This is a genomic window from Citrobacter sp. wls717 (assembly GCF_005280955.1).
In the GTDB taxonomy this organism is placed as follows: Bacteria; Pseudomonadota; Gammaproteobacteria; order Enterobacterales; family Enterobacteriaceae; genus Citrobacter; species Citrobacter werkmanii.
In genome coordinates, this window is sequence record NZ_SZWW01000006.1 from 230,687 (window position 1) to 461,372 (window position 230,686).

Genomic DNA, 230,686 nt, shown 5'->3' on the forward strand with positions numbered 1-230,686 from the left:
GGCGGGCCAGCAAAATGGATGTTGGCCTGTGCGCTTAACCTTCGCTCTGGCCGCGCTGTTGGCGTTTTATCGCGGTGAACGGGCCGGGGAAGGCTATCCATTGCAGGATGACGAGCAGTGGATAAATCTGTATGCCAGCCTGTGGCCGCAAGTTGGCAATGATTTAACGCTGCGGGAACTGGTGAATGCAGTGCTCGGAGAGGCCGCGCACTGGGGTGAAGATTTAACGTTATTGCCAGGTCTTGCTGAGCAGGTGACAGCCAATCTGGAAATGATTCTGGTACAAGGTATGCGTCAGGCGGTGAACAGTCTGGAATAAGGTTGCCATGCAGCGCCCGGAGTGGTGTTGGGCGCTGTTTTTTTTAACCCTGAGCTGCCACCACTTTGATTTCAACCATCCCGATCCCCAGCTTCCGCGGCGAGTGGCCGAGAATATTGCCCTCGTTGGTGGCAACCGGATCGGGTGGGATAATCACCAGCGTATTGGCATCTGCCGGGTTTTCAAAATGTAAGGTAGTGGTGCTGATATCATGGCTTAACACCAGCGTCTGTTCTTCATTGCCAACGCGCACGGGTATCGGGCGATTGGCGTTATCGCCATAGGCTTTGGCGGTGATGACCAGATCGAATTTTTTCGGCAATGGCGCTTTGTATTCGATTTTTACCTCTTCACTGAGCTGCGCATTGGACCAGCGTCCCCAGGATTCGGGGCGTGAAATACCACTAAATTGTTTCACCTCTTCCGGCGCGCCCGCCACGTTAAAGACGAAGCTGTCGGCTTTGTAGCGAATATCGTTATCGACAATTTTCAGCGTATCGACGTTTCCTTTGTAGCGCTCCATGTCGATCACCGTGTCTTTAAAGACGGTTTTGCTTTTCCATTTGGCTTTGTCAACGTGCTGCACAATTTGTTGCCCGCCCAGTTGCCCCTGAGAGACGCACCAGTCGGTGGAAAGCGCCAACTCCGGCGCCCACAGCTGCGCCATTTTGTAGCAGCGATCGACCCAGACAAAGTTATCGCGCGGCGCGAAATCCGCCAACTGGAAGCGCAACGGCGCCGAGTATTCGCTTTCTGGTAGTGGTTCGACGCGTTTATCCGATACGCGCAGCAGCAGTGGCAGGCGGAAATGACTGCCGGAGAACGCGATCATGTTCTTGTCCTGGTCAATGGTGAACTCTTTCATCTCTTTCGGGAAATTCCACAGGCGGATGATATCGGGCTTCCACGCCAGCATTTTTTCTTTGATGTTGAGGAACACTTCCGACACGGATTCGCCCGACAAACTGCTGCGGCCAAGGCCGATAAAGTTATCGCCGCCCAGAATATCCAGCACCGTTGCGCCGTTATCCATCGTGTTACGTTTCACCGCCAGCGTATCCTGTTGCGGTTGGTCGCCGCGTAGCACGAAGAACAGGTTGTTGCGGTCCTGCTTGTTCAGATACTTCCAGGCGGTGTTGTTCATTGCCAGATGATCGGAAGAAACCACGATCACGGTATCTTTAAACCATGGGGATGCTTTGATTTTATTAATAAATTCAGCAATGTTTTCCTGACTGCAGCTCACCGCGCTGAAGGACTGATTGGCCTTACCGTCGATGTCATAACGTTTACGGTTACAGCTACGAGAGATAAATCCATCCGGATGATGGGTATCCACGGTCAGGGTAAACAGTGAAAAACGTTGTCCTGAACGCGATAGTTCTTCAAATTTTTTCCATGCTTCGTCCAGCACGGTGTCATCGTAAAAGCCCCAGTCGTTACGATATGCGGGATCCGCCACCACGCTTTTTAACTCTTCTGCGCCGTACAGATGATCAAACCCGTGAGATTTCAGGAACACATCCTTCCCGGCAAAGCGCAGGTTAGCCCCCTGCACAAAGTAGTTTTGGTAGCCGGAGTTTTTCAGGATATCGCCGAGACAGATATTGTTGGGGAAAAAGCTGGAAACCGATGCCGAGGCGTTGCCTTCAAATGGCGCAAATAACGGGATGCCACATTGCGAAGCGACCATGCCAGCGATGGTGTAATCCGTCCCTGGTAGCTGCATGGTGTTGCTGAAATCCATGCCTTCGTTTTTCAACGCGCCGAGCTCCGGGGTCAGATCCGGGAACGCCTCGTTATTAAAGTAGGTGCGTTCGAGACTTTCGCCGTAGATATAAACCAGGTTCAGCTTCGGATGAGGGATGGTTTTCGACGGCTCTTTATAATAGGTCAGGAAATCCGGATCGCCATCGCGCGACTGAGATTTCACCAGTTCAGTTATCTGGTGAAACGCCGGGCTGGCGTCAACGGAGGCCAGCGCCAGCAGCAGGGCCAGTAGGCTGTAACCCACGTGATGCGGGTGATGGCGACGGCGGCGAAGGATCCAGCCGAGGGCGACGAAGACGGTCGTCAGCGCCAGCGCAATGCCGACGCCAGGCAGAATATATTTCCCGATACCTGCGCCGGTCAGGCTGTTGGTCAGAGTGTAAAGCACCGCGTCGTTGATTCCGTCGCCGGTGAAATAGTCACTGGCATACAGTGTGATATTTAAGACAATAAAAATCCCCAGCACCGTTAACGTGGCGGCAAACCACCAGGTATTGCGACCCGCTTTCCAGGCATAAATCAGCACTGAAGCGAGAAACAGAGTGATGGAGATTAATTCTGACACGGTCGATCCTCAGTAAACCGGGCACATGCCTGGCAGGCTAATCATTTGGTGAGAGAACAATGTAATAGCGTTGTTATATTGCTGCAATTGTAGTGACATTAAATTACGTTGTTATTCAGAATTGGTTTAGATATGCGCGTTTTGTTGCGGGTAATTACGGCTTTCGTGATGGCGGTCTGTATCGGCAGGAATAGGGGGATGCCGCGCAGGGGATACGCGGCATTTAATGCCTCAGGAAATGAAATTCATACCCTGTTTTAACACCAGATCGCAGGCCTTGGTTTTTACCTGCTTCGCCAGCGAGCTATTACCAATCGTGTTCAGGTCCAGCTGTTGGCCATCTTTGGCGTTGAGCAGGCCCTGAATGCCGTCCATGTAATTGGTGTCTTGTTTCTGCTCTGGGGCACTGAGGCCGAGTTTATCCAGCACCTGGTTTTTGACGTTTTGCGCGTCGGTGACCGAGGCCAGTTTCTGTTTGGCGCAATATTCCAGGATCCCGGCGGCGTTATTCATGCTGCTTGAGGTCAGCGACTGATTGCTGCCATTCAGCAGACTGGTCAGGGAGGAGAGCGACGAGCTGCCCTGCGAGCCGGAGCTTTGTTTGCTCAGTTCGCTGGCCGCGCTGGAGAGCGAGTCCTGCCAGGAGGCGGCAAAAACGCTGGTGGAGATGAGCGTACTGGCGGCAAGCGCACAGCACAGCAGACGTTTGGTTGTTTTCATCATTATATGCAACTCGTGTTATGCCTTTTCAGCGCAGTATAGCGCTGGCAGCTTTAGGAGTGGTCCTAATACGTTAATACTCTTTTCCTGTTACCCGGCTACGGTAGCTGTCCCAGTTAAAAATCACCCACAGGCTGTTACCGAGACGCATGCGATCCATCACGCGCTCACCCAGCAGTTTGTTCATTTCGTCCATATTGCTGTTGGTTAACATACCGGTCGGGCGTTTTGAGGACGATCGGCGATCGACGATCTGATTGATGATCACTTTTTCATAGCGGGATTCGGTCTGCATGCCGATCTCATCGATCACCAGCAGATCTACATTGCTAAGATCGTTGAGCAACTGTTCTTCGCTGGTTTCACGGTTACTGAAGGTTTCTTTCATCGCCGACATGATATCAGCCACGGTAATGATCAGTACCGACTTACCGCGGAGCAGCAGTTCGTTGCAGATAGCTGCCGCCAGATGGTTTTTGCCGGTGCCGGGTTTGCCCGAGAAAATAAAGCTGGCGATGTTGCCGTCAAACTCATCAACGTACTGGCGGGCTTTGCTCAGGGCGTTCATCTGACCTTCGCATTCCACCCGATAGTTATCGAATGAACAGTTTTGGTGCAGCGGACGGATACCGGAGCGGTTGAATGTGCGCTGCATTTTCATGGCCCGGTTTTCGCGGGCCAGCGCTGCGGCACGAATTTCACCTTGCTCTTTTTGCCATGCCAGTAGCTCTTCGCCCGTTTTAAAGGCAGGCTCGACATTGGGCGGCATCATTTTTTGCAGACGTTTCATCAGATCGCCAACGTTTTTCATCGTTATCCTCTAAAACCTGGTGGAATATGGCTGTCAGGTTCGCTGACACTGTTCACATCGCGCTTTGGCATTCCGCCATTGCTGGCCCGGCCAATCTGGATGCTACGCGCCAGTTTTTGCTGCCACTGAATATGGTGAAAGACTTTGCCTTCGGCCTGCCAGTAGGCGACGAATGAGGCCAGTTCCTCGGCGGTGACCGGTTCTCTTAACGCCACGCCCCACAGAGCGGCCTGGCGCTGAAAGTCGGCATCGGGCTGCCAGTCAGCGTACATCGCAAATTTCCCCATTGGCACGGCCACGGGCGCAGCTTGCGGCTCTTCATAAAATTGCGCATCCAACGTCACATCGCTTCCTGGACGTGACAGCTTCTCTTCAAGCGCCAACAACTGAGCCAGTCGCGCAGGCGTCAGCGCGTAAAACGCTGGCGCATTGTTGGCGAATACCGCTACGGCGCCACCCGCAGACTTTGCCAGTACCGCGTGGTGATCGTGTAGTAAGGCGTCAATGCTGATGACGTCCGGCGTCAAAATTTTGCAGGGCATAATGTTTCTCAAAACTGAACAACAACCGAGAAGGGACTGCTTTTATAGTAACACAGAGAACCAGGAGAGCAGCAGATGAGGGGGAGATTCCCCCTCTGCGAGGTGCTAAGAAATTACCGCGCTAGACGCGTGGCCGTTTGCGATACAGCCATAAGCCTGGTACGGATAAGCCGATAGAGAGCGCGCCGACAATCGATGAAGCTTTCAGGAAATTGGTCAATAGGGTGATCATCAGCGCTTCGCTGTAGCCGAAATGGCCAATTTTTACCGCCGAAATCATGGCGGTGTAGGCGGAGATCCCGGGAAACATCGGTATCACAGCCGCAACGGTGAAAACTTTCGGATGCGCCAGATACCAGCGCGACCACTGGATCCCAATGCAGCCAATCAGCAGCGACGCCATGAAGGTTGACCATTCAATATTAAACCCTGCGCTCATCATCACCATTCGTGAACCGTGGCCCAGCGCGCCGAGTAACGCACACCAGGGAAGCGCGCGGTGCGGGACGTTAAACACCATGGCAAAGCCCAGAGCCGGGATCGCCGACAGGATCATGTCCTGTATCAGCGCCAGAATGAAATCGATCACGCCCATCCGCGCAGCCCCCATAAGGTCATCGACATAACCACCCCAATGCAGGTTGCCAACGTCAGGAGACTGGCAATGGCCCAGCGAGCCAGCCCGGTATTAATGTGCCCCTTAAACATATCCGCGACAGAGTTGATCAACGGAAAACCCGGAACCAGCAGCAGCACGCTGGCAGCCATGGCGATGGTTGGGGTGTGATTAAAGGTCGGCAGCGTCAGCAACAGGCCGGATATTGTGGTCGCCACAAAGGCGGTGATACAAAAGTTGATTTGCGGGTGCAAATGCCGTGACGCCAGAATCTGGCGGATATACATCGCCACCATGCTGGCGAAAAAGGTGATCACCGCGCCGTCCCATCCGCCGTTATTGAGTTTGCAAAAGCAGGCGCAGGACAAACCGACCATCAATGCGACCAGCCATCTTGGATAGCGTAGCGGCTTAATCTGGCTGAAGCGCTTCTCAACGCCTTTTATATCCAGTAGTTTGTGTTCCGCTAAAATAACGATGTGCTGCACTTCCGTCACGACGTGCATGTTAATGCCGCGATCATGATTTTTTCGGGTCGACGTCAGGCATTGCCCATCTTTAATGGTAGTCAGGACAATCGCATTGGAGGAGATGGCGCTTTCTACGCTATCCATGCCAAGCGCCAGGCCGAGGCGAGTGGATAGCTCGTCAACCAGCGCGCTTTCTGCACCATGCTGGAGTAAAAAAAGCCCACATTGTATACATAACCGTGTAACCGTTCGCTGTGACGACTGCTCTGTTTGCATGGTTCGCTCTGACTGAAAAGGATCTCATTGAATAGTGAATGTCTTCTTTTTATCATGAAGCATGAGCCAGTTGGCTCTGGCAAGATCAATCTTTGTGTTGAAAAAAGACGCAGGTCGTACTCGCTTACATGCCTTACCTGCTAATCAATAAAAACAGTATCACATGATAAGATAGTTTTATTTATCAGGATGGCAAATACGTAAGCAATTCTAACGTTCTATTTTAGTTCTTTTAATTGTACATAGAATGTATTTATGCGTAATTTTGTAATAACGGTTCAATAGTTTGACGCTATTGGGATTATAGCGCCATTATTTTAATGTTTGAATGAAATCCAAGGATAAACAATTCACCTCGTCTATTGTTTAGGGTTTTCCTGTTAATTAATACGTTTAATTTATCAGGGATCTTCTAATAAATGCGAATACGGACTGGTGAATGTGGAGGGGATATGTTGCCAGGACGCTGCAAAAACGCAATTATTATTAGCAAATTACCGATCGTACAAACTGGGCTTAAAGGTGTAATGCAAGAACAGTTTGCTGATTACGAATTGACTTACTGTCGTTCTGTTGAAGAACTAACATTGTTGCAGTTGCGGTGCGCTGATTTGGTGATTGCTGATTTATCAGCAGACTGCAATCATCCTCGCTCAGTTTGCGAACAATTTTATTCTTTATTATCTCAATACCGTGATATTCATTGGGTGTTTCTTGTATCTCGTGTTTTTTACCCTCTCGCCATCGAACTGCTGATGTGCCCGATCAGTTCGCTGTTATCTGATGCTGAGCCGATTGAAAGTTTAGTGAATGTAATTCACGCGGGAAATACCCGAGCTGAGAGGATAAGTAAATCTCTGATTTCCCCTCCCGTAATGCCAGAGTTGGCTGACAATAGCGCCCGCTCAATTGCACTTACTCTCTCGGAGAGGAAAGTGCTGAGACTCCTGGGAAAAGGTTGGGGAATTAACCAGATTGCATCGTTACTTAAGAAAAGTAATAAAACAATCAGCGCCCAAAAGAACAGCGCCATGCGTCGCTTATCAATACATAGCAATGCAGAAATGTACGCATGGATAAATAGTTCTCAAGGATCGCGAGAACTGAATTTACCTTCAGTATATGGGGAGACCACGGAATGGAAAGCAGAAGCATTAAAAGAAACGTCGCACTTGTAGAAAAATGTGCGATGAGTCGCGTGGGTATTGAGAGTTTATTTAATACCATGCCGGATGACCAATACGCACTTCATCTCTTTTCGAACCAGCCTGCCTTTAGTCAGGCGATGTTAAAAATGTCATTTTCGGCAGTAATTTTTTCTCTTTCTGCTATCAGAACCGATCGCAGAGCAGGACTCGCCTATCTGACGGAGATGGCGATAAATTTTCCTCGCATCAGGCGTGTGGTGATTGCCGATGACGATGCTGAGGCACGTTTAATTGGCTCTCTGTCACCATTGCCGCTGGATGGGGTCGTTAGCAAAGCCTCTTCGTTAACTGTGCTGCAGGAAGCTTTGTTTACGTCGTTGAATTGCCCTACCCGGACAACCGAAAGCGCGAAAAACCATTGGTTTATCAATCAAAGCCGTGTGCTTAGCCCCACAGAACGAGAAATACTGCGTTTTATGTCAAATGGCTATTCGATGCCGCAGATTGCCGTTCAGCTTGAACGGAATATTAAAACCATTCGGGCGCATAAATTTAACGTAATGTCCAAGCTGGGCGTGAGCTCAGATGCGGGTTTACTGGATGCTGCCGATATCCTGCTGTATCTGCGTGCAGGCGAACCGACACCCATTCTACAAGCGGCGTCGTGACGGCCAACGTAGACGTATTTTGTGTCGGGTTCAGTCACCGGCCCGGGGCGTGAAACATCATTGGCACACATCAACCCAGGTGGCTGAAGTTAGCTCAGCCATCCTTTCCGGCGTGATGCGAACCGCGCTGTGAATGGCTCCTGCCGCAGGCAGCACTTCAGCATAGTGCTTCAGAGAGACATCGCAATAAACCGATATCGGTGTTTCCAGCCCGAAAGGACAAACGCCGCCAACGGGGTGACCCGTCGCATTCACGACCTCATCACTACTCAGCATACGGGCTTTGGCGCCGAATGTGCTCTTTAGCTTTTTATTATCCAGCCGGGCATCGCCTTTGGCGACGACCAGAATGATGTCGTTCTTTACTTTTAGCGAAAGTGTTTTCGCGATCTGACCGGGTTCGACATTATGGGCTTTTGCTGCCAGCTCGACGGTTGCCGTGCTCTGATCTAATTCGATGATCTCAATATCTGGGGCATATTGCGCCAAAAATTGGCGTACTGATTGCAAACTCATTCTTCTCTCCAAATCGCCTACGGGCAGCTCCATACAGCAGAAAACCGCATGGCGTAATTTGTCATAGGGGCAAGCTCGCTGTAAATATTTTATTGTAACAACATGGCAACATTGGCAGTTTTTCGATCATCTTCACAATCAAAGAAACCGGTTACAGTAACCGGTTGCAGAATGTTGAAATGACGATTAATACTGAAGTTGTCACTTCCTCTGTATCACATAATAAGAGCCATCTATGAAACTTAACTCAAAATGCAGTAGCGCTGGTGTTCTTCCCGGCACGGTTGCGAAAAAGTGTAATGAGCTTTGCGTGGTGGTGTTGATGCCTGCATGGCCGCAAGGTTTTGCGCAACGGGAGAGCGGCTATGACTACTAATCATGCTGTGTTTAATGTGATTTTCCGCTTTGTTGAAAACTACGTCAGCCCTGTCGCCGGACGAATCTCTTCACAACGTCATGTGATGGCAATTCGCGATGGGTTTATTTCGGCTATGCCCTTTATGATCGTCGGTTCATTTCTGCTGGTTTTCGCCTACCCGCCATTTTCTCCTGATACCACATGGGGATTTGCCCGCGCATGGCTGGATATGGCAAAACAGTTTGAAGGCCAGATCCTCACACCGTTTGATATGACGATGGGGATCATGTCGGTCTACATCTGTGCGGCTATCGCTTATAACCTGGGTAAGCACTATGTGAAGTCGCATCAGTTAGATCCGTTTATGTGCGCAATGCTGTCCATCATGGCTTTTTTGCTGATTGCCGCGCCGAAAACCAAAGGCGCGATGCCCGTCGATAGCCTGGGTGGGACGGGGATTTTCACTGCTATCCTCGTGGCGATTTACTGTGTGGAAATGATGCGTTTCCTGAAGGCGCACAAACATCGGCATCCGTTTACCCGATCAGGTGCCGCCAATGATCAAAAACTCCTTCGATCTGCTGATCCCGGTGCTGGTGGTGGTGCTAACGCTGTACCCTCTGAGCCTGGTGATACAGTCGCAGTTTGACATGCTAATTCCGCAGGCCATTATGGCCATCTTTAAACCACTGGTATCCGCTGCTGATTCTCTCCCGGCGATACTACTGGCCGTGCTGATTGGTCATCTACTGTGGTTTGCTGGGATCCATGGTGCGGCGATTGTGTCGGGGATGCTGCAAATGTTCTGGCTAACCAATCTCGGAATGAATCAGTCGGCGCTGGCACAGGGCGCGCCTTTGCCACATATCTTTATGGAAGCATTCTGGACGTTTTTCATCGTGGTTGGTGGGTCCGGCGCGACGATGGGGTTAGTGATTTGCTATCTGCGCAGCCGTTCGGCTCATTTACGCTCGATTGGGCGTTTGAGCGTGGTCCCCAGCATTTTTAATATTAACGAACCGGTGATTTTCGGTACGCCGATTGTTATGAACCCGGTGTTCTTTATCCCATTCCTGCTGGCCCCGATGGTGAATGCGGTGCTGGCCTGGGCGGCGATGAAGCTGGATTTAATTGGACGTGTGATTTCCGTCGTTCCCTGGACGGCCCCGGCACCGGTTGGCGCGGCATGGGCGTCAGGCTGGGATTATCGCGCGGCCATCCTGGTCGTCCTGCTGGCGTTGGTGTCGACGATCATCTATTTCCCATTCTTTAAGGTCTATGAAAAGCAGCTATTGGCGCAGGAAAAAGAAGAAGCACAGCGTATAGAAGAGGAAAACCAGCAGGTTGCATAAATTTTTGACGAGGGGCTACGGCTCCTCGCTTACTTCAGCGTACAGTCACCGCATTGCTGAACGTCGGGCAGGCGGTAACGCTGGCAGCAGGTTCTGCGCACCAGTAATCCTTCGCGTGGAACAACGGTACGCCACAACGGATTATCCTGACCGCAGGAGAGTTGTTTCTCAAAAAAGCAGGTTTGCCGCAGTGAGTTCAGCAGCTCTTCACCTAACAATGGCTTCATTTCCGTTAAATACCAGTGAATTAAATATCCGGTATTGCTCCAGATAAGCCTGGCGTTGATCTCGCCCGTTGCTTCCAGCGCCTGCACAACCGGCGTTAGTGCCGAGAGAATCAGCGTTTCCATGCGTTGTTGAGGCGACAGGGCTGTAGTCTGGTGATCCTGGTGGACGTCAATCCAGAAGCAGGCTGCACGGCCCGTTTCGTGAAACTCAACGCGCATGTGTTCAGGTGAGACGTCAATGGCCTCTTTTTGCGTTAGCAGGGCTACCATGAGTGGGGGCATCATCAGCCCGATATACCATTGCGCCCAGAGAGAAATCAGCGGCTTATTTTCGCGTGTCAGCGTGGGCTGGTTGCGATAGATATGGTCTGAATAAACGGCCAACAGCGAACTGAGCGTCGCTGGTTGCGTCCATTCATGTAGCGTCATCGCGCCCGGTACGGGGATTTCGTCAAGACGAATAAAGTCCAGCAGGTGCTCACGAGTTTGGGCTATCGTTTCGCGTACAGCAGCAGCCAGCGAGGGCATCTTTGCTGGAAGGTGGCTACGCCAGATGACATCTTCAACGATCGGTGCGGAACGATAAGCCATGGGAATATAAGGATGTTAATCTAAATGATAATGATTTCTAATCCTATAGTTGACGATGAACGATGGCAAGATCTTTGTCGCGATGACGGATGCCACCGCACAGATAGCTCAGAGTGAAGGGCGGTTTACCCTCAGCTCATCGCTGACCAGCGTGTTGTTACGCCCAAGATTTTTCGCCTCGTACAGGGCTTTATCCGCTCTGGCGATAGCGGCCTCAATATCCTGCTCTACCAGCGGCGCAATGCCGATACTGACGGTCACGTTGGTTGCCACGTTTTCGTTAAACATGTGGGGGATTTTAAGGTCGTACACTTTCTGACGAATACGCTCGGCGGCGGCCTGTGCCTGCTGCGGATCGATCGCGGTCAGCAAAACCATGAATTCTTCGCCGCCGAATCGCGCCACCACATCCCGGGAGCGTACGGAATCACGAATGGCGGCTGAGACGCGGATCAGCGCCTGGTCGCCCATCATATGCCCGTAATGATCGTTATAGGCTTTGAAGTGGTCGATATCCAATAACAGCACGTAGTGTTTCGAGTTGCTCAGCGCCAACAGCGTATCGAGTCTGTGTTGCAGTCCCCGGCGGTTATACAAACCGGTAAGCGGGTCAAGCATGCTGAGTCCGTTGAGCGTTTCCCGTTCCTCAAGCAGTTTGTACATCAACTGCTGGGCGAAACCATCGTAGCGCTTTTGTATCACATGTTGGATGGCGATCCCGGCCATCGGTAACGCCATAAAATAGAAAATTCGTAAACTATGCTCGTTGCCGCTAAGCCATAAACAGACGGCGACGGAGGGGAGAGAATGAAGCGTAAACGCGATGATATTATTGGCGAAAGCAATAGATCCAATAAACAGCACGCTGAGCAGTGCGATTAACAGAAAATAATAGTCATTATGACCGAGTGAGGAATATTTCTGAAAAATATGGAATGCCCATAACAAGCCAAAGATTATTGAAATAAAAGGGAGATTAATTTTTTTATCCGTGTATTTCCCATGCCATATAAGCAGCAGCGTACTGGTGATCAGTATCAGCAGAGCCGGTACAGATAAGGCTTTGACGGCAAAAAGTGGGAAAAAAAGCGTAAACAGCGCGGAGACTGCGTTGAGAAGCAGAAACAAACGCAAAGAGAGTTGATATTTTTTAGTGCGCAGAGTTCGCCAGGATTGTACTGTCATAGTAAATATTGTTAGTTATCTGTAATATACGAAGATGTGTTGGTAAATAAAACAAATAACGAACGGGGTATCATTCGCTGAGGTCTTTATTTTTAGTTGAAGCGTTAACCGGCGAGCAATTTATCACCTTAGATTATTCATGTCATCAATCGTTAAGTAAAACTCATATAATTGATAGTGCCTCCCAGCTGACAAATGAGAAAATATATCATATGATATTGGTTATCATTATCAATGTCGTAGGTGGAACCATGTTGCAACGTACGCTGGGCAGTGGATGGGGAGTTCTGCTGCCGGGGATACTCATTGCCGGGATGGCATTTACCGACCTGTCGGTCAATGTATGGAAGGTAATGATTGTATTAGGATTACTATTGACTTCGCTCATGTTATACCACAAGCGCTTACGGCATTTTATTCTGTTACCTTCATGTGCAGCGCTGATTGGCGGCATTGTGCTGGTAATGATGAACTGGAATCAGGGATAAGCAAAACAGGGGAAAAAGAGAAGGAAATAAGATAATTGGTGCGAGGGGGGGGACTCGAACCCCCACATCCTAAGGACACTAACACCTGAAGCTAGCGCGTCTACCAATTCCGCCACCTTCGCACAGTCATCTTATTTTTTTGATATCGCCTCGTTGGTGCGAGGGGGGGGACTTGAACCCCCACGTCCGAAAGGACACTAACACCTGAAGCTAGCGCGTCTACCAATTCCGCCACCTTCGCACAGTCATCTTATTTTTTTGATATCGCCTCGTTGGTGCGAGGGGGGGGACTTGAACCCCCACGTCCGAAAGGACACTAACACCTGAAGCTAGCGCGTCTACCAATTCCGCCACCTTCGCCCAGTGCGAGCAATATCAACGTGGATTATGGTGCGAGGGGGGGGACTTGAACCCCCACGTCCGAAAGGACACTAACACCTGAAGCTAGCGCGTCTACCAATTCCGCCACCTTCGCATACCATCGACACTCAAAAAGTATCGTTACCACGGAGGCGAATTCTAGAGATTTTATGCAGGGCGTCAACAGTTAATTATCGAACTTAACGTGATTGCCGAAAAAAAAGGCGTTTCTACGGTTTTTGGCGTTTTATCCAGGCCGGATAAGCGATAGCGCTATCCGGCGTTGCTCAGTGTCACGTCTGGTGGCAGCGTAAATGCCTGATCCAGCCTTGATCAGTTAGGCTTTTTTCGCCTGACGCGTCATGATGGTGCGATAGACCTTGAAGCGTCCAGTCTGTGCGATAACTTCATGGAATCCGAATACCTCATCCAGCACTTTCGGATAGGGCAGGAAGGCGTTCGCCACGATACGCAGTTCACCGCCGCTGTTGAGATGACGCACCGCGCCGCGAATCAGCGTTTGCGCGGCATCGAGGCTGGTCTGCATCCCATCATGGAACGGTGGGTTGGAGATGATCATATCAAAGCGGCCCGTCACGTCAGAAAAAACGTTGCTGGCGATCACATCACCTTCAATACCGTTGGCGGCAAGCGTGGCGCGGCTGGCTTCAACAGCGGCCGCACTTACATCACACAGGGTTAAGCGGACTTTGGGCGAATGGCTGGCTAAAGCGACGGAGAGTACGCCCGCGCCACAACCGACATCGAGAACTTTACCTTTGGTATGCGGCGTCAGTGTGGAGAGCAGCAATTGGCTGCCAACATCCAGGCCGTCACGGCTGAATACGCCCGGCAGCGTTTTGATGGTCAGATTATCAACCTGATATTCATCCCAGTATTTTTCTGCATCAAAGACCGGCTGTTTTTCCAGACGACCGTGATACAGGCCACAGCGACGCGCGCTGTCGACTTTATTCAGCGGTGCGTATTCGGCCAGCATCTGCTCTGCGCTACGTACGCCGCTGCGGTTCTCACCCACAACAAAAACATCGCTGCCCACCGGTAACAGCGACAAAATGTTCATCAGCTGGAACTGCGCTTCCGGCTTATTCTTCGGCCAGTAGTAGATTAGCGTATCGCTATCGGCAACGTCATCGGCCTTAGCGACGAGGCTGAAACGGACGTTGTCACCCATCTGGCGGTTCAGCACCTGCCAGTGGTGAAGTTGTTGAGTGTGCGCACGGCTGGCGGCGCTTTCGAAGTGGGCAGGCAGATCATCCTGCAAATCACCGGCAAACAGAATACGGCTTTGTTCGAAATCATCACTGTGGCGCAGCAAGACTTCACTTGCCGGGGTAAAAGCAGACATGGAGTGCTCCTTAAATTGTACAGCCGGGGATTATAGTTGTTTGATGGCACGGATTCGACAAATTTGCTATATTTGCGCCCCTGATAGACAGGAGTGTTTCGCTATGACATCCCGACGAGACTGGCAGTTACAGCAACTGGGCATTACGCAGTGGTCGCTGCGTCGTCCTGGCGCACTGCAGGGCGAAATCGCGATCTCCATTCCTGCGCATATCCGTTTAGTGATGGTTGCTGCACAGTTACCCGCGCTAACCGAACCGTTAATGAGCGATATTTTACGCGCAATAACCGTCAGCCCGGATCAGGTTTTACAATTGACGCCTGACCGTGTCGCCATGCTGCCGCAGGGCAGTCGCTGTAATAGTTGGCGGCTGGGAACCGAAGAGCCGCTGCTGCTGGAAGGCGCTCAGGTCGAGAGTCCTGCGTTTAATGAATTACGGGAAAACCCAGCGGCCCGCGCCGCGTTATGGCAACAAATCTGCGCATATGAACACGATTTCTTCCCTCGAACCGACTGATTTACCTGCAGCATTTCAGATTGAAAAACGCGCCCACGCTTTTCCGTGGAGTGAAAAAACATTTGCCAGCAACCATGGCGATCGCTACCTCAATTTTCAGTTGAGGGTTGACGACGTGATGGCCGCCTTTGCGATTACGCAGGTGGTACTGGATGAAGCTACGCTGTTCAATATCGCCGTCGATCCTGACTTTCAGCGCCAGGGCCTGGGGCGCGAGCTACTGGAGCACCTGATCGATGAGCTGGAAAAGCGCGGCATTTTGACGCTGTGGCTGGAAGTGCGCGCCTCAAATGCTGCCGCTATCGCGCTGTATGAAAGCCTGGGCTTTAACGAGGCGACGATCCGGCGCAATTATTATCCGACGGCCGATGGTCATGAAGACGCCATTATCATGGCATTGCCAATCAGCATGTAAGACAAGGTGTAATGATGAAGAAGTGGGACTGGATTTTCTTTGATGCCGACGAAACGCTGTTTACGTTTGACTCGTTTACCGGCTTACAGCGGATGTTTCTCGACTATAGCATTACCTTTACCGCTGAAGATTTTCAGGACTACCAGGCCGTGAATAAACCGCTATGGGTGGATTATCAAAACGGCGCGATTACGTCATTACAATTGCAGCATGCCCGTTTCCAGAGCTGGGCTGAACGCCTGAAGGTCGAACCAGGCCAGCTTAATGACGCATTTATCAATGCGATGGCTGAGATCTGCTCGCCGTTGCCAGGGGCGGTCTCTCTGCTCAATGCGATTCGTGATAAAACGAAAATTGGCATCATTACTAACGGCTTTACGGCGTTGCAGCAAATCCGCCTTGAGCGGACGGGGCTGCGCGACTATTTCGATCTGCTGGTGATTTCTGAGCAGGTTGGGGTAGCAAAACCCGATCCCCGTATTTTTGACCATGCGCTGGAGCAGGCGGGCAATCCTGACCGTTCCCGCGTGCTGATGGTGGGCGATACCGCAGAGTCCGATATTCTTGGCGGTATTAACGCCGGGCTATCCACCTGCTGGCTAAATACGCACCATCGCGAGCAGCCAGCAGGCATTCAGCCGACCTGGACGGTCGCGTCATTAAGCGAACTGGAGCAGTTCCTGTGTAAACACTGATTGCCTCCCCCCCGTTGATGGGTAAAATAGCCGCAATTTTTCGTATTCAACTTGCACGGCCCGTTGCCGTGCTTACCTAAGAAGATTTGACTATGACGTTGTCTCCTTATTTGCAAGAGGTGGCCAAACGCCGCACTTTTGCCATTATTTCTCACCCGGATGCCGGTAAAACGACCATTACTGAAAAGGTGCTGTTATTCGGACAGGCGATTCAGACCGCCGGTACGGTAAAAGGCCGTGGCTCCAGCCAGCATGCGAAATCTGACTGGATGGAGATGGAAAAGCAGCGTGGTATCTCCATTACCACCTCTGTGATGCAGTTTCCGTATCACGACTGCCTGGTGAATCTGCTGGACACCCCGGGGCACGAAGACTTCTCCGAAGATACTTATCGTACCCTGACGGCGGTAGACTGCTGTCTGATGGTTATCGACGCCGCGAAAGGCGTTGAGGATCGTACCCGCAAGCTGATGGAAGTTACCCGTCTGCGCGATACGCCGATCCTGACCTTTATGAACAAACTCGACCGTGACATCCGTGACCCGATGGAGCTGCTGGATGAAGTCGAGAACGAGCTGAAAATCGGCTGTGCGCCGATCACCTGGCCGATTGGCTGCGGGAAGCTGTTCAAGGGCGTTTATCACCTTTATAAAGACGAAACTTACCTGTACCAGACGGGTAAAGGCCACACCATTCAGGAAGTGCGCATTGTTAAGGGGCTGAATAACCCGGAACTCGATGCCGCAGTGGGCGAAGATCTGGCGCAGCAGCTGCGCGACGAGCTGGAGCTGGTGCAGGGCGCGTCTAACGAGTTCGACCATGATCTGTTCCTCGCGGGCGAAATCACCCCGGTATTCTTCGGTACCGCGCTGGGTAACTTCGGCGTTGACCATATGCTGGACGGCTTAGTGGAGTGGGCGCCTGCGCCGATGCCGCGTAAAACTGATACCCGCACCGTGGAAGCCTCAGAAGAGAAGTTCACCGGCTTCGTGTTTAAAATCCAGGCCAACATGGATCCGAAACACCGTGACCGCGTGGCGTTCATGCGCGTGGTTTCCGGTAAGTACGAGAAAGGCATGAAAATGCGTCAGGTGCGCATTGGTAAAGACGTGGTGATCTCCGATGCGCTGACCTTCATGGCGGGTGACCGTTCTCATGTGGAAGAAGCGTATCCGGGCGATATTCTCGGTCTGCATAACCACGGCACTATCCAGATCGGCGATACCTTTACTCAGGGCGAAATGATGAAGTTCACCGGTATTCCGAACTTCGCGCCGGAGCTGTTCCGTCGTATTCGCCTGAAAGATCCTTTGAAGCAGAAACAGCTGCTGAAAGGGCTGGTTCAGCTGTCGGAAGAGGGTGCGGTGCAGGTCTTCCGTCCAATTGCTAATAACGATCTGATCGTGGGCGCTGTTGGTGTGCTGCAGTTCGACGTGGTGGTTTCGCGTCTGAAGAGCGAGTACAACGTTGAAGCGATTTATGAGTCGGTCAACGTGGCGACCGCGCGCTGGGTAGAATGTTCTGACGTGAAAAAATTCGAAGAATTTAAGCGTAAAAACGAAGTTCAGCTGGCGCTTGATGGCGGCGATAACCTCACCTATATCGCACCGACCATGGTTAACCTGAATCTCACCCAGGAACGTTACCCTGACGTTCAGTTCCGCAAAACGCGCGAACACTAATCGCCTTCCAGGGCACGGTATTTGCCGTGCCCTGCAACTTTTCCTGTCTTTTAAATCCCTTGCGGAATGTTCTTAAAACCTCTCGTTTTTCTGTTGTTTGCCTGTTTTTTAGTCAATCCGGACTGCGATCACGAAATCCTGAACTATATTTAACAATGTGATGACATAAATATCGGCGTTAAATGCTTTTTAGGCTGCCTGTTGCAGCTTCTATTGCTGATATTTATTCCACTTACAAGATTAGTTGCTGGTTAACGCCGTTTACGGCAGACCATCGCTTTTAGCAAAACATACAGGAATACATCGATGACAATGACAGGACTTAAGATTTCTAAAACGCTGCTGGCCGTGATGCTGACCTCCGCTGTTGCAACGGGTTCTGCTTTTGCAGAAAACGCCACGACGGATAAAGCGCAATCTGGTGTCGAAAGTGCGGGGCAGAAAGTCGATAGCTCTATGAACAAAGTCGGTAATTTCATGGATGACAGCACTATCACAGCAAAAGTAAAAGCTGCGCTGGTGGATCACGAAAGCATCAAGAGCACCGATATTTCTGTGAAAACAGACCAGAAAGTGGTGACGTTAAGCGGGTTTGTTGAAAGCCAGGCACAGGCTGAAGAAGCCGTGAAAGTGGCCAAAGGCGTTGAGGGCGTAACCTCAGTGAGCGACAAACTACACGTACGCGACAGCAAAAGCACATCCGTAAAAGGCTATGCGGGCGACACGGCAACCACCAGCGAAGTTAAAGCAAAACTGCTGGCTGATGACATTGTCCCTTCCCGTAAAGTGAAAGTAGAGACCACTGATGGAGTGGTTCAACTTTCCGGCACCGTTGACTCAAAAGCACAAAGCGATCGTGCTGAGAGCATCGCCAAAGCCGTTGATGGCGTGAAAAGCGTCAAAAACGACCTTAAAACTCAGTAATTCGACTTAATTCGTCCTCCTGACGTTTGTCGGGAGGCGTGTTGTGCACCACACTAAAAATATCGCCGATGAGCAGCCTGAGCGCTCATAACAAGCGGTGACATTAACTATGGTAAAGGAGAAGCGCATGTTTCGATGGGGCATCATATTTCTGGTTATCGCGTTAATTGCCGCCGCACTGGGTTTTGGTGGACTGGCTGGTACCGCTGCAGGCGCAGCGAAAATTGTTTTCGTGGTGGGGATCATTCTGTTTCTGGTCAGCCTGTTTACAGGGCGTAAACGACCCTAGTCAGTAAACCGTAAAGATAACTTGCTACCAAGCCAGTCCAGTGGACTGGCTTTTACGGTTTTAGCGTCAGGCAATTTGCGTTACTTTGTTGTTCCAGTACAAAAATAACAGGAAGGCAGAGGTGGGGCAGAGAATACCCGTCACGCTCGGTAATATTGCGCCGTTATCGTTACGTCCGTTTCAACCAGGCAGTATAGCGCTGGTGTGTGAGGGTGGGGGACAAAGAGGAATCTTTACCGCTGGCGTACTGGATGAGTTCATGCGTGCGCAGTTCAATCCCTTTGACCTTTACTACGGGACGTCCGCCGGGGCGCAAAACCTTTCAGCCTATCTGTGTAACCAGCCCGGTTACGGTCGTAAAGTCATTATGCGTTACACCACCCGCCGTGAGTTTTTTGACCCGGTGCGCTTTGTGCGCGGGGGAAACTTAATCGATCTCGACTGGCTGGTGGATTCGACCTCATCCCAGATGCCGCTGGCGATGGATAACGCCGAGCGTCTGTTTGCCTCTGGGAAAGCGTTTTATATGTGCGCCTGTCGGGGTGATGATTATACGCCTGGTTATTTTTCGCCAAACCGGCAAAACTGGCTCGATCTCATTCGCGCCTCCAGCGCTATTCCGGGATTCTACCGCACTGGCGTTGCGCTGGACGGTGTGAACTATCTGGACGGGGGAGTCAGCGATGCCATACCCGTACAGGAAGCGGCGAAGCATGGCGCAAAAACGCTGGTGGTGATCCGCACTGTGCCTTCGCAAATGTACTACACCCCGCAGTGGTTCAAACGTATGGAGCGCTGGCTGGGCGAAAGCAGTCTGCAACCGTTGCTGAATTTGGTCCAGCACCATGAAGCCAGCTATCGCGCGATCCAGAGTTTTATTGAAAAGCCGCCGGGTAAGCTGCGAATCTTTGAGATCTATCCGCCTAAACCGCTCCACAGCATGGCGCTGGGAAGCCGTATTCCGGCGCTGCGAGAAGACTATAAGACCGGGCGTTTGTGTGGTCGTTACTTCCTGGCCACCGTCGGCAAGTTGTTGGCGAAAAACGCGCCATTGCCTCGTCAGACGCCGAAGATTGTCGTGCCGGGACCGGTGGTGGTTCCTCCCGCACCGGTGGCCAACGATGCCCACGCGCCCGTGGTGACCAATGCGCCTCAGGCTAACGATACAACGTTTGATAGCGAGGATCTGGCGTGAGTTTTCGTTTCATTGATACACATTGTCACTTTGATTTCCCGCCGTTTACCGATGATGAGCCCGCCAGCATTCAACGTGCCGCGGCGGTCGGTGTGAATTGCATCATTGTTCCGGCGACGCAGGCGGCAAACTTTTCCCGCGTACTGGCGTTAGCGGAAAAGTATCCGCCGTTGTTTGCGGCTTTGGGTCTGCATCCGATTGTTATTGAACAACACGGCGATGACAGTCTGGACCAACTGCAGCAGGCGCTGGATACGCGCCCGCAAAAGCTGGTAGCCGTAGGCGAGATTGGACTGGACCTTTATCGGGACGATCCGCAATTTGATAAACAAGAACGGGTGCTGGACGCGCAGCTTAACCTGGCGAAGCGTTACGAACTGCCGGTGATCCTGCATTCGCGACGGACTCATGACAAGCTGGCGATGCATCTGAAACGCCATGCTCTGCCACGAACCGGCGTGGTGCATGGTTTTTCCGGGAGTTTGCAGCAGGCGCAACGCTTTGTGCAACTGGGGTACAAAATTGGCGTTGGCGGCACCATTACCTATCCACGCGCCAGTAAAACCCGTGAGGTGATGACGCAACTGCCGCTGGAATCACTCCTGCTGGAAACCGACGCGCCGGACATGCCGCTCAATGGCTTTCAGGGACAGCCCAACCGCCCCGAGCAGGCCCTCAGAGTGTTTGAGACACTATGCGAACTGCGTCAAGAGCCTGCGGACGTGATAGCAGATGCGCTGTATCGCAATACGACCGCATTGTTTAATGTGTGATTGTTGGGCCCGGATGGCGGCTGTGCCTTATCCAGCCTACCTATGATGTCGTCGCATCCGGCAATCACAGATACAGCGCCGGGAAAATCAGGTTATCCACCCCACGCTCGCGCAATCCTGCCGCCAGTTGCTCCACATCCTCTGGCGTTGCGCTCGGCCAGTCTTTTGCTTCGCCATACACCCCATGCGCATGAAAGGCATTCAGCCGTACCGGTACCTCGCCTGACTGCTTAATGAACGCCGCCAGCGCATCAATATGCTGCAAATAATCCACCCGATCGGGGATCACCAACAGGCGTAGCTCAGCAAGCTTTCCCTGCCTTGACAGAAAGATAATGCTTTGTTTAATCAGCGTATTATCTCGACCGGTAAGCTGGCGATGGCACAGGCTATCCCAGGCTTTTAAATCGAGCATTACCCCGTCGCACACCGGCAATAGTTTTTGCCAGCCGGTTTCGCTCAGCATGCCGTTGCTGTCGACCATGCAGGTCAGATGTTGCAGCAGAGGATCGCTTTTGAGCGCGGTAAACAGCGCCACAATAAACGGCAACTGGGTAGTCGCTTCACCACCGCTGACCGTAATTCCCTCAATAAACAGGGCTGCCTTGCGAATATGCTGCAGCACCTGATCAACGCTCATGGTTTGCGCCATCGGCGTCGCCTGCTGCGGGCACAGGCGCAGGCAGGTGTCGCACTGCTGACACACATCGGACTGCCACCATACTTTTCCTGCACTCAGGCTTAGCGCTTCATGCGGGCAATGCAGCACACATTCTCCGCAGTCGTTGCAGCGCCCCATCGTCCATGGATTGTGGCAGTTCTTACAGCGCAGATTACACCCTTGCAGGAACAGAGCCAGGCGGCTGCCCGGCCCGTCGACGCAGGAGAAAGGGATCAGTTTACTTACTGAAGCGCATCTGCTGTTCATGGCTTATCACACGAGGTTGTCGTTCCAGAATGCGCGTATTGCGTGCGGCCTCTTCACCAAGCCAGGTGGTGTTAGTGCGAGATCCTTCGGCACGATATTTTTCCAGATCCGACAGGCGCACCATATAGCCCGTGACGCGGACCAGATCGTTGCCGCTCACGTTGGCGGTGAATTCACGCATTCCGGCTTTAAACGCGCCGAGGCACAGTTGCACCAGCGCCTGTGGATTACGCTTGATGGTTTCATCCAGCGTCAGGATATCGCTGATCCCGGCGTGATAATATGCGTGATGCGGCGCGACGGTTTGCAGATGGGTGATGGGGTCAGGTTCATCACCATAAGGCAGACGCGCGCCGGGCGTGGTGCCGATGTCAGAACTGATCCCCGACTGTGCATGCAGCATCGCGCGCTGCTGCCAGCCATACTTCACCGGCGTGCGTTCGACAAACTCCGCCAGTTGGGCGCTAATGCGATACCCGAGCTGATTGGCGAACGCATCTTTCCCGTAGCGGGCGCTTTGTCCTGCCTTTTCGCACAGCAGGTTTACCGCTTCCGCCAGACCATACATCCCGAACATCGGCGCAAAACGTTCGGGATCAATCAACCCTTCCTGCACGAGGAAGCTATTCTCAAAGAAATGTGATTTCGTGTAGAGGAATTCACATCGTGAATCAATGATGGCGATTTGCTGCTGGCAGTAGTGCGGTAGGGTGCGTGTAAAGAAGTCATCGACAGAGGTGCTGCGCTCTGCGATGGCTTTCAGATTGAGCCTGACCAGCGTGCTGCCGCCCCCGGCGAGCGGTAAAGAGTTGTAACAACTCACGACGCCATACTGACCTTTTGTGAAAATTTTATCATTTACGGGGCCGTTGGATATGTGCGGCTTACTGCACTCGCAGATATTTTGCGCCACGTTGAGCAGCAGATCATCAGGGGTAATTTGCGGATCATAAATGAATGTCAGATTCGGTGAAACCTGCTTTAACTCTGCATCTGCACGTAAAATTGCGCGGGTGACTGGCGTATCGGCAGGGCCGATATTGGCATGCATAAACGCGTCTGGCAGGGTTCTGTCGAGATAACGCCAGAAACGTTTTATTCGAATATCGATCTCTTCTTGTGTTAGAATTCTAACATACGGTTGCAACAGAGCGTCGAGCTGACCGAGGTAGACCGGCATCGAGGTCACTGACGGAACGTGGTGGTACAGGATGGTGAGCAAGGACAGCGCATCATCAAGGTCGCTGGCGCCTTCAAGCTCCAGCCATGAGGAACCGTTGGCCAAAAAACGCGCGTAATCAGGCAGCACATAGCGCGGTTTGAACGGGGCATGACCTTCGTACATATCGCAGATCACCCCGTCATCCAGCGCCTGGCGGGCCTCAGCGGACAGTGGCGGATAAGGCAGCGCGTTTTCAGCCTCCAGCGCCAAAAAGTGGCGTTTCTGCTCAGGGCTGAGCGTCGGGCTGGTCACGATTTGTTGGCACCGCTGTTGCAGCGCGAATTCGCTTGAAGTGGGCATCGTTGGTTCCTTTATGTGCCGAAGGTATAGCACCATTGTAGAAAGCTATGCCGCCGCAACCTTTGATCCGGATGCGTCTGATGCCACCGCACCTGCTGTGTAAAGGTGAATTATTTGAAGCAGATCTCATTAGAGTAATGCAAATCTGTATGTGGTTTTCATTAACTGTGATGTATATCGAAGTGTAATCGCGAGCGGATGTTAGAATACTAACAAACTCGCAAGGTGAAATTTTATACGGCGATGCCGTTGGAGAATGTTATGACCGATTTAACAGCAAGCAGCCTGCGTGCACTGAAACTGATGGATCTGACCACCCTGAATGACGACGACACCAATGAAAAAGTGATCGCGCTGTGTCATCAGGCGAAGACCCCGGTTGGCAATACGGCAGCAATTTGCATCTATCCACGTTTCATTCCTGTTGCGCGTAAGACCCTGAAAGAGCAGGGCACACCGGATATCCGTATTGCCACCGTCACCAACTTCCCGCACGGCAATGACGACATTGAGATCGCGCTGGCTGAAACCCGCGCGGCGATTGCCTACGGTGCTGACGAAGTTGACGTGGTGTTCCCGTATCGTGCGCTGATCGCGGGTAATGAGCAGATTGGTTTTGATCTGGTTAAAGCCTGTAAAGATGCATGTGCGGCAGCAAATGTGCTGCTGAAAGTGATCATCGAAACTGGTGAGCTGAAAGAAGAAGCCCTGATTCGCAAAGCGTCTGAAATTTCTATCAAAGCGGGTGCTGATTTCATCAAAACGTCTACCGGTAAAGTACCGGTCAATGCGACGCCGGAAAGCGCACGCATCATGATGGAAGTGATCCGTGATATGGGCGTTTCTAAAACCGTTGGATTCAAACCCGCTGGCGGCGTACGTACTGCAGAAGATGCACAGCAGTTCCTGGCGATTGCCGACGAACTGTTTGGCGCTGACTGGGCAGATTCCCGCCATTACCGTTTTGGCGCATCCAGCCTGCTGGCGAGCCTGCTCAAAGCGCTGGGTCACGGCGACGGTAAGAGCGCAAGCAGCTACTAAGTTTGAATTGCCCATCGTAGGCCGGATAAGGCGTAAGCCGCCATCCGGCATCAATACGACTAGCCGGGGAGCGTACTGCTTACCCGGCCCATAATCGGGAGGTTACCGTGTTTCTCGCACAAGAAATTATTCGTAAAAAACGTGATGGTCATGCGCTGAGCGATGAAGAAATTCGTTTCTTTATCAATGGGATTCGCGACAACACCATCTCTGAGGGGCAAATCGCCGCCCTGGCGATGACCATTTTCTTCCACGATATGACAATGCCTGAGCGAGTTTCGCTGACCATGGCAATGCGTGATTCAGGAACCGTGCTGGACTGGAAAAGCCTGCAACTGAACGGCCCGATTGTGGATAAACACTCTACCGGCGGCGTGGGCGACGTAACGTCGCTGATGTTAGGCCCGATGGTGGCTGCCTGTGGCGGCTATATTCCGATGATTTCCGGGCGCGGCCTGGGTCATACCGGCGGTACGCTCGATAAACTGGAAGCGATTCCTGGGTTTGATATCTTCCCGGACGACGCGCGTTTCCGTGAAATTATTAAAGATGTGGGTGTGGCGATTATTGGGCAAACCAGCTCGCTCGCACCGGCGGATAAACGTTTTTATGCCACCCGCGATATTACCGCGACGGTGGATTCCATCCCGCTGATTACCGGCTCTATCCTGGCGAAAAAGCTGGCGGAAGGGCTGGATGCGTTGGTGATGGACGTGAAAGTAGGCAGCGGCGCGTTTATGCCGACCTATGAACTTTCTGAAGCCCTTGCCGAAGCAATTGTCGGCGTGGCGAACGGGGCGGGTGTACGTACCACCGCGCTGTTAACTGATATGAACCAGGTGCTGGCTTCCAGCGCAGGTAACGCGGTAGAAGTCCGCGAGGCTGTCCAGTTCCTGACAGGTGAATACCGTAATCCACGTCTGTTAGATGTCACCATGGCGCTGTGCGTGGAAATGCTGATCTCCGGCAATCTGGCGAAAGATGACGCCGAAGCCCGCGCGAAATTGCAGGCGGTGCTGGACAACGGTAAAGCGGCGGAAATTTTTGGCCGTATGGTTGCGGCGCAGAAAGGCCCGACCGACTTCGTCGAAAACTATGCGAAGTATCTGCCGACGGCAATGCTCAGCAAAGCGGTATATGCTGATACTGAGGGCTTTGTCAGCGCGATGGATACCCGCGCGTTGGGTATGGCAGTCGTTTCCATGGGCGGTGGACGCCGTCAGGCATCGGATACCATCGATTACAGCGTCGGCTTTAGCGACATGGCCCGTTTGGGCGACAGCGTAGACGGACAGCGTCCGCTGGCAGTGATCCACGCGAAAGATGAAGCCAGTTGGCAGGACGCGGCGAAAGCGGTCAAAGCGGCAATCAGCCTTGACAATAAAGCGCCAGAAATTACACCGACAGTCTATCGTCGTATAACCGAATAACTGTATACTGATCTGATCGCTTTTTTGCGGCGCAGATGTATGGAGAACAAGATGAAACGTGCATTTATTATGGTGCTGGACTCCTTTGGTATTGGTGCGACTGAAGATGCGGATCGCTTTGGCGACGTAGGCTCAGACACTATGGGACACATTGCAGAAGCCTGTGCGAAAGGTGAGGCTGACAATGGTCGCAAAGGCCCACTGAATCTGCCTAACCTGACCCGTCTGGGCCTGGTGAAAGCTCACGAAGGTTCTACCGGTAAAATTTCTGCTGGTATGGACGGTAATGCGGAAGTCATTGGCGCCTACGCATGGGCGCATGAACTCTCTTCCGGGAAAGATACGCCGTCTGGCCACTGGGAAATCGCCGGAGTGCCGGTTCTGTTTGACTGGGGTTACTTTAGCGACCACGAAAACAGCTTCCCGCAGGAACTGCTGGATAAGCTGGTAAAACGTGCCAACCTGCCGGGTTACCTCGGTAACTGCCACTCTTCCGGTACCGTGATTCTGGATCAACTGGGCGAAGAACATATGAAAACCGGGAAGCCGATTTTCTATACCTCCGCTGACTCCGTGTTCCAGATTGCCTGTCATGAAGAGACCTTTGGCCTGGATAAACTCTACGAGCTGTGTGAAATCGCGCGTGAAGAGCTGACCGAGGGTGGTTACAACATCGGTCGTGTTATCGCGCGTCCGTTTATCGGTGATAAAGCCGGTAACTTCCAGCGTACCGGTAACCGTCACGACCTGGCCGTTGAGCCGCCAGCGCCGACCGTGCTGCAGAAACTGGTTGACGAGAAAAAAGGTCATGTTGTCTCTGTCGGTAAGATCGCGGATATTTACGCCAACTGCGGTATCACCAAAAAAGTGAAAGCGACCGGCCTGGATGCGCTGTTCGACGCCACGATTAAAGAGATGAAAGAAGCGGGTGACGAGACCATTGTCTTCACTAACTTCGTGGACTTCGACTCTTCCTGGGGTCACCGCCGCGACATCGCGGGCTATGCTGCTGGTCTGGAACTGTTTGACCGCCGTCTGCCGGAGCTGATGGAACTGGTGGGTGAAGATGACATTCTGATCCTCACCGCCGACCACGGCTGCGACCCGAGCTGGACCGGTACCGACCATACCCGTGAGCACATTCCGGTGCTGATCTACGGCCCGAAAGTGAAACCGGGCTCTTTAGGTCACCGTGAAACCTTCGCGGATATCGGCCAGACGCTGGCGAGCTACTTCGGTACGTCGCCAATGGACTACGGTAAAAACATGCTGTAATGCCCGTTGCCGGATGGTGCTACGCTTATCCGGCCTACCAGGAATCGTTTGTAGGCCGGATAAGGCGCAGCCGCCATCCGGCAAAAACAACAATGTAAAAGGAACTGAAGATGGCAACTCCACATATTAATGCAGAAATGGGTGATTTCGCTGACGTCGTATTGATGCCGGGCGACCCGCTGCGTGCAAAACATATTGCTGAAACTTTCCTCGAAGATGTTCGTGAAGTGAATAACGTTCGCGGCATGTTAGGTTTCACCGGTACTTACAAAGGCCGTAAGATTTCTGTTATGGGCCACGGTATGGGTATCCCATCCTGCTCCATCTACACCAAAGAGCTGATCACCGATTTCGGCGTGAAGAAAATCATTCGCGTCGGCTCCTGCGGTGCTGTGCGTATGGACGTCAAACTGCGCGACGTGGTGATCGGTATGGGCGCCTGCACCGACTCCAAAGTGAACCGTATCCGTTTTAAAGATCATGACTTTGCGGCTATCGCTGACTTTGACATGGTACGTAACGCGGTTGATGCGGCAAAAGCGCTGGGCGTTGACGCGCGCGTAGGCAACCTGTTCTCCGCTGACCTGTTCTACTCTCCGGACGGCGAAATGTTCGACGTGATGGAAAAATACGGCGTACTGGGCGTGGAAATGGAAGCGGCGGGCATCTACGGCGTTGCTGCTGAGTTTGGTGCGAAAGCGCTGACCATCTGCACCGTGTCCGACCATATTCGTACCCACGAGCAGACCACGGCCGCTGAGCGTCAGACGACCTTCAACGATATGATCAAAATCGCGCTGGAATCTGTTCTGCTGGGCGATAAAGAGTAAGACTGTGTGATGCCCGGTGACGCTGCGCTTACCGGGCCTCGCGATCGTAGGCCGGATAAGGCGTAGCCGCCATCCGGCTTTTTTTTATTAACGCACCGCTCCGGCAATCCACGCCGACAGTTCTCGTAGTTCTTTTTCTTGCTCCGGGAAATCAACCAGCAGCGCCTCGCACTCCTGTTGCAGCATATCCGCGCGATACAAACACCCTTGCAACCGCCCCGCCAGCGCTTCCAGTGGCGCGGGATTGAGGCTGTCGGTAAAGACCTGTGCACGGGTGATATGACCTTTTTCGACGTCGAAATGTAGCTCGACGCCGCCCCAGGTGAAACGCTCGTCCAGCAGATGGCTGAACGCTGGCGCCTGGCCGAAATTCCACTCCCAACTACTCTGGCGCGCAAAGGTTTCGGCAAAATTCGGCAAATCCGGCGTTTTATCCGGGGATATTACTTCTGCTTCGACGCGCTCGCCGTAATGGGCGAAAAAGGCGTCCGTGACCGCCTGGCAGACCTGTTCATGGGTGATGCCCGGTAATAGCTCGGTAAGATTGGCCACGCGGGAGCGAACGGAGGTAATCCCTTTCGCCGCGAGTTTCTTTTTATCCGGATTCAGATAGTTCGCCAGGCGGCTGAGGTCTGCATTCAGCAGCAGCGTACCGTGATGGAAGCCGCGATCTTTGGTTTCGCGATAGGCTGAACCAGAGACTTTGCGATCGCCGTCCGGCGTTTTCACCACCAGATCGTTGCGTCCCGAAGCATCGGCCATAACGCCCAATGAATTCAGTGCATTGAGTACGATAGCGGTAGAGATAGTTTTGTCGTATTCCGGTTTGCCGGCCATAAAGGTAAAGCAGGTATTGCCTAAATCATGGAACACCGCGCCGCCGCCGCTGCTGCGACGGGCGAGCCGCACGTTATCCTCTTCCATACGGCGGGTATTACACTCTTTCCATGGGTTTTGCGCCCGGCCAATCACCACCGTATCGGCGTTACGCCACAAGAACAGAACGCGTTGCGTAGCGGGCATCTGGCGAAATATGCACTCTTCAACCGCCAGGTTAAACCACGGATCGTAAGAGTCTGAGATAAGCAGGCGCAGGGTAGTCATAGCGATTTCCTTTTCTTAATCATCTTTATCTTCTTCCTGCACCGGTTTGTTGGCGGTAAGCAGGAACGGCGATTGTTGCCAGCGGGTGCGCTTACCTTGCAGTAAGGTGCGGGTCAGCACCACGCCAATCGCCAGTGACAGGAGCAGCATAAGGCGTAGAATGTTGGTGGTGTTATCCACCTGTTTGGCCTCGGTGGCGAGCGTGTGGGTATCCAGCGTCAGGCGCAGATAGCCCAGTGGACCATTTTTGCCTTGAATGGGTTCGACAATCTGCTGGTTAAAATAGCCCCCGGCTTTTTTACCGTCCAGCGCCAGTCGGTCACGAACGTTAACGCTCTCACCTGTACGAGTAATCAGGTCTCCCTGTTCATCGTACACGCCCGCATCCAGAATACGGCTGCTTTCCGTCAGTTGCGTGAGCACTGCTTTAATGCGCTTTTCATCCGGCGTTTCGGTATGCATCAGCGGCGCGACGTTTAATGCGACCTGACGTGCCAACGTACGGGCCAGCTCTTCCAGTTGCGGATTACGTTGTTGCTGGTGGCTTTGACTAAACCAGGATGCGCCCTGCATCAGGGCGACGAGCAGCGCCAGGCAGGACAATACAATCACTGCACGATGTAGTCGGAATTTCAGTTTTGTGCGAGCCATATTCCACCTGCTGAAAATTTGAGACTTAATGTTGCCAGAAGCGCTGGTTACAGGGTAGCCTCATGCGTTATTTTCCCCTGGATGATTCCGACCCGAACGATTTTACAGGAGCTTTAATGCCTAACATTACCTGGTGCGATCTACCTGAAGATGTCTCTCTGTGGCCAGGTCTGCCCCTCTCTTTAAGTGGCGATGAAGTCATGCCGCTGGATTACCACGCGGGCCGTAGTGGCTGGCTGCTGTATGGTCGCGGGCTGGATAAACAACGTCTCACGCAATACCAGAGCAAACTGGGCGCGGCGATGGTGATCGTGGCCGCCTGGTACGTTGAGGATTATCAGGTGATTCGCCTGGCGGGTTCGTTAACGCCGCGTGCGGCAAAACTGGCGCATGATGCCAGACTGGATGTTGCGCCACTCGGCAAGATTCCACATCTGCGTACGCCGGGTTTGCTGGTGATGGATATGGATTCAACGGCGATCCAGATCGAGTGCATTGATGAAATCGCGAAGCTGGCCGGCACCGGCGAGATGGTTGCCGAAGTCACTGAACGTGCGATGCGCGGTGAACTGGACTTTACCGCCAGCCTGCGCAGCCGTGTGGCAACGCTGAAAGGCGCGGATGCCAATATTTTGCATCAGGTACGCGAAAATTTACCGCTGATGCCTGGTCTGACTCAACTGGTGTTGAAGCTGGAAACGCTGGGCTGGAAAGTGGCTATCGCCTCCGGCGGGTTTACCTTCTTTGCGGATTATCTGCGTAATAAGTTACGTCTGACGGCGGCTGTCGCAAACGAGCTGGAGATCATGGACGGTAAATTTACCGGCAATGTGATTGGCGATATCGTCGATGCGCAGTACAAAGCCAATACGCTGACCCGTCTGGCGCAAGAGTATGAGATCCCGATGGCGCAGACGGTGGCGATCGGCGACGGCGCGAACGATCTGCCGATGATTAAAACCGCAGGGTTGGGCATTGCGTATCATGCCAAACCCAAAGTGAATGAAAAGACAGAGATTACTATCCGTCACGCCGATCTGATGGGGGTGTTCTGCATTCTCTCCGGCAGTATGAACCAGAAATAGTGTTGATGCCGGATAAGCGTCAGCGCCATCCGGCAAAAGCGTTAACGAAAGAGGTAAAACGTGGCAAAAGCTCCAAAACGCGCCTTTGTTTGTAATGAATGCGGGGCCGATTACCCGCGCTGGCAGGGGCAATGCAGCGCCTGCCAGGCCTGGAACACCATTACCGAGGTGCGCCTTGCCGCGTCGCCGACGGTGGCGCGTAACGAGCGGCTCAGCGGCTATGCCGGGAATGCGGGTGTCGCAAAAGTGCAGAAGCTGTCTGACATCAGCCTTGAGGAATTGCCGCGTTTTTCCACCGGATTTAAAGAGTTTGACCGCGTGCTGGGCGGTGGGGTGGTACCTGGCAGCGCTATTCTGATTGGCGGTAACCCTGGCGCGGGCAAATCGACGTTGCTGCTGCAAACGCTGTGCAAGCTCGCCGAGCAGATGAAAACGCTGTACGTCACCGGCGAAGAGTCGCTACAGCAGGTGGCGATGCGCGCGCATCGGCTTGGCCTGCCGACGGCGAATCTGAACATGCTGTCGGAAACCAGCATCGAACAAATTTGCCTGATTGCCGAAGAAGAACAGCCGAAGCTGATGGTGATCGACTCCATTCAGGTGATGCACATGGCGGATATTCAGTCTTCGCCGGGCAGCGTGGCGCAGGTGCGCGAAACGGCCGCTTACCTGACGCGCTTTGCCAAAACGCGCGGCGTGGCGATTGTGATGGTAGGTCATGTGACGAAAGACGGATCGCTGGCCGGGCCAAAAGTGCTAGAGCACTGTATCGACTGCTCGGTACTGCTCGACGGCGATGCCGACTCCCGTTTCCGTACCCTGCGTAGCCATAAAAACCGCTTTGGCGCGGTGAATGAGCTGGGCGTCTTTGCCATGACCGAGCAGGGCCTGCGTGAAGTCAGCAACCCTTCCGCTATCTTCTTAAGCCGTGGCGATGAAGTTACTTCCGGTAGTTCGGTGATGGTGGTCTGGGAAGGTACGCGTCCGCTGCTGGTAGAGATTCAGGCGCTGGTCGATCACTCAATGATGGCGAACCCGCGTCGCGTGGCGGTCGGTCTGGAACAGAACCGTCTGGCGATTCTTCTGGCGGTGCTGCATCGTCACGGCGGCTTGCAGATGGCGGATCAGGATGTGTTCGTCAACGTGGTCGGTGGTGTCAAAGTCACCGAAACCAGCGCCGATCTGGCGCTGCTGCTGGCAATGGTCTCCAGCCTGCGTGACAGACCGCTACCGCAGGATTTAGTGGTCTTTGGCGAAGTGGGACTGGCGGGCGAGATTCGCCCGGTGCCGAGCGGCCAGGAACGTATTTCTGAAGCGGCGAAGCATGGCTTCCGTCGGGCGATTGTGCCTGCCGCCAACGTCCCGAAAAAAGTGCCGGAAGGGATGCAGGTTTTTGGCGTTAAAAAGCTTGCAGATGCGTTAAGTGTGTTTGACGACTTATAATCCTCTGTATGCAGTGATGTTGTATAATTTGCCGGATGGCGACGCAATGCGTCTTATCCGGCCTACGGATTGATGTTGTAGGCCTGATAAGCGAAGCGCCATCAGGCAGTGTTACGCGATTTTTCCAGCAGGAGGCTCTTGTGTCATCGTTCGACTATCTCAAAACCGCCATAAAGCAAAAGGGCTGTACCCTGCAACAGGTGGCGGATGCCAGTGGCATGACCAAGGGATATTTAAGCCAACTGCTGAATGCCAAAATCAAAAGCCCCAGCGCGCAAAAGCTGGAGGCGCTGCACCGTTTTCTCGGGCTGGAGTTTCCGCGCCAGCAGAAAAATATCGGTGTGGTATTCGGTAAGTTTTATCCGCTGCACACCGGCCACATCTATCTGATCCAGCGTGCCTGTAGTCAGGTCGATGAGCTGCATATCATCATGGGTTATGACGATACGCGCGATCGCAGCCTGTTTGAAGACAGCGCCATGTCGCAACAGCCGACGGTGCCCGATCGTTTACGTTGGCTGCTGCAAACATTTAAATATCAGAAAAATATCCGAATTCATGCCTTCAACGAAGAGGGCATGGAACCGTATCCGCACGGTTGGGATGTGTGGGGCAACGGCATCAAAACGTTTATGCAGGAGAAGGGGATCCAGCCAAACTGGATCTACACCTCTGAAGAGTCAGATGCCCCGCAGTATCTGAAACATTTGGGGATCGAAACGGTGCTGGTGGATCCGAAACGGACGTTTATGAGCATCAGTGGCGGGCAAATCCGCGAAAACCCGTTTCGCTATTGGGAGTATATTCCCACCGAAGTGAAGCCGTTTTTCGTGCGCACCGTGGCGATCCTTGGCGGGGAGTCGAGCGGAAAATCGACGCTGGTGAACAAGCTCGCCAATATCTTTAACACCACCAGTGCGTGGGAATACGGGCGTGATTACGTCTTCTCCCATTTGGGCGGCGACGAGATGGCGTTGCAATATTCCGACTACGATAAGATTGCCCTCGGACAAGCGCAATACATTGATTTTGCTGTCAAGTATGCCAATAAAGTGGCGTTTATCGATACCGATTTCGTGACCACTCAGGCATTCTGTAAAAAGTACGAAGGGCGTGAACACCCGTTTGTGCAGGCGCTGATTGATGAGTACCGTTTTGACCTGGTGATCCTGCTGGAAAACAACACCCCATGGGTGGCGGATGGTTTGCGTAGCCTTGGCAGCTCGGTTGACCGAAAAGCGTTTCAGTCGCTGCTGGTCGAGATGCTGCAGGAAAACAATATTGATTTCGTGCACGTTCAGGAACCTGACTACGATGGTCGATTCCTGCGCTGCGTGGAGCTGGTGAAAGAGTTGATGGGCGAGCAGAGATAGATTAAATGCCGGATAGCGCCGCGCTTATCCGGCCTGGAAGTTGCATTAACCTCGTAGACCGGATACGGCGCTTAACGGTAATTACTTAGAAATACGCTTGTACTTGATACGCTTTGGCTCCAGAGCATCGGCGCCCAGCGTGCGTTTCTTATACTCTTCGTATTCGGTAAAGTTACCTTCGAAGAACTCAACCTTACCTTCATCCTGGTAGTCCAGAATGTGGGTGGCGATACGGTCGAGGAACCAACGGTCGTGCGAGATAACCATCGCGCAGCCCGGGAACTCCAGCAGGGCGTTTTCCAGCGCGCGCAGGGTTTCGATATCCAGGTCGTTGGTCGGTTCATCGAGCAGCAGCATGTTGCCGCCAACCTGCAGTAGCTTCGCCAGGTGCAGACGACCGCGCTCACCGCCGGACAGTTCGCCCACGCGTTTACCCTGATCCACGCCTTTGAAGTTAAAGCGGCCTACGTAGGCGCGGCTTGGCATTTCGGTGTTGCCGATCTTCATGATATCCAGCCCGCCGGAAACTTCTTCCCACACCGTTTTGCTGTTATCCATTGCGTCACGGAACTGGTCAACGGAGGCCAGCTTCACGGTTTCGCCCAGCGTGATGGTGCCGCTGTCAGGCTGTTCCTGGCCGGACATCATGCGGAACAGCGTCGATTTACCCGCGCCGTTCGGACCGATGATGCCGACGATAGCGCCTTTCGGTACCGAGAAGCTCAGGTCGTCGATCAGCACGCGATCGCCGTAGGATTTACGCAGATTGCTGACCTCAACGACTTTATCGCCCAGACGAGGTCCAGGTGGAATAAACAGTTCGTTGGTTTCGTTACGCTTCTGGTATTCGGTGTTATTCAGCTCTTCAAAGCGCGCCAGACGGGCTTTGCCCTTAGACTGGCGGCCTTTCGCGCCCTGACGCACCCACTCCAGCTCTTTCTCGATAGATTTACGACGAGCGGCTTCCTGAGAAGCTTCCTGCGCCAGACGCTGATCTTTCTGCTCCAGCCAGGAGGAGTAGTTGCCTTCCCATGGAATACCTTCGCCGCGGTCCAGCTCCAGAATCCAACCCGCAACATTGTCGAGGAAGTAACGGTCGTGGGTAATCGCCACGACGGTACCCTCGAAGTCGTGCAGGAAGCGTTCCAGCCAGGCAACGGATTCGGCATCCAGGTGGTTGGTTGGTTCGTCGAGCAGCAGCATGTCTGGTTTTTCCAGCAGCAGGCGGCACAGCGCGACGCGGCGGCGTTCACCACCGGAAAGGTTCTCGATTTTGGCATCCCAGTCCGGCAGACGCAGGGCGTCAGCGGCACGCTCGAGCTGCACGTTCAGGTTATGGCCGTCGTGCGCCTGAATAATCTCTTCAAACTTGCCCTGCTGCGCGGCCAGTTTATCGAAGTCGGCGTCCGGTTCTGCGTACTTGGCATACACTTCATCCAGGCCTTTCAGGGCGTTAACGACTTCGGCCACCGCTTCTTCAACAGACTCACGGACGGTGTGTTCCGGGTTCAGTTTTGGTTCCTGCGGCAGGTAACCGATTTTAATGCCCGGCTGTGGGCGAGCTTCGCCTTCGATTTCGGTATCAATGCCGGCCATGATGCGCAGCAGGGTAGATTTACCCGCGCCGTTCAGACCGAGTACACCGATTTTGGCGCCAGGGAAGAAGCTCAGTGAGATGTTTTTAAGAATATGACGTTTCGGCGGAACGACTTTGCCGACACGATGCATGGTATAAACGAATTGAGCCACGTGGACTTCGCCTCTTTTATAGTGATGAATAGAGTTATCAAAAGCGAAGTGTAGCCTTTTTCATTGCCCAATCCCAGCCAGCAGATCTCACTCGCAACAAAAGTAAAAAAGTGTCCGTGACGTGGCGCATTCTGCAATGTCTGGTTAGCATGAATGAATTAAGCGGCATGATGCTGCACAGACGTAACATGACAAGAGGAAGAGCTTGTGGACAAAGCCAAACAATTTACCTGGCGCCTGCTGGCGGCCAGCGTATGTCTGCTGACGGTCAGTCAAGTGGCGCGAGCCGATTCCCTGGATGAGCAGCGCAATCGCTATGCGCAAATTAAGCAGGCCTGGGACAACCGACAGATGGATGTCGTGGAGCAGATGATGCCCGGCCTGAAGAACTATCCTCTATATCCCTATCTGGAATATCGTCAGATTACTGACGATCTGATGAATCAGCCGACCATTACCGTCACCAATTTTGTGCGCGCCAACCCGACGCTGCCCCCGGCGCGTACTCTGCAATCGCGTTTTGTGAATGAACTGGCGCGACGGGAAGACTGGCGTGGACTGCTGGCGTTTAGCCCGGAAAAACCGGGCACCACGGAAGCGCAATGTAACTATTACTTCGCGAAATGGAGTACCGGACAAACCGAAGAGGCATGGCGGGGCGCGAAAGAGCTGTGGCTGACCGGGAAAAGTCAGCCGAACGCCTGTGACAAATTATTCGGCGTGTGGCGCGCCTCAGGCACTCAGGATCCGCTGGCTTATCTGGAGCGTATTCGTCTGGCGATGAAAGCGGGCAATACGGGGCTGGTCACCGCGCTGGCCGGGCAAATGCCTGGGGAATATCAGACGATTGCGTCGGCAATCATTGCGCTGGCTAACGATCCAAACACCGTAATGACCTTTGCGCGCACCACTGGCGCAACGGATTTCACCCGGCAGATGGCGGCGGTGGCTTTTGCCAGCGTGGCGCGTCAGGATGTCGAAAACGCCCGCCTGATGATCCCCTCTTTGGTGCAGGCGCAGCAGTTAAATGACGAGCAGACTCAGGAACTGCGCGACATCGTCGCCTGGCGTCTGATGGGCAATGACGTCACCGACGAACAGGCGAAATGGCGTGATGATGCGATTATGCGCTCAAATTCCACCTCGCTTGTGGAGCGTCGCGTGCGGATGGCGCTGGGAACTGGCGATCGTCGCGGCCTGAATACCTGGCTGGCGCGTCTGCCGATGGATGCAAAAGAAAAAGACGAGTGGCGCTACTGGCAAGCGGATCTGCTGCTGGAGCGCGGACGCGAGGCAGAAGCGAAAGAGATCCTGCATCAACTCATGCAGCAGCGCGGTTTCTACCCGATGGTGGCGGCGCAACGCCTCGGTGAAGAGTACGAGCTGAAGGTGGATAAAGCCCCAGCGAACGTTGACTCTGCGCTGACTCAGGGACCGGAAATGGCGCGCGTACGCGAGCTGATGTACTGGAATCTGGATAATACCGCGCGCAGTGAATGGGCAAATCTGGTCACCAGCCGCACTAAGTCCGAGCAGGCGCAACTGGCGCGCTACGCGTTTAACAATCATTGGTGGGATCTGAGCGTACAGGCGACGATCGCCGGTAAACTGTGGGATCATCTGGAAGAGCGCTTCCCGCTGGCCTATAAAGATCTGTTTACCCGCTATACCAGCGGGAAAGATATTCCGCCAAGTTATGCGATGGCGATCGCGCGTCAGGAAAGCGCCTGGAACCCGAAAGTGAAATCGCCGGTTGGCGCCAGTGGGCTGATGCAGATTATGCCGGGCACCGCAACGCACACGGTGAAAATGTTCTCGATTCCGGGTTACAGTAGTCCGAGTCAACTGCTGGATCCTGATACCAACATCAACATTGGCACCAGCTATTTGCAGTATGTTTATCAGCAATTCGGTAATAACCGCATTTTTGCATCGGCGGCCTATAACGCCGGACCGGGGCGTGTGCGCACCTGGCTGGGCAATAGCGCAGGTCGGATCGATGCCGTGGCGTTTGTCGAAAGCATTCCGTTCTCAGAGACGCGTGGTTATGTGAAGAACGTGCTGGCTTACGATGCGTACTATCGTTATTTCCTTGGCGATAAACCGGAGCTGATGAGCGACGCAGAATGGCAACGTCGTTACTGATCGTATCGGTTGTGTTATGCTATCGTACTCGTTAAAGAGTACAAAAGGGGGAGGCAAGCACGCTTCCCCCACAACGATGGCGATATCTTATGACTCAGCAATCACCCTATTCAGCAGAGATGGCAGAACAGCGTCACCAGGAGTGGTTACGTTTTGTCGACTTACTTAAACACGCCTATGAGCAAGATTTACATCTGCCGCTACTCAATTTGATGTTGACGCCGGATGAGCGCGAAGCGTTGGGCACGCGCGTGCGTATCATTGAAGAGCTGTTGCGCGGCGAGATGAGCCAGCGCGAGCTGAAAAATGAGCTTGGGGCGGGCATCGCCACCATTACGCGCGGTTCGAACAGCCTGAAATCCGCGCCGGTGGATCTGCGCCAGTGGCTGGAGCAGGTACTGCTCGGGAAAAATTGATCCGCCGGATGCGGCTTTGCCTTATCCGGCCTATGATTGAACATCCGGCACAATGCTATAAATACACCGCGTTATGAAACGGACTAAGCGCCAGAATGACCGCCTGATGGTAAACGCTTGAGCGCGTCAGCTTACCCGCGGTAAATACGCCAATCGCGCCCTCTTTACGACCAATCTCATCAATGCCTGTGTACTGCGACATCACCGGGCCAAGCGCTTCTCCCTGGCGGACTCTGTCGAGAATAACGGCGGGCAGCGGCAGCGTGGCCGATCGCGCTTCACCGCGCTGAACGCCGTTATCAATTACCACCCAACTGAAGGTGGCGTCATCGTCAATTCCAGCTTCGATGGCTACCCAGAAATCAGCTTGTGGATACAGGCGTCGCGCATTATCCACGCGATTTCGTGCGCCAGTGCGCGTTTCCTGGCTTCCAAAAGGCTGTTCCGGTACGCCGCTCTCGACGGCGACGGGTTCGATATGGCAGGATCCTTCCCCGAAAATCTCTTCAAATGCCCGGAGAATTGCCTGAATTTTGGCAGGATTGGTGGTAGCAGAGATAACCTTGTGCATAATAAAGCTCAGTTTGAAAATTCATCGCATCGCAGTATAACGGAAAAAAAGCATGTTACAGGTATACCTTGTTCGCCATGGTGAAACGCAGTGGAACGCCGAGCGACGTATTCAAGGCCAGTCAGACAGCCCACTGACCGCTAAAGGTGAGCAGCAGGCCATGCAGGTTGGTGAACGCGCCCGCTCGTTGGGTATTACGCATGTCATCAGTAGTGATTTAGGTCGTACACGACGCACAGCAGAAATCATCGCTCAGGCTTGTGGTTGTGATATCACTTATGACTCCCGGCTGCGTGAACTGAATATGGGCGTGCTGGAAAAACGTCATATCGACACGCTGACGGCTGAAGAAGAGGGCTGGCGTCGTCAGTTGGTGAACGGTACGGTTGATGGGCGTATTCCGGAAGGGGAATCGATGCAGGAGCTGAGCGATCGCGTCAACGCGGCGCTGGCAGCCTGCCTGGACCTTCCGCAGGGGAGCCGCCCACTGTTGGTGAGCCACGGGATCGCGCTGGGCTGCCTGGTGAGTACGATTCTGGGATTGCCGGCATGGGCCGAACGTCGCCTGCGTCTGCGCAATTGCTCTATTTCCCGCGTTGATTACCAGGAAAGTTTATGGCTTGCGCCGGGATGGGTGGTTGAAACGGCAGGGGACATCTCACATCTGGACGCCCCTGCGTTGGATGAGCTGCAGCGTTAGCGGCGAATCGGTATCAGGAATTCGCAGCGCAGGTTGATCGGGCGATCTCCCGCTTTGGCATCTTCTGCCGGGTAGTATCGCTCGATATCCTGCCCTTTACGGCGGGTCAGGTTTAGCATCGGCATGCAGGTGCCATACACCGTCAGGATAAACTCCTGTACGCCGGTCCCCAGCCCTTCATAGGTAAACATCACGTACTCGCCGCCCTGCAGCAGGATAGGCTGTGCCGCCGGTACATAGCCATTGGCTTGTTCCGGCGTTAGTGCCGTGGTGTAAAACACTTCCTGTTCGTCGTCCTTTTCAATGCTCGGACGCGTTTCGTTCAGCCCGTACAGCACCGGCGGGATTGAAGGCGCATGGCCAAGGAAGTCGCGCCAGAACTGAATACGCATTTCATGACGGAAATCTGAAATCTGTTCCAGCGAGCAGGAATAGCTTTGCGTGGTGCCCAGCAGTTGCGTATCTTCCAGCGTCACAAACTCGTGCGCAGGCATGGCAAATTCACCGAGTCGCATTGGCGGGCGAATACCAAAAGCGCTCCATTCCGGCGAGCGGCGATACAGCGCTGGCGTCTGAGAAAACTGTTTCTTGAACGCGCGGGTAAAGGTTTGTTGAGAGTCGAAGCGGTATTGCAGGGCAATATCCAAAATAGGGCGCGCAGTCAGGCGAAGCGCCACTGCGGATTTCGATAAACGACGGGCGCGGATATAGGCGCCAATAGCATGGCCCGTCACGTCCTTAAACATTCTCTGCAGGTGCCACTTGGAATAGCCTGCTTTTGCCGCCACATTGTCAAGCGACAAAGGCTGATCCAGATGACCTTCCAGCCAGATTAATAGGTCGCGAATAATGCCAGCCTGATCCATAAAATATCCTCATCCTTTCAACAACGAGTACCTGACGTCAGGTATGAGGATAATAGCATTTTTTGTTGTTTTAGCATTCAGTGTTTTTTTTGCTCATAAATGCTTTTTTTGGACATTCGAAAGCGTGATTATTGTAATCCTGTGATCTCTATACGTTTTATCTTAGAATGTCGAATAATTACCCAGAGTAACTTTTAAGAATGGTAACAATATGAAATATAAGAGCTTAGCCATTTCCTCAATTTTGCTGATGTTGGCGCAAGTTGCCCATGCGGAGCAGATTGGATCTGTCGATACGGTGTTCAAAATGTTTGGGCCGGACCATAAAATTGTGGTCGAGGCGTTTGACGATCCGGATGTGACCAATGTGACCTGCTACGTGAGTCGTGCCAAGACCGGCGGCATCAAAGGTGGGTTGGGGCTGGCTGAAGATACCTCTGATGCCGCCATCTCCTGCCAGCAGGTAGGACCGGTGGAACTGAGCGACAGAATCAAGAACGGTAAAGCACAAGGCGAAGTGGTGTTTAAAAAAAGGACCTCGCTGGTGTTTAAGTCCTTACAGGTCGTACGTTTTTATGACGCAAAACGTAATGCGCTGGCCTATCTGGCCTATTCAGATAAAGTGGTTGATGGATCGCCCAAAAATGCCATCAGCGCTGTGCCCATTATGCCGTGGCGGCAATAACAAGGAAGCAAAATGCAACAGCCGTTGATCTGGTTGGTTGAGGATGAGCAGGGCATCGCGGATACGCTTATTTACATGCTGCAGCAGGAAGGCTTTCGCGTAGAAGCGTTTGAGCGCGGGCTGCCGGTGCTGGAAAATGCGCGCCAGAGATGCCCCGATGCGATAATTCTGGACGTCGGCCTGCCGGATATCAGTGGTTTTGAGCTGTGTCGACGCCTGCTGGAACGTCATCCGGCGCTGCCGATCCTCTTTCTCACCGCGCGCAGCGATGAAGTGGACCGCCTGCTGGGGCTGGAGATCGGCGCGGATGATTATGTTGCCAAACCCTTCTCGCCGCGTGAGGTGTGCGCCCGCGTACGTACACTGCTGCGGCGGGTGCAAAAATTCGCCTCTCCTTCCACAACGACGCGCTGCGGGGATTTTGAGCTTAATGAGCTGGCCGCGCAGATTACCTGGTTCGGTATACCGTTAACTCTGACGCGCTATGAATTCCTGTTGCTGAAAACACTGCTGATGTCGCCGGGGCGCATTTATTCTCGTCAGCAATTGATGGATTTAGTCTGGGCCGATGCGCAGGATACCTTCGACAGAACGGTCGATACCCACATCAAAACGCTGCGAGCCAAACTACGGGCGATCAACCCTGAGATCTCGCCCATTAATACGCATCGCGGTATGGGATACAGCCTGAGGAGCGTCTGATGCGCATTGGTATGCGTTTGCTGCTCGGCTATTTCCTGATTGTCGCCGTTGCCGCCTGGTTCGTGTTGTCGATCTTTGTGCAGGAAATTAAGCCTGGCGTCCGCCGGGCGACTGAAGGCACATTGATTGATACCGCCACGTTGCTGGCTGCGCTGGCGCGTGATGATTTACTCTCTGACGCTCCCGCCAACGGTAAGCTGGCGCAGGCATTTTCCCAACTGCATAACCGCCCATTCCGTGCCAATATCAGCGGCATTAACAAAGTGCGTAATGAATACCATGTCTATATGACGGACGCGCAGGGTAAGGTGCTGTTTGATTCCGCTAACAAAGCGGTCGGCCAGGACTACTCCCGTTGGAATGACGTGTGGTTAACGTTGCGTGGGCAGTATGGCGCCCGCAGTACGTTGCAAAATCCGAACGATCCGGAAAGTTCGGTAATGTACGTTGCCGCGCCGATCGTTGACGGCGGGCGTATTATCGGGGTGCTTAGCGTTGGCAAACCCAATGCGGCGATGGCGCCGGTGATTAAACGCAGTGAACGGCGGATGCTGTGGGCCAGCGCGGTATTGCTGGGGATCGCCTTAGTGATTGGCGCGGGGATGGTATGGTGGATCAACCGTTCTATTGCCCGACTGGCGCGCTATGCCGATTCCGTTACTGAGAATCGCCCCGTCCCACTACCTGATTTAGGCAGCAGCGAGCTACGTAAACTGGCGCAGGCGCTGGAAAGTATGCGTCTGAAGCTGGAGGGCAAGAATTATATTGAGCAGTACGTTTATGCGTTAACGCATGAACTCAAAAGTCCGCTGGCGGCCATTCGCGGCGCGGCGGAAATTTTGCGCGAAGGCCCGCCGCCGAACGTGGTGGCGCGTTTTACCGATAATATTCTGGTACAAAATGCGCGCATGCAGGCGCTGGTTGAAACTTTGTTACGCCAGGCGCGCCTGGAGAATCGCCAGGACATTACGTTGACGCCGGTGGCGGTAGATGCGCTGTTTGCCCAGCTTAAAGAGGCCCGGAGCGTGCAACTGGCGGCAAAAAACATCACGCTGTCCATTATGCCTTCATCGCTTAGCATTGATGCCGATCCCGCGCTGCTGGAGCAGGCATTGGGGAATTTGCTCGACAACGCCATCGACTTTACGCCACAGGACGGGACGATTGTGCTCAGTGCGCATCAGCACGAGGATCAGGTCACGTTGCAGGTTACCGACAGCGGTAGCGGGATCCCTGACTTTGCGTTGCCGCGTATTTTTGAACGCTTCTACTCGCTGCCCCGTGAAAATGGGCTTAAGAGCAGCGGATTGGGACTGGCGTTTGTCAGTGAGGTTGCGCGACTGCATGCAGGCTCGGTGACCTTATGCAATCGACCGGAAGGTGGGGCACAGGCTTCGTTTACGCTTCACCGTCACTTCACATAACTTCAAATTCCCCGCACATAGCTGTTCTACCTTGCTGGTATTGCAAAGGAGAACGCTATGTTGAAATCACCCCTGTTCTGGAAAATCGTCACCTTAGGCGGCGCTATGCTGCTGTTGTTAATTCCCCTGACAATGGTCAGGCAGATAATCGTTGAGCGATCGGATTATCGCCATGACGTTGAAGATGCAATCCGCCAGAGCACCAGCGGACCGCAAAAGATGGTTGGCCCGTTGATTGCCATTCCGGTGACGGAACTTTATACCGAGCTGGAGGAGGGGAAAGAGGTCCAGCGTAAGCGCAGCTATATCCATTTCTGGTTACCGGAATCGTTGGTCGTCGAGGGAAGCCAAAACGTTGAAGCGCGTAAAATTGGTATTTATGAAGGCCAGGTCTGGCATAACGATTTGGCGGTGAAAGCTGAGTTTAACGCTGAACGTTTGAGTGATTTAAACCATCCTAATGTCAGCATCGGCAAACCGTTCATAGTGGTGGGCGTGGGGGATGCGCGTGGGATCGGCGTGGTGAAATCCCCCATGGTTAACGGCACGTCGCTGGCCGTGGAGCCAGGAACAGGTCTGGCGGGTCGTGCTCAGGGGATCCATATTCCGCTACCCAACGCGAGCTGGGCAGCGCAAAATCTCAGCATGGCGCTGTCGCTTAATTTGAGCGGAACCGGCGACTTCTCCGTCGTTCCGGTTGGCCGTAACAGTGAAATGACCTTAACCAGCAATTGGCCGCATCCCAACTTTCTTGGAGATTTTCTTCCGGCTAAGCGCGAAATCAGTGACTCTGGATTCAATGCCCAGTGGCAAAGCAGTTGGTTTGCTAATAACCTCGGCGAACGCTTTGATGGTGAAAAGATTGGCTGGGAGGGAATGCCTGCATTTAGCGTTGCTGTCGCCACGCCTGCGGATCAATATCAATTGACGGACAGGGCGACAAAATATGCCATTTTGCTGATTGTGCTGACCTTTATGTCTTTCTTTGTGCTTGAAAGCATGACCAGCCTTCGACTGCACCCGATGCAGTACCTGCTGGTGGGGTTATCGCTGGTGATGTTTTATCTGTTGCTGCTGGCGTTGTCAGAACACATTGGTTTTACCGCCGCGTGGATTACGGCAAGCCTTGTGGGCGCATTGATGAACGGTGTATATCTGCAGGCGATATTACAGGGTTGGCGCAAGAGTATTTTGTTCACCGTAGCGCTGCTGGGGCTGGATGGCGTGATGTGGGTGTTGCTCCGTTCGCAGGACAGTTCTTTACTGCTTGGCACCAGCGTGCTGTTATTCGCGCTGTGTAGCGTGATGTTCCTGACGCGTCATCTTGACTGGCACTCGCTGGCGCAGCCAAGACCAACGTCGAAAGCGCTTCCTGAGCCGCAACCCGATGAGAGTGATGAATTACGTATATGGAAATAGCGGAGCGGTGAAATGAAAAACGGCGCATAAAGCGCCGTTTTTGTACGTGTGAGGATCGAATTAATCCTGCAGGTCGCCGCAGAAACGGTAGCCTTCACCGTGGATGGTAGCGATGATTTCTGGCGTATCCGGCGTTGATTCGAAATGTTTACGAATGCGGCGGATAGTCACGTCAACGGTACGGTCATGTGGCTTCAGTTCGCGACCGGTCATTTTTTTCAGCAGTTCTGCGCGAGACTGGATTTTGCCAGGATTCTCACAGAAGTGAAGCATGGCGCGGAATTCGCTGCGTGGCAGTTTATACTGCTCGCCATCAGGACCAATCAGAGAGCGGCTGTTGATGTCCAGCTCCCAGCCATTGAACTTGTAGCTCTCGACGCTACGGCGTTCTTCGCTGACGGTACCCAGATTCATGGTACGCGACAGCAGGTTACGAGCACGGATAGTCAGTTCGCGCGGGTTAAACGGTTTGGTGATGTAATCGTCGGCGCCGATTTCGAGGCCGAGAATTTTATCGACTTCGTTATCACGGCCCGTCAGGAACATCAGCGCAACGTTAGCTTGTTCGCGGAGTTCGCGCGCTAACAGAAGGCCATTTTTCCCAGGCAGATTGATATCCATAATCACAAGGTTGATGTCATATTCAGAGAGAATCTGATGCATTTCCGCGCCATCTGTCGCTTCGAATACATCATAGCCTTCTGCTTCGAAAATGCTTTTCAACGTGTTGCGTGTTACTAACTCGTCTTCAACGATAAGAATGTGCGGGGTCTGCATGTTTGCTACCTAAATTGCCAACTAAATCGAAACAGGAAGTACAAAAGTCCCTGACCTGCCTGATGCATGCCGTAAATTAACATGATCGGCGTAACATGACTAAAGTACGTAATTGCGTTCTTGATGCACTTTCCATCAACGTCAACAACATCATTAGCTTGGTCGTGGGTAGTTTCCCTCTGGACCCGACAGTGTCAAAAACGGCTGTCATCCTAACCATTTTAACAGCAACATAACAGGCTAAGACGTACCGGACACCCAATAAAACTACGCTTCGTTGACATATATCAAGTTCAATTGTAGCACGTTAACAGTTTGATGAAATCAACGCATCCAAATGTTTGCTTTCATCACAAAATTGCAATATTACAACTAGTTGCACGAGCTAATTAATAAATGTAATGAATCCAACCAATGCTATCCATTTTAAATTAAATTATCATGGATAAACAGCAGGATATGCAACTTCTGTTAACATAAAAAGCAATAGTACAGGTTGGAAATAGTTTAGCATTTTTTATTAGATGCGAAATCCTTTTTCAGTGATTTCTGTTAAAAATATGTAAATTCGCGCTGCGTAATATGTTGATGTGCGTCACATTATTACCTGCCGACTGGCCAAAAGAGTATCGAAATGCGTTTAACAATTATTCTGGTTGCCCCTGCCAGAGCGGAAAATATTGGCGCGGCTGCCCGCGCGATGAAGACCATGGGATTCACTCAATTGCGGATCGTGGACAGCGAGGCCCACCTGGAGCCTGCAACGCGATGGGTCGCACATGGATCGGGCGACATTATTGATAATATTAGCGTTTTTCCAACGCTAGCCGAAGCGTTGCACGACGTTGATTTTACCGTTGCGACCACGGCACGCAGTCGGGCGAAGTTTCATTATTACGCCACGCCGGTCGAACTCGTTCCTCTGTTGCAGGAAAAATCTGCGTGGATGGATCACGCCGCGCTGGTGTTTGGGCGCGAAGATTCCGGGCTGACCAACGAAGAATTAGCGCTGGCGGATATCCTTACCGGAGTACCAATGGTGGCTGACTACCCTTCACTCAATCTGGGGCAGGCGGTGATGGTGTATTGCTATCAATTAGCAGGTTTAATACAACAACCGGCCAAAAATAGTGAGGTGACGGATGAACTTCAGTTGCAGGCGTTGCGCGCGCGCGTTTTACGTTTATTAGCCACGCTGAACGTTTCTGACGACATCAAACTCACCGACTGGCTGCAACAGCGAATGGGCTTATTAGGGCAGCGAGACACGGCAATGCTGCATCGTTTTTTACATGATATAGAAAAAAACATAACAAAATAAAATGCTGGTTAATGTTTTATCATTGGCGTTTTGTTTTGGTTTCAAGTGGGTCAGACATACTGTATTGGTTGAAAGTAAAAGGGCAAGCAGTGGCTCATGAACAAGTTTCGGAATGTGATCAATTTAAAAATTTATTGACTTAGGTCAGCAGATACTTTAACCCTAAAAGAATACAAGACAGACAGATAATAATTACAGAGCACACAACATCATGAAACGCATCAGCATCACCATTACCACAACCATCACCATTACCACAGGTAACGGTGCGGGCTGACGCGTACAGGAAACACAAGAAAAAGCCCGCACCTAAACAGTGCGGGCTTTTTTTTCGACCAAAGGCAATGAGGTAAACCATGCGAGTGTTGAAGTTCGGCGGTACATCAGTGGCAAATGCAGAGCGATTTCTGCGGGTTGCCGACATTCTGGAAAGCAATGCCAGACAGGGGCAGGTCGCGACCGTTCTCTCTGCCCCCGCCAAAATTACCAACCATCTGGTGGCGATGATTGAAAAGACCATCGGTGGTCAGGATGCTTTAGCCAACATCAGCGATGCCGAACGCATTTTCTCAGAGCTTTTAGCTGGTCTTGCCGCCGCGCAGGCGGGTTTCCCGCTGGCTCCGCTCAAAGCCTTGGTTGAACAAGAATTTGCTCAGATTAAGCACGTCCTGCACGGTATCAGCCTGTTGGGGCAGTGCCCGGACAGCATCAATGCCGCGCTTATCTGCCGTGGCGAAAAAATGTCGATCGCCATCATGGCTGGCCTGCTGGAAGCGCGCGGGCACAACGTGACGGTCATCGACCCGGTTGAGAAACTGCTGGCGGTTGGCCATTACCTCGAATCTACTGTTGATATCGCCGAGTCTACGCGACGCATTGCCGCCAGCCGTATTCCAGCGGACCATATGATTCTGATGGCCGGATTTACCGCCGGGAATGAAAAAGGTGAGTTAGTGGTGCTGGGGCGTAATGGCTCTGACTACTCCGCCGCCGTACTGGCCGCCTGTTTGCGTGCGGACTGTTGCGAGATCTGGACCGATGTCGACGGCGTATATACCTGCGATCCGCGTCAGGTACCCGATGCCCGACTGCTGAAGTCGATGTCTTATCAGGAAGCGATGGAGCTTTCTTACTTCGGCGCTAAAGTACTACATCCGCGCACCATTACCCCTATTGCCCAGTTCCAGATCCCGTGCCTGATTAAAAATACCGGCAATCCGCAAGCGCCCGGTACGCTGATCGGTGCCAGCAGTGATGACGACGACTTGCCGGTAAAAGGCATTTCTAACCTCAATAACATGGCGATGTTTAGCGTCTCCGGCCCTGGAATGAAAGGTATGGTGGGCATGGCGGCGCGCGTTTTCGCCGCGATGTCGCGTGCAGGCATCTCGGTGGTGCTGATCACGCAATCCTCTTCTGAATACAGCATCAGCTTCTGTGTCCCACAGGGCGACTGCGCGCGTGCGCAGCGCGCGATGCAGGATGAATTCTATCTCGAGCTGAAAGAAGGTCTGCTGGAGCCGCTGGCGGTGACTGAGCGTCTGGCTATCATCTCGGTGGTTGGCGATGGTATGCGCACGTTGCGCGGCATCTCGGCGAAATTCTTTGCCGCGCTGGCTCGCGCGAACATCAACATCGTGGCGATCGCCCAGGGGTCTTCTGAGCGTTCTATTTCGGTGGTGGTGAACAACGACGACGCCACCACCGGCGTACGCGTGACTCATCAGATGCTGTTCAACACCGACCAGGTGATTGAAGTGTTTGTGATTGGTGTCGGTGGGGTGGGCGGTGCGCTGCTGGAGCAGCTTAAACGTCAGCAAACCTGGCTGAAAAACAAGCATATCGATTTGCGCGTGTGCGGCGTGGCGAACTCGAAGGCCCTGCTGACCAACGTCCACGGTCTGAATCTGGAAAACTGGCAGTCTGAGCTGGAGTGTGCGAAAGAGCCTTTCAACCTTGGGCGTTTAATTCGTCTGGTGAAAGAATATCATCTGCTCAATCCGGTGATTGTCGACTGTACCTCAAGCCAGGCGGTGGCGGATCAGTATGCCGACTTCCTGCGCGAAGGCTTCCATGTGGTCACCCCGAACAAAAAGGCCAATACGTCGTCGATGGATTACTACCATCAACTGCGTTTTGCTGCGGCGAAGTCGCGACGTAAATTCCTGTACGACACCAACGTGGGCGCGGGCTTGCCGGTTATTGAAAACCTGCAAAACCTGCTCAGCGCAGGCGATGAACTGCAACGATTCTCCGGCATCCTTTCCGGTTCGCTGTCGTTTATTTTTGGCAAGCTGGATGAAGGCATGAGCTTCTCGCAGGCGACCACCATGGCGCGTGAGCTGGGCTATACCGAGCCCGATCCGCGTGATGATCTTTCCGGTACAGATGTGGCGCGTAAGCTGCTGATCCTGGCCCGTGAAACCGGCCGTGAGCTGGAGCTGTCTGACATTGTCATTGAACCGGTCCTGCCAACAGAATTTGATGATTCCGGTGATGTTCCCGCGTTTATGGCGAAGTTGTCACAACTGGATGACGCCTTTGCCGCGCGCGTGGCGAAAGCTCGTGATGAGGGGAAAGTATTGCGCTATGTTGGCAATATTGAAGAGGACGGCGTCTGTCGCGTGAAAATTGATGCAGTAGACGGCAACGATCCGCTGTTCAAAGTGAAAAACGGTGAAAACGCGCTGGCGTTCTATAGCCATTACTATCAGCCGTTACCGTTGGTGCTGCGCGGATACGGCGCAGGTAATGACGTAACGGCGGCGGGCGTATTTGCCGACCTGCTACGTACCCTTTCATGGAAGTTAGGAGTCTGACATGGTAAGAGTTTATGCCCCGGCTTCCAGCGCCAATATGAGCGTCGGATTTGATGTGCTCGGGGCGGCGGTAACCCCCGTAGACGGTTCGCTATTGGGTGATGTGGTCTCTGTTGAGCCAGCCGACCAGTTCAGTCTGAATAATCTTGGGCGCTTTGCTGACAAACTGCCTTCTGAGCCGCGAGAAAATATCGTCTATCAGTGCTGGGAGCGATTCTGTCAGGAGCTGGGTAAAACCGTTCCGGTGGCAATGACGCTGGAAAAAAATATGCCGATTGGCTCCGGGTTAGGTTCCAGCGCCTGTTCCGTTGTGGCGGCGTTAGTCGCCATGAACGAGCACTGTGGGAAACCGCTCAACGACACGCGCCTGTTGGCGATCATGGGAGAGCTGGAAGGACGTATCTCCGGCAGTATTCATTACGATAATGTTGCCCCGTGCTTTTTGGGCGGTATGCAGTTAATGATCGAAGAAAACGGCATTATCAGCCAGCAGGTGCCAGGCTTTGATGAGTGGCTGTGGGTACTGGCGTATCCGGGGATTAAAGTGTCGACGGCGGAAGCGCGGGCCATTTTACCTGCGCAGTATCGCCGTCAGGACTGCATCGCCCACGGGCGGCATCTGGCAGGGTTTATCCATGCCTGCTATTCCCGTCAGCCTCTTCTGGCCGCGAAGCTGATGAAAGATGTCATCGCTGAGCCGTATCGTACCCGCTTGCTGCCAGGCTTCAGCCAGGCGCGTCAGGCGGTAGCGGAAATCGGCGCGTTGGCCAGCGGGATCTCCGGGTCAGGGCCGACGCTGTTCGCCTTGTGCGATAAGCCGGATACGGCGCAGCGTGTCGCAGACTGGCTGGCTAAACATTATCTGCAAAATCAGGAAGGCTTTGTTCATATTTGCCGGTTGGACACGGCAGGCGCACGGGTACTGGGATAATCAATGAAACTCTATAATCTGAAAGATCATAACGAACAGGTCAGCTTTGCGCAGGCCGTCACGCAAGGGCTTGGCAAGAATCAGGGGTTGTTTTTTCCGCACGATCTGCCGGAATTCAATCTGACAGAAGTGGATGAGATGCTGAACCAGGACTTCGTTAGCCGCAGCGCTAAGATCCTTTCCGCATTTATTGGCGACGAGATCTCGCAGGAGATCCTGGAAGAGCGCGTACGCGCGGCGTTTGCGTTCCCGGCGCCGGTTGCTCAGGTTGCAGCGGACATTGGCTGTCTGGAGCTGTTCCACGGTCCTACACTGGCATTTAAAGATTTTGGCGGGCGCTTTATGGCGCAGATGCTGACGCACATCAGCGGCGACAAACCGGTAACGATTCTGACGGCGACCTCCGGCGATACCGGTGCTGCCGTGGCGCATGCGTTTTATGGTCTGCCGAACGTTCGCGTGGTGATCCTCTACCCGAGCGGCAAGATCAGCCCATTACAGGAAAAACTGTTCTGTACGCTGGGCGGTAACATTGAAACCGTCGCTATTGATGGTGATTTTGATGCTTGCCAGGCGTTGGTGAAACAGGCGTTTGATGACGAAGAACTGAAGGTGGCGCTGGGGCTGAACTCGGCTAACTCAATCAATATCAGCCGTCTGCTGGCGCAAATCTGTTACTACTTTGAAGCTGTGGCTCAACTGCCGCAAGAAGCGCGCAACCAGCTGGTTATTTCCGTTCCCAGCGGCAACTTTGGCGATCTGACCGCCGGACTGCTGGCGAAATCGCTGGGCTTGCCGGTGAAGCGCTTTATTGCGGCGACCAACGTCAACGATACGGTTCCACGCTTCCTTGCAGAAGGCGAGTGGGCGCCGAAGGCGACGCAGGCGACGTTATCCAACGCGATGGATGTCAGCCAGCCGAACAACTGGCCGCGTGTGGAAGAACTGTTCCGCCGTAAAATCTGGCGTCTGAATGAGCTGGGGTATGCCGCCGTTGACGATGCTACCACTCAGGATACGATGCGCGAGCTGCATGAAATGGGGTACACCTCAGAACCGCATGCGGCGGTGGCTTACCGTGCGCTGCGTGACCAGTTGAATCCTGGCGAGTATGGCTTGTTCCTCGGCACCGCGCATCCGGCGAAGTTTAAGGAAAGCGTTGAAGAGATTCTTGAGCTTACGCTGGCTCTGCCAAAAGAGCTGGCGGAGCGCGCTGATTTGCCGCTGCTCTCTCATCACCTGCCTGCTGATTTTGCTGCGCTGCGTAAGCTGATGATGACCCGCGGTTAAAGGTGGTGCCCGCTGGCGCTGTGCTTAGCGGGCCTACAAAACCTGTAGGCCGGATAAGGCGTTAGCCGCCATCCGGCATGTACACTACTGCTCGTGGCGTTTAAACACCAGTTCGCCATTCCCTGACGCTTCTTCATCAAAGAAATAGCCTTCACTGTTAAATGCCGTCAGTTGCTCTGGCTGAGTTAAGCGATTTTCAATGATGTAGCGGCTCATCAGGCCACGCGCTTTTTTGGCATAAAAGCTGATGACTTTGAACTTACCGTTCTTCTCATCGAGGAAGACCGGTTTGATAAGTTCGGCGTTCAGCTTTTTCGGCTTCACAGATTTAAAATATTCATCTGATGCGAGGTTAATCACCACGCTGTCGCCTTGCGCTTCCAGCGCTTCGTTAAGTTTGTCGGTGATGGTATCGCCCCAGAACTGGTAAAGATCTTTCCCCTTTGGATTGGCCAGACGAATGCCCATCTCCAGACGGTAAGGCTGCATCAAATCCAACGGACGCAACACGCCGTACAGCCCGGACAACATGCGTAAATGCTGCTGAGCGAAGTCAAAATCCGCTTCGCTGAAGGTTTCAGCCTGCAGCCCGGTATAAACGTCGCCTTTAAACGCCAGAATAGCCTGACGCGCATTCTCCGGTGTGAAATCGGGCTGCCAGTCATGGAAACGGGTGGCGTTCAGATCCGCCAGCTTGTCGCTAATTCCCATCAGCTTGCCAATCTGCGGCGCGGAGAGTTGTCGCGCCACGTGAATAAGCTGCTGCGAGTGATCCAGCAGTTCGGGCAGCGTGTGGCGTGTGGTTGCCAGCGGACTTTGGTAGTCGAGCGTTTTTGCAGGTGAAATCAGAATCAGCATATCCAGTCCTTGCAGGAAATTTACTGCGACTTTAGCAAAAAAATGGACAGAATTGATCGATGGTTGCGATTGCCGCGTTAATCACGCGGCGTTTCATCCCAGCTTTCGGGCGCAAGCTGCTGCCTGATATCAGGATAACGGCGCGGATCAAATTCCGGGCGCACCCCGAGTTTACGCTGGCGCAGATAGTCGCTGGCGAGGGTATGGACAACCGGTGAGAGCAGTAAAATCGCCGTCAGGTTAGTGATGGCCATACAGGCCATGATGATGTCGGCAAGTTGCCAGAGCAGCGGGAAGCTGAGTAATGTGCCGCCGACAACGGTGCTCACGGTCGCGATACGTAATAGCCAAATTACCCGGATATTGTCCAGCTTCAGGAAAATAAGGTTGTTTTCCGCGTAGATGTAGTTGGCGACGATAGAGCTAAAGGCAAACAGGATCACAATAAAGGCGACGAATCCGGCGCCCCATTCCCCCGTCAGCGAGACCATCGCTCTCTGCAGCAACTGGATGCCTTCAATGGGGATAGAACTGGTGCCATTACCCGCCAGCAGAACGATCATCGCACTGGCCGTACAAAGAATCAGCGTATCGCCTAAAACACCGATCATTTGCACAATGCCTTGTGCCGCAGGATGCGGAGGCCATGACGCAGCCGAGGCGGCGGCGTTCGGGGTTGAGCCCATTCCGGCCTCATTCGAGAACATACCGCGTTGAAAGCCGCTGGCAATGGCCTGGCTTAGCGTATACCCGGCGGCGCCGGCGGCGGCTTCCTGCCAGCCAAAGGCACTTTTAACGATGGTTATGATAATGTCGGGAAGCTGAGCGAAATGCCAAAGGCAGATGACGAGGCTACAACCGACCCACAACAGAGCCATCACCGGAACAAACCATTGCATCAGACGGGCAACGCCTTTAATACCGCCGACGATGACCAGTAATGATGTGATAGCCAGGGCGATACCGGAGAAGAGAGGAGGGATATCGAAAGCAAAAGCAAGTGCGCGCGAGACCGAGTTTGCCTGCACGCTGTTAAAAATCAGTCCATATGCGATGAGTAAAAAGATGGCAAAAAGCACGCCCATCCAGCGCATACCCAGTCCACGCGCCATATACCACGCAGGACCGCCGCGAAACTGTCCCTTGCTGTCGCGTTCTTTATACAGTTGCGCAAGTGAGCATTCGGCAAACGAGGTTGCCATCCCAATGACTGCCGAGACCCACATCCAGAAAACGGCTCCCGCGCCGCCTGCGGCGATTGCCAACGCCACGCCCGCCAGATTTCCGCTGCCGATCCGCGCGGCAAGACTGGTGCATAAAGCCTGAAAGGAAGTTAAACCGCCCGGTTGCGGGCTGATGCTGTTTTTAAGACTTCTGCCAAACTGGCGAATGTAGCGAAACTGGATGAACCCCGTACGCCAGGTGAACCAACATCCTGCGCCAAGCAGGAGGTAGATCATTACCGAGCCCCAGAGTATTTCATTAATAAATGCGAAAAAATCAGGCATTAACATCCCTCTTGTTGATGCCGGTAAGCGCGAATAATCCCATGTAAGCGCTACCAATTATCGACCAGTATATACCTTCTAAGTAGATTGATTACGGGAGTTTATCATAACAACAGGTATATCCCTTAATTGCGCATCTCAGGCTTTGAGCTGCGTAATCAGGGCTGAGCGGCAGGTCGGACAATACAGGCGGTTGCGCTGAGAGTGCGTCGTGCTATCATCAGGGAAGATCGGTTACATCCCCCTAACAAGCTGTTTAAAGAGAATCACTATCATGACGGACAAATTGACCTCCCTTCGTCAGTTCACCACAGTAGTGGCCGACACCGGAGACATCGCGGCAATGAAGCTGTATCAGCCTCAGGATGCCACAACTAACCCTTCTCTCATTCTTAACGCAGCGCAGATCCCGGAATATCGCAAGCTGATTGATGACGCTGTAGCCTGGGCTAAGCAGCAGAGCAACGACCGCGCGCAGCAGGTCGTCGACGCGACCGACAAACTGGCGGTAAACATTGGTCTGGAGATCCTGAAACTGGTCCCGGGTCGCATTTCCACAGAAGTTGACGCTCGCCTGTCCTACGACACCGACGCATCCATCGCGAAAGCAAAACGTCTGATTAAACTGTACAACGATGCTGGCATCAGCAACGATCGCATTCTGATCAAACTGGCTTCAACCTGGCAGGGCATTCGTGCCGCTGAGCAGCTGGAAAAAGAAGGCATCAACTGTAACCTGACTCTGCTGTTCTCTTTCGCGCAGGCGCGCGCTTGTGCAGAAGCTGGCGTATACCTGATTTCTCCGTTCGTTGGTCGTATTCTTGACTGGTACAAAGCCAACACCGACAAGAAAGAGTATGCACCGGCAGAAGATCCGGGCGTGGTTTCCGTAACGGAAATCTACGAGTACTACAAACAGCACGGTTACGAAACCGTAGTTATGGGCGCGAGCTTCCGTAACATCGGTGAAATCATCGAGCTGGCGGGCTGCGATCGTCTGACGATTGCACCGGCGCTGCTGAAAGAGCTGGCGGAAAGCGAAGGCGCTATCGAACGTAAACTGTCCTTCTCTGGCGAAGTGAAAGCGCGTCCTGCACGTATCACTGAAGCTGAGTTCCTGTGGCAGCACAACCAGGATCCAATGGCTGTAGACAAACTGGCGGACGGTATCCGTAAGTTTGCTGTAGACCAGGGCAAACTGGAAAAAATGATCGGCGATCTGCTGTAATCATTTCGGCGTGGCCCTGACAGGGGTCACGCTACCTCTTCTGAAACCTGTCTGTCCTTCCTTTCGCAGTGTATCATTCTGTTTAACGAGACTGTTTAAACGGAATAATCATGAATACTTTACGCATTGGCCTGGTGTCCATTTCTGATCGTGCTTCCAGCGGCGTTTACCAGGATAAAGGTATCCCGGCCCTTGAAGAGTGGCTGGCATCAGCCCTAACAACCCCTTTTGAGCTGCAAACACGGCTGATCCCGGATGAACAGGCGATCATCGAACAAACCTTATGCGAGCTGGTTGATGAAATGAGCTGTCATCTGGTACTGACGACCGGCGGAACGGGGCCGGCACGTCGCGACGTAACGCCAGACGCTACGCTGGCCGTAGCCGACCGCCAGATGCCTGGTTTTGGTGAGCAAATGCGCCAGATAAGTCTGCACTTTGTGCCAACCGCAATCCTTTCCCGTCAGGTTGGCGTGATTCGCAAACAGGCGCTGATCCTGAATCTGCCTGGGCAGCCGAAATCGATCAAAGAAACGCTGGAAGGCGTGAAAGATGCCGATGGTAAGGTCATCGTGCCAGGCATTTTTGCAAGTGTACCGTATTGTATACAGCTGTTGGATGGACCTTATGTTGAGACTGCACCGTCAGTAGTAGCATCTTTTCGCCCTAAAAGCGCGATCCGCGATACAAACGCCTGAAAGTAGCCTGGTTGTGATATAAGTAACAATGAAGGTGGAGTATTGAATTGTTTACGATATAGTAATTTTTGATTTACATATATCGACAGACATATTCAATTACTCCACTGACTCATGGCTTGCTATGTCACAACACACTCGACCTCTGAATCGACAGGATTATAAAACCCTTACGCTTGCTGCCCTCGGCGGGGCGCTTGAGTTTTATGATTTCATTATCTTCGTCTTCTTTGCCGCGGTTGTTGGCGAACTTTTCTTCCCGGCCGATATCCCTGAATGGCTACGTCAGGTTCAAACCTTCGGCATTTTTGCCGCCGGATACCTGGCGCGTCCATTGGGCGGCATCATTATGGCGCATTTTGGCGACCTGGTCGGACGCAAGAAAATGTTTACCCTGAGCATTTTGCTGATGGCGATACCGACGCTGGCGATTGGCTTGTTGCCTACCTATGCCTCAATGGGGATCCTTGCGCCGTTACTGTTATTACTGATGCGCATTTTGCAGGGCGCAGCCATTGGGGGCGAAGTGCCGGGGGCGTGGGTGTTCGTGGCGGAACACGTACCGGAGCGTCGCATCGGTATCGCCTGCGGCACGCTGACTGCCGGACTTACTGTGGGGATTCTGTTGGGGTCGGTTGTTGCAACGCTGGTGAACACCAGCCTGACGCAGCAAGCGGTGCATGACTACGGCTGGCGTATTCCTTTCCTGCTGGGCGGCGTGTTTGGGCTGGTGGCGATGTATCTGCGCCGCTGGCTGCAGGAAACGCCCATCTTCCTCGAAATGCAGCAGCGTAAGGCGTTGGCGCAAGAGCTACCGGTAAAGTCGGTGGTGAGCAAACATAAAAAAGCGGTGGTCATTTCCATGCTGCTGACCTGGCTGTTATCGGCTGGGATCGTGGTGGTGATCCTGATGTCGCCAGTCTGGCTGCAGAAACAGTATGGCTTTGCGCCAGCATTGACATTACAAGCCAACAGTGTCGCGACCATTATGCTGTGCGTCGGTTGTCTGCTGGCCGGGTTTATTGTCGACCGGGTTGGCGCCAGCAAAACCTTTATTGTCGGTAGCCTGCTGCTGGCCTGTTCGAGCTGGTTTTTCTATCATCTGACCGGTAGCCATCCTCAGCATTTGTTCTTGTTGTATGGGCTGGTGGGCTTGTGCGTTGGCGTGGTGGGGGCTGTGCCTTATGTCATGGTACGAGCGTTTCCAGCGGAAGTCCGCTTTACCGGCATCTCGTTTTCTTACAACGTTTCGTACGCCATTTTTGGTGGTCTGACGCCAATCGCTGTGACGATGTTAATGAGCGTGTCGCCAATGGCTCCAGCCTGGTATGTACTGGCGTTATCGCTGGTGGGGTTAGGGCTGGGGATTTGGCTGCGACAGGATATTTATCATCGCGATACCAGCGTGCAGGGAGAGTTACAGCGCTTGTAAGGAATATCCCCCCGTCCGGGGGGATAGCGTCAGATTAGTGCGCTTCACCAATCGGCAGGATGGTACGGCCAAACTGTTCGTTCAGCACTTCGCCCATCGCCAGGTAAATGGCGCTTGCACCACACACTAAGCCAACCCAGCCGGCAACATGGATGATCGCTTCGTTACCTGCAATGTTGCCCACGGCCAGTAGCGCGAACAGCACCGTCAGGCTCAGGAAGACAAACTGCAGCGCACGCGCAGCTTTCAGCGTGCCGAAGAACATGAACAGTGTGAACACGCCCCACAGACCCAGGTATACGCCCAGGAACTGACCGTTGGTTGCATCCGCCAGGCCCATTTTCGGCATGATCAGGATCGCAACCAGCGTCAGCCAGAACGAGCCGTAGGAGGTAAAGGCGGTTAAACCGAAGGTGTTGCCTTTTTTATATTCCAGCAGCCCGGCAAAAATTTGCGCGATACCGCCGTAGAAAATGCCCATCGCCAGAATAATAACGTCAAAGGCGAAGAAACCCGCGTTATGCAGGTTAAGCAGAATGGTGGTCATGCCAAAGCCCATCAGGCCCAGCGGTGCCGGATTAGCCAACTTAGTGTTGCCCATAATTCCTCAAAATCATCATTGATTGAATGGTGAAATAGTTTCCCCGAATAACGATCACTGTCTTCGGGGCGCGGCATGATAATCAGGGGAGAGCGGACTGTCTATGATCTAACAAAGGGAAAATGAGTTATTTTCCCTGTGATGGACATCACGCTTGTGTGTTGTTGATCATTCTGCGCAGACAGGCGATTTGTAGCACCGCCGGAATCGTCACGCGATAGGCGCTGCCGCTCACCGCTTTAACCCCGTTTAAAGCCGCGCCGACCGGGCCGCCAAGCCCAGCGCCGCGTAGCAATCCATGCCCGATGACGCTAACTGCGGCATGGGTACGCAGGATCTGCGTAAGCTGACCGGAGAGCAAATGAGCAACGCCAGTCGCCAGATGGCGATCCTTCATTAATAGCGGCAGTAACTCTTCCAGTTCAGAGACTTTTGCCTCAACGGCCTGCAAAAATTCCTGCTTATGGTCCGCATCCATTTTTTGCCAGGCATTCCGTAGAAAGTGTTCCAGCAAATACTGTTCAATTTCATACGTGGGCATCGCTTTGTCGGCTTTAAGCTTCAGGCGCTTCGAAACATCCAGCAAAATCGCCCGATACAGCTTTCCATGGCCACGAAGTTTATTGGCAATGCTGTCGCCACCATAATGCTGAAGTTCGCCGGCGATCAGTTGCCAGTTGCGGCGGTGCTGTTCCGGGTGTCCTTCCATCGATTTAAATAATTCGTTGTGGCTCAGAACGCTCGACAGACGGGCTTTCCCTTTTTCATTATGCGTTAACAGGCGAGTAATCGTGGCGAGTTGTTCCTCACTGCAATGCTGCAGAAAGTCGAGGTCGTCGTCATGCAAATACGTGACATTCATGTTTTCTATGGCTTCTGAATAAAAGGGCGGAATTAGTCGTCGCCGATGACTTTAAGCGTCGCCATGTCAGAGGAGTTTACCGACTGGCCTGAAAAAGTGATTTTGGATACGCAGCGTTTATTGTCGTTGTCGCTATTAATATTGATCCAATTAGTGGTTTGTCCCTCTTTAATGGATGACGGGACGTTCAGGCTTTGGCTGGAGGTGCGCGCAGCTTTGAAGTAAACGGATGCGCCGTTAAGGTTAATATCGCCTCGATCGGCGGTGAGTTGAATACGCTTCACCACCCGACAAACGGGAATTTTGAGCGTGAGATCGTTAGTTGCGTTGCGGGGCATAGCAATCATCCCCAGAACTTTATGATCGTTAGCGTGAGCGGCGCTGCTCAACACCAGGCCCATAAGCAGGGTGGCGGAAAGGGTTAAAACGGATTTCATGAAATTTCTCTTTGACGGCTGCAAAAGTGCGTGGCTTCGCGCTAGTTTACCGCCGACAGAAAAACGATTCATTCACGTAATCTTTTCTTTTTATTACAATTTTTATGTGAATAACAGCGCTTTATTAATTGGCTTTATGAATTAATTTTGATTGGCGATTATTCATTTTTTGTAGTTTTGTGCCTTTTTTCGGCAAATTTATTGCTTCTGCGCTAAAAAAATTTTTCATGCCCCCCTTGATGAAGTGGGTTACGACCCCACTTAGTAGTCAACCGCAGTGGTGAGTCTGAAAAAAAACGATTCAGGGTAGTTGAAACCGCACGTTTCGCCCTTATTACAGATTCACAACCACATGATGACCGAATTTTTAGTGGAGACGTTTAGATGGGTAAAATTATTGGTATCGACCTGGGTACTACCAACTCTTGTGTAGCGATTATGGATGGCACTACTGCACGTGTGCTGGAGAACGCCGAGGGCGATCGCACCACGCCTTCTATCATTGCTTATACCCAGGATGGTGAAACTCTGGTTGGTCAGCCGGCTAAACGTCAGGCAGTGACAAACCCGCAAAACACCCTGTTTGCGATTAAACGCCTGATTGGCCGCCGCTTCCAGGACGAAGAAGTACAGCGTGATGAAGCCATCATGCCGTACAAAATCATCGGTGCTGACAACGGTGATGCATGGATTGACGTAAAAGGTCAGAAAATGGCACCGCCGCAGATCTCTGCAGAAGTGCTGAAGAAAATGAAGAAAACGGCTGAAGATTACCTGGGTGAACCGGTAACTGAAGCGGTTATCACCGTACCTGCATACTTTAACGATGCTCAGCGTCAGGCAACCAAAGACGCCGGCCGTATCGCAGGTCTGGAAGTAAAACGTATCATCAACGAACCAACCGCAGCTGCACTGGCTTACGGTCTGGATAAAGAAGTTGGCAACCGTACTATCGCGGTTTATGACCTCGGCGGTGGTACTTTCGATATCTCTATTATCGAAATCGACGAAGTTGACGGCGAAAAAACCTTCGAAGTTCTGGCAACCAACGGTGATACCCACTTGGGTGGTGAAGACTTCGACAGCCGCATGATCAACTACCTGGTTGACGAGTTTAAGAAAGATCAGGGTATCGACCTGCGTAATGACCCGTTGGCGATGCAGCGTCTGAAAGAAGCCGCTGAGAAAGCGAAGATCGAGCTGTCTTCCGCTCAGCAGACCGACGTGAACCTGCCGTACATCACTGCAGACGCGACTGGTCCGAAACACATGAACATCAAAGTGACCCGTGCGAAACTGGAAAGCCTGGTTGAAGACCTGGTTAACCGTTCTATCGAGCCGCTGAAAGTTGCTCTGCAGGACGCTGGCCTGTCTGTTTCTGATATCAACGACGTTATTCTCGTTGGTGGTCAGACGCGTATGCCGATGGTGCAGAAGAAAGTTGCTGAATTCTTCGGTAAAGAGCCGCGTAAAGACGTTAACCCGGACGAAGCCGTGGCAATCGGTGCTGCCGTTCAGGGTGGTGTATTGACGGGTGATGTGAAAGACGTACTGCTGCTGGACGTTACCCCGCTGTCTCTGGGTATCGAAACCATGGGCGGCGTGATGACGCCACTGATCGCGAAAAACACCACCATCCCGACCAAGCACAGCCAGGTGTTCTCTACCGCTGAAGACAACCAGTCTGCGGTAACCATCCATGTGCTGCAGGGTGAACGTAAACGTGCAGCCGATAACAAAGATCTGGGTCAGTTTAACCTGGATGGTATCAGCCCGGCTCCGCGCGGTATGCCGCAGATCGAAGTTACCTTCGATATCGATGCCGACGGTATCCTGCACGTTTCCGCGAAAGACAAAAACAGCGGTAAAGAGCAGAAGATCACCATCAAGGCTTCTTCTGGTCTGAACGAAGAAGAAATTCAGAAAATGGTTCGCGAAGCAGAAGCGAACGCAGAATCTGACCGTAAGTTCGAAGAGCTGGTTCAGACTCGTAACCAAGGCGACCATCTGCTGCACAGCACTCGTAAGCAGGTTGAAGAAGCAGGCGACAAGCTGCCGGCTGACGACAAAACTGCCATTGAGTCTGCACTGACCGCGCTGGAAACGTCTCTGAAAGGCGAAGACAAAGCGGATATCGAAGCGAAAATGCAGGCGCTGGCTCAGGTTTCCCAGAAACTGATGGAAATCGCTCAGCAGCAGCACGCACAGCAGCAGGCTGGTGCAGCAGGCGCTGATGCTTCTGCAAACAATGCGAAAGATGACGACGTTGTCGACGCTGAGTTTGAAGAAGTGAAAGACAAAAAATAATCGCCCTGATGCAGGGTAGTTAATCGGCACGGGCGTAGAGGTTTCCTCTTCGCCCGTGCTTGTATGTTAAGGGGCTTAAAAAAACCAATGGCAAAGCAAGACTATTACGAGATTTTAGGCGTTTCCAAATCAGCGGAAGAGCGTGAAATCAAAAAGGCCTACAAGCGCCTGGCCATGAAATATCACCCGGATCGCAACCAGGGTGATAAAGAGGCTGAAGCCAAGTTTAAAGAGATCAAAGAAGCGTACGAGATCCTGACCGATGCGCAAAAACGCGCGGCTTACGATCAGTACGGTCATGCCGCGTTTGAGCAAGGCGGCATGGGCGGCGGCGGTTTTGGCGGCGGGGCTGACTTCAGCGATATCTTTGGTGACGTGTTTGGCGATATCTTTGGCGGCGGTCGTGGTCGTCAGCGCGCCTCACGTGGTGCTGATTTACGTTACAACATGGATCTCACTCTGGAAGAAGCCGTGCGTGGCGTCACCAAAGAGATCCGTATTCCGACGCTGGAAGAGTGTGACGTCTGCCATGGCAGCGGCGCGAAGTCAGGTACTCAGCCGCAAACCTGTCCAACCTGTCACGGTTCCGGCCAGGTGCAGATGCGCCAGGGCTTTTTTGCCGTACAGCAGACCTGTCCACATTGTCAGGGTCGCGGTACGCTGATCAAAGATCCGTGCAACAAATGTCACGGTCATGGTCGCGTTGAGAAAAGCAAAACGCTGTCCGTTAAAATCCCGGCAGGCGTTGATACCGGCGACCGTATTCGTTTAGCGGGTGAAGGTGAAGCCGGTGAGCATGGCGCGCCAGCAGGCGATTTATACGTTCAGGTGCAGGTAAAACAGCACCCAATTTTTGAGCGTGAAGGTAATAACCTGTACTGCGAAGTACCGATTAACTTTGCGATGGCAGCGCTGGGCGGCGAGATTGAAGTCCCGACGCTGGACGGTCGCGTGAAGTTGAAGATTCCGGGCGAGACGCAGACCGGCAAACTGTTCCGCATGCGTGGAAAGGGCGTCAAGTCTGTACGCGGTGGCGCTCAGGGCGATCTGCTGTGTCGTGTCGTTGTTGAAACCCCTGTGGGTCTGAACGACAAGCAGAAGCAGTTGCTGAAAGACCTGCAGGACAGTTTTGGCGGCCCGACCGGTGAGCAAAACAGCCCGCGCTCCAAAAGCTTCTTCGACGGCGTGAAGAAGTTCTTTGACGATTTGACGCGCTGATTCTTTCGACTCAATATTTGATAAAAAGCCTGGGACTGAAAAGTTTCAGGCTTTTTTATTTCTGTTTTCCGTTCGGAAAATCTTTTTTAATTTCAGTCTATTTGTTCGTAAAAACCGATCTATCTATCATGAATAATCTAATTTTAACGAGCTTTTTGAGGGTGTAAGATAGTATTTACGAAGTATTCACCCAATAGAGAGAATAAAAGTGAAACATCTGCATCGTTTTTTTAGTAGTGACGCCTCGGGGGGCATCATCCTGATCATCGCAGCCGTCATCGCTATGTTGATGGCAAATATCGGGGTCACCAGTGGATGGTACCATGCCTTTCTGGAAACGCCCGTTCAACTGCGGGTTGGCGCGCTTGAGATCAACAAAAATATGCTGCTGTGGATCAACGACGCGTTGATGGCGGTATTCTTCTTGTTGATTGGTCTGGAGGTAAAACGCGAGTTAATGCAAGGCTCGCTGGCCAGTCTGCGTCAGGCGGCATTTCCGATCATTGCCGCTATCGGGGGGATGATTGTCCCGGCGCTGCTGTATCTGGCATTCAACTATGCTGACCCTATTACCCGTGAAGGGTGGGCGATCCCGGCTGCAACGGATATCGCTTTTGCATTAGGCGTGCTGGCACTGTTGGGCAGTCGTGTTCCATTGGCGCTGAAAATCTTCCTCATGGCGTTGGCGATTATCGATGATCTTGGCGCTATCGTGATCATCGCGCTGTTCTACACCAGCGATCTCTCGCTGCTGTCGCTGGGCGTTGCCGCGTGTGCCATTCTCGTCCTGGCGGCCTTGAATCTGTGTGGCGTGAGACGTACCGGGATTTATATTCTGGTGGGTGTGGTGCTGTGGACGGCAGTCCTGAAGTCCGGCGTGCATGCGACGCTGGCGGGCGTGATCGTCGGTTTCTTCATTCCGTTAAAGGAAAAACACGGACGTTCACCGGCAAAGCGTCTGGAGCATGTTTTGCATCCGTGGGTGGCATACCTGATCCTGCCGCTGTTTGCCTTCGCTAACGCGGGTGTTTCACTGCAGGGTGTCACCATTGATGGGCTGACCTCCGTATTACCGCTGGGGATTATTGCAGGTCTGTTGATCGGTAAACCGCTGGGTATCAGCCTGTTTTGCTGGCTGGCGTTACGCTTAAAGCTGGCGCAATTACCTGAAGGAACGAATTTCCAGCAGATCATGGCGGTCGGGATTCTGTGCGGTATTGGCTTTACGATGTCGATTTTCATCGCCAGCCTGGCGTTTGGTAATGTCGATCCTGAGCTGATTAACTGGGCGAAACTGGGGATCCTGATTGGCTCCTTGCTGTCGGCGGTAATTGGTTATTGCTGGTTACGCACCCGGTTAAACGCATCCGCCTGACAGGATAACCCTTTCGTGACAATTTTCAGGGAGAGAGTATGTCTCATATAAATTACAACCACCTGTATTACTTTTGGCATGTCTATAAAGAAGGTTCGGTGGTTGGTGCAGCAGAAGCGCTTTATCTGACACCGCAGACCATTACCGGGCAGATCAAAGCGCTTGAAGAACGTTTACAAGGAAAGTTGTTCAAGCGGAAGGGGCGTGGGCTGGAGCCAAGCGAGTTAGGCGAGTTAGTCTTTCGTTATGCGGATAAAATGTTCACGTTAAGCCAGGAAATGCTGGATATCGTGAACTACCGCAAAGAGTCTAACTTGCTGTTTGATGTCGGCGTGGCGGATGCGCTATCCAAACAGTTGGTCAGCCGTGTGTTGAATGCCGCGGTGGTGGAAGATGAACAAATCCATCTGCGCTGTTTTGAATCAACGCACGAGATGCTGCTGGATCAACTCAGTCAGCATAAGCTGGATATGATTATCTCTGACTGTCCGATTGATTCTACGCAACAGGAAGGGTTGTTCTCGGTGCGCATAGGCGAATGCGGCGTAAGTTTTTGGTGCACCCAGCCTTTGCCTGAGAAGCCGTTTCCGGCCTGTCTGGAAGAGCGCAGATTGCTGATCCCTGGACGTCGTTCGATGCTCGGTCGTAAGCTGTTGAACTGGATTAACTCACAAGGCTTGAATGTTGAAATCCTCGGCGAATTTGATGACGCAGCACTGATGAAAGCTTTTGGTGCAACGCATAACGCTATTTTCGTTGCTCCGACGCTCTATTCGAACAATTTCTATGCCGACGATTCAATTGTGGAGATTGGGCGCGTGGAGAATGTGATGGAGGAATATCACGCTATATTTGCGGAAAGAATGATCCAGCATCCGGCGGTGCAGCGTATTTGTAATGCGGACTACTCGGCGCTCTTTACGCCAATGAACAAATGACAGCCATAAAAAAACCCGCTTGCGCGGGTTTTTTCACAAAGCGACAACAAGCAGGCGATTAAGCCAGTTTGTTGATCTGTGCAGTCAGGTTTGCTTTATGACGTGCAGCTTTGTTTTTGTGGATCAGACCTTTAGCAGCCTGACGGTCCACGAGTGGTTGCATTTCGTTAAATGCTTTCAGTGCAGTAGCTTTGTCGCCAGCTTCGATAGCTGCGTATACTTTCTTGATGAAAGTACGCATCATAGAGCGACGGCTAGCGTTGTGCTTGCGGGCCTTTTCAGACTGAACGGCGCGCTTCTTAGCTGATTTGATATTAGCCAAGGTCCAACTCCCAAATGTGTTCTATATGGACAATTCAAAGGCCGAGGAATATGCCCTTTTAGCCTTCTTTTGTCAATGGATTTGTGCAAATAAGCGCCGTTTAAATTGCAGCACTCGTTGCGTAGTGATGGCGCAGGATTCTACCAGCTTGCGTGGCGTGAATACAGCTTTTCCACGAGAAAAATTGCATTGGATTGCCCGTTAAGGTCTGCAATTTGTTTCATAACAATGAAAACCATCCTCTTTCTGTTTCGGAGAAACAATCGCCGGTTAACCTTGACCGCGGTACAGGGTATACTTTCACGATTTTCACTGTTTTGAGCCAGACATGAAGCTGATACGAGGCATACATAATCTCAGTCAGGCCCCGCATGGGTGTGTGCTGACTATTGGTAATTTCGACGGCGTGCACCGTGGCCACCGTGCGTTGCTGCAGGGCTTACGGGAAGAAGGGCGCAAACGCAATTTGCCGGTGATGGTGATGATTTTCGAGCCACAGCCATTAGAGCTGTTTGCAACGGACAAGTCACCTGCGCGCCTTACTCGCCTGCGAGAAAAACTGCGTTATCTGGCGGAGTGTGGCGTAGATTACGTATTGTGCGTGCGTTTTGACAGGCGCTTCGCGGCATTAACGGCGCAGACTTTTATCAGCGATCTGCTGGTTAAGCGCCTTGGTGTACAATTTCTTGCCGTGGGCGATGATTTCCGCTTTGGCGCTAGCCGTGCGGGCGATTTCTTGTTATTACAGGAAGCGGGCGCTGAGTATGGTTTTGATATCACCAGTACCCAAACCTTCTGTGAAGGCGGTGTTCGTATCAGCAGCACCGCGGTACGTCAGGCGCTGGCTGAAGATAACCTGCAGTTGGCCGAAAGCCTGCTTGGGCACCCTTTTACCATCTCAGGACGGGTGGTGCATGGTGACGAGTTAGGACGCACCATTGGCTTTCCGACGGCAAACTTACCGCTTCGTCGCCAGGTTTCTCCGGTGAAAGGGGTTTATGCGGTTGAAGTTATGGGGCTGGGTGACAAACCTTTTCCCGGTGTTGCCAACATCGGCACCCGCCCGACGGTAGCCGGCGTACGTCAGCAGTTGGAAGTGCATCTACTGGACGTTGTAATGGACCTCTATGGTCGCCATATAGATGTAGTGCTGCGTAAAAAAATTCGCAGCGAGCAGCGATTTGCTTCGCTGGATGAACTAAAAGCGCAGATTGCGCGTGATGAGTTGACTGCCCGCGATTTTTTTGGGCTAACAAAACCGGCTTAATGCCTATACGAGTTTTAAATACGGAACCGAGAATCTGATGAGTGACTATAAATCAACCCTGAATTTGCCGGAAACAGGGTTCCCGATGCGCGGCGATCTCGCCAAGCGTGAACCGGGAATGCTGGCGCGTTGGACTGATGATGACCTGTACGGCATCATTCGTGCGGCCAAAAAAGGCAAAAAAACCTTCATTCTGCATGATGGCCCTCCTTATGCGAATGGCAGCATTCATATTGGTCACTCGGTTAACAAGATTCTGAAAGACATTATCGTGAAGTCCAAAGGACTCACGGGCTATGACTCGCCTTACGTTCCGGGCTGGGACTGCCACGGTCTGCCGATCGAGTTGAAAGTAGAGCAGGAATATGGCAAACCGGGCGAGAAGTTCACCGCCGCTGAGTTCCGCGCTAAATGCCGTGAATACGCTGCTACACAGGTTGACGGTCAGCGTAAAGACTTTATCCGTCTTGGCGTGCTGGGCGACTGGTCGCATCCGTACCTGACCATGGACTTCAAAACCGAAGCCAACATCATTCGCGCGCTGGGTAAAATCATCGGCAACGGTCACCTGCATAAGGGTGCGAAGCCGGTGCACTGGTGCGTTGACTGCCGTTCCGCGCTGGCGGAAGCGGAAGTTGAGTATTATGACAAAACCTCCCCGTCCATCGACGTGGCGTTCCACGCCGCCGATCAGGACGCGGTGAAAGCGAAATTTGCCGTTTCTGACGTTAACGGCCCGATCTCGCTGGTTATCTGGACCACCACCCCGTGGACGTTGCCGGCGAACCGCGCGATCTCCCTGGCGCCTGATTTTGACTATGCGCTGGTGCAGATCGACGGCCAGGCCGTGATTCTGGCGAAAGATCTGGTTGAAAGCGTCATGCAGCGCATTGGCGCGGCTGACTACACCATTCTGGGCACCGTTAAAGGCGCAGAGCTGGAACTGTTGCGCTTTACCCACCCGTTTATGGGTTTTGACGTACCGGCGATTCTGGGCGATCACGTCACGCTGGATGCGGGTACCGGGGCGGTACATACCGCGCCTGGCCACGGCCCGGACGACTATGTCATCGGTCAAAAATACGGTCTGGAAGTGGCGAACCCGGTGGGTCCGGACGGCGCTTATCTGGCGGGCACCTACCCGACCCTGGACGGTGTGAACGTCTTTAAAGCCAACGATATTGTTGTCGCTCTGCTGAGCGAAAAAGGCGCGTTGCTGCACGTCGAGAAGATGCAGCATAGCTATCCGTGCTGCTGGCGCCACAAAACGCCGATCATCTTCCGGGCGACCCCGCAGTGGTTCGTGAGCATGGATCAGAAAGGCCTGCGCGCGCAGTCCCTGAAAGAGATCAAAGGCGTGCAGTGGATCCCTGACTGGGGCCAGGCGCGTATCGAATCCATGGTTGCCAACCGTCCTGACTGGTGTATCTCCCGTCAGCGTACGTGGGGTGTGCCGATGTCTCTGTTCGTTCACAAAGACACCGAAGAGTTGCATCCGCGCGCTATCGAACTGATGGAAGAAGTGGCTAAACGCGTTGAAATTGATGGCATCCAGGCGTGGTGGGATCTCGATCCGAAAGATATCCTCGGCGACGAAGCTGACCAATATGTCAAAGTCCCGGATACGCTGGACGTTTGGTTTGACTCTGGTTCCACCCACTCATCTGTCGTAGACGTGCGTCCTGAATTTGCCGGTCACGCAGCGGATATGTATCTGGAAGGCTCTGACCAGCACCGTGGCTGGTTCATGTCATCTCTGATGATCTCCACCGCGATGAAAGGCAAAGCGCCGTATCGCCAGGTACTGACTCACGGTTTCACCGTGGATGGTCAGGGCCGTAAGATGTCCAAGTCTATCGGTAACACCGTTTCTCCGCAGGACGTGATGAACAAACTCGGCGCGGATATTTTGCGTCTGTGGGTGGCGTCTACCGACTACACCGGTGAAATGGCGGTTTCTGACGAAATTCTGAAACGTGCTGCCGACAGCTATCGTCGTATCCGTAACACCGCACGCTTCCTGCTGGCGAACCTGAACGGGTTCGATCCGGTAAAAGACATGGTGAAACCGGAAGAGATGGTGGTGCTGGACAGGTGGGCGGTTGGCTGTGCGCAAGCGGCACAGGAAGAGATCCTGAAAGCTTACGAAGCCTATGACTTCCACGAAGTAGTGCAGCGCCTGATGCGTTTCTGCTCCGTCGAAATGGGTTCGTTCTACCTCGACATCATCAAAGACCGCCAGTACACCGCAAAAGCGGAAAGCCGGGCGCGTCGTAGCTGCCAGACTGCGCTGTTCCATATCGCAGAAGCGTTGGTTCGCTGGATGGCGCCGATCATGTCCTTCACCGCGGATGAAATCTGGGGTTACCTGCCGGGCGAACGTGAAAAATACGTCTTTACCGGTGAATGGTACGAAGGCCTGTTTGGCTTAGGTGAAACCGAAGCGATGAACGATACCTTCTGGGACGAGCTGCTGAAAGTACGCGGCGAAGTGAACAAGGTCATCGAGCAGGCGCGTGCGGATAAGAAAGTCGGTGGTTCTCTGGAAGCGGCAGTCACCCTGTACGCTGAACCCGAACTGGCGGCGAAATTGACCGCGCTCGGCGAAGAGTTGCGCTTTGTGCTGCTGACCTCTGGTGCGAGCGTTGCGGAGTTTGCCGAGGCGCCAGCTGATGCTCAGCAGAGCGAATTGCTTAAAGGTCTGAAAATCGTACTGAGCAAAGCCGAAGGTGAGAAGTGCCCGCGCTGCTGGCATTACACTACCGACGTCGGCCAGGTGGCGGAACATGCAGATATCTGCGGACGCTGTGTCAGCAACATCGCCGGTGATGGCGAACAACGTAAGTTTGCCTGATGAGTAAGCCTCTTTGTTCAACAGGGCTACGCTGGCTGTGGCTGGTGGTAGTCGTGCTGATTATCGATTTAGGCAGCAAGTACCTGATCCTCCAGAATTTTGCTCTGGGGGATACGGTATCGCTGTTCCCGTCGCTTAATCTGCACTACGCGCGAAACTATGGCGCGGCGTTTAGCTTCTTAGCCGACAGCGGCGGCTGGCAACGTTGGTTTTTTGCCGGTATCGCTATTGGTATCTGCGTCATCCTGATGGTGATGATGTATCGCTCGAAGGCGACGCAGAAGCTGAACAACATCGCGTATGCGTTAATCATTGGCGGTGCGCTGGGCAATCTGTTCGATCGCCTGTGGCACGGCTTCGTGGTTGATATGATTGACTTTTACGTTGGCGACTGGCATTTCGCGACATTCAATCTGGCTGATACGGCAATCTGTATCGGCGCGGCATTGATTGTTCTCGAAGGCTTCTTACCGTCGAAAGAGAAAAAAGCCGCATAAAAAAATGCCGGATGGCGCTATGCTAATCCGGCTTACAATCTATCGCGAACCTTGTAGGCCCGGTAAGCGTAGCGCCACCGGGCAAACAGGCGGCAGCAATTTTAAAGAGCAACCTGCATGTCTAAATCAGTACAGAGTAACAGTGCGGTGCTGGTGCACTTCACCCTTAAGCTCGACGATGGCTCCACCGCAGAGTCAACCCGCAATAACGGCAAGCCTGCGCTGTTTCGCCTGGGCGATGGTTCTCTGTCTGAAGGACTGGAACAACACCTGCTGGGGCTAAAAGAGGGTGATAAAACCACTTTTTCCCTGGAGCCGGATGCCGCCTTTGGCGTGCCAAGCCCGGACTTGATTCAGTATTTCTCGCGTCGGGAATTTATGGACGCGGGCGAGCCAGAAATTGGCGCTATCATGCTCTTTACCACAATGGACGGCAGTGAGATGCCTGGCGTGATTCGTGAAATCAACGGTGACTCGATCACGGTTGATTTCAACCATCCGCTGGCCGGGCATACCGTTCATTTTGATATTGAAGTGCTGGAAGTCGAACCAGTACTGGAGGCGTAAAATGCAGATCCTGTTGGCTAACCCGCGCGGTTTTTGCGCTGGCGTAGACCGCGCTATCAGCATTGTAGAAAACGCGCTGGCTATTTATGGCGCGCCGATTTATGTCCGTCATGAGGTGGTGCATAACCGCTATGTGGTGGATAGCCTGCGCGAGCGCGGCGCTATTTTTATTGAGCAAATCAGTGAAGTGCCTGACGGCGCGATCCTGATCTTCTCCGCCCACGGTGTCTCTCAGGCGGTACGTAACGAAGCCAAAGGTCGTGATCTCACGGTTTTCGACGCCACCTGTCCGTTAGTCACCAAAGTGCATATGGAAGTGGCGCGCGCCAGCCGTCGTGGTGAAGAGTCAATTCTGATTGGTCACGCCGGACACCCGGAAGTCGAAGGCACGATGGGCCAGTACAGTAACCCACAGGGGGGGATGTATCTGGTTGAATCACCGGAAGATGTACTGAAACTGACCGTGAAGAATGAAGGTAAATTGTCCTTCATGACACAGACCACGCTTTCCGTTGACGACACTTCTGACGTCATTGACGCGCTGCGCCAACGCTTCCCGAAAATTGTCGGGCCGCGCAAAGACGATATCTGTTATGCCACCACCAACCGTCAGGAAGCGGTTCGCGCGCTGGCGGAACAGGCTGATGTGGTGCTGGTGGTCGGCTCGAAAAACTCCTCTAACTCTAACCGTCTGGCTGAACTGGCCCAGAGAATGGGGAAAGCGGCGTATTTGATTGACGATGCGACCGACATCCAGGAAGCGTGGGTAAAAGACGCTAAGTGCGTAGGCGTGACGGCCGGAGCCTCGGCGCCGGATATCCTGGTGCAAAACGTGATCGCTCGCCTGCAGGAACTTGGCGGTGGAGAGGCTATCCCACTGGAAGGCCGTGAAGAAAATATTGTTTTCGAAGTGCCCAAAGAGCTGCGTGTGGATGTTCGTGAAGTAGAGTAAGTCTTTCACGATACGATTATGAGAAGATGCCAGACTTAACGTCTGGCATTTTTTATGGAGAAACCATGCGCTTACCGATCATTCTTGATACCGATCCCGGCATTGATGATGCCGCCGCTATTGCCGCCGCGCTGTTTGCCCCTGAGCTGGATCTGCAACTCATGACCACGGTAGCAGGCAATGTTTCGGTGGAAAAAACCACCCGCAATGCGTTGCAACTGCTGCACTTCTGGAGCGCGGATATTCCGCTGGCGCAGGGGGCATCCATGCCGCTGGTGCGACCGCTGCGTGACGCCGCTTCCGTCCACGGTGAGTCCGGTATGGAGGGGTATGAATTTGTCGAACATGACCGTCAGGTAATGGCAAAACCTGCCTTCCAGGCGATTCGCGATGCGCTGATGCATGCCCCACAGCCCGTGACGCTGGTGGCGATTGGTCCGCTGACCAACATTGCGCTGCTGCTGACCCATTATCCTGAATGCATATTCAATATTCACCGTCTGGTGATTATGGGCGGCTCAGCCGGGCGCGGGAACTTTACGCCAAATGCCGAATTTAATATTGCTATCGATCCCGAGGCCGCCGCGAAAGTTTTCCAGAGCGGGCTGGAGATCGTGATGTGTGGGCTGGATGTCACTAATCAGGCCATGCTGACGCCGGAGTATCTGGCGACGCTTCCCGCGCTCAATAAGACCGGCAGTATGCTGCACGCACTATTTAGCCATTACCGCAGCGGCAGTATGAATACAGGACTGCGGATGCATGATCTGTGCGCGATTGCCTGGCTGGTGCGCCCGGAACTCTTTACCCTGCAGCCGTGCTTCGTGGCGGTGGAAACTCAGGGGGAATATACCTCGGGTACCACGGTGGTGGATATTGAAGGGCGTTTGGGGCATCCGGCAAATGCCCAGGTTGCACTGGATCTTGACGTTGAGGGGTTCCAGCAGTGGGTGGCAGAGGTGCTGGCGCTGGCGCCTTGAGGCTGTGATCCGGCCCGCAATATGCAGACAGAATTAGCAGGTTAATCGATTAATCTGCTAATCTTATTCTGTTGTTCTCCTCGGGCCGGAGACACATATGAACCTTTCTTTTATCCAGCCACCGCAGGTGGCGTGGGCAAGCGGCGCATTAGCCGATGGCCCATTATTGCGTAAATCCACCCGCATTCAGGATCTTACTGACGTTTTTGCCGATGAAAAGGCCCGCCAGCAACTGTCAGGCGAGCAGGTCGTATATGACGTTGAGATGCTGGATTCGTCCCCCGCAGAAGGCGAACTCTACACCGGCGTTACCCATCTTTATCCTGGCCGGATCGGCTGCGAGTATTTTATGACCCGTGGGCATTTCCATGCGCGTCGCGAACAGGGTGAGGTTTATTTTGGTCTGCGCGGCACGGGTTTACTGCTGTTGCAACCTGAGCAGGGCGAGGCGCGACTGGAAAAGGTATTTGCCGGATCCGTCCACATTATCCCCGGCTTTACCGCACACCGGTTAATTAATACTGGGGAAGAAATTCTGTCGGCGCTCGCCGTATGGCCTGGGATTGCAGGCCATGATTATGCGGCGCTGTCCAGGGGGTTCAGAATAAGAGTCTTTGAGGAAAATAAGACGATTCAGGCGAAGGAGGTACAGAATGGCTGATTTAGCACATTCTTACGGCCTGGATATGAGGGTTCATCACCATCCGCTTGGCTTTAGCTATGGGGATGAGGTCACAGGGCCGATGCCGGAGATTCGCCGACTCGATCACATTCGCCCCTCACTGCGCGATCCGCATTGTGACGGGCCGGAAGAAGTGTATGCCATTGCAATGGATGTGGCACGAATGCAGGATCGCGAAGAGCTGAAAAAGCGGATGTTGTTGTTTGGCGTGGTGACTTATGCGGCGGGGCAGTTGGGGGAAGAGCCGGTGCGTAGCCAGGGGCATATTCATCGTATCAGCCAGCACAGCGGCTGGTCCCCGCCGGAGCTTTACGAAATCTGGCAGGGAAAAGCGATAATCTATATGCAGGAGTATGTCGAGGACGATCCCGGGCGTTGTTTTGCTGTGATTGCCGGCCCCGGTGAAAAAGTGCTGGTTCCGCCCGGTTGGGGGCATGCGACTATATCCGCAGACCCGAATGTACCGTTAACTTTTGGCGCGTGGTGCGATCGTGAATATGGTTTTGAGTACGAGGCCGTTCGTGCGCATAAAGGGTTGGCGTGGTACCCGTTATTACAGGGCAACCATGTTATCTGGCAGCATAATTCGCGGTACATTCCCGGAAGATTACACGCCGTTACGCCCCGACAATATACGGAATTCTCGATTACTTCCGCCCCTGTTTACCAGCAATTTATCGAGGACCCGGCGCGTTTTCAATTTATCTCACGCCCGGATAAATGTGCTGAGTTGTGGCAAAACTTCCATCCATAAAGAGCCGGGGCCATAGCCCCGGTACTGGTTTTGCCTGGCCTACAAACTGAAAAACTCGGTACAGTACAGTAGGCCGGATAAGCGTATGCGCCATCCGGCAAATGACAGGCACTACCCTGCAAACAGGCCTGTCGCAACGCCGAGCGCCGCCAGTATCAACAGTAAAATCATCGCTTTTACTGGCGACACACCACGCTTGGCCATCAGATACCAGGTGCCCAATACAACAATCAGCGGCAATAGCTGCGGGAAGATTCCGTCCAGCATCTGTTGCACATGAATATTTACCCCATCCTTGGTGATAAATTCCAGCCCGGTGCCAAGTTTAACGTAGCTCGCCGCTACGCCACCCATAACAAACACACCCAACAATGATAACGCTTCACGCAGGCGGGCAGATTTACTGCTCACCAGCATTTCCACCGAACCGGACCCCATTTTGTAGCCTTTGAGGAACAAAAACCATGAGCCAGGAATAATGATTGCCAGCCAGGCGACGGTATAAAACAGCGGTCCCAGAATGTTACCGCCAGCCGCCAGGGCCATACCGATACTGAGCAGGATTGGGATCAGCATGCCCGGGATCATCGAATCGCCGATCCCGGCTATAGGGCCCATCAGTCCAACCTTCAGGGTATTGATCGTTTCCCCATCGATCGGCTCACCGTTCGCTTTTTTCTCTTCCAGCCCCAGCACCATGCCATTTACGATCGCGCCTATCTGCGGCTCCGTATTATAAAACGAGGCGTGACGGCGCAGCATTTCAGTACGTTGGGCGGCGTCGGGATAGAGCTTTTTCGCCACCGGGAGCATACTCAGGCAAAAGCCAAAAGATTCCAGACGTTCAAAGCTCATGGATGACAAGTTGTGCATCATCCATGCACGCCAGCAGCGGCGAAGATCTTTACGCGTAAGTGTACGTTCTTCCATCAGAATTCATCCTCATCATCAACGACCGACTGTGCATGCGTAGTCTGTGGCGGTTCTGGTTTGTAGTTGTAATGGATCAACGCCAACAGCGAACCGACGATCACCAGCGCGACCATGTTGAGTTTTAAAAAGACGATGCAGACAAAACCGACGAGAAAGTAGATCAGCATGGTGTAGTTTTTGATGATCTGCTTAAGCAAAATCGCGATCCCGACGGCGGGTAAAATGCCGCCCAGTACGTTCATCGTCGACAGGACAATTTTCGGTAAACTGTCCATGAAACCGCTGATGTACTGCGCTCCAAAGTAGACCGCAATGAAGGTTGGTACAAAACGCAGGACAAAGTTTGTCACCTGCGGCCAGATAGCGCTGTTCAGGTAAATGCCGCGTTCATCGCCCCGTTCCAGCGCCACGTCGGCCCGGTGATTCCAGAAGGAGTTCAGTACCATCATCGCGTTAAATAAAATGGTCCCGGCAATACCGATGGTTGCCGCCAGCGCGACCGCCACCTCTGGGCCTTTTCCCGAAAGGATCCCTAAAGCAATTGCCGGGTAAGCAACAAAGTTGAGGTCAGCCGGCATGGAGCCGCCGGGCGTTACCATCGCGATATAGACCGCCTGAACCGCGACGCCAATCATGATCCCGGTTTTAATGTCGCCAAGGATAATCCCGACCAACATTCCGGAAATCAGCGGACGGGTGATCAGATACCAGCCGCCAGTGAGTCCCAGCATCCAGGGGCTGCTGAGGGCGCCGAGATAGCAAAGTATGCCAATCAACGTAGCTTCGATAATCATCGTGCGCTCCTTATTTCAGCTTCTGACGTGCGTCCTGCCAGCTGTAGCAACTGGCGTCAGGGACCAGGCGAAACTCTACCAGGTGCCCATGTTGCGTCAACCAGTCAAAGGCGGCTATTTCCTCGCCATTCACCGACTGATTTGGGCCGATGGTAGTGGTATCGGCACGGGCGCTCATCGGACCTACATTAATCTTGCCGTTGGCATTTTTCAGGCTGATGCCAGCTTCTTCAATGCGTTTTAGCGTGACGGGCGATTTACCAATGACGAAATAACGCTTCTCGCTGGCAATGACTTTCGGCAGTTTTTCAATCGCGGTGGCGGTATCAAACAACCAGACTTTGGTGTCCTGCACGGCGCCTTTCATCACCGAAGAGAGCAGAGGGTCGGCCGCGACGGCGTCGTCTATCGCGACAATCCCGTCACAGGGCAGCTCTTTGGCCCAACGTGTCACGAGCTGCCCATGGATTACGCGGTCATCGATACGTACAAAAGAAATACTCATAGTGGTTTCCTTTAAAAATCGTCGGACTGAACGGATAAAACCGGGGCGGCTTTAATCAGCGTAGGTACCGTCAGCGCCAACAGCTCGACGGCTGCGGCGTGAACATCCGTTAAATGGCAGATCTCCTCGCTTTGTAACAGCATCGGGAAGTTGACACCCGCGACAACGGCAACGGGAGGAACCGTTTGTGCAGAAAACGCATGGTGGCAGGCGACATTCCACGGCGTACCGCTTTGCATGTCACATAGCACCAGAACGCCGTCAGCGTCTTTCCCGGCACTTGCGAGAACATGAGAGAACGTCTGTTTAAACCCTTCGATACCCGCCTGTTCACTCAGCGTGACGGGGTAAACATGCGGTAATTCTCCGTAAACCATACGACCGCTGGCGAGAAGCGCTTCTGCCAGGGGACCATGGGTGGCAACAATAACGTTAATCATGCGCTTATCCTCTAACCCAGGCTTTAATCGTGGCAAGCTGTTGGCCGATACCCTTGCCAAACGGCGAAATGCGGTACTCTCCAACGGCGGCCGGGATAATAAAGGTTTCTGCATAGTTGACGACAAACGGGGCAAATGCGCCGCTCGGGCTTTCAATAACGGCCTGCGCACCTTCGACCAGGTTCAGGACGTTTACGCCGCCATGGGTATGGTGTGTGACCGGTGCCGTAAACCAATGGCGGCGCGTTTCAATAAACTCGCGCTCGTGCATTCCGGTTCTTTCTTCCCGCCAACCTTCCCCTTCGGCGATAGGTTCAATACGGTTGACCAGGTTGTCATGTACCCATTGCGTGTCGCGCTGCCAGTCAATCACCTGCTGACCGTGATCCAGATGGACCGGGCGCGGTAAGCCGTCTAGCCCTAAACGTCCCCAATCCCACAATTTAAAGGTGAAGATATAGGGCGTTGCGCTGATCTCCAGCACCATAGTTCCTGCACCCGAGCAGTGGACGGTTCCTGCGGGGATCAGAAAGTGATCGTGTTTATGCGCAGGGATCTGATTAACGAACCGTGTATCATCAAAGGTTTTTTCACCACGGCCCGCGGCTCGGAGCTCGTCGAGCATGTCCTGTGGCGCGATCCCGGTTTTAGTGCCGAGATACACCACGGCGTCCGGCTCGGCTTCGAGAATGTAATAGCTCTCGTCCTGGGTATAGTGCATACCAAACTGTTGCTGAATATATTCAGTGAGCGGATGAACCTGAAAGCTCAAATTCTGGCCGCCAATGGTATCGAGGAAGTCAAAACGAATCGGGAATTCCGCACCAAAACGTGCGTGAACTTTCTCGCCCAGCAGGGGGCGGGGATAGGTTAGCACCAGATCCTGAGAGGGGATCTCGATCCGCACGTTGCCAAAACGCAGTAACAGGCTGTTTTCCTCGGGCACGCAATCAAAACACCACGCGTAATTGGGGGCTGAGGGATCGAGATCGAAGTGTTGTTTCATCCATTGCCCACCCCAAACGCCTGGGTCGAAGAAAGGGGCAACGCGAAACGGTTGTTTAGTCGTTTGTTGCAAACCGGCGCGCAACGCGTCGCCGCTGACCATTGCGGGATGATTTTCTACAGTGGTATCAAGCAAATAATCGGTGCGTTTGAGTAACGGCGTTTTGTGCCGGTCGAAGACTCGCCATTCAATGAAGAAAGCGCGTTTGTACCGACGAAGAATATCTTCATCCTGGTTTTTCGCCCCCCAGTTCCCCAACCCGTCATGGCGCATACGCTGTTGAATTTCCCAACGCGGAAGATCGGCATAAACCAGTACGTCACCCGGGTGTGCCAGCGTCGCGCCGGGTCCGTACACCACGACCAGACCTTCGGCAACGGCATCAATCTGTTGGCGGAGCTGACTGAGCTTGTCACTATCAAAAAACTCATTCAGGTGATGGCAGGAAAGGACGCCGAATACGCGATCGTCGGTAAGGTTTCGCGCTAGTAACTCATGCAGAGCCTGCTCATCTCTGCGGGCGGATTCAATATTCAGCACCAGCGCGGTATCTAACGTCGTGACAAGCTGTTGTTCCAGTTCTTCAAGCCGCACGCCCGGATAGCAATCCACGATCAATACGGTTTTGGCTGCTGCAGAAACCCTGGTGTTAAGCACAGAATGGATCGCCGCCCAACCCTGCCAGGCGTGCTCGTCGTAGCCCTGAACGTTAACCTCAGGGAATTTATTATAGGTTGTCGTCATTTTCTTTCTCCGTGTTGGCTAATTTAAGATTAATCGATTAACCTTATTTTCATAGTGTGGTTAACGCGATTAACCCGGCATATTCAGAATCAAAAGCGGTGAAAAGCGCGTTAGCGTGATGTGAATCACACGTATAAAAGCAATATTTCGGTTATTCGATTAACCTTCGATAAAAATCAGGAGCAGGTATGACCACAGTCACGTTGGCGCAGGTAGCTGAGCGCGCGGGAGTCTCCACGGCGACCGTGTCGATGGTATTGCGTAACCGGGGGCGAATTTCTCAGGCTACACGCGAACGGGTGCTTAAAGCGCTGGATGATGCTGGCTATGTATATAATCAAACCGCCGCTAATCTGCGTAACCGGAGCAGTAATCAGGTTGGATTGTTGCTCCACGATATCACCAACCCTTTTTACGGCGAGATGACTGCAGGGCTAAGCCATGAGATGGAACGACATGACCTGTTGTTGTTTCTGGCAAATAGCGAAGAGTCAGGAGAACGGCAGCAAAAATTTGTCGACTCGTTGATGCGCAATAATGCTTGCGGCATGGTGCTCTGCGCGGCGCGCGAGACGCCGTCATCCTTTTTTGAAGCGCTGAAAAGGCGCAATATTCCCGCCATTATGGTCGTCCGTCCCCTAAGCGATCCTGATTTTGATTTTGTCGGAACCGATAACTTTCTCGGTACGCAAATGGCCACCACCCATTTAGTCAAAATGGGGCACAACAATATTGCGTTTATTGGGGGGACGCCTGGTTCCGGCAGTCGGACACAGCGCATTGGTGGTTTCACCAGCACATTGCTGGAGCACGGAATATCGCCGAATCCTGAATGGATCGTGGCTACGCAGGCCAGCCAAATTGATGGCGCAAAAGTAGCGGAGTCTCTTCTTCTGCGTTACCCGCAAATTACCGCCGCCGTATGTTATCAGGATATTGTTGCGCTTGGGGTCATGCAGGCGCTACGTAAAATGGGGCGGGAACCTGGGCGGGATTTTGCGCTGGTGGGGTTTGATGACATCACCGAAGCGGCGCTGGTACAACCTGCGCTTACCACCGTGTCGGTGGCGGCAAAAGAGATCGGTCGTAAGGCCGGAGAGCTGCTCTATAGCCGTATTCAGGGAAATGACGAACCGCCGAAACGTATTATCCTGCCGCCAGCGCTGGTAGTCAGAGAATCATGTGGTTTTTGCTGATCGTCATGCCTTTTACTGATATCTCTGCCTGTTTATCATTAAATTCTAATTATCGACGTTTTCGGCTGGCGGCGCAGCGATGCGCTGGTTACTCTGAAAACGATTTACGCAAAATTAACAAAAGAGAATAGCTATGCATGATGCACAAATCCGCGTTGCCATCGCGGGAGCCGGAGGACGCATGGGGCGTCAGTTGATTCAGGCCACACTTGGCATGGATGGCGTACAGCTTGGCGCGGCGCTGGAGCGCGAAGGCTCTTCCTTACTTGGAAGCGATGCCGGAGAGTTGGCGGGAGCCGGGAAAACGGGCGTTACCGTACAAAGCAGCCTTGAGGCGGTGAAAGATGATTTCGATGTTTTCATCGATTTCACGCGACCGGAAGGTACGCTGACGCATCTGGCGTTTTGCCGCCAGCACGGTAAGGGAATGGTGATTGGTACCACCGGGTTCGATGATGCCGGTAAACAGGCTATTCGCGATGCCGCGCAGGAGATTGCTATCGTCTTTGCTGCGAATTTTAGCGTCGGCGTTAACGTCATGCTGAAACTGCTTGAGAAAGCAGCAAAAGTGATGGGGGACTATACCGATATTGAGATTATCGAAGCGCATCACCGCCACAAAGTGGACGCCCCATCGGGGACCGCGCTGGCGATGGGTGAGGCGATCGCCGGGGCGTTGGATAAAGATCTGAAAGACTGCGCTGTCTACTCGCGCGAAGGTTATACCGGCGAGCGTGTGCCGGGCACTATTGGTTTTGCGACCGTACGCGCCGGTGACATTGTCGGCGAACATACCGCCATGTTTGCCGATATTGGCGAGCGTATTGAAATCACCCATAAAGCGTCCAGCCGCATGACTTTTGCCAATGGCGCAGTGCGATCGGCGGTTTGGCTGAAATCTAAGTCAAATGGTCTTTTTGATATGAAAGATGTACTTGATTTACGCAGTTTATAGATTTTATTACCCTTCGTGATGTGGTTATAGTAATCATAATTATTTGATTACATGGGGCAATATTTTATTGCCCTTTAATTTTTTGGCTTTTGGTTTTATTTTTTATCTAAGCTGGTTTTTATATATGTTTTTATGCTTCATTCTGTTATCTGAATGTAAATTTTGACCAAGTGGTCCACTTTTTTCTCTCGCTGCTCCACTTTTTACACTCTTTATCTACCGCAAGCGTTTTCCACCCTGAGTTAGCTGATCTTTTTGCCTGTTAAATCGAGTGATTTATCCCAGTGGCGTAAAATAATAATAAAAATTGCCCTTTTGGGTAGACTTTTACGTGGGCTATCTCTAGAATGCCGCCGTTTGCCAGAAATCCATAGGTAAGCAAATTTGCATTGATTCATGAGGTGCTAATGAATTAATATGCAAATAAAGTGAGTGAATATTCTCTGGAGGGTGTTTTGATTAAGTCAGCGCTATTGGTTCTGGAAGACGGAACCCAGTTTCACGGTCGGGCCATAGGGGCAACAGGTTCGGCGGTTGGGGAAGTCGTTTTCAATACTTCAATGACCGGTTATCAAGAAATCCTCACTGATCCTTCCTATTCCCGCCAAATCGTCACTCTTACTTATCCTCATATCGGTAATGTCGGCACCAATGAAGCCGATGCAGAATCTTCTCAGGTACATGCGCAAGGCCTGGTCATCCGCGACCTGCCGCTGATTGCCAGCAACTACCGCAACACCGAAGACCTCTCTTCTTACCTCAAGCGCCATAATATTGTGGCGATTGCCGATATCGATACCCGTAAGCTGACGCGACTGCTGCGCGAGAAGGGCGCTCAGAACGGCTGCATCATTGCAGGTGATAATCTGGATGCTGCGCTGGCCTTAGAAAAAGCCAAAGCGTTCCCGGGCTTAAATGGGATGGACCTGGCAAAAGAAGTGACCACCGCTGAATCCTACAGCTGGACTCAGGGTAGCTGGACGCTGGCGGGTGACCTGCCGGAAGCGAAGTCTGCAGAAGAGCTGCCGTTCCACGTGGTGGCCTACGATTTTGGCGCCAAGCGCAACATTCTGCGCATGCTGGTGGACCGCGGCTGCCGCCTGACGGTGGTACCGGCGAAAACCTCTGCGGAAGACGTTCTGAAGATGAATCCGGACGGTATCTTCCTGTCTAACGGCCCAGGTGACCCGGCCCCATGCGACTACGCCATCGAAGCCATTGAGAAATTCCTCCAGACCGATATTCCGGTATTTGGCATCTGCCTCGGCCATCAACTGTTGGCGCTGGCGAGCGGTGCGAAGACCATCAAGATGAAATTTGGTCACCACGGTGGTAACCACCCGGTGAAAGACATGGATAAGAATGTGGTGATGATTACCGCGCAGAACCACGGCTTTGCGGTGGATGAAGACTCGCTGCCAGCCAACCTGCGCGTGACCCACAAATCCCTGTTCGACGGTACCCTGCAAGGGATTCACCGTACCGATAAACCGGCGTTCAGCTTCCAGGGCCACCCGGAGGCGAGCCCAGGCCCGCATGATGCGGCGCCGCTGTTCGACCATTTTATCGAGCTTATTGAGCAATACCGTCAGTCCGCGAAATAATCAGGAGTAATAAGAGCCATGCCAAAACGTACAGACATAAAAAGTATCCTGATTCTGGGCGCGGGCCCGATTGTTATCGGTCAGGCGTGTGAGTTTGACTACTCCGGCGCCCAGGCGTGTAAAGCGCTGCGCGAAGAGGGTTACCGCGTTATTCTGGTGAACTCTAACCCGGCAACCATTATGACCGACCCGGAAATGGCCGATGCGACCTACATCGAGCCGATCAACTGGGAAGTGGTACGCAAAATCATCGAAAAAGAGCGTCCGGATGCGGTTCTGCCAACCATGGGCGGCCAGACCGCGCTGAACTGCGCGCTGGAGCTGGAGCGTCAGGGCGTGCTGGAAGAGTTCGGTGTGACCATGATTGGTGCGACCGCTGATGCGATTGATAAAGCAGAAGACCGCCGTCGTTTCGACGTGGCGATGAAGAAAATCGGCCTCGACACCGCGCGTTCCGGTATCGCGCACACCATGGAAGAAGCGCTGGCGGTTGCCGCTGACGTGGGCTTCCCGTGCATCATCCGTCCATCTTTCACCATGGGCGGCACCGGCGGCGGTATCGCCTACAACCGTGAAGAGTTCGAAGAAATCTGCGAACGCGGCCTGGACCTCTCGCCAACCAACGAGCTGCTGATTGATGAATCGCTGATCGGCTGGAAAGAGTACGAGATGGAAGTGGTGCGTGATAAGAACGACAACTGCATCATCGTCTGCTCTATCGAAAACTTCGATGCGATGGGCATTCACACCGGTGACTCGATCACTGTTGCTCCGGCGCAGACCCTGACCGACAAAGAATACCAAATCATGCGGAACGCCTCGATGGCGGTACTGCGTGAAATCGGCGTAGAAACCGGCGGTTCCAACGTTCAGTTCTCGGTGAACCCGAAAGATGGTCGTCTGATCGTTATCGAAATGAACCCGCGCGTCTCCCGCTCTTCGGCGCTGGCGTCCAAAGCCACCGGCTTCCCGATTGCCAAAGTGGCGGCCAAACTGGCGGTGGGTTACACCCTCGACGAACTGATGAACGACATCACCGGTGGCCGTACTCCGGCCTCCTTCGAGCCGTCTATCGACTACGTTGTCACCAAGATTCCTCGCTTCAACTTCGAGAAATTCGCCGGTGCGAACGACCGTCTGACCACCCAGATGAAATCCGTCGGCGAAGTGATGGCGATTGGCCGTACGCAGCAGGAATCCCTGCAGAAAGCGCTGCGCGGCCTGGAAGTAGGCGCCACCGGTTTCGACCCGAAAGTGAGCCTCGACGACCCGGAAGCGCTGACCAAAATCCGCCGCGAGCTGAAAGACGCGGGCGCCGAGCGCATCTGGTATATCGCCGATGCCTTCCGCGCGGGCCTCTCCGTCGACGGCGTGTTCAACCTGACCAATATCGACCGCTGGTTCCTGGTACAGATTGAAGAGCTGGTACGTCTGGAAGAAAAAGTGGCGGAAGTGGGCATCAACGGCCTCGACGCTGACTTCCTGCGTCACCTGAAGCGCAAAGGCTTCGCCGATGCGCGTCTGGCAAAACTGGCGGGTGTGCGCGAAGCGGAAATCCGCAAGCTGCGCGACCAATACAACCTGCACCCGGTTTACAAGCGCGTGGATACCTGCGCGGCGGAATTCGCCACCGATACCGCTTACATGTACTCCACCTATGAAGAAGAGTGCGAATCTAACCCGTCCGTTGACCGCGACAAAATCATGGTCCTCGGCGGCGGCCCGAACCGTATCGGCCAGGGTATCGAATTTGACTACTGCTGCGTCCATGCCTCGCTGGCGCTGCGCGAAGACGGTTACGAGACCATCATGGTCAACTGTAACCCGGAAACTGTCTCTACCGACTACGACACCTCCGACCGTCTGTACTTCGAGCCGGTAACGCTGGAGGACGTACTGGAAATCGTGCGCATCGAGAAGCCGAAAGGCGTCATCGTGCAGTACGGCGGCCAGACCCCGCTGAAACTGGCGCGTGAACTGGAAGCCGCAGGCGTACCGGTTATCGGTACCAGCCCGGACGCGATTGACCGCGCGGAAGACCGTGAACGCTTCCAGCACGCGGTTGACCGTCTGAAGCTGAAACAGCCAGCCAACGCCACCGTGACCGCCATTGAACAAGCGGTTGAGAAGGCGAAAGAAATTGGCTACCCGCTGGTGGTGCGCCCGTCCTACGTACTGGGCGGCCGCGCGATGGAAATCGTCTACGACGAAGCCGACCTGCGTCGCTACTTCCAGACCGCGGTTAGCGTCTCCAACGACGCGCCGGTGCTGCTGGACCGCTTCCTCGACGATGCCATCGAAGTGGACGTTGACGCCATCTGCGACGGCGAAATGGTGCTGATTGGCGGCATCATGGAGCACATCGAGCAGGCGGGCGTACACTCCGGCGACTCCGCCTGTTCTCTGCCAGCCTACACGCTGAGCAAGGAAATTCAGGATGTGATGCGCCAGCAGGTGCAGAAGCTGGCCTTCGAACTGCAGGTGCGCGGCCTGATGAACGTGCAGTTTGCGGTGAAAGACAACGAAGTCTACCTGATTGAAGTCAACCCGCGTGCGGCGCGTACCGTACCGTTCGTCTCCAAAGCCACCGGCGTACCGCTGGCGAAAGTGGCGGCGCGCGTGATGGCTGGCAAATCGCTGACCGAGCAGGGCGTGACCAAAGAAATTATCCCGCCGTACTACTCGGTGAAAGAAGTGGTGCTGCCGTTCAACAAATTCCCGGGCGTTGACCCGCTGTTAGGGCCAGAAATGCGCTCTACCGGGGAAGTGATGGGCGTGGGCCGTACCTTCGCGGAAGCGTTCGCCAAGGCACAGCTGGGCAGTAACTCCACGATGAAGAAACAGGGCCGTGCGCTGCTCTCGGTTCGCGAAGGCGACAAAGAGCGCGTCGTGGACCTGGCCGCTAAGCTGCTAAAACAGGGCTTCGAGCTGGATGCGACTCACGGTACCGCGATTGTGCTGGGTGAAGCCGGTATCAACCCGCGTCTGGTGAACAAGGTGCATGAAGGTCGTCCGCACATTCAGGACCGTATCAAGAATGGCGAATACACCTACATTATCAACACCACCGCAGGTCGTCAGGCGATTGAAGACTCCAAGCTGATTCGCCGCAGCGCCTTGCAGTACAAAGTGCATTACGACACCACCCTGAATGGCGGTTTCGCAACGGCCATGGCGCTGAATGCGGATGCCACCGAGAAGGTGACCTCGGTGCAGGAAATGCACGCGCAGATCAATAAATAATAAACAGAAGGTCCGGTGATATTTGCGTTAATCGGATCTGCAATATAAATTTGAAACGGTTCCTGAGAAGGAGCCGTTTTTTTTACCCTATCAGGTCATCCCTGGAGATGTCCGTTTCCTTAACCACATTTTCAATGTAATAAGCACGATATTGCTCACACTAATCAACATTCAAGTCGCATACTATCTTTATATCCACAATTTTAATATGGCTTAGTTTTTATTAATTTGGACAGGCCGTAGCCAGATTTTTAATTTGTGAAATGGTGTGCTTATGTGTGAAAAATATGTTGAAAGACCGCTTTATTTGTTAATTGCTGACTGGATGATGGCAGAGGACCGATGGATCACTGCCAAGGAGATTTCCCGTCAATTTGATATTGAACACTGCAAAGCAATTAATACGCTCTCCTATATTCTGTCAGAAGTTGGGGAAATTGTTTGTGAAGTGAAGATGATCCCTAACCAGATTGCAGGACGAGGCTGTCAGTGCCAGCGTCTGGTGAAAGTCGTGAGTATTGATTCTCATCTCTATCGCCGATTGAATCATAATTTGCAGGAAAGAAAAGTGAGTGTGGCGAAAGCGCCACGACTGTCTGCCGTTCCCCCAACAGAGCTCAACCGTGAGCAGAAATGGCAGATGATGCTGTCAAAAAGTATGCGTCGCTAATGGTTAGTTTGCCTGATGGCAGCGTTAACGGGGATTGACGCGTAGGCCGGATAAGCGTCAGCGCATCCGGCATCAATTATTGGGCTGATTTTGGCTTCACGTCCGTCGTGCCTTTCAGGCGCGGCCGGTTTTTTTCGACCTGGGTTAACGGCTTCGTTTCAGATAGCCCCGTTCGGCAGCGGACCGCAAGATCCTGATATTCTTTGGTGTTGAGGCGTTTCCAGTGCAGCTCCTGGTCTGTGACCTGGCGTAGTACTCGCGCAGGTGAACCCACCAGCAGTTGCCTTGCCTCACCCTGAAATCCGGCTTTGACGAAACTCATGGCGGCGACAATGCTCTCTTCGCCAATCACTGCGCCGTCCATAATCACGCTGTTCATGCCGACCAATGCGTCCCGGCCCACCACGCAGCCATGCAAAATAGCGCCGTGGCCGATATGGCCGTTCTCATGCACGATGGTATCGGTATCGCAGTAGCCATGCATAATGCAGCCATCCTGCAGATTAGATCCTGCCTTAAGGATCAGGCGCCCATAATCCCCACGCAATGACGCGAGTGGGCCAATATAAACACCAGCACCCACGATGACATCGCCAATCAGCACGGCGCTGGGATGGACAAACGCGTCCGGGTGTACCACCGGGATCAGTCCTTCAAGGGCGTAATAGCTCATGGTTGTACCTCGGTTTTTTTGCCGGACGACGGCGTAAACACCTTATCCGGCATAGTCACATTAACGACCTTTCCACACCGGATCGCGTTTTTCGGCAAATGCCTGCGGTCCTTCGAGCGCATCTTCCGAATGCAGTACCGACGGATAATGCTTCAGTACGCCGCTGCGGATGTAGCGGTAGCCTTCTTCTACCGGCATTTCGCTGGTCGCACGATAAATCTCTTTCAGCGCCGCGATCGCCAGCGGGGCGCTATTAACCAGTTGTTGCGCCAGTTCGCGCGCGCTATCCATCAGTTCGCTCTGGCTGACAACGCGGTTCACGATCCCCCAACGCAGCGCTTCTTCGGCGCTCATTCGTCTACCTGTCATCACCATTTCGTTGACGATAGCCGGTGGCAATAGCTTAGGCAGGCGCAAAACGCCGCCGCTGTCAGGCACGATGCCGAGCTTGGCTTCCGGTAGCGCGAAGCTGGCGTTTTCCGCGCAGACAATAAAGTCCGCCGCCAGCGCCAGCTCAAAACCGCCGCCAAACGCATAGCCGTTTACCGCGGCGATGACCGGTTTATCCAGATCAAATATTTCAGTTAAACCGGCAAAGCCGCCGGGACCAAAATCGGCATCCGGCGCTTCACCTTCCGCTGCCGCTTTTAAGTCCCAGCCAGCAGAAAAGAATTTCTCCCCGCCGCCAGTAATGATTGCTACGCGTAATTCCGGATCGTCACGGAAATTAAGAAAAGCCTGGCCCATTGCAAAGCTGGTTTTTGCGTCAATGGCATTGGCTTTAGGTCGGTCGAGGGTAATTTCCAGGATCGGGCCATTACGGGTCAGATGTAATGATTCACTCATGGTTCATCTCCAGATAAATAGTTTCCCGGCGGGAGGGATTCCTGCCGGAAGGTTTATTTCAGATTTTTTTTGATTATTTTTCCTGAACAGTTGCGCGGCAGGTCGGTTCTGATCTCCATAAAAGAGGGAACCTTGAATTTCGCCATATTGTTTTCGCAGAAGCTGAAAAACTCGGCTTCGCTTAATGTTTCACCTTCATTAAGGACAATAAACGCTTTAATGGCTTCATCACGGATCGCGTCTTTAATACCAACAACCACAATGTCCTGAATTTTCGGATGCGCAGAAATAATATTTTCCAGCTCGACGCAGGAGACATTTTCCCCGCCGCGTTTAATCATGTTGCAGCGTCTGTCGACAAAATAGAAATACCCATCCTCATCCTGGTAACCCGAATCACCGGTATGTAACCAGCCCTCTGGTTCCAGCGCCCTGGCAGTTGCTTCCGGCTGCATGTAATACTCTTTGAAGATGGTCTTGCCGGGGACGCCTTTAATACAGATTTCGCCAATTTCTCCGGCGGGGAGCGGGCGATTTTGATCGTCGCGAATTTCAGCTTCATAGCTAAATCCCACGCGACCAATGGAAGGCCAGCGTCGTTTGTCTCCGGGACGGTCGCCAATTATTCCGACAATGGTTTCAGTCATACCATAAGAGGTCAGCAGCCTGACGCCAAAGCGTTCGATAAAGGCGTCTTTTTCCTGCGCGGATAGATTGAGATAGAACATCACTTCGCGCAGATGATGCTGCCTGTCCGTTGGCGCGGCGGGCTGGACCATCAGCGTGCGGATCATCATCGGGATGCACTCGGTCACCGTCGCCTGATATTTACGTACCTGATCCCAGAATGCCCGGGCGCTGTACTTCTCCAGGAGCACAAAGGTGCTGCCGGCGGAAAAGGCCGGCATTGCGGCGGTACACTGACAGTCGATATGAAAAGCGGGCATCACCGTCATGTATACGTCATCATCGCGCAGGGCGATTTGCCAGGCAGAGTAATAGCCCGCAAAGCGCAGGTTATAATGGGTAATCACCACCCCTTTTGGACGCGAGGTGGTACCGGAGGTAAACAGAATTTCCGCCGTATCGTCAGTGGATAACGCAGGCGTATAGCACAGGGTGGTCGACTGACGAGCCTGCAGTTGGGTAAAGTGGCTCACGCCATCGTCAGCCGGAAGCTGCTCGCCAATCAGACAGATATGATTAAGCGGAGTGCTATTTTCCTGGCGTATTTCACGGTACATAGGATAAAACTGGGCGCTGGTAACCAGCAGGCTCACCTGGCTGTTTTGCAGGATCCAGGCACTTTCTTCGCCCAGTAAGCGAGCATTGATCGGCACCATAATGGCGCCGATTTTTGCCAGTCCAAACCAGCAAAAGATGAATTCCGGACAGTTATCCAGATGCAGTGCGACCCTATCGCCCTTGCGGATCCCTAAGGAATGAAAAAGGTTCGCCGTGCGGTTAATCTCTTCATTGAGCGAGGCATAGCTAAATTGCCGAACGATTCCTTCACAGGATTCGAAAATTAACGCCGTTTTATTTCCGTACACCCCGGCCAGGTCGTCCCACATCTGACGTAAGTTTTGTCCGCCAACGATATCCATATTGCTTTATCCACTGAAATCAGGCGTGAGCGCTAACCCACGAGCGGGTTAGCGCGTCGCGTTTATTCCTCAACCCTGGCCAGGCCTTTGCCGACCAGCTCATTTATGTCTGCTTCGCTATAACCAATGTTTTTCAGAATGGCGGCGGTATCCATGCCGTGTGATGGCATGCCACGCCAGATTTTCCCCGGGTTGTTTTTAAATTTCGGCATGATGTTCGGTCCTTTGCAGGTGCGGCCGTCCATTGTTTGCCACTGAGTAATGGATTCGCGGGCAACGTACTGCGGATTGCCTTCCAGTTCCGGAATGGTTAGCACCTTCGCACAGGCGATGTTCAGCTCAGCAAAGCGCGCCTGGACTTCGGCGATGGTATGTGCTGCCAGCCAGGCGTCCAGTTTCTCTTCGACGAGCGGGCCGTAAGGGCATTCCACGCGATGGATTAGCTGCGTGCCTTCCGGAACTTCCGGCGTACCGAGAATGTGGGCCAGGCCTATATCTTTAAAACACTCGTTGATTTGCGTGATGCCGACCAACTCCATGACGATGTAACCATCGGCGCATTTATACAGGCCGCAACCGGCGTAGTAGGGATCTTTCCCTTTCGTCATACGTGGGCAAATTTCGCCGCCGTTGAAGTAGTCCATCATGAAGTACTGACCCATGCGCAGCATCACTTCGTACATGGCGATATCGATGCTTTCACCTTTACCCGTTTCGCGCACTTTGTGCAGGGCCGCCAGCGCCGCTGTCGTTGCGGTCATCCCGGAGAAGTAATCCGCGGTATACGGGAAGGCTGGCATCGGTTGGTCAACGTCGCCGTTTTGGATCAGATAACCACTGAACGCCTGCGCGATGGTGTTATACGCCGGAAGATTGGTGTACTCCTCCGTACCAAACTGGCCAAAACCGGAAAGGTGGGCAATGACCAGTTTCGGGTTATGTTCCCACAGCACTTCATCAGTAATACCGCGGCGTGCAAAGGCCGGGCCTTTACTGGCTTCAATGAAAATATCGGTGGTTTCCATCAGTTTCAGAAACGCTTCCCGACCTTCATCTTTGAAAATATTGAGCGACAGGGCGTGCAGGTTGCGGCGTGAGAGCTGCGGGTAGTTAGGCTGTACGCGGATGGTATCGGCCCATGCGACGTTTTCAATCCAGATAACCTCGGCGCCCCATTCGGCGAACATCTGTCCGGCGAACGGACCGGCGATTTCGATCCCTGAAAAAACAACGCGTACTCCAGCAAGAGGGCCAAAGGTTGGCATTGGTAAATGATTCATAATTTTTCTCCTGGCATTTATGGGGGCCATGTAGGCCGGATGGCAACGCGAGCGTCTCATCAGGCCTACAGGTTGCGCCGTTCTATCGGTATTGCTTGAGTACCGCACGGCCTAACGTCAGGATCTGCATTTCATCAGAACCACCAGAAACGCGGTCAACACGCAGGTCACGCCAGAAACGCGTGATGCGGTGGTTGCCCGCGATACCAACACCTCCCAGTACCTGCATGGCGGTGTCTACCACTTCAAACGCGGCGTTGGCGCAGAAGTATTTGCACATTGCCGCGTCGCCGGAGGTAATAGTGCCGTTATCTGCTTTCCACGCGGCTTCCAGCAGCATGTTTTTCATGGAGTTCAGTTTGATCGCCATATGCGCAAACTTCTCCTGAATCAGCTGGAAACGGCCAATAGTTTCACCAAACTGCACGCGCTGATTAGCGTAACGCGCGGCATCTTCAAAAGCGCACATTGCGGTGCCGTAGTTGGTCAGCGCGACGAGGAAGCGCTCATGGTCAAACTCTTCTTTCACGCGGTTGAAGCCGTTACCTTCCCGACCGAACATGTCTTTTTCGTCCAGTTCAACGTCGTCAAAGGTGATTTCACAGCAGCTATCCATGCGCAGACCGAGTTTCTCCAGTTTGTTGACCTTGATACCCGCTTTGCTCATGTCGACAAACCATTCGGTGTAAACAGGCTTATCCGGCGATGCACCGTCTCTCGCCATGACCACGATGTACGGGGTATAGGCGCTACTGGTGATAAAGCACTTACTGCCATTAAGATAAACCTTACCATTTTTGCGTGTATAAGTGGTTTTCAGACTGCCGACATCCGATCCCGCTCCCGGTTCGGTGATAGCAGAGTTCCACATCTGCTTACCGGTACCCTGGAACGCCATGATTTTATCAATTTGCTCCTGAGTCCCTTCACGCAGGAAAGTGTTAAAACCTCCCGGCAATTGGTACAACACGTAAGTTGGTGCGCCAAGACGTCCCAGCTCCATCCAGACGGCGGCGACGGTAACAAAACCCGCTTCCAGACCGCCATGTTCTTCCGGGATCAGCAGGCTATCAATGCCCATATCCGCCAGCGCTTTTACAAAACGCTCAGGGTAGACGCTGTCACGATCGCACTCGGCAAAATAAGCTTCCCAGTTCTCACTGGCCATCAGTTCACGAATACCGGCGACAAACAGTTCCTGCTCGTCATTTAAGTTGAAATCCATCTTTCAGCCTCTTGATCAATTGGGTTAATAAGAATTACTTGTCTTTCCAGTGCACTTTGGCGTCTTTAATAAAGGACAGCGTCACCATAATGTTGACGAAGAACAGCGGGCATCCTCCGGCGATAATTGCGGTCTGAATCGGCTTCAACCCACCCAGCGCCAGCAGAACGATACCGATGATGCCGACCAGCACCGACCAGCCGATACGCACTAACAGAGGCGGTTCTTCACCATCGCGAACTTCGCGACAGGTGGACATCGCCAGGGTGTAAGAGCAGGCGTTAATCAGCGTTACGGTGGCGATAAAGCAGAGGATAAAGAAACCCCACATGGTGGCGGTGCTGAGCGGTAAGGCGGCCCAGGTTTCGATAATGGCGCGCGCCACGCCGTGTTGTTCAATCAACTGCGGAATGTTGAGGATGTTTTTATCCATCAGCAGCAGCGTGTTGCTGCCAAGGACAGTCCACAGGATCCAGGTAGACGCGGTCAGACCCAGTACCATCCCGAAGCACAGTTCGCGTACGGTGCGACCACGAGAAATACGGGCCAGGAAGATACTCATCTGGATGGCGTAAATTACCCACCACGCCCAGTAGAAAACGGTCCAGCCCTGCGGGAAGCCGCCTTTACCAATGGCATCGGTATAGAACAGCATCCGTGGCAGATGCATCAGCAACATCCCGACGGAGTCGGTGAAGTAGTTCATGATGAAGCTGGCACCGCTGACGATAAACACCCAGCCGAGCATCAGGAAGCTCAGATAACTACGTACGTCACTGGCGATCTTGACCCCTTTTTGCAGGCCACAGGCCACGCAAATGGCGTTCAGAATGATCCAGCAGGTAATGATGATGGCGTCGAGTTGCAGCGTATGTGGAATACCGAACAGGTACTGCATACACTCGGTGACCAGCGGGGTAGCCAGACCGAGGCTGGTGCCCATTGCGAAGATCAGCGCCACCAGGTAGAAGTTATCAACGATGGTACCGAACAACCCTTTCGCATGTTTCTCACCGACGAGCGGTACCAGCGTGGAGCTGGGACGGATGACATCCATCTTACGTACAAAGAAGAAGTAGGCGAAGGCTACAGAAAGGAAGCTATAGGTTGCCCACGGCAGCGGCCCCCAGTGGAACAGGCTGTACGCCAGACCTATCTCTTTCGCGCCCGTGGAATTTGGTTCCAGGCCGAACGGCGGGGTGGAGATATAGTAGTAGATCTCAATAGAGCCCCAGAACAGCACCGCAGCGGATGTACAGGACGCGAACATCATAAAAATCCAGCTGGCGGTGCTAAACTCCGGTTTTTCGTCACCTAATCTCTTTTTAGCATAGGGGCCAAAAACCAGCCAGAACCAGCCGAATAACATGATGACCATATACCATTCAAATGCCCATCCCCAGACGTTGGTGACATAACTGAATACCGCATTAATAACGACGTTAGCGGCATCAAGATCTCTTACTGTTAGCCAGCAAAGTATTCCGACAATTATTAATGGCGGAAAAAAAACCTTCGGTTCAATTCCCGATTTTCTCTTTTCATTTTTCATAATTGAATTCCAGTGTGAAAACGAAATTTATTTAGCGTGCCCGTTTTTGAACGTTTGTTTATTTATTATTAATGGTTTGTTGATAACTTATTAACCTCTGGGACACCTCAACGAGTAACTCATAATGGGTATTCATTTCGCGTGATTCTGTTACTTGTGTCACACTTTTTTGTGCTGGTTATTTTGTCTTGAAATGTCTGTTTTTTATTTATAAATCATATAGTTGGTATTGGTTTTTTAACTTTTTTAAGTGTCTGGCGTTCAATATTGTTGAACCAGCAAGCAATATTGAAAATTTTCATATTTGACGTGTTTCTTTCAATATTGGTGAGGCATGTAACACTATTGAAAGTTACGAATTTCAATGTGTGACATTTTCAATATTGGTGATTAAGGTTTTATTTCCGAATTAAAGAGCGTGATATCTGTATTTAACACCGCCGATATAAATACGTTTCCTTCATGATTTCTGGAGATGCAATGAAGATAATTACTTGCTACAAATGCGTACCTGATGAACAGGATATTGCGATTAATAATGCTGATGGTTCACTCGATTTCAGCAAAGCGGATGGCAAAATCAGCCAATATGATCTGAATGCAATTGAAGCTGCTTGCCAGTTAAAACAGCAGGTGGGAGACGCTCAGGTTGTCGCCATGAGCGTTGGCGGCAAAGCGCTGACTAATGCAAAAGGGCGCAAAGATGTTCTTTCTCGTGGCCCTGATGAACTGATTGTGGTGATTGACGATCAATTTGAGCAGGCGCTGCCGCAACACACCGCTACCGCGCTGGCCGCCGCGGCGCAAAAATCAGGTTTCGATCTGCTTATTTGCGGCGACGGTTCTTCCGATCTTTATGCTCAGCAGGTTGGTTTGCTGGTAGGCGAAGCGCTGAACGTTCCGGCGATTAACGGCGTGAGTAAGATCCTCTCTCTTACTGACAGTACGCTGACGGTAGAACGCGAACTGGAAGATGAAGTTGAAACGCTGAGCATCCCGCTCCCGGCGGTGATCGCGGTTTCCACCGACATCAACACTCCACAAATCCCTTCGATGAAAGCCATTCTTGGCGCGGCGAAAAAACCGGTTCAGGTCTGGTCGCCTGCGGATATCGGGCTGAACAGCGTACCCGCGTATTCCGTACAACAGGTTGCCGCACCGAAGCAGCGCGAGCGTCAGCGTGTGGTGATTGAAGGTGACGGTGAAGAACAAATCGCCGCGTTTGTCGAGAATCTGCGCAAAATCATTTAATTATCAGGGGATGTTATGAACAAATTTTCCAGTGTCTGGGTATTCAGCGATACCCCTTCTCGTCTGCCCGAACTGATGAGTGGCGCGCAGGCTGTAGGTGAAAAAGTTAACGCGTTCGTACTGAACGAAGCGGATAGCGCGACAGCATGTCATTTGGGCGCGGATCATGTCTGGCTGCTCAGCGGCAAACCAGAAGACCGCATGATCGAAGACTACGCTGATGTGATGGCTGAGACTGTTCGTCAGCATAGCGAGGGCGGCGCGGTACTGCTGCCGAATACGCGCCGGGGCAAACTGTTGGCGGCAAAGCTGGGCTTTCGCTTGTCGGCTGCGGTTTCCAACGACGCCAGCGAAGTCGCCCTGCAGGATGGAAAAGCGGCGGTTAAGCATATGGTCTACGGCGGTCTGGCGATAGGGGCAGAAACCATTGCTTCGCCGTTTGCCGTGATCACGCTCAGCAGCGGAACGTTTGACGCACAAGACCCGGACACTTCTCGCAGCGGTGAGATGCACACCGTGCAGTGGCAGGCTCCGGCCAATGCTGTGACCCGCACCGCAACCCAGGCACGTCAGAGCAACAGCGTCGATCTCGATAAAGCGCGTCTGGTGGTCAGTGTGGGACGCGGTATAGGCAGCAAAGAGAATATCTCGCTGGCCGAAGCGCTGTGCCAGACGATTGGCGCTGAGCTGGCCTGTTCTCGCCCGGTAGCGGAAAACGAGAAGTGGATGGAGCACGAGCGCTACGTCGGTATCTCCAACCTGATGCTCAAGCCTGAACTGTATCTGGCGGTGGGGATCTCCGGGCAGATCCAACACATGGTCGGCGCCAACGGCGCGCAGACGATTTTCGCCATCAATAAAGATAAAAATGCGCCGATCTTCCAGTATGCGGATTTTGGCATCGTTGGCGATGCGCTGAAGATCCTGCCTGCGCTGACGGCTGCCTTAGCGCGATAAATCATTTCGGGCAGGATGCGAAGGTATCCTGCCGCTGACAGGAGTACGTATGTCCGAAGATATCTTTGATGCCATCATCGTGGGTGCAGGTCTGGCCGGTTCGGTTGCGGCGCTGGTGCTTGCTCGCGAAGGTGCACAGGTGCTGGTTATCGAGCGCGGCAATTCTGCTGGCGCGAAGAATGTCACCGGTGGGCGTCTGTATGCGCATAGCCTGGAACGCATCATTCCCGGCTTTGCGGATCTGGCCCCCATTGAACGCATGATTACCCACGAAAAACTCGCCTTTATGACCGACAACGGGGCGATGACTATCGACTACTGCAATGGTGAGGAGGCCGCCGCGTCGCAGGTTTCTTATTCCGTCTTGCGCAGTAAATTTGACGCCTGGCTGATGGAGCAGGCCGAAGAGGCGGGGGCGCAACTGATCACCGGTATTCGCGTCGATAACGTCGTTCAGCGCGAGGGTAAAGTCGTGGGCGTGGAAGCCGATGGCGATATTCTGGAAGCCAAAGTCGTGATCCTCGCCGACGGGGTGAATTCTCTGCTGGCTGAAAAGCTGGGGATGGCCAAGCGTGTTGAGGCATCGCATGTTGCCGTCGGCGTGAAGGAACTGATCGAATTGCCGAAGTCGGTGATTGAAGATCGTTTCCAGCTACAGGGCAACGAAGGCGCCGCCTGTCTGTTTGCCGGGGCGCCAACCGATGGTCTGATGGGCGGTGGCTTTCTGTATACGAATGAAACAACCCTTTCTTTGGGGCTGGTCTGCGGTCTTCATCATCTGAAAGACGCGAAAAAATCGGTCCCGCAAATGCTGGAAGATTTCAAACAGCATCCGGCAGTCGCTCCGCTGATCGCTGGTGGCAAGCTGGTGGAATATGCCGCGCACGTTGTACCCGAGGCGGGAATGAATATGCAGCCTGAACTGGTGGGCGATGGCGTACTGATTGCCGGAGACGCTGCCGGCATGTGTATGAACCTCGGTTTTACCATCCGTGGTATGGATCTCGCCATATCCGCAGGCGAAGCGGCGGCGAAGACGGTGCTTTCGGCGATGAAGCGCGACGATTTTAGCAAGCAGTCGCTGGGTGAATACCGTCAGCATCTGGACGAAGGTCCGATGCGCGATATGCGCATGTATCAGAAACTGCCGGCTTTTCTTGATAATCCCCGCATGTTTACCGCTTATCCCGAAATGGCGGTCAGTATCGCGCGCGACCTGTTCACCGTGGATGGCTCCGCTCCGGTGCCAATGCGTAAAAAAATCCTGCGCCATGCGAAGAAAGTGGGCTTCATCAACCTGATGAAAGATGGCCTGAAAGGAGTGACCGTATTATGACATCTCCCGTCAATGTGGACGTCAAACTGGGCGTCAATAAGTTCAATGTGGATGAAGATAGCCCACACATCATTCTCAAAGCCGATCCTGATAAACAGGCGCTGGAGGTGCTGATTAAGGCCTGTCCGGCGGGACTGTATAAAAAGCAGGACGACGGTAGCGTTCGTTTTGATTACGCCGGGTGCCTGGAGTGTGGAACGTGCCGGATCCTCGGCCTTGATACGGCGCTGGAAAAATGGGAATACCCACGCGGGACGTTTGGCGTGGAGTTCCGCTACGGCTAATAAGTACGAGGTTGTGCACCCGTAGGCCGGATAAGATGCGGTAGCATCGCCATCCGGCAATCATGTGGTGCCAATGCCGGATGGCGGCGTAAACGCCTTATCCGGCCTACAGATGACGCTTTGCCCGTGTTGAAACAGGACATCACCATGCAGCAGCCCAGGAACTTTGATGACATCAAATTTACCTCTATTCACCGCAGGATAATGCTATGGGGAAGCGGTGGGCCGTTTCTGGATGGTTATGTGCTGGTAATGATTGGCGTGGCGCTGGAACAACTCACGCCAGCATTGAAACTGGATGCTCAGTGGATTGGCTTGCTGGGTGCGGGCACGCTGGCCGGACTGTTTGTTGGTACGTCGTTGTTTGGCTACATTTCCGATAAGGTCGGGCGGCGAAAAATGTTTATTATCGATATCATCGCCATTGGCGTGATATCGGCAGCGACCATGTTTGTTACCTCGCCCGTTGAACTCCTGGTGATGCGTGTGTTGATCGGCATTGTGATTGGCGCCGATTACCCGATCGCCACCTCGATGATTACCGAATTTTCCAATACCCGCCAGCGTGCCTTCTCTATCGGTTTTATCGCGGCTATGTGGTATGTCGGCGCAACCTGTGCCGATCTGGTCGGTTACTGTTTGTATGATGTTGAGGGTGGATGGCGCTGGATGCTAGGTAGCGCGGTGATCCCCTGTATTTTGATCCTGATTGGACGCTTCGACCTGCCTGAATCGCCACGCTGGCTGCTGCGTAAGGGGCGGGTGAAAGAGTGCGAGGCGATGATGATCAAGCTGTTCGGCGAACCGGTGGTGTTCGACGAAGAAGCGCCGCAGGAGACGCGTTTTCTCCAGCTGTTTAATCGTCGTCATTTCCCGTTTGTGCTGTTTGTTGCCGCCATCTGGACCTGTCAGGTGATCCCGATGTTCGCCATCTATACCTTTGGCCCGCAGATTGTTGGGCTACTGGGACTGGGTGCCGGGAAAAGCGCCGCGTTGGGCAACGTGGTGATTAGCTTGTGCTTTATGCTGGGGTGTATTCCGCCGATGTTTTGGCTCAATAGCGCGGGGCGGCGACCGCTGTTGATTGGCAGCTTTATTATGATGACGCTGGCGCTGGCCGTACTGGGGTTAATTCCTGATATGGGGGCGTGGCTGGTGGTGCTGGCCTTTGCCGTATACGCATTTTTCTCTGGTGGTCCGGGGAATCTGCAGTGGCTATATCCCAACGAACTGTTTCCTACCGATATTCGCGCGTCTGCCGTCGGGGTGATTATGTCGTTAAGCCGCATCGGGACCATTGTTTCCACCTGGGCGCTACCGGTGTTCATTAACAAATACGGCATCAGTAATGTCATGCTGATGGGGGCAGGAATTTCGCTGATTGGCCTGCTCGTGTCCATTGCTTTTGCACCAGAAACACGCGGTCTGACGTTGTCTCAAACCAGTCAGATGACGATTCGCAGTAAGCCCGTGACCAGGGCAGGCTATTAGGAGTGTTCTGTATTTTCCCTGTAACTCAGTCAGTTAGCCTACAGTTAATCTATATTTCACTGAAAACGACTGAAAAGCAGGGAGAACACCATGCAAAAACATATCCTGATCACCTCTATTTTTACCGCAGCAGCACTGTTTACCGTCGCTGGTTGTTCCTCAAACCAGGCGGTGAAAACCACCGACGGCAAAACCATCGTTACCGACGGCAAACCGCAAGTGGATGATGATACTGGCCTGGTGTCATATAAAAATGCGCAAACAGGTAAGACGGAGCAGATTAACCGCGACCAGGTTAAAGATATGAGTGAGCTGGACAACTAACTCAGATTTTTCCATTTATCTACTCAATAATATTGACTGTTAGCCTGTGGATTAACTGACTAAACTCACTGTTATTACAATAATGCAGTGACACAGGCTAATCATGATTCTCATCATTTATGCGCATCCCTATCCGCAGCATTCGCATGCGAATAAGCGGATGCTTGATCAGGCAAGGACGCTGGAGGGCGTGGAGATCCGCTCGCTCTACCAGCTCTACCCCGATTTCAATATCGATATTGCCGCTGAACAGGATGCGTTGGCACGCGCTGATTTAATTATCTGGCAGCATCCTATGCAGTGGTATAGCACGCCTCCGTTACTCAAATTGTGGATGGATAAAGTCCTCTCTCACGGCTGGGCCTATGGCCATGGCGGAACAGCGCTGCACGGTAAACATCTGCTGTGGGCTGTGACGACCGGCGGCGGTGAAAACCACTTTGATATCGGCTCCCATCCTGGCTTTGATGTACTTTCTCAGCCCCTACAGGCAACGGCTTTATATTGCGGCCTCAAATGGCTGCCGCCGTTTGCGATGCACTGTACGTTTATTTGTGATGATGAAACGCTGCAGGCGCAGGCGCGCCACTATAAGCAGCGTCTGCTGGAGTGGCAGGAGGTGCATCATGGATAGTCATACGCTAATACAGGCGCTGATTTACCTCGGTTCGGCGGCGCTGATTGTCCCCATCGCCGTACGGCTGGGCTTAGGGTCAGTGCTGGGCTATCTCATCGCCGGGTGCATCATCGGTCCTTGGGGCTTGAGGCTGGTGACAGATGCCGAATCAATCCTCCATTTTGCCGAGATCGGCGTGGTATTGATGCTGTTTGTCATCGGCCTGGAACTGGATCCGCAACGTTTGTGGAAGCTGCGAGCCTCGGTGTTTGGCGGTGGTGCATTACAAATGGTGGTTTGCGGGGGGCTGATCGGTCTGTTCTGTATGTTCCTCGGCCTGCGCTGGCAGGTAGCGGAACTGATCGGCATGACGCTGGCGCTTTCCTCAACGGCCATCGCTATGCAGGCGATGAATGAACGTAACCTGATGGTGTCGCAACTCGGACGCAGCACATTTGCCGTGCTGCTGTTCCAGGATATCGCCGCTATTCCACTGGTCGCGATGATCCCATTACTCGCGGCGAGCGGCGCATCGACAACGCTTGGGGCATTTGCGCTCTCTGCGCTTAAGGTGGCGGGGGCACTGGTGCTGGTGGTGCTGTTAGGTCGCTATGTGACGCGTCCCGCCTTACGTTTTGTTGCCCGTTCAGACCTGCGGGAAGTGTTTAGCGCCGTCGCGCTATTCCTCGTTTTTGGCTTCGGTCTGCTGTTGGAAGAGGTCGGACTGTCGATGGCGATGGGGGCGTTCCTGGCCGGTGTGCTGCTGGCCAGTTCTGAGTATCGCCACGCGCTGGAAAGCGATATTGAACCGTTCAAAGGACTGTTGCTGGGACTGTTCTTCATCGGCGTGGGGATGTCTATCGATTTTGGCACGCTGGTAGATAACCCATTACGCATCGTTATTCTGCTGGTCGGTTTCCTGGTTATCAAAACCGTCATGCTGTGGCTGATAGCGAAACCGTTGCAGGTGCCGAATAAGCAACGTCGCTGGTTTGCCGTATTATTAGGGCAGGGCAGTGAATTTGCCTTCGTGGTGTTTGGCGCGGCGCAAATGGCAGACGTGCTTGATCCTGATTGGGCGAAATCGCTGACCCTGGCTGTCGCGTTGTCGATGGCGGCGACGCCGATTTTACTGGTGATTTTGACACGACTGGAAAAATCAGCGACCGGTGAAGAGCGGGAAGCGGATGAAATCGACGAAGAACAACCGCGAGTGATCATCGCCGGGTTTGGGCGATTTGGTCAGATTACCGGGCGTTTGCTGTTGTCGAGCGGCGTCAAAATGGTGGTTCTTGATCATGACCCGGACCATATCGAAACGCTACGTAAATTCGGCATGAAGGTTTTCTATGGCGATGCGACCCGGATGGATCTGCTGGAGTCTGCAGGGGCGGCTAAAGCTGAAGTCATTATTAACGCCATTGACGATCCGCAAACCAGCCTGCAATTAACCGAAATGGTGAAGGAGCATTTCCCTCATCTGCAAATTATTGCCCGCGCGCGCGATGTGGATCATTACATTCGCCTGCGCCAGGCAGGGGTGGAAATGCCGGAACGTGAAACCTTTGAAGGCGCGCTGAAGACCGGGCGTCTGGCGCTGGAAGGTCTTGGGCTTGGTCGCTATGAAGCGCGTGAGCGGGCCGACGTATTCCGCCGCTTCAATATGCTCATGGTTGAGGAGATGGTGAAAGGGGAAAATGACGCGATTTCCCGCGCAGCGGTTTATAAACGCACCAGCGCAATGCTGAGTGAAATTATTGCGGAAGATCGCCAACACTTATCGTTAATTCAACGCCATGGTTGGCAAGGCACGGATGAAGGTAAACATACGGGCGACGTCGCCGATGAGCCGGAAGTGAAACCGTCAGCATAGAGTAAAAAATGTGATGTTCTGCAAACTTTACTGCTAATTGGCTGTTTTTGAACTACTGTAATGCTGGCGTACCACCTTAAATAGGTCGGTTCGCCAGCAGAACGGAAAATTTTCATGCTCATCCTCTTTCCGCCAGTCGACGAAAGATTGCGCTTTCCGTATAGTGGCGACAATTTTTTTGTATCCGGGAAACATTCAATGATCAGTCTGATTGCGGCGTTAGCGGTAGATCGCGTCATCGGTATGGAAAACGCCATGCCATGGAACCTACCTGCCGATCTCGCCTGGTTTAAACGTAATACCTTAAACAAGCCGGTTGTCATGGGACGCCATACCTGGGAATCCATCGGGCGACCGTTGCCAGGGCGTAAAAATATTGTCATCAGCAGCAAGCCAGGCACCGACGATCGCGTGCAGTGGGTGAAGTCTGTTGATGAAGCAATAGCGGCCTGCGGCGATGAACCTGAAATTATGGTGATTGGCGGTGGACGCGTGTATGAGCAGTTCCTGCCGAAAGCGCAAAAACTGTATCTGACACACATTGATGCGGAAGTTGAAGGGGATACGCATTTCCCGGACTACGAACCGGACGACTGGGAATCGGTGTTTAGCGAATTTCACGATGCCGACGCACAAAACTCCCACAGCTACTGCTTCGAGATTCTGGAACGTCGTTAATACCGTAAGCGCCGGATGGCGGCGAAACGCCTTATCATCCAGCTAATGTAGGCCGGATAAGGTGCGAGCACCGCATCCGGCAAACGACTATCAGGCGTTGACCGCCTCGCCGGGATCCAGATTCAGATGGCGATTTGATGGCTGTACAAAGTACCGTTTGTCTTCCCAGCGCAGACAGGTGAGGTCTCCCCCCCAGCAACATCCCGTATCCAGCGCGTAGATACCTTCAGGCGTGCCTTTCCCCTCCAGCGATGCCCAGTGCCCGAAAGCAATGCTATAGGCTTCACTGACCGGTCCAGGAATGGCAAACCAGGGCTTCAGTGGGGCTGGCGCATCTTCTGGCGACTCTTTGCTGTACATATCCAACTGACCGTTGGGGAAGCAGTAGCGCATGCGGGTAAATGCGTTGGTAATAAAACGCAGGCGCGCCAGTCCCGTGAGTTCCGGTGTCCAGTTGTTTGGCATGTCGCCATACATGGCGTCGAGGAAGAAGGGATAAGAGTCGCTCGACAATACGGCTTCAACATCGCGGGCGCAATTCCTCGCTGTCTGCAGATCCCATTGTGGGGTAATGCCGGCATGCGCCATCACCAGCTTCTTCTCTTCATCAATCTGCAAGAGCGGCTGGCGGCGTAACCAATTAAGTAACTCATCCGCGTCCGGTGCTTCGAGCAGCGGTGTGAGCCGGTCTTTCGGTTTGTTACGACTGATACCGGCAAATACGGCCAGCAGGTGCAAATCGTGATTGCCAAGGACTAACCGCACGCTATCGCCCAGCGATTTCACGTAGCGTAAAACGTCCAGAGAGCCCGGCCCACGCGCGACCAGATCGCCAGTGAGCCATAGGGTGTCTTGTTCGGGGTTGAAGTCTACCTGGTGCAGCAAGGCGATCAGTTCATCGTAACAACCGTGAACGTCGCCAATAAGGTATGTCGCCATAGTTATTGTTTTAGTGAATGAGTGTTGGAACGGCGAGCCGAAACACGGGAATGTCGATGGTAAAGGCGATGCCTTGTTCATCGATCATTTCGTAATGACCCTGCATGGTGCCCAGCGGAGTTTCAATTACCGCTCCGCTGGTGTACTGATACTCTTCGCCAGGTGCGATGTGGGGCTGAACGCCAACCACACCTTCGCCCTGAACTTCGGTTTCGCGGCCATGACCATTAGTGATCAACCAATAACGCCCCAACAGCTGCACAGGCGCTCGCCCCAAATTGCGGATAGTCACGGTATAAGCAAAAACGTAACGTTCATCATCAGGTGAGGATTGCGCCTCAATGTAGACGCTTTGTACCTGAATGCACACTCGGGGCGAATTGATCATCTTTAACTCTCCTTCGATGGCGCGTTTTCTGACAGATAGTTAGCCATCCGGCAGTATTGCGCGACAGAGATATTTTCCGCTCGCATCGCCGGATCAATACCCAGCTCGGTCAGGACCTCAACGCTAAACAGGTTGCCGAGGCTGTTACGTACCGTTTTACGGCGCTGATTAAACGCTTCGGTGGTAATACGGCTCAGCACGCGGACATCTTTAACCGGATACGGCATCGTCGCATGAGGAACCAGACGCACAACGGCGGAATCGACTTTAGGCGCAGGCGTGAATGCGGATGGCGGTACTTCGAGTACCGGGATCACATTGCAATAATATTGCGCCATGACGCTTAATCGACCATACGCTTTACTGTTTGGCCCTGCAACCAGACGATTGACCACCTCTTTTTGCAACATGAAATGCATGTCGGCAATGGCATCAGTATAGGTAAAAAGATGGAACATCAGCGGCGTGGAGATATTGTACGGCAGGTTGCCGAAAACGCGCAGCGGCTGGCCCATCGTTTGTGCGAGTTCGCCGAAGTTCATCGTCATGGCATCTTGCTGATAAATCGTCAGCTTTGGCCCTAAAAACGGGTGAGTTTGCAGGCGCGCGGCAAGGTCCCGGTCCAGTTCAATGACCGTGAGCTTGTCCAGACGTTCGCCTACTGGCTCGGTCAATGCTGCCAGGCCCGGGCCGATTTCGACCATTGCCTGACCCTTCTGCGGATTGATAGCAGAGACAATACTTTCGATCACAAACTGATCGTTAAGGAAGTTTTGCCCGAAACGTTTACGGGCTAAGTGGCCCTGATGGACTCGATTATTCATTAGTATTAACAATCATTTTGATGGCGAGATTAAGCGCCGTAATAAAACTGCCGACATCTGCTTGCCCACGACCCGCAAGTTCAAGCGCGGTGCCGTGATCGACAGATGTGCGAATAAAGGGCAGGCCCAGCGTGATATTCACCCCGCGACCAAATCCCTGGTATTTTAGCACGGGGAGGCCCTGATCGTGGTACATTGCCAATACGGCATCCGCGTGGTCGAGATATTTGGGCTGAAACAGCGTATCTGCAGGCAGTGGGCCGATTAGTTTCATCCCCTGCGTACGCAGTGCATCGAGGACCGGAATGATGGTGTCTATCTCTTCCGTCCCCATATGTCCGCCTTCACCAGCATGCGGGTTAAGACCACACACCAGAATATGCGGATCGGCAATGCCGAACCTGGTGCGTAAATCATGATGCAGAATGCCGATCACTTCCTGCAACAGGGCGGGCGTAATGGCGTCGGCAACGGCTCTGAGCGGCAAATGCGTGGTGGCCAGCGCCACGCGCAGCTCCTCCGTCGCCAGCATCATCACCACTTTCTTCGCCTGTGAGCGCTCTTCAAAAAACTCGGTATGCCCGGTAAACGGCACGCCAGCGTCATTGATTACGCCCTTGTGGACCGGACCGGTAATCAGCGCCGCGAATTCACCTTGCAGACAACCATCACAGGCGCGAGCCAGCGTATCCACGACATATTGCCCATTTTCTACCGCCAACTGACCTGCGACTACAGGTGCTCGTAGCGCAATCGGTAACAGCGTCAACGTACCTGCTGATTGCGGTCTGGCTGGAGTATCTGAAGAGTAGGGGAGGAGTGAAAGCGGTAAACCGAGCATCGCTGCCCGGTCACTGAGAAGAGCGGCATCCGCACAGACGACGAGTTCTACGGGCCACTCACGCTGTGCGAGCTGAACCACGAGGTCTGGGCCAATCCCGGCGGGTTCGCCGGGAGTGATGACAACGCGTTGAATACGAGTCATTAGTTGCTCAGAATTTTAACGTATGCGCTGGCGCGCTGTTCCTGCATCCAGGTCGCTGCTTCTTCCGAGAATTTACGGTTCATCAGCATACGGTAGGCACGGTCTTTCTGCGCTGCGTCAGTTTTATCGACATTACGCGTGTCCAGCAGTTCGATCAGATGCCAACCGAAAGAGGAATGCACCGGGGCGCTCATCTGGCCTTTGTTAAGTTTGGTCAGCGCATCGCGGAAAGCAGGATCGAAAATATCCGCTGCAGCCCAGCCCAGATCGCCGCCCTGGTTGGCAGAACCGGGATCCTGAGAAAACTCTTTTGCTGCTGCCGCGAAGGTGGTTTTACCACTCTTAATATCTGCCGCGATTTGTTCCAGCTTCAGACGCGCCTGTTGATCGGTCATGATCGGCGATGGCTTCAGCAGAATATGGCGGGCGTGCACTTCAGTCACGGAGATGCTCTGGCTTTGACCACGCATGTCGTTGACTTTCAGGATGTGGAAACCCACGCCTGAACGAATAGGGCCGATGATATCGCCTTTCTTCGCGGTGCTTAACGCCTGAGCAAAGATGCCCGGCAGTTCCTGAATACGTCCCCAACCCATCTGGCCACCTTTCAGCGCCTGCTGATCTGCGGAGTAAGTGATGGCCAGTTTGCCGAAATCGCTACCGTTACGCGCTTCATCAACAACAGAGCGTGCCTGGCTTTCAGCCGCGTTTACCTGCTCTGACGTTGGGTTTTCCGGTAATGGGATCAGAATGTGGCTCAGGTTCAGCTCGGTGCTGGCATCGTTTTGGTTGCCAACCTGCTGCGCCAGGGCATCCACTTCCTGCGGCAGAATGGTGACGCGACGGCGAACTTCGTTGTTACGCACTTCGGAGATGGTCATCTCTTTGCGGATCTGGCTACGATAGGTCGAATAGCTCAAGCCATCCTGTGCCAGACGGCTGCGCATCTGATCCAGCGTCATGTTGTTCTGCTTGGCGATGTTGGCGATAGCCTGATCCAACTGCTCGTCAGAAATTTTCACCCCCATCTTCTGACCCATCTGCAGGATGATTTGATCCATGATCAAACGTTCCAGGATCTGATGACGCAGCGTGGCGTCGTCTGGTAACTGCTGACCAGCCTGACCCGCATTAAGTTTTACTGACTGCATTAAGCCATCGACGTCGCTTTCCAGAACGACGCCGTTATTGACGACGGCTGCGACTTTATCGACTACCTGTGGGGCAGCGAAACTGGTATTCGCGATCATGGCGATACCGAGAAGCAGCGTTTTCCAGTTCTTCATACTTTTTCCATTTCAATTAACCGCAATGCGGATTACGTGTAAATTAATCAGATCATAAAGAGCTTTGATACGGCAAAATGTTCGAACGCAACATTTGGTTGGTGCCGAGACCGTAGTTGGAGCTCAGGCCGCGGAGTTCGATATTAAAGCCGATCGTGTTGTCATAAATTGCATGTTGCTGGGTGTTATCCCAACCGTTCAGCTTACGTTCGTAGCCGAAGCGAATGGCGTAACAGCAGGAGTTGTACTGTAAGCCCAGCATGGAGTCTGCTTCTTTGTTCACGTTGGTATCGAAGTAGTAAGCACCGACAATCGACCAGCGATCGGCGATCGGGAAGCTTGCCACTGCGCCCACCTGCGAAATCCCGTTCTTATACTGATCGGCCGTCGAGTAGTAAGAAGGCAGGGTTGCCTGGATATACTCTGAACTGGCATAACGGTAGTTCAACTGCAGCATACGGTTTTCGTCGCGGCGGTATTCGATACTGCTGCTGCTGGTGGCGATGCTATCCAGACGCGTGTCGTACTGAATCCCACTACGCAGACCCCAGCGGTCGGAGATGCGCCAGTAGGTGTCTCCCGCCCAGACCAGCGAACCCGTTTTGTCGTCATTCTCCCATTTAATGTTGTCATCGCCAGTGCGAGACTCAGTGAAATAGTAGATTTGACCCACAGAAATATTAAAACGTTCAACGGCCGCGTCATCATAAACGCGAGATGTGACCCCGGTCGTTACCTGGTTAGCGGAAGCAATACGGTCCAGACCGCCATAAGTACGGTCGCGGAACAGGCCGCTGTAGTCAGATTGCAGCAGGGACGAGTCATAGTTATAGATATGGCTTTGGTCGCGATACGGGACGTACAGGTACTGGGCGCGCGGCTCCAGCGTCTGGGTATATCCCGGCGCCAGCATTTGCATATCACGCTCGAATACCATCTTGCCGTCAACTTTAAACTGCGGCATGACGCGGTTGGCGGAATCATCCAGCTTGGTGTTTTGCGGGTTACTGTTGTACCAATCCAGATTGGTCTGCTGATAGTGCGTAGCCAGCAGTTTCGCTTCGGTATTGATACTGCCCCAGTTATTCGACAACGGCAGGTTGATGGTCGGTTCAAGGTGAACACGCGTTGCTTCTGGCATGTTGTCATTGGTGTTAACGAAATGGACCGCCTGGCCATAAATACGGGTATCAAACGGACCGACGTCATTCTGGTAATAGTTGACGTCTAACTGCGGCTGCGCAGAGTAACTGTTACTGTTTGCGGAATCGAAGACCTGGAACTGCTTGGTCGAAACCGTGGCGTCAAAGTTCTGTACCGCATAGCCGACGCTGAATTTCTGCGTGGCGTAGCCGTCGGTACTGGAGCCGTATTTGTTATCAAAATCATTAAAGTAACTGGTGTCGCTGACCTTGGTGTAGTCGACGTTGAAACGCCACACCTGGTCCATGACGCCAGAGTGCTGCCAGTAGAACAGCCAGCGGCGTGAGTTGCTGTCCTTCGGATTATCATCTTCGTACACTTTATCGGAGTTCAGATAGTCGAACTCCATCAGGCCAGCGCCCGCCTGGGTGAGGTAGCGGAATTCGTTCTCCCACATGATGCCGCCACGACGGTGCATATAATGCGGCGTGATGGTGGCGTCCATATTGGGCGCAATGTTCCAGTAGTACGGGAGGTAGAACTCAAAATAGTTATTAGTAGAGTATTTTGCGTTCGGGATCAGGAAACCGGAACGGCGCTTATCGCCGACGGGCAACTGTAAATAGGGGCTGTAAAAGACCGGAACCGGACCCAGTTTAAACCGGGCGTTCCAGATTTCCGCGACCTGTTCTTCACGATCGTGGATGACTTCGCTACCGACGACGCTCCAGGTATCCGAACCGGGCAGACAGGAGGTAAAACTACCGTTTTCCAGAATGGTATAACGGTTTTCCCCACGCTGTTTCATCAGATCGGCTTTCCCGCGTCCCTGACGACCTACCATCTGGTAATCCCCCTCCCAGATGTTGGTATCTTTGGTATTCAGATTAGACCAGCCCTTCGGTCCCTTCAGAATCACCTGATTGTCATCGTAATGAACATTACCCAACGCATCGACGGTTCGTACTGGCTCCGGCTGGCCTTCTGCCTGCTTCTGGTGAAGCTGAACTTCGTCGGCCTGCAGGCGGCTATTACCCTGCGCAATATCCACGTTGCCGGTAAACACCGCGTCATCCGGGTAATTCCCTTTCGCGTTGTCGGCATTAATGGTGACGGGTAATTCATTGGTTTCGCCCTTCACCAGAGGACGGTTATAGCTCGGCACGCCCAGCATACACTGTGAGGCGAGATCGGCTGCCAGACCCTGTTGGCTATAAAGGGCGCTGGCAATCATGGTGGCCAGAAGAGTGGGAATACGTTTTTTCATACGTTGTATTTATTGTTCCATCATCGGTAGCGTCGCGCGTGACAAACGGTCACAGCCTAACTTATCTCATCTTCACTGCGCTAGTGTTAATCCTGCCCATTTAGGCATCCGTGGTGTTAGGCACGGCATTGAATGACAGGTATGATAATGCAAATTATAGGCGATGTCCCACAATTGACCGCAGCCGTAAAACGGTAAAAGCAGCTTATATTGTGGGACATAGCCTGGCTGAGAGCACAAAGATTTGGGGAGTCTATGCAGTATTGGGGAAAGATAATTGGTGTAGCCGTGGCTTTAATGATGGGCGGCGGCTTCTGGGGTGTGGTTCTGGGCCTGTTAGTCGGCCACATGTTCGACAAAGCCCGCATGCGCAAAATGGCGTGGTTTGCCAACCAACGTGAACGCCAGGCGCTTTTTTTTGCCACCACTTTTGAGGTGATGGGACATCTGACCAAATCCAAAGGTCGCGTCACGGAAGCCGATATTCATATCGCCAGCCAGTTGATGGATCGGATGAATTTGCACGGTGATTCCCGTACTGCCGCGCAACACGCCTTCCGGGTGGGAAAATCAGACAATTACCCGTTACGTGAAAAGATGCGTCAGTTTCGCAGCGTCTGTTTTGGTCGATTCGATCTGATCCGCATGTTTCTGGAGATTCAGATCCAGGCGGCATTTGCCGACGGGTCATTGCACCCTAACGAGCGTGAAGTGCTGTATGTGATTGCTGAAGAGTTGGGGATTTCGCGCACCCAGTTTGATCAGTTTCTGCGCATGATGCAGGGCGGGGCACAGTTCGGCGGCGGATATCAGCAGCAGTCCGGCGGTGGCGGCTGGCAGCAGGCGCAACGAGGCCCGACGCTGGAAGACGCCTGCAATGTTCTCGGTGTAAAAACAACCGACGATGCGACCACCATTAAGCGCGCTTATCGTAAACTAATGAGCGAACACCATCCGGACAAACTGGTGGCGAAAGGGCTGCCGCCAGAAATGATGGAGATGGCTAAGCAGAAGGCGCAGGAAATTCAGAAGGCGTACGAGCTGATTAAAGAGCAGAAAGGATTTAAGTAAATATACACGGCATCCTTCAAGTTGCCTCTTTGTTGGCTGCACTGTGAAACCCCAGTCACATAGTTATCTATGCTCCTGGGGATTTCTTCGTTTGCCGCCTCGATGCATCTCGAATGATTTGTGTCTATAAATAGAGAAACAAAGCAAAAACGAAATGCGTCCCCAGCAACGTTTTAAAAATCCGCCGGGACTTTAAACGTCATGCTGTTGCCGTATGCGGGATGGGTGATGGTTAACATCTCTGCGTGCAGCAGCAGGCGTGGCGCTAACGCCAGAGCTTCTGGCGGAGCGTAGAAGCGGTCGCCGAGGATCGGATGCCCTAATGCCAGCATATGCACACGCAACTGGTGGGAGCGTCCGGTTATGGGTTTGAGCACCACCCGGGCGGTGTTATCCGCCGCGAACTCGACCACTTCATACTCGGTCTGCGCGGATTTCCCGGTCTCATAACACACTTTCTGCTTTGGTCGGTTCGGCCAGTCGCAAATCAGCGGTAAATCAACCAGTCCCTCGGCAGGCGCCGGATGTCCCCATACGCGTGCGACATACTGCTTTTTCGGTTCGCGCTCGCGAAACTGGCGTTTGAGTTCACGCTCTGCCGCTTTAGTTAGCGCGACTACAATCACGCCGCTGGTTGCCATATCCAGACGATGTACGGATTCAGCCTGTGGGTAGTCGCGTTGAATACGCGTCATCACGCTGTCTTTGTGCTCATCCAGACGACCCGGCACGGACAACAAGCCGCTCGGCTTGTTGACCACCATAATGTGCTCATCCTGATACAGGATAACCAGCCAGGGTTCCTGCGGCGGATTGTAGTTTTCCATCCCCATGTATGGCTCCGTTACTGGTGCGTCACGACGATCAAACGCAGGGCATCCAGACGCCAGCCCGCCTGCTCCAGGCTTTCCAACACCTGCTGGCGGTTGCTTTCAATGGCGCTCAGTTCGTCATCACGGATGTTCGGGTTAACGGCACGTAGGGCTTCCAGACGCGACAGTTCTGCTGTCAGCTTCTCATCCGCTTCTTTGCGCGCCGCGTCGATCAGCGCACGGGCGGATTTTTCCACCTGCGCCTCACCCAACTGCAGGATGGCATGAACATCCTGCTGCACGGCGTTGACCAGTTTGCTGCCGGTGTGGCGGTTAACGGCGCTGAGCTGACGGTTAAAGGTTTCGAATTCAACCTGCGCGGCAAGGTTATTGCCGTTTTTATCCAGCAGCATGCGTACCGGTGTTGGCGGCAGGAAGCGGTTCAACTGCAGCTGTTTCGGCGCTTGCGCCTCTACAACGTAAACCAGTTCAACCAGCAGAGTGCCGACCGGTAACGCTTTGTTTTTCAATAAAGAAATAGTGCTGCTTCCGGTGTCGCCGGACAGGATCAGATCCAGACCATTGCGGATCAACGGATGCTCCCAGGTAATAAACTGCGCGTCTTCACGCGACAGGGCGACATCACGTTCAAACGTAATGGTGCAGCCATCTTCCGGCAGGCCAGGGAAATCCGGTACCAGCATATGATCGGACGGCGTCAGTACGATTAAATTGTCGCCACGGTCATCCTGATTAATACCGACGATATCAAACAGGTTCATGGCAAAGGCGATCAGGCTGGTGTCGTCATCCTGCTCTTCAATACTTTCGGTAAGTTGCTGAGCTTTTTCACCGCCATTGGAGTGAATTTCCAGCAGGCGATCGCGGCCTTGCTCCAGTTGGGCTTTCAGCGCCTCGTGCTGCTCACGGCAGGTTTTGATCAGGTCATCAAAGCCATCGGTATTTTCCGGCTCAGCCAGGAAGCCGATCAGATTGTTGTATACCGTGTCATAGATAGTACGTCCGGTTGGGCAAGTGTGTTCGAACGCATCCAGACCTTCGTGGTACCAGCGCACCAGCACGGATTGCGCGGTTTTTTCCAGGAACGGTACGTGGATCTGAATATCATGTGCCTGGCCGATACGGTCCAGACGACCAATACGCTGTTCCAGCAGGTCCGGGTTGAACGGTAGGTCGAACATCACCAGGTTGCTGGCGAACTGGAAGTTACGTCCTTCTGAGCCGATTTCAGAACACAGCATCACCTGGGCGCCGCTATCTTCTTCGCTAAACCAGGCCGCCGCGCGGTCACGTTCAATAATCGACATTCCTTCATGGAACACGGCGGCGCGGATCCCTTCGCGTTCGCGCAGAACCTGCTCCAGTTGCAGCGCGGTGGTCGCTTTCGCGCAGATAACCAGCACTTTTTGCGAACGGTGGCTGGTCAGGTAGCCCATCAGCCATTCCACGCGCGGATCGAAGTTCCACCAGGTGCCGGTGTCGCCTTCGAATTCCTGATAAATCTGTTCCGGGTAGAGCATGTCGCGAGCCCGGTCTTCCGCACTCTTACGCGCGCCCATAATGCCGGAGACTTTTATCGCGGTCTGGTATTGGGTCGGCAACGGTAATTTGATGGTATGCAGTTCGCGTTTCGGGAAGCCTTTCACACCGTTACGGGTGTTACGGAACAGCACACGGCTGGTGCCATGGCGGTCCATCAGCATCGAAACCAGTTCCTGACGCGCGCTCTGGGCGTCTTCGCTGTCGCTGTTTGCTGCCTGCAATAATGGCTCAATATCCTGCTCGCCAATCATGTCGCCTAACATGTTCAGCTCATCGTTACTCAGCTTATTGCCAGCCAGTAGCATGGCGACGGCATCAGCGACCGGACGGTAATTTTTTTGCTCTTCAACAAACTGGGCGAAATCGTGGAAACGGCTTGGATCCAGCAGGCGCAGACGTGCAAAGTGGCTTTCCATACCCAGTTGTTCTGGCGTAGCGGTCAGCAGCAGGATACCCGGTACGCGCTCAGCCAGCTGTTCAATGGCCATATATTCGCGGCTGGGCGCATCTTCGCTCCACACCAGGTGATGGGCTTCGTCGACAATCAGCAGATCCCATTCGGCGTCACACAGGTGCTCCAGACGCTGTTTACTGCGACGGGCAAAGTCCAGCGAACAGATAACTAACTGTTCGGTTTCAAATGGGTTGTAGGCGTCGTGTTGCGCTTCTGCATAACGCTCATCATCGAACAGCGCAAAACGCAGGTTGAAACGGCGCAGCATTTCGACCAGCCACTGGTGCTGTAGCGTCTCCGGGACGATGATCAGTACGCGTTCAGCGGCGCCAGAAAGCAGTTGCTGATGCAGGATCATCCCGGCCTCAATGGTTTTACCTAAACCCACTTCGTCAGCCAGCAAAACGCGCGGGGCGTGACGACGACCAACATCATGAGCAATGTTGAGCTGGTGGGGGATCAGGCTGGTACGTTGGCCGCGCAAACCACTCCATGGCATACGGTACTGTTCGCTCTGAAATTTACGCGCGCGATAGCGCAGCGCAAAGCGGTCCATACGGTCAATCTGACCGGCAAACAGGCGATCCTGTGGTTTGCTGAATACCAGTTTACTGTCGAGCAGCACTTCACGCAGCGTTACACCGGTTTCTTCGGTATCAAGGCGGGTTCCGATATAGGCAAGCAGGCCGTTTTCTTCTTTTACTTCATCGACATGCAGTTGCCAGCCTTCATGGCTCGTTATCGTATCGCCAGGATTGAACATCACGCGGGTCACGGGAGAATCACTGCGCGCATACAGACGGTTTTCGCCCGTCGATGAGAAAAGTAAAGTGACGGTTCGCGCATCCATGGCGACAACAGTACCAAGTCCCAGTTCGCTTTCTGTATCGCTGATCCAGCGTTGACCAAGTGTAAAAGGCATATATGTTCGGCTCTATATCTTTAATTGCAGGCAATACTCGTCATTTTCCGGGCTAACCCGGTTTTTGAGAGCATACGACCCCGCTACCAGGCTAATAAATCAGTGGTAGTGGTGTTAAATGGGTCCAGGAATGGAAAGGGCGCTATGGTACTGGATGGCGGCGGTTTCGTCACGCGTCAAAATAACCCCAGTTGCCCTGTGAGTAGTGTAGCAAAGTTATCATCGATAAAGGGAAGTATTCCCTCGGCAACCGGTTGTATCTGACGGGTCAGATAGTGCTCATAATCGAGAGCAGATTGCTGATAATCCACAGGTTCAGGGCCGTTTACTGTCCAGACATATTTAATGGTGCCACGGTTTTGGTACTGTGGCGCGCGACCTCGTTTTATATTCTGTTCATCAGCCAGTCGTGCCGCGCGGACGTGTGGCGGAACATTACGCTGGTATTCACTTAACGGGCGGCGCAGGCGTTTGCGGTACACCAGTTGTGCATCCAGTTCACCTGCCATCAGACGGTCGATGGTCTCGCGGACAAACTCCTGATACGGCTCGTTACGAAAAATTCGCAGGTACAGCGCCTGCTGGAATTGTTGCGCCAGCGGTGTCCAGTCGGTGCGAACCGTTTCCAGTCCCTTAAACACCATGCGTTGTTCAGCCCCTTCCTGAATCATCCCGGCGTAACGCTTTTTACTACCGGTATCCGCACCGCGAATAGTCGGCATCAGAAAGCGACAAAAGTGGGTTTCAAACTCCAGCTCCAGCGCGCTGGTCAGATTTTGTTGCTTTAGCGATTGCGCCCACCACGAGTTGACATGGCTTACCAGCTCCCGGCCAATCCGGGCGGCATCATCTTCTGAGTGCGCCTTTTTAAGCCAGACAAAGGTCGAGTCGGTATCACCATAGATGACGTCGTAACCCTGAGCCTCAATTAACGCTTTGGTCTGGCGCATGATCGCATGGCCGCGCATCGTGATTGATGAGGCCAGTCTCGGGTCGAAAAAGCGACAGGCGGTAGTACCCAGTACGCCGTAAAACGCATTCATGATAATTTTCAGCGCCTGCGAGAGCGGTTTATTCCCGTGGCGTTTTGCTTCTTCACGCCCGTGCCAGATCTGAGTAACGATCTCCGGCAGGCAGTGTTTTTCGCGTGAGAACCAGGCGTCAAGAAAACCTTCGGTGCTGTGCTCCCGATCCGGGTGCGCCATCCCTTCGATAAGCCCCACCGGATCGATCAAAAATGTACGAATAATTGAGGGGTACAGGCTTTTGTAATCCAGCACCAGAACGGAGTCGTACAATCCCGGGCGCGAGTCCATCACATAGCCGCCGGGGCTGGCGTGCGCGGGAACTTCCCCCAGATTTGGCGCCACGTAACCCGCCCGGTGCATGCGCGGAAGGTAGAGGTGGCCGAAGGCGGCAACCGAACCACCGTGACGGTCGACCGGCAGACCGTTGACCGTCGAGCGCTCCAGCAGAAAAGGCATGATCTCGGTTTTATGAAAAATGCGCGTGACCAGCTCACAGTCTTTGAGATTGTAGGTAGCGAGCGCGGGTTTATCCTGGGCAAACCGACGGTCAATTTCGTCCATTCGGTCCCACGGGTTATCAATCGATTTTCCTTCGCCCAGCAATTCTTGCGACACCGTTTCCAGCGAGAATGACGAGAAATTCCAGAATGCGGATTTGAGCGCTTCAATGCCGTCTATGATCAGTCGACCTTTGGCCTGCGCGAAGAACACGCCGTTTTTGAAGCCATGCTCTCGCCACTCCAGTTCGCTATTATCACGACCAAAACGCAGGGGGATGCGATAACGTTCGGCATGCTTTTGCAGGACGCGTAAATCGAATTGCACCACGTTCCAGCCAATGATGACATCGGGATCATGACGGGCAATCCAGTCGTTGAGCTTTTCCAGCAACTGCGGTCGGCTAGCCACGTACTCAAGTTCAAAATCCAGCGCCGAGGCATCGCCGTTTGCCGGGCCGAGCATGTAGACAATACGCTGCCCGCAGCCTTCAAGACCGATGCAGTAGAGTTCACCATGCCGCGTGGTTTCGATATCCAGCGATACCCATTTTAGCGGCGGTCGATAGTCCGGGTTTGGCTTAAGGCGGGCATTAATCAGCGTGCCGTTATGTTTGTCGCCTTCGACCCAGATCGGGGACGTGATAAAGCGCTCCATCAGATATCGCTCTGGCGGGCGTACGTCAGCCTCATAAACGGTGATGTCGTTTTCGCGCAGGAGTTTTTCCAGCCGCATAAGCTGGCGGTGGGAGCGGCAATACAGACCCGAAACGGGCTGGCGGTGGAAATCTTGTAGCTGAAGCGGCGTCAGGCGATAGCCGTTCTCTGTACGTAATAATGATGTAACGCGCGGAACCTGACTGCCAGGTATAAACGCGACGGATTCCTGAGGCGCGAGCGTGACCAGCAGCGGCCCGTCGTCTGTCGCCAGCCAGAATGAGACCTCAGTTCCCTGCGGGGTGTCCCGCCAGTGCCGGGTTAAAATAAAGCCTGCCTGCGCCACGCTGTGTATCCATTAAAAAACCAGGCATGATTATAGCCTGGATTGCACGATTGTACTGTTATTTTGTACAGTTGTAAGATAAAAGTCGCGGTAAGACGCAGTCGCAGTGACAGTAAAATTCTTTTCGGGTACAAAATTTCAGTGTCGAACTATTTAATTTATGAATACAGTTTCTGGTTATACTTCCGTAAATTATTTGATTAGTCTGTTTTGATTATTTATTTAAATTACTACTTTTTGATTATGTGTTTTCCATAAATTGATAGTCTGCTTCAGGAGTTTTTTCACATTTTCAGAATAGTGCTCAATCCATTCTGCTACTTACCCCTCGGTTCAGAAAAAATTACACTTTTTTTAATTTGTTTTTATTCATGGTTAGTGTAACTATTTTAATTGAAGCATTCGGGTTGTCAGGTTGAATATAATATATATTATTGGATTACTATTGTCTGGATAAAAACAGATTTTCGGTACGATTTCGTCGGGAATATCTCTCTGCATAATTTGATTTTTATCTCCTGATGTAATTTTTATTCATCTGGCGGCTCGGGTGTTTTATATCAATAGCTTGGGTGTGTTGTGAAATGGAGAGGTGTTATGAATGTTTATACTCAGGCGTTACAGGTAGGATATGACCACTATTTATTTGTTAATACTCAGCTATCTAACCCGACTATTAAGTCGGTAAGTCAATACATTGAGTATAGAACATGGTCAGGTCAAATCTGGCGCTCTGAGATTATTGATCGTGGGAATGCCTTCTTTCACTGGCAAGGACAGGACAGAATAAATGGGCATCGTGATACGGTTATTAATTATCTGTTGAACGGCCAACGCTGGCAGTCAACAATTGCAGATTATATTTTCTTTCATTCTCTGGATGGCGAAGAGGCGCTGGGACATTATGATAATGTGATTAAATACGTTTGTGCTAATAATTGTGTGTATCGAAGTACGTTTGCGGAATATATAACTCAATAATAAGAAGGCGCGTCATTGTTTCCGGACGCGCCTGGCGTCATTTCACTGACCGTAATAGGCTTTTGCGCCATGCTTACGCAGGTAGTGTTTATCCAGCAGGGTTTGTTGCATATCCGGCAACTGCGGCGCGAGTTGGCGGCAGAATATCCCCATATAGGCGACTTCTTCCAGCACGATGGCGTTATGCACCGCATCTTCGGCATTTTTTCCCCAGGCGAACGGACCGTGAGAGTGCACCAGTACGCCTGGCATCTGCGCTGCGTCAATCCCTTGTTTCTCAAAGGTTTCGACGATCACATTCCCGGTTTCCCACTCGTATTCCCCGTTAATCTCGCTGTCGGTCATTTTACGTGTGCAGGGAATGGCGCCGTAGAAATAGTCCGCATGGGTGGTACCCGTGGCCGGGATCGACTGACCCGCCTGCGCCCAGATTGTCGCGTGGCGCGAGTGGGTATGAACAATGCCGCCAATGGTCGGGAATGCCTGATATAACAAACGGTGCGTTGGGGTATCGGAGGAGGGCTTTTTCGTGCCTTCAACGACTTCCCCAGTGGCGATACTGACAACAACCATATCGTCTGCGGTCATGACGCTGTAATCGACACCGGAAGGTTTAATCACAAACACGCCGCGTTCGCGATCGACGGCGCTAACGTTTCCCCAGGTCAGCGTCACCAGGTTGTGCTTGGGCAGTGCCAGATTCGCTTCCAGTACCTGACGTTTAAGATCTTCTAGCATGTAAACTCCTGAATGCCGGATGGCGTTTCGCTTATCCGGCCTACGGTGATTTGTAGGCCCGGTAAATGAAATGCCACCGGGCAATCCGTTTCACCAATTAACGTTTGAACCCGTAATACACTTCGTTCCAGCGCAGCGCGTCCTTAAAGGCCGGCAGACGGGTCTCGTTATCGATTACTGCGATCTCGATATCGTGCATTTCAGCGAACTGGCGCATATCGTTCAGATCCAGCGCATGGCTGAAGACGGTGTGGTGCGCGCCACCGGCAAGGATCCAGGCCTCGGATGCGGTTGGTAGATCCGGCTGGGCCTTCCACAATGCGTTCGCCACCGGCAGTTTCGGCAGGTCGTGCGGCGTTTGCACCGTGTCGATGCAGTTAACCAGCAGGCGATAACGATCGCCGAGATCGATCAGGCTGGCGACCACTGCCGGGCCGGTTTTGGTGTTGAAGATCAGACGGGCAGGATCGTCTTTACCGCCAATACCGAGGTGCTGAACGTCGAGGATCGGTTTCTCTTCCACAGCGATTGACGGGCACACTTCCAGCATGTGTGAGCCGAGCACCAGATCGTTGCCTTTCTCGAAGTGGTAGGTGTAATCCTCCATAAATGAGGTGCCGCCCTGCAGACCGGTTGACATCACCTTCATGATGCGAAGCAGAGCGGCGGTTTTCCAGTCGCCTTCGCCCGCAAAGCCGTAGCCTTGCTGCATCAGACGCTGTACGGCCAGACCCGGAAGTTGTTTCAGGCCGTGCAAATCTTCAAATGTCGTCGTGAAGGCGTGGAATCCGCCCTGCTCAAGGAAGCGCTTCATTCCCAGTTCAATTCGGGCGGCTTCCAGTACGTTCTGACGTTTCTCACCATGGACTTGTGTGGCCGCCGTCATGGTGTAGGTGCTTTCATACTCGTCGATCAGCGCGTTGATTTCGCCGTCACTAATTGCGTTCACTACCTGCACCAGGTCGCCCACGGCCCAGGTATTTACCGAGAAGCCGAATTTGATCTGTGCGGCAACCTTATCGCCGTCAGTGACCGCTACTTCACGCATGTTGTCGCCAAAACGGCAGACTTTCAGATGGCGGGTATCCTGTTTGGACACCGCCTGGCGCATCCAGGAGCCAATACGCTCGTGCGCCTGCTTATCCTGCCAATGGCCGGTGACCACGGCGTGCTGCTGACGCATACGCGCACCGATGAAGCCGAATTCGCGACCGCCGTGTGCGGTCTGGTTCAGGTTCATAAAGTCCATATCAATGCTGTCCCACGGCAGGGCGGCGTTGAATTGGGTGTGGAACTGCATCAGCGGCTTATTGAGGATAGTCAGACCGTTAATCCACATTTTGGCTGGAGAGAAGGTGTGCAGCCAGACCACCAGACCTGCGCAGCGATCGTCATAGTTGGCATCACGACAGATAGCGGTAATTTCGTCAGGTGAAGTACCCAGCGGTTTTAACACCAGTTTGCAGGGCAGGTTAGCTTCCGTATTCAGTGCGTTAACAACGTGCTCGGCATGTTGGGTTACCTGACGCAGGGTTTCCGGGCCATACAAGTGCTGGCTACCAATCACAAACCACACTTCATAGTTATTAAAAATTGTCATTGTCGTGTCCTTAATGAGTCAGGGTTGCCAGGTCTACCGGGGCTTGTTGCGCCGGAGCGGCAGTCGGAAGGTATTGTTGTTCAGCGCTTACCGCCCACTGCTGGTAGCGGCGGTAAAGTTGTTCAAAACGTTGAGCCTGTTCTGGACGAGGTTGCATCGTCTTTTCTACTGCGCTCGCCATATGTTGCTGGGCGGCTGGAATGTCTGCATGGACCTGCGCGGCAACGGCGGCGAAGATAGCCGCACCGAGTGCGCAGCACTGGTCTGAAGCGACAATCTGTAGCGGACGGTTTAGCACGTCGCAGCAGGCCTGCATGATGACCGGGTTTTTACGCGCGATACCGCCGAGCGCCATGACGTTGTTAACCGCAATGCCTTGTTCGGTGAAGCATTCCATGATGGCGCGCGCGCCAAAGGCCGTGGCGGCAATCAGACCACCGAACAGCGCTGGCGCATCGGTTGCCAGATTCAGGTCGGTAATGACGCCTTTCAGACGCTGGTTGGCATTCGGCGTACGACGACCATTAAACCAGTCGAGCACCACCGGCAGGTGATCCAGCGACGGATTTTTCGCCCAGGCTTCGGTGAGCGCTGGCAGCAGCTGTTTTTGGCTGGCTTTAATCTGGGTTTTCAGTTCCGGGTGCTGCGCGGCAAGCTGTTCCAGCGGCCAGCTCAACACGCGGCTAAACCAGGCATAGATGTCGCCGAAAGCAGATTGCCCCGCTTCCAGACCGATAAAATGCGGCACCACGCTGCCATCAACCTGCCCGCAAATGCCTTTCACCGCGCGTTCGCCAACGCTGTGTTTATCGGCAATCAGAATGTCGCAGGTAGACGTGCCAATGACTTTCACCAGCGTATTGGGCTGTGCGCCTGCGCCGACCGCGCCCATATGGCAGTCAAAAGCGCCGCCTGAAATCACCACGCTTTCCGGTAGACCCAGGCGCTGCGCCCACTCGGCACACAGAGTGCCAACCGGCAGGTCCGCCGTGAAGGTGTCGCTAAACATTGGGTATTGCAGATGGCGGTTGAGGATGGGGTCGAGTTCGTCAAAGAAACTGGCTGGCGGCAGCCCCCCCCAGCTTTCATGCCACAGGGATTTATGCCCGGCGCTGCAGCGACCGCGACGAATATCCTGGGGGCGCACAGTATTGGAGAGCAGGGCCGGAACCCAGTCACACAGCTCAATCCATGAGACCGCCGCCTCGGCGACCGCGTGGTCCTGGCGAGTCACGTGCAGGATTTTTGCCCAGAACCATTCGCTGGAATAAATACCGCCAATATAGCGGGAGTAATCGATCTTGCCTGGCGTGTGGCACAGGCGAGTAATTTCTTCGGCTTCTTCTACCGCAGTGTGATCTTTCCACAGAACAAACATCGCATTCGGGTTTTCCGCGAACTCCGGGCGCAGCGCCAGTACGTTGCCGTCGGCATCGATAGGCGCCGGGGTTGAGCCGGTACTGTCAACGCCAATCCCGACCACTTCTGCGCGTTGTTCCGCGCTCAGTTCGGCGAGTACGGTTTTCAGCGCCGCTTCCATGGATTCAATGTAGTCGCGCGGATGATGGCGAAACTGGTTGTTTGGGCCGTCGCAAAACTGCCCTTCCTGCCAACGTGGGTACCACTCAACGCTGGTGGCGATTTCTTCACCAGTGGCACATTCCACCGCCAAAGCGCGTACCGAATCACTACCAAAATCGAGGCCAATTGCAATCGCCATCGTCTTACTCCATCCAAAAATACGGGTATGGATAAACAGTAGTGACCAGGGATAAAAACCGTCAGGCAGGATTCGCTAATCTTATGGACTAAAATGCTGTGGCATCACAAAGTGTGACGCCGTGCAAATAATCAATGTGGACATTTCTGCCGTAGTTATAGACACTTTTGTTAGCCGATTTTGACGTTGGCGTGGTACATGTTTTTTACAAATTGCTTTTCACAAGCGGGGTTGATGGTCCATTACCGCAAACAACTGTGGCCCGCCGGGACGACGGCGATGATGTCTGGCGTAATATGGACAAATTGTTTCTTAGCAGAACCCAGGGAGTATTGAAATTATGGCTGAAACGCAAAACGATCCCCTCCTGCCGGGCTATTCGTTTAACGCACATTTGGTGGCTGGATTGACCCCCATTGAGGCGAACGGATACCTGGATTTTTTTATCGACAGGCCGCTGGGGATGAAAGGCTATATCCTCAATCTCACTATTCGTGGGGAAGGGGTCATTAACAATCAGGGCAAGCAGTTTGTCTGTCGACCTGGCGATATTTTGCTTTTTCCGCCTGGCGAAATTCACCACTACGGACGCCATCCTGACGCCAGCGAGTGGTATCACCAGTGGGTCTACTTCCGGCCACGCGCTTACTGGCAGGAGTGGCTGGCCTGGCCGGCCATTTTTGCCCAGACCGGTTTCTTTCGCCCTGATGAAGCGCATCAACCGCATTTCAACGAACTGTTTGGGCAGATCATCAATGCCGGGCAGGGAGAGGGACGCTATTCCGAACTGCTGGCGATTAATTTGCTGGAGCAATTGTTACTCCGACGTATGGAAGCCATTAATGAGTCGCTGCACCCGCCAATGGACAACCGCGTTCGTGATGCCTGTCAGTACATTAGCGATCATCTGGCGGACAGCAATTTTGATATTGCCAGCGTCGCACAGCATGTCTGCCTGTCGCCTTCCCGTTTGTCACACCTGTTCCGCCAGCAATTGGGCATTAGCGTATTAAGCTGGCGTGAGGATCAGCGAATCAGTCAGGCGAAGCTACTGCTGAGTACCACGCGAATGCCTATCGCCACGGTGGGTCGCAACGTCGGCTTTGATGACCAGCTCTATTTCTCTCGCGTTTTCAAAAAATGTACCGGCGCCAGTCCGAGCGAGTTCCGTGCTGGATGTGAATAAAAAGTGAATGATGTGTCCTGAAAGTTGTCATAACTGGCAATCTATTCAGACAATTGATGGCTTGACGAAGTTGAGAAGGGTTATCAAAATCCCTGCTTCGTAAATCTGACGGACACATTATGCAAGCATTGCTGGAACACTTTATCCTCCAGTCCGCCCTGTACTCTCTGATCGCCGTACTTTTGGTGGCCTTTTTGGAGTCTCTGGCGCTGGTTGGTCTGATTCTGCCTGGCACCGTGATGATGGCGGGGCTGGGGGCGCTGATTGGCAGTGGCGAACTGAATTTCTGGCATGCCTGGCTTGCGGGCATCGTCGGTTGCCTGTTGGGGGATTGGATCTCCTTTTGGTTGGGCTGGCGCTTTAAAAAGCCGCTGCACCGTTGGTCGTTCATGAAAAAGAACAAGGCGCTGCTGGATAAAACCGAGCATGCGCTGCATCAGCACAGCATGTTTACCATTCTGGTGGGCCGTTTTGTCGGCCCAACGCGTCCGCTGGTGCCGATGGTGGCGGGTATGCTGGATCTGCCTGTCGCAAAATTTATAGTCCCGAATATTATTGGCTGCGTGCTGTGGCCGCCGTTCTATTTCCTGCCGGGTATTTTGGCGGGCGCGGCAATCGATATTCCTTCCGATATGCAGAGCGGAGATTTCAAATGGCTGCTGCTGGCGACGGCGTTGCTGCTGTGGGTTGGAGGCTGGTTATGCTGGCGGCTGTGGCGCAGCGGCAAAGCGGCAGTCGATCGTTTAACCGCGTATTTCCCCCGCAGCCGTTTACTGTATCTGGCGCCGTTGACGCTCGGGATCGGCGTGGTCGCGCTGGCGGCGCTGTTGCGTCACCCGCTGATGCCGGTGTATATCGATATTCTGCGCAAAGTTGTGGGTTACTAACGATTCCCTTGCCGGATGACGGCTTCGCCTTATCCGGCCTACGAAATATGAGGCTTGATGCCTAACAGCGCTGAGGCGCTGGCTTGACCGCTTAGTAGCTCGTCTGTTTTGCCTTGCCACGCAATGCGTCCGTCGGCGACCACGATTGACCGGGGCGCAATTCGCGCCGCATCTTCGACGCTGTGGGAAACCATCAGCAGCGTAAGCTGCTTATCACGGCAGACCTCGGCGACCAGGGTTAACATCTCCTGACGCAGCGCGGGATCGAGCGCAGAGAACGGTTCATCGAGCAGCAAAATGGGTTGCTCCCGCACCAGACAACGCGCCAGCGCCACACGTTGTCGCTGCCCGCCGGAAAGCTCACCGGGGAGTCGCTCCAGCAGTGAATCGAGCCCCATTTGCCGGGCGATGTGGCGCATTTTCTCCCGCTGCGATGCGTTCAGTTTTAATCCCGGATCAAGACCCAGACCGATGTTTTGCCACACGCTCAGATGGCTGAACAGGTTGTTTTCCTGAAACAGCATGGAAACGGGACGACGCGAAGGGGGCGTTGCGGTGTGATCTTCACCTTCAATCATCATTGTGCCGCTGGCAGGCGCAAGAAAGCCGGCAATCAGATTCAGCAACGTACTTTTCCCGGCACCGCTGGGCCCGAGTATTGCGACCTGCTCACCGCGCGAGACCGACAACGTAAAGCGCATGGGCAAATGGTGATAAAGCCATGTGATATCAATCAGTTTTAACATTTCTACCCGGCAATTTCTCAATAACGGTAAACAGCGTAAAACACAGGATCAGCAGCAAGAGCGCCGTAACCGCGCCATCCTGACTGCGATAAGATCCAATCTGCTGATATAGATAAAACGGCAAGGTGCGGAAATCCTCATTGCCAAATAACGCCACCACGCCAAAATCGCCAATCGACAGTACGCAGGCAAAAGCCATCGCCTGCGCCAGCGGACGTTTCAGTGCCCGCAGTTCAACCACTTTCAGCCGCGACCATCCCTCAATTCCCAACGACTGGCACAACATACTGTAGCGTGCGGTCACGTCACGCATTGGGTTTTCCAGTACCTTCAGCGCGTAAGGGATCGCCATCAGCGCGTTGGTGAAAATCACAATGCCGTCGGCGGATTCGGGGAGACCAACGGTGTTATTGAGCAGCAGAAAGAAGCCGGTTGCCAACACGATGCCCGGCATGGCGAGGATCATCATGCCGCTAAGCTCCAGTACCTGGGCTGCCAGCACCTGCTGTCGGGCGCGCAGTTCGCGACTGCTCCATAACAGCATCATGGTGAGTATCACGCACAATGCCCCTGCCGCCAGCGCGATGCGCAGTGAAGTTCCCAACGCCTGCCACAGAACCGGCTGCATAAGCACATCCAGAACCTGGCGGTTAAGGCCATCGACAATCACTGCCAACAGCGGCGGCAGCAACAGCAACAGGGCCAGGAAAATCAGCAACGAGTCTGCCAGACGGCTGTGCAGACGATCGTCGGGATCGCGCCAGCCCTGAACCAGCGTGGTTCCGGGCGCAATAGCGCGGCTCAGGCGTTGACTGAGGAGCACCAGCGCTAAACAACACAGCATCTGGATCAACGCCAGCATAGCGGCACGGGCGGGATCGTAATCGAAATTCAGCGCCTGATAGATGGCCAGTTCAATGGTGGTGGCCTGCGGCCCGCCACCCAGCGACAAAACGGTGGCGAAGCTGGCGAAGCACAGCATAAAGATGAGCGCGGCGACGGGAAGGATCTGACGGCGTAACCATGGCCATTCGACAAAGCGGAAGAAATGCCAGCCGCGAATACCCAACTGAGCGGCTAACTGTCGCTGTTCACCGGGAATATTTTCCAGCGACTGCAACAGCAGACGGCTGGCCATCGGCAGATTGAAAAAAACGTGCGCCAGCAGAATACCCTGCAAACCGTACGGCGAAAACGTCCACTCCAGCCCGAATATCTGCCAGAGTGAGGCTAACCAGCCCTGACGGCCATACACGCTGAGAATGCCAAAGACCGCGACCAACACCGGCAGGATTAACGTCATCGCGCACAGGCGTAGCAGCGCCAGACGTCCGGGGAAACGGCGGCGATAAAGTGCTCTGGCAAGGAAAATTGCCGGGACAACCGACAACACTGCGGATAAAAAAGCCTGCCAGAAAGAAAAACGCACCACGTGCCACAGGTAGTCGTCTCGCCACAGCGAGAGCCATTCTCCTTGTGGGGCGTTAAACCATAGCGCCAGAAACGCGGCCAGGGCTACTGCGACCATCAGCGTGGCGGCAGAAAGCCCTGGAACCAGCCAGCCGGGAATTAACGGCTGACGGCGCGTTGCCATTCGCTAATCCATGTCTGACGCTGAGCCGCAACCTGCTGCGGGGTAAATTCCAGCGCGGTGGCCGGTTTCTTCAGTTGCTCAAATCCTGATGGGAGAGCAACCTGCGTCACCGGATACATCCAGTTGCCGGTCGGAATGGCATTCTGGAATGCCGGAGAAACCATAAACTTGAGGAACTTCTCAGCCAGTTCCGGCTGCTTGCTGGCCGCGGTGCGGGCGGCGACTTCCACCTGCAAATAGTGACCTTCATTAAAGTTGGCGGCGGCGTAGTTATCTTTTTTCTCGTCAATGATGTGATAGGCCGGAGAGGTGGTGTAGCTCAGTACCAGATCGCTTTCACCTTTCAGGAACAGGCCGTAGGCTTCGCTCCAGCCCTTGGTGACGGTGACGGTTTTGGCTGCCAGTTTCTGCCACGCCTCCGGTGCTTTGTCGCCATAGACTTTTTGCATCCATAACAGCAGGCCCAGCCCCGGCGTGCTGGTGCGCGGGTCCTGATAAATGACGCGCCATTTCTGATCGCTTTCGACCAGTTCTTTCAGGCTCTTTGGCGGATTTTTCAGCTTGTTTTTATCATAGACAAAAGCGAAGTAGCCGTAATCAAACGGGACAAAGGTGTCATTTTTCCAGCCGCCGGGTACGTCAACGGCGTCGTTTGCGACATTGCTCTTGGCGAACAGTTTGGTTTGCGTGGCGGCTTCCAGCAGGTTGTTATCCAGTCCCAGCACGACGTCGGCTTTGCTGTTTTTTCCTTCCATGCGCAGGCGGTTAAGCAGCGAGACGCCATCTTCCAACGCGACCAGCTTCAGTTCGCAGTTGCAGTCAGCTTCAAAGGCTTTTTTGATTGTCGGGCCAGGCCCCCAGTCCGCAGCGAACGAATCGTAGGTATAGACGGTCAGCACCGGTTTGGCGAAGGCAGGCGCTGCGCACAGCAGCAAAAGCGGAAGACATTTTTTAAACACTTTGCACCTCAAGAGTTGGGTGGCAAAGGACTTGAGATAAGCCTCAAATCCCTTCGCCGGCATTATCCGGATCAGGTTCGACGGGTATCTCTCAGCCCATACACTTCATCATTCACGCTGCCTCTGTGTGGGCTGCGCTCACTCACCCCAGTCACATAGTTATCTATGCTCCTGGGATTCACTCGCTTGCCGCCTTGAGGCATCATGAATGATTTTGTGTATGTTTTTTATTTAGCACCCCGTTGAGAACGGCGTTAGTGTAGTGATTTTGTTGCCGGGCAGCAATTAAGAGCTGGCTCTTAGGGATCCGGCGGCGCAAACCATGCCGATTTAAAATCAAACCAGCCGAGGGTATTCATGCGTAGCCCGCGCATACTACGCTGGCCCTGAATGATCAGCCAGTGGTGGATCAACGGCACAATGGCCTTTGTGGCGAGCAGCTGTTGGCACCATGCCGCCAGGCTCATTTCACCGGTTCGCCAGCGGGCCGCATCGTTTTCCCAGTCGCGCGAGATACAGTTTTGCAGCAGCGGGACTTCGCACAAATGAGCGAACAGCGAGAAATCCAGCGGGAGGGTAAAGTTGGCGCTGTTGAGCCAGATATCACTGACTATTTCACCTGCATGCCACTGATCGTAGTCGATCTCCTGAATGTTTAGCTGTACCTGATGCTGCGCCAGCAACGTTTTCATGATCTGCGCGATAATCCGATGTTCGATGTGATCGCGATAGTAGGTGAGCGTTAGCGTTTCCAGCCCGGCCGGTTTTTCACCATGCCCGGGTTTGGCGTGGTGCCAGCGGGGGAGTAACCCATAGGCGGGAAACCACAGTCTCTGGTACTGTTCGTCGGCGTGACAGATTAAATTGGTTGGCGAGAGAACGCGGCTTGCCCACTCGCGAACCTCCTGATTAGCACCACGGTGGGCGCGTGTATCAAATAACAGGTAGTAGCAGCCTTCTTCCAGTCGACTTTCAATCGCCTTTTCATCCTCCGTGGGACCTTTTAGCGTCAACCCGCCGCCCGGCTCTTCGCCGATGTCAGGTAATACCCAAACGTTAACTTCATCGATCAGCGCCCGGTAGCCGAAGTAATCATCAAATGCGCGAATTTTCAGTTGGTTATTAGTATTGCGCATCACGGCATATGGGCCGGTGCCAATCGGATGGCTGGAAAAGTTATTTAGCGTTTCCCATTCTCGCGGCAGAATCATGGCGGGGACTTGCCCCAGTAGCCAGGGAAGCCAGCGGTCCGGTTGGGCAAGATGGATATCCAGCGTCCAGGCGGTGGGCGAGACGATTTGCGTAATGTGCGAGTACAGCGGCAGCGCGTTGATGCGCTGTAGCGAGGTAATGACATCCTCCATTTCCAGCTCACGGCCATGATGAAAATGGATCCCCGGGCGCAGGAAGAATCGCCAGTGTAAAGGCGAAATCTGCTGCCAATGATGCGCAATGTCGGCTTCCAGTTCCCCATTTTCCTCATTTACCAGAATTAAGGAACTGAAGATTTGTCGGGCAATATGGGTTTCGGAGCGGCGTAACGCCGTGCCGGGGAGCAGATTGTGCATAGGGCGATAATAGAGGACGCGCATGATGTGCCGCCCCTGGCGAAAACTGCGTCCCAGGTGGGAAACCAGCATTTGTCTGACGGCCGTTTTATCACCGACCAGTTGCACCAGTTGATCGATACGATCCTGTTCCAGCAGGTCTTCTGCCCGCTGCTGCTGGAGCGCCAGCCCGGTATAGAGAAATGTCAGGCGCGAGCGTTTACCCCGCCCAACTTCGGCTTCCCACGTTAACCAGCCGCGATCCTGCATGGTATTAAGCAGGGTGCGCATATGACGGCGCGAGCAGCTCAGCAGCTCCGCCAGTTCGTTTAGCGTCGTGTCTTGCGTTTTGCCGTCACAGCATTGCCACAGACGGATGAACTGTTGTTGCAAACGACCAGAAGACATAAAAGGGGAACTCCTGCGGAAAACTCAGCAATTTTATTATCCCTATATTAAGCCAATAATAGATTCCGATGAAGCGATGAGACAACGAAGGGGTCATCTATGCGTCAGTTCTGGTTGAAGTACTTTACTGCGACGGAAAAATCGTCCTGGTTGGCTTGCCTGAGCGCACCGCAGCGCTTAAAGATGCTTGAAGAACTGATGCAGTGGGAGGTGACAGCCTGACCTCCGAATTGCGAGTTGCAGACATCATGTGTGACTGAGTATTGGTGTTAATCGCCGCGCCAGCAGGTATTATCTGCTGGCTTTTTTCGTTTCAGCTGCGCTTAAAAGGAAAGATATGCTCTGGATTATGACCATGGGACGGCGCCTTAACGGCGTTTACGCGGCATTTATGCTGGTCGCTTTTATGATGGGTGTGGCCGGGGCGTTGCAGGCACCCACGCTGAGCCTGTTTCTGAGCCGTGAAGTCGGGGCGCAGCCATTTTGGGTCGGGCTGTTTTATACCGTCAACGCTATTGCCGGGATCGGGGTCAGCCTTGGTCTGGCGAAACGATCCGATAGTCAGGGCGATCGGCGAAAACTGATCATGTTCTGTTGTCTGATGGCAATCGGCAACGCGCTGCTGTTTGCCTTTAATCGCCACTATCTCACGCTGATCACCTGCGGTGTGCTGCTGGCTTCGCTGGCAAATACCGCCATGCCGCAGCTGTTTGCGCTGGCGCGGGAATATGCCGATAGCTCGGCGCGTGAAGTGGTGATGTTTAGCTCGGTGATGCGTGCGCAGCTTTCGTTGGCGTGGGTGATAGGGCCGCCGCTGGCTTTTATGCTGGCGCTGAATTACGGCTTCACGGCGATGTTTTCCATTGCCGCAGGCATTTTTGCCATCAGCCTGGTGCTGATCGCGCTGATACTGCCATCTGTGGCTCGGGTGGAGCAACCTGTCGATGTGCCGCTGGAACAGGCCAGCGGTTGGCAGGACAAAAATGTACGCATGCTGTTTATTGCCTCCACGCTGATGTGGACCTGCAATACCATGTACATCATCGATATGCCGCTGTGGATTAGCCTTGAGCTGGGCTTGCCGGACAAGCTGGCCGGGATCCTGATGGGCACCGCGGCCGGGCTGGAAATTCCGGCGATGATTCTGGCGGGCTACTACGTGAAACGCTTTGGTAAGCGGCGTATGATGATCGCGGCCGTGGCGGCGGGCGTACTGTTTTATCTTGGTCTGATCTTCTTTCACAGCCGCACGGCGCTGCTGGTCCTGCAGCTGTTTAACGCGGTATTTATCGGCATTATCGCTGGGATAGGAATGCTGTGGTTTCAGGATCTGATGCCGGGGCGCGCGGGATCGGCGACCACATTGTTTACTAACAGTATTTCAACGGGCGTGATTCTGGCGGGAGTGATTCAAGGAGCGGTGGCGCAAAGCTACGGGCATTTTGCCGTTTACTGGGTGATTGCGGCGATTTCGGTGGTCACGCTGGTGATGACCGGGCGGGTGAAGGACGTTTGATTTATAAAGTGCCGGATGGCGGCGTAACGGCCTGATCCGGCACAACAATGACTAGCGCATAAACGCGGGCTGCCTGTCTTCGTATTCGGTGATGGCGGCTTCGTGCTGCAGCGTCAGCCCGATGCTGTCCAGACCGTTCAGCATGCAGTGGCGGCGGAAGTCATCGATCTTAAAGCTGTAGGACTTATCGCCCGCTTTGACGACCTGCGCCACCAGATCCACTTCAAATGTAATCCCCGGATTGGCTTTCACCAGGGTAAACATTTCATCGACCTGCGCGTCGTTCAGGGTTACCGGCAGCAGTTGGTTGTTGAAACTGTTGCCGTAGAAGATGTCGGCGAAGCTTGGCGCGATCACTACTTTAAAGCCGTAGTCGGTCAGCGCCCACGGCGCATGTTCACGTGAAGAGCCGCAGCCAAAGTTTTCCCGCGCCAGCAGAATCGACGCGCCTTTATATTCCGGAAAGTTCAGCACAAACTCTGGATTTGGCTGTTGACCCTTTTCGTCCAGGAAACGCCAGTCGTTAAACAGATGGGCGCCAAAACCGGTGCGTGTGACCTTCTGCAAAAACTGTTTCGGGATAATTGCATCGGTATCGACGTTGGCGGCATCCAGTGGGACAACCAGGCCGGTATGCTGGGTAAATTTCTCTGCCATGGTAGTTTCCTTATTTGATGCTGCGAATGTCGGCGAAGTGGCCGGTAACGGCGGCGGCGGCGGCCATCGCCGGGCTGACTAAATGCGTGCGGCCACCGCGGCCCTGACGACCTTCAAAGTTACGGTTGCTGGTGGATGCGCAGCGCTCGCCTGGGTTCAGGCGGTCATTATTCATGGCCAGGCACATGGAACAGCCCGGTAAGCGCCATTCAAATCCTGCTTCGATAAAGATCTTGTCCAGACCTTCCGCTTCCGCCTGCGCTTTCACCGGACCAGAACCCGGCACCACCAGTGCCTGTACGCCCGGCGCGACTTTGCGCCCTTTGGCGATTTCCGCCGCGGCGCGTAAATCTTCAATGCGCGAGTTGGTGCAGGAACCGATAAACACTTTATCGATAGCTACTTCTGTTAACGGAATGCCCGGTTTCAGCCCCATATACGCCAGCGCTTTTTCCGCCGACGCGCGCTCAACGGGATCGGTAAATGATGCTGGATCGGGAATATTATCGTTCACCGAGATCACCTGACCCGGATTCGTTCCCCAGGTTACCTGCGGCGCGATCTCTTCTGCCTGCAGAGTGACGACGGTATCAAACGTTGCGCCGTCGTCGGTTTGCAGCGTTTTCCAGTACTCAACCGCGTGGGCAAAATCCTCGCCCTTCGGTGCGTGTAAACGACCTTGCACATAGTTAAAGGTGGTTTCATCCGGTGCGACCAGACCCGCTTTGGCCCCCATTTCAATGGCCATGTTACACAGGGTCATGCGGCCTTCCATGCTCAGCGCACGGATGGCTTCGCCGCAAAATTCAACCACGTGCCCGGTACCGCCCGCGCTACCGGTTTTACCGATAATCGCCAGCACGATATCTTTCGCCGTGATGCCCGGCGCGGCCTGGCCGTTGACTTCAATCTTCATGGTTTTGGCGCGACCCTGTTTCAGGGTTTGCGTTGCCAGCACGTGTTCAACTTCTGAAGTGCCAATACCGAACGCCAGCGCGCCGAATGCGCCGTGGGTGGCGGTGTGGGAGTCGCCACAGACGATGGTCATTCCCGGCAAGGTCACGCCTTGCTCAGGCCCCATCACGTGGACAATACCCTGATACGGGTGATTCAGGTCGTACAGTTCAACGCCAAATTCATTGCAGTTTTTGATCAGTTCCTGCATCTGAATACGCGCCATTTCGCCGGAGGCGTTAATGTCTTTGGTCTGCGTTGAGACGTTGTGGTCCATGGTGGCGAAGGTTTTACCCGGCTGGCGCACCTGACGGCCATGCGCGCGCAGACCATCAAACGCCTGCGGGGAGGTGACTTCATGCACCAGATGGCGGTCGATATACAGCAGCGGGGTTTCGTTTTGCGCCTCAAAGACGACGTGCGCATCAAATAATTTTTCGTATAACGTTTTGGCCATGATTACACCCCTTCTGCGACGTAACGGGCAATGATATCGCCCATTTCATCGGTACCGACTGCGGCAGCGCCACGGGCCAAATCACCAGTGCGAATGCCTTCTTCTAATGCGCGGTTAATGGCGCTCTCAATTGCGGTTGCCGCATCGTTGGCATCCAGGCTGTAGCGCAGCAGCAGCGCCAGCGACAGGATCTGGGCGATAGGGTTAGCAATGTTTTTCCCGGCGATATCCGGGGCGGAGCCGCCAGCAGGCTCGTACAGACCAAAACCCTGCTCGTTCAGGCTGGCGGATGGCAACATCCCCATTGAACCGGTGATCATGGCGCACTCGTCAGACAGAATGTCGCCAAACAGGTTGGAGCACAGCAGGACGTCGAACTGGGAAGGATCTTTGATCAACTGCATTGTCGCGTTGTCGATGTACATATGCGCCAGTTCAACGTCCGGATATTCATTGGCAATTTCATTAACGATTTCACGCCACAGAATAGAGGTTTGCAGCACGTTAGCTTTATCAATCGACGTGACTTTACGGCGACGTTGGCGAGCTGACTCAAACGCGATACGGGCAATACGTTCGATCTCGAAACGGTGATATACCTCGGTATCAAATGCTTTTTCATGTTGCCCGCTGCCTTCGCGGCCTTTTGGCTGACCGAAGTAGATCCCGCCGGTCAGTTCACGCACGCACAGGATGTCGAAACCGTTAGCGGCGATATCGGCGCGCAGAGGACAAAACGCTTCCAGCCCCTGGTACAGCTTTGCCGGACGCAGATTGCTGAATAATTTGAAGTGCTTACGCAATGGCAGCAGCGCACCGCGTTCAGGCTGCTGGTTTGGCGGCAGGTTTTCCCATTTCGGACCGCCAACGGAGCCAAACAGAATGGCGTCAGCTTGCTCACAGCCTTCAACCGTAGCCGGCGGCAACGGCTGACCGTGGTTATCAATGGCGGCGCCACCCACGTCGTAGTGGCTGGTGGTAATGCGCATGTTAAAACGGTGGCGAATTGCGTCCAGTACTTTCAAGGCTTGCGCCATCACTTCCGGGCCAATACCGTCACCCGGCAAAACAGCAATATGGTAATTCTTCGACATCACACGGTTTCCTTGTTGTTCTCGTTGTTCTGAGCTTTGCGTTGCAATTCTTTTTCGACTTCTTCGGCGCGCCAGATATTGTTCAGCACATGGACCATCGCTTTGGCGGAAGACTCGACGATATCCGTTGCCAGACCGACGCCGTGGAAGCGGCGACCGTTATAGTTGGCGACGATATCCACCTGACCCAGCGCATCTTTACCGTGCCCTTTGGCGGTCAGGCTGTATTTCACCAGTTCAACGTTGTATTCCGTTACGCGGTTGATGGCCTGATAAATGGCATCAACCGGGCCGTTACCGTTCGCCGCTTCGGCTTTGACGTCTTCACCGCAGGCCAGCTTGACGGAGGCGGTAGCAATGTCATTTGAGCCGGATTGCACGCTGAAGTAATCCAGACGGAAATGTTCTGGCTCTTCCTGCTGTTTGTTAATAAAGGCCAGCGCTTCCAGGTCATAATCAAATACCTGACCTTTTTTATCCGCCAGCTTCAGGAAAGCGTCGTACAGGTTGTCCAGATTATATTCACTCTCTTTATAGCCCATCTCATCCATGCGGTGTTTCACCGCGGCGCGTCCGGAACGGGAGGTCAGGTTCAACTGTACCTGATTCAGGCCGATGGATTCAGGCGTCATGATTTCGTAGTTTTCACGATTTTTCAGTACGCCGTCCTGATGAATGCCGGAGGAGTGAGCAAAGGCGCCGCTACCGACAATCGCTTTGTTAGCCGGAATGGGCATGTTACAGATTTGGCTCACTAACTGGCTGGTACGCCAGATCTCCTGATGATTAATGCGGGTCTGTACGTTCAGGATATCTTTGCGCACTTTGATCGCCATGATCACTTCTTCCAGGGAGCAGTTACCAGCGCGTTCGCCGATACCGTTCATCGCGCCTTCCACCTGGCGAGCTCCGGCGTGAACGGCAGCCAGCGCGTTGCCGACGCCCAGGCCTAAATCATCATGGGTGTGTACGGAGATGATGGCTTTATCGATATTCGGTACGCGTTCATACAGACCGGAAATGATTGCGCCAAATTCGAAAGGCATGGTGTAACCGACGGTATCGGGAATATTGATGGTTTTGGCACCCGCATTAATGGCGGCTTCTACTACGCGAGCCAGGTCTGCGATAGGAGTACGGCCAGCGTCTTCGCAGGAGAATTCCACGTCATCCGTGTAATTACGCGCTCGCTTAACCATATAGACAGCTCGCTCGATCACCTCATCCAGCGTGCTGCGTAATTTTGTTGCGATATGCATCGGCGAGGTGGCGATAAACGTATGAATGCGGAAAGCTTCAGCGACCTTCAGGGATTCAGCTGCAACATCGATATCTTTTTCAACGCAGCGCGCTAAGGCGCAAACACGGCTGTTCTTAACCTGACGAGCAATGGTCTGTACTGATTCAAAGTCACCTGGTGAAGAGACCGGGAAACCCACTTCCATCACGTCAACGCCCATGCGCTCAAGGGCCAGCGCAATCTGCAGTTTTTCTTTCACACTCAGGCTTGCCTGTAACGCCTGTTCTCCGTCGCGTAAGGTGGTATCGAAAATAATGACTTGCTGGCTCATGGTTTAGGTCCTTGGTCTTTAGGGCGCCTTGCTTCGAGCATAAAAAAACCCGCGCAACGGCGCGGGTTTCTGTCTTAACTGGAGCTGACTTAATGCTGAATGTCGTCCACCAGTCTACCGCGCAACGAAGATGCGTTTAGTAGTAGTAGACCGTTGAAACGAGCAATGTAAGTCATCAATTAAGCTCCAGGCGAATGCGATATGCTTTTAGTGGTACTGGATATGAACTCCGATGTCAACCCCATCCCTTGTAAATGCCCCTGTAGCAGATAAAAGTTTAGGCAAAACTTAAGCGAATTGTGCTGAATTTGTTGGCGTATATAAAATTAATCTGCTGATGCTTGTACATAATTTTCATGATTTGACATATTTAAGCATATTTATTCGCATTTATTGTAACGGTTCGTTGAAGTCGATGGCGCGATTAAGATTTTATATCTTTATGATTTGTCTGTTTTTATAGCAATACTGAATAGATCGGGGCACAGCGGAAGGACATGATTGATAAATTAATGTTAACTTTTAATGTATTAATAATATAAACATTTAATTAAAACTTAAATATACATTCATGATGTGTATGATTGTATATTCGCCATGCTTATGGTTATATTGTTTTTGAAATTTAAACATATGAATCATCGTGCAGTGACCTCTGCCACACTGCGCTCGCATTGCTGTTTTGTTCATTTAGGTTTGTACCTTTATGTTTTCCTAATTTTAATGTTTTTCCTTTTTCTTATTTTATATGCATGGTAAATCATATTAGCGGAGGTTATTTCTTTACTCCGTCTGGGAAAAGGGAGTTTAGAGTGACAGTGGAGTTAACTATGCCAGAAGTAAAAATAATAGATAAACCCAATCTTTTAGAGCCAGGAAAACCGCAACTTCGCATGGTTGACCTTAATCTTTTAACCGTTTTTGATGCGGTAATGCAGGAACAGAATATTACCCGCGCTGCGCATACTCTGGGGATGTCGCAACCAGCGGTCAGTAATGCGGTAGCGCGCCTCAAGGTCATGTTTAATGATGAGCTTTTTGTTCGTTATGGTCGGGGGATCCAGCCGACAGCAAGAGCTTTCCAGCTATTTGGTTCCATTCGTCAGGCATTGCAATTAGTGCAAAACGAACTGCCTGGATCGGGTTTTGAACCAGCCAGCAGTGAACGTGTTTTCAATCTCTGCGTATGCAGCCCATTAGATAATATCCTGACATCGTTGATTTATAATCGGGTTGAACAGGTCGCGCCAAACATTAATGTCATATTTAAATCTTCACTTAATCAAAATACCGAGCATCAACTGCGTTATCAGGAAACAGAGTTTGTTATTAGCTATGAAGAATTCCGTCGTCCAGAATTCTCAAGTATTCCGTTATTCAATGATGAAATGGTATTAGTGGTAAGCAAAAAGCATCCGCGCATTAGTGGTCCATTATTGGAAAACGATGTTTATAATGAGCAACACGCGGTGGTTTCGCTGGATCGCTTCGCATCTTTCAGTCAGCCGTGGTATGACACGCCGGATAAACAATCCTGCGTCGCTTACCAGGGCATGGCATTAATTAGCGTTCTTAATATTGTGTCGCAAACGCATCTGGTCGCTATTGCGCCACGTTGGTTGGCAGAAGAGTTCGCTGATTCTTTAGAACTTCAGATATTACCTTTACCTTTAAAATTGAACAGCCGTACATGTTATCTTTCCTGGCATGAAGCTGCAGGCCGGGATAAAGGACATCAATGGATGGAAGAGCTGTTAGTCTCCATCTGTAAGCAATAGCATTCAGCAGAACAAGCCGGATAATACATCTGGTTTGTTCTGCTTTTTTATTTGTATGTAAAATTTTATGCTGAAATCCACTTTCCAGGATTAGCTAACAGTGTAAAAAAATAGAGTAATAGCTGTAAGTCCCCCTTTTTAAGCGATTATTTATCATATCATTTACTTATCCTGGTTTAATTCTCCATTAAATCGACGCTTTCCTCCGTTTTATTCTTATTTGCTCTGAGGCTACTCCAGCGGAGTCAATTGCCATGCGTCATCGTCAGCGGTTAATGTGTTGTTAAACCGTTATTCATTATAAGAGTGAGGCAAGCCATGGAGATGTTGTCTGGAGCCGAGATGGTCGTCCGATCGCTCATCGATCAGGGTGTAAAGCAGGTATTCGGTTATCCCGGGGGGGCCGTCCTCGATATTTATGATGCGCTGCATACGGTCGGCGGTATTGATCATGTGCTGGTTCGTCATGAGCAGGCCGCGGTACACATGGCTGATGGCCTTGCGCGCGCCACGGGGGAGGTGGGCGTCGTATTAGTCACTTCAGGCCCCGGCGCTACCAACGCGATTACCGGGATTGCAACGGCTTACATGGATTCCATTCCGCTGGTGATCCTCTCCGGGCAGGTCGCAACGTCGCTGATTGGCTACGATGCCTTCCAGGAGTGCGACATGGTGGGCATATCCCGCCCGGTGGTGAAGCACAGCTTCCTGGTCAAACAAACAGAAGACATCCCACAGGTGCTAAAAAAGGCCTTCTGGTTGGCGGCAAGCGGTCGTCCGGGGCCTGTTGTGGTCGATTTGCCGAAGGATATTCTGAATCCCGCCAGGAAACTGCCTTACAGCTGGCCGGAGTCGGTGAGTATGCGTTCGTATAATCCGACGACTACCGGACATAAAGGGCAGATAAAACGTGCTCTGCAGACGTTAGTCGCGGCTAAAAAACCGGTTGTGTACGTGGGGGGTGGCGCCGTTAATGCCGCCTGCCATGAGCAGTTGGGCCAGATCGCTGAAGCTCTTAATCTGCCTGTTGTTTCCTCGCTGATGGGGTTAGGCGCGTTTCCGGCAACACATCGCCAGGCGTTGGGAATGCTGGGCATGCATGGAACTTACGAAGCAAACATGACCATGCATCATTCCGATGTGATCTTTGCCGTCGGCGTGCGCTTTGACGATCGAACAACCAATAATCTGGCAAAATATTGTCCAAATGCGACCGTGCTGCATATCGACATCGATCCGACCTCTATTTCGAAAACCGTCACTGCGGATATTCCGATTGTCGGCGATGCTCGTCTGGTACTTGATCAGATGCTCGAACTGCTGGAGCAGGAGAAATCTCAGCAGCCGCTGGATGATAACCGTGACTGGTGGCAACAGATTGAACACTGGCGCGCCCGTCAGTGCCTGAAATATGACACGCAAAGTGAAAGCATTAAGCCACAGGCGGTGATTGAAACTATCTGGCGTCTGACGAAAGGGGATGCGTATGTGACCTCTGACGTTGGTCAGCATCAGATGTTTGCCGCACTCTACTACCCGTTCGATAAACCACGCCGTTGGATTAACTCTGGCGGTCTCGGCACCATGGGATTTGGTTTACCTGCGGCGCTAGGCGTAAAAATGGCATTGCCTGAGGAAACGGTGGTGTGCGTGACCGGGGATGGCAGCATTCAGATGAACATCCAGGAACTGTCGACGGCGCTGCAGTACGAGCTGCCGGTACTGGTGCTCAACCTGAACAACCGCTATCTCGGCATGGTCAAACAGTGGCAGGACATGATCTACTCTGGACGTCATTCACAATCTTATATGCAGTCGCTACCCGATTTTGTGCGCCTTGCCGAGGCTTATGGGCATATTGGTATCCAGATTAACCATCCTGAAGAACTGGAAAGCAAACTGAGTGAAGCGCTGGAGCATGTGTGCAACCGTCGTCTGGTGTTTGTCGATGTCACCGTTGATGGCAGCGAGCATGTCTACCCGATGCAGATTCGTGGGGGCGGTATGGATGAAATGTGGTTAAGCAAAACGGAGAGGACCTGATTATGCGCCGGATATTATCGGTATTGCTGGAAAATGAGTCGGGTGCCTTGTCGCGTGTGATAGGCCTTTTCGCCCAGCGTGGATACAATATTGAAAGCCTGACCGTCGCGCCCACTGACGATCCAACCTTATCGCGAATGACGATTCAAACGGTAGGGGATGAAAAAGTCCTGGAGCAGATCGAAAAGCAGCTACATAAACTGGTGGATGTTCTGCGCGTGAGCGAACTAGGGCAGGGCGCCCATGTTGAACGCGAGATCATGTTGGTGAAAATCCAGGCCAGCGGCTATGGTCGGGAGGAGGTGAAACGCAACACGGAGATTTTCCGCGGGCAAATCATCGACGTCACGCCGTCCATCTACACCGTACAGTTGGCGGGCACCAGTGATAAGCTGGATGCGTTCCTGGCAACATTACGTGAAGTCGCCAAAATTGTAGAGGTAGCCCGTTCTGGCGTGGTGGGGCTTTCTCGCGGCGATAAAATCATGCGCTAATAGTCGACTGTAGGCCTGATAAGCACAGCGCCCTCAGGCATTATCGCGGAGGCCATGCCGGATGACGGTGTAAACGCCTTATCCGGCATGGAGGGTTTTCGCTGATGCTATCTGTTGCGCTTTTTTTGCGAAATCAGCAGTAACCAGAGACAAAAGCGGTTGCCGCAGTCATTATTCTGCGCTTAGATGTTAAGAAACTTAACCCATGCCATCACAAAGGTTATGGTTTGTACATTTTACGCAAGGGGCAATTGTGAAACTGGATGAAATCGCTCGGTTGGCCGGCGTTTCGCGAACGACTGCAAGCTACGTTATTAATGGCAAAGCAAAGCAATATCGCGTAAGCGACAAAACGGTTGAAAAAGTCATGGCGGTGGTGCGTGAGCATAATTACCACCCGAATGCCGTGGCGGCCGGGTTGCGTGCTGGACGCACACGCTCTATCGGGCTGGTGATCCCGGATCTTGAGAACACAAGCTATACCCGGATTGCAAACTATCTGGAGCGCCAGGCGCGTCAGCGCGGGTATCAACTGTTGATTGCCTGCTCTGAAGATCAGCCTGATAACGAAATGCGCTGTATTGAGCATCTTTTACAACGCCAGGTTGATGCCATCATTGTATCGACTTCCTTGCCGCCAGAACATCCGTTCTATCAGCGTTGGGCAAACAGTTCATTCCCGATTGTGGCGCTGGACCGTGCGCTGGATCGCGAACATTTCACCAGCGTCGTGGGCGCGGACCAGGATGATGCGGAAATGCTGGCGCAGGAGTTACGTAAATTCCCTGCAGAAACCGTACTTTATCTGGGCGCGCTGCCTGAATTATCCGTCAGCTTCCTGCGTGAGCAGGGCTTCCGTACCGCGTGGAAAGACGATCCGCGTGACGTTCATTTCCTTTACGCCAACAGCTATGAGCGGGAAGCGGCCGCGCAGCTCTTTGATAAATGGCTGGAAACGCATCCCATGCCTCAGGCGCTGTTTACCACGTCGTTTGCTCTGTTGCAGGGGGTGATGGATGTGACCCTGCGTCGCGATGGGCAGTTGCCGTCTGATTTGGCGATAGCGACTTTTGGCGATCACGAACTGCTCGACTTCCTGCAGTGTCCGGTGCTCGCGGTGGCGCAACGCCATCGCGATGTAGCTGAACGTGTGCTGGAGATTGTGCTGGCAAGTCTGGATGAGCCGCGTAAACCCAAACCTGGGTTAACGCGTATACGGCGTAATCTGTACCGTCGCGGTATTCTGAGCCGTAACTAAGTTGCCTCATTTGGTGACGTCAACGGGATAAGCCTCTGACGTCATCAAATATTCTATTCTCAGAAATAACCTCATTATAATTAAGAATATTCTTTAGAATTATCTGAAATTGATTCTTGAATTATGCCGAATTAAAAATGCAACTCTCCATTTTTGGGTTATTGAAGCGTAAAGATGCGTTACGGTTGTATTATTTTGTTACATGCTTGTAGGGATTTGCCGAATTAACAAACACTTTGCTGCCCTATGGCGACAACCTTACGCTTACCTCGCTCCTGCACGGCCTACAGACTGATTAACTGGTACTGTTATCTCGCTGCATATTGTCCTAAAATGCCGCTCGCGTCGCAAACTGACACTTTATATTTTCTTTTGATGATATTCGGTTGTTTTAAACAATCATGAGTTGTTGGATTTTTTTCTTACAAATATTCATGACGTTAATTTGCTTCGTTTGCTGTACGGAATTTGTTCAACGCTGATATTAGCTGTAAACAATGTGTTTTTTGCTCCGCTTAGCGCCGTGACTTGCTTGACAAGGTTTTCCTCCGCTCCGTAAACTCCTTTAAGTGGGATTTTGTGGGATAAAGTGGTAATCGGGGGTGAGACTGGCATGTTCCGGGGAGCAACGTTAGTTAATCTCGACAGTAAAGGGCGCTTATCGGTGCCCACTCGTTATCGGGATCAACTGCTCGAGTGCGCTACCGGTCAAATGGTTTGCACCATTGACATCCATCACCCGTGCCTGCTGCTGTACCCCCTGCCTGAATGGGAAATTATCGAGCAGAAGTTATCGCGTCTGTCGAGCATGAATCCAGTTGAGCGTCGCGTACAGCGCCTGTTGTTGGGGCATGCCAGCGAATGTCAGATGGATAGCGCTGGCCGATTATTGATAGCGCCGATTCTGCGGCAACACGCGGGGCTAACGAAAGAAGTGATGCTGGTTGGGCAGTTCAATAAGTTTGAGCTGTGGGATGAAACGACCTGGTATCAACAGGTCAAGGAAGATATCGACGCTGAGCAGTCTGTTACCGGCGCGCTGTCGGAACGATTGCAGGATTTGTCTCTATAAAATGATGGAAAATTATAAACATACAACGGTGTTGCTGGATGAAGCCGTCAACGGCCTGAATATTCGTCCAGACGGCATCTACATTGACGGGACATTTGGTCGCGGTGGTCATTCACGTCTGATCCTCTCCCAGCTTGGCGAAGAGGGACGTTTACTGGCTATCGATCGCGATCCGCAGGCTATTGCCGTTGCACAGACGATTACCGATCCCCGTTTCTCCATCGTTCATGGACCATTCTCTGCGCTGGCTGACTATGTCGCCGAGCGCGGACTTACCGGTAAGATCGACGGGATTCTTCTCGATCTTGGCGTTTCTTCACCGCAGCTTGATGACGCGGAGCGCGGTTTCTCGTTTATGCGTGACGGTCCGTTGGATATGCGTATGGATCCAACACGCGGTCAGTCCGCAGCCGAATGGCTGCAAACCGCCGATGAAGCGGACATTGCCTGGGTGATTAAAACCTTTGGCGAGGAGCGCTTTGGTAAACGCATTGCCCGCGCCATCGTCGAGCGCAATCGCATCGAACCGATGACCCGCACCAAAGAGCTGGCGGAAGTGATTGCGGCGGCAATGCCGGTGAAAGACAAATTCAAACATCCCGCGACCCGTACCTTCCAGGCGGTGCGCATCTGGGTGAACAGTGAACTGGAGGAGATAGAGCAGGCGCTAAAAAGCTCGCTCAGCGTGCTGGCACCAGGTGGTCGCCTTTCGATTATCAGTTTCCATTCGCTTGAAGACCGTATTGTGAAACGCTTTATGCGCGAACAAAGCCGTGGTCCTCAGGTTCCGGCTGGAATACCGATGACGGAAGCGCAGATCAAAAAGCTGGGCGGCCGTGAGTTAAGAGCACTAGGCAAGATGATGCCGGGTGAAGAAGAGGTAGCTGAAAATCCTCGTGCCCGTAGTTCAGTTCTGCGTATTGCAGAGAGGACGAACGCATGATCAGCAGAGTGACAGAAGCCCTTAGCAAAGTTAAAGGATCGATAGGAAGCAACGAGCGCCATGCCTTGCCTGGCGTGATCGGTGACGATCTTTTGCGGTATGGGAAGCTGCCACTCTGCCTGTTCATTTGCATTATTTTGACGGCGGTTACCGTCGTGACAACCGCACACCATACGCGGTTACTGACCGCGCAGCGTGAGCAGTTGGTTCTGGAGCGAGATGCGTTGGATATCGAATGGCGCAACTTGATCCTTGAGGAGAACGCGCTCGGTGACCATAGCCGTGTTGAACGGATCGCAACGGAAAAGCTGCAAATGCAGCATGTTGATCCCTCACAAGAAAATATTGTAGTACAAAAATAAGGATAAACGCGACGCATGAAAGCAGCGGCAAAAACGCACAAACCAAAACGCCAGGAAGAACAAGCCAACTTTGTCAGTTGGCGTTTTGCGTTACTGTGCGGCTGTATTTTGCTGGCACTGGGTTTCCTGCTGGGACGCGTCGCCTGGCTGCAAATCATCGCGCCGGATATGCTGGTGCGTCAGGGCGACATGCGCTCCCTGCGCGTACAGGAAGTCTCTACATCGCGCGGGATGATTACCGACCGTTCGGGCCGTCCGCTGGCGGTGAGCGTTCCGGTGAAGGCGATTTGGGCCGACCCGAAAGAGGTGCATGACGCAGGCGGCGTGAGCGTTGGTGAACGCTGGAGAGCGCTGTCGACCGCGCTTAATCTCCCGCTCGACCAACTGGCTTCTCGTATAAACGCCAACCCGAAAGGGCGCTTTATCTATCTGGCGCGTCAGGTTAACCCTGACATGGCCGACTACATCAAAAAACTCAAGCTGCCAGGTATTCACCTGCGTGAAGAATCCCGTCGTTACTATCCTTCCGGAGAAGTGACCGCTCACCTCATTGGCTTTACTAACGTTGACAGCCAGGGGATTGAAGGCGTTGAGAAGAGCTTCGATAAGTGGCTCACCGGACAGCCGGGCGAACGTATCGTACGTAAAGACCGCTATGGCCGCGTAATTGAAGATATCTCCTCTACCGACAGCCAGGCGGCGCACAACCTTGCGCTGAGCATTGATGAGCGTTTACAGGCGCTGGTCTACCGTGAACTGAATAATGCCGTCGCGTTCAACAAAGCGGAATCCGGCAGCGCCGTGCTGGTGGATGTCAACACCGGTGAAGTGCTGGCGATGGCGAACAGCCCGTCCTACAACCCCAATAATCTCTCCGGTACGCAAAAAGATGTCATGCGTAACCGTACCATTACCGACGTGTTTGAACCGGGTTCTACCGTCAAACCAATGGTTGTAATGACGGCGCTGCAGCGTGGAGTGGTACGCGAAAATACCGTACTCAATACGATTCCTTACCGAATTAATGGTCACGAAATCAAAGACGTGGCGCGTTATAGCGAATTGACCCTTACCGGGGTTTTGCAGAAGTCGAGTAACGTCGGTGTTTCTAAGCTGGCGTTAGCGATGCCGTCCTCAGCGTTAGTAGATACTTACTCACGTTTTGGGCTGGGAAAAGCGACCAATTTGGGGTTGGTCGGAGAACGCAGTGGCTTATATCCTCAAAAACAACGGTGGTCTGACATAGAGAGGGCCACCTTCTCTTTCGGCTATGGGCTAATGGTAACCCCGTTACAGTTAGCGCGAGTCTATGCAACGATCGGCAGCTATGGCGTTTATCGCCCGCTGTCGATTACCAAAGTTGACCCTCCTGTTCCGGGCGAGCGTATTTTCCCGGAAGCGACTGTTCGTACCGTGGTGCACATGATGGAAAGCGTAGCGCTGCCCGGAGGCGGCGGCGTGAAGGCGGCGATTAAAGGCTATCGCATCGCCATCAAAACCGGTACGGCGAAAAAAGTAGGGCCGGATGGTCGCTACATCAACAAATACATTGCTTATACCGCAGGCGTTGCGCCTGCGAGTCAGCCGCGCTTCGCGCTGGTTGTTGTTATCAACGATCCGCAGGCGGGTAAATACTACGGTGGCGCCGTTTCCGCGCCGGTCTTCGGTGCCATCATGGGCGGCGTACTACGCACCATGAACATCGAGCCGGATGCGCTGGCAACGGGCGATAAAAGTGAATTTGTGAATAATCAAGGCGAGGCAACAGGTGGCAGATCGTAATTTGCGCGACCTTCTTGCTCCATGGGTGCCGGGTGCACCGGAGCGAGCACTGCGGGAGATGACGCTCGACAGCCGTGTGGCTGCATCGGGCGATCTCTTTGTCGCAGTATTGGGTCATCAGGCGGACGGGCGTCGGTATATCCCGCAGGCGATAGCGCAAGGTGTGGCTGCCATTATTGCAGAAGCAAAAGATGAAGCGACTGATGGTGAAATCCGTGAAATGCACGGCGTTCCGGTTATCTATCTCAGCCAGCTTAATGAGCGTTTATCTGCACTGGCGGGCCGTTTTTACCACGAGCCTTCTGAAAAAATGCGTCTGGTTGGCGTGACCGGGACCAACGGTAAAACGACCACTACTCAATTGCTGGCGCAGTGGAGCCAACTGCTGGGTGAAACCAGCGCGGTGATGGGAACCGTTGGCAATGGTCTGTTGGGCAAAGTGATTCCAACAGAAAATACCACCGGTTCAGCCGTTGATGTCCAGCATGTGCTGGCGGGGCTGGTTGCACAGGGCGCCACGGTTGGCGCGATGGAAGTCTCTTCCCACGGTCTGGTTCAGCATCGCGTCGCGGCGCTGAAGTTTGCCGCATCAGTGTTTACTAACTTAAGCCGTGACCATCTCGACTACCACGGTGACATGGAACATTACGAAGCCGCGAAATGGCTGCTGTACTCTACGCACCATTGCGGTCAGGCCATCGTCAATGCGGATGATGAGGTCGGTCGTCGCTGGCTGGCCAAACTTCCGGATGCGGTGGCCGTTTCGATGGAAGACCACATCAACCCGAACTGTCATGGTCGTTGGTTAAAAGCCGTTGAGGTGAAGTATCACGACAGCGGGGCAACGATTCGCTTTACCTCCTCATGGGGGGAAGGCGAAATTGAAAGCCGCCTGATGGGCGCGTTTAACGTCAGCAATCTGCTGCTGGCGCTGGCAACGCTGCTGGCGCTGGGATATCCGTTAGCTGATTTACTAAAAACAGCGACACAATTGCAACCGGTTTGCGGGCGCATGGAAGTATTCAGCGCGCCGGGCAAAACCACCGTGGTGGTTGATTATGCCCATACGCCGGATGCGCTGGAAAAAGCGCTGCAGGCGGCGCGTCTGCACTGTACCGGCAAACTGTGGTGCGTCTTTGGCTGCGGTGGCGATCGCGACAAAGGCAAACGTCCGCTGATGGGCGCGATTGCCGAACAATTTGCTGATGTGGTCGTGGTGACCGATGACAACCCGCGTACCGAAGAACCGCGCGCCATCATCAACGACATTCTGGCGGGGATGCTGGATGCCGGACAGGCGAAGGTGATGGAAGGTCGCGCCGAAGCAGTGACTAACGCCATCATGCAGGCGAAAGAAAACGATGTGGTGCTGGTGGCCGGGAAAGGGCACGAAGACTACCAGATCGTTGGTTCACAGCGTCTCGACTATTCTGACCGCGTCACGGCAGCGCGTCTGCTGGGGGTGATCGCATGATTAGCGTAACGCTCAGCCAACTGGCGGAAATCCTCTGTGGCGAACTAAAAGGGGGCGACCTGACCCTCGATGCAGTGACAACCGATACGCGTAAAGTGACGCCGGGATGCCTGTTTGTGGCGCTGAAAGGCGAACGCTTTGATGCCCACGATTTTGCCGACAAGGCGAAAGACGGGGGAGCAGGCGCGCTGTTAGTCAGCCGTCCACTCAATATTGATTTACCGCAGGTTATTGTAAAAGACACCCGTCTGGCGTTCGGCGAACTGGCAGCGTGGGTTCGCGCCCAGGTTCCGGCGCGCGTGGTCGCGCTGACCGGCTCATCCGGCAAAACGTCTGTTAAAGAGATGACGGCATCCATTCTGAGCCAGTGTGGCAACACCCTATACACCGCGGGCAATCTGAACAACGACATCGGTGTACCGATGACGTTGCTGCGCTTAAACAACGATTACGACTATGCCGTGATTGAGCTCGGCGCCAATCATCAGGGCGAAATCGCCTGGACCGTTGGCCTGACGCGTCCGGAAGCGGCGCTGGTGAACAATCTTGCTGCCGCGCATCTGGAGGGTTTCGGCTCTCTGGCGGGCGTTGCGAAGGCTAAAGGTGAGATTTTTGGCGGTCTGTCAGCGAATGGCATCGCCATCATGAACGCTGATAACAACGACTGGCTGAACTGGCAGAGCATCATTGGCGATCGCAAAGTCTGGCGCTTCTCCCCGAATGCGGCCAACAGCGATTTTTCGGCGGCTAACGTTCACGTGACCTCGCACGGTACGGAGTTTTCGCTGCGCACGCCAACCGGAAGCATTGATGTTCTGCTGCCGTTGCCGGGTCGTCACAACATTGCCAACGCCCTGGCGGCGGCTGCGCTCTCTATGGCGGTAGGCGCGACGCCTGAGGCGATCAAAGCGGGCCTGAAAGATCTGCAAGCGGTACCGGGGCGTCTGTTCCCGATTCAACTGGCAGAAAATCAGCTGCTGCTGGACGACTCCTACAACGCTAACGTCGGCTCGATGACCGCAGCGGTACAGGTGCTGTCCGAAATGCCGGGCTACCGTGTGCTGGTGGTGGGCGATATGGCAGAGCTTGGCGCGGAAAGCGAAGCATGTCACGTACAGGTAGGTGTTGCTGCGAAAAACGCGGGCATCGACCGTGTACTGAGTACAGGGAAACTGAGTCAGGCAATTAGCGACGCCAGCGGCGTTGGTGAGCATTTTGCGGATAAAACCGCGCTGGTCGCTCATCTCAAGGCGCTGATTGCGGAACATCAGATCATGACGATTTTAGTGAAGGGTTCACGTAGTGCCGCCATGGAAGAGGTAGTACGCGCATTACAGGAGAATGGGACATGTTAGTTTGGCTGGCCGAACATTTGGTCAAATATTATTCCGGCTTTAACGTCTTTTCCTATCTGACGTTTCGCGCCATCGTCAGCCTGCTGACCGCGCTGTTCATCTCTTTGTGGATGGGCCCGCGCATGATCGCCCGCCTGCAAAAAATGTCCTTTGGACAGGTCGTACGTAACGACGGCCCGGAATCACACTTTAGTAAACGCGGTACGCCGACCATGGGCGGGATCATGATCCTTACCGCGATTGTTATCTCCGTGCTCCTGTGGGCATACCCGTCGAACCCATACGTCTGGTGCGTGCTGGTGGTATTGGTCGGTTACGGGATTATTGGTTTTGTCGATGACTACCGCAAAGTGGTACGCAAAGACACTAAAGGACTGATCGCGCGCTGGAAATATTTTTGGATGTCGGTGATTGCGCTGGGCGTAGCCTTTGCGCTGTACCTGGCGGGGAAAGATACCCCGGCGACCGAACTGGTCGTGCCGTTCTTTAAAGACGTGATGCCGCAACTGGGACTGTTCTACGTCCTGCTGGCGTACTTCGTCATTGTGGGTACCGGTAACGCGGTCAATCTCACCGATGGTCTGGATGGCCTGGCGATTATGCCGACCGTGTTCGTGGCTGCGGGTTTTGCGCTGGTGGCATGGGCGACCGGGAACATGAACTTCGCTAACTATCTGCACATTCCGTATTTACGCCATGCCGGCGAACTGGTGATCGTCTGTACGGCGATTGTCGGCGCGGGGTTAGGCTTCCTGTGGTTTAACACCTATCCGGCGCAGGTCTTTATGGGCGACGTCGGATCGCTGGCGCTGGGCGGCGCGCTGGGCATTATTGCCGTGCTGCTGCGTCAGGAGTTCCTGCTGGTGATCATGGGCGGCGTATTCGTCGTAGAAACGCTGTCGGTCATTCTGCAGGTCGGTTCCTTTAAGCTGCGCGGACAGCGCATCTTCCGTATGGCGCCGATTCACCACCACTATGAACTGAAAGGCTGGCCGGAACCGCGCGTGATTGTGCGCTTCTGGATTATTTCGCTGATGCTGGTGCTGATTGGCCTGGCAACGCTGAAGGTACGTTAATCATGGCTGATTACCAGGGTAAAAAAGTCGTCATTATCGGTCTGGGTTTGACCGGGCTGTCCTGCGTGGATTTCTTCCTGGCGCGTGGCGTGACGCCGCGCGTGATGGATACCCGCGCGACGCCGCCGGGCCTGGATAAATTACCGGAAGCGGTTGAGCGTCATGTTGGCAGCCTGAATGATGACTGGCTGCTGGACGCCGATCTCATCGTCGCCAGCCCTGGTATTGCCCTGGCGCACCCTTCACTGAGCGCCGCCGCCGATGCGGGGATTGAAATTGTCGGTGACATTGAGCTGTTTTGTCGCGAAGCACAGGCGCCGATCGTCGCGATCACCGGCTCTAACGGTAAGAGCACGGTTACCACGCTGGTTGGCGAAATGGCAAAAGCAGCAGGCGTTAACGTCGGCGTAGGCGGAAACATTGGCCTGCCAGCACTGATGTTACTGGATGCCGAGCGTGAGCTATATGTGCTTGAGCTATCCAGCTTCCAGCTTGAAACGACCTCCAGCTTACAGGCCGTAGCCGCCACCATTTTGAATGTCACCGAAGATCATATGGACAGGTATCCGTTTGGCTTGCAGCAGTATCGTGCGGCCAAACTGCGCGTTTATGAGAATGCGAAAGTCTGTGTGGTCAATGCGGATGATGCGCTGACCATGCCGGTTCGTGGCGCAGATGAGCGTTGTGTGAGCTTCGGTGTCAACATGGGGGACTATCACCTTAATCGTCAGCAGGGCGAAACCTGGCTGCGGGTGAAGGGTGAAAAAGTTCTCAACGTGAAAGAGATGACGCTTACCGGCCAGCATAACTATACCAACGCTCTGGCAGCGCTGGCGCTGGCTGATGCAGCGGGTCTGCCGCGGGCGTCAAGCCTGAAAGCGCTGACCACCTTTACCGGACTGGCGCATCGTTTCCAGTTGGTACTGAATCATAACGGTGTGCGTTGGATCAACGATTCAAAAGCGACCAACGTCGGCAGTACTGAAGCGGCGCTGAATGGCCTGCATGTTGACGGTACGCTGCACCTGCTGCTGGGCGGCGACGGGAAATCTGCTGACTTTATGCCGCTGCAACGTTACCTCACCGGCGACAACATCCGTCTGTACTGCTTTGGCCGTGATGGCGCGCAGCTTGCGGCACTGCGACCTGAGGTTGCCGAACAAACCGAAACCATGGAGCAGGCAATGCGTCTGCTCGCGCCGCGCGTGAAGCCGGGTGATATGGTGCTGCTGTCGCCAGCGTGTGCCAGCCTCGATCAGTTCAAGAACTTTGAGCAACGCGGTGACGTCTTTACGCGTCTGGCGAAGGAGTTGGGTTGATGCGTTTATCTCTCCCTCGCCTGAGAATGCCGCGCTTACCGGGACTGGGTGTCCTGGCGTGGATCTTCGCGGCACTCAAAGGCTGGGTGATGGCTTCGCGCGATAAAGACGCGGACAGCCTGATCATGTATGACCGCATGCTGCTGTGGCTGACCTTCGGTCTGGCGGCAATTGGTTTCATCATGGTGACATCGGCATCAATGCCGGTAGGACAACGTCTGGCGGGAGACCCCTTCCTGTTTGCTAAACGTGACGCGCTGTACATCTTCCTGGCGTTCTGTTTGGCGATGGTCACGCTGCGTCTGCCGATGGCGTTCTGGCAGAAGTACAGCACTACGATGCTCATCGCCTCGATCATCATGCTGCTGATCGTGTTGGTGGTGGGGAGCTCCGTTAACGGGGCATCGCGCTGGATTGCTCTGGGGCCGCTGCGTATTCAGCCTGCGGAATTTACCAAGCTGTCGCTGTTCTGTTATCTCGCCAACTACCTGGTACGCAAGGTGGATGAAGTGCGAAACAACCTGCGCGGCTTCCTGAAACCGATGGGCGTGATCCTGGTGCTGGCCGTATTACTGCTGGCGCAGCCTGACCTCGGTACGGTAGTGGTGCTGTTTGTCACCACGCTGGCGATGCTGTTTCTTGCCGGGGCTAAATTGTGGCAGTTCATTGCGATTATCGGCATGGGGATATCGGCGGTCGTGCTGCTGATCCTTGCCGAACCGTATCGTATTCGTCGCGTAACCTCTTTCTGGAATCCATGGGAAGATCCGTTCGGCAGCGGATACCAGTTGACGCAATCGCTAATGGCGTTTGGCCGTGGTGAGGTTTGGGGGCAAGGGTTAGGCAACTCAGTCCAAAAACTGGAGTATTTACCGGAGGCGCACACCGACTTCATCTTCGCCATCATTGGGGAAGAACTGGGTTATATCGGTGTGGTATTGGCACTTTTAATGGTATTCTTCGTCGCTTTTCGCGCGATGTCGATTGGCCGTAAAGCGCTGGAAATTGACCACCGTTTTTCAGGCTTTTTAGCCTGCTCCATCGGGATCTGGTTTAGCTTCCAGGCGTTAGTAAACGTCGGCGCGGCGGCAGGTATGCTGCCAACCAAAGGCCTGACGCTGCCGCTTATTAGTTATGGTGGTTCCAGTTTGTTGATAATGTCGACGGCCATCATGTTTTTGTTACGTATTGATTATGAAACGCGTCTGGAAAAAGCCCAGGCGTTTACACGAGGTGCACGATGAGTGGTCAACCGAAGCGGTTAATGGTGATGGCAGGCGGTACCGGCGGGCATGTGTTCCCGGGACTGGCGGTCGCGCACCATTTAATGGCCCAGGGCTGGCAGGTTCGTTGGCTGGGCACCGCCGATCGTATGGAAGCGGACTTAGTGCCGAAGCATGGCATTGAAATTGACTTTATTCGCATCTCCGGTCTGCGTGGCAAAGGCGTTAACGCACTGCTTGCCGCACCCGTGCGTATTTTTAACGCCTGGCGTCAGGCGCGCGCCATCATGAAGCAATTCAAGCCTGATGTGGTGCTCGGTATGGGCGGCTACGTGTCAGGTCCTGGCGGCTTGGCCGCATGGTCATTAGGTATTCCGGTCGTACTGCATGAGCAGAACGGCATTGCGGGATTAACCAATAAATGGCTGGCAAAGATTGCAACGAAGGTTATGCAGGCTTTCCCCGGCGCTTTCCCGAATGCGGAAGTGGTCGGGAACCCGGTACGCACGGACGTGCTGGCGCTGCCATTACCCGAAGCGCGTCTGGCTGGACGTGAAGGCCCGGTTCGTGTGCTGGTAGTCGGTGGTTCTCAGGGCGCGCGCGTTCTCAACCAGACGATGCCGCAGGTTGCCGCAAAGCTTGGCGAGGCGGTGACTATCTGGCACCAGAGCGGTAAAGGTGCGCAACAAACCGTTGAACACGCTTATGCCGAGGTCGGACAACCGCAGCACAAGGTCACTGAGTTTATTGATGATATGGCCGCCGCTTATGCATGGGCGGATGTTGTAGTGTGCCGTTCCGGCGCGCTGACGGTGAGTGAGATTGCCGCCGCAGGCTTACCTGCGCTGTTTGTGCCGTTCCAGCACAAAGACAGACAGCAGTACTGGAATGCGTTGCCGCTGGAAAAAGCGGGCGCCGCCAAAATTTTAGAGCAACCACAGTTTACTGTGGATGCCGTCGCCAGCACCCTTGCCGGGTGGTCGCGAGAAACTTTATTAACCATGGCAGAACGTGCGCGCGCCGCATCCATACCGGATGCCACCGAACGCGTTGCAAATGAAGTGAGCCGGGCTGCCCGGGCGTAATTGTGGTGATGCCTTTTGCATCGCATGAACTAAGAAGTTAATGGCTAAAGAATGAATACACAACAACTGGCAAAACTGCGTTCCATCGTGCCCGAAATGCGTCGCGTTCGGCACATTCACTTTGTCGGCATCGGTGGTGCTGGTATGGGCGGTATTGCCGAAGTTTTGGCCAATGAAGGTTATCAGATCAGCGGTTCTGACTTAGCGCCAAATCCGGTGACGCAGCAGTTGACGAATCTCGGTGCCACGATTTTCTTCAACCATCGTCCGGAAAACGTACGCGATGCGAGCGTGGTAGTGGTCTCCAGCGCCATTTCTGCGGATAACCCGGAAATTGTTGCGGCGCATGAAGCGCGCATTCCGGTGATCCGTCGCGCTGAAATGCTGGCGGAGTTAATGCGTTTTCGTCACGGCATCGCCATTGCCGGGACGCATGGTAAAACCACGACCACGGCGATGGTCTCCAGTATTTACGCGGAAGCGGGGCTGGATCCGACCTTTGTTAACGGTGGTCTGGTGAAGGCCGCAGGCGTTCATGCACGTCTGGGTCATAGCCGTTATTTGATTGCCGAAGCGGACGAGAGCGATGCGTCGTTCCTGCATTTGCAGCCGATGGTGGCGATTGTCACCAATATCGAAGCCGACCATATGGATACCTACCATGGCGACTTCGAAAATTTAAAGCAGACGTTTATTAATTTCCTGCATAACTTGCCGTTTTATGGTCGTGCGGTGATGTGCGTTGACGATCCGGTGATCCGCGAACTGCTACCGCGAGTTGGCCGTCAAACCACAACCTATGGTTTCAGTGATGATGCCGATGTGCGCGTTGAAGATTACCAGCAGATCGGCCCGCAGGGTCACTTCACCCTGGTGCGTCAGGGGATGGCCGAACTACGCGTAACGTTGAACGCGCCGGGCCGCCACAATGCGCTGAACGCGGCTGCCGCGGTAGCGGTCGCAACGGAAGAAGGTATTGAAGACGACGCGATCCTGCGCGCGCTGGAAAGTTTCCAGGGTACCGGACGCCGTTTTGACTTCCTCGGCGAATTCCCGCTTGAGCCGGTTAACGGTAAAGCCGGGACCGCGATGCTGGTTGATGATTACGGCCATCACCCAACGGAAGTGGATGCCACGATTAAAGCCGCGCGCGCGGGCTGGCCGGACAAAAATCTGGTGATGCTGTTCCAGCCGCATCGGTATACGCGTACGCGCGATTTATATGACGACTTTGCCAACGTGCTGACTCAGGTTGATGCGCTGTTGATGCTGGATGTATACGCCGCGGGCGAAGCCGCCATTCCAGGCGCTGACAGCCGCTCGCTGTGCCGTACTATTCGTGGTCGCGGTAAGATCGATCCTATTCTGGTATCCGATCCGGCCCAGGTGGCAGAAATGTTGGCACCGGTATTAACCGGCAACGATCTGATTTTGGTGCAAGGCGCTGGAAATATCGGCAAAATTGCGCGTTCCTTAGCTGAAATCAAACTGAAGCCGCAAAATCCGGAGGAAGAACAACATGGCTGATAAAATCGCGGTCCTGTTAGGGGGCACCTCCGCAGAACGAGACGTGTCGCTGAACTCTGGCGCGGCTGTGCTCGCCGGGTTGCGTGAAGGCGGCGTGGATGCCCATCCGGTTGACCCTAAAGAGGTTGATGTCACTCTTCTGAAATCAATGGGTTTTCAGAAGGTGTTTATTGCGCTGCACGGCCGTGGCGGTGAAGATGGCACGTTGCAGGGCATGCTGGAGCAAATTGGCCTGCCTTATACCGGCAGCGGCGTCATGGCTTCCGCGATTTCGATGGACAAACTGCGCAGCAAGCTGCTGTGGCAGGGCGCAGGTTTACCCGTCGCGCCATGGGTTGCGTTGACCCGCGCTGAGTTCGAAAAAGGTCTTAGCGATGAGATAGTTGCAAAAATTTCTGCGTTAGGTTTGCCGCTGATTGTGAAGCCAAGCCGTGAAGGTTCCAGCGTAGGGATGTCAAAAGTTGAAGAAGAAAATGCTTTGCAGGGTGCATTAGCATTGGCTTTTCAGCATGATGAAGAAGTACTGATTGAAAAATGGCTCAGTGGCCCGGAATTTACCGTTGCGATACTCGGCGAAGAAATTTTACCGTCAATACGTATCCAACCCGCGGGAACCTTCTATGATTATGAGGCGAAGTATCTCTCTGATGAGACACAATATTTCTGCCCTGCAGGTCTGGAAGTCGAGCAAGAGGCCCAATTACAGGATTTAGTCCTGAAAGCGTGGACCGCCTTAGGCTGTAAAGGTTGGGGTCGCATTGACGTCATGCTGGACAGCGATGGCCAGTTTTATCTGCTGGAAGCCAATACCTCTCCGGGTATGACCAGCCACAGCCTGGTGCCGATGGCGGCGCGTCAGGCGGGTCTGAGCTTCTCGCAGTTGGTGGTAAGAATTCTGGAGTTGGCGGACTGATATGTCGCAGGCTGCGCTGAACACGCGAAACGGTGATGAAGAAGACGTAAATTCCTCACGCCGCAATAATGGAACGCGTCTTGCAGGAATACTGTTCCTGCTGACAGTGCTGTGCACCGTGTTTGTCAGCGGCTGGGTCGTGTTGGGATGGATGGAAGATGCGCAGCGTTTGCCGTTGTCAAAATTGGTGTTAACCGGCGAACGGCATTACACGCGCAATGACGATATCCGTCAGTCCATTCTGGCGCTGGGCGCGCCGGGAACCTTTATGACCCAGGATGTGAACATCATCCAGAGTCAGATTGAACGCCTCCCGTGGATTAAACAGGCGAGCGTCAGAAAGCAATGGCCTGATGAATTGAAGATTCATCTGGTTGAATATGTGCCAATTGCGCGTTGGAATGACCAGCACATGGTGGATGCTGAAGGCAATACGTTCAGCGTCCCATCCGGTCGGGCCAATAAGCAGGTATTACCCATGTTGTACGGACCGGAAGGCAGCGCAAGTGAAGTGCTGCAAGGATTCCGCGATATGGGGCAGGTGCTGGCTAAGGATAGATTCACCCTGAAGGAAGCGGCGATGACCGCGCGTCGTTCCTGGCAGTTGACGCTAAATAACGATATTAAGCTCAATCTGGGCAGGGGCGATACGATAAAACGTTTGGCTCGCTTTGTGGAACTCTACCCGGTTTTACAGCAGCAGGCGCAAACCGATGGCAAACGGATTAGCTACGTTGATTTGCGTTATGACTCAGGAGCGGCAGTGGGCTGGGTTCCCTTGCCTCCTGAGGAATCTAATCAGCAACAGAATCAGGCACAGGCAGAACAACAATGATCAAGGCGACGGACAGAAAACTGGTAGTTGGACTGGAGATTGGCACCGCGAAGGTAGCCGCTTTAGTAGGGGAAGTTCTGCCCGACGGTATGGTCAATATCATTGGCGTGGGCAGTTGCCCATCGCGAGGTATGGATAAAGGCGGGGTGAATGACCTTGAGTCAGTGGTGAAATGCGTACAGCGCGCCATTGACCAGGCTGAGCTGATGGCAGATTGCCAGATATCCTCGGTGTATCTGGCGCTTTCCGGCAAACACATTAGCTGTCAGAATGAAATTGGTATGGTGCCCATTTCCGAAGAGGAAGTGACGCAGGAAGATGTGGAAAACGTCGTACATACGGCAAAATCCGTACGCGTGCGCGATGAACATCGTGTTCTGCACGTTATTCCGCAGGAATACGCCATTGACTACCAGGAAGGTATCAAAAATCCGGTAGGTCTTTCCGGCGTACGTATGCAGGCAAAAGTGCATCTTATTACCTGCCACAACGACATGGCGAAGAATATTGTCAAAGCCGTTGAACGTTGTGGTCTGAAAGTTGACCAACTGATTTTCGCCGGACTGGCAGCCAGTTATTCCGTGTTGACGGAAGATGAACGTGAACTGGGTGTCTGCGTGGTAGATATTGGTGGTGGTACAATGGATATCGCCGTTTATACTGGCGGGGCGTTGCGCCATACCAAAGTGATCCCTTATGCAGGGAATGTGGTGACCAGCGATATCGCGTATGCCTTTGGTACGCCGCCGAGCGATGCTGAAGCCATCAAAGTACGTCATGGCTGCGCGCTGGGCTCCATCGTCGGTAAAGACGAGAGCGTTGAGGTGCCAAGCGTGGGCGGTCGTCCGCCGCGTAGCCTGCAGCGTCAGACTTTGGCAGAGGTCATTGAGCCGCGTTATACCGAGCTGCTCAACCTGGTCAACGAAGAAATTTTGCAATTACAAGAACAGCTTCGCCAGCAGGGGGTGAAACATCATCTGGCGGCGGGGATTGTGTTAACCGGTGGCGCAGCGCAAATTGAAGGTCTTGCAGCCTGCGCACAGCGCGTGTTCCATACGCAAGTCCGTATTGGCGCACCGCTGAATATTACCGGTCTGACGGATTATGCCCAGGAGCCGTATTATTCAACGGCGGTGGGGCTGCTTCACTACGGGAAAGAGTCCCATTTGAGTGGTGAGGCTGAAGTTGAAAAACGCGTAACGGCGTCAGTTGGCTCGTGGATTAAACGACTCAATAGCTGGCTGAGAAAAGAGTTTTAATTTTTAAAGAGACCGACGCACATTAAAGGTCTCAGGCGACAGGCACAACGGAGAGAGAAACTATGTTTGAACCTATGGAACTAACCAATGACGCGGTGATTAAAGTCATCGGCGTCGGCGGCGGCGGCGGTAATGCCGTTGAACACATGGTGCGCGAGCGCATCGAAGGTGTTGAATTCTTTGCGGTGAATACCGACGCTCAGGCGTTGCGTAAAACGGCGGTTGGACAGACCATTCAGATTGGTAGCGGCATCACCAAAGGTCTGGGCGCGGGTGCAAACCCGGAAGTCGGTCGTAATGCGGCAGACGAAGATCGTGAAGCTCTGCGTGCAGCGCTTGACGGTGCAGACATGGTGTTTATCGCAGCAGGTATGGGCGGCGGTACCGGAACCGGTGCTGCGCCAGTGGTTGCTGAAGTAGCAAAAGATTTAGGTATCCTGACCGTTGCTGTCGTGACTAAGCCTTTCAACTTTGAAGGCAAGAAGCGTATGGCATTCGCGGAGCAGGGTATCACCGAACTGTCCAAACACGTGGACTCTCTGATCACTATCCCGAACGACAAACTGCTGAAAGTGCTGGGCCGTGGTATCTCCCTGCTGGATGCGTTTGGCGCAGCGAACGACGTGCTGAAAGGCGCAGTCCAGGGTATCGCTGAACTGATCACGCGTCCGGGCCTGATGAACGTCGACTTTGCAGACGTGCGCACCGTGATGTCCGAAATGGGCTATGCGATGATGGGCTCCGGCGTGGCAAGCGGTGAAGACCGTGCGGAAGAAGCGGCTGAAATGGCTATCTCTTCCCCGCTGCTGGAAGATATCGATCTGTCTGGCGCGCGCGGCGTGCTGGTCAACATTACTGCGGGCTTCGACCTGCGTCTGGATGAATTCGAAACCGTCGGTAACACCATCCGTGCCTTTGCATCGGATAACGCGACCGTGGTTATCGGTACCTCTCTGGACCCGGATATGAACGACGAACTGCGCGTGACCGTTGTTGCGACTGGAATTGGTATGGACAAGCGTCCTGAAATCACTCTGGTAACCAACAAGCAGGTCCAGCAGCCGGTAATGGATCGTTACCAGCAGCACGGTATGGCGCCGTTGACGCAAGAGCAAAAACCGGTTGCGAAAGTGGTTAACGACAATACGCCGCAAACCACCAAAGAGCCGGATTATCTGGATATCCCTGCGTTCCTGCGTAAGCAAGCTGATTAAGAATTAGCTGGAATTTGGGAATTGTGGCTCTTTGTGCTAAACTGGCCCACCGAATGTATAGTACACTTCGGTTGGATAGGTAATTTGGCGAGATTATACGATGATCAAACAAAGGACTCTTAAACGTATCGTTCAGGCGACTGGCGTCGGTTTGCATACCGGCAAAAAAGTCACCCTGACATTACGCCCTGCGCCGGCCAACACCGGGGTCATCTATCGTCGCACCGACTTGAATCCTCCGGTAGATTTCCCGGCCGATGCCAAATCTGTGCGTGATACCATGCTCTGTACGTGTCTGGTCAACGAGCATGATGTACGGATTTCAACCGTTGAGCACCTTAACGCTGCTCTGGCGGGCTTAGGTATCGATAACATCGTTATTGAAGTTAACGCCCCGGAAATCCCGATTATGGATGGCAGTGCCGCTCCGTTTGTTTATCTGCTGCTTGATGCGGGTATTGAAGAACTGAGCAGCGCCAAAAAATTTGTTCGCATCAAAGAGACCGTTCGTGTCGAAGATGGCGATAAGTGGGCTGAGTTTAAGCCGTATAATGGTTTCACGTTGGATTTCACCATCGACTTTAACCATCCGGCAATCGACTCCAGCACGCAGCGCTACGCGATGAACTTCTCTGCGGATGCGTTCATGCGCCAGATCAGCCGTGCGCGTACTTTCGGCTTCATGCGTGATATCGAATATCTGCAGTCCCGCGGCCTGTGCCTGGGCGGCAGCTTCGATTGTGCCATCGTTGTTGACGATTATCGCGTATTGAACGAAGACGGCCTGCGTTTTGAAGACGAATTCGTTCGTCACAAAATGCTCGACGCGATTGGTGACTTGTTCATGTGTGGTCACAACATTATTGGTGCATTCACCGCGTATAAATCCGGTCATGCATTGAATAACAAATTGTTGCAGGCGGTCCTGGCGAAACAGGAAGCCTGGGAATATGTGACCTTCCAGGACGATGCAGAACTGCCGCTGGCGTTCAAAGCACCTTCGACCGTACTGGCATAACGACATACGCTGTCGCATAAATTCGACTGGTTAATCTGGCACTCTCTCCGGCCAGGTGAACCAGTCGTTTTTTTATTTTCCGATTGCAAACCACCTTCCCTGAAGCGACTTTCTCCCCACCGGCAGAGTAGAATAGCGTTCGATCGCTGCTTTCTTAAGCATATTTACCCGCGACTTGCGTCATTACTGCTGTGGTGCGAACGCATTAATGGTAATATTTGTGCGCAAAAAATGGTTTTGCATATGTAACCCCAAACGCAGGGTATATCAGGTGGCAATAACGTGAGTGGAATACTGACGCGCTGGCGACAGTTAGGCAGACGGTACTTCTGGCCGCATCTCCTGTTGGGGATGGTCGCGGCTAGTTTTGGCCTGCCCGCGCTCGGTAATGCAGCTGAACCTAATACCCCCGCGAAGGCGACCGCCAGCAATCACGATCAAGGCGCTAAAGTTAACTTTAACCAGCTTGCTTTGCTGGAAGCGACCAATCGCCGCCCGAATTTTACCGTCGACTACTGGCATCAGCATGCTATTCGTACGGTTATTCGCCATCTTTCTTTTGCTATGGCTCCTCAGGCGCTGCCCGTTGCCGAAGAGCCGTTGCCAATCCAGGCGCACCATCTTGCGTTATTGAATACGCTCAGCGCGATGCTGACGCAAGAAGGCAGACCGCCAGCGACCGTGAGTCGCGTGACATACTCCCACTTTACCTCTCAGGCCGCGTTTAGCGTTCCGGTCTGGATCAGCCAGCTGCAGGGCATCCGCGCTGGCCCTCAACGCCTCAGCTAAAAAAGAACCTTCCAACTTATAATTTTTGACTCCGCACCGCGGGGCGTTTGAGATTTTATTATGCTAATCAAATTATTAACAAAAGTATTCGGTAGCCGTAACGAACGTACGCTGCGTCGTATGCGTAAAGTGGTCAATGTCATCAACGCCATGGAACCGGAGATGGAAAAACTCTCCGATGATGAGCTGAAAGCAAAGACCGCGGAATTCCGCGCCCGTTTGGAAAAAGGCGCCAGCGTTGAGAGCCTGATCCCGGAAGCGTTCGCGGTGGTTCGCGAAGCGAGTAAGCGTGTGTTCGGCATGCGCCACTTCGACGTTCAGCTGCTGGGCGGTATGGTGCTTAACGATCGCTGCATCGCGGAAATGCGTACCGGTGAAGGTAAAACCCTGACCGCAACGCTGCCGGCGTACCTGAACGCGTTAAGCGGGAAAGGCGTACACGTGGTTACTGTGAACGACTACCTGGCCCAGCGTGACGCCGAAAATAACCGCCCGCTGTTTGAATTCCTCGGCATGACTGTCGGTATCAACATGTCTGGCCTGCCAGCGCCAGCTAAGCGTGAAGCTTATAATGCCGATATTACCTACGGCACCAACAACGAATACGGCTTTGACTACCTGCGTGACAACATGGCGTTTAGCCCGGAAGAGCGTGTTCAGCGTAAACTGCACTATGCGTTGGTCGATGAAGTCGACTCCATCTTGATCGATGAAGCGCGTACGCCGCTGATCATTTCCGGTCCGGCTGAAGACAGCTCGGAAATGTATAAAAAAGTGAACAAAATCATTCCGCACCTGATCCGTCAGGAGAAGGAAGATTCCGACACTTTCCAGGGTGAAGGCCACTTCTCCGTTGATGAGAAAGCGCGCCAGGTTAACCTGACCGAACGTGGTCTGGTGCTGATTGAAGAACTGCTGGTGAACGAAGGCATTATGGATGAGGGCGAGTCGCTGTACTCTCCGGGCAACATTATGCTGATGCACCACGTGACTGCCGCACTGCGCGCGCACGTGCTGTTTACCCGTGACGTCGACTACATCGTGAAAGATGGCGAAGTTATCATCGTCGACGAACACACTGGTCGTACGATGCAGGGGCGTCGCTGGTCCGATGGCCTGCACCAGGCTGTTGAAGCGAAAGAAGGCGTGGAGATCCAGAACGAAAACCAGACGCTGGCATCCATTACCTTCCAGAACTACTTCCGTTTGTACGAAAAACTGGCCGGTATGACCGGTACTGCAGACACTGAAGCGTTTGAATTCAGCTCCATCTACAAACTGGATACCGTGGTCGTTCCGACCAACCGTCCGATGATCCGTAAGGATTTACCGGATCTGGTGTACATGACCGAAGCGGAAAAAATTCAGGCGATTATTGAAGATATTAAAGAGCGTACCGCTAATGGCCAGCCGGTGCTGGTGGGTACTATCTCCATTGAAAAATCGGAAGTGGTCTCTAACGAGCTGACCAAAGCAGGCATTAAGCACAACGTGCTGAACGCCAAGTTCCACGCCAGCGAAGCGGATATCGTCGCCCAGGCGGGTTATCCGTCAGCCGTCACTATTGCGACAAACATGGCGGGTCGTGGTACCGATATCGTGCTGGGTGGTAGCTGGCAGGCGGAAGTTGCCGAGCTGCAAGACCCAACTCCGGAACAGATCGCCCAGATCAAAGCTGATTGGCAGGTTCGTCATGACGCGGTGTTAGCGGCCGGCGGTTTACATATTATCGGTACTGAGCGTCATGAATCTCGTCGTATCGATAACCAACTGCGTGGTCGTTCCGGTCGTCAGGGGGATGCGGGTTCGTCTCGTTTCTACCTGTCGATGGAAGATGCGCTGATGCGTATTTTTGCCTCTGACCGTGTGTCCGGCATGATGCGTAAACTGGGTATGAAGCCGGGTGAAGCGATTGAACACCCATGGGTGACGAAAGCGATTGCAAACGCGCAGCGTAAAGTGGAAAGCCGCAACTTCGATATTCGTAAGCAACTGCTGGAATATGATGACGTTGCTAACGATCAGCGCCGCGCAATCTACACCCAGCGTAACGAACTGCTGGATGTCTCTGACGTTAGCGAAACCATTAACAGCATCCGCGAAGACGTCTTCAAAGCGACGATTGATGCCTATATTCCGCCGCAGTCTCTGGAAGAGATGTGGGATATTCCGGGTCTGCAGGAGCGCCTGAAAAACGACTTTGATCTGGATATGCCGATTTCAGAGTGGCTGGATAAAGAACCTGAGCTGCACGAAGAAACGCTGCGCGAACGTATTCTGGCAAACGCGGTAGAAGTTTATCAGCGTAAAGAAGAAGTTGTGGGCGCAGAGATGATGCGTCACTTCGAAAAAGGCGTGATGCTGCAAACGCTCGACTCGCTGTGGAAAGAGCACCTGGCGGCGATGGATTACCTGCGTCAGGGTATCCACCTGCGTGGTTACGCGCAAAAAGATCCGAAGCAGGAATACAAGCGTGAATCCTTCTCTATGTTTGCATCAATGCTGGAATCACTGAAGTATGAAGTGATCAGCACCCTGAGCAAAGTTCAGGTACGTATGCCTGAAGAAGTCGAAGCGATGGAGCAGCAGCGTCGTGAAGAAGCTGAGCGTTTAGCGCAGATGCAGCAGTTGAGCCATAAAGGCGACGATGCCGCCGCGGCAGAAGAGATGGCAGCACAAACCGGCGAGCGTAAAGTGGGTCGTAACGATCCGTGCCCTTGCGGTTCCGGCAAAAAATACAAACAGTGTCATGGCCGTCTGAGCTAAGAAAATAACTTATTGAAAAGGCGCAGACTTCTGCGCCTTTTTTATGGACGATGAAAATGAAAAAATTGCAGATCGCCGTCGGGATTATTCGTAACCAGCACAATGAAATTTTTATCACCCAGCGTGCGGCGGATGCCCATATGGCAAATAAGCTGGAATTCCCCGGCGGGAAAATTGAAGCGGGTGAAACGCCAGAGCAGGCGCTGATTCGCGAACTACAGGAAGAAGTTGGGATCACACCGACTCAGAATTCACTGTTCGAAAAGCTGGAGTATCAGTTTCCGGACCGGCACATTACGCTGTGGTTCTGGCTGGTGGAAAGCTGGGAAGGCGAACCGTGGGGAAAAGAGGGGCAACCGGCGCAGTGGATTGCGCAAGATGCTCTGAATGTGGAGGACTTCCCGCCCGCGAATGCCCCGGTAATTGAAAAGCTGATTGCGGGCTAAGGGGGTTCGTAGGCCTGATAAGCGCAGCGCCATCAGGCAAAACAACATACAACGCCGGATGCGGCGTTGCTTTATCCCGTTTTAGCAGAATTATTTCTGCTCTTCACTCCAGTCGTCGCTTTCCGACAGATCGCCAGAGCTGGGGATACGTTTCTCTTCTGCGGCCCACTCACCCAGATCGATTAACTGGCAGCGTTTGCTGCAGAATGGGCGAAACGGACTGACTTCAGCCCACACCACGGGTTTACCGCAGGTTGGGCAGTTGACGATGGTTTGTTCAGACATGTTGACTCCTTAACAGCACGCCAGATCAAAATCGAGACGCTCAGGCACCTGGCCATTCTCGCTATCCAGCGGCATAAAACGAATGGCAAAACGGCTCTTATGACCAGAAATTTGCGGATAAAGCTGCGAATCCAGCGGCAGCTGCAAGCGCAGCAAATCGGCATCTTCGCCGTTGTCCTGGTAAAAACCATTCAGGCTGGTTTGTTTACGAAACGGCGCCGAGTTACGAATTAAATCCAGCACCAGCGACAACGCCTGGTTGAGTGGATTCAGGCTGGCAAGCCAGGTTTCAACCTGCGCGTCGCGTTGCGGCTGTGGTAAATGTAACCAGATATGCAGGGTGGGGAGATCGAAACTGCAGCATCCGCCAGGAATGCTTAAACGCTGACGCACGAGGCCAATCAGGCGATCTTCACGCAGCGTTTGTCCAATGCGTGGGGCCGAAATCAGAATGCTGCCCGCGCTTTTTAACTGTTGGCGCAATGCGTCGATTCTGCTTTGATCGACGCCGGGAACTTCAACCCAGGCCTGGAGTTTACGCTGTTGTCGTTCAAGTTCTTTCAGGAGTTCGGTGCGAACTTCACCGCGTTCAAAGACATCCAGTAAATCGCCGATATTACGGAAAAAATGCAGTGCGCCTGCATGGTCTGCAATAGGTAAATTAACGGAGAGCTGTTGGATCAAAAACTCTATGCGCAGCCATGTACGCATCTTCTCATTGAGAGGGTGTTCAAAAAGGACCTGGGTGTGCATTACGGTTTTTCCTGTGAGACAAACTGCAACGCGCATTGCAAATAGAGCGCGTGCAGGCGGGCGACATCCGAGGCGATGGCTTCCGGTGCGCCATTATTATCAATAACATCGTCTGCCACGGCCAGACGCGCTTCACGCGTAGCCTGGGCAGCAAGAATTTTTTCAACATGCTCGCGCGTCACATCATCACGCTGCATGGTTCGTCTGAGCTGGGTCTCGGGGGTGACATCCACCACCAGCACGCGGTTGGCTTTTTTATACAGCGAATTCTCTACCAGCAACGGGACAACCCATAACAGATAGGGCGAGGTCGCTTGATCAAACTGACGCTGTGTTTCCTGCTGAATAAGCGGATGGAGCAGCGCATTTAGCCAGCTTTTTTCCTCAGGATTGGAAAAAATACGTTCGCGTAAAATGCGTCGCTGTAGCGACCCGTCCGCGGCTATCACGTCGGAACCAAAATGTTCTTCAATCGCCATGAGGGCAGGCGTACCTGGTTCAACCACCTGACGCGCAATGATATCTGCATCAATCACGTTTATTCCGAGGTCAGCGAACGCATTTGCAACGGTGCTTTTACCACTGCCAATGCCGCCGGTTAAGGCTACTGTATACCTCATAGATGCAGGTCCTGGAGTTTAAGTTTGATTATCAAACAGTTAAAAGTTAAGCGCGCGAAGGCGAGGCTGCTGCAGGATTAACCTACTATTCGCCAGGTAAATTTATGGGATTGTAGCGTAAAAAAAGAGAATTTCGCAGTCTTGCGCGGCATTGATTAGTGCGTATGATAGCGTCACTGGAGTTGTGAGTTTCGATTTTTCGCCATTAACCCCAGGAATCCGCACATGCGTATCGAAGAAGATCTGAAGTTAGGTTTCAAAGACGTTCTTATCCGCCCTAAGCGTTCTACTCTCAAAAGCCGTTCCGATGTTGAGCTGGAACGTCAATTTACCTTTAAGCATTCAGGTCAGACCTGGTCCGGCGTACCGATTATCGCTGCGAACATGGACACTGTCGGGACATTTGCCATGGCAAAGGCGCTGGCATCCTTCGACATCCTGACCGCTGTGCACAAACACTATTCTGTTGAAGACTGGTCTGCCTTTATCGCGGATAGCTCTGCCGATATCCTCAAGCATGTGATGGTTTCCACCGGCACGTCTGACGCAGATTTCGAAAAAACCAAACAGATTCTGGCGCTCAACCCGGCGCTGAACTTTATCTGCATTGATGTGGCAAATGGCTACTCTGAGCATTTTGTTCAGTTTGTGTCAAAAGCGCGTGAAGCATGGCCGACGAAAACGATCTGTGCGGGTAATGTGGTTACCGGCGAAATGTGTGAAGAGCTGATACTTTCCGGTGCGGACATTGTCAAAGTCGGTATTGGGCCTGGTTCTGTATGCACTACGCGTGTAAAAACCGGCGTTGGCTATCCGCAGCTCTCTGCAGTGATTGAATGTGCCGACGCAGCGCACGGTCTGGGCGGTATGATTGTCAGCGACGGTGGCTGCACAATGCCGGGCGACGTGGCAAAAGCATTCGGCGGCGGCGCGGACTTCGTTATGCTCGGCGGCATGCTGGCCGGTCATGAAGAAAGTGGCGGCAAAATTGTTGAAGAGAACGGTGAGAAATTCATGCTGTTCTACGGTATGAGCTCTGAATCTGCCATGACGCGTCACGTAGGTGGTGTTGCACAGTACCGCGCTGCAGAAGGTAAAACCGTTAAGCTGCCGCTGCGTGGTCCGGTTGATAATACCGCTCGCGATATCCTCGGCGGCCTGCGTTCAGCTTGTACTTATGTAGGCGCCTCCCGTCTGAAAGAGCTAACCAAACGTACAACGTTTATTCGTGTACAGGAACAAGAAAACCGCGTTTTCAATAGCCTGTAACATGATGAAGCTGGCGTGTGGTAATGCGCCAGCTTTATCCTACGCCGCTCATTGCATCTCCCAAATGGAAAATCGGTAAATACATCGCGACAACCAGCGTACCGATGATCAAACCCGTAATGACCAGTAACGCGGGCTCAAGTAGCGCAGCCAGATTTTCCGCCTGAGACAGCGTTTTCTCCCCGTGATGGTGGGCGAGATTACGCAGCATTGCATCCAGCGAACCGGATGCTTCCCCCGTTCTTACCAGCTGTATACATAATGGACTGAATTCGCCGCAATTTTTCAGCGCCAACCAGACAGGTTTCCCGGCGCTGATATCGTGATGAACCTGCGCTAAACGTTGAGACCAGAAAGGGCTGGCAAGCGTTTCACTAACGCTCTCAAGACCCTGTAAAAAGGGAATGCCAGCGTTTTGTGTTAACGCCAGAACGGTAAAGATCTGCGTGAGTTTTTGCCCTCTGACCATTGCTCCTGTAACAGGGAGCCCAAGCAACCATTTCTGACTCAGAATGCGCCAATACGGTTTCTGTTTGATCACGTGATATGTCATAACCGAGAGCATCGTGAATGCTACCGCCAGCCACCCCCATTGGCTGCTGTAGTGGGCGATGGCAATCATCCCCCGAGTGAGCGCTGGTAGTGGGGTGTTAAACGTTTGGTAGATGGCGGCAAACTCAGGGAGCACAAACTGCAGCATCGCAAATACGACTATTACCGCCATCGTGATGATGATAATCGGATAGCGCAGGGCTTTTTTAACTTTATCAGCGAGTTGCTGCTGGTTTTTTTGCTGTCTGGCGAGTTCAAAACAGCAATCATCCAGCTTACCTGTAAGCTCTCCGGTACGGATCATCGCCTGATAAAGTGGCGGAAAAACGTGTTGCCATGTTGCGAGTGAGGTGGAGAGGGAAACGCCCTGCTCCATATCGTGAGCCAGCGTGCGCAGGAGCGCCTGCCACTGGCTGCTGGGATGCTGTTCAGCCAGCAGGGTTAGCGCTGCCGAGAGTGTTAGCCCTGCTTTCAGTAAGGTTGCCAACTGATGTATGGTTTCGGCGCTTCTTTCACGGCTCCAGTGAGAGTTTTTGACACGGATACGTTTAATACGTAACGGCGTGATATGCCGCTGCTCCAGCGCTTGTATCAGCGAGAGTCGGGTATCAGCCCATAATACTCCTTCCGACGGCTCACCTTCGTTGTTAATGCCTTGCCAGCGCCAAAGCTGTTTAGCTGACATGCGGCATGCCCAGTACGCGAATAAGTTCTTCATATGTCGTTAAGCCTTGTTCGACAGCCTGACAGCCATTCTCGAAAAGCGTACGCCCAGATAGCTGAGCATCTGACTCGACCCCGTCTGCGGATGTGCCACTGGCGATGCTCTGGCGTAATGCAGGTGTCACCGGGAGCACTTCAAACAATGCGGTACGACCATAAAAGCCGTGATAACAATGTTCGCAACCAGGCGCATGCCAACGTGGCAGTGGCATGCGCCAGATGACTTTGGGGAGCGTAATGGATGTCTCCAGGCGTTGTCGGCAATGGGGGCATAGCTTTCTGACCAGGCGCTGGGCAATGACGAGCGTCAGCGCGGAGGCGATCATCCAGCGCGCAACCCCCATTTGCTGCAGGCGTACCAGCGTTTCACTGGTGGAATTAGTATGCAGTGTTGACAGAACCAGATGACCGGTTTGTGCCGCCTTAAGCGCTATTTCAGCCGTTTCGCCATCGCGGATTTCGCCGACCATAATGATGTCGGGATCCTGGCGCAGCAGAGCGCGCAATACGCCCTGAAAAGTAAGACCTGCGCGTGGGTGAATTTGTGTCTGGTTAAGGCCTGCGATGGGGATCTCTACCGGATCCTCTACGCTACAAAGATTCACCTCTGATGTATTTCGGGTTTGTAGCGCGCTGTACAGGGTGACCGTTTTACCACTCCCGGTAGGCCCGGTAACCAGAATCAGCCCTTGAGGCTGCTGCAACGCTTGCGAAAATGCTGCCAGCTGCGCGTCCTGCATGCCCAGCGCGGTGATATCCAGTGTCTGATCGACCTGATGAAGTAGCCGTAGTACAACCTTTTCACCCCAGCGACAGGGCAAGGTGGAGATACGAAACGAGATGGGTTGTCCTGAAATCTCAATGGTAAATTGTCCGTCTTGTGGCAGCCGGTGCTCGGCAATATCCAGGCTGCCTAATACTTTTAATCTTGCGGTGATAACGATGCCCATCTCAGTTGTGACTTCCGGCAAAGCGTGTAATACGCCATCCACGCGTAATCTGATCTGATAGCGATGTTCCGCTGGTTCAAAGTGAATATCAGAAGCCCGTTGCGCCAGGGCGGATTGAAACGTCTGATTCAGCAACCCGGCTGCGGTGGCGCTGCTTTCAGACACTACGACCGGTAACATTTTCTGTGGCGTATGCGTGTGGCCTTCCATTTGCTGGCGAGTCCAGCAAACAATGTCGATACGTCGGGTGGTGGCAAAATGCAGGGCGTCCAGCAGCTCATGGGACGGTGCATCCACCACGGCGATGTGCACTACTTCATTGTCTGCATCGAGTAATATTCCCTGATAACGTTGGCATAGCGCCGTGAGTTGCGTGGTATTCATCTCTTTTCCTTAGTACGTGTCGAAGCGGAAAACGTCTTCGCAAGCCTGTTGTAGTGCGCTGTCATTTTGAATGGCGCAGTTACGGCTCCAGCCGGTAATACCGTTGGCATTGTCCCAACCCGGCGTCATCGTGATGCTTAGCCCATTCAGGCTTTCCTGGCCTGTGAGGCTGACAACGCCTTTTTCAACCCTCATGCCTGAGACATAACGGGTGGTTGTGGGGGAGGGAATGCCATTGGTCCCGGCATCGCAAGTCTCTGTTCCACCATGCTCCAGCGCACAGAGCTCGACCGCGGTGCGATAGGGGACAAAGGTTTGCAGCATGTCTGTCAGGGCGGCTTTGCGCAGATAGTTTTGATAAGCCGGAATGCCGATGGCGCTAAGAATGGCAATGATGCCAATGACCACCATCAGTTCGATAAGCGTGAAGCCTCGTTGTTTATCCATTGTTGATTCGCTCCTGAGTTAGCTGGCGCTACTTTGGCAAATCGAACGGATCTTAGGCGAGAGACAAAAAACAGAACGGGAAAGCGGATTCAGAGGATTTTTACGAAATTACAGGATCAGACAATGTATTTGCGAAGGGACTCGAAGAAACTGCCGGATGACGGCGTAAATGCCTTATCCGGCTGGGGGGAGGCCCGATAAGCGAAGCGCCATCGGGCCTTGCAATTAACGAAAACGCATGGAGAGATCGAGCGCGCGGACGTGCTTGGTCAGTGCGCCAACGGAGATAAAGTCCACACCGGTTTCGGCAAATTCGCGCAGCGTTTCATGGGTGACGTTACCCGAGACTTCCAGACGCGCCTGGCCGTTGGTGCGTTTTACCGCTTCGCGCATTTGCTCAGTTTCGAAGTTATCGAGCATGATGATGTCCGCCCCGGCTTTCAGTGCGTCGTCCAGTTCTTCCAGGCTTTCAACTTCAACTTCAACAGGCACATCCGGATGCAACCAGAAGGCTTTTTCAACAGCCTTACGTACCGAACCAGAAGCAATAATGTGGTTTTCTTTAATCAGGAAGGCGTCAGAAAGCCCCAGGCGATGATTCGCGCCGCCGCCGCATAACACGGCATATTTCAGGGCGGTACGCAGCCCTGGCAGCGTTTTACGTGTATCCAGTAGTTGGGTTTTTGTCCCCGCCAGCAGATCGACGTATTTACGCACCTCGCTCGCCACGCCCGAAAGCGTCTGTACAAAATTAAGTGCGGTACGTTCGCCGGTCAGCAGTACGCGGGAAGGGCCGTCCAGCTCAAACAGCGGTTGATTAGCCTTAATGCTGTCGCCATCTTCGACATGCCAGGTGATGTTGACATCATCGCCAGCCAATTGAATAAAGACCTCTTCCACCCAACGTTTCCCGCAAAAAACGCCATTTTCTCGGGTAATCACGGTGGCGTGGGAACGCATATCTTCGGGTAAAAGCTGTGCGGTGATATCGTTATTGGCATCAACTTCTCCGCCTAAATCTTCGCGCAGTGCCTGAGCTACAGCGGCAGGGATATCCAGATTTATGCGTTCCAACAGCGCGTCACGTCGGTAGTCAGGGTTATAGCGGCGAGGCGGCATGATAAAACTCCAAATTGCTAACGAATCATAAGGTAGAAACATGCTACCCTGAACCTGGTATGAGCACCACCAATAAGGAGATTCTGCATGTTGTTAGACGAGGGCTGGCTGGCAGAGGCGCGACGCGTTCCCTCTCCTCATTACGATTGCCGCCCGGATGACGAAACCCCTTCTCTGCTGGTGGTGCATAATATCAGTCTGCCGCCCGGCGAGTTTGGCGGCCCGTGGATAGACGCGTTATTTACCGGCACGATTGATCCCAAGGCCCATCCTTTTTTTGCTGAGATCGCCCATTTGCGCGTCTCAGCCCATTGTTTGATCCGCCGTGATGGTGAGATTGTGCAGTACGTCCCTTTTGATAAACGCGCCTGGCATGCGGGCGTGTCAAATTATCAGGGGCGTGAGCGCTGTAATGATTTTTCAATTGGTATTGAGCTGGAAGGAACGGATACGCTGGCCTATACCGATGCACAGTATAAGCAACTGGCCGCCGTGACGAATGCACTGATTACGCGTTATCCGGCCATTGCCAACAATATGACTGGACACTGTAATATTGCCCCCGAACGTAAGACCGATCCCGGGCCGTCTTTTGACTGGGCAAAATTTCGCGCCCTGGTCACCCCCTCGTCGCACAAGGAGATGACATGACGTTGTTTACAACATTACTGGTGTTGATTGTTGAACGCCTGTTTAAGCTGGGTGAGCACTGGCAGCTTGATCATCGGGTGGAAGCTTTTTTCCGCAGAATTAAGCACTTCTCGATGATGCGTACGGTGGGCATGACCCTGATTGCAATGGGGCTGACATTCCTGCTGCTGCGCGCGGTTCATGGGCTGCTGTTTAACGTTCCGTTGCTGGTGGCATGGATCTTAATTGGCTTGCTGTGCATCGGCGCAGGCAAGGCGCGTCTCCACTATCATGCCTATTTGCAGGCGGCCGCTCGCGATGACACACATGCTCGTGAGGCGATGGCCAGCGAGCTGACGCTTATACATGGGGTTCCGCCGGATTGCGATGAGCGCGAGTTCTTGCGCGAGCTGCAGAACGCGTTGTTATGGAACAACTTCCGCTTTTATCTGGCGCCGTTATTCTGGTTGATTGTTGGTGGTCCTTGGGGACCGGTGACGCTGGTTGGTTATGCCTTTTTACGCGCCTGGCAGTCCTGGCTGGCGCGCTATCAGACGCCGCATCAGCGTCTGCAATCGGGTATTGATGCGATCCTGCATGTGCTGGACTGGATCCCGGTTCGTTTGGCTGGCGTAGTCTATGCGTTGCTGGGACACGGCGAGAAAGCGTTGCCGGCCTGGTTTGCCTCACTGGCGGATCTGCATACTTCGCAATATCAGGTGTTAACGCGTCTGGCGCAGTTCTCTCTGGCGCGTGAACCGCATACTGATAAAGTCGAAACGCCAAAAGCGGCTGTTTCAATGGCGAAGAAGACCTCTTTTGTGGTGGTGGTGATTATCGCGTTGCTCACCATTTATGGCACATTAGTGTAGCGTTGTGCCGGATGGCGCTAACGCTTATCCGGCCTGGAATGGAAAACGTGTAGGCCCGGTAAGCATTAGTGCCACCGGGCAGTGCAACGGCTTAGATCGTATCAGCAGGCGGGATGCCAAAATCGGGCATCCCGTTTTCGTCCCAGCGCACCAGTTTCAGACGCGTATGGCGGTTTGGATCGTACAACGGATCGCCTTCAATCTCGGTGTAATTTCTCGCGTGGTACACCAGTACATCTTCACCATCCGGCGTTTGCGTAAAACTGTTGTGTCCCGGTCCATACTGGCGATTTTCATAGCTGGTGGTAAAGACCGGGCGCGGTGATTTATGCCAGTTCTGCGGGGTGAGCGGATCGTCGTTGAGGCCAATCCACAGTAACCCCATACAGTAATTCTCATCGGTGGCGCTGGCCGAATAGCTGATAAACAGCTTGTCGCCATGCACCATGACTGCCGGACCCTCGTTGACCCAGAAACCCCGGCATTCCCAGTCATACTCAGGATGGCTGAGCATGACCGGCTCGCCTTTAATCGTCCATGGGTTTTCCAGCTCTGCGAGATAAATATTGGAATTTCCGGCGATATCCGGCGATTTCTGTGCCCACAAATACCACTGTTTCCCCTGATGATTAAAGGTGGTGGCGTCCAGGGCGAAGGTATCAAACTGCGTTTTAATTTGGCCTTTCTCTGTCCACTTGCCGGTCAGCGGATCGGCGTCTGCGCACTCCAAGGCAAACATGCGGTGCTGGAACATCCCCAGCTTATCAAGCGCCTGAGTATGGGTAGCGGCAAAATAGATGTACCACTTGCCTGCCAGATGATGAAGTTCCGGCGCCCAGATGAGTTGGCTCATAGGACCACTTTCCGGCTTACGCCAGACGACAACGGGAGTGGCGGAGCGCAATCCCTCCAGAGAGTCGGCCCGACGAATCTCCAGTCGGTCATATTCTGGCACTGACGCAATGAAATAGTAGTGGCTACCGTCGCGTAAGATAAACGGATCGGCGCGTTGTTCGATAAAGGGATTTGGCCACTGTTTCATTAGGCTTTCCTTACGGGTTCAGTCGTTTTTATATCGTGGTATTCATTGAGTTCACGGTAGTTGGTACGGCGTTTTTCCAGATCGGTCTGGATTTGCTGCATAAACTCGCGGTCAACTTTTAGCAGGCGAACCACGCCTGCGGTAATCAGATAACCTACGCCAGGTATGATGGTGAACAGCAGCATAATACCGTTAATGGCGGAGTCGCTTTGCGCTTTCGCCCCTGCGTCGTAGCCGTACCAGGAGAGCAGGAAGCCTACCATCGCCCCGGCAATTGCCAGGCCCAGCTTGAGGAAAAACAGGTTACCGGAGAAACTGATCCCGGTGATGCGCTTACCGGTTTTCCACTCGCCGTAGTCATCGACATCCGCCATCAACGACCAGTGCAGCGGGGAAGGGATCTGATGCAGGACGTTGAGCAGGAAGTAGAGCACCATAATCATCATGGTGGCTTTCGGGTCGAAGAAATAAAATGCAGCGGAGAAAATCGCCAGGATGATGTTGGTCCAGAAGAACACCTTCAGTTTGCACCAGCGATCGGTTAATACCTTCGCCAGCATGCTGCCGATCATCATGCCGACGACGCCGAGGCTGATAAACAACGTGGCGAACTGCGTGCTTTGTTGCATAACCCACGTAACGTAGTACATGGTGGCGGCCATGCGAATAAAGCCCGGGCAGACGTTGCACAGGGTTAACAGCAGGATTTTTACCCACTGGTCGTTCTTCCACACGTCTTTCAGGTCGGCTTTTAAATCGTCGTTAGTCTGCACGGCGGGGTGAACGCGTTCACGGACTGATGCAAAGCAAAACAGGAACATACACATGCCGATGAAGGCGAGTACCGCCATCGCCATCTGATACCCTTTAGCTTTGTCTTCCCCGCCAAACCAGTCGGCCATCGGCAGCAGGGTAAGGGAGAGCAGCAGGGTTGCGATTCCTACCAATACAAAGCGATATGACTGGCAGGCGACGCGTTCCTTGGGATCGTTGGTGATAACGCTGCCGAGCGAGCAGTAGGGAATGTTGATCGCCGTATAGGTAATAGAGAGCAGGAAGTAGGTGACGAAGGCATAGATAACCTTGCTGTTATACGTCCACTCAGGGGTGGTAAACATAAGCACGCTGAATAATGCGTAAGGGAAAGCCATCCACAAAAGCCATGGACGAAATCGACCATATTTACTGCGTGTGCGGTCGGCCATCGCGCCCATTATAGGGTCGGTAACGGCATCGATAACGCGTACTGAGAGCAGTAATACGCCGACCAGGGCAGGCGCAAGACCAAAAATATCGGTGTAAAAATAGTTAACAAACAACATGATGGCGCCAAAGATGATGTTGCATCCGGCGTCGCCCATTCCATAGCCGATCTTTTCTTTCACCGTGAGCTTACTGGTTTCCATCAACTGCACTCCATTAATGAGATATGGAGAGAATTATTGTCTGGTACCGGTGTTTTTACGTTGCAGGATAACGCCGCTGATATGGACGAAACAGTCGTGAGTGGGAAAGTGTGAGGCAGGTAACAACCCCCACCTGGTCCAGGTGGGGGAGGGAAGTTTAATGCGCTTTAACCGCGCGGGCCGTTTTCTGCTTGCACAGATAGCCGATGCCAAGAATACCAATCCATACCGGGATTAAGTACACCGAGATCGCCATGCCCGGCGTCATCAGCATAATCACCAGCACTGCGGCCATGAACAGCAGGCATACCCAGTTACCCAGCGGGTAGAACAGCGCCGGGAAGCGGGTGGTTACGCCCTGCTGCTGTTTGGCTTTGCGGAACTTCATGTGCGCCAGGCTGATCATCGCCCAGTTGATCACCAGGGCGGAAACCACCAATGCCATCAGCAGGCCAAAGGCGGATTCCGGCGCCAGATAGTTGATCAGCACGCACAGAGCCGTTACCAGCGCGGAGACAAGAATAGTGTTCACCGGTACGCCGCGCTTGTCGACGTTCATCAGCGCTTTCGGCGCATTACCCTGCTGCGCCAGACCGAACAGCATACGACTGTTGCAGTATACGCAGCTGTTATAGACAGAAAGGGCGGCGGTCAACACCACGATGTTCAGCGCATTGGCAACAAAGGTGTCGCCCAGCTCGTGGAAAATAAGGACAAACGGGCTGGTATCAGCGGTGACGCGCGTCCACGGCATCAGGGAAAGCAGAACCGCCAGCGAACCGACATAGAAAATCAGGATACGGTAGATAACCTGGTTAGTCGCTTTGGGAATGCTTTGCTCCGGGTTATCGGCTTCAGCCGCGGTGATGCCGACCAGTTCCAGCCCACCAAAGGAGAACATGATAATCGCCATCATCATCACCAGACCGGTGAAGCCGTGCGGCAGGAATCCCCCCTGGCTCCACAAGTTGCTGACGGTGGCCTGTGGGCCGCCGTTGCCGCTAAACAGCAGCCAGCCGCCGAACAGGATCATGGCGACTACGGCGATGACTTTAATAATGGCAAACCAGAACTCCATCTCGCCAAACACCTTCACGTTGGTCAGGTTGATGGCGTTGATCAGCACGAAGAAGGCCGCCGCAGAAACCCAGGTTGGGATCTCCGGATACCAGAACTGAATGTATTTACCTACGGCAGTTAGCTCTGCCATGGCAACCAAAACGTACAGTACCCAATAGTTCCAGCCGGAAGAGAAACCCGCGAAACCGCCCCAGTATTTATAGGCAAAGTGGCTAAAGGAGCCTGCAACCGGCTCTTCAACGACCATTTCACCGAGCTGGCGCATGATCAAAAAGGCGATAAAGCCGGCAATAGCGTAACCCAGGATAATCCCCGGTCCTGCAGACTGGATAACGGATGCGCTACCGAGGAATAACCCGGTACCAATCGCGCCACCCAGCGCGATTAGCTGTATATGGCGGTTTTTAAGGCCGCGCTTGAGCTGATCGCCATGCGGTTGACTTTCCATCATTAAACCTCGTGTGTGGTTTTACTCTTCATAATTTCGAGTACTTATTTTTTGAACTACGCAGCAATGCGTGTGTAAGTTTGCAATTCCGTTTGTTGTATTAATTTGTTTACAGATGCCAATAAGGAAATGTTGCCTAAATACTTTTGTCTTGAACAGAATAATGTTATGCGGGCGCGAATGCACCTGCTTTATGCGAGGGCGTTGACGAGTTGAATAAAAAGAAACCATTTGTAAATGCGAGTTTAACTACCACAAAATTTCCATTATGAATTTTTATTCATAAATTTTGCTTATTAACTCGATAATTAAGTGGGTGAATCGGTTCAGATAATATATTTTTTCGTTTAAATTAGGTTAAATCTACCCCGTGGTGGGTAAATTTAACATTTGTGCATAGTTACATGTTTGAAACGTTATTTCTGTAATGTTGTTAAAATATGCCTCCTTTACTGATTTCAATCAAAACCTGTATGGACAGAAGGTGAATACTTTGTTACTTTAGCGTCAAGAACATGAAATTGGTAAGACCAATTGACTCCGGGCAAATGGCTTAAGACAGGAAATCATGGCCTACAGCAAAATCCGCCAACCAAAACTCTCCGATGTGATTGAGCAGCAGCTGGAGTTTTTAATTCTTGAGGGGACACTTCGCCCCGGAGAAAAACTCCCACCGGAACGCGAGCTGGCAAAACAGTTCGACGTCTCCCGCCCCTCCTTACGCGAGGCGATCCAACGCCTTGAAGCGAAGGGGTTACTGCTTCGTCGTCAGGGCGGCGGCACTTTTGTACAGAGCAGCCTGTGGCAAAGCTTTAGCGACCCACTGGTAGAGCTGCTCTCTGACCATCCTGAATCCCAGTTTGACCTGCTTGAGACGCGCCATGCGTTGGAAGGTATTGCAGCCTATTACGCTGCACTGCGCAGCACGGATGAAGACAAAACGCGTATCCGTGAACTCCACCATGCGATCGAGCTTGCGCAACAGTCCGGCGATCTGGACGGCGAATCCGATGCGGTACTCCAGTATCAAATTGCTGTCACCGAAGCCGCACACAATGTGGTGCTGCTCCATCTGCTAAGGTGTATGGAGCCGATGCTGGCCCAGAACGTTCGGCAAAACTTCGAATTGCTGTATGCGCGTCGCGAGATGCTGCCGCTGGTAAGCAGTCATCGTACCCGTATCTTTGAAGCAATCATCGCCGGGAAGCCTGAAGAGGCGCGTGAAGCGTCTCACCGTCACCTGGCGTTTATCGAAGAGATTTTACTGGACAGAAGCCGTGAGGAAAGCCGTCGAGAACGCGCCTTACGCCGTCTGGAGCAACGAAAGAATTAGTGATTTTTCTGGCAGAACGTTAACCAGAAGATGTTGTAAATCAAGCGCGAACTAAAAGCGCGGCAACTAAACGCAGAACCTGTCTTATTACGCTCTCTGGCGAGAACGTAATGGGACAGGTTCCAGATAACTCAACGTATTAGATAGATAAGGAATACCCCCATGTCAGAACGTTTCCCAAATGACGTGGATCCGATCGAAACTCGCGACTGGCTACAGGCGATCGAATCGGTCATCCGTGAAGAAGGTGTTGAGCGTGCTCAGTATCTGATCGACCAACTGCTTTCAGAAGCGCGCAAAGGCGGCGTGAAAGTAGCGGCAGGTGCAGGGGCCAGCAATTATGTCAACACTATTGCCGTTGAAGATGAGCCGGAATACCCGGGTAATCTGGATCTGGAACGTCGTATCCGTTCTGCTATCCGCTGGAACGCCATCATGACCGTATTGCGCGCGTCTAAAAAGGACCTTGAGCTGGGTGGCCACATGGCATCCTTCCAGTCCTCCGCAACGGTATATGATGTTTGCTTCAACCACTTCTTCCGTGCACGCAACGAGCAGGATGGCGGCGACCTGGTATACTTCCAGGGTCACATCTCTCCGGGTATCTACGCACGCGCATTCCTGGAAGGTCGTCTGACCGAAGAGCAGATGAACAACTTCCGCCAGGAAGTTCACGGCAAAGGTCTGTCTTCCTACCCGCACCCGAAACTGATGCCGGAATTCTGGCAGTTCCCGACCGTTTCTATGGGTCTGGGCCCAATCGGTGCTATCTACCAGGCTAAATTCCTGAAATATCTGGAACACCGTGGCCTGAAAGATACCTCTAAACAAACCGTTTACGCCTTCCTCGGCGACGGCGAGATGGATGAGCCAGAATCTAAAGGTGCGATCACTATCGCGACCCGTGAAAAACTGGACAACCTGGTCTTTGTTATCAACTGTAACCTGCAGCGTCTTGACGGCCCGGTCACCGGTAACGGCAAGATTGTTAACGAACTGGAAGGCATCTTTGCAGGTGCTGGCTGGAACGTTATCAAAGTCATGTGGGGCGGTCGTTGGGATGAGCTGCTGCGTAAAGATACCAGCGGTAAACTGATCCAACTGATGAACGAAACCGTTGACGGCGACTACCAGACCTTCAAATCCAAAGATGGCGCATACGTACGTGAGCACTTCTTCGGTAAATACCCGGAAACCGCAGCTCTGGTTGCTGACTGGACCGATGAGCAGATTTGGGCTCTGAACCGTGGTGGTCACGATCCGAAGAAAGTCTACGCTGCACTGAAAAAAGCGCAGGAAACCAAAGGCAAAGCAACTGTAATCCTCGCCCATACCATTAAAGGTTACGGCATGGGTGACACTGCTGAAGGTAAAAACATCGCTCACCAGGTTAAGAAAATGAACATGGACGGCGTGCGTTATATCCGCGACCGTTTCAACGTTCCAGTGACCGATGAGCAGGTTGAAAACCTGTCTTACATCACCTTCCCGGAAGGTTCTGAAGAGCACACTTATCTGCACGCCCAGCGTCAGAAACTGCACGGCTACCTGCCTGCTCGTCAGCCGAACTTCACCGAGAAGCTGGAACTGCCGGCTCTGGAAGACTTCGGTGCGCTGCTGGAAGAGCAGAACAAAGAAATCTCCACCACTATCGCGTTCGTTCGTGCCCTGAACGTGATGCTGAAGAACAAGTCGATCAAAGATCGTCTGGTTCCGATCATCGCTGACGAAGCGCGTACTTTCGGTATGGAAGGTCTGTTCCGTCAGATCGGTATCTACAGCCCGAACGGCCAGCAGTACACCCCGCAGGACCGTGAGCAGGTTGCTTACTATAAAGAAGACGAGAAAGGTCAGATCCTGCAGGAAGGTATCAACGAACTGGGCGCTGGCGCATCCTGGCTGGCTGCTGCGACTTCTTACAGCACCAACGATCTGCCGATGATTCCGTTCTACATCTACTACTCCATGTTCGGGTTCCAGCGTATCGGCGACCTGTGCTGGCAGGCAGGCGACCAGCAGGCTCGCGGCTTCCTGATTGGTGGTACTTCCGGTCGTACTACGCTGAACGGCGAAGGTCTGCAGCACGAAGATGGTCACAGCCATATTCAGTCTCTGACTATCCCGAACTGTATCTCTTACGATCCGTCTTACGCGTACGAAGTTGCGGTCATCATGCACGATGGTCTGGAGCGTATGTACGGTGAGAAACAAGAGAACGTTTACTACTACATCACCACCCTGAACGAAAACTACCACATGCCGGCAATGCCAGCAGGTGCCGAGGAAGGTATCCGTAAAGGTATCTACAAACTCGAAACCCTCGAAGGTAAGAAAGGTAAAGTTCAGCTGCTGGGCTCCGGTTCTATCCTGCGTCACGTGCGTGAAGCTGCCCAGATCCTGGCGAACGACTACGGTGTGGGTTCTGACGTGTACAGCGTAACCTCCTTCACTGAACTGGCACGTGATGGCCAGGATTGTGAGCGCTGGAACATGCTGCACCCGATGGAAACGCCGCGCGTTCCGTACATCGCTCAGGTAATGAACGACGCACCGGCAGTAGCATCTACTGACTATATGAAACTGTTTGCCGAACAGGTTCGTACTTATGTACCGGCTGATGATTACCGCGTACTGGGTACTGACGGCTTCGGTCGCTCTGACAGCCGTGAAAACCTGCGTCACCACTTCGAAGTTGATGCTTCCTACGTGGTTGTAGCGGCCCTGGGCGAACTGGCTAAACGTGGCGAAATCGATAAGAAAGTGGTTGCTGACGCAATCACCAAATTCAACATCGATGCAGATAAAGTTAACCCGCGTCTGGCGTAAGAGGTAAAAGAATAATGGCTATCGAAATCAATGTACCGGACATCGGGGCTGATGAAGTTGAAATCACCGAGATCCTGGTCAAAGTGGGCGACAAAGTTGAAGCTGAACAGTCGCTGATCACCGTAGAAGGCGACAAGGCCTCTATGGAAGTTCCGTCTCCTCAGGCTGGTATCGTTAAAGAGATCAAAGTCTCTGTTGGCGATAAAACTGAGACCGGCAAACTGATCATGATTTTCGATTCCGCCGACGGTGCAGCAACTGCTGCACCTGCTCCGGCAGAAGAGAAGAAAGAAGCGGCTCCGGCAGCAGCACCTGCTGCGGCAGCGGCGAAAGAAGTACACGTACCGGACATCGGCGGCGACGAAGTCGAAGTGACCGAAGTGATGGTTAAAGTGGGCGACACCGTTGCGGCTGAGCAGTCTCTGATCACCGTAGAAGGCGACAAAGCCTCTATGGAAGTTCCGGCGCCGTTCGCAGGCACCGTGAAAGAAATCAAAATCAGCACCGGCGACAAAGTGTCTACCGGCTCCCTGATTATGATCTTTGAAGTAGCAGGCGAAGCTGGCGCGGCTGCCCCGGCGAAAGCTGAAGCGGCTCCAGCAGCAGCTCCGGCTCCGGCAGCCTCTGGCTCGAAAGAAGTTAACGTGCCGGACATCGGTGGTGATGAAGTTGAAGTCACTGAAGTGATGGTTAAAGTGGGCGATAAAATTGCCGCTGAACAATCACTGATCACCGTTGAAGGCGACAAAGCGTCAATGGAAGTTCCGGCGCCGTTCGCGGGCACCGTGAAAGAAATCAAAATCAGCACCGGCGACAAAGTGAAAACCGGTTCTCTGATTATGGTCTTCGAAGTTGAAGGCGCAGCGCCTGCGGCCGCTCCGGCTAAACAAGAAGCGGCGGCTCCGGCTCCTGCGGCGAAAGCTGAGAAGCCAGCAGCTCCAGCTGCAAAAGCGGAAGGTAAATCTGACTTCGCTGAAAACGATGCTTACGTCCACGCGACTCCGCTGATTCGCCGCCTGGCGCGCGAGTTTGGTGTGAACCTGGCGAAAGTGAAAGGTACCGGTCGTAAAGGTCGTATCCTGCGTGAAGACGTTCAGGCTTACGTGAAAGACGCGGTTAAACGCGCCGAGTCTGCACCGGCAGCATCTGCTGGCGGCGGTATCCCGGGCATGCTGCCCTGGCCGAAAGTGGACTTCAGCAAGTTTGGTGAAATCGAAGAAGTGGAACTGGGCCGTATCCAGAAAATTTCTGGGGCTAACCTGAGCCGTAACTGGGTGATGATCCCGCACGTTACGCACTTTGATAAGACCGATATCACCGATCTGGAAGCGTTCCGTAAACAGCAGAACGCCGAAGCTGAAAAACGTAAACTGGACGTGAAATTCACCCCAGTGGTCTTCATCATGAAAGCCGTTGCCGCCGCTCTGGAACAGATGCCGCGCTTCAACAGCTCTCTGTCCGAAGATGGTCAGCGTCTGACCCTGAAGAAATACATCAACATCGGTGTTGCGGTTGATACGCCGAATGGTCTGGTTGTTCCGGTCTTCAAAGACGTGAACAAGAAGAGCATTACCGAGCTGTCTCGCGAACTGACCACCATCTCCAAGAAAGCGCGTGATGGCAAGCTGACTGCTGGCGAAATGCAGGGCGGTTGCTTCACCATCTCCAGCATCGGTGGCCTGGGTACTACCCACTTCGCGCCGATTGTTAACGCGCCGGAAGTGGCGATCCTCGGTGTCTCCAAGTCCGCAATGGAGCCAGTGTGGAACGGTAAAGAGTTTATGCCGCGTCTGATGATGCCGATTTCGCTCTCCTTTGACCACCGCGTAATCGACGGTGCGGATGGTGCGCGCTTTATCACCATCATCAACAACATGCTGTCTGACATTCGCCGCCTGGTGATGTAAGCGAAAAAGCCGGCCCGACGGCCGGCTTTTTTCTGGTAATCTCATGAAGTCAGTGAGGTTATTGTGCGAAAGACAAATCGGTTGCCGTTTGTTGTTTCAAAATTGTTAACAATTTTGTAAAATACGGGCGGATAGAACGACCCGGTGGACGACGGGTATAAATTAAGAGGTCATGATGAGCACTGAAATCAAAACTCAGGTCGTGGTACTTGGGGCAGGCCCTGCAGGTTACTCTGCTGCCTTCCGTTGCGCAGATTTAGGTCTGGAGACCGTCATCGTAGAACGTTACAGCACCCTCGGCGGTGTTTGTCTGAACGTCGGCTGTATCCCTTCTAAAGCGCTGCTGCACGTAGCTAAAGTTATCGAAGAAGCCAAAGCGTTGGCTGAACACGGTATCGTTTTTGGCGAGCCGAAAACCGATATCGACAAGATTCGTACCTGGAAAGAAAAAGTTATCACTCAACTGACCGGCGGTCTGGCTGGTATGGCTAAAGGCCGTAAAGTGAAAGTGGTTAACGGTCTGGGTAAATTTACCGGGGCGAACACCCTGGAAGTTGAAGGCGAAAACGGCAAAACCGTGATCAACTTCGACAACGCGATCATCGCGGCGGGTTCCCGTCCGATCGAACTGCCGTTCATTCCGCATGAAGATCCGCGCGTGTGGGACTCCACTGACGCGCTGGAACTGAAAACGGTTCCTAAGCGCCTGCTGGTTATGGGCGGCGGTATCATCGGTCTGGAAATGGGTACCGTGTACCATGCGCTGGGTTCAGAGATCGACGTAGTTGAAATGTTCGATCAGGTTATCCCGGCTGCCGATAAAGACGTGGTTAAAGTCTTCACCAAGCGCATCAGCAAGAAATTCAACCTGATGCTGGAAACCAAAGTGACCGCCGTTGAAGCGAAAGAAGACGGTATCTACGTTTCCATGGAAGGCAAAAAAGCGCCTGCTGAAGCACAGCGTTACGATGCCGTGCTGGTGGCTATCGGTCGTGTACCGAACGGCAAAAACCTCGATGCGGGCAAAGCTGGCGTGGAAGTTGACGACCGTGGCTTCATCCGCGTTGACAAACAGCTGCGCACCAACGTGCCGCACATCTTTGCTATCGGCGATATCGTCGGTCAGCCGATGCTGGCGCATAAAGGTGTTCACGAAGGTCACGTTGCCGCTGAAGTTATCGCCGGTAAGAAACACTACTTCGATCCGAAAGTTATCCCATCCATCGCGTACACTGAACCAGAAGTTGCATGGGTTGGCCTGACTGAGAAAGAAGCGAAAGAAAAAGGCATTAGCTACGAAACCGCCACCTTCCCGTGGGCTGCTTCGGGCCGTGCTATCGCTTCTGACTGCGCAGACGGTATGACCAAACTGATTTTCGACAAAGAATCTCACCGTGTGATCGGTGGGGCGATTGTCGGTACCAACGGCGGCGAGCTGCTGGGTGAAATCGGTCTGGCGATCGAAATGGGCTGTGACGCTGAAGACATCGCGCTGACCATCCACGCGCACCCGACGCTGCACGAGTCCGTCGGTCTGGCTGCCGAAGTGTTCGAAGGTAGCATCACCGACCTGCCGAACCCGAAAGCGAAGAAAAAGTAATTTTTCCGAAATGATAAAAAGCGGCTGAATAGCCGCTTTTTTTATGTGTTTGTTACAAAATAGTGTCAAAATTTGGCAAAAATTAAGGTGAATAGCCGAATTGCCAGAAAATGTTTTTTCCCGTACTGCACGATGCGCCCGAACCGCATGAAATCGGCATTCCAAATCAACTTCCTGTTTCACAAGAAATAAATCACCTTATCTTGTCATTAGATGAAACTAATAACCCTCTAAACTAATAGCGTGATAACAAATTGAGAGGGGAAATGATGAAACGTTTTTTCAAAGCAGCAGTAATGACTACCGTGTTTATTTCCGGCATGGCGCTGGCGCAGGATGCCGTCATCCCATGGGCTACCAACAGCGGTGGTACCGAAAGCACGCATATTGCGGCAATGGGACAAAATTTGAATGCGCAGCATCAGCAGATTAGCCAGACACAGGAAGGTGTATGGGCAACAAACTCTGGCAGCATTCGGGCTGACGAAGTAGCACTTACCAGCACTAAGCCAGCGTTGAAAGGTTATCCTGAATTAATGCCGCATCAGAATTAACTCTCCCGCTCACGTCAGACACATCTTCGCTGACGTGAGCGTCTGGGCAATGACGCCAATCCCAAACTACCAGTTCTGGTAGTCATCTTATTGATATTTCCGCTAAAAAAAATTGCGCAACTGCCGATACTTTTTTCGCCATTGTGTGGCTACTGGCCGCGCGCTTAAGAGGCTCTGGACTCTTTATTACACGAAAAAAGGAAAAAACATGTCTTTAAAAAAAATCGCGGTTGTTGGCATGGTTGTCGCGACAATGACCCTGACCGGGTGTGGCGCCATGACCACCGCCGTTAAAAAACGTAATCTTGAAGTGAAAACGCAGATGAGTGAGACCATCTGGCTGGAGCCTTCCAGCGAGAAGACCGTCTACATTCAGGTGAAAAACACTTCCGATAAAGACATGAGCAATCTGCAAACCCTGCTGGCAAATGACCTGTCGGCTAAGGGCTATAAAGTGACCAGTTCGCCGGATAACGCTTACTACTGGGTGCAGGCGAACGTACTGAAAGCGGACAAAATGGATCTGCGCGAAGCTCAGGGCTTCCTGAAGACCGGTTATGAAGGGGCGGCGATGGGGGCAGCTTTAGGCGCGGGGATTACCGCCTATAACAGTAACTCCTCCGGCGCGGCGCTGGGCGTTGGCCTGGCAGCGGGACTGATCGGTATGGCTGCTGATGCGATGGTGGAAGACGTAAACTACACCATGGTCACTGACCTGCAAATCTCCGAGCGCAGCAAAGCGAAAGTGACAACGGATAACGTTGCCGCGCTGCGTCAGGGGACGTCCGGCATCAAGCTGCAAACCAGCACTGCGCAAGGCGATCGCGCAAAATACCAGACTCGTGTTGTTTCAAATGCGAATAAGGTAAACCTGAAGTTCGAAGAAGCGAAGCCGGTTCTGGAAGCGCAACTGGCGAAATCTGTCGCTAACATCCTGTAATTTGTTGCGAGTTGCCGGGGGGTCTACACTTACCCGGCAACTCATCCTTCGACTCTGGGGATTCAGGGCGCGACAGGCTGCCAGGTTTTATCCAGGTGGTAGGCGGTTAACGCCTGTGCTTTTTGCTGCGACTCCTCGCCAAGATCCGCCTGATAGACCTTGTCATCACCGTTAACCATAAAGCTCATCACGCCAGTATGATCGTAGCTAACGGGCCAGGCAACCATCGCAAAGCCGCTGGTTTTGTCGGGAAGAATACGGAAATGATAACCGTGATAGCCTGTACCGGGTTCCTGCGGACTGAAGGCTGGTCCAAGCGGGCTAGGTGCTTCACCGGGTGAAACGGGCCAGTACAGACCATCTTTTTTCCCTTCAGAGCTGACAATCTTTTGTGCGTACGTCTGGTTCATCGCAAAGTAGCTTTGCTGAGCATCGACGTAGGCATGTAACGCCTCGATGGCAGCGAGTTCGTTGCGCCCAATCTCTCGGGTCAGGATCTCTTCGGCCGCTTCCTTAATATCAAATTGCCAGCCAGAGGTGGTTTTAACCACCGGGATCGGCAGTTGCCAGTCGCTGTCCCCGACCACCAGATGCGCGGTATTACCGTCGACAACGGTGTTATGGCGAACCTTCCAGTCGCGCAGGAAGCGATCAACCGCATCAGGATCGACGCCTTCCGGCGGCAGAAACTCGCGCCAGTTTTCCCCGAGCAGGTTGTTCATCGCACTTTCATTTTGCTCACTAATAGCGTTTGCCAGCGCATCGGTGGCCTGGTCTGGCGTGCTGAAGGATTGCTGCGCCATCGCGGTGGCCGAAACCATGAACAACACCATTCCACTGAGTAGTTTATTTTTCATGTCGGTTCCCTTAACGATGACGGAATTCACGGTGTTCAGCACGACCGCCGGATAGCTGGCGAGATGGCTGGTTGCGGGCGAACTGCCTGCTTTGGGCCCCTCGCTGCTGCTGCGCCTGCCAGCTGGCGGAGCGACTGTCATTGCCGCTCAGCGCATTGACGCGCGGCTGGCTGGTCCGTTGTTGAAAATTATGTTGCTGTATATTGCGTTGCTGCGCTGGTTGCGTGATCCGTTTCTCCTGGCGCTGGGCGGCAGCCTGGCGATTTTCACGCTGCTGAGTGTTTGCCCGTTGCGCCGTTTGCGGTTTGGTATCGTAACCGCGGTAGTTATTACGCTGAGAAATTTGCTTCAGTTGTTGACTGGATGCCTGACGCTGGGCGTCTCTCGTGCCCGTACGCGCCGTTTGCGGGAATGTTTTCCCCGTTGATTTTTCCATCTGGCTCAGGGCTGCCTGACGCTGGCTATCACGGTTGACCGGTTGTTGCTGGGTTGAGCTTAAGCCCGTTGCCGTGTTAGTGGAGTGAAAGCGGTTATTGAGCTGGCTATTAGGGTACGGCACCCCCTCGCGGTAGGCCGGGTTGTGCTGCCAGTTACGGTTGGCGTCGGTTAGCCGTTGTCCGCTGATTTTATTGAAGTTATCAACGTTGATATTGATGTTGTTATCGCCGTTGCGGTTATACCCGCCATGGTTATCCCAGTCATCGTGATGATGGTGGTCCCAGTCATCGTCATCATCCCAGTCGATGTTGCTAAAGATGGCATAGGTTGTGGCAACACCGAGGCTGAAGCCTAAACCGTTCACGAAGCTGTTGCCAAACTGCTCGCCGGGCGTTGGCGGCAGATAGGTTGGCGGATAGGCGGTATTGGGCCAGGTGCCGTAAACCGTGTTCGGGTTATAGGTGGGGACGTACACCACCTGTGGATCGGCGGATTCAATTTTGATAATCGTTGGGCTTGTCGTGGCGGTCGTGGTAGTAGAACTGGTTGTTGACTCGCTGGTGACGGTTTTAGCCGGTGCCGCTTTTGTCACAGTAGTGACGGTCTGTTGCGGTGTCGATTGCAACGCCCCGGTTTGTTGCGCCAGCGCGCGCAGGCGTTGTACGGAGTCCATGACGTCTTTCGGTTGCGCAAGGAAAGCGTCACCCAGGCTTTGTACCCACGGCGGATTTTCACCCATCAGTGACATCAACTGTGGAAAGGCAACCAGCGATTTCACGCTGGGATCCCAGGGTTGACCAGCAACGGCCTGAATGGCGGCATCGCCCTGCATTTTGGGATTATCTTTTGACCACTGCGCGGCCTGGATGACGTTAGCCGGATAGGTTGAGGCCATCAAAATTTGTGACAGCAGTGAATCCGGATAGAGCGCGATAGGTGCCACCCACTGATCGATTTGCGCAGCCGAGTATGTCGGCGCGGCAGCAGGCGCAGGTTGGTCAACGGGAGCAGGGGCCGCTACGGGAGCTGGTGCCGGCGTTGAAGGTTGTTGTGCGACGGGGGCCGGCGCAGCGGGCTCCGTTACGCGACTTTTAACGAACATCACGCCAGAGGCGGCAAACAACCCGGCACTGCACAGAAGAACAAGCAGATGTGGCTTTAATGGCAACTTCATAAAATGACTCCAACGAGACAAGCGCTGTGCCGTGAGGCGTTCCTGTTGCCGCGAGTATCATGCACCCGTGTTTGACAGTTTTGACTTTTATTGGGGATTCAGCCGGCAGGTCCGGAAAAAGAGTGTGAGTATTTATTACACAATTATATCTGATGGCTAAAAAAACGCTGGAAAATTCAGCATGTCACGCTTGAAAATCAACCGCTTTACGGCGCCCTTTATCCCTCTGAAATGCGTCCCGCCTCGCCGCTACACCATTCTTAACGATTCAGCCAATTTTTTATGTTGCTTTTTTGTAAACAGATTAACACTTAAAGAAAATCCTGTTATTGTGCCTTATGCGGTACCGGGCATTTACCCTACTAACTACTGTCTCACAGGAGCGTGAAGAGAATCGCCCATCAACAAAAGCGCCGCATTATGACAATGAGAGCGAGGAGATATCGTCGTGCTAGAAGAATACCGTAAGCACGTAGCTGAGCGTGCTGCCCAGGGGATTGTGCCCAAACCTTTAGACGCAACCCAAATGGCCGCACTTGTCGAGCTGCTGAAGACCCCGCCTGTGGGCGAAGAAGAATTCCTGTTAGACCTGTTGATCAACCGCGTTCCTCCTGGCGTAGATGAAGCCGCATATGTTAAAGCCGGTTTTCTCGCTGCTGTCGCGAAAGGCGACACCACCTCCCCACTGGTCACGCCAGAAAAAGCCATTGAACTGCTGGGCACCATGCAGGGTGGTTACAACATTCATCCGCTGATCGATGCGCTGGACGACGCAAAACTGGCACCGATTGCTGCCAAAGCGCTCTCTTCAACGCTGCTGATGTTCGATAACTTCTACGATGTAGAAGAAAAAGCCAAAGCGGGCAACGAATATGCGAAGCAGGTAATGCAGTCCTGGGCTGATGCCGAATGGTTCCTGAACCGTCCTCAGCTTGCTGAAAAAATCACCGTTACCGTCTTTAAAGTGACGGGTGAAACCAACACCGATGACCTCTCTCCGGCCCCGGATGCCTGGTCCCGCCCGGATATCCCTCTGCACGCCCTGGCGATGCTGAAAAACGCCCGTGAAGGCATTGACCCGGATCAGCCGGGCGTCGTTGGCCCGATCAAACAAATCGAAGCATTACAGAAAAAAGGCTACCCGCTGGCCTACGTCGGTGATGTTGTCGGCACCGGTTCCTCCCGTAAATCGGCGACCAACTCCGTACTGTGGTTCATGGGCGATGATATCCCGCATGTGCCGAACAAGCGCGGCGGCGGTCTGTGCCTCGGCGGCAAAATTGCGCCTATCTTCTTCAACACCATGGAAGATGCGGGCGCGCTGCCGATTGAAGTCGATGTGTCGAACATGAACATGGGCGACGTGATTGATGTTTACCCTTACAGCGGTGAAGTGCGCAACCACGAAACCGGTGAGCTGCTGGCGACATTTGAACTGAAAACCGACGTGCTGATCGACGAAGTCCGCGCCGGCGGCCGTATCCCGCTGATTATCGGTCGTGGCCTGACCACCAAAGCGCGTGAAGCGCTGGGTCTGCCGCACTCAGACGTTTTCCGTCAGGCGAAAGACGTGGCGGAAAGCAGCCGCGGCTTCTCTCTGGCGCAGAAAATGGTTGGCCGCGCTTGCGGCGTGAAAGGTATCCGCCCGGGTGCGTACTGCGAACCGAAGATGACTTCCGTGGGTTCCCAGGATACCACTGGCCCGATGACCCGTGATGAACTAAAAGACCTGGCGTGTCTGGGCTTCTCTTCTGACCTGGTGATGCAGTCCTTCTGTCACACTGCGGCGTATCCGAAGCCGGTGGACGTGAACACGCACCACACGCTGCCAGACTTCATCATGAACCGCGGCGGTGTGTCGCTGCGTCCGGGCGACGGCGTTATCCACTCCTGGCTGAACCGCATGCTGCTGCCGGATACCGTCGGTACTGGCGGTGACTCCCATACCCGTTTCCCGATTGGTATTTCCTTCCCGGCGGGCTCTGGTCTGGTGGCGTTTGCTGCCGCGACCGGCGTGATGCCGCTGGATATGCCGGAATCCGTTCTGGTGCGCTTCAAAGGCAAAATGCAGCCGGGCATCACTCTGCGCGATCTGGTACACGCCATCCCGCTGTATGCAATTAAACAGGGCCTGCTGACCGTGGAGAAGAAAGGGAAGAAAAACATCTTCTCTGGCCGCATCCTGGAAATTGAAGGTCTGCCGGATCTGAAAGTCGAGCAGGCGTTTGAACTGACCGATGCTTCCGCCGAGCGTTCCGCTGCCGGTTGTACCATCAAGCTGAACAAAGAACCGATTATCGAGTACCTGACCTCCAACATCGTGCTGCTGAAGTGGATGATTGCAGAAGGCTACGGCGATCGTCGTACGCTGGAACGTCGCGTGCAGGGCATGGAAAAATGGTTGGCGGATCCGCAGTTGCTGGAAGCCGATGCTGACGCGGAATACGCGGCGGTGATCGACATCGATCTGGCGGATATCAAAGAGCCGATCCTGTGTGCGCCGAACGATCCGGACGATGCGCGTTTGCTGTCCGACGTGCAGGGCGAGAAGATCGACGAAGTGTTCATCGGTTCCTGCATGACCAACATCGGCCACTTCCGCGCCGCTGGTAAGCTGCTGGATGCGCACAAAGGCCAACTGCCGACGCGCCTGTGGGTGGCTCCGCCGACCCGTATGGACGCGGCGCAGCTGACCGAAGAAGGCTACTACAGCGTGTTTGGTAAGAGCGGCGCGCGTATTGAGATCCCTGGCTGTTCCCTGTGTATGGGTAACCAGGCGCGTGTGGCTGACGGCGCAACGGTGGTATCGACCTCTACCCGTAACTTCCCGAACCGTTTAGGTACCGGGGCAAACGTCTATCTGGCTTCTGCTGAGCTGGCGGCGGTTGCGGCGCTGATTGGCAAACTGCCTACAGCGGAAGAGTATCAGACCTATGTGGCGCAGGTGGATAAGACGGCGGTGGATACCTACCGTTATCTGAACTTCGACCAGCTTTCTCAGTACACCGAGAAAGCGGACGGCGTGATTTTCCAGACCGCAGTCTAATGCGCTAACGCGTTTTGTGTAAAAACGCATCAATGCCCGGAGAAGTCTGCTTCTCCGGGCATTTTTATTTCTATTCCTTATACCCGCTACGCTTTTTTTCTGCCGCGCTGCTGCGATAATTACAGCAAGGCGCAATGCGGTATTGGCGCATTGCCGGGAGCAGAGGAAGACATTATGGATTACGAATTTCTGCGCGATATTACCGGAGTGGTAAAAGTGCGTATGTCCATGGGCCACGAGGTGGTGGGGCACTGGTTTAATGAAGAAGTGAAAGAGAACCTGGCCTTACTTGATGAAGTGGAACAGGCGGCGCGTGCGGTTAAGGGCAGTGAGCGCTCCTGGCAGCGAGCAGGGCATGAATACACGCTCTGGCTGGATGGCGAAGAGGTGATGATTCGCGCCAATCAGCTTGAGTTTTCAGGCGATGAAATGGAAGAGGGGATGAGCTACTACGACGAAGAGAGCTTTTCGCTCTGCGGCGTAGAGGATTTTCTGCAAGTGGTCGCGGCGTACCGTGAATTTGTCCATCAATCCTGAGAAATTTCAGATATCAATCAAGCCGGGTGAGACGAACCCGGCTTTTTTTTCACAAAAATGATTATTTGATTTTTATTGATCATTATTAAACTGTGATCTGCCGCGTTTGCGCTTTTATTTTGATTGAATATAATCGTTATGATTTTATTTAATCACAACATAACAACAGGCGGGAAGACCATGAACATCAAGAAGGCAATAGAACGTGTACCCGGCGGCATGATGGTTGTGCCGTTGGTTATCGGTGCCATTATCAACACTTTTGCCCCGCAGGCGTTGCAGATTGGTGGATTCACCACTGCTTTATTTAAAAATGGCGCAGCTCCTCTAATTGGCGCGTTCCTGCTCTGCATGGGCGCAGGGATTAGCGTAAAGGCGGCGCCACAAGCTTTGTTACAAGGCGGTACGATTACGCTGACAAAATTACTTGTCGCCATCGCGATTGGTCTCGGGGTTGAACATCTGTTTGGCGCGGAAGGTATCTTTGGCTTAAGCGGTGTCGCCATTATTGCGGCAATGAGTAACTCCAATGGCGGGCTTTATGCGGCGCTGGTGGGGGAGTTTGGCAACGAACGTGATGTCGGTGCGATCTCTATCTTGTCGCTGAATGATGGGCCTTTCTTTACCATGATCGCATTGGGCGCGGCGGGTATGGCAAATATTCCTATCATGGCGCTGGTGGCGGTTTTGGTACCGCTGGTGGTAGGTATGATCCTCGGTAACCTCGATGCCAATATGCGTGACTTCCTGACCAAAGGCGGTCCGTTGCTCATTCCTTTCTTTGCCTTTGCGCTTGGGGCCGGTATTAACCTGGAAATGCTGCTGCAGGGCGGTCTGGCGGGCATCCTGTTGGGGGTGCTGACTACCTTTGTTGGCGGCTTCTTTAACATTCGCGCCGACCGTCTCGTCGGAGGGAGTGGTATTGCTGGCGCTGCTGCATCCAGTACTGCAGGGAACGCGGTAGCGACGCCGTTGGCGATAGCACAAGCCGATCCATCGCTGGCAGAGGTTGCTGCTGCGGCTGCGCCGTTGATCGCAGCGTCAGTCATCACGACCGCTATTCTGACGCCAATTCTTACGTCGTGGGTGGCGAAAAAGCAGGCGCGCCAGGCAGTTCAGGAGAACAAAGCATGAAAATGATCGTTATCGCCGATGATTTTACGGGGTCTAACGATACCGGCGTACAGTTGGCGAAAAAAGGCGCACGTACGGAGGTCATGCTCACACCTGCGCAGAAACCCTCTCGTCGCGCCGATGTTCTGGTCATCAACACCGAAAGTCGGGCGATGCCTGCAATGCAGGCCGCTGCAGCTGTACAACAGGCGTTAGCGCCATGGTGTGAAGAAGCGGTAACACCGCTGGTATACAAAAAAATCGACTCTACTTTCCGGGGCAATGTCGGGGCCGAAGTCACCTCAGCGATGCGTGCTGCTGGTCGGACGCTGGCCGTGATTGCGGCAGCGATCCCTGCTGCCGGGCGTACCACGCAGGATGGATTATGTCTGGTACATGGCGTGCCGCTGTTAGAGACGGAATTTGCCAGCGATCCAAAAACGCCCATTCACTCTTCTCGTATTGCTGAGCTGATCGCGTTGCAAAGCGATATCCCGGTACATGAGGTGTCGCTATCGGATGTGCGTCGGGGAAGCTTAAGCGCGCTGCTTCGCGCTTTTGCGACAGAAGGCGAATGCATGGTGGTTGTGGATGCAGTGGAAGAGCGAGATCTGTCGCTAATCGCACACGCTGTTTGCGAACAAAAACAGATGCCGTTATTGGTCGGGGCGGCAGGGCTTGCCAATGCCTTACCTGCCGGAACGTTTATGCAAGAAAAGCAGGCATTACCGGTGCTGGTCGTGGCGGGCTCAATGAGCGAAGCAACGCGACGTCAGGTGGAAAAAGCGTTGTGCCAGGGCCGGGCAACGGTGGTTGAAATCGATGCTGCGCGATTGTCTGCATCGTCATTTGAGCAGGAAATGGCCTCTGTTGTTGAACAGGCTTGCGTGCAGTTGAGCCAGCAACAGCACACGATCTTGCGTACCAGTCGGCGTGCAGAAGACCGGAATATGATCGACTCGCTGTGCGCCAACCTGGGGATGAGCCGGCAACAGTTGGGAGAGTTGCTGAGTCGGCGGCTTGGAGAGATAACATTGCGGATTATTGAACGGGCGCGTATCGGCGGTTTGTTCCTGACCGGAGGCGATATTGCTACGGCGGTCGCCAGTGCGCTGGGGGCAGAAGGGTATCGCATTCAAAGTGAGGTTGCCCCCTGTATTCCGTGTGGAACATTTGTGAACAGCGAGATTGATGACTTGCCAGTGATCACCAAAGCGGGTGGATTCGGTTCCGACACGACCCTTTGTGATGCGCTTTATTTTATTGAGGAGATGTACCGTGGTAACTAAAACTATTGCGATTACGATGGGAGATCCGGCGGGGATTGGTCCGGAAATTATTGTTAAAGCACTGCGTGAAGATGACCTTAATGGCGCCCCGCTGGTGGTGGTTGGGTGCCTGCAAACTCTGCAGCGATTACAGGCCCAGGGGCTGGCTGAAGGGGTGACATTCCGCGCAATCGAAAAGGTTGCTGATGCCCGATTCGAACCGGGTACGATTCATGTGATTGATGAACCGTTGGCGCAACCCGACGAACTGGTCCCGGGAACAGTGCAGGCGCAGGCAGGCGATCTGGCCTATCGCTGTGTAAAACGGGCGGCGGAACTGGCGATGAAGGGCGATGTGCACGCCATTGCGACCGCGCCGTTGAATAAAGAAGCATTACATCTTGGCGGACACAATTATCCCGGACATACGGAACTACTGGCAACGTTGACGGAAAGTCGTGATTACGCCATGGTGCTCTACACCGACAAGCTGAAAGTCATCCATGTTTCCACGCATATTGCTTTGCGCAAATTTCTCGATACGCTCGATGGGCAACGTGTTGAAACGGTGATTGGCATTGCCGATACCTTCCTGAAGCGCGTCGGTTTTGCGCATCCGCGTATTGCCGTCGCGGGGGTGAATCCACATGCCGGTGAGAATGGCCTGTTTGGTGATGAGGAAATCCGCATTGTCGGGCCTGCGATTGAGAATATGAAAGCGAAGGGGATGAATGTATACGGACCGTGCCCGCCGGATACTGTTTTTTTGCAGGCTTATGAAGGCCAGTACGACATGGTGGTGGCGATGTATCACGATCAGGGTCATATCCCGCTTAAGTTGCTTGGTTTTTATGATGGGGTAAATATCACAGCAGGTTTGCCGTTTATTCGTACCTCAGCCGATCACGGTACGGCATTTGATATCGCCTGGACGGGAAAAGCAAAATCTGAGAGCATGGCCGTATCGATCAAACTGGCAATGCAACTGGCGTAATTTACTGTTATGAAAGGCCAACACCGTCTGGATAAGATTGTGGCGTATTTGAAAAATCATACGCTGGTTACCGTGGAGCAACTGGTTGAGGCGGTTGACGCCTCTCCAGCAACAATCAGACGCGACCTCATCAAGCTGGATGAACAGGGCGTGATCAGCCGTAGCCACGGCGGTGTTGCCCTGCGACGTTTTGAAGCGGCGCAGCCGACCACCAATGAAAAGCAACTGCGATCGCCCGCTGAGAAACGGGCGATTGCGCGTTTTGCCGCCTCAATGGTGCATGCTGGCGATGCCGTGGTGCTTGATGCCGGTACCACAATGCTGGAGCTGGCAAAATGTCTGACCCATTTGCCGCTGCGCGTCATTACTGTTGATCTGCATATTGCCCTGTTTTTATCAGAATTCCGCCAGATAGAAGTGACGATAGTTGGTGGGCGCATTGATGACAGCAGTCAGTCCTGCATTGGTGAGTTTGGACGGAAAATGTTGCGTAGCGTCTATCCCGATATCGCCTTTATGAGCTGTAACACCTGGAGCATGGACAAGGGGGTGACCACGCCAACGGAAGACAAAGCGGGACTGAAGCAAGAAATTATTGCCAATGCGCAACGGAAGGTATTACTGGCGGATAGCAGTAAGTATGGCGCGCATTCGTTATTTAACGTCGCGCCGCTTAGCCGCTTTACTGATATTGTTACCGATGTGAATTTACCGCAAGGCGCAAAGGCTGAATTAAAAGCGCAATCCGTGGCCCTGACGCTGGTACAGCCAGAGTAACGGCGGTGGATTATTTAACGTAAGCCAACAGGCTCAGGGAATCACGCGCCAGCGCTTTGCATTTTTTTGCCGTTGGGATGCCGATACCGCTGAGATCGCGATAGCTGTCCTCACCCAGCGCCTTCATGTTGAAGGTGTCGTAATTACTCAGATCCCACTGGTTTTGCTGGGCAAAAAAGACCAGTGCGCGACGGATCTGCCCATTTGGCAAATTCTGGTATCCACAGTCATTTTTCAGAAAAACAAAAACTGCCGTTAAATCGGCCATATCTTCGGCTTCGGACTCGCTCAGCGCGTAGCTATTTGCGCATACGGCCATCAGGCTGCCGAACAAAACTGTTCTGAAAAACGTCTTCATTGCTTCTACCACTGCATCACGGAATTTAAACGTTAGCACACTGCGAGCGAAGCGACGACCTTTATTATTAGCCGTTTACTTGACCTTCCCGTAAGGGGAAGGCTTATGCTTAAAAGATAGCCTGCTTAAGCTGCTGAATATAAGGAAGTGATTATGCAACGTCGTGACTTTTTAAAGTACTCCGTGGCGCTGGGCGTCGCGTCAGCATTACCTCTGTGGAGCCGTAGCGTATTTGCCGCCGACCGTCCGGCATTGCCCATTCCAGACCTGTTAACCGCCGATGCTTCTAATCGCATTCAGTTGATTGCGCAAGTCGGGCAGTCGAGCTTTGCAGGTAAAACCGCCACGACGTGGGGATATAACGGCAATTTGCTCGGACCGGCGCTAAAGCTGAACAAAGGGCAATCGGTGACGGTGGATATCCACAACCAGCTTGCCGAAGAGACGACGTTGCACTGGCACGGACTGGAAATTCCTGGTGAGGTTGACGGTGGGCCGCAAGGTATTATCCCGGCAGGCGGGAAACGCTCTGTCACTTTCACCCCGGATCAACGGGCAGCAACCTGTTGGTTCCACCCGCATCAGCATGGCAAAACCGGTCGTCAGGTGGCGATGGGGCTGGCCGGACTGGTGCTAATTGAAGATGAAGAGATTCACAAACTACTACTGCCGAAGCAGTGGGGCATAGATGATGTGCCGGTGATTATTCAGGATAAGCAGTTTTCCGCCGATGGACAGATCAACTACCAACTGGACATGATGACCGCTGCCGTCGGCTGGTTTGGCGATACGCTGCTGACCAACGGCGCGATTTATCCTCAGCATGCAGCGCCGCGCGGTTGGCTGCGTTTGCGCCTGCTGAACGGGTGTAACGCTCGCTCGCTGAATATTGCCGCCAGCGACAATCGTCCTCTGTACGTTATTGCCAGCGATGGTGGACTGTTGGCGGAACCGGTCAAAGTAACTGAACTTCCTATGCTGATGGGCGAGCGCTTTGAAGTGCTGGTGGATGTGAGCGACGGTAAGGCGTTTGATCTGGTCACTCTTCCTGTCAGCCAGATGGGGATGGCGGTTACGCCATTTGATAAGCCGCACCCGGTGATGCGCGTTCAGCCGCTGCTGATTACCGCTTCCGCAACGCTGCCTGATTCGCTGACATCCATGCCGTCATTGCCGTCACTGGATGGCCTGACGGTGCGCAAACTACAGCTATCTATGGATCCGATGCTCGACATGATGGGCATGCAAATGCTGATGAAGAAGTACGGTGGTCAGGCGATGGCGGGTATGGATCATGGGAAGATGATGGACCATATGAATAATGACAATATGGGCCACGGGAAGATGAATCATGGCAATATGAACCATGGCAACATGGGGAATATGCAGCATGGCAACATGAAGCAGGCGGGATCATTTGATTTCCATAATGCCAACCGGATTAACGGTCTGGCGTTTGATATGAATAAACCCATGTTCGCCGCGGCGAAAGGTCAGCATGAGCGCTGGGTGATTTCTGGTCAGGGCGACATGATGCTGCATCCGTTCCATATTCACGGCACCCAGTTCCGCATTTTGTCTGAGAATGGCAACGCGCCTGCCGCGCACCGCGCGGGATGGAAGGACACAGTACGGGTAGAAGGCGGCGTCAGCGAGGTGCTGGTGAAGTTTGACCACAATGCGCCGAAAGAGCATGCCTATATGGCGCATTGCCATTTGTTAGAGCATGAAGATACCGGCATGATGCTCGGATTCACGGTATAAAAAAGCCGGGTGGCGGCTTCGCCTTACCCGGCCTGTATGTCGTATCCGTAGGCCCGGTAAGCTTAGCGCCACCGGGCTTTTCAGTTATTTAGCGTCGTCCGGCAAGGCGTACGCCACGATATAATCGCCCATCTTCGTGCCAAACGACCCGTGACCTCCGGCGGAGATCACCACATACTGTTTGCCATTCACTTCATAGGTCATCGGTGTCGCCTGTCCACCTGCCGGTAGACGACCTTGCCACAATTTCTCACCGTTACTCATGTTGTAGGCGCGCAGATAGTTGTCGGCGGTCGCGGCAATGAACAGCACGTTACCGGCGGTGGAAATAGGCCCCCCCAGCATTGGCATTCCCATATTGAACGGCACCTGAACCGGCATTGGGAACGGCATGCTGTCCTGCGGTGTGCCAATACGTTTTTTCCACACCACTTCATTGGTCTTCAGATCCACGGCGGAGATGTAGCCCCAGGCTGGCTGCTTACACGGCAGGCCAAATGGCGACAGGAACGGATTCAGCGTGACGCCGAACGGAACACCATACTGGGGCTGAATCCCTGATTCTGTGCCGGTGCCTTTGGCATCTTTCGGCGGCTCCATAGGATTGCCTGGGCCACGTGGGATCAGCTTCGATACAAACGGCAAGGCCATCGGGTTGGCAATCGCCACCTGACGGTTAGGATCAACGGAGATGCCGCCCCATTCAAACATCCCCAGGTTGCCAGGGAACACCAGCGTACCCTGCTCTGAAGGCGGGGTGAAGATGCCCTCATAACGCAGTTGGTGGAACATCACGCGACACACCAACTGGTCGAACATGGTGGCGCCCCACATATCCGCACCGCTCAAATCTTTCTGCGGACGGAAGGTGAGATCGGAGAACGGCTGGGTTTTGCTGACGTAATCACCTTTGGCTGCGCCCTGAGGCACCGGTTTTTCCGGGGCAGGTACCACCAGTTCACCATTACGGCGGTCGAGCACGAAGATGTTACCGGTTTTCGCCGGGGCGTAAATGACCGGGACTTTCTGCCCTTTAACGGTGATATCCGCCAGCGTCGGCTGCGCCGGTAAGTCCATATCCCATAGATCGTGATGAACGGTTTGATAGCTCCAGGCCAATTTCCCGGTCGTGGCATTTAACGCCAGGATGGCGCTGGCATAACGTTCCTGTTCCGGCGTGCGGTTACCGCCCCAGATGTCCGGAGTGGTGACGCCCATGGGCAGATACACCAGATCCAGCTTCGCGTCATAGGCCGCAGGGGCCCAGGAGTTTGGTGAGTTAAAGGTGAACGTATGTTCATCTGACGGGATGAAATTGGGATCTTTGGCGCCTGGGTCGAACGCCCACAGCAGCTTACCGGTATTCACATCGAAACCACGGATAACGCCGGAGGTTTCGCGGGTGGAGAAGTTATCGGTCACCGACCCGGCAATCACGATGGTTTTATCAGTAATGATGGGCGGCGACGTCGGCTCATACAGACCAGGCGTGGTATCCGGCATGTTGGTCTGTAAGTTAAGGATGCCTTTATTGGCGAAGGTTGCGCACAGCTTGCCGGTTTCCGCGTTCAGGGCAAACAGACGGCCATCGTTCACCGGCAGGATGATGCGGCGCGGACAGTCAGCCACCACTTCCGGGCTGGCGTTATCGGCCCGTGCTTCATGATAAGAAACGCCGCGACAGGTCACGTGCTGGAAAGAGGTGTTGGTATTGAGTTGCGGATCGAAATGCCACTTCTCTTTACCACTCGCTGCATCAAGTGCAAACAGACGCTGGTGGGCGGTACACAGATAGAGCGTATCACCAACTTTGATCGGCGTGACTTCATTGGTGATTTCACCCGGATCGTTCGGCTGTTTTAAATCACCGGTACGAAATACCCAGGCTTCTTTCAATTGATGTACGTTGTCGGCGTTAATTTGTTTTAACGGTGAGTAGCGTTGACCTTCCTGATTGCGCCCGTAAGCGGGCCAGTCCTCGTCGGCCACCGGTGAAATTGCTTCGGCCGGGGTTGTATCCGCGCTCAGCGTGCCGTGTATTTCCTGCGGATCGTTGAAACCCGCCCAGGTCAGGATCCCGCCGCTAATCAGTAGTGCGACGACCAGCGCTGTTACCGCCCCGCTGGAAGGTACGATGAGATGGCGCCAGACGAACGGCAGAATCAGCCAGATACCGAAGAAGACCAGGATATCGCTACGCGGTGTTAATGCCCAGAAATCAAACCCGACTTCCCATACGCCCCAAATCATAGTGGCGAGAAGCAGGACGGCATACAGCCAAAGCGCGGAGCGTTGACTACGCCATAGCAGGAAGGCCACGCCGAGCATGGCCAGACCCGCAATAGGGTAATACCAGGAGCCACCGATGGCGACCAGCCAGCCTCCGCCAATCAGGAGATAGAGTCCACAAAGTGCGGCGAACAGAGCACTCAGTGTCACGATAAGTCGTTGGGATCGTACGTTGTTATTTGCCATAAAAAATACCATCACAGGTGTTATTTCTTTAATAGCAGTTAATTATAGGAGTTAAAACGCGTGATGATTGTCACACAATGAACTTTATCAACAGATGCCGCGGATGAATGCTTTTGCTGGTATACTGCGTGCCTTGCGCTTAGATGCTCGCTTATTAAAAGTAAGCATTGAGTGATTTGTTTTTAAATCATATGGTTAGAGATATGAAACATACTGTTGAAGTCATGATCCCGGAAGCGGAGATCAAAGCGCGTATTGCTGAACTGGGACGTCAGATTAACGAACGTTATAAGGACAGCGGCAGCGATATGGTGCTGGTTGGTCTGTTACGCGGCTCATTTATGTTTATGGCGGACCTGTGCCGTGAAGTGCATGTCTCCCACGAAGTCGATTTCATGACTGCATCCAGTTATGGCAGCGGAATGTCTACCACGCGTGATGTTAAAATCCTGAAAGACCTGGATGAAGACATTCGTGGCAAAGACGTGCTGATTGTTGAAGACATCATCGACTCCGGCAACACGCTGTCTAAAGTGCGTGAGATTCTGAGCCTGCGCGAGCCGAAATCCCTGGCTATCTGTACGCTGCTGGATAAACCTTCCCGTCGTGAAGTGGATGTGCCGGTTGAGTTTATCGGATTCTCTATTCCAGATGAGTTTGTGGTCGGCTACGGCATTGACTATGCCCAGCGTTATCGCCATCTGCCGTACGTTGGCAAAGTAGTGCTGCTGGACGAGTAATTGGCTGGAGTGCCTGATGGCGCTTCGCTTATCAGGCCTACGGCGCAGGTTTGTAGGCCGGGTAAGGCATAGCCGCCTCCCGGCAATGTCACATTATTTATGGTTGCAGTGTTTCTGGCTGAGGTTAGATAACCCCTGGCGATAGCGCTGCTCCAGCGTTTCGCGGCTGGTGGCGGTGACGTCGAGATCGCGCAGCAGGCCATCATGAATACCGTAGGCCCAGCCGTGAATCGTGACTTTCTGACCGCGCTTCCAGGCGGATCGCATAATCGTTGAATGACCCAGGTTATAGACCTGCTCCATGACATTCAGTTCGCACAGAGTGTCCATGCGGCGTTCCTGCGGCATTTCGCCCAGCAGTGAGCTGTGTTTAAACCAGATATCGCGAATATGCAGTAACCAGTTATCAATCAGCCCCTGTTCTTTATTTTCAATAGCCGCCTGGACGCCGCCACATCCGTAGTGGCCGCAAATAATAATATGTTCCACTTCCAGCACATCCACCGCATACTGAACCACTGAGAGGCAGTTCAGGTCGGTGTGAATAACCAGATTGGCAACATTACGGTGGACGAATAATTCGCCCGGTTCCAGACCGGTCAATCGTTCAGCGGGAACGCGGCTATCGGAACATCCAATCCATAGAAAACGTGGATTCTGCGCATGTGTCAGCGTTTCAAAAAATCCGGGATCCTCTTCTACCAGCATCTTTGACCATAGTGCATTGTTGCTGATGAGTGTATCTATGTCTTTCATGGAGTTGTACGACCCGAAACCAGATAAATTCGATGGGCTAATATAGGGTAACTCCAGCATTAATTAAACTATATATGAAATGTCAGAACGTAAGGTAAGTAAAAAACCATGACCATTGCTCTGGAACTTCAAGAACTTAAGAAAACCTATCCCGGTGGCGTGCAGGCGCTACGCGGCATAGATTTGCAAGTCGAAGCGGGTGATTTTTATGCGCTTTTGGGACCGAATGGCGCAGGTAAATCCACCACCATCGGCATTATCAGTTCGCTGGTGAATAAAACTTCCGGACGGGTAAGCGTCTTCGGATACGATCTCGATAAAGATACGGTTAACGCTAAACGTCAGCTTGGTCTGGTGCCGCAGGAGTTTAACTTTAACCCGTTTGAAACCGTGCAGCAGATCGTGGTCAACCAGGCAGGTTACTACGGCGTTGAGCATAAAGAAGCCGTTAAGCGTAGCGAAATATATCTAAAACAGCTCGACTTGTGGGAAAAGCGTAACGAACGTGCGCGTATGCTTTCCGGCGGGATGAAACGTCGTCTGATGATCGCTCGTGCGCTGATGCATGAGCCAAAGCTGTTGATTCTCGACGAACCGACAGCGGGCGTCGACATTGAGCTACGTCGTTCAATGTGGGGCTTTTTAAAAGATTTAAACGACAAAGGCACCACAATTATTCTGACCACCCACTATCTCGAAGAAGCGGAAATGCTGTGTCGCAATATCGGTATTATTCAGCACGGCGAGCTGGTGGAAAATACCTCCATGAAGAGCCTGCTCTCTAAACTGAAATCAGAAACCTTTATTCTCGATCTGGCGCCGAAAAGCCCGCTGCCAAAACTGGAAGGGTATCAGTATCGTCTGGTTGATACCTCGACGCTGGAAGTGGAAGTTCTGCGTGAGCAAGGGGTTAACAGCGTGTTCTCACAACTGAGCGCCCAGGGTATTCAGGTATTAAGTATGCGTAACAAAGCGAACCGACTGGAAGAACTGTTTGTTTCTCTGGTGCATGAAAAACAAGGAGATCGCGCATGATGCAGCTGTATTGGGTTGCGCTGAAAAGCATCTGGGCGAAAGAGATCCACCGCTTTATGCGTATCTGGGTCCAGACTCTGGTTCCTCCCGTCATCACCATGACGCTCTATTTTATTATTTTTGGTAATTTGATTGGCTCGCGTATCGGCGAAATGCATGGTTTTAGCTACATGCAGTTTATTGTGCCGGGGCTGATTATGATGGCAGTAATCACCAACTCGTACGCTAACGTGGCATCGTCATTCTTTAGCGCCAAGTTTCAACGCAATATTGAAGAACTGCTGGTCGCTCCGGTACCGACGCACGTCATTATCGCTGGTTTTGTCGGCGGCGGCGTGGCGCGCGGGCTGTGCGTGGGCATTCTGGTTACCGCGGTGTCGCTGTTCTTTGTGCCGTTCCAGGTACATTCGTGGGTGTTTGTGGCGCTCACATTGGTGCTGACCGCGATACTGTTCTCGCTGGCGGGCTTACTGAATGCAGTCTTCGCCAAAACCTTTGACGATATCAGCCTGATCCCAACCTTCGTACTAACACCACTGACCTACCTGGGGGGCGTATTCTATTCGTTAACGCTGCTGCCGCCGTTCTGGCAGGGGCTGTCGCACCTGAACCCAATTGTCTACATGATCAGCGGATTCCGCTACGGCTTCCTGGGTATCCATGATGTTCCGCTGGTCACCACGTTTGGCGTGCTGGTGGTGTTCATCGCGGTGTTTTATTTGCTGTGCTGGTACCTGATCCAGCGTGGACGCGGTTTGCGCAGTTAATTCTTTCTTCCTCTCTCTGCTCGGGAGAGGAAGACTTTTGACGCTTATCACCATTATGGATTTATCACATTGATAAACTACTTGCCTGCTAAGGAGGAAGGCAATGTTAGGTTGGGTAATTACCTGTCATGACGATAAGGCACAGGATATGCTGCATCGTCTGGAGCAGAAGCACGGCCCGTTGGCCCAATGCCAGGCGGTAAGTTTTTGGCGTGGGCTCAGCTCAAATATGCTGAGCCGCATGATGTGCCACGCTCTGCATGCTACTGACTCAGGCGAGGGCGTGATCTTCCTGACGGATACCGCGGGGGCCGCACCGTACCGCGTGGCCTCGTTAATGAGCCACAAACACCCCCAGTGTGAAGTGATTTCAGGTATCAGCTATTCATTGCTTGAGCGAATGCTTTCGTCGCGGGAATCAATGAGCAGTTCTGCGTTTCGCGATTGCATTGTTACGCTTGGCGGGCCGGAAGTCTCAAGCCTCTGGCATCAACAACAAAAAAATCCCCCCTTCGTGTTGAAGCATGATTTGTACGAGTATTAATCGTTGGTATTGATGGCGCTTTTGCTACAATAGCCGAGGTTTCTCGCCTCGGTTCGGTTATCTCATATGGTTATGCGCGTTGTGCTTATTTTGTTGCTCCTGTCTTCTGGCAGCGTAGCTGCGGCTTTGCCTGCTCGCTACATGCAAACTACCGAAGCGGCTGCCGTGTGGGCGCAGATAGGTGACAAAATGGTGACGGTGGGGAATGTTCGCGCCGGGCAGATCCTTGCCGTAGAGCCGATAGCGGCTGACTATTACGAATTTACCTTTGGCTTTGGTACCGGGTTTATTGATAAAGGGCATCTGGAGCCTGTTCAGGGGCGGCAGAAAGTTGACGATGGTTTGGGCGATCTCAATAAACCCCTCAGCAATCAAAGCCTGATTACCTGGAAAGATACACCGGTTTATAATGCCCCGGATGTCGGTAGCGCCCCGTTTGGCGTGCTGGCGGATAATCTGCGCTATCCCATAATCAGTAAGCTTAAAGACCGACTCAACCAGACGTGGTACCAGATCCGCATTGGCGGCAGACTGGCCTATATCAGTGCTCTGGATGCGCAGGAAGATAACGGCATCCCGGTGTTAACCTATCATCATATTCTGCGTGATGAAGAGAATACCCGCTTTCGTCACACCTCCACCACAACCTCCGTACGCGCTTTTAGCAACCAGATGGCCTGGCTACACGATCGCGGCTACACGACGCTGACGATGTATCAACTGGAAGGCTATGTACGCAACAATATGAACCTCCCGGCGCGGGCGGTGGTGCTGACTTTCGACGATGGTCTGAAGTCGGTGAGTCGTTATGCTTATCCGGTGTTGAAACAGAACGGCATGAAGGCGACGGCGTTTATCATCTCGTCACGCATTAAGCGCCATCCGCAGAAGTGGGATCCGAAATCGCTACAGTTTATGAGCGTCTCTGAACTGAATGGGATCAGGGATGTGTTTGACTTCCAGTCGCATACCCATTTTTTACATCGAGTGGACGCTCATCATCGGCCGATCCTGCTGAGCCGCAACTATCACAACATTCTGTTCGATTTTGCCCGTTCGCGGCGGGCGCTGTCCCAGTTCAATCCTCACGTCCTGTATCTTTCATATCCGTTTGGCGGTTATAACGCCACGGCGGTAAAAGCGGCGGGCGATGCGGGATTTCACATGGCGGTAACCACGGTGAGAGGGAAGGTGAAGCCGGGCGATAATCCGATGCTGCTCAAAAGGCTGTATATTTTACGCACGGATTCGCTGGAAACGATGTCGCGGCTGATCGTCAATCAGCCGCAGGGGTAAGGACTATCAGGCAACCTGGACCGGAATAGCTTTCGCGGTGCGCTTCATTTCGTTGTCGCCTTCAAAGTAGGCCACTTTCGGCCGCCATGTCCGGGCTTCTTCATCAGACATGGTGACGAAGCTGGCGATAATCACAATGTCGCCAACCTCAGCGCAATGCGCCGCCGCACCGTTCACCGAGATGATTTTGGAGCCGCGTTCAGCCGCAATCGCATAGGTTGAGAAACGTTTCCCATTGGTCACGTTCCAGATATCAATCGCTTCGTTTTCCAGAATACCGGAGGCATCGAGGAAATCCTGGTCAATGGCACAGGAACCTTCGTAGTGCAGGTCCGCCTGCGTGACTTTTACGCGGTGGAGCTTGCCTTGCAGCATGGTGCGAATCATAACTTCTATACCCTGTCGTTTATCTTGGCTAAGCAGGCGCTTGAAGCCTGCTTTGGAAATTCTCAGGCAGTATTGCCCGATTTTTAACCCCTGTCTACTGGGCTAATGTAACGCTTTGATTATCGATCAAACGCGCCTGTCCCAGCCATGCGGCGACCAGAATGACCGCACGTTTGCTGTTTTCGGTGAGTTCAAGCAGCGTGTCGGCATCGCGGATCTGAATGTCGTCGGCGCGGAAGCCTTTTTCATTCAGTTCTTGCGCTGCAATGGCAATCATCTCGTCCAGGTCACGCTCACCGGCCTGTAACTTTTCGCCGATGCCGCTCATCACTTTGTATAATCCTGGGGCGATTTTACGCTGCTCTGCCGTCAGATACCCGTTACGCGAGCTGAGCGCCAGACCATCTTTGGCGCGGATAATCGGCACGCCGACTATCTCAATGTCGTAGCCCAGATCGGCGACCATTTTGCGAATCAGCGCCAGTTGCTGGAAATCCTTCTCGCCAAAGCAGGCGATATCCGGCTGGATCAGGTTGAACAGCTTGCTGACGATAGTTGAGACACCGCGGAAGTGGCCCGGACGGCTGGCGCCTTCCAGCATGGTAGAGAGGCCGGGAACATCAACGTACGTCTGGCCTTCCAGCCCCTGCGGGTAGATTTCCTCAACGGCTGGAGCAAAGACATAATCGACTTTGCGCTTGTTCAGTTTTTCGCAGTCTTCCTGCAGCGTGCGCGGATAGCGCACCAAATCTTCCGGTCTGTCGAATTGCATCGGATTGACGAAAATGCTGACGATGACCACATCAGCTCGGGCTTTTGCCTCATCGACCAGTTTCATGTGGCCGTCGTGCAGATTGCCCATAGAGGGAACCAATGCGACGCGTTTGCCTTCCTGGCGCAGACGACGGATATGCTGACGCAGCAGCGGCAGGGTTTCGATAATTAACACACCTGGACTCCTTAATGGAAACTGTGTTCTTCGCCCGGATAAACGCCGGACTCCACTTCTGCCATATACTGCCGTACGGCGGCGCGTATGTCGCCCGCTTCGGTAAGGAAATTTTTCGCGAATTTTGGAATATGACCGCCGGTGATGCCAAACGCATCGTGCATTACCAGGATCTGACCATCGGTGACGTTGCCCGCGCCGATGCCGATCACCGGAATCGACAGCGCTTCAGTAACGCGCTTCGCCAGTTCAACCGGCACGCATTCCAGCACCAGCAGTTGAGCGCCTGCCGCTTCTAAGGCCAGCGCGTCATCCAGCAGTACCTGCCCGGCGTCGCCGCGGCCCTGAATTTTATAGCCGCCGAAGATATTCACCGATTGCGGCGTCAGCCCCAGATGACCACAAACCGGGACGGCGCGTTCGGTGAGCATTTTCACCGTATCAACCAACCATGCGCCGCCTTCAATCTTGACCATATTGGCCCCCGCACGCATCACGATGGCCGCGTTTTCAAACGTCTGTTCCGGCGTGGCATAAGCCATAAACGGCAGGTCGGAGAGCAGCAGGCAGTTCGGCGCGCCACGGCGAACGGCGCGGGTGTGGTAGGCGATATCTTCCACGGTGACCGGCAGGGTGGAGTCGTGCCCCTGAATTGTCATGCCCAGTGAGTCGCCCACCAGCATCACGTTGATGCCTTCATCGGCGAATAATTTGGCGAAGCTGTAATCGTACGCGGTAATGGTGGCGAAGCGTTTCTTTTCCTGTTTGCATTTCTGTAACAGCGAAATGGTGGTCGGTTTCATAACATTTCCTGATGATGAAAGTCATATTTACCGGCATTCTAACAGTCACATTCAGGGGGGCAATTGATTTAAGCAATCGTTTGGCGCTAAAGCAGTAAACGCTAAAGGGGAGGCTATGTTTTACCAGTGGGCGGGTTTTGCCGCACCAAGATCGGTGAGATGCTGATGCAAGCTGATACCATCCGGAAAGATCAGATCAGGGGCGATCTCAAACAGCGGCCACAGCATAAAGCCCCGGTTTTTCATGTCGTAGTGCGGCACGGTCAGACGGTCGGTGTTAATCACTTCATTGCCAAACAGCATAATGTCGAGATCCAGCGTACGCGGACCCCAGCGTTCGGCCTTGCGCACACGCCCCTGCTGCAGCTCAATGCGCTGGGTATGGTTAAGCAATTCTTCTGGGGCGAGAGCGGTATCCAGCGCCACGGCGGCGTTCAGGTAATCGGGCTGATCCTGTGGGCCTAATGGCGGTGTGCGGTAAAATGAAGAGACGGCCACAATGCGGCTGTCGGGAATTTCACCGATCGCCTGTACGGCAGCATTCACCCGCTCCAGCGGGGAGGCGAGGTTGCTGCCAATAGCGATATATACCCGTCGTCTTTCAAGCTGCATCTGTGTTGGCTTTCCTCGCTCATCCCACTCACGTACTGATGTACGCTCCCGGGAGTTCGCTGTGTCGCCGCCTTGATGCAACCCGAAATCCATTGGGTATTCGCGATTGGTCACGCGGAGCCCTCGCGGCGTGGCGCGCGTTTACGTGGGCGACGATGACGACGACGTTCAGGCTCTTCATCCAGCTCGTTCAGCATGCCTTTTTGCTCCGGCGGCGCTGAAACCTGGAATTCACCCCACCATTGAGCCAGACGCTGCAGCTCGGCGTTGTTTTCCACTTCTGCACGCAGGGCCAGCAGGTCGTAGGCGGCGCGGAACTTCGGATGTTCCATCAGCTTCCAGGCGCGTTTGCCCTGACGACGGGACATGCGTAACTGCAACTGCCAGATATCGCGGGTCAGCGAGGTTAATCGTTTCGGGATTGCCAGCGAGCGACAGGCTTCGTCGAGTACGTCATTCATTGCCAGTGCGAAAGCGTCGTAATAGGCCAGGCCGCTTTCTTGCGCGATTTTCTGTGCGGCTTCCAGTAACGGATACCAGAACATGGCGGCGAACAAGAACGCCGGGTTAACGCGCATATCATTGTTAATGCGGTTATCGGTATTCTTCAGCACCTGGGCGATAATGCGTTCCATCGGGCTGTCACCGTCTTCGGTGAAGTAGCGCGTAATGGTTGGGAACAGCGGCTGGAACAGGCTGTACTCACGCAGTTTTTTATAGGTTTCATACCCATAGCCCGCCTGTAACAGCTTAAGCGCTTCTTCAAACAGGCGTGCGGGAGGAATGTCGTTCAACAGCGTTGCCAGACGCGGGATCGGCTCTGCGGTTTCCGGGCTGATACGCATGTCGAGCTTGGCGGCAAAGCGCACGGCGCGCAGCATACGTACGGGATCTTCGCGATAGCGCGTTTCCGGATTACCGATCAGGCGAATGATGCCTTCTTCGAGATCCTGCATGCCACCGACGTAATCACGCACGGTGAAATCGGCCACGCTGTAATACAGGCTGTTGATCGTGAAATCGCGACGCTGGGCATCTTCTTCAATGGAGCCAAAGATGTTATCTCGCAGCAGCATACCGTTTTGCCCGCGTTGCGACGTGGTGCGATCGGCTTCGCTGCCTTCATGATGGCCGCGAAAGGTCGCCACTTCGATAATTTCCGGGCCAAACATCACATGCGCAAGGCGGAAACGGCGACCGACCAGACGACAGTTGCGAAACAGTTTTCGCACCTGATCCGGCGTTGCGTTAGTGGTGACATCAAAATCTTTTGGCTTTTTGCCCAGCAAAAGATCGCGCACGCCCCCGCCAACCAGCCATGCCTCGTATCCGGCCTTATTGAGCCTGTACATTACCTTCAGGGCATTTTCACTGATATCTTTGCGGGAGATTGAGTGCTGCTCACGCGGGATTACCGTCATATGTGGACGGGCGACGGCAAGCTCGGCCTCGCGCTCCTCGCGGCTTAGCACCTTGCGGCAAAAATTAGCGACTCGGGTAAAAATAGTGCACCTCGGTAGTGTCAAACTTCAATCAGAACAAGTGTTGCTGTGTAAAAATAGCGGCTAATCATAGCTCAGCGTGGCGCATTTGAGAATGGCGTATTTACGATCGCTGATTCTGGCACCGTTGTCAGACTCCAGTTTTTGACGGCAAACTGAAGGATCTGATCGACCTGCATTTCCTGCCACGCGATATCCGCACGCTGGCCGAGAAAGCGCAGCGCGGCAATAATCACCGGACGTGGATCGCCTTGCGGCAGGGCAGGTGCATGATTTTGTTTGGAAAGTTTAGCGCCTTGTTCGTTAAGCGCCAGCGGCAGATGAATATAGTCTGGCGCCTGCCAGCCAAACTGCTGATACAACGAAATTTGCCGCACCGTCGGTTCTATGAGATCGGCGCCGCGCACAATTTCCGTCACGCCCTGGAAATGGTCATCTACCACTACCGCGAGGTTATAGGCAAACAGCCCGTCGCGGCGGTGAATAATAAAATCTTCGCCAGCAAGTTGCGGGTCAGCCTGAATTACACCGCGTAGCCGGTCAGTAAACTGCAACACGGGGCGGCGTTGCTTGATGCGGACAGCCGCCTGCTCTGGCCCGAGGCGTAACTCACGGCAGTGGCCGTCGTAAATACCGCCGACGCTTTGAATACGCGCCCGTGTACAGGTGCAGTAATAGCTCAGATCCTGCTGATGCAGCCAGCTAAGCGCCTCTCGGTAGGCTTCATGACGCTGGGATTGCCATAAAATTTCGCCATCCCAGTGCAGGCCGTAATGTTCCAGCTGACGCAGAATCGTCTCTGCAGCACCGGGAACTTCACGAGGGGGGTCAATGTCTTCAATACGTACTCGCCAGATGCCGCGCCGGGCACGGGCCTGCAGGTAGCTCCCGAGGGCGGCAATGAGTGAACCGAAGTGCAGTTCGCCGGAAGGGGAGGGGGCGAAGCGGCCAATATAGTGTGAATCGCTCATTTTGCGGACTAACAAATAATAAGGCGGGAGAAACTCCCGCCTGTAGTAAACGTGGTAAAAATGACCGGAATTAACCTGCCATTTGTTTTTCGCGGATTTCTGCCAGCGTTTTGCAGTCGATACACAGATCGGCTGTCGGACGCGCTTCCAGACGGCGAATACCAATTTCTACGCCGCATGATTCGCAGTAGCCGAAATCTTCGTCTTCTACCTTCTTCAGCGTCTTCTCGATCTTTTTGATCAGTTTGCGCTCACGGTCACGGTTACGCAGCTCAAGGCTGAATTCTTCTTCCTGCGCGGCGCGGTCCACCGGATCAGGGAAGTTAGCCGCTTCGTCTTGCATATGAGATACGGTGCGATCGACTTCATCCCTAAGTTGATTACGCCATGCCTCAAGAATACGCCTGAAGTGCGACAGCTGGGCTTCGTTCATATACTCTTCGCCCGGTTTCTCCTGGTACGGCTCCACCCCAGCGATGGCGAGAATACTCAGGGACGATGTTTTACGGTTTTGCCCTTCTTGCATGTTGCTTCTCCTTAACACGCACTATCGATCCCCATGTTCGGGGGAAAAATCAGGTCGCTATAAATAGCAGATGCTTTTCCGGATAGCAATTATCTAAACGTAACACTTGACAACCCTGTGAGGAAAAGCGTATTTGCACACGCGCCCAGAATATTAATTAACCAGATGTTTACACCATTACAAGGTAATGGGCAACGGCTCTTTAAGAGTCATACCATGGGCAGAAAGTTCCGCTTTATAAACCAGAATTTCGACCCCCTTTTGCCGAGCTTCGACCAATAATTGCGCATATTTCGTATCAATATGGCGCGCGGGTGAAAACCGTGTAATGTCTGAATGTAGCACAGCGAAAAATATCACCGCCCGCTTACCTTCAGCCGCTACGCTCATCAATTCCCGAAGATGTTTCTGACCTCGTTCAGTGATGGCATCGGGAAAATAACCCTGATCTTTTTCCGCCAACGTGACTGATTTCACTTCAATATAGCAGTCAGGTCGGGAATCCGCCTGTAACAAAAAGTCTATACGACTCCCTTCAGCGCCGTATTTTACTTCACTTTTCAATATGCTATAGCCTGAAACTTCTGAAATTAGCGACTGCTGAATCGCCTCTTTCGCTAATCTGTTCGCCCACAGAGTGTTAACACAAATAAATGCCCCGGATTGCGTTTGCGTTAATTCCCAGGTATGCGGATATTTCCGTTTGGTATTTTCTGACGTTGAATACCAGACGGTATCACCTGGCGTTGCGCATCCGGTCATCGCGCCGGTATTTGGGCAGTGTAACGTTAACGTAGTGCCATCCGGTGTGATCACATCCGCTAAAAAACGCTTGTAGCGCTGGATGAGCGTAGCGGGTTGTAAAGGTGGAGAAAATTGCATGAACAGTCCCTTTGATTATTCAGTCAGCATCCAGCGTTGCAACTGCGTGTAACGCGTACGCCCCCGCGTGAATGTGGAGGAATAGAGCGCAAACCCGGTGACCGGGAACGACCAGCCAAAGCCGGGGGGCGGAATGGGAACCGCGTGTCCGGCATCGCGCAGCAGCGTGATATGCGGGTGAAACGGCTGCGGGCTTTGATAGCACCCGCTGCGTGAGGCCTGCGCCCGCAGCATATTCGCCAGTTGTAACAGTCCGCGCGGCGGCTGACGCATCCCCAGCCACACTACTCGCGAACGCAGCCATTGCCCGGCATCATCCAGTTTGAGCGTAAAACCGGGCTGGCGAATGCGTCCGGCTAGCTGCGACAACACCTGTTGCTTCTCTGCGCTGACATCACCTAAAAAGGCCAACGTCAGATGCAGATTCTCGGCGGCGACGGGACGGCCTGCTTCAGGAGGGAACTGCGCGGCTCGCCAGTGGATTAACTGCTCCCGAACCTCGGCAGGCAATTCAATCGCAAAGAACAGCCTTTTTGGCTCAGACATGATGGATACTCGGTTATGAATTAACGCGATGCTACAATGCAGCGCGAAGAATGTTAACCCTCTGGAGCCATTTGTGACGTCGTTGCCCGTTGCCGCCGTAGTGCCTGAACTGCTTACCGCCCTTGATGCCTCGCCGCAGGTTCTGCTGACCGCGCCGACCGGTGCCGGGAAATCGACCTGGCTGCCGTTGCGACTGCTTGAGCATGGTGGCATCAAGGGGCGGATAATTTTGCTGGAGCCGCGCCGTCTGGCGGCACGCAATGTGGCGCAGCGGTTGGCGGAGTTGCTGAACGAAAAGCCCGGCGAGACCGTGGGGTATCGCATGCGCGCGCAAAGCTGCGTGGGGCCGCAGACCCGGCTGGAAGTGGTGACGGAAGGCGTCCTGACGCGCATGATCCAACGCGATCCCGAACTTACGGACGTCGGATTAGTGATCCTCGATGAATTTCACGAACGGAGTCTGCAGGCCGACCTGGCGCTGGCGCTGCTGCTGGATGTACAGCAAGGTCTGCGTGACGATCTGAAACTGTTGATCATGTCCGCAACGCTCGATAACGGGCGCTTGCAGCAGTTATTGCCCGATGCGCCCATGATTATCTCTGAAGGCCGCACATTTCCGGTCGAGCGACGGTATCAACCGCTGGTGGCACATCTGCGTTTTGACGAAGCGGTGGCGATAGCCACGGCGGAGCTACTGCGCTATGAAAGCGGGTCGCTGCTGCTGTTTTTACCGGGCGTTGGGGAAATCCAGCGCGTGCAGGAGCAACTGACAACGCGTGTGGGCAGCGATGTTGTGCTGTGCCCACTGTATGGCGCGCTGACGCTTGCCGAGCAGCGTCAGGCGATTTTGCCCGCGCCGCAAGGCCAGCGCAAAGTGGTGCTGGCCACCAACATTGCTGAAACCAGCTTAACGATTGAAGGTATTCGGCTAGTGGTAGACTGCGCTCAGGAGCGCGTGGCGCGCTATGACGCGCGCACTGGACTGACGCGACTGATTACCCAGCGCATTAGCCAAGCCTCGATGACGCAGCGAGCGGGACGCGCAGGGCGTCTGGAACCCGGAATTTGTCTGCATCTGCTGGCCAAAGAACAGGCGGAAAGAGCGGCCCCGCAAGGGGAGCCGGAGATATTACAGAGCGATCTGTCCGGGCTGCTAATGGAGTTGCTGCAATGGGGATGCACCGATCCCGCGCAACTAAACTGGCTGGATACGCCGCCCGCTATCAACCTGCAGGCGGCAAAACAACTGTTGCAGATGCTGGGTGCGCTTGCGGGTGACAGGCTCAGCGCTCGCGGGCAGAAAATGGCGATGTTGGGGAACGATCCTCGCCTGGCGGCGATGCTGGTCAGCGCCAGCAATGATACCGAAGCGGCAACGGCGGCAAAACTGGCAGCGATTCTGGAAGAGCCGCCGCGTGGTGGCTGTACCGATCTGGCTGTGGCGTTTTCACGCAATCACCCCGCCTGGCAGCAGCGCAGCCAACAATTGCTGAAACGGCTCAATGCTCGCAGCGGACAGCCCGACAGTACGCTGCTTTCCCCGTTGCTGGCGCAGGCGTTTGCCGACCGGATCGCGCGTCGACGTGGGCAGGAAGGGCGTTATCAACTGGCTAATGGTATGGGCGCAATGTTGGATGCTGATGACGCTTCCGGACGCCATGAATGGCTGATAGCCCCCCTGTTGCTACAGGGCAGCGCTTCGCCGGATGCGCGTATTCTGCTGGCCCTGCCGCTGGAGATTGACGTGCTGATGCAGACGTGTCCTGAACTGCTCCAGCAGTCCGACACTATCGAGTGGGATGAAACCCAGGGCACATTAAAAGCCTTACGCCGCTCGCGCATTGGTCAGCTCACGGTAAAAGTCCAGCCGCTGGCTAAACCCTCGGAAGAGGAGTTGCACCAGGCGATGTTGAATGGCATTCGCGATAAAGGGCTAAGTATGCTCAACTGGACGCCGGAGGCCGAGCAGTTTCGGCTGCGTTTGCACTGTGCGGCGACCTGGTTGCCAGAATATGACTGGCCTGCGGTAGATGAAGATTCTCTGCTGGCGACGCTGGAGACCTGGCTGTTGCCGCACATGAGCGGTGTGCACTCTTTACGCGCGTTAAAAGCATTAAATGTGGGTCAGGCATTGCGCGGTTTGCTGGACTGGTCAATGCTGCAACGTCTGGATAGTGAACTGCCGGCGCATTACACTGTGCCGACGGGGAGTCGGATTGCCATTCGCTATCATGAAGATAATCCTCCTGCGCTGGCGGTGCGGATGCAGGAAATGTTTGGCGAAGCGAGGACTCCAACCATCGCTCAGGGCCGCGTTCCGCTGGTGCTGGAGCTGCTGTCTCCGGCCCAACGACCGCTACAGGTGACCAGCGATCTGAGCGCGTTCTGGCAGGGATCGTACCGCGAGGTGCAAAAAGAGATGAAAGGGCGTTATCCGAAACACGTCTGGCCGGACGATCCGGCGAATACCGCGCCAACGCGGCGCACCAAAAAGTATTCGTAATGTAACTGTAGGCCGGATAAGGCGTTATGCCGCATCCGGCGAAAGAGCGGTAATAATTGAGAGATTTCTTCTTCTGTCGCAGGACGGAAGAACAGAGAATCGGGCCCTTGCGCCTGAATGTTGCGGAGAAAAAGCATGGCGGGGAATGACCGCGAGCCAATTGGACGTAAAGGGAGACCATCGCGTCCGGTAAAACAAAAGGTGAGCCGTCGTCAACTCAGAGATGAAGAGTATGACGACGATTATGATGATGATGACTATGAGGATGAAGAACCGATGCCGCGTAAGGGTAAGGGCAAAGGGCGTAAGCCTCGTGGTAAGCGCGGCTGGTTCTGGCTGCTGGTAAAACTGTCGATTGTCTTTTTGGTGCTGATCGCCATTTACGGCGTGTATCTGGACCAAAAAATTCGTAGCCGTATTGATGGCAAAGTCTGGCAACTTCCGGCGGCGGTATATGGCCGCATGGTTAACCTTGAGCCAGAAATGCCCATCGGCAAGAACGAGATGGTGAAGCTGCTGGAGGCCACGCAGTATCGTCAGGTGACGAAGATGACGCGTCCGGGCGAATTCACCGTACAGGCGAAGAGCATTGAGATGATTCGTCGCCCGTTTGACTTCCCGGACAGCAAAGAAGGGCAGGTGCGCGCGCGTCTGACCTTTGACGGCGATCATCTGGACACCATCGAGAATATGGATAACAACCGCCAGTTCGGTTTCTTCCGTCTCGATCCGCGTCTGATCACCATGCTCTCTTCACCAAACGGCGAGCAGCGTCTGTTTGTCCCGCGTAGCGGCTTCCCGGATCTGCTGGTGGACACGCTATTGGCGACAGAAGACCGTCACTTCTATGAGCACGACGGGATCAGTCTCTATTCCATTGGCCGTGCAGTGCTGGCGAACCTGACGGCAGGTCGTACGGTACAGGGGGCCAGTACGCTGACCCAGCAGTTGGTGAAGAACCTGTTCCTCTCCAGCGAGCGCTCCTACTGGCGTAAAGCCAACGAAGCCTATATGGCGCTGATCATGGATGCGCGTTACAGCAAAGACCGCATTCTTGAGCTGTACATGAACGAAGTCTATCTCGGCCAGAGCGGTGACAACGAGATCCGTGGCTTCCCGCTGGCGAGCTTGTATTACTTCGGACGTCCGGTGGAAGAGTTAAGCCTCGACCAACAAGCACTGCTGGTTGGGATGGTGAAAGGGGCGTCGATTTATAACCCGTGGCGTAACCCGAAGCTGGCGCTGGAGCGTCGTAACCTGGTGCTGCGTCTGCTGCAACAGCAGCAGATTATCGACCAGGATCTGTATGACATGCTGAGCGCGCGTCCGTTAGGCGTGCAACCGCGCGGCGGGGTGATCTCCCCACAGCCAGCGTTTATGCAGATGGTGCGTCAGGAGCTACAGGCGAAGCTCGGCGATAAAGTTAAAGATCTCTCCGGCGTGAAAATTTTCACCACCTTTGATTCCGTGGCGCAGGACGCTGCAGAAAAAGCGGCGGTGGAAGGCATTCCGGTGCTGAAGAAACAACGTAAGCTGAGCGATCTGGAAACGGCGATTGTGGTGGTTGATCGCTTTAGCGGTGAAGTTCGCGCCATGGTTGGCGGGGCAGAGCCGCAGTTTGCGGGCTATAACCGTGCGATGCAGGCGCGTCGTTCGATTGGTTCTCTGGCGAAGCCGGCGACCTATCTGACGGCGCTCAGCCAGCCGAAGCTGTACCGTCTGAATACCTGGATTGCCGATGCGCCAATTGCGCTGCGTCAGCCGAACGGCCAGGTGTGGTCGCCGCAGAACGATGACCGTCGCTATAGCGAAAGCGGTAAAGTGATGCTGGTGGACGCGTTAACGCGCTCAATGAACGTACCCACGGTGAATCTGGGGATGGCGCTGGGCTTGCCTGCCGTGACCGATACCTGGCTGAAGCTGGGTGCGCCGAAAGATCAGCTTAACCCGGTTCCGGCTATGCTGCTGGGGGCGCTGAACCTGACGCCAATCGAAGTGGCGCAGGCGTTCCAGACTATTGCCAGCGGTGGGAACCGCGCGCCGCTGTCGGCGCTGCGTTCGGTGATTGCCGAAGATGGCACGGTGTTGTACCAGAGCTTCCCGCAGGCTGAGCGTGCCGTTCCGGCGCAGGCGGCGTATATGACGCTGTGGACCATGCAGCAGGTGGTTCAGCGTGGTACAGGCCGCCAGCTTGGCGCGAAGTATCCTGGGCTGCATCTGGCGGGTAAAACCGGGACCACCAACAACAACGTCGATACCTGGTTCGCCGGGATTGACGGCAGCCAGGTGACCATCACCTGGGTGGGCCGTGATAACAACCAGCCAACCAAGCTGTACGGTGCCAGCGGCGCGATGTCGATTTATCAGCGTTATCTGGCTAACCAGACTCCAACCCCGCTGGTGCTGACGCCACCGGAGGATGTGGTGGATATGGGCGTAGACTATGACGGCAACTTCGTGTGTAGTGGTGGGATGCGCACGCTGCCAGTATGGACCACCGATCCAGACTCACTGTGTCAGCAGGGGGAAATGCTGCAGCAGTCGGGTAATCCGTTCGATCAATCTTCTCAACAGCCGCAGCAACCGCAGCCTCAACAGCAGCAACCGGCGCAGCAAGAGAAGAAAGACAGCGACGGCGTAGCGGGTTGGATTAAGGATATGTTCGGCGGAAACTAATCAATGCGTCATCTGGCTCCCTTACTCAGTAGGGAGCCAGATTGGCGTTTACCCTCCTGTCTTTATTATTTATTTCAGTAATGTGTTGTTGGTAATTATGTTTTTAATTTATTTTAGATTTCCTTAATTGTTTGTTTATTATATTTCATAATTGATTATTTTCTTTAAAAACAATTGATTATACATATCTCGGATATGAATTGTGTTCCTGATGATAATATTATGATATTAAATGTAATATAATATTTATGAATTAACGTTGTCCCTAAAAAATGTCTGCTTTTTGATTGTTGTTATTGTTGACATGGACATTGTCTTTTCTCTGTTAGTTATAAATAATATTTAGCATATGTAAGGAATACATTATGTATAAGAAGCATATTTCCACTTTGTTTGCAGGACTATTGCTTGCAACTGTGGCGACTCATGCCTTAGCGGTTGATACAGGAACTGTCACGTTTACAGGCAAAATTATTCCCGACACATGTACCGTGGATGTCAATGGCGCAACTACCAGCGGTACGGTGACATTTAACCCTTTGAGCCAGACTGCGTTTGGCGCTGATAAGAAAGTGGGTGATTCTCAGAGTTTTGCGATTACAGTTGGTGCTTGTGATTCTGCAATCAGTAATCTGAATATTAAATTTAATGGCACACGTATTACGGGCTATGACGATGAAGTCCTGCAAGCGAGTGGTAATGCGAAGAATCTCGGTGTTCGTTTATTACCGGAGAATAGCAGCAACTACATAAAATTTGATGGTTCAGATCCGGAATCGACAACCAATAAACCTAACAGTGGCAGTATTGTCTTTAACTATACCGCAGAAGTCATTCAGGTAGGTTCAACATTACCAACTACCGGCGATTATAGCGCACAGGCAACATATACTCTGATGTATCGTTAATATTGATTGGCCTGAAAAGGCCAATCTTTCAATGGACTGAAAAATGAAAAGACAGTTAGTTATCTTCTCTTTTTTATCGTTTTTTCTTATGAACATTGCACAGGCTGGTGTGGTCATTAGCGGCACACGTATTATTTATCCAGCCAGCCAGGCTGAAGTACAAGTTACATTAAAAAATAAAGATAATGATAAACGTTACCTGGTTCAAAGCTGGGTGAGTAACGTTGATGACAGTAAAGCACCATTTGTTATTACCCCACCGATTTACAAGCTGGAAGAAAATCGCCAGACGCTGCTGCATGTCGTGTATACCGGTGATAAAAGCGCCTTACCACAGGATCGTGAATCCCTGTTTATGGCAAATGTGAAATCGGTATCTGCCATTCCGGAAGCGTTGAGAGATAACAACACCTTGCAGCTTGCGATTAAAACGAAAGTTAAATTATTTTATCGCCCAAAGGCTTTAAGCGATCACGCGGCTAAGAATGCCTGGCAGTCGCTACAGTTTAGTCATAATAACAATCAGCTTGTGATTAAAAACCCTACGCCATTTTATGTGACTTTTGGCCAGCTCACTGTCGGCGGGAAAGAAATTCAACAGGCTAAAAATCAGGATGTACCTTCTGCATTAAGCATGATGGTTGCACCTTTTGGCGAGCAGCGTTATCCCCTGCCTTCTGGTGCCAAAGGACAGGTTAGCTGGACCGCTATTAATGATTATGGCTCTGAGACTGAACAACGTAAGCAGTCACTGTAGAGCTCTGCCAATATAAACCCCGCTGCTCATAATATGATTATTACATCGTTAATTGAATACTGATGTCTTTAATAAATTAAAAGGTGAAGATCTTAAAGGATCCATGTCTTCGTAAAAAATAAACTAGCCATCGGATGGGCAATATGTTTTCAATTCGCGTCTTGCGCACATTTACTTTTAATTCGTTGACCTTGGCAATACTGGCAGCAAGTGCTCCAGGGTATGCCGACGATTATTTTAACCTTAGTGCACTCGAAACCGATACTCCATTAGAAAATACGGGCGCGCTGGCCGCTTATTTACATAACAGTGGCCTGTTACCTGGTAACTATCTCACTTCTGTGGTTTGGGATCAGGAATTTATTGATAAAAGAAATATCAATTTTCTCCTTTCGAAGGACGGCAAAAAGCTGGTGCCGCAGTTCACTAAAGCAGAATTGCGCGAGTTGGGCGTTAAAGTTGACACCGTTCCGGCACTGAATCTGCTTGATGATAATTCACCTGTGGGGGACATCAGCGAATATATACCTGAGGCCCGTTATGACTTTAGTGCTGATACCCAGGTGTTGCAATTGCGTATACCGCAAATGTACCGAAATACTCAGATCTCAGGCGATACCAATCCAAAATACTGGGACGACGGTATTCCTGCGCTATGGACGAGTTACTACATCTCCGGTTCTCATCAACGATTTAATGGGGATGAAAGTTCTTCAAATTGGGTGAGTTTGAATTCAGGGATAAACCTTGGACCGTGGCGACTGCATAATATGGGAACCTGGGGCCAGGATGACGGCTGGCAATCGATCAATACCTCGCTGCAACGCGACATTAAACCGTTGCGCAGCCAGTTTGAAGCTGGGCAGACCTCGACCAATGGCGAACTGTTTGACAGCGTACAGATGACAGGGATCAAACTCGAAACCGACACCAGTATGTTGCCGAGCAGCCTACAGGGTTTTGCGCCAGTGGTTCGCGGGATTGCAAACAGTGATGCCAAAGTAACCGTCAAACAAAATGGTTATGTCATCTATCAGACGAATGTTTCTCCCGGGCCATTTGAAATTCGCGACCTGAGTCAGGTGACGGCAGGGGCCGATCTTGAGGTGACGGTTCAGGAAGCCGATGGTACGGAGCGCAGCTTTATTCAGGCCAGTTCTTCAGTCCCGATTATGCTGCGAGAAGGGGCGATGAAATACAGCTTGGCGGCGGGGAAATATCGTGATGTCGATAATGGTGAAGAACCGGGATTCGGCCAGGCGACACTCATCTATGGTTTACCCTACGGCATGACCGCTTATGGCGGTATGCTAGGTGCATCGATGTACCATTCAGCCTTAGTAGGGATGGGGGTCGATCTTCAGCAGTTTGGTTCACTTTCGACGGACGTTACTGCCGCCAAAACCGCGTTTAATGACGATCGCGACGACGCTCGTGGTCAATCATGGCGGGCTCAGTATGCCAAAGATTTCCCGCTGACCGATACGACCGTGACGCTGGCTAGCTATCGCTACTCCACATCGGGTTTTTACACCTTCCAGGAAGCGTTGGATCAGCGCAACAATAACTATGATAGCGACGATATTTACAGTTATCGCAGCACTAATAATCGTCGTAGTCGTCAGCAGTTTAGCCTTTCTCAGTCGCTGCATTCATGGGGCTCGGTTTATGCCAATGCATATCAGCAGGATTACTGGGGGATGGACGGGTATGAACGCAGTATTAGCCTTGGCTACAGTAGCAGTTGGCAGGGAATCAACTGGTCGGTGAACTACAACCTGACGAAGACGCCTTCGACGACTGACGATCAGCAGATTGCCTTTTCCATTAATGTACCTTTGGCGCGTTGGCTGTCGAATTCATGGGCTACTTATAATATGAACAGCACCAGACATGGCAATACATCGCATCAAGTGGGGATTAGCGGCACGCTGCTGGAAGATAACAATTTAAGCTATAACCTTCAGCAAACCTACACCAATAGTGATGCTGGCAATGGCGCATATCTCTCATCGCGCTATCGCGCTTCGGTGGGCGAGTTTAGTTCCAGCTACAGCTATCAGAAAGATAACAAGCAGTGGAGCTATAGCGCACAGGGTAGCGTGGTCGCGCATTCGCATGGAGTCACGTTGGGCCCGTCTATACAGGATGCTTTTGCGATCGTGCATATTGCTGATGGCAATAATGTCAAAGTCCAAAATTCGTGGGGCGTTTATACCGATTATTGGGGCAATGCGGTTGTGCCTTCATTAACAAATTATCGGCGTAATACGATAACGGTTAATACGTATGGACGGGATGACATTGATATTCAGGATTCCTCATTAGACGTAACACCGACCAAAGGCGCGGTCGTTGCGGCGGGTTTTACTGCTCGCACGGGTAAGCGTGCGTTGATAACGCTGAAGCGCAATCATGGCGTCGTGCCTTTTGGCGCGATGCTTAGTCTGTCGGAGAGCACCGCCATTGTGGGCGATGACGGTGAAGTTTATCTCACCGGACTTAAGGGAACCCAGACCTTTACCGTGCAATGGGGCGATGGACGAGAAGCAAGATGCGCTGGAAGCGTGACAATACCTGAAGAAGTACCGGCAGGTATTTATAAAGCAAACGTGCAGTGCCAGTGAAGACTGACTCTAAAAGAAAGGAATCTGTAATGAATATTAAACCAGGCTATTTAGGGGCGCTGTTATTACTGATTAGCGGTAGCAGCTGGGCGAGTTGTTCTTTTACTCAGGGCGGTGTTGGGCCAGGACCTTTTACCATACCAGCGTTGGTGGTAAGCCAGGATGCGACGCCTGGTACGATACTTTATAGTCAAGAACTGGTTGGATCTGCGGCTAAATTGAAATGTACGGGAGTTGCTCCTATTTATAAAGGATACAGGTATCTGAGCACCCGTTGGGAAAATAGTGTTGGACTGTCAGCTGTTTATAAAACTAACGTTCCCGGCATCGGTATTCAGGCAAAATGGAACAGCTCAGGGGAATCGCTTGCTGCAGACGGTAACTATATCCTCTCTTATTTTGAAGCTCAGTATATGACAGAAGATTATGAATATACTCTTTCACCCCGAATAGGTATTAGGATTGTTGTCATCGGGCCCATTGAAAGCGGCACTATTGATGCCAGCCGTTTGTTGGCCGAATGGGTATTTGACAACCAGACGGTTGCCCAACTCACCTTTAACCCTGTGAGCGTAAACGTGCAGGCTAACACCTGTAACCTTGTTGAGAAAAATATTTCCGTACCGCTTAAACAGATCACAACGGGTGAATTTAACAACGGTTATTCAGACGTTGTCTCAGATGATGCCTTCAAAATTCAGCTTGATGCCTGTAAAGCCGATATACAGGTTGATTATCGGTTTACGACCTCAGGGTCGACGGGGGTAACCAGCGGTAACATTCTTAGTATTGCTAGCGGAACGGACGCCGCCGAAGGGGTGGGGATTCAAATCCTTGATAACAATAACAACGTTCTCCAGTTTGATACGGATTATACCGCTGTCTCGAAAACGACAGAGAATCAGGCCATCACTATTCCTCTTCAGGCGCGTTATGTCAAAACGGGGACGGTCAAAGCCGGGCAGGTAGATGCCGTCGCGACGTTTGAAGTTTATTATCGCTAAACGTGAATGACCTGCCAAATTTGGCAGGTCATTACCCAATTCCATCATCTTTCTATATCCCTTCTCCCAATCTGGTTATTTCTTAACCCCTTAGTTTTAGTAGGGGCGCGTATTGCTTGCGCTCGCAACAGCGTTTCGAATATCATACTCTCGTTATAAGAATAATTCTCGTTTACGTTATCATTCACTTTCATCAGAGAAATACCAATGGCGCGTATTAAAACTGCTCAGCCAAATTCCTCGCTGCGTAAAATTGCAGTTGTGGTAGCCACAGCGGTTAGCGGCATGTCTGTCTATGCACAGGCGGCGGTTCAACCGAAAGAAGAAACCATCACCGTAACCGCAGCGCCTGCTCCGCAGGAAAGTGCATGGGGGCCAGCGGCAACCATCGCCGCACGACAGTCTGCTACGGCGACCAAAACCGATACTCCGATTCAAAAAGTTCCTCAGTCTATTTCAGTGGTCACCGCTGAAGAGATGGCGTTACATCAGCCGAAATCGGTTAAAGAGGCGCTCAGCTACACTCCTGGTGTCGCCGTGGGTACGCGTGGCGCATCCAATACCTATGACTATCTGATTATTCGCGGATTCGCGGCAGACGGCCAAAGTCAGAACAACTATCTGAATGGCCTGAAGATGCAGGGTAACTTCTACAACGATGCGGTAATCGATCCTTATATGCTGGAGCGCGCTGAAGTGATGCGCGGTCCGGTTTCCGTTCTTTACGGAAAGAGCAACCCTGGCGGGTTGTTGAACATGGTCAGCAAGCGCCCCACGACAGAGCCGCTGAAAGAAGTTCAGTTCAAAATGGGCACTGACAGCCTGTTCCAGACCGGGTTTGATTTCAGCGACGCGCTGGATGACGATGGCGTGTACTCATACCGCCTGACCGGCCTGGCGCGTTCCGCTAATGCGCAGCAGCAGGGCGCAGAAGAGCAACGCTACGCTATCGCGCCATCGTTCTCATGGCGTCCGGATGATAAGACAAACTTCACCTTCCTCTCCTACTTCCAGAACGAGCCTGAAACCGGTTATTACGGTTGGTTGCCGAAGGAGGGTACCGTATCTAAGCTGCCAAACGGTTCACGTCTGCCCACCGATTTCAACGAAGGAGCAAACAACAATACCTACTCTCGTAATGAGAAGATGGTGGGCTACAGCTTTGACCACGAATTTAACGACACCTTTACCGTGCGTCAGAATCTGCGTTATGCGCAAAACAAAGTTTCGCAAAACAGCGTGTATGGCTACGGCATGTGCTCAGATCCGCTCTATACAAAAGATCCGGCTAACAGTCCTTGTGCCAGCGTTCCTCAGTCAGATTGGGGTCATACATTGACTCGTCAGTACGTTGACGATAATGAGAAATTGCAGAACTTTGCTGTTGATACGCAGGTGCAGAGCAAATTTGCTACCGGTTCCCTGGATCACACATTGCTGACCGGCGTTGACTATATGCGTATGCGTAACGACATCAACTCCTGGTTTGGTTGGGCTGGTTCTGTAGCGCCGTCAGATATCTATAACCTTGACCGCAGCGACTTTGATTTTGGCGCGCATCCTGGACCAGGTGCTCCGTATCGTGTTCTGAATAAACAGGAACAAACTGGTCTGTACGCTCAGGATCAGATGCAGTGGGATAAGGTGCTGGTTACTCTGGGTGGTCGTTACGACTGGGCTAAACAGGATTCTCTGAACCGCGTATCTGGCGTGCAGGACTCCCGTGATGACAGACAGTTCACCTGGCGTGGCGGTGTTAACTATCTGTTTGACAATGGTGTAACTCCGTATTTCAGCTATAGCGAATCTTTTGAACCGGCTTCCCAGACCGGGGCTAGCGGCAATATCTTTGCACCATCCAAAGGTAAGCAGTACGAAGCTGGCGTGAAATACGTGCCGGGCGATCGTCCGATCGTGTTGACCGGTGCGGTATACCAGCTCACCAAAACCAATAATTTGATGGCCGACCCGAATGGATCGCTTTTCTCGGTTGAAGGCGGTGAAATTCGTTCACGTGGTGTGGAAATTGAAGCAAAAGCGGCGCTGTCTGCCAGCGTTAACGTTGTCGGTTCTTATACCTACACCGATGCGGAATACACCACTGACACCAACTACAAAGGCAATACGCCTGCTCAGGTGCCAAAGCATATGGCATCCTTGTGGGGTGATTACACCATCTATGACGGCGCGCTCTCTGGCCTGACGCTGGGAACCGGCGCTCGTTTAACCGGTTCAAGCTACGGCGATCCGGCAAACTCCTTCAAAGTGGGAAGCTACACGGTGGTGGATGCGTTAGTGCGATACGATCTGGCGCGCGTCGGCATGGCGGGCTCCAACGTGGCGCTGCATGTGAACAACCTGCTTGATCGTGAATATGTCGCCAGTTGCTTCAACACCTATGGCTGCTTCTGGGGCGCAGAACGTCAGGTCGTTGCAACCGCAACCTTCCGTTTCTAATTTCTCTTTGGGCACGCTTTGCGTGCCCGTTTTACAAGTTGGCTGCTATGCAGGAAAACAGATCCCATCCCAATACCACTTTTGCGTTGCGTAATGTCTCCTTTCGTGTGCCTGGGCGCACGCTTTTGCATCCACTCTCGTTAACGTTTCCCGTAGGAAAAGTGACTGGTCTTATCGGCCACAACGGTTCCGGAAAATCGACGTTATTGAAAATGCTGGGACGTCATCAGCCGCCGTCAGAAGGCGAGATCCTGCTCGACGAACAGCCGCTGGAGAACTGGAGCAGTAAAGCGTTTGCCCGCAAGGTCGCCTATTTGCCGCAGCAGTTGCCGCAGGCAGAAGGGATGACCGTTCGCGAACTGGTAGCGATTGGCCGCTATCCGTGGCACGGCGCGCTGGGACGTTTTGGCGTGGCCGACAGAGAGAAAGTAGAAGAAGCCATTTCGTTGGTGGGCTTAAAACCCCTGGCGCATCGTCTGGTCGATAGCCTGTCCGGCGGCGAGCGTCAGCGTGCGTGGATCGCCATGCTGGTGGCGCAGGACAGCCGCTGCCTGCTGCTTGACGAACCGACCTCTGCGCTGGATATCGCTCATCAGGTTGACGTACTGGCGCTGGTGCATCGCTTAAGTCAGGAGCGCGGCTTGACGGTGGTTGCCGTACTGCACGATATCAATATGGCGGCCCGCTACTGCGATTATTTAGTTGCGCTGCGCGGCGGTGAAATGATTGCTCAGGGAACGCCTGCGGAACTGATGCGCAGCGAAACGCTGGAACAAATTTACGGTATCCCGATGGGCATTTTGCCGCATCCGGCCGGTGCCGCACCCGTGAGTTTTGTCTATTAATGATCGGATTACCACATATTACCCGTCGGCGGCTGCTGACGGCGATGGCGCTGTCGCCGCTGCTGTGGCGGATGAATACGGCTAACGCGGCGGCGATTGATCCGCAACGTATTGTGGCGCTGGAATGGCTGCCGGTAGAGCTGTTGCTGGCGCTGGGCATCGTGCCGTATGGCATTGCGGATATCCCTAACTACAAACTGTGGGTCAATGAACCTCCATTGCCGGACTCGGTGATTGACGTCGGGCTACGTACGGAACCCAATCTCGAACTACTGACCGAAATGAAACCCTCGTTTTTGGTATGGTCGGCTGGTTATGGCCCCGCCCCCGAAAAACTGGCGCGAATTGCGCCTGGTCGGGGATTTAACTTCAGCGATGGCAAAAAGCCGCTGGCGGTTGCGCGTCAGTCGCTGCAGGAAATGGCGCAATTGCTGAATTTGCCAGCTTCTGCTGAACGTCATCTGACTGAATACGATCGTTTTATCGCCAGCCTGAAACCGCGCTTTATCCAACGAGGCGCGCGCCCCGTGCTCCTGACGTCCCTGCTTGATTCGCGGCATATGCTGGTGTTTGGCCCGAACAGCCTGTTCCAGGAGGTGCTGGACGAATATGGGATCCCCAACGCCTGGCAGGGAGAAACCAACTTCTGGGGCAGCACAGCCGTGAGTATTGACCGGCTTGCAGCCTATAAGGACGTTGATGTGCTGTGCTTTGATCACGGCAACAACAGAGAAATGGATGCGCTGATGTCTACGCCGTTATGGCAGGCGATGCCATTTGTCCGTAGCGGACGTTTTCAGCGCGTGCCTGCCGTCTGGTTTTATGGTGCAACGCTGTCCGCGATGCATTTTGCCCGCATCCTGGATAATGCACTGGGAGGCAAAGCGTGAGTAAACGAATTGCGCTGTTCCCAACGCTTCTTCTGGCGGTTCTGTTCGTCGCTGCCTGCTGGCTCACCTGGGTTAACTTCTCTGTGGCGCTACCGCGCAGCCAGTGGCAACAGGCCATCTGGTCACCGGATATCGATGCCATTGAGCAGATGGTTTTCCACTACAGCCTGCTGCCGAGGCTGGCGATTTCGCTATTAGTTGGCGCCGGGCTGGGGTTGGTCGGCGTGTTGTTCCAGCAGGTGCTGCGTAACCCGCTGGCGGAGCCAACCACGCTGGGGGTCGCAACCGGGGCGCAGTTAGGTATTACGGTCACGACGCTGTGGGTGATTCCGGGGGCGCTGACCGCGCAATTTGCGGCGCTGGCAGGGGCCTGTATCGTTGGCGCGCTGGTGTTTGGCGTTGCCTGGGGCAAACGTCTTTCCCCCGTGACGCTAATCCTTGCCGGTCTGGTGGTCAGCCTGTACTGCGGGGCGATTAACCAGTTACTGGTACTTTTCCATCACGATCAGCTGCAAAGCATGTTTTTGTGGAGCAGTGGCTCGCTGACGCAAACCGACTGGAGCGGCGTTCAGCGTTTGTGGCCGCAACTGCTGGGCGGCGTGATGTTGACGCTGCTGTTATTACGCCCAATGACGCTGATGGGACTGGATGACGGCGTGGCGCGCAACCTTGGGCTGGCGCTATCGCTGGCGCGTCTGGCGGCACTGACGCTGGCGATTGTCATCAGCGCCTTGCTGGTTAACGCTGTCGGAATTATCGGTTTTATCGGCCTGTTTGCCCCGCTGCTGGCAAAAATGCTCGGCGCCCGGCGCTTACTGGCGCGTCTGATGTTGGCCCCGCTGATCGGCGCGCTGATCCTCTGGCTCTCCGATCAAATCATTCTGTGGCTAACCCGCATCTGGATGGAAGTCTCCACCGGTTCGGTGACGGCGCTGGTTGGCGCGCCGCTGCTGCTGTGGCTGCTGCCGCGCCTTAAGAGCATGAGCGCACCGGATATGAATGCCAGCAACCGCATCGCCGCTGAGCGTCAAAATGTCCTGATGTTTGCGCTGGCGGGCGGCGCAATTTTACTGCTGACGGTCGTGGTGGCACTGTCGTTCGGACGTGATGCGCACGGCTGGACATGGGCCAGCGGATCGATGCTGGATGAACTGATGCCCTGGCGCTGGCCGCGTATTCTGGCGGCGCTGATTGCCGGGGTGATGCTGGCGGTGGCGGGTTGCATTATTCAGCGTCTGACCGGAAATCCAATGGCCAGCCCGGAAGTCCTCGGTATTAGTTCCGGCGCGGCATTTGGCGTGGTGTTAATGCTGTTTCTGGTGCCCGGCAATGCCTTTGGCTGGCTGCTCCCCGCCGGGAGCCTCGGAGCGGCGGTCACTCTGCTTATCATCATGGTTGCCGCCGGGCGCGGCGGTTTTTCGCCGCACCGCATGCTGCTGGCAGGGATGGCGCTCAGTACGGCGTTTACAATGCTACTAATGATGCTGCAGGCCAGCGGCGATCCGCGCATGGCGGGCGTGTTGACCTGGATCTCCGGTTCAACCTATAACGCGACTGGCGAGCAGGTATTGCATACCGGGATAGTGATGGTTTTCTTGCTGGCGTTGACGCCGCTGTGTCGTCGTTGGTTGACGATTTTACCGCTGGGAGGCGATACGGCGCGGGCGGTCGGTCTGGCGTTGACGCCGTCACGCGTGGGGTTACTGCTGTTGGCGGCGGGATTAACGGCGACAGCAACCATGACGATTGGGCCGTTGAGCTTTGTCGGGCTGATGGCGCCGCATATTGCTCGCATGATGGGTTTTCGCCGGGCGATGCCCCATATGCTGATTTCGGCGCTGGCGGGAGGCGTGCTGTTGGTCTTTGCCGATTGGTGCGGCAGAATGGTGCTGTTTCCGTATCAGATCCCGGCGGGATTACTGTCGACGTTTATCGGCGCGCCGTACTTTATCTATCTGCTGAGAAAGCAGAGCCGCTGAGGCTGATTCTTTTCATGTAGGCCGGATAAGACGCTTTGCGTCGCCATCCGGCAATAAAAAAGCCGGGTGGTGGCTTCGCCTTACCCGGCCTACTTTGTTTCTGTACGTTCTCTTTTACAGTTTCGCAAACACCCGACGCGCGGCATCGATGGTGTTATTGATATCTTCTTCGCTGTGCGCCACAGACATAAAGCCCGCTTCGAAGGCAGACGGTGCCAGGTAAATCCCTTCATCCAGCATCATGTGGAAGAACTGCTTAAAGCGTTCAACGTCGCATGCCATCACATCCTGATAGCAGGTCACGGTTTCTGCATCGGTGAAGAAAATCCCGAACATCCCGCCCACATGGTTAACCACCAGAGGAATGTTCGCTTCTTCGGCGGCTTCCAGCAGACCTTCCGCCAGATGCGTTGTCAGTTCATTCAGCGTTTCATGAATACCCGGTTGGGCCACTTCGTTCAGACAAGCAAAACCCGCCGCCATTGCAATCGGGTTACCGGACAGCGTACCCGCCTGGTAAACCGGACCGGTCGGCGCAAGGGCATCCATCACATCACGACGGCCACCGAATGCGCCAACGGGCATCCCGCCGCCGATGATTTTACCCAGGCAGGTCAGGTCCGGAACGACGCCGTAATAATCCTGCGCACCGGCCAGCGCCACGCGGAAACCGGTCATCACTTCATCGATGATCAACAGCGCGCCAAACTCATCGCACAGCGCACGCAGGCCTGGCAGGAATTCCGGCAACGGTGGAATGCAGTTCATGTTGCCGGCGACCGGCTCAACGATGATACAGGCGATCTCCTGCGGATATTGCTCAAACGCCGCACGCACTGAAGCGAGATCGTTGTAGGTGCAGGTCAGGGTGTGTTTCGCGAAATCAGCGGGTACGCCAGGGGAGTTCGGCTGGCCCAGCGTTAACGCGCCGGAACCGGCTTTGACCAGCAGGCAGTCAGCATGGCCGTGGTAGCAGCCTTCAAATTTGATGATCTTATCGCGACCGGTGAAACCGCGCGCCAGACGGATGGCGCTCATCGTCGCTTCCGTACCGGAGTTCACCATGCGCACCATGTCCATGGTCGGTACGAGTTCAGTGACCAGCTCCGCCATTTTCACTTCCATCTCGGTTGGCGCGCCGAAGCTTAAACCGCGCTCTGCCGCTTCAATCACTGCGTTACGGATTGCCGGATGGTTATGGCCCAGCACCATCGGTCCCCAGGAACCGACGTAGTCGACATAGGCTTTACCATCGACATCATACAGATACGCGCCGTCCGCTTTTTCGATAAACAGCGGAGTACCACCCACGCCAGTAAAGGCGCGAACGGGGGAGTTAACGCCGCCAGGGATAAGTTCGCGTGCTGCGCTGTAGAGATTTTCAGACTTACTCATGGATGGGGTCCTGGTTCGTAGAAAAAGTAAATGCCCGCTATTCTAGTTATTCAGAGAAGGTTATGAAAGTTTTACGCAATTGAAACAATGCGATTTGCAGGGGATTTTCGTGAAATGTGCGAGTAGAATGCCGATTCCGTATTTGTATTACCAATTAATGATCATCTGATGAAGACTGACACTCCCTCTTTTGAAGCACAACAAATTGTGCGTTTACGCCGCAGGGATCAAATCCGTCGACTCCTGGAACGAGACAAAACGCCGTTGGCGATCCTCTTGATGGCCGCGGTAGTGGGGACCGTGACGGGACTAGTGGGCGTGGCGTTTGAGAAAGCGGTGACCTGGGTGCAGAATCAGCGCATCGGCGCGTTGGCTCAGGTTGCGGACCATGCCATTTTGCTGTGGCCGCTGGCGTTTATCCTCTCCGCATTGCTGGCGATGGTCGGCTATTTTCTGGTGCGTAAATTTGCGCCGGAAGCGGGCGGTTCGGGGATCCCAGAGATTGAAGGCGCTTTGGAGGAATTGCGACCTGTGCGCTGGTGGCGCGTTCTGCCGGTGAAATTTATCGGCGGTATGGGTACGCTGGGCGCTGGGATGGTGCTCGGGCGAGAAGGGCCGACCGTGCAGATTGGCGGCAACATTGGGCGTATGGTGCTGGATATTTTTCGTATGCGCAGCGCCGAAGCGCGGCATACTCTGCTGGCTACCGGTGCCGCTGCGGGCCTGTCGGCGGCGTTCAATGCCCCTCTGGCGGGGATCCTGTTCATTATTGAAGAGATGCGTCCGCAGTTTCGCTATAACCTCGTGTCGATCAAAGCCGTGTTTACCGGCGTCATCATGTCGAGCATTGTGTTTCGCGTTTTCAATGGTGAAGCTCCGATTATTGAAGTTGGCAAGCTCTCCAATGCGCCGGTGAATACGCTGTGGCTGTATCTGGTGCTGGGGATTGTTTTTGGCTGCGTCGGACCGTTGTTTAATACCATGGTGTTGCGTACCCAGGATATGTTCCAGCGTTTCCACGGTGGTGAGATTAAAAAATGGGTGCTCATGGGCGGCGCGATTGGCGGCTTGTGCGGGATCCTCGGATTAATTAAACCTGAAGCAGCGGGTGGTGGGTTTAACCTGATCCCGATTGCTGCGGCGGGCAATTTTAGCGTCGGTCTGCTGCTGTTTATTTTTATTGCCCGGGTGATTACCACGCT

Annotated in this window: 205 protein-coding genes, 4 tRNA genes, 1 pseudogene, 1 riboswitch and 1 other annotated feature (2 of these 212 cut by a window edge); of the genes and pseudogenes, 125 read left to right on the plus strand and 85 right to left on the minus strand. The window is 53.3% G+C overall.

Annotated features, from left to right (window positions below):
* On the plus strand, positions 1-319 hold the end of the coding sequence (locus tag FDX09_RS03475; RefSeq protein ID WP_137346804.1) for a tagaturonate reductase. It extends 1,127 nt beyond the left edge of the window; 319 of the gene's 1,446 nt are visible here — the last part of the coding sequence; the start codon falls outside the window, past its left edge; the stop codon is at positions 317-319.
* A gap of 43 nt (positions 320-362) precedes the next feature.
* Here FDX09_RS03475 and opgB read toward each other — a convergent pair whose 3' ends face one another.
* The 6 genes from opgB to FDX09_RS03505 form a co-directional block, all read right to left on the minus strand.
* Positions 363-2,654 carry a phosphatidylglycerol--membrane-oligosaccharide glycerophosphotransferase gene (gene opgB / locus FDX09_RS03480; protein WP_085048364.1) on the minus strand — a complete coding sequence of 764 codons (2,292 nt, stop codon included), beginning with the start codon at positions 2,652-2,654 and terminating at the stop codon, positions 363-365.
* 231 nt (positions 2,655-2,885) lie between these two features.
* Positions 2,886-3,377, minus strand: coding sequence for a DUF2501 domain-containing protein (locus tag FDX09_RS03485; protein ID WP_048215003.1), 492 nt, complete (start codon positions 3,375-3,377; stop codon positions 2,886-2,888).
* A 70-nt stretch (positions 3,378-3,447) separates the two neighbouring features.
* Positions 3,448-4,185 (minus strand): DNA replication protein DnaC, encoded by a 738-nt coding sequence (dnaC, locus tag FDX09_RS03490; RefSeq protein WP_038636979.1) that lies wholly within the window; start codon positions 4,183-4,185, stop codon positions 3,448-3,450.
* 2 nt (positions 4,186-4,187) lie between these two features.
* Positions 4,188-4,727: a primosomal protein DnaT gene (gene dnaT / locus FDX09_RS03495; protein ID WP_006686572.1), complete on the minus strand. Its 540-nt coding sequence runs from the start codon at positions 4,725-4,727 to the stop codon at positions 4,188-4,190.
* Between the two features lie 121 nt (positions 4,728-4,848).
* Positions 4,849-5,322: a threonine/serine exporter gene (locus FDX09_RS03500; RefSeq protein WP_038636981.1), complete on the minus strand. Its 474-nt coding sequence runs from the start codon at positions 5,320-5,322 to the stop codon at positions 4,849-4,851.
* Positions 5,313-6,089 (minus strand): threonine/serine exporter ThrE family protein, encoded by a 777-nt coding sequence (locus tag FDX09_RS03505; RefSeq protein ID WP_085048363.1) that lies wholly within the window; start codon positions 6,087-6,089, stop codon positions 5,313-5,315. The genes FDX09_RS03500 and FDX09_RS03505 overlap by 10 nt, the downstream gene beginning before the upstream one ends.
* 452 nt (positions 6,090-6,541) lie before the next feature.
* Here FDX09_RS03505 and FDX09_RS03510 point away from each other — a divergent pair, with 452 nt between their 5' ends.
* Positions 6,542-7,267, plus strand: a complete 726-nt coding sequence (locus FDX09_RS03510) for a response regulator transcription factor (RefSeq protein WP_038636985.1) — start codon at positions 6,542-6,544, stop codon at positions 7,265-7,267.
* Complete coding sequence (gene bglJ / locus FDX09_RS03515; protein WP_051594501.1) at positions 7,228-7,905, plus strand: DNA-binding transcriptional activator BglJ; 678 nt, start codon at positions 7,228-7,230, stop codon at positions 7,903-7,905. The genes FDX09_RS03510 and bglJ overlap by 40 nt, the downstream gene beginning before the upstream one ends.
* 57 nt (positions 7,906-7,962) lie before the next feature.
* On the opposite strand, the gene FDX09_RS03520 is transcribed toward bglJ, so the two are convergent.
* Positions 7,963-8,421, minus strand: a complete 459-nt coding sequence (locus FDX09_RS03520; RefSeq protein ID WP_137346805.1) for a YbaK/EbsC family protein — start codon at positions 8,419-8,421, stop codon at positions 7,963-7,965.
* 235 nt (positions 8,422-8,656) lie between these two features.
* Here FDX09_RS03520 and FDX09_RS23645 point away from each other — a divergent pair, with 235 nt between their 5' ends.
* Both FDX09_RS23645 and FDX09_RS03525 read left to right on the plus strand, forming a co-directional pair.
* Positions 8,657-8,797: a hypothetical protein gene (locus tag FDX09_RS23645; RefSeq protein WP_170973224.1), complete on the plus strand. Its 141-nt coding sequence runs from the start codon at positions 8,657-8,659 to the stop codon at positions 8,795-8,797.
* A pseudogene (locus FDX09_RS03525) lies at positions 8,787-10,131 on the plus strand (PTS sugar transporter subunit IIC). The gene FDX09_RS23645 and the pseudogene FDX09_RS03525 overlap by 11 nt, the downstream one beginning before the upstream one ends.
* 29 nt (positions 10,132-10,160) lie before the next feature.
* Here the strand turns inward: FDX09_RS03525 and fhuF are convergent.
* Positions 10,161-10,949 (minus strand): siderophore-iron reductase FhuF, encoded by a 789-nt coding sequence (gene fhuF, locus FDX09_RS03530; protein ID WP_038636988.1) that lies wholly within the window; start codon positions 10,947-10,949, stop codon positions 10,161-10,163.
* Positions 10,950-11,057: 108 nt separating this feature from the next.
* Positions 11,058-12,134, minus strand: a complete 1,077-nt coding sequence (locus FDX09_RS03535) for a GGDEF domain-containing protein (RefSeq protein WP_085048361.1) — start codon at positions 12,132-12,134, stop codon at positions 11,058-11,060.
* A 251-nt stretch (positions 12,135-12,385) separates the two neighbouring features.
* Between FDX09_RS03535 and FDX09_RS03540 the strand changes: the two genes are divergently transcribed.
* Positions 12,386-12,622: a DUF1435 domain-containing protein gene (locus tag FDX09_RS03540; RefSeq protein WP_074458506.1), complete on the plus strand. Its 237-nt coding sequence runs from the start codon at positions 12,386-12,388 to the stop codon at positions 12,620-12,622.
* 36 nt (positions 12,623-12,658) lie between these two features.
* Here the strand turns inward: FDX09_RS03540 and FDX09_RS03545 are convergent.
* The 5 genes from FDX09_RS03545 to rsmC form a co-directional block, all read right to left on the minus strand.
* Positions 12,659-12,744, minus strand: a tRNA-Leu gene (locus FDX09_RS03545).
* Positions 12,745-12,776: 32 nt separating this feature from the next.
* Positions 12,777-12,863 (minus strand) — tRNA-Leu (locus FDX09_RS03550).
* A 32-nt stretch (positions 12,864-12,895) separates the two neighbouring features.
* A tRNA-Leu gene (locus tag FDX09_RS03555) sits at positions 12,896-12,982 on the minus strand.
* Positions 12,983-13,010: 28 nt separating this feature from the next.
* A tRNA-Leu gene (locus FDX09_RS03560) sits at positions 13,011-13,097 on the minus strand.
* A 222-nt stretch (positions 13,098-13,319) separates the two neighbouring features.
* Positions 13,320-14,351, minus strand: a complete 1,032-nt coding sequence (gene rsmC, locus FDX09_RS03565) for a 16S rRNA (guanine(1207)-N(2))-methyltransferase RsmC (protein ID WP_038636991.1) — start codon at positions 14,349-14,351, stop codon at positions 13,320-13,322.
* Between the two features lie 103 nt (positions 14,352-14,454).
* Between rsmC and holD the strand changes: the two genes are divergently transcribed.
* The 8 genes from holD to FDX09_RS03605 all read left to right on the plus strand — a co-directional run bounded on the left by holD (position 14,455) and on the right by FDX09_RS03605 (position 20,841).
* Entirely contained in the window at positions 14,455-14,868 is a 414-nt protein-coding gene (gene holD / locus FDX09_RS03570; RefSeq protein WP_038636992.1) for a DNA polymerase III subunit psi, read from the plus strand.
* Entirely contained in the window at positions 14,837-15,283 is a 447-nt protein-coding gene (rimI, locus tag FDX09_RS03575) for a ribosomal protein S18-alanine N-acetyltransferase (protein WP_137346806.1), read from the plus strand. Before holD ends, rimI begins: the two co-directional genes overlap by 32 nt.
* 14 nt (positions 15,284-15,297) lie before the next feature.
* Positions 15,298-15,978, plus strand: a complete 681-nt coding sequence (gene yjjG / locus FDX09_RS03580; RefSeq protein WP_137346858.1) for a pyrimidine 5'-nucleotidase — start codon at positions 15,298-15,300, stop codon at positions 15,976-15,978.
* 92 nt (positions 15,979-16,070) lie between these two features.
* Positions 16,071-17,660 (plus strand): peptide chain release factor 3, encoded by a 1,590-nt coding sequence (gene prfC, locus FDX09_RS03585; RefSeq protein WP_006686587.1) that lies wholly within the window; start codon positions 16,071-16,073, stop codon positions 17,658-17,660.
* 306 nt (positions 17,661-17,966) lie between these two features.
* Entirely contained in the window at positions 17,967-18,584 is a 618-nt protein-coding gene (gene osmY / locus FDX09_RS03590) for a molecular chaperone OsmY (RefSeq protein ID WP_038636996.1), read from the plus strand.
* 127 nt (positions 18,585-18,711) lie between these two features.
* Positions 18,712-18,873, plus strand: coding sequence for a DUF1328 family protein (locus tag FDX09_RS03595; protein ID WP_003019081.1), 162 nt, complete (start codon positions 18,712-18,714; stop codon positions 18,871-18,873).
* Positions 18,874-18,994: 121 nt separating this feature from the next.
* On the plus strand, positions 18,995-20,068 hold the full coding sequence (locus tag FDX09_RS03600) for a patatin family protein (protein WP_137346807.1): 1,074 nt from the start codon (positions 18,995-18,997) through the stop codon (positions 20,066-20,068).
* Entirely contained in the window at positions 20,065-20,841 is a 777-nt protein-coding gene (locus FDX09_RS03605) for a metal-dependent hydrolase (protein ID WP_137346808.1), read from the plus strand. Before FDX09_RS03600 ends, FDX09_RS03605 begins: the two co-directional genes overlap by 4 nt.
* Positions 20,842-20,905: 64 nt before the next feature.
* On the opposite strand, the gene FDX09_RS03610 is transcribed toward FDX09_RS03605, so the two are convergent.
* Both FDX09_RS03610 and FDX09_RS03615 read right to left on the minus strand, forming a co-directional pair.
* The gene (locus FDX09_RS03610; RefSeq protein WP_137346809.1) at positions 20,906-21,769 is read right to left on the minus strand and encodes a YjjW family glycine radical enzyme activase; all 864 of its coding nucleotides are present in this window, start codon (positions 21,767-21,769) and stop codon (positions 20,906-20,908) included.
* The gene (locus FDX09_RS03615; RefSeq protein ID WP_137346810.1) at positions 21,741-23,291 is read right to left on the minus strand and encodes a YjjI family glycine radical enzyme; all 1,551 of its coding nucleotides are present in this window, start codon (positions 23,289-23,291) and stop codon (positions 21,741-21,743) included. Before FDX09_RS03615 ends, FDX09_RS03610 begins: the two co-directional genes overlap by 29 nt.
* 261 nt (positions 23,292-23,552) lie before the next feature.
* Between FDX09_RS03615 and deoC the strand changes: the two genes are divergently transcribed.
* From deoC to deoD, 4 genes are all read left to right on the plus strand, one after another.
* Positions 23,553-24,332: a deoxyribose-phosphate aldolase gene (gene deoC, locus FDX09_RS03620; RefSeq protein WP_165406788.1), complete on the plus strand. Its 780-nt coding sequence runs from the start codon at positions 23,553-23,555 to the stop codon at positions 24,330-24,332.
* 107 nt (positions 24,333-24,439) lie between these two features.
* Positions 24,440-25,762 (plus strand): thymidine phosphorylase, encoded by a 1,323-nt coding sequence (gene deoA, locus FDX09_RS03625; RefSeq protein ID WP_137346811.1) that lies wholly within the window; start codon positions 24,440-24,442, stop codon positions 25,760-25,762.
* A 51-nt stretch (positions 25,763-25,813) separates the two neighbouring features.
* Entirely contained in the window at positions 25,814-27,037 is a 1,224-nt protein-coding gene (gene deoB / locus FDX09_RS03630) for a phosphopentomutase (RefSeq protein WP_137346812.1), read from the plus strand.
* Positions 27,038-27,147: 110 nt separating this feature from the next.
* Entirely contained in the window at positions 27,148-27,867 is a 720-nt protein-coding gene (gene deoD / locus FDX09_RS03635; protein WP_000224864.1) for a purine-nucleoside phosphorylase, read from the plus strand.
* Between the two features lie 87 nt (positions 27,868-27,954).
* Here the strand turns inward: deoD and lplA are convergent, their stop codons facing one another.
* A complete protein-coding gene (gene lplA / locus FDX09_RS03640) occupies positions 27,955-28,971 on the minus strand; it encodes a lipoate--protein ligase LplA (protein WP_038637010.1) in 1,017 nt (338 codons plus the stop codon).
* Positions 28,972-28,986: 15 nt separating this feature from the next.
* Complete coding sequence (locus FDX09_RS03645; protein WP_038637011.1) at positions 28,987-29,622, minus strand: YtjB family periplasmic protein; 636 nt, start codon at positions 29,620-29,622, stop codon at positions 28,987-28,989.
* 116 nt (positions 29,623-29,738) lie between these two features.
* Between FDX09_RS03645 and serB the strand changes: the two genes are divergently transcribed.
* The 3 genes from serB (at position 29,739) to nadR (ending at position 33,523) form a co-directional block, all read left to right on the plus strand.
* Complete coding sequence (gene serB / locus FDX09_RS03650) at positions 29,739-30,707, plus strand: phosphoserine phosphatase (RefSeq protein ID WP_137346813.1); 969 nt, start codon at positions 29,739-29,741, stop codon at positions 30,705-30,707.
* A gap of 60 nt (positions 30,708-30,767) precedes the next feature.
* Positions 30,768-32,150 (plus strand): DNA repair protein RadA, encoded by a 1,383-nt coding sequence (radA, locus tag FDX09_RS03655; protein ID WP_003829944.1) that lies wholly within the window; start codon positions 30,768-30,770, stop codon positions 32,148-32,150.
* 140 nt (positions 32,151-32,290) lie between these two features.
* Positions 32,291-33,523, plus strand: a complete 1,233-nt coding sequence (gene nadR, locus FDX09_RS03660; protein WP_137346814.1) for a multifunctional transcriptional regulator/nicotinamide-nucleotide adenylyltransferase/ribosylnicotinamide kinase NadR — start codon at positions 32,291-32,293, stop codon at positions 33,521-33,523.
* Between the two features lie 81 nt (positions 33,524-33,604).
* Here the strand turns inward: nadR and ettA are convergent, their stop codons facing one another.
* Entirely contained in the window at positions 33,605-35,272 is a 1,668-nt protein-coding gene (ettA, locus tag FDX09_RS03665) for an energy-dependent translational throttle protein EttA (protein ID WP_038637020.1), read from the minus strand.
* Between the two features lie 207 nt (positions 35,273-35,479).
* Here ettA and sltY point away from each other — a divergent pair, with 207 nt between their 5' ends.
* Together sltY and trpR are read left to right on the plus strand one after the other, a co-directional pair.
* Positions 35,480-37,417, plus strand: a complete 1,938-nt coding sequence (gene sltY / locus FDX09_RS03670) for a murein transglycosylase (protein WP_038637023.1) — start codon at positions 35,480-35,482, stop codon at positions 37,415-37,417.
* An 89-nt stretch (positions 37,418-37,506) separates the two neighbouring features.
* Positions 37,507-37,833 carry a trp operon repressor gene (trpR, locus tag FDX09_RS03675; protein WP_003837292.1) on the plus strand — a complete coding sequence of 109 codons (327 nt, stop codon included), beginning with the start codon at positions 37,507-37,509 and terminating at the stop codon, positions 37,831-37,833.
* A 55-nt stretch (positions 37,834-37,888) separates the two neighbouring features.
* On the opposite strand, the gene yjjX is transcribed toward trpR, so the two are convergent.
* Positions 37,889-38,404 (minus strand): inosine/xanthosine triphosphatase, encoded by a 516-nt coding sequence (gene yjjX / locus FDX09_RS03680; protein ID WP_137346815.1) that lies wholly within the window; start codon positions 38,402-38,404, stop codon positions 37,889-37,891.
* A 52-nt stretch (positions 38,405-38,456) separates the two neighbouring features.
* Between yjjX and gpmB the strand changes: the two genes are divergently transcribed.
* Positions 38,457-39,104 carry a 2,3-diphosphoglycerate-dependent phosphoglycerate mutase GpmB gene (gene gpmB / locus FDX09_RS03685; RefSeq protein ID WP_069324097.1) on the plus strand — a complete coding sequence of 216 codons (648 nt, stop codon included), beginning with the start codon at positions 38,457-38,459 and terminating at the stop codon, positions 39,102-39,104.
* On the opposite strand, the gene robA is transcribed toward gpmB, so the two are convergent.
* A complete protein-coding gene (gene robA / locus FDX09_RS03690; RefSeq protein WP_061382877.1) occupies positions 39,101-39,970 on the minus strand; it encodes an MDR efflux pump AcrAB transcriptional activator RobA in 870 nt (289 codons plus the stop codon). The genes gpmB and robA overlap by 4 nt on opposite strands.
* A 211-nt stretch (positions 39,971-40,181) precedes the next feature.
* On the opposite strand from robA, the gene creA reads away from it, so the two are divergent.
* From creA to creD, 4 genes are read left to right on the plus strand one after another with little or no spacing between them, the layout of a single operon-like run.
* On the plus strand, positions 40,182-40,655 hold the full coding sequence (gene creA, locus FDX09_RS03695) for a protein CreA (protein ID WP_038637033.1): 474 nt from the start codon (positions 40,182-40,184) through the stop codon (positions 40,653-40,655).
* Positions 40,656-40,667: 12 nt separating this feature from the next.
* Positions 40,668-41,357 (plus strand): two-component system response regulator CreB, encoded by a 690-nt coding sequence (gene creB, locus FDX09_RS03700; protein ID WP_038637035.1) that lies wholly within the window; start codon positions 40,668-40,670, stop codon positions 41,355-41,357.
* Complete coding sequence (gene creC, locus FDX09_RS03705; RefSeq protein ID WP_137346816.1) at positions 41,357-42,781, plus strand: two-component system sensor histidine kinase CreC; 1,425 nt, start codon at positions 41,357-41,359, stop codon at positions 42,779-42,781. The genes creB and creC overlap by 1 nt, the downstream gene beginning before the upstream one ends.
* 57 nt (positions 42,782-42,838) lie before the next feature.
* Complete coding sequence (gene creD / locus FDX09_RS03710) at positions 42,839-44,200, plus strand: cell envelope integrity protein CreD (RefSeq protein WP_137346817.1); 1,362 nt, start codon at positions 42,839-42,841, stop codon at positions 44,198-44,200.
* 60 nt (positions 44,201-44,260) lie between these two features.
* Here the strand turns inward: creD and arcA are convergent, their stop codons facing one another.
* The gene (arcA, locus tag FDX09_RS03715) at positions 44,261-44,977 is read right to left on the minus strand and encodes a two-component system response regulator ArcA (protein WP_001194359.1); all 717 of its coding nucleotides are present in this window, start codon (positions 44,975-44,977) and stop codon (positions 44,261-44,263) included.
* 95 nt (positions 44,978-45,072) lie between these two features.
* Here arcA and yjjY point away from each other — a divergent pair, with 95 nt between their 5' ends.
* The 6 genes from yjjY to thrC all read left to right on the plus strand — a co-directional run bounded on the left by yjjY (position 45,073) and on the right by thrC (position 51,338).
* Positions 45,073-45,213, plus strand: coding sequence for a protein YjjY (yjjY, locus tag FDX09_RS03720; RefSeq protein WP_042998021.1), 141 nt, complete (start codon positions 45,073-45,075; stop codon positions 45,211-45,213).
* Between the two features lie 398 nt (positions 45,214-45,611).
* Complete coding sequence (locus FDX09_RS03725; RefSeq protein ID WP_042312489.1) at positions 45,612-46,298, plus strand: tRNA/rRNA methyltransferase; 687 nt, start codon at positions 45,612-45,614, stop codon at positions 46,296-46,298.
* Positions 46,299-46,504: 206 nt separating this feature from the next.
* Positions 46,505-46,631: a sequence feature (Thr leader region), on the plus strand.
* Entirely contained in the window at positions 46,510-46,575 is a 66-nt protein-coding gene (thrL, locus tag FDX09_RS03730) for a thr operon leader peptide (RefSeq protein WP_032337689.1), read from the plus strand. Its footprint overlaps the feature before it by 66 nt.
* Positions 46,632-46,654: 23 nt before the next feature.
* Entirely contained in the window at positions 46,655-49,117 is a 2,463-nt protein-coding gene (gene thrA, locus FDX09_RS03735; protein WP_069324093.1) for a bifunctional aspartate kinase/homoserine dehydrogenase I, read from the plus strand.
* A 1-nt stretch (position 49,118) separates the two neighbouring features.
* Complete coding sequence (thrB, locus tag FDX09_RS03740; protein WP_038637046.1) at positions 49,119-50,048, plus strand: homoserine kinase; 930 nt, start codon at positions 49,119-49,121, stop codon at positions 50,046-50,048.
* 3 nt (positions 50,049-50,051) lie between these two features.
* Positions 50,052-51,338, plus strand: coding sequence for a threonine synthase (gene thrC / locus FDX09_RS03745; RefSeq protein WP_038637048.1), 1,287 nt, complete (start codon positions 50,052-50,054; stop codon positions 51,336-51,338).
* A gap of 84 nt (positions 51,339-51,422) precedes the next feature.
* On the opposite strand, the gene yaaA is transcribed toward thrC, so the two are convergent.
* Both yaaA and FDX09_RS03755 read right to left on the minus strand, forming a co-directional pair.
* Positions 51,423-52,196 carry a peroxide stress protein YaaA gene (yaaA, locus tag FDX09_RS03750; protein ID WP_042312480.1) on the minus strand — a complete coding sequence of 258 codons (774 nt, stop codon included), beginning with the start codon at positions 52,194-52,196 and terminating at the stop codon, positions 51,423-51,425.
* A 77-nt stretch (positions 52,197-52,273) separates the two neighbouring features.
* Positions 52,274-53,704, minus strand: coding sequence for a sodium:alanine symporter family protein (locus tag FDX09_RS03755; RefSeq protein WP_110496084.1), 1,431 nt, complete (start codon positions 53,702-53,704; stop codon positions 52,274-52,276).
* 274 nt (positions 53,705-53,978) lie between these two features.
* Between FDX09_RS03755 and tal the strand changes: the two genes are divergently transcribed.
* From tal to FDX09_RS03770, 3 genes are all read left to right on the plus strand, one after another.
* A complete protein-coding gene (gene tal, locus FDX09_RS03760) occupies positions 53,979-54,932 on the plus strand; it encodes a transaldolase (RefSeq protein ID WP_005124064.1) in 954 nt (317 codons plus the stop codon).
* 110 nt (positions 54,933-55,042) lie between these two features.
* Positions 55,043-55,630 carry a molybdopterin adenylyltransferase gene (mog, locus tag FDX09_RS03765; protein ID WP_044699039.1) on the plus strand — a complete coding sequence of 196 codons (588 nt, stop codon included), beginning with the start codon at positions 55,043-55,045 and terminating at the stop codon, positions 55,628-55,630.
* A 124-nt stretch (positions 55,631-55,754) separates the two neighbouring features.
* A complete protein-coding gene (locus FDX09_RS03770; RefSeq protein ID WP_003829746.1) occupies positions 55,755-57,062 on the plus strand; it encodes an MFS transporter in 1,308 nt (435 codons plus the stop codon).
* Between the two features lie 34 nt (positions 57,063-57,096).
* Here FDX09_RS03770 and satP read toward each other — a convergent pair whose 3' ends face one another.
* The 3 genes from satP to FDX09_RS03785 all read right to left on the minus strand — a co-directional run bounded on the left by satP (position 57,097) and on the right by FDX09_RS03785 (position 58,962).
* Positions 57,097-57,663, minus strand: coding sequence for an acetate uptake transporter (gene satP, locus FDX09_RS03775; protein ID WP_006686623.1), 567 nt, complete (start codon positions 57,661-57,663; stop codon positions 57,097-57,099).
* Positions 57,664-57,811: 148 nt separating this feature from the next.
* Positions 57,812-58,525 carry an acidic protein MsyB gene (gene msyB / locus FDX09_RS03780; RefSeq protein WP_038637060.1) on the minus strand — a complete coding sequence of 238 codons (714 nt, stop codon included), beginning with the start codon at positions 58,523-58,525 and terminating at the stop codon, positions 57,812-57,814.
* Between the two features lie 32 nt (positions 58,526-58,557).
* Positions 58,558-58,962 carry a DUF2541 family protein gene (locus FDX09_RS03785; RefSeq protein WP_137346818.1) on the minus strand — a complete coding sequence of 135 codons (405 nt, stop codon included), beginning with the start codon at positions 58,960-58,962 and terminating at the stop codon, positions 58,558-58,560.
* A gap of 384 nt (positions 58,963-59,346) precedes the next feature.
* Here FDX09_RS03785 and dnaK point away from each other — a divergent pair, with 384 nt between their 5' ends.
* The 4 genes from dnaK (at position 59,347) to nhaR (ending at position 64,800) form a co-directional block, all read left to right on the plus strand.
* Positions 59,347-61,269 carry a molecular chaperone DnaK gene (gene dnaK / locus FDX09_RS03790; RefSeq protein ID WP_038637064.1) on the plus strand — a complete coding sequence of 641 codons (1,923 nt, stop codon included), beginning with the start codon at positions 59,347-59,349 and terminating at the stop codon, positions 61,267-61,269.
* An 87-nt stretch (positions 61,270-61,356) separates the two neighbouring features.
* Entirely contained in the window at positions 61,357-62,487 is a 1,131-nt protein-coding gene (gene dnaJ / locus FDX09_RS03795) for a molecular chaperone DnaJ (protein ID WP_137346819.1), read from the plus strand.
* Positions 62,488-62,695: 208 nt separating this feature from the next.
* A complete protein-coding gene (nhaA, locus tag FDX09_RS03800) occupies positions 62,696-63,862 on the plus strand; it encodes a Na+/H+ antiporter NhaA (protein WP_038637066.1) in 1,167 nt (388 codons plus the stop codon).
* Between the two features lie 38 nt (positions 63,863-63,900).
* On the plus strand, positions 63,901-64,800 hold the full coding sequence (gene nhaR / locus FDX09_RS03805) for a transcriptional activator NhaR (protein WP_038637068.1): 900 nt from the start codon (positions 63,901-63,903) through the stop codon (positions 64,798-64,800).
* Between the two features lie 58 nt (positions 64,801-64,858).
* Here nhaR and rpsT read toward each other — a convergent pair whose 3' ends face one another.
* Positions 64,859-65,122 carry a 30S ribosomal protein S20 gene (rpsT, locus tag FDX09_RS03810; RefSeq protein WP_038637070.1) on the minus strand — a complete coding sequence of 88 codons (264 nt, stop codon included), beginning with the start codon at positions 65,120-65,122 and terminating at the stop codon, positions 64,859-64,861.
* Positions 65,123-65,227: 105 nt separating this feature from the next.
* Between rpsT and FDX09_RS23820 the strand changes: the two genes are divergently transcribed.
* The 9 genes from FDX09_RS23820 to FDX09_RS03855 all read left to right on the plus strand — a co-directional run bounded on the left by FDX09_RS23820 (position 65,228) and on the right by FDX09_RS03855 (position 73,675).
* A complete protein-coding gene (locus FDX09_RS23820) occupies positions 65,228-65,443 on the plus strand; it encodes a DUF2575 family protein (RefSeq protein WP_071888087.1) in 216 nt (71 codons plus the stop codon).
* Positions 65,444-65,450: 7 nt separating this feature from the next.
* Positions 65,451-66,389 (plus strand): bifunctional riboflavin kinase/FAD synthetase, encoded by a 939-nt coding sequence (gene ribF / locus FDX09_RS03820; protein ID WP_038637072.1) that lies wholly within the window; start codon positions 65,451-65,453, stop codon positions 66,387-66,389.
* Positions 66,390-66,426: 37 nt separating this feature from the next.
* Positions 66,427-69,243 carry an isoleucine--tRNA ligase gene (gene ileS, locus FDX09_RS03825; protein WP_069324086.1) on the plus strand — a complete coding sequence of 939 codons (2,817 nt, stop codon included), beginning with the start codon at positions 66,427-66,429 and terminating at the stop codon, positions 69,241-69,243.
* Entirely contained in the window at positions 69,243-69,740 is a 498-nt protein-coding gene (lspA, locus tag FDX09_RS03830) for a signal peptidase II (RefSeq protein ID WP_003018932.1), read from the plus strand. Before ileS ends, lspA begins: the two co-directional genes overlap by 1 nt.
* A gap of 117 nt (positions 69,741-69,857) precedes the next feature.
* Positions 69,858-70,307: an FKBP-type peptidyl-prolyl cis-trans isomerase gene (gene fkpB, locus FDX09_RS03835; protein ID WP_137346820.1), complete on the plus strand. Its 450-nt coding sequence runs from the start codon at positions 69,858-69,860 to the stop codon at positions 70,305-70,307.
* A 1-nt stretch (position 70,308) separates the two neighbouring features.
* A complete protein-coding gene (gene ispH, locus FDX09_RS03840; protein ID WP_038637079.1) occupies positions 70,309-71,259 on the plus strand; it encodes a 4-hydroxy-3-methylbut-2-enyl diphosphate reductase in 951 nt (316 codons plus the stop codon).
* Between the two features lie 65 nt (positions 71,260-71,324).
* The gene (gene rihC, locus FDX09_RS03845; protein WP_137346821.1) at positions 71,325-72,239 is read left to right on the plus strand and encodes a ribonucleoside hydrolase RihC; all 915 of its coding nucleotides are present in this window, start codon (positions 71,325-71,327) and stop codon (positions 72,237-72,239) included.
* Between the two features lie 97 nt (positions 72,240-72,336).
* On the plus strand, positions 72,337-72,900 hold the full coding sequence (locus FDX09_RS03850; protein WP_137346822.1) for a glucose-6-phosphate isomerase family protein: 564 nt from the start codon (positions 72,337-72,339) through the stop codon (positions 72,898-72,900).
* Positions 72,893-73,675 (plus strand): glucose-6-phosphate isomerase family protein, encoded by a 783-nt coding sequence (locus FDX09_RS03855; protein ID WP_085048339.1) that lies wholly within the window; start codon positions 72,893-72,895, stop codon positions 73,673-73,675. The genes FDX09_RS03850 and FDX09_RS03855 overlap by 8 nt, the downstream gene beginning before the upstream one ends.
* A gap of 111 nt (positions 73,676-73,786) precedes the next feature.
* On the opposite strand, the gene FDX09_RS03860 is transcribed toward FDX09_RS03855, so the two are convergent.
* The 5 genes from FDX09_RS03860 to FDX09_RS03880 are packed head-to-tail and all read right to left on the minus strand — an operon-like array spanning position 73,787 to position 78,097.
* The gene (locus FDX09_RS03860; RefSeq protein WP_016151643.1) at positions 73,787-74,605 is read right to left on the minus strand and encodes a PTS system mannose/fructose/sorbose family transporter subunit IID; all 819 of its coding nucleotides are present in this window, start codon (positions 74,603-74,605) and stop codon (positions 73,787-73,789) included.
* The gene (locus tag FDX09_RS03865; protein WP_085048338.1) at positions 74,605-75,402 is read right to left on the minus strand and encodes a PTS sugar transporter subunit IIC; all 798 of its coding nucleotides are present in this window, start codon (positions 75,400-75,402) and stop codon (positions 74,605-74,607) included. Before FDX09_RS03865 ends, FDX09_RS03860 begins: the two co-directional genes overlap by 1 nt.
* Before the next feature lie 10 nt (positions 75,403-75,412).
* The gene (locus tag FDX09_RS03870; RefSeq protein WP_042312435.1) at positions 75,413-75,907 is read right to left on the minus strand and encodes a PTS sugar transporter subunit IIB; all 495 of its coding nucleotides are present in this window, start codon (positions 75,905-75,907) and stop codon (positions 75,413-75,415) included.
* A gap of 11 nt (positions 75,908-75,918) precedes the next feature.
* The gene (locus FDX09_RS03875) at positions 75,919-76,347 is read right to left on the minus strand and encodes a PTS fructose transporter subunit IIA (protein WP_085048337.1); all 429 of its coding nucleotides are present in this window, start codon (positions 76,345-76,347) and stop codon (positions 75,919-75,921) included.
* A gap of 4 nt (positions 76,348-76,351) precedes the next feature.
* Entirely contained in the window at positions 76,352-78,097 is a 1,746-nt protein-coding gene (locus FDX09_RS03880) for a class I mannose-6-phosphate isomerase (protein ID WP_137346823.1), read from the minus strand.
* A 188-nt stretch (positions 78,098-78,285) separates the two neighbouring features.
* On the opposite strand from FDX09_RS03880, the gene FDX09_RS03885 reads away from it, so the two are divergent.
* From FDX09_RS03885 to caiF, 5 genes are all read left to right on the plus strand, one after another.
* The gene (locus tag FDX09_RS03885) at positions 78,286-79,293 is read left to right on the plus strand and encodes a LacI family DNA-binding transcriptional regulator (RefSeq protein ID WP_137346824.1); all 1,008 of its coding nucleotides are present in this window, start codon (positions 78,286-78,288) and stop codon (positions 79,291-79,293) included.
* A gap of 133 nt (positions 79,294-79,426) precedes the next feature.
* Positions 79,427-80,248, plus strand: a complete 822-nt coding sequence (dapB, locus tag FDX09_RS03890; RefSeq protein WP_038637087.1) for a 4-hydroxy-tetrahydrodipicolinate reductase — start codon at positions 79,427-79,429, stop codon at positions 80,246-80,248.
* A gap of 455 nt (positions 80,249-80,703) precedes the next feature.
* Entirely contained in the window at positions 80,704-81,852 is a 1,149-nt protein-coding gene (gene carA, locus FDX09_RS03895) for a glutamine-hydrolyzing carbamoyl-phosphate synthase small subunit (RefSeq protein ID WP_121528568.1), read from the plus strand.
* Between the two features lie 18 nt (positions 81,853-81,870).
* On the plus strand, positions 81,871-85,095 hold the full coding sequence (gene carB, locus FDX09_RS03900) for a carbamoyl-phosphate synthase large subunit (protein ID WP_038637091.1): 3,225 nt from the start codon (positions 81,871-81,873) through the stop codon (positions 85,093-85,095).
* A gap of 274 nt (positions 85,096-85,369) precedes the next feature.
* Positions 85,370-85,765: a carnitine metabolism transcriptional regulator CaiF gene (gene caiF, locus FDX09_RS03905; RefSeq protein ID WP_038637093.1), complete on the plus strand. Its 396-nt coding sequence runs from the start codon at positions 85,370-85,372 to the stop codon at positions 85,763-85,765.
* A gap of 76 nt (positions 85,766-85,841) precedes the next feature.
* Here caiF and caiE read toward each other — a convergent pair whose 3' ends face one another.
* The 6 genes from caiE to caiT all read right to left on the minus strand — a co-directional run bounded on the left by caiE (position 85,842) and on the right by caiT (position 92,948).
* Entirely contained in the window at positions 85,842-86,438 is a 597-nt protein-coding gene (gene caiE, locus FDX09_RS03910) for a carnitine operon protein CaiE (protein ID WP_137346825.1), read from the minus strand.
* A gap of 60 nt (positions 86,439-86,498) precedes the next feature.
* Positions 86,499-87,284, minus strand: coding sequence for a crotonobetainyl-CoA hydratase (caiD, locus tag FDX09_RS03915; RefSeq protein WP_038637097.1), 786 nt, complete (start codon positions 87,282-87,284; stop codon positions 86,499-86,501).
* Positions 87,285-87,337: 53 nt separating this feature from the next.
* The gene (gene caiC, locus FDX09_RS03920; RefSeq protein WP_038637099.1) at positions 87,338-88,891 is read right to left on the minus strand and encodes a crotonobetaine/carnitine-CoA ligase; all 1,554 of its coding nucleotides are present in this window, start codon (positions 88,889-88,891) and stop codon (positions 87,338-87,340) included.
* 62 nt (positions 88,892-88,953) lie between these two features.
* The gene (gene caiB / locus FDX09_RS03925; protein WP_038637101.1) at positions 88,954-90,171 is read right to left on the minus strand and encodes an L-carnitine CoA-transferase; all 1,218 of its coding nucleotides are present in this window, start codon (positions 90,169-90,171) and stop codon (positions 88,954-88,956) included.
* Positions 90,172-90,253: 82 nt separating this feature from the next.
* Positions 90,254-91,396, minus strand: coding sequence for a crotonobetainyl-CoA dehydrogenase (caiA, locus tag FDX09_RS03930; RefSeq protein WP_003018898.1), 1,143 nt, complete (start codon positions 91,394-91,396; stop codon positions 90,254-90,256).
* Between the two features lie 34 nt (positions 91,397-91,430).
* Complete coding sequence (gene caiT / locus FDX09_RS03935) at positions 91,431-92,948, minus strand: L-carnitine/gamma-butyrobetaine antiporter (protein WP_038637104.1); 1,518 nt, start codon at positions 92,946-92,948, stop codon at positions 91,431-91,433.
* A gap of 480 nt (positions 92,949-93,428) precedes the next feature.
* On the opposite strand from caiT, the gene FDX09_RS03940 reads away from it, so the two are divergent.
* The 9 genes from FDX09_RS03940 (at position 93,429) to folA (ending at position 101,758) form a co-directional block, all read left to right on the plus strand.
* Complete coding sequence (locus tag FDX09_RS03940; RefSeq protein WP_110498760.1) at positions 93,429-94,199, plus strand: electron transfer flavoprotein FixA; 771 nt, start codon at positions 93,429-93,431, stop codon at positions 94,197-94,199.
* 15 nt (positions 94,200-94,214) lie between these two features.
* Positions 94,215-95,156: an electron transfer flavoprotein subunit alpha/FixB family protein gene (locus tag FDX09_RS03945; RefSeq protein ID WP_085048329.1), complete on the plus strand. Its 942-nt coding sequence runs from the start codon at positions 94,215-94,217 to the stop codon at positions 95,154-95,156.
* A gap of 49 nt (positions 95,157-95,205) precedes the next feature.
* On the plus strand, positions 95,206-96,492 hold the full coding sequence (locus FDX09_RS03950; RefSeq protein WP_087857647.1) for an FAD-dependent oxidoreductase: 1,287 nt from the start codon (positions 95,206-95,208) through the stop codon (positions 96,490-96,492).
* A complete protein-coding gene (gene fixX / locus FDX09_RS03955) occupies positions 96,489-96,776 on the plus strand; it encodes a ferredoxin-like protein FixX (protein WP_000203731.1) in 288 nt (95 codons plus the stop codon). Before FDX09_RS03950 ends, fixX begins: the two co-directional genes overlap by 4 nt.
* A 147-nt stretch (positions 96,777-96,923) precedes the next feature.
* Positions 96,924-98,267 carry an MFS transporter gene (locus FDX09_RS03960; RefSeq protein ID WP_137346826.1) on the plus strand — a complete coding sequence of 448 codons (1,344 nt, stop codon included), beginning with the start codon at positions 96,924-96,926 and terminating at the stop codon, positions 98,265-98,267.
* A gap of 90 nt (positions 98,268-98,357) precedes the next feature.
* Positions 98,358-98,591, plus strand: a complete 234-nt coding sequence (locus tag FDX09_RS03965; RefSeq protein WP_003018880.1) for a YgdI/YgdR family lipoprotein — start codon at positions 98,358-98,360, stop codon at positions 98,589-98,591.
* A 103-nt stretch (positions 98,592-98,694) separates the two neighbouring features.
* Positions 98,695-99,225 (plus strand): glutathione-regulated potassium-efflux system oxidoreductase KefF, encoded by a 531-nt coding sequence (gene kefF, locus FDX09_RS03970; RefSeq protein ID WP_038637110.1) that lies wholly within the window; start codon positions 98,695-98,697, stop codon positions 99,223-99,225.
* Complete coding sequence (gene kefC, locus FDX09_RS03975; RefSeq protein ID WP_137346827.1) at positions 99,218-101,080, plus strand: glutathione-regulated potassium-efflux system protein KefC; 1,863 nt, start codon at positions 99,218-99,220, stop codon at positions 101,078-101,080. Before kefF ends, kefC begins: the two co-directional genes overlap by 8 nt.
* A gap of 198 nt (positions 101,081-101,278) precedes the next feature.
* Positions 101,279-101,758, plus strand: a complete 480-nt coding sequence (folA, locus tag FDX09_RS03980) for a type 3 dihydrofolate reductase (protein ID WP_003018873.1) — start codon at positions 101,279-101,281, stop codon at positions 101,756-101,758.
* 90 nt (positions 101,759-101,848) lie between these two features.
* Here folA and apaH read toward each other — a convergent pair whose 3' ends face one another.
* Genes apaH through lptD form a run of 6 tightly spaced genes read right to left on the minus strand, consistent with a single transcriptional unit; the run spans position 101,849 to position 108,590 of the window.
* Positions 101,849-102,697, minus strand: coding sequence for a bis(5'-nucleosyl)-tetraphosphatase (symmetrical) ApaH (gene apaH, locus FDX09_RS03985; protein WP_038637114.1), 849 nt, complete (start codon positions 102,695-102,697; stop codon positions 101,849-101,851).
* A 10-nt stretch (positions 102,698-102,707) separates the two neighbouring features.
* Positions 102,708-103,085 (minus strand): Co2+/Mg2+ efflux protein ApaG, encoded by a 378-nt coding sequence (apaG, locus tag FDX09_RS03990; RefSeq protein WP_038637116.1) that lies wholly within the window; start codon positions 103,083-103,085, stop codon positions 102,708-102,710.
* Between the two features lie 2 nt (positions 103,086-103,087).
* A complete protein-coding gene (rsmA, locus tag FDX09_RS03995; RefSeq protein ID WP_005124503.1) occupies positions 103,088-103,909 on the minus strand; it encodes a 16S rRNA (adenine(1518)-N(6)/adenine(1519)-N(6))-dimethyltransferase RsmA in 822 nt (273 codons plus the stop codon).
* Positions 103,902-104,894, minus strand: coding sequence for a 4-hydroxythreonine-4-phosphate dehydrogenase PdxA (gene pdxA, locus FDX09_RS04000; RefSeq protein ID WP_137346828.1), 993 nt, complete (start codon positions 104,892-104,894; stop codon positions 103,902-103,904). The genes rsmA and pdxA overlap by 8 nt, the downstream gene beginning before the upstream one ends.
* Positions 104,894-106,180: a peptidylprolyl isomerase SurA gene (gene surA / locus FDX09_RS04005; RefSeq protein WP_038637121.1), complete on the minus strand. Its 1,287-nt coding sequence runs from the start codon at positions 106,178-106,180 to the stop codon at positions 104,894-104,896. Before surA ends, pdxA begins: the two co-directional genes overlap by 1 nt.
* Positions 106,181-106,232: 52 nt before the next feature.
* Entirely contained in the window at positions 106,233-108,590 is a 2,358-nt protein-coding gene (lptD, locus tag FDX09_RS04010; RefSeq protein ID WP_137346829.1) for an LPS assembly protein LptD, read from the minus strand.
* Between the two features lie 255 nt (positions 108,591-108,845).
* On the opposite strand from lptD, the gene djlA reads away from it, so the two are divergent.
* Positions 108,846-109,661 carry a co-chaperone DjlA gene (djlA, locus tag FDX09_RS04015; protein ID WP_003845702.1) on the plus strand — a complete coding sequence of 272 codons (816 nt, stop codon included), beginning with the start codon at positions 108,846-108,848 and terminating at the stop codon, positions 109,659-109,661.
* Positions 109,662-109,834: 173 nt separating this feature from the next.
* Here djlA and rluA read toward each other — a convergent pair whose 3' ends face one another.
* The 3 genes from rluA to polB form a co-directional block, all read right to left on the minus strand.
* Positions 109,835-110,494 carry a bifunctional tRNA pseudouridine(32) synthase/23S rRNA pseudouridine(746) synthase RluA gene (gene rluA / locus FDX09_RS04020; RefSeq protein WP_038637129.1) on the minus strand — a complete coding sequence of 220 codons (660 nt, stop codon included), beginning with the start codon at positions 110,492-110,494 and terminating at the stop codon, positions 109,835-109,837.
* A gap of 11 nt (positions 110,495-110,505) precedes the next feature.
* The gene (rapA, locus tag FDX09_RS04025) at positions 110,506-113,412 is read right to left on the minus strand and encodes an RNA polymerase-associated protein RapA (RefSeq protein WP_038637132.1); all 2,907 of its coding nucleotides are present in this window, start codon (positions 113,410-113,412) and stop codon (positions 110,506-110,508) included.
* Positions 113,413-113,588: 176 nt separating this feature from the next.
* Positions 113,589-115,940, minus strand: coding sequence for a DNA polymerase II (polB, locus tag FDX09_RS04030; RefSeq protein ID WP_038637136.1), 2,352 nt, complete (start codon positions 115,938-115,940; stop codon positions 113,589-113,591).
* Positions 115,941-116,537: 597 nt separating this feature from the next.
* Between polB and FDX09_RS04035 the strand changes: the two genes are divergently transcribed.
* Positions 116,538-116,921: a DUF4751 family protein gene (locus FDX09_RS04035; RefSeq protein WP_038637140.1), complete on the plus strand. Its 384-nt coding sequence runs from the start codon at positions 116,538-116,540 to the stop codon at positions 116,919-116,921.
* A gap of 42 nt (positions 116,922-116,963) precedes the next feature.
* On the opposite strand, the gene araD is transcribed toward FDX09_RS04035, so the two are convergent.
* The 3 genes from araD to araB all read right to left on the minus strand — a co-directional run bounded on the left by araD (position 116,964) and on the right by araB (position 120,979).
* A complete protein-coding gene (gene araD / locus FDX09_RS04040) occupies positions 116,964-117,659 on the minus strand; it encodes an L-ribulose-5-phosphate 4-epimerase (protein WP_121528574.1) in 696 nt (231 codons plus the stop codon).
* A 97-nt stretch (positions 117,660-117,756) separates the two neighbouring features.
* Positions 117,757-119,259, minus strand: a complete 1,503-nt coding sequence (gene araA, locus FDX09_RS04045) for an L-arabinose isomerase (protein ID WP_069324068.1) — start codon at positions 119,257-119,259, stop codon at positions 117,757-117,759.
* Positions 119,260-119,269: 10 nt separating this feature from the next.
* Positions 119,270-120,979 carry a ribulokinase gene (araB, locus tag FDX09_RS04050; RefSeq protein ID WP_110498753.1) on the minus strand — a complete coding sequence of 570 codons (1,710 nt, stop codon included), beginning with the start codon at positions 120,977-120,979 and terminating at the stop codon, positions 119,270-119,272.
* Between the two features lie 340 nt (positions 120,980-121,319).
* Here araB and araC point away from each other — a divergent pair, with 340 nt between their 5' ends.
* Both araC and FDX09_RS04060 read left to right on the plus strand, forming a co-directional pair.
* Positions 121,320-122,165, plus strand: coding sequence for an arabinose operon transcriptional regulator AraC (araC, locus tag FDX09_RS04055; RefSeq protein WP_006686679.1), 846 nt, complete (start codon positions 121,320-121,322; stop codon positions 122,163-122,165).
* A 119-nt stretch (positions 122,166-122,284) separates the two neighbouring features.
* Positions 122,285-123,052, plus strand: a complete 768-nt coding sequence (locus tag FDX09_RS04060) for a DedA family protein (RefSeq protein ID WP_085048321.1) — start codon at positions 122,285-122,287, stop codon at positions 123,050-123,052.
* 38 nt (positions 123,053-123,090) lie between these two features.
* Here the strand turns inward: FDX09_RS04060 and thiQ are convergent, their stop codons facing one another.
* The 4 genes from thiQ to sgrR form a co-directional block, all read right to left on the minus strand.
* Positions 123,091-123,798, minus strand: coding sequence for a thiamine ABC transporter ATP-binding protein ThiQ (gene thiQ / locus FDX09_RS04065; RefSeq protein ID WP_038637159.1), 708 nt, complete (start codon positions 123,796-123,798; stop codon positions 123,091-123,093).
* Complete coding sequence (thiP, locus tag FDX09_RS04070) at positions 123,782-125,392, minus strand: thiamine/thiamine pyrophosphate ABC transporter permease ThiP (protein ID WP_137346830.1); 1,611 nt, start codon at positions 125,390-125,392, stop codon at positions 123,782-123,784. Before thiP ends, thiQ begins: the two co-directional genes overlap by 17 nt.
* Positions 125,368-126,351, minus strand: a complete 984-nt coding sequence (thiB, locus tag FDX09_RS04075; protein ID WP_137346831.1) for a thiamine ABC transporter substrate binding subunit — start codon at positions 126,349-126,351, stop codon at positions 125,368-125,370. Before thiB ends, thiP begins: the two co-directional genes overlap by 25 nt.
* A gap of 30 nt (positions 126,352-126,381) precedes the next feature.
* A riboswitch (TPP riboswitch) is annotated at positions 126,382-126,603 on the minus strand.
* Between the two features lie 47 nt (positions 126,604-126,650).
* Positions 126,651-128,306: an HTH-type transcriptional regulator SgrR gene (gene sgrR / locus FDX09_RS04080; protein WP_137346832.1), complete on the minus strand. Its 1,656-nt coding sequence runs from the start codon at positions 128,304-128,306 to the stop codon at positions 126,651-126,653.
* A gap of 99 nt (positions 128,307-128,405) precedes the next feature.
* Between sgrR and sgrT the strand changes: the two genes are divergently transcribed.
* Entirely contained in the window at positions 128,406-128,528 is a 123-nt protein-coding gene (gene sgrT, locus FDX09_RS04085) for a glucose uptake inhibitor SgrT (protein ID WP_016151681.1), read from the plus strand.
* Between the two features lie 115 nt (positions 128,529-128,643).
* Entirely contained in the window at positions 128,644-129,822 is a 1,179-nt protein-coding gene (locus FDX09_RS04090; RefSeq protein ID WP_085048318.1) for a sugar efflux transporter, read from the plus strand.
* A gap of 51 nt (positions 129,823-129,873) precedes the next feature.
* On the opposite strand, the gene leuD is transcribed toward FDX09_RS04090, so the two are convergent.
* The 5 genes from leuD to leuL form a co-directional block, all read right to left on the minus strand.
* Entirely contained in the window at positions 129,874-130,479 is a 606-nt protein-coding gene (leuD, locus tag FDX09_RS04095) for a 3-isopropylmalate dehydratase small subunit (RefSeq protein WP_110498749.1), read from the minus strand.
* 10 nt (positions 130,480-130,489) lie between these two features.
* Positions 130,490-131,890: a 3-isopropylmalate dehydratase large subunit gene (gene leuC, locus FDX09_RS04100; protein ID WP_038637175.1), complete on the minus strand. Its 1,401-nt coding sequence runs from the start codon at positions 131,888-131,890 to the stop codon at positions 130,490-130,492.
* Positions 131,891-131,892: 2 nt separating this feature from the next.
* On the minus strand, positions 131,893-132,984 hold the full coding sequence (gene leuB / locus FDX09_RS04105; protein WP_006686687.1) for a 3-isopropylmalate dehydrogenase: 1,092 nt from the start codon (positions 132,982-132,984) through the stop codon (positions 131,893-131,895).
* Entirely contained in the window at positions 132,984-134,555 is a 1,572-nt protein-coding gene (gene leuA / locus FDX09_RS04110; RefSeq protein WP_121528578.1) for a 2-isopropylmalate synthase, read from the minus strand. The genes leuB and leuA overlap by 1 nt, the downstream gene beginning before the upstream one ends.
* An 89-nt stretch (positions 134,556-134,644) precedes the next feature.
* Positions 134,645-134,731, minus strand: a complete 87-nt coding sequence (gene leuL / locus FDX09_RS04115) for a leu operon leader peptide (RefSeq protein ID WP_048998978.1) — start codon at positions 134,729-134,731, stop codon at positions 134,645-134,647.
* A 654-nt stretch (positions 134,732-135,385) separates the two neighbouring features.
* On the opposite strand from leuL, the gene leuO reads away from it, so the two are divergent.
* The 23 genes from leuO to mutT all read left to right on the plus strand — a co-directional run bounded on the left by leuO (position 135,386) and on the right by mutT (position 162,586).
* Positions 135,386-136,333 carry a transcriptional regulator LeuO gene (gene leuO, locus FDX09_RS04120; RefSeq protein WP_038637183.1) on the plus strand — a complete coding sequence of 316 codons (948 nt, stop codon included), beginning with the start codon at positions 135,386-135,388 and terminating at the stop codon, positions 136,331-136,333.
* 318 nt (positions 136,334-136,651) lie between these two features.
* Complete coding sequence (gene ilvI, locus FDX09_RS04125; protein WP_137346833.1) at positions 136,652-138,376, plus strand: acetolactate synthase 3 large subunit; 1,725 nt, start codon at positions 136,652-136,654, stop codon at positions 138,374-138,376.
* A gap of 2 nt (positions 138,377-138,378) precedes the next feature.
* Positions 138,379-138,870 carry an acetolactate synthase small subunit gene (gene ilvN, locus FDX09_RS04130; RefSeq protein ID WP_003829566.1) on the plus strand — a complete coding sequence of 164 codons (492 nt, stop codon included), beginning with the start codon at positions 138,379-138,381 and terminating at the stop codon, positions 138,868-138,870.
* A gap of 253 nt (positions 138,871-139,123) precedes the next feature.
* Positions 139,124-140,128, plus strand: coding sequence for a catabolite repressor/activator (cra, locus tag FDX09_RS04135; protein ID WP_038637189.1), 1,005 nt, complete (start codon positions 139,124-139,126; stop codon positions 140,126-140,128).
* A gap of 613 nt (positions 140,129-140,741) precedes the next feature.
* The gene (gene mraZ / locus FDX09_RS04140; protein ID WP_038637194.1) at positions 140,742-141,200 is read left to right on the plus strand and encodes a division/cell wall cluster transcriptional repressor MraZ; all 459 of its coding nucleotides are present in this window, start codon (positions 140,742-140,744) and stop codon (positions 141,198-141,200) included.
* Between the two features lies 1 nt (position 141,201).
* Positions 141,202-142,143 carry a 16S rRNA (cytosine(1402)-N(4))-methyltransferase RsmH gene (rsmH, locus tag FDX09_RS04145; RefSeq protein ID WP_042312345.1) on the plus strand — a complete coding sequence of 314 codons (942 nt, stop codon included), beginning with the start codon at positions 141,202-141,204 and terminating at the stop codon, positions 142,141-142,143.
* Complete coding sequence (ftsL, locus tag FDX09_RS04150) at positions 142,140-142,505, plus strand: cell division protein FtsL (protein WP_006686695.1); 366 nt, start codon at positions 142,140-142,142, stop codon at positions 142,503-142,505. Before rsmH ends, ftsL begins: the two co-directional genes overlap by 4 nt.
* 15 nt (positions 142,506-142,520) lie before the next feature.
* Positions 142,521-144,287, plus strand: a complete 1,767-nt coding sequence (ftsI, locus tag FDX09_RS04155) for a peptidoglycan glycosyltransferase FtsI (RefSeq protein WP_038637202.1) — start codon at positions 142,521-142,523, stop codon at positions 144,285-144,287.
* Positions 144,274-145,761, plus strand: coding sequence for a UDP-N-acetylmuramoyl-L-alanyl-D-glutamate--2,6-diaminopimelate ligase (gene murE, locus FDX09_RS04160; RefSeq protein WP_038637205.1), 1,488 nt, complete (start codon positions 144,274-144,276; stop codon positions 145,759-145,761). The genes ftsI and murE overlap by 14 nt, the downstream gene beginning before the upstream one ends.
* Positions 145,758-147,116 (plus strand): UDP-N-acetylmuramoyl-tripeptide--D-alanyl-D-alanine ligase, encoded by a 1,359-nt coding sequence (gene murF, locus FDX09_RS04165; protein WP_085048313.1) that lies wholly within the window; start codon positions 145,758-145,760, stop codon positions 147,114-147,116. The genes murE and murF overlap by 4 nt, the downstream gene beginning before the upstream one ends.
* A complete protein-coding gene (mraY, locus tag FDX09_RS04170; protein ID WP_016151694.1) occupies positions 147,110-148,192 on the plus strand; it encodes a phospho-N-acetylmuramoyl-pentapeptide-transferase in 1,083 nt (360 codons plus the stop codon). The genes murF and mraY overlap by 7 nt, the downstream gene beginning before the upstream one ends.
* Positions 148,193-148,194: 2 nt before the next feature.
* Positions 148,195-149,511 carry a UDP-N-acetylmuramoyl-L-alanine--D-glutamate ligase gene (gene murD, locus FDX09_RS04175; protein WP_085048312.1) on the plus strand — a complete coding sequence of 439 codons (1,317 nt, stop codon included), beginning with the start codon at positions 148,195-148,197 and terminating at the stop codon, positions 149,509-149,511.
* On the plus strand, positions 149,511-150,755 hold the full coding sequence (gene ftsW / locus FDX09_RS04180) for a cell division protein FtsW (RefSeq protein ID WP_038637214.1): 1,245 nt from the start codon (positions 149,511-149,513) through the stop codon (positions 150,753-150,755). Before murD ends, ftsW begins: the two co-directional genes overlap by 1 nt.
* Positions 150,752-151,819 (plus strand): undecaprenyldiphospho-muramoylpentapeptide beta-N-acetylglucosaminyltransferase, encoded by a 1,068-nt coding sequence (murG, locus tag FDX09_RS04185; RefSeq protein WP_038637216.1) that lies wholly within the window; start codon positions 150,752-150,754, stop codon positions 151,817-151,819. The genes ftsW and murG overlap by 4 nt, the downstream gene beginning before the upstream one ends.
* A gap of 51 nt (positions 151,820-151,870) precedes the next feature.
* Positions 151,871-153,346, plus strand: a complete 1,476-nt coding sequence (murC, locus tag FDX09_RS04190) for a UDP-N-acetylmuramate--L-alanine ligase (protein ID WP_085048311.1) — start codon at positions 151,871-151,873, stop codon at positions 153,344-153,346.
* Complete coding sequence (locus FDX09_RS04195) at positions 153,339-154,259, plus strand: D-alanine--D-alanine ligase (RefSeq protein ID WP_137346834.1); 921 nt, start codon at positions 153,339-153,341, stop codon at positions 154,257-154,259. The genes murC and FDX09_RS04195 overlap by 8 nt, the downstream gene beginning before the upstream one ends.
* Before the next feature lies 1 nt (position 154,260).
* Positions 154,261-155,094 (plus strand): cell division protein FtsQ, encoded by an 834-nt coding sequence (gene ftsQ / locus FDX09_RS04200; RefSeq protein ID WP_038637223.1) that lies wholly within the window; start codon positions 154,261-154,263, stop codon positions 155,092-155,094.
* Positions 155,091-156,353 carry a cell division protein FtsA gene (ftsA, locus tag FDX09_RS04205; protein ID WP_003018755.1) on the plus strand — a complete coding sequence of 421 codons (1,263 nt, stop codon included), beginning with the start codon at positions 155,091-155,093 and terminating at the stop codon, positions 156,351-156,353. The genes ftsQ and ftsA overlap by 4 nt, the downstream gene beginning before the upstream one ends.
* Before the next feature lie 62 nt (positions 156,354-156,415).
* Positions 156,416-157,567 carry a cell division protein FtsZ gene (gene ftsZ / locus FDX09_RS04210; protein WP_003018753.1) on the plus strand — a complete coding sequence of 384 codons (1,152 nt, stop codon included), beginning with the start codon at positions 156,416-156,418 and terminating at the stop codon, positions 157,565-157,567.
* A gap of 100 nt (positions 157,568-157,667) precedes the next feature.
* Positions 157,668-158,585: a UDP-3-O-acyl-N-acetylglucosamine deacetylase gene (gene lpxC, locus FDX09_RS04215; RefSeq protein WP_006686706.1), complete on the plus strand. Its 918-nt coding sequence runs from the start codon at positions 157,668-157,670 to the stop codon at positions 158,583-158,585.
* A gap of 282 nt (positions 158,586-158,867) precedes the next feature.
* Positions 158,868-159,374 (plus strand): secA translation cis-regulator SecM, encoded by a 507-nt coding sequence (gene secM / locus FDX09_RS04220; RefSeq protein WP_038637228.1) that lies wholly within the window; start codon positions 158,868-158,870, stop codon positions 159,372-159,374.
* Positions 159,375-159,434: 60 nt separating this feature from the next.
* The gene (gene secA, locus FDX09_RS04225; RefSeq protein WP_038637231.1) at positions 159,435-162,140 is read left to right on the plus strand and encodes a preprotein translocase subunit SecA; all 2,706 of its coding nucleotides are present in this window, start codon (positions 159,435-159,437) and stop codon (positions 162,138-162,140) included.
* 56 nt (positions 162,141-162,196) lie between these two features.
* Entirely contained in the window at positions 162,197-162,586 is a 390-nt protein-coding gene (gene mutT, locus FDX09_RS04230) for an 8-oxo-dGTP diphosphatase MutT (protein WP_038642991.1), read from the plus strand.
* 90 nt (positions 162,587-162,676) lie between these two features.
* On the opposite strand, the gene yacG is transcribed toward mutT, so the two are convergent.
* Genes yacG through coaE form a run of 3 tightly spaced genes read right to left on the minus strand, consistent with a single transcriptional unit; the run spans position 162,677 to position 164,244 of the window.
* A complete protein-coding gene (gene yacG, locus FDX09_RS04235) occupies positions 162,677-162,871 on the minus strand; it encodes a DNA gyrase inhibitor YacG (RefSeq protein ID WP_003018740.1) in 195 nt (64 codons plus the stop codon).
* 9 nt (positions 162,872-162,880) lie between these two features.
* The gene (gene zapD, locus FDX09_RS04240) at positions 162,881-163,624 is read right to left on the minus strand and encodes a cell division protein ZapD (RefSeq protein ID WP_038637234.1); all 744 of its coding nucleotides are present in this window, start codon (positions 163,622-163,624) and stop codon (positions 162,881-162,883) included.
* Complete coding sequence (coaE, locus tag FDX09_RS04245) at positions 163,624-164,244, minus strand: dephospho-CoA kinase (protein ID WP_038637237.1); 621 nt, start codon at positions 164,242-164,244, stop codon at positions 163,624-163,626. The genes zapD and coaE overlap by 1 nt, the downstream gene beginning before the upstream one ends.
* A 225-nt stretch (positions 164,245-164,469) precedes the next feature.
* Here coaE and FDX09_RS04250 point away from each other — a divergent pair, with 225 nt between their 5' ends.
* The gene (locus FDX09_RS04250; protein ID WP_038637240.1) at positions 164,470-165,513 is read left to right on the plus strand and encodes a GMP reductase; all 1,044 of its coding nucleotides are present in this window, start codon (positions 164,470-164,472) and stop codon (positions 165,511-165,513) included.
* Between the two features lie 34 nt (positions 165,514-165,547).
* Here the strand turns inward: FDX09_RS04250 and hofC are convergent, their stop codons facing one another.
* The 4 genes from hofC to nadC all read right to left on the minus strand — a co-directional run bounded on the left by hofC (position 165,548) and on the right by nadC (position 169,688).
* Positions 165,548-166,750, minus strand: a complete 1,203-nt coding sequence (gene hofC, locus FDX09_RS04255) for a protein transport protein HofC (RefSeq protein WP_087857663.1) — start codon at positions 166,748-166,750, stop codon at positions 165,548-165,550.
* Positions 166,740-168,122: a type II secretion system protein GspE gene (gspE, locus tag FDX09_RS04260; RefSeq protein ID WP_137346835.1), complete on the minus strand. Its 1,383-nt coding sequence runs from the start codon at positions 168,120-168,122 to the stop codon at positions 166,740-166,742. Before gspE ends, hofC begins: the two co-directional genes overlap by 11 nt.
* Before the next feature lie 9 nt (positions 168,123-168,131).
* Positions 168,132-168,569, minus strand: coding sequence for a prepilin peptidase-dependent pilin (ppdD, locus tag FDX09_RS04265; protein ID WP_137346836.1), 438 nt, complete (start codon positions 168,567-168,569; stop codon positions 168,132-168,134).
* 225 nt (positions 168,570-168,794) lie between these two features.
* Positions 168,795-169,688: a carboxylating nicotinate-nucleotide diphosphorylase gene (gene nadC / locus FDX09_RS04270; RefSeq protein ID WP_085048304.1), complete on the minus strand. Its 894-nt coding sequence runs from the start codon at positions 169,686-169,688 to the stop codon at positions 168,795-168,797.
* Between the two features lie 87 nt (positions 169,689-169,775).
* Here nadC and ampD point away from each other — a divergent pair, with 87 nt between their 5' ends.
* Together ampD and ampE are read left to right on the plus strand one after the other, a co-directional pair.
* Positions 169,776-170,339 (plus strand): 1,6-anhydro-N-acetylmuramyl-L-alanine amidase AmpD, encoded by a 564-nt coding sequence (gene ampD, locus FDX09_RS04275; RefSeq protein WP_038637254.1) that lies wholly within the window; start codon positions 169,776-169,778, stop codon positions 170,337-170,339.
* Positions 170,336-171,190: a beta-lactamase regulator AmpE gene (gene ampE, locus FDX09_RS04280; protein WP_087857666.1), complete on the plus strand. Its 855-nt coding sequence runs from the start codon at positions 170,336-170,338 to the stop codon at positions 171,188-171,190. Before ampD ends, ampE begins: the two co-directional genes overlap by 4 nt.
* Before the next feature lie 91 nt (positions 171,191-171,281).
* Here ampE and FDX09_RS04285 read toward each other — a convergent pair whose 3' ends face one another.
* From FDX09_RS04285 to aroP, 3 genes are all read right to left on the minus strand, one after another.
* Positions 171,282-172,232, minus strand: coding sequence for a family 43 glycosylhydrolase (locus tag FDX09_RS04285; protein WP_069324047.1), 951 nt, complete (start codon positions 172,230-172,232; stop codon positions 171,282-171,284).
* Entirely contained in the window at positions 172,232-173,638 is a 1,407-nt protein-coding gene (locus FDX09_RS04290; RefSeq protein ID WP_137346837.1) for an MFS transporter, read from the minus strand. The genes FDX09_RS04285 and FDX09_RS04290 overlap by 1 nt, the downstream gene beginning before the upstream one ends.
* Before the next feature lie 157 nt (positions 173,639-173,795).
* A complete protein-coding gene (aroP, locus tag FDX09_RS04295; RefSeq protein WP_087857667.1) occupies positions 173,796-175,169 on the minus strand; it encodes an aromatic amino acid transporter AroP in 1,374 nt (457 codons plus the stop codon).
* A 565-nt stretch (positions 175,170-175,734) separates the two neighbouring features.
* Here aroP and pdhR point away from each other — a divergent pair.
* From pdhR to traT, 6 genes are all read left to right on the plus strand, one after another.
* Positions 175,735-176,499, plus strand: coding sequence for a pyruvate dehydrogenase complex transcriptional repressor PdhR (gene pdhR, locus FDX09_RS04300; RefSeq protein WP_003018699.1), 765 nt, complete (start codon positions 175,735-175,737; stop codon positions 176,497-176,499).
* 162 nt (positions 176,500-176,661) lie between these two features.
* A complete protein-coding gene (gene aceE, locus FDX09_RS04305) occupies positions 176,662-179,325 on the plus strand; it encodes a pyruvate dehydrogenase (acetyl-transferring), homodimeric type (RefSeq protein ID WP_038637266.1) in 2,664 nt (887 codons plus the stop codon).
* Between the two features lie 14 nt (positions 179,326-179,339).
* On the plus strand, positions 179,340-181,232 hold the full coding sequence (gene aceF, locus FDX09_RS04310; RefSeq protein WP_085048302.1) for a pyruvate dehydrogenase complex dihydrolipoyllysine-residue acetyltransferase: 1,893 nt from the start codon (positions 179,340-179,342) through the stop codon (positions 181,230-181,232).
* A 175-nt stretch (positions 181,233-181,407) separates the two neighbouring features.
* Positions 181,408-182,832 carry a dihydrolipoyl dehydrogenase gene (gene lpdA / locus FDX09_RS04315; protein ID WP_003018686.1) on the plus strand — a complete coding sequence of 475 codons (1,425 nt, stop codon included), beginning with the start codon at positions 181,408-181,410 and terminating at the stop codon, positions 182,830-182,832.
* A gap of 269 nt (positions 182,833-183,101) precedes the next feature.
* Complete coding sequence (locus FDX09_RS04320; RefSeq protein WP_137346859.1) at positions 183,102-183,386, plus strand: hypothetical protein; 285 nt, start codon at positions 183,102-183,104, stop codon at positions 183,384-183,386.
* Positions 183,387-183,594: 208 nt separating this feature from the next.
* On the plus strand, positions 183,595-184,326 hold the full coding sequence (traT, locus tag FDX09_RS04325; RefSeq protein WP_038637274.1) for a conjugal transfer complement resistance protein TraT: 732 nt from the start codon (positions 183,595-183,597) through the stop codon (positions 184,324-184,326).
* A gap of 62 nt (positions 184,327-184,388) precedes the next feature.
* Here the strand turns inward: traT and FDX09_RS04330 are convergent, their stop codons facing one another.
* Together FDX09_RS04330 and FDX09_RS04335 are read right to left on the minus strand one after the other, a co-directional pair.
* A complete protein-coding gene (locus tag FDX09_RS04330; RefSeq protein ID WP_085048301.1) occupies positions 184,389-185,183 on the minus strand; it encodes a DUF2950 family protein in 795 nt (264 codons plus the stop codon).
* A 10-nt stretch (positions 185,184-185,193) separates the two neighbouring features.
* The gene (locus tag FDX09_RS04335) at positions 185,194-186,795 is read right to left on the minus strand and encodes a DUF3300 domain-containing protein (RefSeq protein WP_137346838.1); all 1,602 of its coding nucleotides are present in this window, start codon (positions 186,793-186,795) and stop codon (positions 185,194-185,196) included.
* 448 nt (positions 186,796-187,243) lie between these two features.
* Here FDX09_RS04335 and acnB point away from each other — a divergent pair, with 448 nt between their 5' ends.
* From acnB to FDX09_RS04365, 6 genes are all read left to right on the plus strand, one after another.
* Complete coding sequence (gene acnB, locus FDX09_RS04340; RefSeq protein ID WP_069324043.1) at positions 187,244-189,841, plus strand: bifunctional aconitate hydratase 2/2-methylisocitrate dehydratase; 2,598 nt, start codon at positions 187,244-187,246, stop codon at positions 189,839-189,841.
* Positions 189,842-190,015: 174 nt separating this feature from the next.
* Entirely contained in the window at positions 190,016-190,378 is a 363-nt protein-coding gene (gene yacL / locus FDX09_RS04345; protein WP_038637284.1) for a protein YacL, read from the plus strand.
* A 180-nt stretch (positions 190,379-190,558) separates the two neighbouring features.
* A complete protein-coding gene (locus FDX09_RS04350; RefSeq protein WP_038637287.1) occupies positions 190,559-191,512 on the plus strand; it encodes a 2-keto-3-deoxygluconate permease 1 in 954 nt (317 codons plus the stop codon).
* Positions 191,509-192,780 carry a D-threonate kinase gene (locus FDX09_RS04355; protein ID WP_137346839.1) on the plus strand — a complete coding sequence of 424 codons (1,272 nt, stop codon included), beginning with the start codon at positions 191,509-191,511 and terminating at the stop codon, positions 192,778-192,780. The genes FDX09_RS04350 and FDX09_RS04355 overlap by 4 nt, the downstream gene beginning before the upstream one ends.
* Entirely contained in the window at positions 192,770-193,753 is a 984-nt protein-coding gene (locus FDX09_RS04360) for a D-threonate 4-phosphate dehydrogenase (protein WP_137346840.1), read from the plus strand. The genes FDX09_RS04355 and FDX09_RS04360 overlap by 11 nt, the downstream gene beginning before the upstream one ends.
* 9 nt (positions 193,754-193,762) lie before the next feature.
* Positions 193,763-194,530 (plus strand): DeoR/GlpR family DNA-binding transcription regulator, encoded by a 768-nt coding sequence (locus tag FDX09_RS04365; protein WP_038637298.1) that lies wholly within the window; start codon positions 193,763-193,765, stop codon positions 194,528-194,530.
* Between the two features lie 10 nt (positions 194,531-194,540).
* Here FDX09_RS04365 and FDX09_RS04370 read toward each other — a convergent pair whose 3' ends face one another.
* Entirely contained in the window at positions 194,541-194,888 is a 348-nt protein-coding gene (locus FDX09_RS04370; RefSeq protein ID WP_003018667.1) for a YacC family pilotin-like protein, read from the minus strand.
* A gap of 153 nt (positions 194,889-195,041) precedes the next feature.
* Between FDX09_RS04370 and cueO the strand changes: the two genes are divergently transcribed.
* Positions 195,042-196,652, plus strand: a complete 1,611-nt coding sequence (gene cueO / locus FDX09_RS04375; RefSeq protein WP_137346841.1) for a multicopper oxidase CueO — start codon at positions 195,042-195,044, stop codon at positions 196,650-196,652.
* Positions 196,653-196,736: 84 nt separating this feature from the next.
* On the opposite strand, the gene FDX09_RS04380 is transcribed toward cueO, so the two are convergent.
* Positions 196,737-199,127, minus strand: coding sequence for a glucose/quinate/shikimate family membrane-bound PQQ-dependent dehydrogenase (locus tag FDX09_RS04380; protein WP_110498854.1), 2,391 nt, complete (start codon positions 199,125-199,127; stop codon positions 196,737-196,739).
* Positions 199,128-199,330: 203 nt separating this feature from the next.
* Between FDX09_RS04380 and hpt the strand changes: the two genes are divergently transcribed.
* Positions 199,331-199,867, plus strand: coding sequence for a hypoxanthine phosphoribosyltransferase (gene hpt / locus FDX09_RS04385; protein ID WP_042312274.1), 537 nt, complete (start codon positions 199,331-199,333; stop codon positions 199,865-199,867).
* A gap of 93 nt (positions 199,868-199,960) precedes the next feature.
* On the opposite strand, the gene can is transcribed toward hpt, so the two are convergent.
* On the minus strand, positions 199,961-200,623 hold the full coding sequence (gene can, locus FDX09_RS04390) for a carbonate dehydratase (protein ID WP_038637306.1): 663 nt from the start codon (positions 200,621-200,623) through the stop codon (positions 199,961-199,963).
* A 108-nt stretch (positions 200,624-200,731) separates the two neighbouring features.
* On the opposite strand from can, the gene FDX09_RS04395 reads away from it, so the two are divergent.
* The 4 genes from FDX09_RS04395 (at position 200,732) to FDX09_RS04410 (ending at position 204,265) form a co-directional block, all read left to right on the plus strand.
* Complete coding sequence (locus FDX09_RS04395) at positions 200,732-201,658, plus strand: ABC transporter ATP-binding protein (RefSeq protein WP_038637310.1); 927 nt, start codon at positions 200,732-200,734, stop codon at positions 201,656-201,658.
* Complete coding sequence (locus FDX09_RS04400) at positions 201,655-202,425, plus strand: ABC transporter permease (RefSeq protein WP_038637314.1); 771 nt, start codon at positions 201,655-201,657, stop codon at positions 202,423-202,425. Before FDX09_RS04395 ends, FDX09_RS04400 begins: the two co-directional genes overlap by 4 nt.
* A gap of 103 nt (positions 202,426-202,528) precedes the next feature.
* Positions 202,529-202,969, plus strand: coding sequence for a PTS sugar transporter subunit IIA (locus FDX09_RS04405; protein WP_038637318.1), 441 nt, complete (start codon positions 202,529-202,531; stop codon positions 202,967-202,969).
* 66 nt (positions 202,970-203,035) lie between these two features.
* The gene (locus FDX09_RS04410; protein ID WP_137346842.1) at positions 203,036-204,265 is read left to right on the plus strand and encodes a polysaccharide deacetylase family protein; all 1,230 of its coding nucleotides are present in this window, start codon (positions 203,036-203,038) and stop codon (positions 204,263-204,265) included.
* A 6-nt stretch (positions 204,266-204,271) separates the two neighbouring features.
* On the opposite strand, the gene panD is transcribed toward FDX09_RS04410, so the two are convergent.
* From panD to thpR, 9 genes are all read right to left on the minus strand, one after another.
* The gene (panD, locus tag FDX09_RS04415) at positions 204,272-204,652 is read right to left on the minus strand and encodes an aspartate 1-decarboxylase (RefSeq protein WP_023178331.1); all 381 of its coding nucleotides are present in this window, start codon (positions 204,650-204,652) and stop codon (positions 204,272-204,274) included.
* 94 nt (positions 204,653-204,746) lie between these two features.
* The gene (gene panC, locus FDX09_RS04420; RefSeq protein WP_085048292.1) at positions 204,747-205,601 is read right to left on the minus strand and encodes a pantoate--beta-alanine ligase; all 855 of its coding nucleotides are present in this window, start codon (positions 205,599-205,601) and stop codon (positions 204,747-204,749) included.
* Positions 205,602-205,612: 11 nt separating this feature from the next.
* Positions 205,613-206,404, minus strand: a complete 792-nt coding sequence (panB, locus tag FDX09_RS04425; protein ID WP_121528591.1) for a 3-methyl-2-oxobutanoate hydroxymethyltransferase — start codon at positions 206,402-206,404, stop codon at positions 205,613-205,615.
* Positions 206,405-206,524: 120 nt separating this feature from the next.
* Positions 206,525-207,016 carry a 2-amino-4-hydroxy-6-hydroxymethyldihydropteridine diphosphokinase gene (gene folK / locus FDX09_RS04430; protein WP_137346860.1) on the minus strand — a complete coding sequence of 164 codons (492 nt, stop codon included), beginning with the start codon at positions 207,014-207,016 and terminating at the stop codon, positions 206,525-206,527.
* Positions 207,017-207,126: 110 nt separating this feature from the next.
* Complete coding sequence (gene pcnB / locus FDX09_RS04435) at positions 207,127-208,521, minus strand: polynucleotide adenylyltransferase PcnB (RefSeq protein WP_204525718.1); 1,395 nt, start codon at positions 208,519-208,521, stop codon at positions 207,127-207,129.
* A gap of 71 nt (positions 208,522-208,592) precedes the next feature.
* A complete protein-coding gene (gene gluQRS / locus FDX09_RS04440) occupies positions 208,593-209,489 on the minus strand; it encodes a tRNA glutamyl-Q(34) synthetase GluQRS (RefSeq protein ID WP_069324033.1) in 897 nt (298 codons plus the stop codon).
* A gap of 70 nt (positions 209,490-209,559) precedes the next feature.
* The gene (gene dksA, locus FDX09_RS04445; RefSeq protein WP_003018625.1) at positions 209,560-210,015 is read right to left on the minus strand and encodes an RNA polymerase-binding protein DksA; all 456 of its coding nucleotides are present in this window, start codon (positions 210,013-210,015) and stop codon (positions 209,560-209,562) included.
* Between the two features lie 177 nt (positions 210,016-210,192).
* Complete coding sequence (sfsA, locus tag FDX09_RS04450; protein WP_121528593.1) at positions 210,193-210,897, minus strand: DNA/RNA nuclease SfsA; 705 nt, start codon at positions 210,895-210,897, stop codon at positions 210,193-210,195.
* A gap of 15 nt (positions 210,898-210,912) precedes the next feature.
* On the minus strand, positions 210,913-211,443 hold the full coding sequence (gene thpR, locus FDX09_RS04455) for an RNA 2',3'-cyclic phosphodiesterase (protein ID WP_137346843.1): 531 nt from the start codon (positions 211,441-211,443) through the stop codon (positions 210,913-210,915).
* Positions 211,444-211,516: 73 nt separating this feature from the next.
* On the opposite strand from thpR, the gene hrpB reads away from it, so the two are divergent.
* From hrpB to fhuB, 10 genes are all read left to right on the plus strand, one after another.
* The gene (gene hrpB, locus FDX09_RS04460) at positions 211,517-213,946 is read left to right on the plus strand and encodes an ATP-dependent helicase HrpB (RefSeq protein ID WP_170973225.1); all 2,430 of its coding nucleotides are present in this window, start codon (positions 211,517-211,519) and stop codon (positions 213,944-213,946) included.
* A gap of 135 nt (positions 213,947-214,081) precedes the next feature.
* The gene (mrcB, locus tag FDX09_RS04465) at positions 214,082-216,622 is read left to right on the plus strand and encodes a bifunctional glycosyl transferase/transpeptidase (protein ID WP_137346845.1); all 2,541 of its coding nucleotides are present in this window, start codon (positions 214,082-214,084) and stop codon (positions 216,620-216,622) included.
* Between the two features lie 365 nt (positions 216,623-216,987).
* Positions 216,988-217,530 (plus strand): fimbrial protein, encoded by a 543-nt coding sequence (locus FDX09_RS04470; protein WP_137346846.1) that lies wholly within the window; start codon positions 216,988-216,990, stop codon positions 217,528-217,530.
* A 43-nt stretch (positions 217,531-217,573) separates the two neighbouring features.
* On the plus strand, positions 217,574-218,287 hold the full coding sequence (locus FDX09_RS04475; RefSeq protein ID WP_249359971.1) for a molecular chaperone: 714 nt from the start codon (positions 217,574-217,576) through the stop codon (positions 218,285-218,287).
* A gap of 143 nt (positions 218,288-218,430) precedes the next feature.
* Complete coding sequence (locus FDX09_RS04480) at positions 218,431-220,914, plus strand: fimbria/pilus outer membrane usher protein (RefSeq protein WP_137346847.1); 2,484 nt, start codon at positions 218,431-218,433, stop codon at positions 220,912-220,914.
* A gap of 29 nt (positions 220,915-220,943) precedes the next feature.
* A complete protein-coding gene (locus tag FDX09_RS04485; protein WP_137346848.1) occupies positions 220,944-221,918 on the plus strand; it encodes a fimbrial protein in 975 nt (324 codons plus the stop codon).
* A 207-nt stretch (positions 221,919-222,125) separates the two neighbouring features.
* Entirely contained in the window at positions 222,126-224,375 is a 2,250-nt protein-coding gene (gene fhuA, locus FDX09_RS04490) for a ferrichrome porin FhuA (RefSeq protein WP_137346849.1), read from the plus strand.
* Between the two features lie 47 nt (positions 224,376-224,422).
* A complete protein-coding gene (fhuC, locus tag FDX09_RS04495) occupies positions 224,423-225,220 on the plus strand; it encodes a Fe3+-hydroxamate ABC transporter ATP-binding protein FhuC (RefSeq protein ID WP_137346850.1) in 798 nt (265 codons plus the stop codon).
* Positions 225,220-226,110 carry a Fe(3+)-hydroxamate ABC transporter substrate-binding protein FhuD gene (fhuD, locus tag FDX09_RS04500; RefSeq protein WP_137346851.1) on the plus strand — a complete coding sequence of 297 codons (891 nt, stop codon included), beginning with the start codon at positions 225,220-225,222 and terminating at the stop codon, positions 226,108-226,110. Before fhuC ends, fhuD begins: the two co-directional genes overlap by 1 nt.
* Positions 226,107-228,089: a Fe(3+)-hydroxamate ABC transporter permease FhuB gene (gene fhuB / locus FDX09_RS04505; protein ID WP_069324028.1), complete on the plus strand. Its 1,983-nt coding sequence runs from the start codon at positions 226,107-226,109 to the stop codon at positions 228,087-228,089. Before fhuD ends, fhuB begins: the two co-directional genes overlap by 4 nt.
* 114 nt (positions 228,090-228,203) lie before the next feature.
* Here the strand turns inward: fhuB and hemL are convergent, their stop codons facing one another.
* A complete protein-coding gene (gene hemL / locus FDX09_RS04510; protein ID WP_069324027.1) occupies positions 228,204-229,484 on the minus strand; it encodes a glutamate-1-semialdehyde 2,1-aminomutase in 1,281 nt (426 codons plus the stop codon).
* Between the two features lie 168 nt (positions 229,485-229,652).
* Between hemL and clcA the strand changes: the two genes are divergently transcribed.
* Positions 229,653-230,686, plus strand: the 5' portion of a protein-coding gene (clcA, locus tag FDX09_RS04515; protein ID WP_038637374.1) for a H(+)/Cl(-) exchange transporter ClcA. It continues 388 nt past the right edge of the window; only the first 1,034 of its 1,422 coding nucleotides appear in the window; the start codon lies at positions 229,653-229,655; the stop codon falls past the right edge of the window.

What these genes read in the sequence shown, in the direction of transcription:
- FDX09_RS03485 (WP_048215003.1), bottom strand. Translation starts at nt 3,377, where the DNA reads ATGATGAAAACAACCAAACGTCTGCTGTGCTGTGCGCTTGCCGCCAGT.
- dnaC (WP_038636979.1), bottom strand. Translation starts at nt 4,185, where the DNA reads ATGAAAAACGTTGGCGATCTGATGAAACGTCTGCAAAAAATGATGCCG.
- dnaT (WP_006686572.1), bottom strand. Translation starts at nt 4,727, where the DNA reads ATGCCCTGCAAAATTTTGACGCCGGACGTCATCAGCATTGACGCCTTA.
- FDX09_RS03500 (WP_038636981.1), bottom strand. Translation starts at nt 5,322, where the DNA reads ATGGGCGTGATCGATTTCATTCTGGCGCTGATACAGGACATGATCCTG.
- FDX09_RS03505 (WP_085048363.1), bottom strand. Translation starts at nt 6,089, where the DNA reads ATGCAAACAGAGCAGTCGTCACAGCGAACGGTTACACGGTTATGTATA.
- FDX09_RS03510 (WP_038636985.1), top strand. Translation starts at nt 6,542, where the DNA reads ATGTTGCCAGGACGCTGCAAAAACGCAATTATTATTAGCAAATTACCG.
- bglJ (WP_051594501.1), top strand. Translation starts at nt 7,228, where the DNA reads ATGGAAAGCAGAAGCATTAAAAGAAACGTCGCACTTGTAGAAAAATGT.
- FDX09_RS03520 (WP_137346805.1), bottom strand. Translation starts at nt 8,421, where the DNA reads ATGAGTTTGCAATCAGTACGCCAATTTTTGGCGCAATATGCCCCAGAT.
- FDX09_RS23645 (WP_170973224.1), top strand. Translation starts at nt 8,657, where the DNA reads ATGAAACTTAACTCAAAATGCAGTAGCGCTGGTGTTCTTCCCGGCACG.
- fhuF (WP_038636988.1), bottom strand. Translation starts at nt 10,949, where the DNA reads ATGGCTTATCGTTCCGCACCGATCGTTGAAGATGTCATCTGGCGTAGC.
- FDX09_RS03535 (WP_085048361.1), bottom strand. Translation starts at nt 12,134, where the DNA reads ATGACAGTACAATCCTGGCGAACTCTGCGCACTAAAAAATATCAACTC.
- FDX09_RS03540 (WP_074458506.1), top strand. Translation starts at nt 12,386, where the DNA reads ATGTTGCAACGTACGCTGGGCAGTGGATGGGGAGTTCTGCTGCCGGGG.
- rsmC (WP_038636991.1), bottom strand. Translation starts at nt 14,351, where the DNA reads ATGTCTGCTTTTACCCCGGCAAGTGAAGTCTTGCTGCGCCACAGTGAT.
- holD (WP_038636992.1), top strand. Translation starts at nt 14,455, where the DNA reads ATGACATCCCGACGAGACTGGCAGTTACAGCAACTGGGCATTACGCAG.
- rimI (WP_137346806.1), top strand. Translation starts at nt 14,837, where the DNA reads ATGAACACGATTTCTTCCCTCGAACCGACTGATTTACCTGCAGCATTT.
- yjjG (WP_137346858.1), top strand. Translation starts at nt 15,298, where the DNA reads ATGAAGAAGTGGGACTGGATTTTCTTTGATGCCGACGAAACGCTGTTT.
- prfC (WP_006686587.1), top strand. Translation starts at nt 16,071, where the DNA reads ATGACGTTGTCTCCTTATTTGCAAGAGGTGGCCAAACGCCGCACTTTT.
- osmY (WP_038636996.1), top strand. Translation starts at nt 17,967, where the DNA reads ATGACAATGACAGGACTTAAGATTTCTAAAACGCTGCTGGCCGTGATG.
- FDX09_RS03595 (WP_003019081.1), top strand. Translation starts at nt 18,712, where the DNA reads ATGTTTCGATGGGGCATCATATTTCTGGTTATCGCGTTAATTGCCGCC.
- FDX09_RS03610 (WP_137346809.1), bottom strand. Translation starts at nt 21,769, where the DNA reads ATGAACAGCAGATGCGCTTCAGTAAGTAAACTGATCCCTTTCTCCTGC.
- FDX09_RS03615 (WP_137346810.1), bottom strand. Translation starts at nt 23,291, where the DNA reads ATGCCCACTTCAAGCGAATTCGCGCTGCAACAGCGGTGCCAACAAATC.
- deoC (WP_165406788.1), top strand. Translation starts at nt 23,553, where the DNA reads ATGACCGATTTAACAGCAAGCAGCCTGCGTGCACTGAAACTGATGGAT.
- deoB (WP_137346812.1), top strand. Translation starts at nt 25,814, where the DNA reads ATGAAACGTGCATTTATTATGGTGCTGGACTCCTTTGGTATTGGTGCG.
- deoD (WP_000224864.1), top strand. Translation starts at nt 27,148, where the DNA reads ATGGCAACTCCACATATTAATGCAGAAATGGGTGATTTCGCTGACGTC.
- lplA (WP_038637010.1), bottom strand. Translation starts at nt 28,971, where the DNA reads ATGACTACCCTGCGCCTGCTTATCTCAGACTCTTACGATCCGTGGTTT.
- FDX09_RS03645 (WP_038637011.1), bottom strand. Translation starts at nt 29,622, where the DNA reads ATGGCTCGCACAAAACTGAAATTCCGACTACATCGTGCAGTGATTGTA.
- serB (WP_137346813.1), top strand. Translation starts at nt 29,739, where the DNA reads ATGCCTAACATTACCTGGTGCGATCTACCTGAAGATGTCTCTCTGTGG.
- trpR (WP_003837292.1), top strand. Translation starts at nt 37,507, where the DNA reads ATGACTCAGCAATCACCCTATTCAGCAGAGATGGCAGAACAGCGTCAC.
- yjjX (WP_137346815.1), bottom strand. Translation starts at nt 38,404, where the DNA reads ATGCACAAGGTTATCTCTGCTACCACCAATCCTGCCAAAATTCAGGCA.
- gpmB (WP_069324097.1), top strand. Translation starts at nt 38,457, where the DNA reads ATGTTACAGGTATACCTTGTTCGCCATGGTGAAACGCAGTGGAACGCC.
- robA (WP_061382877.1), bottom strand. Translation starts at nt 39,970, where the DNA reads ATGGATCAGGCTGGCATTATTCGCGACCTATTAATCTGGCTGGAAGGT.
- creA (WP_038637033.1), top strand. Translation starts at nt 40,182, where the DNA reads ATGAAATATAAGAGCTTAGCCATTTCCTCAATTTTGCTGATGTTGGCG.
- creB (WP_038637035.1), top strand. Translation starts at nt 40,668, where the DNA reads ATGCAACAGCCGTTGATCTGGTTGGTTGAGGATGAGCAGGGCATCGCG.
- creC (WP_137346816.1), top strand. Translation starts at nt 41,357, where the DNA reads ATGCGCATTGGTATGCGTTTGCTGCTCGGCTATTTCCTGATTGTCGCC.
- creD (WP_137346817.1), top strand. Translation starts at nt 42,839, where the DNA reads ATGTTGAAATCACCCCTGTTCTGGAAAATCGTCACCTTAGGCGGCGCT.
- arcA (WP_001194359.1), bottom strand. Translation starts at nt 44,977, where the DNA reads ATGCAGACCCCGCACATTCTTATCGTTGAAGACGAGTTAGTAACACGC.
- yjjY (WP_042998021.1), top strand. Translation starts at nt 45,073, where the DNA reads ATGACTAAAGTACGTAATTGCGTTCTTGATGCACTTTCCATCAACGTC.
- FDX09_RS03725 (WP_042312489.1), top strand. Translation starts at nt 45,612, where the DNA reads ATGCGTTTAACAATTATTCTGGTTGCCCCTGCCAGAGCGGAAAATATT.
- thrA (WP_069324093.1), top strand. Translation starts at nt 46,655, where the DNA reads ATGCGAGTGTTGAAGTTCGGCGGTACATCAGTGGCAAATGCAGAGCGA.
- thrB (WP_038637046.1), top strand. Translation starts at nt 49,119, where the DNA reads ATGGTAAGAGTTTATGCCCCGGCTTCCAGCGCCAATATGAGCGTCGGA.
- thrC (WP_038637048.1), top strand. Translation starts at nt 50,052, where the DNA reads ATGAAACTCTATAATCTGAAAGATCATAACGAACAGGTCAGCTTTGCG.
- yaaA (WP_042312480.1), bottom strand. Translation starts at nt 52,196, where the DNA reads ATGCTGATTCTGATTTCACCTGCAAAAACGCTCGACTACCAAAGTCCG.
- FDX09_RS03755 (WP_110496084.1), bottom strand. Translation starts at nt 53,704, where the DNA reads ATGCCTGATTTTTTCGCATTTATTAATGAAATACTCTGGGGCTCGGTA.
- tal (WP_005124064.1), top strand. Translation starts at nt 53,979, where the DNA reads ATGACGGACAAATTGACCTCCCTTCGTCAGTTCACCACAGTAGTGGCC.
- mog (WP_044699039.1), top strand. Translation starts at nt 55,043, where the DNA reads ATGAATACTTTACGCATTGGCCTGGTGTCCATTTCTGATCGTGCTTCC.
- FDX09_RS03770 (WP_003829746.1), top strand. Translation starts at nt 55,755, where the DNA reads ATGTCACAACACACTCGACCTCTGAATCGACAGGATTATAAAACCCTT.
- satP (WP_006686623.1), bottom strand. Translation starts at nt 57,663, where the DNA reads ATGGGCAACACTAAGTTGGCTAATCCGGCACCGCTGGGCCTGATGGGC.
- msyB (WP_038637060.1), bottom strand. Translation starts at nt 58,525, where the DNA reads ATGAATGTCACGTATTTGCATGACGACGACCTCGACTTTCTGCAGCAT.
- FDX09_RS03785 (WP_137346818.1), bottom strand. Translation starts at nt 58,962, where the DNA reads ATGAAATCCGTTTTAACCCTTTCCGCCACCCTGCTTATGGGCCTGGTG.
- dnaK (WP_038637064.1), top strand. Translation starts at nt 59,347, where the DNA reads ATGGGTAAAATTATTGGTATCGACCTGGGTACTACCAACTCTTGTGTA.
- dnaJ (WP_137346819.1), top strand. Translation starts at nt 61,357, where the DNA reads ATGGCAAAGCAAGACTATTACGAGATTTTAGGCGTTTCCAAATCAGCG.
- nhaR (WP_038637068.1), top strand. Translation starts at nt 63,901, where the DNA reads ATGTCTCATATAAATTACAACCACCTGTATTACTTTTGGCATGTCTAT.
- ribF (WP_038637072.1), top strand. Translation starts at nt 65,451, where the DNA reads ATGAAGCTGATACGAGGCATACATAATCTCAGTCAGGCCCCGCATGGG.
- ileS (WP_069324086.1), top strand. Translation starts at nt 66,427, where the DNA reads ATGAGTGACTATAAATCAACCCTGAATTTGCCGGAAACAGGGTTCCCG.
- lspA (WP_003018932.1), top strand. Translation starts at nt 69,243, where the DNA reads ATGAGTAAGCCTCTTTGTTCAACAGGGCTACGCTGGCTGTGGCTGGTG.
- fkpB (WP_137346820.1), top strand. Translation starts at nt 69,858, where the DNA reads ATGTCTAAATCAGTACAGAGTAACAGTGCGGTGCTGGTGCACTTCACC.
- ispH (WP_038637079.1), top strand. Translation starts at nt 70,309, where the DNA reads ATGCAGATCCTGTTGGCTAACCCGCGCGGTTTTTGCGCTGGCGTAGAC.
- rihC (WP_137346821.1), top strand. Translation starts at nt 71,325, where the DNA reads ATGCGCTTACCGATCATTCTTGATACCGATCCCGGCATTGATGATGCC.
- FDX09_RS03850 (WP_137346822.1), top strand. Translation starts at nt 72,337, where the DNA reads ATGAACCTTTCTTTTATCCAGCCACCGCAGGTGGCGTGGGCAAGCGGC.
- FDX09_RS03855 (WP_085048339.1), top strand. Translation starts at nt 72,893, where the DNA reads ATGGCTGATTTAGCACATTCTTACGGCCTGGATATGAGGGTTCATCAC.
- FDX09_RS03860 (WP_016151643.1), bottom strand. Translation starts at nt 74,605, where the DNA reads ATGGAAGAACGTACACTTACGCGTAAAGATCTTCGCCGCTGCTGGCGT.
- FDX09_RS03865 (WP_085048338.1), bottom strand. Translation starts at nt 75,402, where the DNA reads ATGATTATCGAAGCTACGTTGATTGGCATACTTTGCTATCTCGGCGCC.
- FDX09_RS03870 (WP_042312435.1), bottom strand. Translation starts at nt 75,907, where the DNA reads ATGAGTATTTCTTTTGTACGTATCGATGACCGCGTAATCCATGGGCAG.
- FDX09_RS03875 (WP_085048337.1), bottom strand. Translation starts at nt 76,347, where the DNA reads ATGATTAACGTTATTGTTGCCACCCATGGTCCCCTGGCAGAAGCGCTT.
- FDX09_RS03880 (WP_137346823.1), bottom strand. Translation starts at nt 78,097, where the DNA reads ATGACGACAACCTATAATAAATTCCCTGAGGTTAACGTTCAGGGCTAC.
- FDX09_RS03885 (WP_137346824.1), top strand. Translation starts at nt 78,286, where the DNA reads ATGACCACAGTCACGTTGGCGCAGGTAGCTGAGCGCGCGGGAGTCTCC.
- dapB (WP_038637087.1), top strand. Translation starts at nt 79,427, where the DNA reads ATGCATGATGCACAAATCCGCGTTGCCATCGCGGGAGCCGGAGGACGC.
- carB (WP_038637091.1), top strand. Translation starts at nt 81,871, where the DNA reads ATGCCAAAACGTACAGACATAAAAAGTATCCTGATTCTGGGCGCGGGC.
- caiF (WP_038637093.1), top strand. Translation starts at nt 85,370, where the DNA reads ATGTGTGAAAAATATGTTGAAAGACCGCTTTATTTGTTAATTGCTGAC.
- caiE (WP_137346825.1), bottom strand. Translation starts at nt 86,438, where the DNA reads ATGAGCTATTACGCCCTTGAAGGACTGATCCCGGTGGTACACCCGGAC.
- caiD (WP_038637097.1), bottom strand. Translation starts at nt 87,284, where the DNA reads ATGAGTGAATCATTACATCTGACCCGTAATGGCCCGATCCTGGAAATT.
- caiC (WP_038637099.1), bottom strand. Translation starts at nt 88,891, where the DNA reads ATGGATATCGTTGGCGGACAAAACTTACGTCAGATGTGGGACGACCTG.
- caiB (WP_038637101.1), bottom strand. Translation starts at nt 90,171, where the DNA reads ATGAATCATTTACCAATGCCAACCTTTGGCCCTCTTGCTGGAGTACGC.
- caiA (WP_003018898.1), bottom strand. Translation starts at nt 91,396, where the DNA reads ATGGATTTCAACTTAAATGACGAGCAGGAACTGTTTGTCGCCGGTATT.
- caiT (WP_038637104.1), bottom strand. Translation starts at nt 92,948, where the DNA reads ATGAAAAATGAAAAGAGAAAATCGGGAATTGAACCGAAGGTTTTTTTT.
- FDX09_RS03940 (WP_110498760.1), top strand. Translation starts at nt 93,429, where the DNA reads ATGAAGATAATTACTTGCTACAAATGCGTACCTGATGAACAGGATATT.
- FDX09_RS03945 (WP_085048329.1), top strand. Translation starts at nt 94,215, where the DNA reads ATGAACAAATTTTCCAGTGTCTGGGTATTCAGCGATACCCCTTCTCGT.
- FDX09_RS03950 (WP_087857647.1), top strand. Translation starts at nt 95,206, where the DNA reads ATGTCCGAAGATATCTTTGATGCCATCATCGTGGGTGCAGGTCTGGCC.
- fixX (WP_000203731.1), top strand. Translation starts at nt 96,489, where the DNA reads ATGACATCTCCCGTCAATGTGGACGTCAAACTGGGCGTCAATAAGTTC.
- FDX09_RS03960 (WP_137346826.1), top strand. Translation starts at nt 96,924, where the DNA reads ATGCAGCAGCCCAGGAACTTTGATGACATCAAATTTACCTCTATTCAC.
- FDX09_RS03965 (WP_003018880.1), top strand. Translation starts at nt 98,358, where the DNA reads ATGCAAAAACATATCCTGATCACCTCTATTTTTACCGCAGCAGCACTG.
- kefF (WP_038637110.1), top strand. Translation starts at nt 98,695, where the DNA reads ATGATTCTCATCATTTATGCGCATCCCTATCCGCAGCATTCGCATGCG.
- kefC (WP_137346827.1), top strand. Translation starts at nt 99,218, where the DNA reads ATGGATAGTCATACGCTAATACAGGCGCTGATTTACCTCGGTTCGGCG.
- folA (WP_003018873.1), top strand. Translation starts at nt 101,279, where the DNA reads ATGATCAGTCTGATTGCGGCGTTAGCGGTAGATCGCGTCATCGGTATG.
- apaH (WP_038637114.1), bottom strand. Translation starts at nt 102,697, where the DNA reads ATGGCGACATACCTTATTGGCGACGTTCACGGTTGTTACGATGAACTG.
- apaG (WP_038637116.1), bottom strand. Translation starts at nt 103,085, where the DNA reads ATGATCAATTCGCCCCGAGTGTGCATTCAGGTACAAAGCGTCTACATT.
- rsmA (WP_005124503.1), bottom strand. Translation starts at nt 103,909, where the DNA reads ATGAATAATCGAGTCCATCAGGGCCACTTAGCCCGTAAACGTTTCGGG.
- pdxA (WP_137346828.1), bottom strand. Translation starts at nt 104,894, where the DNA reads ATGACTCGTATTCAACGCGTTGTCATCACTCCCGGCGAACCCGCCGGG.
- surA (WP_038637121.1), bottom strand. Translation starts at nt 106,180, where the DNA reads ATGAAGAACTGGAAAACGCTGCTTCTCGGTATCGCCATGATCGCGAAT.
- lptD (WP_137346829.1), bottom strand. Translation starts at nt 108,590, where the DNA reads ATGAAAAAACGTATTCCCACTCTTCTGGCCACCATGATTGCCAGCGCC.
- djlA (WP_003845702.1), top strand. Translation starts at nt 108,846, where the DNA reads ATGCAGTATTGGGGAAAGATAATTGGTGTAGCCGTGGCTTTAATGATG.
- rluA (WP_038637129.1), bottom strand. Translation starts at nt 110,494, where the DNA reads ATGGGGATGGAAAACTACAATCCGCCGCAGGAACCCTGGCTGGTTATC.
- rapA (WP_038637132.1), bottom strand. Translation starts at nt 113,412, where the DNA reads ATGCCTTTTACACTTGGTCAACGCTGGATCAGCGATACAGAAAGCGAA.
- FDX09_RS04035 (WP_038637140.1), top strand. Translation starts at nt 116,538, where the DNA reads ATGAATGTTTATACTCAGGCGTTACAGGTAGGATATGACCACTATTTA.
- araD (WP_121528574.1), bottom strand. Translation starts at nt 117,659, where the DNA reads ATGCTAGAAGATCTTAAACGTCAGGTACTGGAAGCGAATCTGGCACTG.
- araA (WP_069324068.1), bottom strand. Translation starts at nt 119,259, where the DNA reads ATGACAATTTTTAATAACTATGAAGTGTGGTTTGTGATTGGTAGCCAG.
- araB (WP_110498753.1), bottom strand. Translation starts at nt 120,979, where the DNA reads ATGGCGATTGCAATTGGCCTCGATTTTGGTAGTGATTCGGTACGCGCT.
- araC (WP_006686679.1), top strand. Translation starts at nt 121,320, where the DNA reads ATGGCTGAAACGCAAAACGATCCCCTCCTGCCGGGCTATTCGTTTAAC.
- FDX09_RS04060 (WP_085048321.1), top strand. Translation starts at nt 122,285, where the DNA reads ATGCAAGCATTGCTGGAACACTTTATCCTCCAGTCCGCCCTGTACTCT.
- thiQ (WP_038637159.1), bottom strand. Translation starts at nt 123,798, where the DNA reads ATGTTAAAACTGATTGATATCACATGGCTTTATCACCATTTGCCCATG.
- thiP (WP_137346830.1), bottom strand. Translation starts at nt 125,392, where the DNA reads ATGGCAACGCGCCGTCAGCCGTTAATTCCCGGCTGGCTGGTTCCAGGG.
- sgrR (WP_137346832.1), bottom strand. Translation starts at nt 128,306, where the DNA reads ATGTCTTCTGGTCGTTTGCAACAACAGTTCATCCGTCTGTGGCAATGC.
- sgrT (WP_016151681.1), top strand. Translation starts at nt 128,406, where the DNA reads ATGCGTCAGTTCTGGTTGAAGTACTTTACTGCGACGGAAAAATCGTCC.
- FDX09_RS04090 (WP_085048318.1), top strand. Translation starts at nt 128,644, where the DNA reads ATGCTCTGGATTATGACCATGGGACGGCGCCTTAACGGCGTTTACGCG.
- leuD (WP_110498749.1), bottom strand. Translation starts at nt 130,479, where the DNA reads ATGGCAGAGAAATTTACCCAGCATACCGGCCTGGTTGTCCCACTGGAT.
- leuC (WP_038637175.1), bottom strand. Translation starts at nt 131,890, where the DNA reads ATGGCCAAAACGTTATACGAAAAATTATTTGATGCGCACGTCGTCTTT.
- leuB (WP_006686687.1), bottom strand. Translation starts at nt 132,984, where the DNA reads ATGTCGAAGAATTACCATATTGCTGTTTTGCCGGGTGACGGTATTGGC.
- leuA (WP_121528578.1), bottom strand. Translation starts at nt 134,555, where the DNA reads ATGAGCCAGCAAGTCATTATTTTCGATACCACCTTACGCGACGGAGAA.
- leuL (WP_048998978.1), bottom strand. Translation starts at nt 134,731, where the DNA reads ATGACTTACATTGCTCGTTTCAACGGTCTACTACTACTAAACGCATCT.
- leuO (WP_038637183.1), top strand. Translation starts at nt 135,386, where the DNA reads ATGCCAGAAGTAAAAATAATAGATAAACCCAATCTTTTAGAGCCAGGA.
- ilvI (WP_137346833.1), top strand. Translation starts at nt 136,652, where the DNA reads ATGGAGATGTTGTCTGGAGCCGAGATGGTCGTCCGATCGCTCATCGAT.
- ilvN (WP_003829566.1), top strand. Translation starts at nt 138,379, where the DNA reads ATGCGCCGGATATTATCGGTATTGCTGGAAAATGAGTCGGGTGCCTTG.
- mraZ (WP_038637194.1), top strand. Translation starts at nt 140,742, where the DNA reads ATGTTCCGGGGAGCAACGTTAGTTAATCTCGACAGTAAAGGGCGCTTA.
- rsmH (WP_042312345.1), top strand. Translation starts at nt 141,202, where the DNA reads ATGATGGAAAATTATAAACATACAACGGTGTTGCTGGATGAAGCCGTC.
- ftsL (WP_006686695.1), top strand. Translation starts at nt 142,140, where the DNA reads ATGATCAGCAGAGTGACAGAAGCCCTTAGCAAAGTTAAAGGATCGATA.
- ftsI (WP_038637202.1), top strand. Translation starts at nt 142,521, where the DNA reads ATGAAAGCAGCGGCAAAAACGCACAAACCAAAACGCCAGGAAGAACAA.
- murF (WP_085048313.1), top strand. Translation starts at nt 145,758, where the DNA reads ATGATTAGCGTAACGCTCAGCCAACTGGCGGAAATCCTCTGTGGCGAA.
- mraY (WP_016151694.1), top strand. Translation starts at nt 147,110, where the DNA reads ATGTTAGTTTGGCTGGCCGAACATTTGGTCAAATATTATTCCGGCTTT.
- murD (WP_085048312.1), top strand. Translation starts at nt 148,195, where the DNA reads ATGGCTGATTACCAGGGTAAAAAAGTCGTCATTATCGGTCTGGGTTTG.
- ftsW (WP_038637214.1), top strand. Translation starts at nt 149,511, where the DNA reads ATGCGTTTATCTCTCCCTCGCCTGAGAATGCCGCGCTTACCGGGACTG.
- murG (WP_038637216.1), top strand. Translation starts at nt 150,752, where the DNA reads ATGAGTGGTCAACCGAAGCGGTTAATGGTGATGGCAGGCGGTACCGGC.
- murC (WP_085048311.1), top strand. Translation starts at nt 151,871, where the DNA reads ATGAATACACAACAACTGGCAAAACTGCGTTCCATCGTGCCCGAAATG.
- FDX09_RS04195 (WP_137346834.1), top strand. Translation starts at nt 153,339, where the DNA reads ATGGCTGATAAAATCGCGGTCCTGTTAGGGGGCACCTCCGCAGAACGA.
- ftsQ (WP_038637223.1), top strand. Translation starts at nt 154,261, where the DNA reads ATGTCGCAGGCTGCGCTGAACACGCGAAACGGTGATGAAGAAGACGTA.
- ftsA (WP_003018755.1), top strand. Translation starts at nt 155,091, where the DNA reads ATGATCAAGGCGACGGACAGAAAACTGGTAGTTGGACTGGAGATTGGC.
- ftsZ (WP_003018753.1), top strand. Translation starts at nt 156,416, where the DNA reads ATGTTTGAACCTATGGAACTAACCAATGACGCGGTGATTAAAGTCATC.
- lpxC (WP_006686706.1), top strand. Translation starts at nt 157,668, where the DNA reads ATGATCAAACAAAGGACTCTTAAACGTATCGTTCAGGCGACTGGCGTC.
- secA (WP_038637231.1), top strand. Translation starts at nt 159,435, where the DNA reads ATGCTAATCAAATTATTAACAAAAGTATTCGGTAGCCGTAACGAACGT.
- mutT (WP_038642991.1), top strand. Translation starts at nt 162,197, where the DNA reads ATGAAAAAATTGCAGATCGCCGTCGGGATTATTCGTAACCAGCACAAT.
- yacG (WP_003018740.1), bottom strand. Translation starts at nt 162,871, where the DNA reads ATGTCTGAACAAACCATCGTCAACTGCCCAACCTGCGGTAAACCCGTG.
- zapD (WP_038637234.1), bottom strand. Translation starts at nt 163,624, where the DNA reads ATGCACACCCAGGTCCTTTTTGAACACCCTCTCAATGAGAAGATGCGT.
- coaE (WP_038637237.1), bottom strand. Translation starts at nt 164,244, where the DNA reads ATGAGGTATACAGTAGCCTTAACCGGCGGCATTGGCAGTGGTAAAAGC.
- FDX09_RS04250 (WP_038637240.1), top strand. Translation starts at nt 164,470, where the DNA reads ATGCGTATCGAAGAAGATCTGAAGTTAGGTTTCAAAGACGTTCTTATC.
- hofC (WP_087857663.1), bottom strand. Translation starts at nt 166,750, where the DNA reads ATGTCAGCTAAACAGCTTTGGCGCTGGCAAGGCATTAACAACGAAGGT.
- gspE (WP_137346835.1), bottom strand. Translation starts at nt 168,122, where the DNA reads ATGAATACCACGCAACTCACGGCGCTATGCCAACGTTATCAGGGAATA.
- ppdD (WP_137346836.1), bottom strand. Translation starts at nt 168,569, where the DNA reads ATGGATAAACAACGAGGCTTCACGCTTATCGAACTGATGGTGGTCATT.
- nadC (WP_085048304.1), bottom strand. Translation starts at nt 169,688, where the DNA reads ATGCCGCCTCGCCGCTATAACCCTGACTACCGACGTGACGCGCTGTTG.
- ampD (WP_038637254.1), top strand. Translation starts at nt 169,776, where the DNA reads ATGTTGTTAGACGAGGGCTGGCTGGCAGAGGCGCGACGCGTTCCCTCT.
- ampE (WP_087857666.1), top strand. Translation starts at nt 170,336, where the DNA reads ATGACGTTGTTTACAACATTACTGGTGTTGATTGTTGAACGCCTGTTT.
- FDX09_RS04285 (WP_069324047.1), bottom strand. Translation starts at nt 172,232, where the DNA reads ATGAAACAGTGGCCAAATCCCTTTATCGAACAACGCGCCGATCCGTTT.
- FDX09_RS04290 (WP_137346837.1), bottom strand. Translation starts at nt 173,638, where the DNA reads ATGGAAACCAGTAAGCTCACGGTGAAAGAAAAGATCGGCTATGGAATG.
- aroP (WP_087857667.1), bottom strand. Translation starts at nt 175,169, where the DNA reads ATGATGGAAAGTCAACCGCATGGCGATCAGCTCAAGCGCGGCCTTAAA.
- pdhR (WP_003018699.1), top strand. Translation starts at nt 175,735, where the DNA reads ATGGCCTACAGCAAAATCCGCCAACCAAAACTCTCCGATGTGATTGAG.
- aceE (WP_038637266.1), top strand. Translation starts at nt 176,662, where the DNA reads ATGTCAGAACGTTTCCCAAATGACGTGGATCCGATCGAAACTCGCGAC.
- aceF (WP_085048302.1), top strand. Translation starts at nt 179,340, where the DNA reads ATGGCTATCGAAATCAATGTACCGGACATCGGGGCTGATGAAGTTGAA.
- lpdA (WP_003018686.1), top strand. Translation starts at nt 181,408, where the DNA reads ATGAGCACTGAAATCAAAACTCAGGTCGTGGTACTTGGGGCAGGCCCT.
- FDX09_RS04320 (WP_137346859.1), top strand. Translation starts at nt 183,102, where the DNA reads ATGAAACGTTTTTTCAAAGCAGCAGTAATGACTACCGTGTTTATTTCC.
- traT (WP_038637274.1), top strand. Translation starts at nt 183,595, where the DNA reads ATGTCTTTAAAAAAAATCGCGGTTGTTGGCATGGTTGTCGCGACAATG.
- FDX09_RS04330 (WP_085048301.1), bottom strand. Translation starts at nt 185,183, where the DNA reads ATGAAAAATAAACTACTCAGTGGAATGGTGTTGTTCATGGTTTCGGCC.
- FDX09_RS04335 (WP_137346838.1), bottom strand. Translation starts at nt 186,795, where the DNA reads ATGAAGTTGCCATTAAAGCCACATCTGCTTGTTCTTCTGTGCAGTGCC.
- yacL (WP_038637284.1), top strand. Translation starts at nt 190,016, where the DNA reads ATGGATTACGAATTTCTGCGCGATATTACCGGAGTGGTAAAAGTGCGT.
- FDX09_RS04350 (WP_038637287.1), top strand. Translation starts at nt 190,559, where the DNA reads ATGAACATCAAGAAGGCAATAGAACGTGTACCCGGCGGCATGATGGTT.
- FDX09_RS04355 (WP_137346839.1), top strand. Translation starts at nt 191,509, where the DNA reads ATGAAAATGATCGTTATCGCCGATGATTTTACGGGGTCTAACGATACC.
- FDX09_RS04365 (WP_038637298.1), top strand. Translation starts at nt 193,763, where the DNA reads ATGAAAGGCCAACACCGTCTGGATAAGATTGTGGCGTATTTGAAAAAT.
- FDX09_RS04370 (WP_003018667.1), bottom strand. Translation starts at nt 194,888, where the DNA reads ATGAAGACGTTTTTCAGAACAGTTTTGTTCGGCAGCCTGATGGCCGTA.
- cueO (WP_137346841.1), top strand. Translation starts at nt 195,042, where the DNA reads ATGCAACGTCGTGACTTTTTAAAGTACTCCGTGGCGCTGGGCGTCGCG.
- FDX09_RS04380 (WP_110498854.1), bottom strand. Translation starts at nt 199,127, where the DNA reads ATGGCAAATAACAACGTACGATCCCAACGACTTATCGTGACACTGAGT.
- hpt (WP_042312274.1), top strand. Translation starts at nt 199,331, where the DNA reads ATGAAACATACTGTTGAAGTCATGATCCCGGAAGCGGAGATCAAAGCG.
- can (WP_038637306.1), bottom strand. Translation starts at nt 200,623, where the DNA reads ATGAAAGACATAGATACACTCATCAGCAACAATGCACTATGGTCAAAG.
- FDX09_RS04395 (WP_038637310.1), top strand. Translation starts at nt 200,732, where the DNA reads ATGACCATTGCTCTGGAACTTCAAGAACTTAAGAAAACCTATCCCGGT.
- FDX09_RS04400 (WP_038637314.1), top strand. Translation starts at nt 201,655, where the DNA reads ATGATGCAGCTGTATTGGGTTGCGCTGAAAAGCATCTGGGCGAAAGAG.
- FDX09_RS04405 (WP_038637318.1), top strand. Translation starts at nt 202,529, where the DNA reads ATGTTAGGTTGGGTAATTACCTGTCATGACGATAAGGCACAGGATATG.
- FDX09_RS04410 (WP_137346842.1), top strand. Translation starts at nt 203,036, where the DNA reads ATGGTTATGCGCGTTGTGCTTATTTTGTTGCTCCTGTCTTCTGGCAGC.
- panD (WP_023178331.1), bottom strand. Translation starts at nt 204,652, where the DNA reads ATGATTCGCACCATGCTGCAAGGCAAGCTCCACCGCGTAAAAGTCACG.
- panB (WP_121528591.1), bottom strand. Translation starts at nt 206,404, where the DNA reads ATGAAACCGACCACCATTTCGCTGTTACAGAAATGCAAACAGGAAAAG.
- folK (WP_137346860.1), bottom strand. Translation starts at nt 207,016, where the DNA reads ATGCAGCTTGAAAGACGACGGGTATATATCGCTATTGGCAGCAACCTC.
- gluQRS (WP_069324033.1), bottom strand. Translation starts at nt 209,489, where the DNA reads ATGAGCGATTCACACTATATTGGCCGCTTCGCCCCCTCCCCTTCCGGC.
- dksA (WP_003018625.1), bottom strand. Translation starts at nt 210,015, where the DNA reads ATGCAAGAAGGGCAAAACCGTAAAACATCGTCCCTGAGTATTCTCGCC.
- sfsA (WP_121528593.1), bottom strand. Translation starts at nt 210,897, where the DNA reads ATGCAATTTTCTCCACCTTTACAACCCGCTACGCTCATCCAGCGCTAC.
- thpR (WP_137346843.1), bottom strand. Translation starts at nt 211,443, where the DNA reads ATGTCTGAGCCAAAAAGGCTGTTCTTTGCGATTGAATTGCCTGCCGAG.
- mrcB (WP_137346845.1), top strand. Translation starts at nt 214,082, where the DNA reads ATGGCGGGGAATGACCGCGAGCCAATTGGACGTAAAGGGAGACCATCG.
- FDX09_RS04470 (WP_137346846.1), top strand. Translation starts at nt 216,988, where the DNA reads ATGTATAAGAAGCATATTTCCACTTTGTTTGCAGGACTATTGCTTGCA.
- FDX09_RS04475 (WP_249359971.1), top strand. Translation starts at nt 217,574, where the DNA reads ATGAAAAGACAGTTAGTTATCTTCTCTTTTTTATCGTTTTTTCTTATG.
- FDX09_RS04480 (WP_137346847.1), top strand. Translation starts at nt 218,431, where the DNA reads ATGTTTTCAATTCGCGTCTTGCGCACATTTACTTTTAATTCGTTGACC.
- FDX09_RS04485 (WP_137346848.1), top strand. Translation starts at nt 220,944, where the DNA reads ATGAATATTAAACCAGGCTATTTAGGGGCGCTGTTATTACTGATTAGC.
- fhuA (WP_137346849.1), top strand. Translation starts at nt 222,126, where the DNA reads ATGGCGCGTATTAAAACTGCTCAGCCAAATTCCTCGCTGCGTAAAATT.
- fhuC (WP_137346850.1), top strand. Translation starts at nt 224,423, where the DNA reads ATGCAGGAAAACAGATCCCATCCCAATACCACTTTTGCGTTGCGTAAT.
- fhuD (WP_137346851.1), top strand. Translation starts at nt 225,220, where the DNA reads ATGATCGGATTACCACATATTACCCGTCGGCGGCTGCTGACGGCGATG.
- hemL (WP_069324027.1), bottom strand. Translation starts at nt 229,484, where the DNA reads ATGAGTAAGTCTGAAAATCTCTACAGCGCAGCACGCGAACTTATCCCT.